The sequence below is a fragment of the Magnetospirillum gryphiswaldense MSR-1 v2 genome (genome assembly GCF_000513295.1).
GTDB lineage: Bacteria > Pseudomonadota > Alphaproteobacteria > Rhodospirillales > Magnetospirillaceae > Magnetospirillum > Magnetospirillum gryphiswaldense.
This window is the reverse complement of sequence record NC_023065.1, coordinates 3,845,001-4,070,007: the sequence shown is the minus strand read 5'-3', so window position 1 is coordinate 4,070,007 and position 225,007 is coordinate 3,845,001. Positions and strand designations below refer to the sequence as shown.

Genomic DNA, 225,007 nt, shown 5'->3' with positions numbered 1-225,007 from the left:
CAAAGACTGGCCGATGTCGGACAGTTCATCGCCGATTGGCAGAAGACCCAACGAGTCTTCCTGATCCTGGAATACAGCGAGATCGAACTGATCGAACACCTGTTCGAGGCTCTGTCCCCCGCCGATTATTCCAGTCAATTGGCCGAGGTGATGAACTACAAGGTGCTGTCCAACCGGCGCATGGGCTTGCTGCGCCGTATTCCCGCCCGGGCGCGGCGGCAGACCCAAGGCCTGCCGCCCGAGCGCAAGGAAGAAGCCCTGCTCATCCAGGCCCATTACAAGGCCTTGTTGGAGCGCATCGCTGATCCGCGTGGCTTCGCCCCCATCGTCGAGGTGGCCGGCAAGATGATCGAGGAAATGGAAAAGCTGATGAAGCAGACCGCCGGTGCCGGCGCATCGCAGCCGGGCGGGCCGCCGGGCGGCGGTCAGGCCTTGGGCCGCATCGGCTGAACCCCGCCTACCAATTAAAGCGGGGACCATCCGGGCAGGAAATGGCGTCGATGACCCATCGCCCCGGATTTTTGATCAGCCGATAGCGGGCGATGACCGCGCCGTACGTTTCCCAGCCGACCGCGACCTGCACACTGTTCACCTGTGTCCGCTCGGTGGCGAATCGATAGCCATCGGCGGGCATGTCCTGGACGCAGGTCAAGGGACTGACGTCAAAGCCGCAAACGTCGCCATCCACATAGACGCCGCCGCAATTCTGCTTGACCAGCTTGCGTTCATGAGCCGCGATGGCCGCAAGGAGCGACGGGCTGAAATAACCGTCGAACTTTGCCCCGTGAGTCTTTCTGCCGCCGTCGCGATCGGTCAGGAAGTCATAGCTGCCGGCTTCGTTGTCGCCCTGTCCAAGCACGGCGGCAAGCGCCCGCTCGGCTTCGGTCGATGGCGGATGCAACACCGGGCGCGGCACCTCTTGCGCAATCGCCGCGGCGGCCACGAAAACAATCGACAGACCACAAATGCGCCGTCCCACCATCTTCGCCCCCAGGCATCACCATCCCCACAACCAATGGCTATCACGATCACGACAACCCTGCCATCCGCAATTAATCGTCGCGAAAAATTTGATCGCACCTTTGTTGTGGAATAAGGTTCTCAACGCAAGTCACTATCAAACTCATTATCACACACCAAGGCAGGACGGATGCGGGCAAGACACAAACGGTGGCGCCGATGACCGACAAGACCGCCTTCGTCTCGGTCCTGCCGGGGAGGATTCGCCTGCGCCACCCGCTGTTGCGCGATACGGGCCGCCATCGGGACTTGACCGCGCGGCTGCTGCCGCTGGCCCAGGTCGAGGGCAACCCGGTCATCGGCTCGCTGCTGCTGCGCTTTGATCCCGCCGACACCGGTATGGAAACCCGCATCCGTGCCGAGGTGGCGGCGGTGCTGCCCATCGATCCATCCGCCCCGGCCTCTCCCCGGGCGTCGCCGCACAGGGGCACGCGCATCGCCCTGCCGCAACCGCACAAGGCCAAATGGCAGATCAACCGTGCCGCCAAGATCGGCGCGGTGGCCAGCATGGCGGTATCGTTGGCCGCCCTCGGCACCAGCCGAAAATTGCATGCCCAGGCCGGCGCCCTGTTCGTGATGATGATGCTGACCCACATGGCGACCCATTGGCGCCGCACTTTCAAGTAAAGGGACCGTCGCCCGTGTCCGTGGATTTGGATTTCCCGCTACTGCGCTTCATTCGCGCTCTCACCATCGCCCATCACATCCCTGGGCGCATCCGCCTGAAGTTGACCGCGCCGCTGGGCGCCGACCTGATGGCCCAAGCAGCCGAGGCCAAACGGTTCGGCCAGTCCCTCGGGGCCATGCCGGGCATCCGTAGCGTCAGCCTGAACCCGTTGGCGAAATCCTGCACCATCGAATACGACGCCCGCATGATCCCGGCTTCCGCCTGGGATGGCCTGCTGTCCGGGCAAGATGCCCCGGGCAGCGAAATTCTTCTGCAAACCTTGGTGAATGCCGCCAAGGCCTGAGCCAGAAAAGGAGTCCATCATGTTGCCTTTTCTTACCTTCGCCTCCGGCATCATCGCCGGCATCGTCGGCGTCAAACTGCTGAAAAACGTCAAAGCCACCCAATCCCTGGGCAGCATCGGCGACAAGGCCCGCGGTGGCCTGGACAAGGCCCAGGCCGGCCTGCGCGACGTCACCGTCTCCGGCTTGTCGGCCATCGAGAAATCCTCGGCCAGCTTGCGCACCAAATTGACCCCGGAAGAGCCGGCGGCGCCCGAACCCGCCGCCGTGCCGGTGGCCAAGGCAACGCCACGGCGCAAGGTGGCGGCCAAGAAGAAGGCCGCCGCCGCGACCGCCCCGGTCGATGCCAAGCCCGAGTCCGATTCGTGAAGAAGGGCAAGGGTAAAGCCAAAGCCGCCGCCGCCCTGGCGCCAATGGAACTGGCCGGCAACTTCACCCGTGGACTGGTCGCCACCGGCCTGCTGGCGGCGATCCAGGATCGCTGGAGCCGGGGCCAGCCCTCCAATCGCAAGGTGCTGCGTCTGGCCCTGCAAGGCGGTACCGCCCTCGCCGCCGGCATCGCCACCGCCGAATCCCTGCGCCGGGGCGATTATGCCCGCGCCTTGATCGCCGTGGCCGGCGGCGCCTTGGGCGTCGCCGCCACCGAGATGTTGCTTAATCCCCCTTCCCCACCCCAGGAGGCCGAAATTGGCTAAGAAGAATCAACAGAAGAAGGCGAAGAAAGGCCTGAAGCGCCGCGACCTGGAACAGATGATGGCCCTGCATATGGGCCAGGGGCAAAACCAGGGCGTGCTGGCCGGGCTGGGGCGCCTGCTGCCCCAGGGCCGCACCGAACAGTTCCTGCTGGGCCTGCTGCTGGGCGGCGCCACCGCCTATGTGCTGGCGGACGAGGACTTGCGTGGCAAGCTGTTCAAGGGCGCCCTCAAGGCCTATGCCGGCATGATGGGCAACGTCGCCGAGATGAAGGAACAACTGGCCGACCTGCAGGCGGAAGTCCTGGCCGAGCAGAACGGCGCCCTATGAGCAACACCCCGTGGCTGGGCTCGGTGGCGGTGGTCCACCGCCTGCCCGGTCGTATCCGCCTGCGCTATCGCCGCCATCCAGACGCCCCCGCCCATGGCGCGGCGCTGGAGGCGGCGGCGTGTCTGCTGGATGGAGTCGAGACCGCCCGTGCCAACGACCGCGCCCGCTCGCTGGTGCTCCACTTCGACCCAGCCCTGACCGATGGCGACCGTCTTGCCGCCGCCCTGGCCGGGCTGACCCTGGACGACATCGCCGCCAAGACGGCCAGGACCGATGACGGTAGGGCGGCGGTGGCCGCCGCCTTGGCCGTACTGTTGGGCACCAACGCCTTGCCCATGGGGCTGCGTCTGCCGGTCAGCTTGCACGCGGCCCTGCCGTTGCTGCATCACACCGCCGCCGATTATGGCAAGAACGGCATCACCAGCCATGTGCTTGAAGCCATGGCGGTGTCCATCTCGCTGGCGCGGTCCGATTTCACCGCCGCCAACACCACCACCTTCATGCTGGCCTTGGGCGAATACATGGAAAATTCCATCGCCCGCCGCTCCGACGATTTGCTGAAACACCTGCTGCGCCCGACCAGCGATCAGGTCTGGGTGTTGAAGGACGGGGTCGAGGTGCAGATCCCGGCCACCGAAGTGGCGGTGGGCGATACCGTCATCGTCGGCGCCGGCACCGTTATCCCCGTCGACGGCACCGTGCTGGTCGGCGAGGCCACCGTCAACGAGGCGGCCATGACCGGTGAAAGCGTCGCCGTGGTCAAGGGCCGTGGTGACGCGGTGTTGTCGGGCACGCTGATGGAGGAAGGCCGCCTCGGCATCTATGCCGAGCAGGTGGGCAGCCGCACCGCCGCCGCCCGCATCGCCGATTATGTGGAACAATCGCTGACCGCCAAAAGCGAGGCCCAGATCGAGGCGGCCAAGCTGGCCGACCAATTGGTCCCCACCGTGCTCAAGCTGGCCGGTGCCTCGGCCCTGGTTACCGGCAACTGGCGCAACGCCGCCTCGGTGTTGCAGGCCGATTATTCCTGCGCCCTCAAACTGGCCACGCCGGTGGCCTTCAAATCGGCCATGTTCGACGCCGGTCGCGCCGGCATCCTGGTCAAGGGCGCCACCGCGCTGGAACGGCTGGCCAGCGCCGACACCTTCATCTTCGACAAGACCGGCACCTTGACCACCGGCATGCTGGACGTCACCGATTCCATCACCTTCGACGCCTCGTTCAGTGCCGACGACCTGATCTGTCTGGCCGCATCGGTGGAAGAACATTACTTCCACCCCCTGGCCCTGGCCGTGGTCAATGCCGCCAAGGCCACTCACAACCACCATTTCGACCATGCCGAAGTGCAGTTCATCGTCGCCCATGGCGTCGCCAGCGTCATCGACGGCAAGCGCGTGGTGGTCGGCTCGCGTCATTTCGTCCAGGAGGACGAAGGCATCGACATCAGCTTGCATCAGCCGGTGATCGACCGCCTGTACCAGCAGGGCAAGACCCTGCTGTTCATCGGTTATGGCGGTAAATTACTGGGTATCCTGGCGTTGAAGGATTCCATCCGCGCCACCAGCGCCGAAACCATCGCCCGCCTGCGCCGGGCCGGGGCCAAGCGCATCCTGCTGTTGACCGGCGACCACCGCGACCGCGCCGCCGATCTGGCCGCCGCGTTGGGCCTGGACGTTTTCCACGCCGAGCTGATGCCCGAGGACAAGGCCGACATCATCGCCCGGCTGAGCCGGGACGGCGCCCGCATCGCCTTTATCGGCGACGGTATCAACGACGCCCCGGCCCTGGCCGGCGCCCATGTGGGCATCGCCATGCAAGGGCGCCGACATCGCCCGCCTGACCGCCGACATCGCCCTGTTGGAGGACAACATCGACCGCGTCGCCGACGCCAAGGAACTGGCCAATGCCGCCATGGACCGCATCGCCGGCAATTACCGTCTGACCGTGGGGCTGAACACCGGCATCCTGGGCTTGGCGGCGCTGGGCCTGCTGTCGCCCATCGCCACCGCGCTTTTGCACAACGGCACCACCATCGGCATCCTGCTCAACGCCTTGCGCCGACTGATGCCGACCGCCCGCTAGAGCGGTTTCACGCCGAGCGGAATCGGTAGAGGATTCCCCCTGAGGTCATTTTGTGATTCAACATCTTCGGTAACAACGCTCCCGAGGATGATGCGATGACGTGGCGCTCAGGGCAGTCCTATTCTCAGGACTTGCGCGATAGAGTTTTGGCGGCTGTGGACAGCGGCATGAGCGCCTACGAGGTGGCGCCGCTGTTCCGGGTGAGCGTTTCGTACATCTACAAGGCCCAAGGCCGCCGCCGGGCCACCGGCGAGACGACGGTGAAGCCACGGCCTGGGCGGCCAGGACAGAAGCTGGCGGCTCACCTTGAGGCGTTGCAGGCGCAGATCAAGGTCGAGCCCGATGCCACGCTGGCTGAGTTGCGCGCCTGGGTTCTGGCCGAATTGGGCGTGTCGATCAGCGTCGGCGGCCTGTGGAACACGCTTGAGCGGCTCGACCTCAGTCTGAAAAAAAGAGTGCGCATGCTGCCGAGCAGGAACGTCCCGACGTAGCCGAAGGACGCATCGCCTGGCGAGCCGAGCAGCCGGCGCTGGACCCAACCCGCTTGGTCTTCCTTGATGAAACCGGGGCATCGACCAACATGACCCGGCGCTACGGACGGGCGCCGCGCGGTCAGCGGCTGCTGGCTGCGGTGCCGCACGGTCATTGGAAAATGACCACCTTCGTCGGGGCGCTCCGGCATGACGGAATCTCCGCCCCCTTCGTCATCGACAAGGCGATGAATGGCGCGATCTTCCTGGCCTATGTCGAGCAGGTCCTGGCTCCGACCTTGCGGCCCGGCGACATCGTCGTAATGGACAATCTGCCCGCCCACAAGGTGGCAGGGGTCAAGCAACTCATCGAAGCCCGAGGGGCCACCCTGCGGTATCTGCCGCCCTACTCCCCAGACCTCAATCCCATCGAGCTCGCCTTCGCCAAGCTCAAGAGCCTGCTGCGAAAGGCGCAAGCCCGCACCATCAACACCTTATGGGACGTGATCGGAAAACTCATCGACCTGTTTCCGCCCGAGGAATGCGCCAATTTCTTCGCCCACGACGGATATGGACGCTCGATGTGAAAATGCTCTAAATCAGGGCTTGCGCGCCTGAATGACGGCGGAAGCGACATAATCCTCGACGCCCAAGCCGGGCGCCCATTCGCGGATCAGGTCGCGACTTTCTGACTTGGGCTCGATCTTGATATCGACGAACCCGGCCTCTCCCAGCCAGCGGCGCAGATCGTCGGCACTGGCCGCACCGCCGACGCAACCGGCGAACAATTCGGTACGGGTCGCCAGTTCGGGCGGCAATGTTTTCAGCATCACCACATCCGAGACGGCGACCCGTCCACCGGGTTTCAGCACGCGGAACGCTTCACGCAGCACACCGGGCTTGTCCGGCGACAGGTTGATGACGCAATTGGAGATGACCACGTCGGCGACATTGTCGGCGATGGGCAGATGCTCGATCTCGCCCAGGCGGAATTCCACCTGGGTCAGACCCAGCTTGGTGGCGTTGTCGCGGGCCTTTGCCAGCATCTCGTGCGTCATGTCGATACCGATCACATGCCCGCTTTCGCCCACCTGAGCGGCGGCGAGGAAGCAGTCGAAACCGGCGCCCGAGCCCAAATCCACCACCACCTCACCGGGGCGCATAGCGGCGATGGCCTGGGGATTGCCGCAACCCAAACCCAGATTTCCGGCCCCCGCCGCCTCCAGGTCGTCGTCGCCATAGCCCATGCGCCGGGCCAGATCATCGGAACTGGGGGATTCCCCGCCGCCGCAGCACGACACGCCGGCGGATGATGGGGCGCAACACGAGGAGGCAGCACCGTCGGCGATGGCGCCATACCGATTGCGCACCATTGCGCGGATCTGATCGGGATTCATGGCATCCTCCTGTTCAGTCGCAGCACGGAGTACGGCTGCAGCACTTCTCGGTGAGATAATCGACCAGACCACGCGCCTGATCGTAACGGGCCGAATAGATCAACGACCGACCGTCGCGCCGGACCGCCACCAGCCCCGCATTCTTCAAATGCGAAAGGTGGAACGACAGGGTGTTGGGAGTGACCGCCAATTCCTCGGCGATCTGCCCGGCCGGCAGGCCGGCGGGACCGGCGATCACCAGCAGACGAAACACCCGCAGCCGACTTTCCTGGGCCAGCGCCGACAGCGCCGCGATGATTGCTTTTTCATCCATATTTCCAGATATATGGAAATATTGTGTCGCCGTCAATGCCCTGATGCTGCCGCTCGTGTTGACTTTGGCCAAGCCTGGGCGCACATTTTTCCACCATGAGCAAGACTATCCGGCAGCGCCCTTATGACCTGTCGACGCGATCCCGTTGCGGGGATTTGCGCCGGTTGGTCGTGTCGTTGTTGGGCCTGTTCATCCTGACCTTCAACGTCGTTGGCGCCGGCGCCGTGTCGGCACGGGCCAATGACGCGGGCAACGCCCCCTTCGCCCAGGCCCTGCTGGATGACCGTATCGTCATCTGTACCGCCGTCGGCATCGTGGTGATGGATCGGGATGGCAACATCATCGACACCGGCAGCGCCGGGGCTCACGACAATTTCTGCGTCTTCTGCCTGCCCTTGATGCATGGCGGCGCCAAGGCGCCAAGCGCCCTGGCGGCGATTCTTCCGCTGGAGCCGATCTTCACCGGCGCGTTTTCGCCGCAAGCTCCGCCCGCCGTCAAACCGGCCCGTCTTGTCGGCGCCGCCGCGCCTCGCGCCCCGCCCCTGGCCTGATTCCTTCCGTCCGGTATCGCGTTTTCCGCAGGGATAACCCGATTTTGCTTGGGTCACGCCGTCCCCGCCCGTTGCGGCGGTGATGACGGGGGGATTGCCTGGGGCTGGCCTGGACCATGCCCCCTGGCGACTGCCCCGCACCGCACCGGACCTTTGCCTTCATCGACGCAAGCCGCCGCGCCGCCAGCGCACCCGGCAGACCACGACCTTGCCTAAGGAGCATGCCATGCGTGCCGTCCTCACCACCCTTCGCGCCTTCGTTGCCGCCGGATTGCGGCCCAAAACCCCGTTGGCGCGCGGTATCGTCCTCGCCCTGTGCGTAAAGGTTTGCGTGGTCGTGGCCATGCGTCTGTTTCTGTTCGGCGGCGACGCGCGCGTCGCGGTGGACCATTCCGTCATGGATGACCGCCTGACGCCCGTCGCCGCCCAAGATCAGGGGAATTGATCCCATGTTCGATTTCGATCCGACCCAGGTGGGACGGCTGCAATTCGCCGTCACCGCGCTTTATCACTTCCTGTTCGTGCCCCTGACCCTGGGGCTGTCCTTTCTGCTGGCCATCATGGAAAGCGTCTATGTGATGACCGGGCGCACCATCTGGCGCGACATGACCAAGTTCTGGGGCAAGCTGTTCGGCATCAACTTCGCCATGGGGGTGGCCACCGGCATCACCATGGAATTCCAGTTCGGTACCAACTGGGCCTATTACTCCCATTACGTCGGCGACATCTTCGGCGCCCCCCTGGCCATCGAGGGATTGATGGCCTTTTTCCTGGAATCCACCTTCGTCGGCCTGTTCTTCTTCGGCTGGGACCGTATGAGCAAGGTCGGCCATCTGACCGCCACCTGGCTGGTCGCCATCGGGTCCAATATGTCGGCCCTGTGGATTCTGATCGCCAACGGCTGGATGCAAAATCCGGTCGGCGCCCATTTCAATCCCGACACCATGCGCATGGAAATGACCTCGTTCTGGGACTTGCTGTTCAACCCAGCGGCCCAGTCCAAGTTCGTCCACACCATCAGCGCCGGCTATGTCACCGGTTCCATCTTCGTCATGGCGATCAGTGCCTGGTACCTGCTGAAAAACCGCCATGTGCAATTCGCCCAACGGTCCATGATCGTGGCCTCGACCTTCGGCCTGTTGTCCAGCCTGTCGGTGGTGGTGCTGGGGGACGAAAGCGGCTACACCGTCAGCGAAAGCCAGAAGATGAAGATGGCCGCCATGGAAGCCATGTGGGAGACCGAACCGGCCCCCGCCGGCTTCACCCTGTTCGCCATCCCCGACAGCAAGACCGGCATCAACCATTACGAGGTCAAGATCCCCTGGGTGCTGGGGCTGATCGCCACCCGGTCCACCGACATCGAGGTGCCCGGCATCAACGATCTGGTGAAGACCGCCGAGGCCCGGGTGCGCAACGGCCTGATCGCTTATGACGCACTGGAAAAACTGCGTGCCGACCGCACCAACCACCAAGCCCGCGCCATCCTGGCCGCCAATGACAAGGATCTGGGCCACGCCCTGCTGCTGAAGCGTTACCTCGCCGATCCGCGCCAAGCCACCGACGAACAGATCGCCAAAGCGGCACGCGACACCGTACCCGGAATCGGCCCGTTGTTCTGGGGCTTTCGCCTCATGGTCGCCTTGGGCTTCTTCTTCATCGCCTTCTTCACGCTGGCCTTCTGGAAGGCGTGCAAGCGCGATTTCGGCGGCCCGCTCTTCCTGAAACTGTGCCTGTTTTCGTTGCCCCTGCCCTGGATCGCCGCCGAGTTCGGCTGGTTCGTCGCCGAGTTCGGCCGCCAGCCCTGGGCGGTGGACGGCATGCTGCCCACCTTCTTGGGTTCGTCATCGCTGTCGCTGCCCAAGGTGCTGTTCACCCTGACCGGCTTCATCGTCTTTTACTCGTCGCTGTTGGTGGTCGACATCGTGCTGATGCGCAAGACCATCCGCCTGGGTCCGGTTCAAGCCCTGGGGCTGAAACGCTCCGCCGCCGCGCAACCCGCCGAATAAGGAAAAGCATCATGGGAATCGTCGATTACGAAATCCTGCGTCTGATCTGGTGGCTGTTCCTCGGCGTGTTGCTGATCGGCTTCGCCATCATGGACGGATTCGATCTGGGCGTCGCCGCGCAACTGCCTTTCGTCGCCCGCACCGACACCGAACGAAGGGTGGCCATCAACACCATCGGCCCGGTGTGGGACGGCAATCAGGTGTGGTTCATCCTGGGCGGCGGCGCCATCTTTGCGGCCTGGCCCACCATCTATGCCGCCGCCTTCTCGGGCTTTTACATCGCCTTGTTCCTGGTCCTGACGGCCTTGATCATCCGCCCGGTGGGGTTCGAATTCCGCAATAAGATCGCCGACACGAGATGGCGGTCGTTCTGGGATTGGGCACTGACCATCGGTGGTCTGGTGCCGTCCTTGGTGTTCGGCGTCGCCTTCGGCAATTTGCTGCAAGGGGTGCCCTTCACCATCGATGGCGATATGCGCATCTTCTATGATGGCAGCGGCCTGTTCGAATTGCTGAACCCCTTCGGCCTGCTGGCCGGTCTGGTGTCGTTGTTCATGCTGGTGTCGCACGGTTCGGTCTATCTGGCGGTCAAGGCCGATGGTCCGGTGCGCGACCGCGCCGTCCTGGTGCAAACCGTCACCGCACCGCTGGCGGTGGTGCTGTTCATCTTGGCCGGTCTGTGGCTGGCCGCGGGCATCCCCGGCTATGTCATCGTCGGGGAGGTGATCACCAATGGCCCGTCCAACCCGCTGTTAAAGCAGGTCTTGGTGCAAGACGGCGCCTGGATGGCCAATTACGCCGCCCATCCATGGATGTGGGCCGCCCCGGCCCTGGGGGTGCTCGGACCGTTGCTGGCCTTGGCGCTGGTGCGCCTGGACCGCCCCGGCCTGGGCTTCATTGCCAGCGGCAGCGGCATTTTCGGCATCATCTCCACCGCCGGGCTCAGCATGTTCCCGTTTCTGATGCCGTCCAGCCTCGCCCCCCAGGTCAGCCTGACGGTGTGGGATGCCTCGTCCAGCGAGCGCACCTTGTTCGTCATGCTGATCTGCACGCTGATCTTCCTGCCCATCGTGCTGGCTTATACCGCCTATGCGTTTCGTGTCCTCAGGGGCCGGGTCACCGCCGCCCAGATCGAACACAACCCCACCGGCCACTACTAGGGAGAAACAACCATGTGGTACTTCGCCTGGATTCTTGGAATTGGCCTGGCCTGCGGTGCCGGCATCCTGAACGCCCTGTGGCATGAAATGCACCTGCCCGACCCCGGTGGGGCGGACGAATAAACAAGCCCGCACGGAAAAGGATATCCGACATGAAGCGGAAATTATGGACGGTTCTGTCCGATCAGCAGCCGGTGGCGGTGGTCGCCGCCGAGGCCATGGAGTCCGCCTGGGAAATCGTCAGCGCCCTGGCCGAACACCACGACCTGCCGCAGCAAAGCCGTCAGACCCAGGTCGTTCCCTGCCCGCCCCGGCAACACCGGGAAACCCTGTCCCAGGCCGACGACCTGGGGTGCCGGGATTCTTTCCTGGCCTGCATCCGCGGCGGCATGTTCCTGACCCACATCGAAGGACTGACGCTGGGATAAGACAGAGCGGGCGGAAGGGTCGGGAAATCTCCCGACCCTTTGGTCCCCCTACAGGGCCAGCACCCGACCGGCATGGATGGCCTTGGCCATGCCCTCCAGCATCTCGACCACATCCTCGAAATCGGCCATGCGGTCGGTATTGATGATGATGTCGAACTGGCTGGCGTCGGACAGACGGGAATTGAACACGTCCCACACGAACTTGCCGCGCATGTGGTCCACCTCGCGGGTCTTGGCCAATTCCTGGTCATAGGTGCCGTGGCCCGACTGGGCCATGCGCTTGGCGCACACTTCCGGTGTGCCGATGATGCGGACCCGAAGGGCGCAGGCTTCCTGCAAGATGACATGGGCACCGCGTCCCAACAGGACGCCGCCCATGCGGCCCAGACTCATCACCACCTTGACCAAGGTGTCGCGATAGGCGTCGGGGCCGACATCGTTGCCGGAAAACAAACGGTACAGCCACATATCCTTGGCCCGGCCAAAACCCTCGTCCAGCATCTTGACGATGGCCGGATCGTCTTGCAGACGGGTAGCGATCTCCTTCAGCACCACTTCGTCATAAAGGGGAATGGTCAGGCGCTGCGCCAGACGCTGGGCGATGACGTCACCGCCGGAACCGTAATCGCGCGAGATGGTGATGACCGGTTTCTTGGGGTGCCGGGTGGAAGGCTCGTCGTGGGTGACGGTCGCCACCTCGGCCATGGCCGCAATGACCGAAAGGATGTTGTGAGACATGGTCGCCTCCCTCACCGTATTCCCCATCATCATACGCCTGATGGGGCGCCGGGCAAAGCGGTGAGGCCCAAAGCAAGGACGCCTCGCGACATGGCTGCACGGCAGAAGATGCAACCCATCGGAGGCGTCGTCCCCCTCCCCCCCCGGGGTGGAGATGCGGGTATCCTAACCTAACCCGCTGCGGGTGGGATCGGGCATTGACCCGAGATCAGTGCGGCAGGCGATAAAAATCGGCGATGATGTGCCAGGCTTCCTCGGCGGTTTCGACGAAGGTCAGCAAGTCCTTGTCGTGCGGACCGATCATGCCTTCCATGGCCATGGCGTCGAAATTGATGACGCGCTCCCAATATTCGCGCCCGAACATGACCACCGGGATCGGCTCGATCTTGCCGGTCTGGATCAGGGTGAGCGCCTCGAACAATTCGTCCAAGGTGCCGAAGCCACCGGGAAACACCACCAACGCCTTGACCCGGATCATGAAATGCATCTTGCGGATGGCGAAGTAATGGAAGCGGAAGCACAGATCCGGCGTCACATAGGGATTGGGCGCCTGCTCCATGGGCAAGACGATGTTGAGGCCGATGGACTTGCCGCCGACCTCGTGGGCGCCGCGATTGGCCGCCTCCATGATGCCGGGGCCACCGCCGGTCTTGACGACGAAATCACAGATATGTTCACCGATGCAGGTATTGGTGACGATGCCGGCCAGACGGCGGGACTCCTCGTAATAGCGGCTGTTGGCCAACATGCGCCGGGCCACGGTCAGTTCATGCGCCACTTTTTTATCGCGCGGATGGGCCCGCGCGGCGGCTTCCGCCTTTTCCAGACGTTCCTTCGCCACATCGGGATCGGGAATGCGGGCCGAACCGAACATGGCGACGGTGGACCGGATACCCTGTTCCTGTTGCAGCAATTCCGGCTTCAGCAATTCCAGTTGCAGACGCACCGCCCGCATGTCGGGGCGCAGCAGGAAGTCGTCATCCGCGAAGGCCAGCTTATAGGCGGGCGAGGCGGTCTGCGCCGTCACCACCTCGTCCGGCGCGGCGATCACTTCATCACGGGCCGAGGGAAAGGGGGCGTCGGAGACGACGATATCGGTCATGGCGGTCTCGATTCAGGTAAACGACAAACGTCATACCATTGTCATGGGGCTTCATTACCGCCCGGTAAAGAGCGGCACCTGGAAATCGTCGCATTTATCCCGTATAGGAAATCATCTTTCGCTTTCAGTGCGGCGGGCGCGAAACAATGACGATTCATGCAGCTGGTGATTTCGGCGATTTTTCCCTGACCATCGCGGTGTCGCCGCCACCATGGTACCAGAACTGCTATATCGTTCAGCACCGCCCCAGTGGTGAAATCGCCATCATCGATCCTGGTGGCGACGCCCCGCAAATCATCAATGCGGCAAGCAAGATGGGCGGTACGCCGGTGGCCATCTGGCTGACCCACGGCCACCCCGATCATCTGGGCGCCGCCCGTGCCATTGAGCAGGGGCTGAACATCCCAACCATCGCCCACACCGAGGAAAAGCCGGTGATCGAACGGGCCAGCGATCTTAACAAGACCTTCACCGGTCAGGGTCAGGACGGCCCGGCCGACCTGCATTGGTTCGAGGGCGAGCCGGATTTCAGCCTGGGCGGGGCAACGGTCAAGGTGATCTTCACCCCCGGCCACACGCCGGGCGGGGTGTGCTTCGATTTCGGCGACTTCGTCGTCACCGGCGACACCTTGTTCCGCCACGGCGTCGGCCGTACCGACCTGCCCGGCGGCTCCGAGGCCAAGCTGTGGGATTCCATCACCCGCCTGCTCGGCAAGGTGGGGGAAAGCCCGCGCCTGTATTCCGGTCACGGTCCCGATTGGGGCGCCGATGAAGCCCGCCGCTGGTGGCGGATGATGGCCTGACCCTCCCCCGGCACGGTCGTGTCCCCGCTTTCTGAACGGCGGATGAACGGACCATTCACAATCGGTTCACTCGGCCAGCACTAGGGTTCCTCACGCTCTTTCACCAGAGCCGGAAAAGGGGGACCCTCATGCTGAACGTCTTGCGCAATCGCACCATTTCAGAGCAGCTCTATGCTTTGGCGGGTATCGTCTTTCTAGGGTTTGCCCTGGTGGTGGGGCTGTGGGCACAGACCCGCGCCGCCCAGGACCGCGCCTTCGATGCCCATATGGGGGAGTTGGCCGACCTGCGCGATGCCGTCGGCCTGGATTTCGCCCTGTTGAAGGCCCGCTATTACGAAAAAGAATTCCTGATCCGTCCCGATAAAAAATATCTGGCCGACATGGCCCAGGTACGCGGACAGATCGATCAAACCTTGGCCGATGGCCGGATTGCCAAAGGGAGCGATAGGCAAGCGGCGGCGGCACGCACCATCGTCACCGCGGTGGATGGGTATTTCCGCCACTGGGACAGCTTCACCGCAGTCTGGCACCAATTGGGTCTGGCGCCGGATCAAGGCTTGCGCGGGCAATTGATGCGGTCAGCCCAGATGCTGTCGGATCGGTTCATCGCCATGGTCGACGCCCGGCCCCAGGCCGAGGACGAAGCGGTGGAACGGGCCATCGCCGATGCCCGCCGTTTCGAGGCGGAATTACGTGGCCAGCCCAGCCCGGAAGCCCTGAAACAGGCCGTCGACGCGGCCGCCAATGTGGACAAAGCCATTCAAACCTCGTCCCATCTGACCGCCCCCGAGCGCGAAACCTTGCGCCATTTGTCGGCACAATTCCTTCAGCAGATGCAAGAAACCGGGGCCATGATGCTGCGGACCGCCGAGGCCGCCGGTCAGTTCAAGACCTTCTACGCCCCGGCCAAGCAAGGCATCGATGCCATCATCGCCGTCAACGCCGAAGAACAGACCCAGGCTCAGGAACAATACGATGCCGCCCACGATTTCGGCCTCAGGGCCATGGTCGGGGTTTCCGTGCTGACCGTGCTGGGGGTGATGTTTCTGGCCTTGGGCATCGCCCGATCCTTGAGCGGGCGGGTCAATCAGCTGTCCGATTGCATGCTGGCCCTGGCCCAGGGGCAGTTGGACCGCCCCATTCCCTTTACCGACGGGCGCGGCGAGGTGCCGGTCATGGCCCGGGCCCTGGTGGTGTTCCGCGATAACGGTGTCGCCCTGGCCCAAAGCCGTCAGGACCGCGAGCAGATGGATCGCGACAATGCACAGGCGCGTCAACGTGACCTGCAACGTCTGGCCGGCGGTTTTGAAAGCCGCGTCGCCCGGGTGGTCGGCGGGTTGTCTGACATGGCGATCCAGGTCCATGCCGGAGCCGGCACCCTGGCCGGAATTACCCGCGATACCCAAGTGCTGGCCGACAGCGCCGCTGAGTTGGCCCGCCAGGCCAGCGCCGGGGTCGATCGCGCCGCCGGCGCCGCCGAGGATTTATCGCAATCCATCGCCCTGGTGTCGCGTCAGGCCACCGCTTCGGTCGAGGCGACGGAACGCTCGCGGCACAGTGCCGCCGCCACCGCCGCCCGTATCGGCACCCTGGCCCAGACAGCCACCCGCATCGGCGACGTGGTGCAGTTGATCAACGACATCGCCAGCCAGACCAACCTGCTGGCGCTGAACGCCACCATCGAAGCGGCCCGCGCCGGCGAGGCCGGCAAGGGCTTTGCCGTGGTCGCCGGCGAGGTCAAGGCTTTGGCCAACCAGACCACGCGCGCCACCGAGGAAATCACCACCCAGATCCGGTCGATCCAGAACGAAACCGGCAGCACCGTGGCCGAAATTCAGGCCATGGTGGAGGTGATCAGCGATCTCGACGGCATGGCCCGCTCCGTCGCCTCTTCCATGGAGGCCCAGGACGGTGCCACCCGCCATATCGCCACCAGCATCCAGGATGCCGCCCGCAACGCCTTGGACGCCTCGGCCCGCATGGGGGAATTGTCGGCCAATGCCGGTCAGGCCGGGGTGGCGGCCAGCAACCTGTTCGACCTGTCCGACGGTTTGCAGGGATCGTCCCGTGATCTGTCGGCGGCGGTGACGGATTTTGTCGGCGGAATCGTCACCGAGAATGGCCATTGACGTCATCAGCACGCGCGGAGGGATCATCCTCCGCGCGTCTCCCCCCTTTTAACCATCCCTGGTCGTCCCCACGTCTTTGTTGATATCAAAAAGGGGGAACGTGCCATGGACATCACGCCGCGCCGCACCCGGCGACTGACAATGCTGCTGCTGGGGCTGATCGCCCTGGGGCTTTATGCCGCCACCTTGCTGCGGTTCGGCGTCATGATGGGGCGTTAGCATGGAGCCCGCCGCCATCCTGCCCCATGTGACCGCCGGGTTGAACGGCACGGCGCTGACGGCGGCACTGGCCGGTTTCGGCCTGATCCATGCCGGACGGCGTGACCTGCACCGCACCGCCATGCTGGTGGCGGTAGCCGCCAGCGCCTTGTTTCTGCTGGCCTATGTGGCCTATCACTTCACCGCCCCCATCTTCGTCTTTCGCGGCCAGGGCTGGGTCCGCCCGTTCTACTACACCATGCTGGTCAGCCATGTGGTGTTGGCCATCGCCGTCACCCCGATGGTCCTGCTGACCCTGGCGCGCGCCTTGGCCGGGCGCTACGACGCCCATGGCCGGTTGGCCCGCTGGACCTGGCCGATCTGGGTCTATGTCAGCGCCTCGGGCCTGCTGGTCTATGGGATGCTTTATCACCTTTATCCTTAAGGGGAACGCCATGCGCCTGCGTCACGGTCTGGAACTGATGAAACCGCGCATCGGCATCACCATCGCCGCCACGGCCGCCGCCGGCTATGCCGCCGTCGCCGACAAGGTTGAGCCCCTGCCCATGCTGGCCCTGATCCTGTCCATGCTGCTGGGGTCGGGCGGTTCGGCGGTGTTCAACCACCTCTATGACCGCGACATCGACGGCATGATGAAGCGCACCCGTAACCGTCCCATGGTCAAGGGCGATGTCAGCCCCACCGATGCCCTGATGCTGTCGGCGGGGCTGACCATCGCCGCCTTGTCGACAGCGGTGATGACGCTGAACTGGGTGGTGGCGCTGCACCTGTTCTTGGGGATTTTCGTCTATGCGGTGATCTACACCGTGTGGCTGAAGCGACGGACGTGGTGGAACATCGTCTTCGGCGGTGCCGCCGGCAGTTTCGCCCTGCTGGCCGGGGCGGCGGTGGTCGAACCGTCACAATGGCTGCTGCCCACGCTTCTGGCCGTCACCTTGTTCCTGTGGACGCCCAGCCATTTCTGGGCCTTGGCCATTTTGTTGGCCGACGATTACCGCGCTGCCCGCATCCCCATGCTGCCGGTGGTGGTGGGGGAGAGGCTGACGGCACGACTGATCCTGCTCAATTCGGTTCTGCTGGCCGGCTCGTCGCTGCTGCCCTGGGGCTTGGGCCTGCTGGGCACTCTCTATGGCTGGACGGCGACGGGTTTGGGATTGGTGCTGATCGGCCTCAATCTCAAATTGGTGGCCACGCCCAGCCGGCGCTGGGCCGGCTGGAACTTCGCCTGGTCGATCCCCTATCTGCTGGGATTGCTGATCGCCATCGCCTTGGACAGGCATTGGAACTGATGGGGCAAGGCCAAAGTCACCGCTAGAGCGGTTTCACGCCGAGCGGAATCGGTAGAGGATTCCCCCTGAGGTCATTTTGTGATTCAACATCTTCGGTAACAACGCTCCCGAGGATGATGCGATGACGTGGCGCTCAGGGCAGTCCTATTCTCAGGACTTGCGCGATAGAGTTTTGGCGGCTGTGGACAGCGGCATGAGCGCCTACGAGGTGGCGCCGCTGTTCCGGGTGAGCGTTTCGTACATCTACAAGGCCCAAGGCCGCCGCCGGGCCACCGGCGAGACGACGGTGAAGCCACGGCCTGGGCGGCCAGGACAGAAGCTGGCGGCTCACCTTGAGGCGTTGCAGGCGCAGATCAAGGTCGAGCCCGATGCCACGCTGGCTGAGTTGCGCGCCTGGGTTCTGGCCGAATTGGGCGTGTCGATCAGCGTCGGCGGCCTGTGGAACACGCTTGAGCGGCTCGACCTCAGTCTGAAAAAAAGAGTGCGCATGCTGCCGAGCAGGAACGTCCCGACGTAGCCGAAGGACGCATCGCCTGGCGAGCCGAGCAGCCGGCGCTGGACCCAACCCGCTTGGTCTTCCTTGATGAAACCGGGGCATCGACCAACATGACCCGGCGCTACGGACGGGCGCCGCGCGGTCAGCGGCTGCTGGCTGCGGTGCCGCACGGTCATTGGAAAATGACCACCTTCGTCGGGGCGCTCCGGCATGACGGAATCTCCGCCCCCTTCGTCATCGACAAGGCGATGAATGGCGCGATCTTCCTGGCCTATGTCGAGCAGGTCCTGGCTCCGACCTTGCGGCCCGGCGACATCGTCGTAATGGACAATCTGCCCGCCCACAAGGTGGCAGGGGTCAAGCAACTCATCGAAGCCCGAGGGGCCACCCTGCGGTATCTGCCGCCCTACTCCCCAGACCTCAATCCCATCGAGCTCGCCTTCGCCAAGCTCAAGAGCCTGCTGCGAAAGGCGCAAGCCCGCACCATCAACACCTTATGGGACGTGATCGGAAAACTCATCGACCTGTTTCCGCCCGAGGAATGCGCCAATTTCTTCGCCCACGACGGATATGGACGCTCGATGTGAAAATGCTCTAAATGAATGTCCACAGACCCTAGGGAATGTTGCCGATGACCTTGCAGAAATAGATCGACAGCATCCACGGCAACAGCATCGAAGACAGCCCCAGCATGGAAACTTTCAACAAGCGGAATTTCAAATCCACAATCACAGCGTTGACGTGATATTGCGCGACGAGGTCATCAAGATATGAAGCCGGTGTCGCCGCAGTGAACTTTGCCAACAGATCGTCGCAATCCATTCTGGCCGCCGAACCAAAAAATAAAATGGATTGGGTCTGGGTGGTGGTTCTGGGGAGGACGCCCAGCAGCAAGGACGTGATAGTCACGATGAAGCTGACGACCGTCAGGCTAATGCTGATGGCGATTTCCACGTTCCACTGAGAAAAGGGCGGAACCACCGTCGACAGCATGCCCATCATGGCGATGCTGATGCCGAACAGGCCATTGCTGCGCACATCGTGCCGCGACACCCAGTCGATGGTTCGTTGCAGGCTTCGTTCTGCCTTGTCGATCTGGAAATACAGGGATTCGTCCGATTGAACGGTCATGAAGGGGCATCTTTGGACAGGGGGCACCCAGTCACGCCGGTCGAGGGAAAGGCTTTCAGTTTCCCTTGACCAAACGTTTCTGCGCGATTTCGGAGATAATTTTCCGCAACTCGTCGTGACTGTCCAGCAGCGAGTGAAAGTCATGCTTGCCCAAGACCAACAAAGAGCAAAACCACACCGGCGTTGCGGGGAGTATTGGACAACAACGCCATTTCCCCAAAGAACTCACCACTGCCCCGACGCAAGGGGCCAGCAGGCTCGCCAGTCCCAACATGCCGACAATTCCCAAAGTCACCACCGAGATCCCGTCCATCCCCCTCCCTTACCTCAAGCGGCCTTATTCGCCCACCGGCTTCGCGGCACGAATCACCCCCGAAAGCAAGACCCGGGCCTGTCCGTCGCATCCCATGGCGGCCAATTGTGCCCCCAGGTTTCCTTCGCTGAAGTCGTCCGACGCCAGGACCCGCAGCTTAAAACGCCCCGGAGCCTGGGCGGAATCGGAAACCACGACGTAATCGGCGGTATCTGTCATAGGCACCGCTTGCGGCCACAGGGCCCGCCCGTCCTTGACGTCCAACGTCACGGCTTGTCCGCTATCGACAGCAAGGGTCGCGGCGCCGCCCTTGGGCATGAACTTGATTCTAAGAATGTTGGTTTTGCCAGATACGGCACATTGGGTGTCATTGTCGAACGGATTGATGTCCCCCGCCTTGGATAAACGTGCCTGGTTGGCGCCCCCCCCCAAAGGCGGATTTCGATATGCCCCCAGCGCCGAAGTCTCGACTCCTCCGCGGGAGGCTAGACCAGACAAGGCCGACAACAGATTGCGATCGCCGTTGCCTGCCACCTGCGGCGACGGGATCCCTTGATAAGGCCCATTCAGCGACACGGCCTTGCCTTGCGCCGTCATCAGCGTCACCTGCCCGCCGGCAGGCAGTGCCAAAACCGCGCCGCCATCCACGATCTGACCGACCCGGATGGAAGCGAGCGAACTGCGCAGCACCACCAAATCCTCGGCCAGAACCGGAGAAGAAAACATCGCAAAACACGCCAAGACAAGCCGTCGCATCCTTATTTCTCCGCCAATTCAATAAGGTTACCGTGACTACCACCAGAAATTCTTTGATTGTGGAAACGGGCCAGACCGTCCTCTGGGAAATCCGCGCAAATCCGCGCGAACAGCATGCCAGCTTTCTCCCGGTCTGCCGACAACGCTTCATAGGCCTCGAGGTAACGTCCGAAATGATCGCTCCGCGCAAATTCCACCGAGGCCGGTTCCAGCGCCAACAAAGACTTGCGCTTGCCTTTCAGCCGAATTTCCCCAATCGGCCGAAAGACCTGATCGGGACACAAACTGGCCGTCGCCTGCGACACACAAAGCCGAGTACCGAAATATTTGTTGGCTCCCTCCAGGCGCGCCGCCGTGTTCACCGTGTCCCCATGACCAGTGTAATTGAAGAAGTGGTCCCCACCGAAATTACCCACCACAGCCGAGCCGGAATGGACCCCGACCCGAGTCTCCCCCATGGCGTAGCCCACGGCTTCCATACGGACACGAAACGACTCGGCGTATTGATCGACGGCTAAAGCCAGTTTGACCGCCCGCTCGGCGTGGTCAGGCTGGTCCACCGGAGCGTTGAAGAACCCGACCACCGCATCGCCAACGATCTTGTCGATGGTCGCTTCGTAATGAAAAAACAACCGACACATACCGTCCAAGTATTCGTTCAGAACCTGGCACAATTGCTGGGGCTCCAAGCCTTCCGCCAACGACGTGAACCCGGCTACATCGGTGAAGACATAGGTGATTTCCCGCATTTCTCCGCCCAAGACCAAGCGGTCCGGGGCTTGCGTCAACTCGCGTACGATCGAAGGGGAAACATAACGTTCAAAGGCGTTTTCAATAAAAGCCCGCTGTTGCTTTGCCTGCTGCCACAGATGGGTGCTGACGGCCCCTGCCGACAGGATGAAAGCGATCGAAGGCATGAACATGGGCAGGATCAGCCCTTGGCCGGCAAACAGCTGGATGGCGATAGCCCAATACAAGGCCAAAATGATCACGATACCGACCATGCGGCCGCCCAGCGGAAAATCCAGACGGGCCGCTCCCGCCCCCGCCAAAGCCATCAACGCCAGGGCAAGGATCTGCCATCCCATGGTCGGCGCGACCAGGACGCCTCCTGACAACAGATGATTCAGCGCATGCGCATGCAAAACCACACCGGGCAAGGTGCCGCCCCGGACCCCGTACAAGGAAGCCGCCGAAGAGCGGTGACGGTCCGACATCGGCAAGTCGAAACCGACCAAGACCACCTTTCCTGCCAACCACGAGGGCGGCAAGACCGACACTGCGTCGGCGGGATAGACCGGGACCCCCAGAGGCTGGCTATCGGTAAAAGGATTCAACGCAAAGGGGAGCGGGACGTTGACCGTCACCCTGCCGACCGCCTCTGCCAAAGCCGGGACCATCCCCGACCGCCAGCCCGCCAAGCTGTTCTTGCCGGCGAAGATTTGCCGCACCGTCCCGTCATCACGGTCGGTCATCATATTGGCCCAGGCAGGGCGAACCCTAGAGCTGGCTGGCAGAAAACGGTCCAGGAAGGTTGTTTGCGCCGCCGTCAGCTGTCCGTCGCCATCGGCCGTTGCCACCACCACCGGCACCGTCATCCCACTCAGGGTCCGTTGAAGCTCGTTGTCCTTTTCGGGTTCCGTCGGTTGGTCGAAAAGGATGTCAACGCCGATGGCCGCCGGTTGGGCAACCGCGATGGAGTGCAAAAGCCGGGCAAGCCAGGCCCGGTCAACGGGTGACCGGTAAGGAAAGCGCGACAAGCTTTCTTCGGTGATGGCAACCACAACGATTTCAGGATTGCCGGACTCAGAACTCCGTGGCGCGGTGATCGACATCACGCGCAGATCCCACAGCCAGTTCTCTATCATCCTAACAACCGGGGTGATCTGCAGGGCCAACAGACACACACAGACCACAACGACCACAGCAATCCCTTCGATAGAGACAGCTCGCCACCGTTGCCGCGAAATGGACCGTGAGGTCACTGCCATCGCCGTTCAGTCCAAGTGGAAGCGAAGCTCGCCCCGGTCAGACGGCCTTCTGGGGTAATCCAGAAGGCCGCCCAAGGGTCAGAAGAGCAGACGCAGGTTCACGGCCGCGCCATATTCCTGTTGGGTTTCACGTCCAAAATTGGCCATGCCTTCCGCGACTAGATCCAGGCCGTCCAACAACTTCGAAGACGTCCCCAAAGTCATGCGAGCCGAATTTTCTGACAACGCCGGGGTCTGACGATCCCGTTCATAAGCCGCCGACACGTAGGCTTCCGTCGAATCCGTCACCGCCCACAAAGCCTTGGCGCCAAGGCGGGCCACCCAATGGTCCTCGCTGTCGCCGCGAATCTCGTTGTTCTGACTGTCTCTGTAGCTGTCAGTGCTCCCATGCTGGAAGCTGAAACCCGTGAACCCTTTGATCGCCACATTGTTGGTCACCGGCATCACATATCCCAGGTTGACAGCCGAAAACACGGTGTTGGAATTGTTGCTGCCCTTGGCGACGGTGTTGAAAGAATAATCGGTGGTGTCGATGGACGCGTAGGTGTAGCCGACCACCACGTCCACGGTCATGTTTTCCATGGGCGACAAGCCAAGATAAGGAGCCACGGTGAAGGAATCGGACGTCTGATCCAGCTTGAAGGCACGAGCCGTCCGCCCATCGGTTTCAGCATGGCCATACCCGACAGCGACACCCGTCACGGCCTTGTCGTTGATGGCGTAATCCAAGCCCGCGACACCGCTATAGATGTCGGTAAGCCGGCGCTGCGAACGGTCACCATCGGGGACAATGCGCAGGTAGGTGTAGTCCGCGCTGCCCCATACTCCGAATCCAGCAGGGGAATTGCCGGTCGAAACACCGGTTTCACCCTGCCCCAGGCCGACCCGCTTGTTGTTGGCAGGAGAATGGCGGAACAGATTGCCCGATGAAAAGGCCCGCGCGAGACCGTCGCTGACCGTGCTCGAAATCGTCCGCACGATATTCTGGGTCGAGCTTTGAGAGACCGTCGTGGCGGTCGCAATCGGCGCCGCAGCCGTGTTGCTGCTGGAAGACGCAAACGCACTGCCACCAGAAAGAGCACAAGAGAAAACACCTGCCACCAGATAACGCACTGCCCGCATGATCCACCCCTTTTAACCGTTCGATAGGCACACGATTGGCGAGCACCCTTAAAGATCAAAAGCCCGCCCACTTACGAATAATTCTTATGTTGTATGCACAACGTCCAGAGAATAAACCGCGCACCGCCACGCATCAACCACTTCTATAAAGAGAATTTTAATTTTTAGAACTATTCGAAATAGCAAAATCCATGCCCCGTGAGAAACCGGTGGGATATTGTTCGTCATCGGCATATTCCCGCGCCAATGCCGGAACACTTTCCTCGACATAACGCACCAACTCGGTGGCAGAAACCGCCCCATCCAGCAGGTGATCGGCTTTGCCCGCCAAACCGGCCAACAGAGCATAGGTGAAAATTCCGTGCCCCAGCCGCTGCAACTCGATGGCCGACTGGGTGCGGTCGGTCGCCGCGATCACGTGGGTGCCTACCGTCCGAGCCAAAAGCCGAAGCGACTTCATCCCTCGGTAATCCTTGATGGGATCGACCAAGGTTCCTGAGTGGCAGGTATCGATCAGCAGCAAGACCCGATCAGCATTCAACGCCTCGATTTCCGCCTTCATCTCATCTGACGACAACAAGCCTTGCGGAGGAGTGTCGGACAAATTGGCGTCATGACTGATGAAGAACCAGCGATCCTCGACGCTGACGCCGTGTCCGGCCAAGTAGATGACAATCAAGTCCTCGTGCGGGGCATCCCGTAACGAACGAATCGCCTGCACTATGCCGTGCTGAGTGGCCTGTTCGTCAAGCAAGGCCAAGCGTCGCGCCATGGGGGCGACAACCTGCCGGGATTGATCGAAAAAACCGTCAATCGCCACCGCATCGGGTTTTGCGTAGAACAGGTTCAGACTTTTATCCTGATAGGCGTTAACCCCCACGGTCAGCAAGTGGATGCGCCCCGGCTTGTCGGGAGAGCCGCCGGAGACGGTCACGGTTTGTGGCCGGCTTTCCAGACGGTCTTTGTTCAACGCCGTGGCGGTGATCACCGTCTTGCCGTTGCCCACATCCAGTTCATAGCGTTCGACCCGGCGCTGTTGGCCACCGTCGCGACTTTGCGCCTTCCCCGCCGAAACCAGCTTCCCGTTGCGGTAAAGCCGAATTTCAGACACCCCACCGCCGCTGTTGTCCTCGGCGGTCACCTCGACAGTCACCTTACCATCGACTGGAGCCGTGACATTGGGGACCAAGCTCACCGTGGGCGGATAGGCGACGCCGTCCACGATGGTGCGGGCCTCGGCGAGGTCTCCCTCCCCCTTCAAGGTTCGGGGCAACAAAGCCGCTTGATAATGGGTTTCGGCAAAGTCCTCGATATTGGCGACAGCGTCCTCTGCCTGCCAATCGATGCCCGACAGCGCCGCTTCGTTGCCGTCATAGCGTCCCTTGGCGTCGACGACCGCCCAGCCTTGGGTCGTGGAAATCATCAGCAGCATTTCGGCTCCCGTCTTCAGGTTCCACAATCGGGTGGTGCCGTCCGCGGACACCGACAGGGAAAACGCCTCCCCCTGCCCGGACTGAACCCCGGTGACCGCCTTGTCATGCTTCCCCATGCGTGTCGCCTTGCCGTCACGCAGCATGAAAATGCCACCGTCTTGCCCCCCCGAGATCAGATGCTCACCTGACGGAGCAAAGGATAAAGCGGTCACGGCACCTTCATGCATCTCGACACGTCGAGGATTCGCCTGATTTCGGTCTAGGACAGTAACGCTTCCATCCGCCCCCCCGACGGCGACAGAGCCGCTTTCATGAACAGCCAGCGCGGTCACCGCTGTCTCGAACTGCTTCTCGACGATCAGTTTTCCGCCGACCGCATCCCATGTCCGCACCGCGCCGTCAGCACCAGCGCTGGTCAGTTGCCCGCCTGCCGAAGAAATCGCCAGACGGACATTGCCGACACCATGGGCCGTCCAGTTGGCAAGGATCCGACGCTCTGGGATCGACCACAGAGTGACGCTGCCATCCACGCCGCCCACAGCCACCGTCGCCCCGTCATTCAAGAAGACAACGTCGCTGGCTGGCACCAGCGCAGCGCCAAGCTTCAAGGGATTCGCCAAGTTTGCGACATCCCAAACGACCAAGCTGGAATCACCGCCGATCGTCAGAAAACGGTTTTGGCCGGGAACCATGGCGACATGCGACACGGCAGCGGCGCCCCCGGACAGGCGGGCGATTTCACGGCCCAACCACAAGTCCCAAATGCGGATGGTCTTGTCGCCGACGGCGGTCACCAGATAATGCTCGTCGGCGCTGACCCCCATGGCGTTGACCGGGCCGCTTGCGCCGCGGCTGACAACCAATTTGGGCTTGAAGACCCGATCGAGATTGCGAAACACCGACTCTTTGAAACGGCTGTTCTGCGTACGGCTGCCGAATTGTGCGAAAGCCGGCAAGGCGCTCGCCAACGACACCCAGAAAGTCACCGCGACCACTACAATGCTTCGCATCATCCCCCCCTTGCCCGCGACGTCCAGTGACGTCTGGGATGGCTATTTCTGGCCGTCCTTGCAGCAATTCTTGATCCGGTCCACCAGACTCTTTTGCGCGTGGGCGTCGATCGCCCGGCGCCCGACCGCCCCCTCCTTTAGAGTTGGCTTTTCCATGTTGTCTTGCTTTTTCCGACCGCCTTCTGCTGTTTCAGGCGGCACGACTTCCGCCTTAACCGGTTCTGCCGGTCGCGTCCCGATCTCGGCCCGAAGAGATCCCGCTCCCAACGGCACAGCAAGACACATCAAAAGAAACAGACCGACCTTGATTTTCCCGCCCATCAACCGCCTTCCCGTGGTCATTTGACTCCGGCGATCACCATGTCGGACATAAGCCGCAAGTGGCACCGAAAGTACCCTTCCAGAATGCCCGTCGAGGTGATGATCACCGAAACAGCGCTTCGCCGCTCCAGCAATCCACCATTCCCCATGGCAACCAGAGTTTTACGACAAGTTTCCGGAGAAATCATCGTCGCCAAGCATCGAGCAACGTCAGATTGATCCAGGCGTAGCCGTCCACCTTGGGAATTCTCAACCACTTTGGCTTTCTCTTCTTCCGAAAAGATCGCGTCCTCGATGCGCTCCTTGCGAACGCCATAATGCGCCAAGCGTTCCGGGCTCAGAAGCAATTGCCGCATATCTTCGTTATGCCGGTCGATGTAATCCCCGATCATGTGTGGACTACCAAGACCGAACTCCTCGGCCAGAAAATAGAATTCGGCGATCTGATAGGCATTTTCACTGCGGAGAATAGCAACGGCAACGCCGTCAGCCCCGCGACCTGAACCGCCACCCTTCGCTGCATACCGTTGGGCATGACTGACGATCTCGTCGAAAAAAACGGCCCGTGCGGTGCGCATGGCATCCAGGCACGCGAATTCCTGACAGTTGACCTTCCCCCGATCCATCGCCGCCCTCTCGAGTTGCAGCACCACCTCGCTTCACGGGACTAGGTTTAGGGCATCGACCGCCCCCCGACAAGATAGTCCTATTCTTTGGGAGGTGCTCCAATCGATTGTTCTGTCGCCAAAACATAGAGTCCCCATAGTAATCGCATGGACATTCCAGGGTCTGGAAAATGTTAGCGCAAAACTCAACGAACCAAACTCTAACTTAATACTTAGGTTTGGGGGCACTTGCTCAGCGAATGTTGGTAAGGCATGAACGCAAGCCATAAAACACTCTCAATACGAGAAATTCAATGTCTTGAGCTTCTCGCAATGGGACACAGGGTCGACGGCGTCGCCGCCACATTGGGGACCACCCCCAAAACCGTTGAGAAGCAGATCGCTTCAGCCCGCCACAAGCTAGGGGCGTCCACACGGGAACAGGCCGTCGCTTTGGCGATTCGTCACCAACTCCTCCAATTCTCACTCAAGGACAGCCAAGATGAATAAGGTTTCTTCGCTTCTTGTCGCCACGACCGCCCTGGTGCTGGGCACGGGATCGGCGCAAGCGCAATGGTACATGGGGGCCGACGCCGGCGTCACCTTCTTGGAAGACGCGGATATTTCAGGGCGCGACAACACCGGATCGACATGGACCGACACCTCGGGAAACAAGGCCGGCTATGGCCTCCAGGCTCATGGCGGTTATGATTTCGGCGGCCCCAGGCTGGAAGCGGAAGTGGCCTATCGCGGCAGTTCCTTGGACTCGCTGGCCAAAGTCACCCAGAAGGTCTCGGGCGACACCTCCGCGCTGTCATTCATGACCAACGGTGTCTATCAGTTCATGCCCAATTCCAACTGGCACCCTTTCATCGGCGCCGGCATCGGCGTGGCGCGGGTGAACGCCGAGTGGAAGGTTAACGGCGAGCGTGTTCTGAACGATTCCGAATGGACCTTCGCCTATCAGGGTTTTGCCGGCGTCGCCTATGACATTGACAAAAAATGGGCGGTCAACGCCCAATATCGCTACTTTGCGACTAGCGACGTCAAACTTACCGACACCGATGGTGGCACGGGCACCTTCGGCTATCACAACCACGCGATCCTGGCTGGGCTCACGTACAAGTTCGGCAAGTAACCCAGCCTCAATAAAGAAGAAGGGGGCGGACCGTGGTCCGCCCCCTATTTTTGCCCCAATCACCAGGCCATAAACTCATAAACAGACTTCCCCTTTGTCCAGCGTCGTGATTCAACGATTTCCTCAGGCATGGAGGGCGTTGCTGGCGCGGCGGCGGTACGAGTTGACGGATTGCGAATGGTCGATCATCCAGCCCTTGCTTCCGAACGAGCCTCGCGGTGCGCCCCGTGTTGATGACCGCCGGGTTCTGAACGGCATCCTCTGGCGATTCCAGGCAAGTCCACAGCCCTCTGGGAAGCTCCCCCTCCCGAATGGTTGACAGCAGCCCCACCACTAGGCTTAAACCCTTCGCACATGCGAAACAGAAAAGGCCGCATCATGTTCCGTCGCCCGCTTGCCGTTTTGGCCGTGCTTGTCGTCGCGTTGCCCGCCCATGCCCAAGACGCTCCCAAGCGCCTGGGCAAGAGCGGCGCCTGGGAGGCCTATGTCTACCCTGAAGGCGGCGGCAAGGTGTGCTACATGGCCGCCCAGGCCGATCGCCTGCAAGGTGGCGACAAAGGCCGGGTCGGTAGCGCCATCGCCATCACGCATCGGCCCAAAAGCCCAGGTGAGGTCAGCTTGATCGCCGGCTATGGCTTCAAAAAGGAATCCGAAGCGGAAATCCAGATCGGCGGCATGAAGCACACCTTCTTCACTAATGGCAAATCGGCCTGGGCCAAAGATAGCAAGGCCGATGGCGCCATCGTCACCGCCATGACCAAAGGGCGCGAGGTCACCGTGCGTGCGGTACCGAACAAGGGCGGCGCCGTCACCGACAGCGTGCCGCTTTCCGGCTTTGGCGACGCCCTGGCCGCCATCGACAAGGCCTGCGGCGTCAAACGCTGACACCACATCCCGCCGAACGGACACGATCAGCGGCCCCTTGCGACGCAATCGCCCGCAAAAAAATAGCGAGGCCAAGTTTCCCTGGCCTCGCTGAATTTAGTGAGAGACAAAGTGTTACCGGCAAATAGGTACGCTTATGCCTATTTTGAGTCAAGGAAAAACCGTCCAACCGGCCAACCCATGCGGATCGGCCAGCGGACGGCTTGAACCTTGGCGCGGAAGCGTCAGATCAGGGCGACGGTGTCGGCCTGCGGACCCTTCTGACCCTGGGTGGTGGTGCAGCGCACGCGCTGACCGGTCTCCAGAGCCTTGATGCCCGAGCGTTCCAGAGCCTTGATGTGCACGAACACATCCTTGCCGCCCTGGTCGGTCTGGACGAAGCCGAAGCCCTTCTCGGCCGAGAAGAACTTGACCACGCCTTCGACGGTCTCGCTGGGACCGCGATCCATGCGCGGAGCGGAGGAGGCGGAAGCGCGCGGAGCGGCGGTCGCGGTGCTGGCGTCCACTTCATGCACGATCACGACCTGCGGGCCGCGATTGCCCTGGCCCAGATCCACCACCAAAGTGGTGCCTTCGGCAACCTGGGTCAAACCGGCACGCTCCAGAGCGGAGATGTGCAGGAAAGCATCGGGGGTGCCGTCGGACGGAGCGACGAAGCCGAAGCCCTTCGAGGCATTGAACCACTTCACGGTGGCGGTCACGTTGGTTTGGGTGACCTGCTGGCGATCGAAGCTGCTGGTCGGGCTGCTCATCCGCGGGGTGCGGGGTTCGTACCCACCCATATCACCGCCAAAGTCGTCCCGCCGGCCACGATCGCGGGAGCGGCTACCATGATTGTCTCGGTTCCATGCCATGTGTCATTACTCGTCTTAGAAAAAAACACCCCCACGCCAAAGCGCAGGCCGTACCAGCTTTCACCATTATGGTATCAAGCACAGTCTGAACTCATATCATTACCCGAGAATCGATCCCGCGCATAGGGTCTTGCGATGAGTCAGAGCGATTCGATCAATTATTTTTCCGTGACGCTACGTCCTTGCCGTCCAGAAGCCGGCGATGCAGCCACAGCGTGGTGCCGATGACGATGACGGCGGAAAACACCACGTCGGAAAAAAAGTGCCCGCCCTGGGCGATGCGGACGAAACCGACCAACCCGCCGAACACCAGAGAAGCGGCCACGGCCCAGCCGCGCCACGGCGCCGGCACCAGCAAAGCGATGGCCACCGGCCAGAATCCCAAGGCGCCATGACCGGACGAAAACGAGCAATTGTTGTCGCACTGATCGCTGAACACCAAGGGCGGAACAAAGTAATTGGGACCATCGAATTCGCGGATGGTCGAAGGGCGCGGCCGCCCCCAACTGTCCTTCAGCAGCACGTTGACGATCAGCCCCGGCCCCAGCGCCAGCGACGACAGCAAAAACAGGGCGACACGGCGACCGATACCCAGGAAAACCTGCCCCATCACCTCGCCGGCCAGCCACAGCACCAGCACATAGCCGGCGCCGGCGAACATGAAATAGGGCATAACCCGGCGCACCCATTCGTACATGGGCGACATGCGGGCGGGGAAAATCTTCTGCACCGGATCATAGAACTGAGCGGTAATGCCAAGGTCGATGGCCGGGAACAGAATCAGCGGCACCAGCATGGCGGCGGTCCACCGCCACGGATTGCGCCGCATGGAGGCCCACAGGGCGTTCACCATGGTCATTCCCCGTACCCCTTGAACTCGCTCAACCACCACACCGACAAGGCGCGGCCATGGGAGCCGCTCAAATGGTCGTCGATACGTCCCAACGCCTGGGCCTGGGCGAAACGGGCGATCACCCCCTCGGGCACGTTGGGATTTTCGGTGACATAGATGTATTGCCCCGCCCCCACCGGCAAAGTGGTGGTCTGGTCGAAATGGTCACGCACCCGCCCATCCGGGTTCCATTTGATGGCGTCGAACGGATGCGGATTGACGTAATACGTCAAGGTCGCCAGCACCTTGCGTTCGTCGGCCAGCAGGCGGGCACCGGGATGTTCGGCCAGCAACAGCGAAATCCTGTCCCCCACCTTGTCCCAGCCGCGAATGCGCTTCATCGGATCGAGCCGGCTGTTTTCCGCCAGCCCCAGGCCATGGCGCACCGCGTCCATGTTGTAGAGCACCCCCATGGCCAGCAGGTGCAAGGCCAACGACGCCAGCAACAGGCGCGGCCACCGGGGCGCCGCCCAGGCGCTGGCCAGCACCACTCCGGCCACATAGGCCGGTGCCGTCCAATTGGCGTTGGCCCGCGACAGAAAGCTTTCCGCCGTCATGATCGCCAGGACCGGCAAGGTGAAGGCGGCGAGCAGCCGCAAGCGGCCATCGCCGCCACGACGCAACGCCGCCACCAACCCGACCAACAACAGCACCATCAGGATGGGGCCGGCGACACCAAACTGGCCGCCGACGAATTCCGCCAGCTTGCCGAAATTGAACATGTCGCCGCGCAAATTGGCGTTGTCGCGGGTATGGGCGTAGGAGACGAAGCCGTTCAAGGCATTCCAGATGCCGTTGGGGGTATAAATCAGCAACCCCAGCCCCAAGGCCAGCCACAAACCGCCGCCTTTCAGCAATCGTCGCGCCTCGGGCACCAGCACCATCCACAGGGCCAGACTCAACAGAAAGAAGGCCATGGCGTATTTGGACAACAACCCCAGGCCGAAGGCCACGCCCAGGGCCAACCACCAGCCATTGATGCCGGGGCCGTGGCGCTCGGCCCGGACCAGGAACCACAGGGCCGCCGCCCAGGCGGTCAGCAGGAAGGGGTCGGTGGTGATCATCATCGCCGACAGCGACACTGCCGGCAGGGTGATCCAGCCCATGGCGGCCAGGGCGCCTTCGCGGCGCCCGAACATATCGCGTCCCAGCAGATACAGGAACCAGGCGGTCAGCGTGTGGGTCAGAGTCGAGGACAGCTTGATGGCGCCCTCGCCCTCGCCGAACAGGGCGGTGGTGGCGGCGATGGCCCAGGCGACCATGGGCGGCTTGGAATAATACCCGAGCTGGAAGCTTTGCGCCCAGGCCCAGTACTGGGCCTCGTCAAACGACAGATTGGGCGGGGCGAAAGCCAGCACGGCCAAACGCCACAAGGTGACCACGGCCACCAGAACCAGAGCGGCCAGCGGCCAGCGATTGGAGGAAGTCATTAACTCAACCGTCTTCCAGATGCAGCAGACCGGATACGCCGATCAGGCCGGCCACCAGGGCCGGGCTCCAGGCCGCCAGCCCTTGCGGCAAGGTCGCTGACAGGCCGAAGGCATAGATGATCTTGTTGAAGAAATAAATGCCGAAACCGGCGGCGACACCGCCGCCCACCCGCATCAGCAGCCCGCCGGCACGCATATTGGGGCGCAGCGAGAACACCGCCGCCACCAGCACCATGGCGCAATAGAGTAACGGCGACGACAGCAGCGACTGGAAATGCATGCGATGCTTGGTGGCGGCGAAACCGGCCTTCTCGAAAAAGGTGATGAAGGCCGGCAATTGCCAGAAGCTCATGGTCTCGGGCGAGGCGAAATTGTCGTGCACCCGCTCCAGGGTCAGCTCGGTGGCCAGCTTGAGCGCCGGATGGTGCACCGACGACTTGCCGCCCTCCATTTCCCACACATCGGTCAGTTCCAGCACGCCGTCGGCCAGCCGCCCCGATGCCGCCGACAGGCGGCGGGTGAAATGCTCCTCGGCATTGAGCACGAAGACATGGACGCCGCGCAGGTTCAGGGTCAACAATTCCTGCTGAACCTGATCGGCATGCAGGACGATCTGCCGCTGGGCGTCGCCCTCGCGCAGCCACAACCCCATCTCGGAGACGTCGAGCGCGCTGGTCTTACCCAGCAGGATCTCATCCTCCATCTTCTGGAAACGCCCGTACATGGTCGCCGCCATGGGATTGAAGGCGGTCAGCTCGATCACGCCCAAGCCCGCCACCAGCACCAGCACCGGGGTCAGGAACTGCCAGGCGGAAATCCCGGCCGAGCGCGCCACCACCAACTCATGCGTCCGCGTCAGCCGCCAGAACGCCACCATGGCACCGATCATCACGGCGAAGGGCAGCACGGTGTGCATCATCTGCGGCAATTTCAGCAACGCCATGGCAACCAGATTGAAGACGCCCAGATCGCCGCGCCCGGCGGCACGACGGATCAGCTCGATGATGTCGAACAGGAAGACCACGCCCAAGATGACCGCCAGCACCGAGGCGAAGGCCAGCAGGAACTGGCGGCCGATATAGGCGCTGAGGGTGTGGGACAGGCGCATGGCTTCGATCCAAAATGACGTCGCGGCGGATTATAGTGCGAATCCGCGCCAGGGGAAGGCTCGCATGATCGGCGTGATCATGGCATAAATCCCCGTCCGTTCAGACAGGAAGGAACCCCATGGTCCGGCTGACCCGCATATACACCAAAGGTGGCGACAAGGGCGAGACATCCTTGGGCAACGGCGCCCGCGTGCCCAAGCAATCCCTGCGCGTCGAGGCCTATGGCACGGTGGACGAGGCCAACGCCGTCATCAGCCTGGCCCGATTGCACACCCAAGGCGCCGACGATGCCATGCTCGCCCGCATCCAGAACGACCTGTTCGATCTGGGTGCCGATTTGTGCACCCCCGCCGCCGCGACCGAAGCTCCGGGCAGTGCGCTGCGCATGGTCGCCGCCCAGGTCGAACGGCTGGAAGCGGAAATCGACGCCATGAACGCCGAACTGGCCCCGCTCAATTCCTTCATCCTGCCCGGCGGCTCGCCCGCCGCCGCCCATCTGCATCTGGCCCGCACCATCGCCCGGCGGGCCGAGCGACACATCTGCGCCCTGGCGCGGGAAGAAAACGTTGGCGAACAAACCATTGCCTATATCAACCGACTGTCGGACCATCTGTTCGTCATGGCCCGCTGGCTCAATGAAAAAGGCGCCAGCGATGTCTTGTGGCGTCCCGGCGCCAATCGGTAACAATAACCGTAAGCCGGGTGACGTTGACATCCATAACCACACGTCATATGGTGCAATGCAATACCTAAATACGCTACGCGATACCCATTTAAGGCGCGGGCGGTCAATCGAGGGATCGGGAAGACCATGAAGGTACTTGTCGCGGCGAAGCGCGTCATTGATTACAACGTGAAAATCCGGGTGAAGGCTGACAATACGGGCGTCGAGACGGCGAACGTGAAGTTCAGCATGAACCCGTTCGACGAAATCGCGGTGGAAGAGGCGGTTCGCCTCAAGGAAGCCGGCAAGGCGAGCGAGATCGTGGTGGTCAGCATCGGCCCGGCGACAGCGCAGGAAACCCTGCGCACCGCCCTGGCCATGGGTGCCGATCGCGGCATCCTGGTGCAGACCGACGACGAGATTCAGCCCCTGGCGGTGGCCAAGCTGTTGAAGGCGGTGGTCGACAAGGAGGCCCCAGGTCTGGTGATCCTGGGCAAGCAGGCCATCGACGACGACAGCAACCAGACCGGTCAGATGGTGTCGGCGCTGCTGGGCTGGAGCCAGGGCACGTTTGCCTCCAAGCTGGAGATCGGCGACAAGCTGATCGTGACGCGTGAAGTGGATGGCGGTCTGGAAACCGTGTCTCTGGCTTTGCCGGCGGTGGTGACCAGCGATCTGCGCCTGAACGAGCCGCGCTATGCGTCGCTTCCCAACATCATGAAGGCGAAGAAGAAGCCCATCGACATCACCAATCCGGGCGATCTGGGCGTCGATGTGGCGCCGCGTCTGGTGACCTTGAAGGTGGAAGAGCCGCCCAAGCGTGCCGCCGGCATCAAGGTGCCTGACGTCGCCACCTTGGTCGACAAGCTGAAGAACGAAGCGAAGGTGATCTGACCATGGCTATTCTGGTTCTCGCCGAACATGAAGGCGGCGCGCTGAAGGCCGCCACCTTGAACACCGTCACCGCCGGCCAAAAGATCGGTGGCGACATCCATGTGCTGGTGGCGGGTGAAAATATCGCCGCTGTTGCCGCCGAAGCCGCCAAGATCAGCGGCGTGGCCAAGGTGCTGAGCGCCGATGCGGCCCAGTACGGCCACCATCTGGCCGAACCGCTGGCGGCGCTGATCGTCGGCATCGCTGGAAGCTACAGCCACATCCTGGCCCCGGCCACCTCCTCGGGCAAAAACGTCTGCCCGCGCGTCGCCGCGCTGTTGGACGTGGCCCAGATTTCGGAAATCAGCGCGGTGGTTGGCGCCGACACCTTCGTCCGTCCCATCTATGCCGGCAACGCCCTGGCCACCGTGCAAAGCAAGGACGCGGTCAAGGTCATCACCGTGCGCGCCACCGGCTTCGAAGCCGCCGGCACCGACGGTGCGGCGGCCATCGAGGCGATCAATCCGGCGGCCGATCCTGGCCTGTCCAGCTTCGTCAGCCAGGAATTGTCCAAGTCGGAACGCCCGGAACTGACCAGCGCCCGGGTGATCATCTCGGGCGGTCGCGGCATGCAATCGGGCGACAATTTCCCGCTGCTGGAAGCCGTCGCCGACCGCTTGGGCGCCGCCGTCGGCGCATCCCGCGCCGCCGTCGATGCCGGTTTCGTCCCCAACGATCTGCAGGTCGGCCAGACCGGCAAGATCGTGGCGCCGGACCTTTACATCGCCGTCGGCATCTCGGGTGCCATCCAGCATCTGGCCGGCATGAAGGACAGCAAGGTCATCGTCGCCATCAACAAGGACGAAGAGGCCCCCATCTTCCAGGTCGCCGATTACGGACTGGTCGCCGACCTGTTCAAAGCCATCCCCGAGCTTACCGCCGAACTGGACAAGAAGTAAGCCGGACAACATATCGACGGGGCGGGGAAAATCCCGCCCCGTTCGCATATGAGGACGAAGACGTTCGAGTAGCCCACACCTAACGCGTAATGGAGCATCCCATGAGTGCCATTCAGAAAATCGGTGTCATCGGCGCCGGCCAGATGGGTAACGGTATCGCCCACGTCGCCGCCGCTTCGGGCTTCGACGTCATTCTGCTCGACGTCTCGGACGAAGCCCTGAAGAAGGGCCTGGGCACCATCGAAAAGAACATGGCCCGCCAGGTGCAAAAGGGCAAGCTGTCGGAAGAAGATAAAGCCGCCACCTTGTCGCGCATCAAGACCACCACCAATTACGCCGATTTCGGCGACAGCGATCTGGTGATCGAAGCCGCCACCGAAGACGAAGCGATCAAGCGCAAGATCTTCAACATGCTGTGCCCGGTGCTGAAGCCCGAGGCCTATATCGCGTCGAACACCTCGTCCATTTCCATCACCCGCCTGGGGGCCAGCACCGACCGTCCCGGCAAGTTCATGGGCATGCACTTCATGAACCCGGTGCCGGTGATGCAGTTGGTCGAACTGATCCGCGGTATCGCCACCGACGAGGAAACCTTCTCGCTGGTGCGTGAAATGGTGTTGAAGCTGGGCAAGAAGCCGGTTTCCGCCGAAGACTTCCCCGCCTTCATCGTCAACCGTATCCTGCTGCCGATGATCAACGAAGCGGTCTACACCCTGTATGAAGGCGTCGGCAGCGTCGAGAGCATCGACACCGCCCTGAAATTGGGCGCCAACCACCCCATGGGCCCGCTGGAACTGGCCGATTTCATCGGCCTGGATACCTGTCTGGCCATCATGCACGTGCTGCACGACGGTTTGGCCGATACCAAGTATCGCCCCTGCCCGCTGTTGGTGAAGTATGTGGAAGCCGGTTGGCTGGGCCGCAAGACCGGTCGCGGCTTCTATGATTACACCGGCGAAAAGCCGGTGCCGACCCGCTGATCACCCACGGTTCCGGCAAAACCCCTCTCTGGTCCAGAGAGGGGTTTTGTTTTTTCGCCGCCCGCTTCTGGTGTAGAACAGGCGCCAAGGTTCTGACCCGCCAAGGATGTACCCCGTGGATCGATTGACCGGCGGCTTCCGCCCCTATCTGCTGCTGTCCCTGTTCTGCCTGATGATCTTCCTGCCCGGCCTGTCCAGCCTGCCGCCCATGGACCGCGACGAATCGCGCTTCATGCAGGCGACCCGGCAGATGCTGGAAAGTCATGATTACATCCGCATCCAGTTCCAGGATGAGATGCGGGCGAAGAAACCGGCGGGGGCCTATTGGCTGCAAGCCCTCAGCGTCGATACCCTGTCGCATCCGGCCTCGACCCAGACCTGGCCCTATCGCCTGCCGTCGCTGCTGGCGGCCTGGGCGGCAGTGATCCTGACCTTCGTTTTCGGTAAATCCCTGATCGGCGAGCGCCCGGCCCTGTTGGGCGCCATCTTGCTGGCCTCGTCGCTGATGCTGACCAGCGAGGCCCATCAGGCCAAGACCGACGCACTGTTGCTTTTGTGCACGGTGGCGGCCCAGGGCATCCTGGCCCGCTTCTACATCCTGGGCCGTGCCCGCGACATGGCCAGCGGCGGGGCGAGTTCCGGCGGCTCATGCTCGTCTGGCGGCGGTGGCTGCTCCACCCCCGGCCCGCGCATCGACGTCAAAGGCCCCGGCCTGACCGAAGCGCTGATCTTCTGGCTGGTCCAGGGCGTCGCCATCCTGATCAAGGGGCCGGTGGTCCCCGTGATCAGCCTGCTGACCATCGCTGCCTTAGGGATCGCCGACCGCAATCTGCGCTGGCTCAATTCCATGAAGCCGGTGTTGGGCACGGTGGTCGCCGCCGCTATCGCCGCACCGTGGTTCGTGGCCGTTTCCCAGGCCACCGGCGGCGCCTTCGTCGGCGAGGCGGTCAAGGGCGACCTGTTGCCCAAGCTGTTGGGCGCCCATGAGAGCCATGGCGGCTTCCCCGGCCTGTATCTGGCCCTGTCGGTGGTGCTGTTCTGGCCCGGTTCGCTGCTTTTGGCCCCGGTGGTCACCCGGCTGTGGGCGCAACGCCAGCGTCTGGCCTTCCGCGTGCTGCTGGCCTGGGCCTTGCCCACCTGGCTGATGTTCGAGATCATCCCGACCAAGCTGCCCCATTACGTGCTGCCGGCCTTCCCGGCCCTGGCGCTGATGGCCGGCGCCCTGACGGTGGAAGGGCTGGAAGCCTTCCGCCACAAGGCGGCGAAACTCTGGTACGTGGTCTGGTGCGCCATCGGCCTGATCCTGGCCGCCGCCTGCATCGCCCTGCCCATGTATTTCGGCAACGGTTTCGGCATCGTCAACGTGGTGTCGGCCCTGGCCATCGTCGCCGCCACCCTGATCCCGGCCATCCTGGCCTGGCGCGGCGCCATGGTCCAGGCCGGTCTGGCCCTGGCCCTGACCGCCGCCGCCACCTATCCGGCCCTCTTCAACGGCGTGCTGCCCAGCCTGGACAAGGCCTTCCTGTCGCGGAGCGCCGCCCAGGTGGTCGGCAGCATCGGTTCCAACGTGCCGGTGGCTGCCGCCGGCTATTCCGAGCCGTCGCTGGTGTTCTGGCTGGGCACCCAGACCAAATTCACCGATGGCGCCGGCGCCGCCGATTACCTGAAGGCCAATCCCGGCGCCCTGGTGCTGGTGGAATCGCGCCAGCAAGCCGCCTTCGATGCCCGCATCGGCGAAAACGGCGTCAAGGTCGAGGCCTTCGCCATCCTCGACGGCTTCAACTATTCGCGCGGCAAACGGGCCAGCCTGGCGGTGCTGGGGGCGATGGCGCCATGAAGCGTGGCGTGCTGACCCTGCTGGAACGCGTCGCCATCGCCTGGGAAGGGGTGGAATTGTGGGCCGAGCAAAGCTGGACACGCAGCGCCGGCCTGCGTGCCCGGCTGGCGGCCCATGGCGAGCGGATCCGCTGCCATCCGTTGAGTTGGGGCACCTTCTATGTCTCGCTTTATTGCGCCCTGTCCATGCTGGCCTTTGACCGCCCGGTGGCGGCGTGGCTGAAGGCCACCATCACCGGCGAGATCGAGGGTTTTTTCAAGATCGTCACCCGCCTGGGCGAGGCACAGCTTTACCTGATCCCCGCCGGCATCCTGTTTTTGCTGCTGATGCTGGCGGCGTGGCGGGCGCCTTCGCCACAAGCCCGCGCCCGCTGGCGGCAATGGGCGGTGGCGCCGGGCTTCCTGTTCCTGTCCATGGCCACCTCGGGCCTGATCAGCAACGCCATCAAGACCAGCCTGGGCCGAATGCGCCCGCGCTATTGGTTCGAGCAGGGGCTGTACGGCTTCGAGCCGTTCAATACCCACTGGGGGATGAACTCGTTCCCGTCGGGGCATTCCCAGGCCGGTTTCGCCGCCATGACCGCGTTGATGGTGATCTTCCCCCGGCACGCGGCCCTGTGGCTGAGCATCGCCGTCCTGGTCGCCGCCAGCCGGGTCGCCACCACCGTGCATTGGCTGTCGGACGCGGTGGCCGGATCGTGGCTGGCCATCTGCGTCACCGTTGTGCTGGCCCGCTGGTTCCGCGCCAAGGGCTGGCGCGTGGGTTATTCCAGCTACTCGTAAATAAGTCCTTCGCTTCGCTCGAGGGACTTTTTCACGAACGATTATTCCAGCCACTCGCCCTTGTAGACGCCCCACATCTGGTCGCGGCGCAACCAGCCTTGGGTCTGATTGAGCTCGACGCGGCAGAAATCGCGGTTGCGCGGGCAATTGACCAGACGGCCCAAGGCGCCAGGGGCCACCTGGGCCACCGGATCGGCGGAATCGGCATCGGTCGCGCGCAGCATATGGGGTTGGCCGCCGATGACCACCATCATGCGCCGTCCCGACAGCATGGATTGATGGACCCAGCCCTCAGCCCCTTCCCAATCGCGGATCTTGCGCCAGGCCTCGAACTCGGCCACCACCTCGACCGGCAGATCCTTGCGCAGGTAGATCCAGTCGATGGGATAGCGCACGCCGGGGCCGGCGCGCAAATTCACCTCGTCCGATTTCAGCGATACGAAACGCGGCAGGGGCAAGCCGCTGGTCTCGCCGGCTTGGGCGGGCACCAGCCCCCAAAGCAAGAGCGCCACCGCAAAACCAGCCCCCCGAACCCGAACCATGCGAAATTCCACTCCTTGAAGCAAAGCCTCTCGGGCATTATAGGGGGTGATGCGCCCACCCGGTCAAGGTAATGGGAAACCGGGTTCGGGGCGAAAGCGCATGGGCGCATGAAAGCATCGCTGGACAAGACCGTCAGGTCTTGCTAGGTCGTGAAGTTAACTGGGGTCCCGGGAGGAGATAATTCAAATGCCACAAAAGAAGCCCCTCGTCGTCGTCACCCGCAAGCTGCCCGACGCCATCGAAACACGGATGATGGAGCTGTTCGACACGCGGCTTAATCTGGATGACAAGCCGATGAGCAAGGCCGATCTGATCGAGGCGGTGAAAACCGCCGACGTGCTGGTGCCCACCATCACCGATCGCATCGACGCCGCCATCCTGTCGCAGGCTGGCCCCAATCTGAAGTTGATCGCCAATTTCGGCACCGGCGTCGATCACATCGATCTGGCCAGCGCGCGCCAACGTTCGGTCACCGTCACCAACACGCCGGGCGTGCTGACCGAAGACACCGCCGACATGACCATGGCGCTGATCCTGGCCGTGCCCCGCCGGCTGGCCGAGGGCGAACGTCTGCTCCGGTCGGAGAAGTGGAACGGCTGGAGCCCCACCCATATGTTGGGCCACCGCATCTGGGGCAAGCGCCTGGGCATCATCGGCATGGGCCGCATCGGTCAGGCCGTCGCCCGCCGGGCCAAGGCCTTCGGCATGTCCATCCACTACCACAACCGCAAGCGCCTGCACCCCGAGCTGGAAGCCGAGCTCGAGGCCACCTATTGGGAAAGCCTGGACCAGATGCTGGCCCGCATGGACGTGGTCACCGTCCATTGCCCGCACACCCCGGCCACCTTCCATCTGCTGTCGGCCCGTCGTCTGGCCCTGTTGCAGCCGCACGCCTATGTCATCAACACCTCGCGTGGCGAGATCGTCGATGAAAACGCCCTGACCCGCATGCTGGGCCGCGGCGAGTTGGCCGGGGCCGGCCTGGACGTGTTCGAGCACGAGCCGGCGGTCAATCCCAAGCTGTTGGGTCTGGACAACGTGGTGCTGCTGCCGCATCTGGGCTCGGCCACCATCGAAGGCCGCATGGACATGGGCGAAAAGGTCATCATCAACATCAAGACCTTCGCCGACGGCCACAACCCACCGGACCGCGTGCTCGCCAGCATGTTTTGACGGTGCGGCGGACGGTTCTTGATCTGCCGGCGACCGATGCGGTCGCCCTGTTTGCCCCTTTGGCGGACGATCCCCTGGCGGTGCTGCTGGACAGCGCCGCCGGGGGCGACCCCCGATCCCGCTATTCCTATATCGCCGCCGACCCGGTCGATCATCTGATCGGCGGCGCCGATGACCCATTCCCCTGGCTGGCGCAGTCCTTGCGCGCCCGCCGGGGCGAGGCCGTACCCGGCCTGCCGCCGTTCCAAGGCGGCATCGCCGGCTGGCTGGGTTATGATCTGGGCCGTCACCTGGAACGCCTGCCGGCCCATCGGAGCGCCGGCCCGGCCTTTCCCGCCGCAATGCTCGGCGTGTTCGACGCCGTCGCCAGCTTCGATCACCGAACCGGTCAAGCCTGGGTGGTGGGGGAGACCAAGGCCGCCCACCGCCTGCGCGACCGCCTGCTGGCCGCCCCGCCTCTGCCCAAGCTGGAGTGGCGGGCGACAACCCAAGCCCAGGCCGATCTCAGCCCCCGCCAATATCAGGCCGACATCACCCGGGTAATCGAATATATCCGGGCCGGCGACGTGTTTCAGGCCAATCTGGCGCAACGCTTCACCGCGGCCCTGCCCGACGCCCTGCCACCCTTCACCTTGTACCGGCGCATGCGGGCCTTGGCGCCGGGACCGTTCGCCGCCTTCATCACCGGCGGCAAGTGTCAGTTGGCCTCGGTGTCGCCGGAACGCTTTTTATCCCTGGCGGCGGACGGAGTGGTCGAGGCCCGCCCGATCAAGGGCACCCGTCCGCGCGGCCGTGATGCCGCCGAAGATGCCGCCCTGGCCGCCCAACTGGTGGCCAGCGACAAGGATCGGGCGGAAAACCTGATGATCCTGGATCTGATGCGCAACGACCTGTCCCGCGTCTGTCAGGTGGGCAGCGTCAAGGCGCCCCAACGCATGGCGTTGGAAACCTATCCCGCCGTCCATCATCTGGTCTCCGTCGTCACCGGCCAGATGCGTCCGGGCCTGGGGGCTGCCGATCTGCTGGCGGCGTGCTTCCCCCCCGGTTCGGTCACCGGCGCCCCCAAGCTCCGCGCCATGGAAATCATCGCCGAACTGGAAAGCGCGCCGCGCGGCCCCTATTGCGGCGCCTATGGCTGGTTTGGCGATGATGGCGCCATGGATCTGGCGGTGGCCATCCGCATCGCCGCCTGCAAGGATGGCATGGCCGTCATCCATGCCGGCAGCGGCATCACCGCCTTGTCGGATCCTGCCGCCGAGTATGACGAAACCACGGTCAAGGCCGCGCCCATCCTGGCGGCGCTGGCGGGAGAAAGCCCATGAAGCTGTACCTCAACGGTGACATCCTCAGCCCCGAACAGGCGGGTCTGAGCCCCGCCGATCGCGGCTTCACCCTGGGCGACGGCCTGTTCGAGACCATCAAGGTCAGCCACGGTCAGCCGCTGCGCCTGGGCGGTCATCTGCGCCGTCTCGGCGACGGCGCCACCACCTTGCGTCTCCCCTTGCCGTCCATCGATGATCTGAGGAACGCCCTCGACCGGGTGATCGCCGCCAATGGCCTGGAACACGGCACCTTGCGCCTGACCGTCAGCCGCGGCCCCGGCCAGCGCGGCCTATTGCCGCCCCAGCCCACCACCCCCACCGTCTTGATCACCGCCGGGCTGCTTCCGCCCGCCCTGCCGCCGGCCCGGGCCATCATCGCCACATCGGTCCGCCGCAATGCCCACTCGCCGCTGTCGCGCTGCAAATCTTTGAGTTACCTTGACAATATCCTGGCCCGCCAGGAAGCCGCCGACAACAATGCCGATGAAGCGGTGCTGCTGAACACCGACGGATTTGTCGCCGAAACCACCATCGCCAATCTGTTCGTGGTCGGCGCCGACGGCATCTTGGTAACGCCGCCAGTGGCCGACGGCGCCCTGCCCGGCATCCGGCGCGCAGAATTGCTGCGCTCCATGGTGGCGCTGGAGCGCAGTATCAGCGCCGATGATTTGCGGGCGGCGCGTGAAGTGTTCTTGACCAATGCCCTATCGGTCCGGCCCATGGTCACCCTGGACGGACGGTCCATCGGCGACGGTCAACCCGGCCCGCTCAGTCAGCGTTTGCAGAAAGAAGTGATGGATGAGTAAGGCCTTTACCCGCGAATCCGACCAAGACGACGACGACCTGCCGGAAGGGGCGACCCCTATTCCCAAGGGCTCACCCAATTACATCACCCCCAAGGGTTTGCAGGCCTTGCGCGACGAGTTCAACCAACTGGTCCGCGTCGACCGGCCCAAGGTGGTGGAAACCGTGTCGTGGGCGGCCGGCAACGGCGACCGCTCGGAAAACGGCGATTACATCTATGGCAAGAAGCGCCTGCGCGAGATCGACCGCCGTATGCGCTTTCTGACCAAGCGCATGGAAGCCGCCCGCGTCGTCGACCCCACCTTGCAGACCAACAAGGATCAGGTGTTTTTCGGTGCCACCATCACCTATGCCAATTCCAAGGGCGAGGAAAAGACGGTGACCATCGTCGGCATCGACGAAGCCAATCTGGAAAAGGGCCGCATTTCCTGGATCGCCCCCATCGCCCGCGCCCTGATGAAGGCCTACGAGGGCGACGTGGTGCAACTGCGCATCCCCGGCGGCATGGAGACGCTGGAAATCATCGAAATCCGCTATGAGCCGGTGGAATAGCCGTTCCGGCTACACCCCGACTTCGCGCCGCGACACCCGGCGCATGGAGCCCAGCAGCGACAGCCCGGCCCAGGCCACCACCACCGCCAGCGACAGCAGATAAGCTGGCTGGCCCAGCAGGTTCAGACCACCGCCATAGAACGGCGCCCGGATGATTTCCAGCGCATGGAACACCGGGTTGACCAGCATGACCACGTTCATCCAGCCGGGCGCGCCGGAAATGGGGAACAAGGCGCCGGACAGCATCCACAACGGCATCAGGAACACCATCATGATGGCGTGGAAGGCCGAGGTCGAGCGCATGCCCCAGGCCAGGAAAAAGCCCAGACCGGCGAAACCGACACTGGTCAGGATGAAGCCCACGAGCAGCAGCACGACGCCGAACAGCGACAGCTTCAGCCCGAGGAAGGGGGCGGCGATGGTGAACAGCAACACCTGCACCAAGGCGATGGCGGTGGCGCCGAACACCTTGCCCAGCACGATGGCCATACGGCTGACCGGGGCGACCAGCACCCCTTGCAGGAAGCCGGCGTCGCGGTCCTCGATGATGGTGATGCAGGCGAACACGGAAGCGAACAAAAGCATCATCACCATGACGCCGGGATAGAAATATTCCAGGTAGCTGATCTGCTCCAGCCCGGCGGGGCGGAAGCTGGTGCCCATGCCGGCGCCCAGGAACAGCCAGAACATTAGGGGCTGGGCCACCGCACCGATGACCCGCTGCGGCTGGCGGGCGAACCGGGTGAATTCGCGCTTGGCCAGGCTGAAGGCGACGGCCATCATCGCGGCAACTCCTTATGGACGGCATGTTCGGGGACGGCACGACCGGTAACGTGGACGAACACGTCTTCCAGATCGGGCTGCTTGATGGAGATGGATTTGATCCGGTCGCGCCAACGCTCCAGGATGCTTTCCAGCATGGGCAGGCCTTCGCCGTTCTCGGTCTCTTCCAAGCGCAATTCATCGCCGTGGCGACGCACCGCCAGCCCCAGCTCGGCCCGTAGGATGGCGGCCAGTTCCTCGGCATCGCCCATGGGTTGGACCACCACCATCTCGGTGCCGATCATCGCCTTCAACGCCTGCGGCGAATCGAAGGCCAGCAACTTGCCGTCGCGCATGATGGCGACGCGGTCCACGTCCTCGGCCTCGGAAAACACGTGGCTGGTCATCAGCACGGTGATGCCGCGGTCCCGCTGGACCTTTTGCAAGGCGGCGAGGAAATTGCGCCGCGACGCCGGGTCCAGACCGGTGGTCGGCTCGTCCAGCAGCAGCACTTGCGGGCGGGTCATCAGCACCTTGGCCAGTTCCACCTGCCGGGCCAAGCCGCCGGACAGGGTTTCCACCCGCTGGTCCAGACGGTCGGCCAGATCGGTCCAGCCCAGCGCCTCGTCGCAATGGCGGCTGAAATCACCACCCTTGATGCCATAGAGATCGGCATGGATGCGCAAGTTCTCGATGACGCTGAGATGCTTGTCCACCGCCGGGTTTTGGAACACCACCCCCAGGATGCGCCGCACCTTTTCCGGCTGCGTCAGCAGATCGATGCCGCCGATGCACACGGCACCCGAACTGGGCAGGGCCAACCCGCACAGGATGCGGAACAAGGTGGATTTACCCGATCCGTTGGGACCGGACAAAATGGCGAATTCCCCTTCCCGCACCGACAGCGACAGATTGTCGAGCGCGGTGCGCGGCGCCTGCTTACGGCTGCCCGGATAGGTGTGGGTCAAAGAGTTTATCTGGATCATGGGTTTTGCTTACCCCAGGCAAGGACCGGCTGCAAGCTACCCCAGTCACGGTCGCCATCACAGCCTAGAATTTTTATAATGCGACGATTTCGCAAAGGGCTGTGACCTTGGTCAAACGAAAACGGCCGCCATTGCCAGGGGCAAGGCGGCCGCACGCTGGGGCACGAAGCTTACTTCTTCGAGGCCTTGACGAACACGTCGCGCATTTCATCCAGGTTCTGGGTGAAGCGGCGGTTCAGCAGCTCGAAGGCTTCGTTATTGGCCTTGGCGATCATCTCGGCCAGTTCGCGCATGTTGGACAACGAACGCTCGAAGGCTTCCTTGGCCAGTTCGGCCTGCTTGGCCGCCTTGTCCTGGGGGTTGCCGGGCTCGGCGATGTCCTTGGACACCACGGCCACTTCGTCCATGGTCTGGCGCAGGATTTCAACCTGACGCTTCAGCACCGCCTGCAGGCCGTCATAGGCCAGCTTGTTGGCTTGGGTCAGCGCTTCGATGTTCTTGCGCTGGCTGCCGACCAGGGTTTCCACGTCAACGCCGGGAACCTTGAAGTCGCCCATATACTTGCTGATGTCGAAGTCAAAAAGCTGCTCTGCCTGCTTGCTGGCCATCTTGAATTCCTCCAACCGGGGGTATGTTGCGGCGCAGCGAAGATAGCCTTTCACACCATTGGGCGTCAACGAATTGAGTCGCCGAAACCCGTGATAGATACTTGCGTATACGCACAGCCATCATCGCAATGATGCAAGATGCCGATCTTTTCAATCATTGAGGGAATATGGCATAGGATAATTGCATGATTACGGGATTTGACACTTGATTTCGACCGGACAACCTTTGTATGCATTTACCCAGAATCATTACATTGTTTAATGGAGAGGCTCCCCATGACCACCGGCACCAACACGGCCCTCGTCAACGCTGTGCTTTCCGGGGTGGCCGACGCTCGCCAGACTTACGCCACCTGGACCCGCGATGGCGGCTATTTTGCTTGGGCGCCCGAATACCTGCTGACTGTTTCTGTCGCCCAATCCATCTGGGAATGGTGCGCGCCTCTGACCGTCTGGCCCGAGTTCCGCCTGGCCGACGCCCTGCGCGAGGCCTGCCCAGGCAATCAGCGCCGCCCGGCCCGCACCGCCACCGGCCGCCGCGCCGATTTGCTGGTTTATCGCGGCACGCCGCAACCCCACGCCATCGTCGAGATCAAGCGCAATGTGGATGGCTGGGGCAAGATCGCCGCCGACGTGGAACGGCTGCGCACCACCTTGGCGGCGCCGGGGGCGTCATTCCAACTGGGCATGGTCGCCTTCAGCAGCACCTTGATCGGCGGCAACCGGGCCAAGGGCGGCGCCATCTTGCAAGACCGGCTGGCGCGGCTGGCCGATTGCGTCGATCACATCCGCCTGCCCGGCTGGCATTGCCGGCTGACCACCCGGGCCATTCATTTCGACGGTCACGAACATTGGTCGGCGGCGGCGGTGGTGCTGGAAAAGTCAACCGCACGTCCATCGCGCCGCGGCTGTGATCCCGCTTGCACTGGCAGTCCGGCGCAAGTACTTTCGGCGTCTTGATTTCTCTTCAATTCATGGGGAACACCATGCCGTTCATCGCTGACAGGCTGTCGGCCATCAAGCCGTCTCCGACCATCGCCGTGACGCAAAAGGCCGCCGAGCTGAAAGCCGCCGGCCGCGACGTCATCGGATTGGGTGCGGGCGAGCCCGATTTCGACACCCCCGACAACATCAAGGCCGCCGCCAAAACCGCGCTGGACAAGGGCGCCACCAAGTACGGCCCGCCCGCCGGTACCGTCGAATTGCGCAAGGCGATCGTCGCCAAGTTCAAGCGCGAGAACGGCCTGGACTACACTGTCGATCAGGTCACCGTCGGCGTCGGCGGCAAGGGCGTGATCTTCAACGCCTTCATGGCCACCATCAATCCCGGCGACGAAGTCATCGTCCCCGCGCCCTATTGGGTGTCATACCCGGACATCGCCCTGATGTTCGGCGGCGTGCCGAAATTCATCGCCTGTCCGGAAGACAAGGGCTTCAAGCTGCAGGCCGCCGACCTGGAAGCCGCCATCACCCCCAAGACCAAGTGGTTGGTGCTGAACTCGCCGTCCAACCCCACCGGCGCCGCCTATTCGTGGGACGAGATGAAGGCGCTGACCGACGTGTTGGTCAAGCACCCGCATGTATGGATCATGTCCGACGACATGTACGAGCATCTGGTCTATGACGGCTTCAAGTTCTGCACCCCGGCCCAGGTCGAACCCAGCCTGTACGACCGCACCTTGACCATGAACGGCGTGTCGAAGGCCTATGCCATGACCGGCTGGCGCGTCGGCTATGCCGCCGGTCCGCTGCCGCTCATCAAAGCCATCAACATGATCCAGTCGCAGTCGGTGACCCACACCGCCACCGTCAGCCAGGCGGCGGCGGTCGAGGCCCTGAACGGCACCCAGGACTTCATCCCGAAGAACCAGGAGATCTTCAAGGCGCGGCGCGATCTGGTGGTCAAGCTGTTGAACGAGTGCAAGGGCCTGACCTGCCGCACGCCGGAAGGCGCCTTTTATGTCTATCCGTCCTGCGCCGGCGTGATCGGCAAGAAGACCAGCGACGGCAAGGTGATCAGCTCGGACGGTGATTTCGCCACCTATCTGCTGGAAGGCGAAGGCGTCGCCGTGGTCCAGGGCGAGGCCTTCGGCCTGTCGCCTTACTTCCGCATCTCCTACGCCACCTCGACCGAGGCGTTGCAGCAGGCCTGCGAACGCATCAAGCGGTTCTGCGACAGCCTGAGCTGATCGAACACTCTGTGACGATCAAGGGGCGCCCTGACAACGGGGCGCCCTTTTTTCATGACCCCATCCCTATCCCTTTGCATAAACGATCACCCGTTCTTTTGACCACTAGGCAAACACCGCCAAGCACACCATGATGAAGGCTCACTCAACCAAGGGCTTAGATCGAGGGACATAGGCGCAATGGATGACCAGGGCGATGGAAGGGCCGATGCGGTGGTGGGCGGAGATTTCTTCCGCGATGCCGTGGCCAATTCGTCCTCGGCCCTGCTGGCCATCGATGGCGACGACATCATCGTCTACGCCAATAGTGCCGCCTGCCGCCTGTTTCATCTGGACCGATCGGCCTTGCAGGGCCGCAGCCTGCGGCAATTGATCATCCCGCCGCACTGGCCCTTGCTGGATAATCCCGAGCACTTGGTCGAGGTTTCCGGCATCGGCGGCGGCGGCATCCCGCTGCCGCTGGAATTGTCCATGGCTCCCGCCGGCCCATGGCGGGCGGTGACCATGCGCGACATTTCGTCGCGTACGGCGTTACGCACCATTATCGAGAACATGCCCGGCGCCATTTCCATGTTCGACGCCGAGTTGAACATGCTGGCCTGCAACAAAAAACTGCAGGAATTGCTGGACTTCCCCAAAAGCCTGTTCGCCCATGGCCTGCCCAATCTGGCCGATCTGCTGCGTTATAACGCCAGCCGCGGCGAATACGGCCCCGGCGCGGTGGATGATCTGGTAGCGCCTCGGCTGGAGCAAGCCCGCCACCCCACCCACCACGTGTTTGAACGGACCCGTATCGACGGCACCGTTTTGGAAATTCGCGGCGCACCGCTGCCCAATGGCGGCTTCGTCAGTATCTATACCGACGTCACCGCCCGACGACAGGCGGAAGAGGCGCTGAAGGCGGCCATGGCCGAGTCGGAACGCAACCGCCTGCATCTGCGTTCGGTGATCGAACACCTGCCGCAAGGGGTGACGGTGATCGATTCGGCGCTTGACGTGGTGGTGTGGAATTCCGCCTTCACCCGGCTGCTCGGCATCCCGGAAACGGTAATGCCGCCCGGTCAGGTGGTGCCCTATGAGATCGCCATCCGCTTTGTCGCCGAACGCGGCGATTACGGCCCCGGCGACCCAGCGGAACTGGTGCGCGAGCGCGTTGCCCTGGCGCGCCTGTTCCAGGAACACCGGTTCGAACGCAGCCTGCCCGACGGCACCATCATCGAGGTGTTCGGCCGCCCCATGATCGATGGCGGCTTCGTCACCACCTATACCGACATCACCGATATCCGCCGCGCCGCTCAGCGCTTGGCCGAAACCCTCGACCTGATGGACGAGGTGCTCGCCCATGCGGTGATCACCGTGTTCGAACTGGACCCGCGCGGCTGTTTCCGCTTCGCCCGTGGCCTCAGACGCGTCATCGGACTGGACGATCAGGCCGCAATCGGCCAATCCATCCTCAATCTGTTCGACCCGCATGAACATCCGCTGCTACACGCCCTGATCGACGGATCGCTGAACCAACCGGTCAAAAGCGCTGCGGCACGGCGGCGTGACGACAACCGCGACGTCTGGCTGTCGATTTCAGGTTATCCCACCGGCGACGGCGGCTTTCGCGGCGTTCTCATCGATGTCAGCGACAAGCACATGGCCGACGTGAAGATCCAGGATCTGATCGAAAGGTTGGAGCAAACCGCGCTGCACGACCCGCTGACCGGCTTGGCCAACCGCACCAAGTTCCGCCAGCGCTTCGAGGAGGAAGTGGACCGCCAGCGCCGCTCGGGCAAAACCCTGACCCTGGTGGCCATGGATCTGGACCATTTCAAGCAGATCAACGACCGTTTCGGTCATCCGGCAGGCGACATGGTCTTGCGTGAAACCGCCAAGACCCTGCGGGCGCAAGTGCGCCAAACCGATCTGGTCGCCCGTTTCGGTGGCGAGGAATTCCTGATCCTGCTGCCGGAAACCGAGTTGATCGGCGCCCGGCATCTGGCCGAATCCTTGCGTTTGGCGGTCGAGGCGCAGGATTTGTGCCTGCCCGAATCGGGGGAAAAACTGCACATTACCGGCACCTTCGGCATCGCTGAATCCACCGCCGATGCGCCCTTGTCGCAAGATGCCCTGGTGGAAGCCGCCGACCGCGCCGCCTATCGCGGCAAGAACGAGGGCCGCAACCGGGTGTGCGTCGGTTAGGGTTCCAACTGCTTACGGACGAAGTCCACCACCATCTGAGCGGCACCATGGCTGTACAGGTCATTATGGCCGGCGGCAGCAATGAAATGGGCTTCAACGCCCATACGGGCGCGCTCCTTCAACTCGCGCCCCATGGAGACCGGCACCACTCCATCCTGCTCGCCGTGCACGATCAGCATCGGCGCCCGAATCTGTCCGATCTTGGCGCGGTTGTCGAAGCGGTCGAGCATGGCCAGTTCGGCGAAGCCCGGCAGCACATAGGCCGGGGCCAGATCGGGCAGGCGGGTATAGGGGGCTTCCAGCACCACGCCGACCAGATTGGGCAATTCGGTGGCCATCTGCACCGCCACGCCGGTGCCTAAGGATTCACCGTAAAGGACGATCTGACCTTGTGGCACACCACGGCTGATCAGCCAGCCCAAGGCACCGCGGGCATCGGCGTACAACCCCTCTTCCGAAGGCGAGCCGGCGTTACCGCCATAACCGCGATAACCCACCAGCAGCACGCCGAAGCCGGCATCCATGAACAATCGGGCCTTGTGGGCACGATTGGCCACCGTACCGGCATTGCCATGGAAATAGACCAAGGTGGGCTGATAGCGGTCGCGCGGCGGCGCGTACCAGGCGGTGTTGATGAAACCGTCATGGGTGGTGATCCGCGCCTGCACCATTTCCGGCACCCCCGCCTCGGCGGGGTCAACGCGTTCCTTGCCCGGGTGATAGATCATGTCGCGCTGAAAGAAGGCCAATCCACCCATGGCCAGCGCCAAACTTCCTGCAAACACGGCGGCGACTTCCCCGAGCAAATGATCGTTCCTTCAAAAACCGTTCTAAACATAGGCACAGCCGGGCCAATACGCCAGCGGCAAAGAAAAAGGCCCGCCGTTTCCGGCGGGCCTTGATCGTTTCAATCGAGCTTAACCGCGATTCATGCGGTTTTCGATCAGGTCTTCGACCACGGTCGGATCGGCCAGGGTCGAGGTGTCGCCCAGCGCGCCGAACTCGTTCTCGGCGATCTTGCGCAGAATGCGGCGCATGATCTTGCCCGAACGGGTCTTGGGCAGGCCCGGCGACCACTGGATCAGGTCGGGGCTGGCGATCGGGCCGATTTCCTTACGGACCCAGGCCACCAGTTCCTTGCGCAGTTCCTCGGTCGGCTCTTCGCCCTGGATCAGGGTGACATAGGCATAGATGCCCTGGCCCTTGATCTCGTGCGGGTAACCGACCACGGCGGCCTCGGCCACCTTGGGATGGGCGACCAGGGCGGATTCCACCTCGGCGGTGCCCATGCGGTGACCGGACACGTTGATCACGTCATCGACGCGACCGGTGATCCAGTAATAGCCGTCCTCATCGCGACGGGCGCCGTCACCGGTGAAGTAGTAGCCGGGATAGGTGGAGAAGTAGGTTTCGCCGAAGCGCTTGTGGTCACCGAAAATGGTGCGCATCTGGCCGGGCCAACCGGGTTCGGCCAAGCACAGATTGCCTTCGACGGCGCCTTCCAGCACCTTGCCTTCGGCATCGACCATCACCGGCTTGACGCCGAAGAACGGACGGGTGGCCGAGCCGGGCTTCAGCGCGGTGGCACCCGGCAACGGCGTGATCAGGATGCCGCCGGTTTCGGTCTGCCACCAGGTGTCGACGATCGGGCAACGGTTGTCGCCGACGACGCGGTGGTACCACAGCCAAGCTTCCGGGTTGATGGGCTCGCCCACCGAACCCAACAGACGCAGGCTGGACCGGCTGGTCTTCTTGACCATTTCCTCGCCTTCGCGCATCAGCGAACGGATGGCGGTCGGCGCGGTGTAGAAGATGTTGACCTTGTGCTTGTCGACCACCTGCCAGAAGCGCGAGGCGTCGGGATAGGTCGGGATGCCTTCGAACATCAAGGTGATGGCGCCATTGGCCAGCGGGCCATAGACGATGTAGGAGTGGCCGGTGACCCAACCCACGTCGGCGGTGCACCAATAGACGTCGCCTTCATGATAGTCGAAGACGTACTGATGGGTCATGGAGGCATAGCACAGATAGCCGCCGGTGGTGTGCAGCACGCCCTTGGGCTTGCCGGTCGAGCCCGAGGTGTAAAGGATGAACAGCGGGTCTTCCGCGTTCATTTCCACGGCGGTGTGGGTGGCGCCGGCCTTGGCGGTCAGCTCTTCGTACCAATGGTCACGACCGGTGACCATGTGGATGTTGCCGCCGGTGCGCTTGACCACCAGGACGTTCTTGACCGACCAGCAGGTTTCCAGCGCCTTGTCGACATTGGCCTTCAGCGGCACCTTGCGGCCACCGCGCAGACCTTCGTCGGCGGTGATGACCAGCGAGCTGTCGCAATCCTGGATACGGCCGGCCAGGGCGTCGGGCGAGAAACCGCCGAAAACGATGGAATGGATGGCGCCGACGCGGGCGCAGGCCAGCATGGCGACGGCGGCTTCCACGATCATCGGCAGATAGATGGTGACGCGATCGCCCTTCTTGACGCCCAGATCGGTCATCACGTTGGACAGGCGGCAAACCTGCTCGTGCAGCTCACGATAGGTGACGTGCTTGGAATCGTTCGGGTCGTCGCCTTCCCAGATGATGGCGGTCTGGTCGCCGCGCTTGGCCAAGTGACGGTCCAGGCAATTGGCAGCCACGTTCAAGGTGCCGTCGGCGAACCAGTTGATGGAGACGTCGCCGGTGTAGGAGACTTCCTTGACCTTGGTGTAGGGCTTGATCCAATCCAGGCGCTTGCCGTGTTCGCCCCAGAAGCCATCCGGATCGTTGACCGAGCGCGCATACCATTCCTGGTAGGTCTTCTCGTCGATCAGGGCTTGCTTGGCGAATTCGGCGGGAACGGGAAAGAGTTCGGTCATGTCAGGTTGTCTCCCAAATTTTATGCTTCGTTTGGTTTTACGCCGCCCCTTTTTGGTGCGACGCGGCATGTTTCCCCGATGCTGGCCGGAATTATGGTCATAATCCGCTCCCGACTCAACCCCCGCCGCGCAACGATCCGATTCTTTTCAGATGCAATCGCGCAATGATGTGACACAACTATGAAAGATTAGGGGAATTGGCCAATATCACCGCCCCATCCTCGATGGTCAGTGCCACCGGCACCAGCCGCCGCCCCCGGCACGGCCCCCAGGTGCAATCACCGGTCAGCGGATCGAAGCGGGCGGCGTGGACGGCGCAGATGATTTCCGATCCGGTCAGGTCGAGGAACTTGTCCTGGTCCATTTCCAACGGCGCCCCCACATGCGGACAGGAATTGAGGTAACCGCGCACCTGCCCGTCATAACGGACGACGAAAACCTGCTTACGCTCGCCGTTCAAGTCCACCACGAACGGCCCCTTGGCCCCCGGATCGGCCAGATCGTCAAGCCGGCACAGGATCACGGCGTCACCTTGGCCATGGCGCAGATCAGCACCCAGCTTTCATCATCCATGGGCATCACCGACAGCCGCGACTGCCGGATCAGCGGCAGTTCGGCCAGTCGTGGGTCGGCCTTGATATCGGCCAGGGTGACCGGGTTGGGCACGGCGCAGACCGCCTTCAAATCGGGGCAGACCCAACGCGGATCGTCGGCGGTGGGATCGGGATAGGCTTCGCGCACCACCTCGACGATGCCGACGATGCGCTTTTCGTTGACCGAATGGTAAAAGAAACAGCGGTCGCCCAGCTTCATCGCCTTGAGGAAATTGCTGGCCTGATAATTACGCACCCCGGTCCAGGCGGTTACGCCGTCGCGCACCTGATCATCCCACGACCAGGCACCCGGCTCGGACTTGACCAGCCAATACGCCATCAGGGCAGAACCTTCTTATAACGGCGGACGGTGACGCTTTCGAACAGGCCGGCTTTGCCATAGGGGTCGTTTTGGATGAATTCATCCACCTGGGCGCGGTCTTCCACGTCCAGGATCAGCATGGAGCCTTGCATCTTCTCGCCGTCGTCGGACAAAAGCGGGCCGCCGACCAGCATGCGGTCACACCAATCCTTGGCGAAATCCAGATGGGCCTGACGGTTGGCCAGACGCACTTCCAACGCATTGGGCTTGTCGATGCAGGTGATGATGTAAAGGGCCATGTGATTTCTCCGGTTACCGGCTTTCGGCCTTGAACGGGCGCGACAGCAATTGAGTGATAGCCTCGTCCAGCGGACGGGAACGATTCAAGACGGAATCGACGGCGGCACAGATGGGCATCTCGATATCCAGACGGGCGGCCATGTCGACCACCGCGCCCGCCGACCACACGCCCTCGGTCACCGCCTTGCGTTCGGCCAGGATGTCGGCCAGTTGACGGCCCTGGCCCAGCATCAGACCGAGGGAATAATTGCGCGATTGCGCCGACGACGCCGTCAGGATCAAGTCCCCCATGCCCGACAGCCCCATCAGGCTTTCCGCCCGCCCGCCCTTGGCCAGGGCCAGACGTGACATTTCCGCCAGACCGCGGGTGATCAGGGCGGCCCGCGCATTGTCGCCATAGCCCTTGCCCTCGACGATGCCGCAGGCGATGGCCAGCACGTTCTTGACCGCGCCGCCGATCTCGGCCCCGATCAGATCGGTGGACAGATAGGGGCGGAAGCTGGGGGTGCCCAGGGCGTCGACCAGCTTGGCCCCCAACACCGCATCGGCGCAGGCCAGGGTGATGGCGGTGGGCAGGCCGCGCGCCACCTCGATGGCGAAGGTCGGCCCCGACAGCACCGCTTGCGGCGCTTCGGGCAGTTCCGCCTGCACCACCTCGGTCATCATGCAATCGCTGCCCTGCTCGATGCCCTTGGCGCAGATCACCGCCGGCACCCCTGGCCGCCAAAAAGGCGCCAGAGCACGGGCGGTGGCGCGCAGATGCTGCGCCGGCGTCACCAGCAACACCGCGTCGGCGTTGACCGCGTCGGCCATGTCGGTGGTGGCGCGGATGCAACAATCCAGATGCATGTCGGGCAGATAGGTCTGGTTGCGACGGGTGGCGTTGATGGTGGCGACCACATCGGGCTCGTGCGCCCACATCACCACATCGCGCCCCGCCCGTCTGGCGGTGACCGCCAAGGCGGTGCCCCAAGCCCCCGCGCCGATGATGCCGATACGCTGCATGCCGCTTCCCCTTGTTTTCTGTCCCAGGGTTATGCCTTGGGCCGAAACACTTGGTCAACGACAACCGGGACGGTTGGGGTTAAGCTGGTTGCCGTTGCAATCAACGCGGGATGAATGATCATGGAAATGGCGGCCTTTGCCCTGGCCCTGGTGGCTTTGGGCCTGATCATCGTGTTCATGGGCATCAAGGTGGTGCCGCAGGGCTATGAATTCACCGTCGAACGCTTTGGCCGCTACACCCGCACCCTGCCCCCCGGCCTGCACCTGATCATTCCCCTGGTCGACCGCGTCGGGCGCAAGCTCAACGTGATGGAGCAGGTGCTCGACGTCCCCAGCCAGGAAATCATCACCCGCGACAACGCCATGGTGACGGTGGACGGGGTAGTGTTCTTCCAGGTGCTCGACACCGCGCGGGCGGCGTACGAGGTCTCCAACCTGCAAGTGGCGACCTTGAACCTGATCATGACCAATATCCGCACGGTGATGGGCGGCATGGACCTGGACGAGTTGTTGAGCCAGCGCGACCAGATCAACACCAAGCTGCTGACCGTGGTCGACGAGGCGACCCAGCCCTGGGGCGTCAAGGTCACCCGCATCGAGATCAAGGACATCGCGCCGCCGCGCGATCTGGTCGATTCCATGGCCCGGCAGATGAAGGCGGAACGCGACAAGCGCGCGGCCGTGCTGGAAGCCGAAGGCCTGCGTCAGGCCGAGGTGTTGAAGGCGGAAGGCCAGAAGCAGGCGCAGATCCTGGCGGCCGAGGGCCGGCGCGAAGCCGCCTTCCGCGACGCCGAAGCGCGTGAACGTGAGGCCGAGGCCGAGGCCAAGGCGGTGGAAATGGTGTCGAAGGCGGTGGCCGGCGGCGAAACCACCGCCGTCAATTACTTCATCGCCCAACGCTATGTGGCGGCGCTGGAGAAGGTGGCCTCGGCCCCCAATCAGAAACTGATCATGATGCCGCTGGAGGCATCGGGCATCATCGGCGCGGTCGCCGGCATCGCCGAGATCGCCAAGGATGCCATGGCCGAAACGGCGCAAAAACCCCGCCGCACCGGCCTGCCCAATAGCGGAGCCTGACCATGCAGCCCGTGTTCTGGCATTGGCTGATCGCCGGCATCCTGCTGATCGGGGCCGAGGCCATGCTGCCCGGCACCTATCTGTTGTGGCCGGGCATCGCGGCCTTTCTCACCGGCATGGTCGCCTATATGGCGCCGTCCCTGGGCTGGGAAATCCACGCTGGCATCTTCGCCGCCCTCACCGTGCTGGCGGCGGTGGGCGGGCGCAAATTGTACGCACGCCTGAAAACCCCAGCCAGCGACGCCCCCTTGCTCAACAAGCGCGCCGCCCAGTTGGTGGGAACAATCCACACCCTGGACACCCCCATCCTCGACGGCTATGGCCGCATGCGCCTGGGCGACGCCACCTGGAAGGTGTCCGGCCCCGATCTGCCCACCGGCTCCCGCGTCAGGGTGATCGGCGCCGAGGGCATTATCCTGCGGGTGGAGCCGGCGCCGTGATCCGCCTGTTCGTCGCCAACGACCTGTCCGCCGACACCCTGATCGGCCTCGACAAGGACCAGTCGCACTACCTTGCCAACGTCATGCGGGTAAAAGCGGGCGAGGATGTCGCCTTGTTCAATGGCCGCGACGGCGAATGGCGGGGCCGTCTGGACAAGGTGGCCAAGGCCAGCGTGACCCTCCAGGTGCAAAGCCAAAGCCGCCCGCAAACGCCCGAGCCCGATCTGTGGCTGCTGGCCGCCCCCATTAAAAAGGATTGCATCGATCTGGTGGCGGAAAAAGCCACCGAACTGGGCATCTCGGCCCTGTGGCCGGTCTTCACCCACCGCACGGTGATGAGCCGGGTCAACACCGACCGTCTGGCCGCCAATATGGTCGAGGCGGCGGAGCAATGCGAACGCCTGAGCGTGCCGGAAATGCGCGAGCCGACGGATTTGGCCAAGGCGCTGGCCGGCTGGGATGCGGCCCGCCCGCTTGTGTTCCTGGATGAAAGCGGTGGCGGCGCCCCCATCAATCAGGCCTTGAACAACCTGCAACCGGGGCCGCTGGCGGTGCTGACCGGCCCCGAGGGCGGCTTCGACGACAGCGAGCGGGCCATGCTGGCCCGCCTGCCCTTCGCTGTGCCGGTCAGCCTGGGGCCACGTATCCTCAGGGCCGAAACCGCCGCCATCGCCGCCTTATCGGTGGTGCAGGCGCTGCTTGGGGATTGGAACCGGCGCCCGCGTGCTTCATAATGCGCGCCCCCTTCCCCCGGAGAGCCCGAGATGCCGCCGAAAGTCAACCCGCTCAAGCTCAACCCGTTGCAGCTGAAGACCCTGGTTTTGTTCCAGGAACTGGCCCGTTACCCGGAAACCTCGCAAGTCCAAGATAATGGCGACAAGCTGTTGACCACCCTGCCGCGTCCGCACGGCAACCACTTCCACGTGGGCAACAAGGTGGCGATGACCAAGGACGCCTCCGGCCTGACCAATCCGGCGGTGTGGGTGGCCTTGGAACGCAAGGGCCTGATCCGCGCCGTCTTCCCCCATGCCGTCACCCTGACCGTCGATGGCCAGAATTATGATGTCGGGCCGACCGGCGCGATTTTGCACGGCAGCGATCACTGACATGGCCTCAGCCATGTCAGTGTTTGCCCTTGGCGCGCCCGGGACGGGCGGCTGTGTGCGGAGCACACGTCTCCGACTCCAAACGCCGCCGCTCGGGCTTGGTAAAAAGGACTTTGGAGTCACGCCATGGCCTATAAGGTCAAGGAACTATTCTACACCTTGCAGGGCGAAGGCGGGCAGGCGGGGCGTGCCGCGATTTTCCTGCGTTTCGCCGGCTGCAATCTGTGGAGTGGGCGCGAGGCCGACCGCGCCACCGCCCAATGCCCGTTCTGCGACACCGATTTCGTCGGCGGCGACAAATATGCCGACGCGGACGCTCTAGCCGGCGCCGTCGCCGCTTTGTGGCCCAAGGGCGGCGGCGGTCAGCCCCTGGTGGTGATCACCGGCGGCGAACCCGGCCTGCAACTGGACGAAGCGCTGATCCAGGCGTTGCACTTCTGGGGCCTGGAAATCGCGGTGGAAACCAACGGCACCATCAGTTTGCCGCCCGGCATCGACTGGGTCTGCGTCAGCCCCAAGGCCGGGCAGGACTTGGAAACCGTCGCCGGCGACGAAATCAAGCTGGTATGGCCGCAAGACGGCATCGATCCGACACGGTTCGAGAAAATGCCGTTTCGGCATTATTTTCTTCAACCCAAGGACGTCCCTGGTGATTCCGCCGCCCAAGCCGCCCATCTTCAGGCCTGCGTCGCCTATTGCTTGACCCATCCGCGCTGGCGGCTCAGTTTGCAGACTCACAAGATTTTGGGAATTCCGTAACCACATGTCCGCGCCCTACCGCATTTCCCGCCGCATCGAGATCGATGCCGGCCACCGCATCATGACCCACGGGTCCAAGTGCCGGCACGTGCACGGCCACCGGTATGGCATCGAAGCGGTGTGCGAAGCCGTCGACCTGCACCATGACGGCGAACAGACCGACATGGTCCTGGATTTCGGCTTTCTCAAGGAAGAGATGCTGAAGGCCATCGACGAGCCGTGCGATCATGGCTTCATCGCCGCCCTGGCCGATGTGGAGCTGCTGACCATGTTCGCCCCCACGGGCAACGACACGGCGGAATGGCTGGCCGATCTGGAAGCCCAGGTGCGGGAAAAGGGCGAGGCCACCACCACCAGGACCCAGCTGATGACCAAGCTGACGGTGGTGCCGTTCCAGCCCACCGCCGAATGCCTGGCCCGGCACTGGTTCGTCAAACTGGCCGAACCGGTAAAACAGCGTTCCGGTGGTGCCGCCCGGCTGCTGCTGGTCCGCGTGTTCGAGACCCCCAACTGCGCCGCCGAATACGGGGAATAGGGCCATGGCGGGGCGGGTGCTGGCCGTCCTCGGGCCGACCAATACCGGCAAGACCCATTTTGCCATCGACCGCATGCTCGGCCATGCCTCGGGCATGATCGGCTTTCCCCTGCGCCTGCTAGCGCGGGAAAATTACGACCGCATCGTCAAGGCCAAGGGCGTGGCGCAGGTGGCCCTGATCACCGGCGAGGAAAAGATCATCCCCGCCCATCCCCGCTGGTTCGTCTGTACCGTCGAATCCATGCCGCTGGACCGCCGTGTCGCCTTTTTGGCGGTGGACGAAATTCAGCTGTGCGCCGACCCGGAACGCGGCCACATCTTCACCGACCGCCTGCTCAATGCCCGTGGGACCGAGGAAACCGTGTTCCTGGGGGCCGAAACCATCAAGCCGCTGATGCGCCGGCTGGTGCCGGGGGTGGAATATTCCTCCCGCCCGCGCCTGTCATCACTGACCTATGCCGGGGCGAAAAAGCTGAACCGGCTGCCGCCCCGCTCCGCCGTGGTCGCCTTTTCGGCGTCGGAAGTCTATGCCATGGCCGAATATGTGCGGCGGCAACGGGGCGGCGCGGCGGTGGTATTGGGCGCGCTCAGTCCCCGCACCCGCAACGCCCAGATCGGGCTTTATCAGGCGGGCGAGGTGGATTACATCGTCGCCACCGATGCCATCGGCATGGGGCTCAACATGGATGTGGACCATGTGGCCTTCGCCGGCCTGCGCAAGTTCGACGGACGCAGCCCGCGCCCGCTGGCCGCCACCGAGATCGCCCAGATCGCCGGGCGCGCCGGCCGCCACATGAACGACGGCACCTTCGGCACCACCGCCGATATCGCCGGCATCGATGCGGATGTGGTCGAGGCGGTGGAAAACCACAAATTTCAGCCGCTTGCGGCGTTGTCGTGGCGCAATGCCGATCTGCGCTTCACCAGCACCGAAGCCCTGCTGGCCAGCCTGGACCGCGCCCCCGAGGCCAAGGGCCTGATCCGTGCGCGCGAGGCCGATGACCAGCAAGCCCTGACCATCCTGGCCGCCGATGACGGGATCAAGGCGCTGACCACCCATCCCGAGCGGGTCAAGCTGTTATGGGACGTCTGTCAGGTGCCCGACTTCCGCAAGGTGATGGCCGACAACCACACCCGGCTGCTGGGCCAGATTTTCCGCCATCTGTGCGGACCGGGGCGGCGGTTGCCCACCGATTGGCTGGCCAATCACGTGGCCCGACTGGACCGCAGCGACGGCGAGATGGACACGCTTTTGGCCCGTATCGCCCATGTGCGCACCTGGACCTATGTTTCCCATCGCGCCGATTGGGTGACCGATCCCGCCCATTGGCAAGAAAAAACCCGGGTGATCGAGGACAAGCTGTCCGACGCCCTGCACCATTGCCTGACCCAGCGTTTCGTCGACCGCCGCACCTCGGTGCTGGTGCGCGCCATGCGCGACGACGCCCATTTGCTCGGCGCCGTGGCCAAATCGGGCGAGGTGCTGGTGGAAGGCCAGTTTGTCGGTCATCTCGACGGCTTCCGCTTCGCCGCCGACAGCGCCGAGGGCGCGGTGGCGGCCAAGGCGGTGCTGGCCGCCGCCGCCCGCTCGCTGAAACCGGAAATGGCCGCCCGGGTGGCGCGGCTGGTGGCGGACGACGATCAATCCTTCGCGCTGGACCGCCACGGCCACGTGCTGTGGGATGGGCAGGCGGTGGCGCGGCTGGCGACCGGTCATGACCGCCTGTCGCCACAGGCGGAATTACTGCCCACCGATCTGCTGGAGCCGGCCCAGCGCGAACGCGTGCAAAGGCGACTGAATCAATTCGTCATCACCGCCATCGCCCCGGTTTTCGCCCCGCTGTTGACCCCACCGGCTGAATTATCAGGCGCAGGTCGCGGCTTGCTGCATCAACTGGCCGAGGGTCTGGGCTCGACATCACGGGCCGAGGCGGAGGCCCAGGTGGCGACCTTGACCGAAACCGACCGCCGCATCCTGGCGGCCCAAGACATCCGCCTGGGACTGGAAAGCGTGTTCATCCCGGCGCTGCTGAAAACCCATGCCCAAATGCTGCGGGCACAATTATGGGCGGCCCATGCGGACCAGCCCCTGCCGCCCTGGCTGCCCAATGGCCAGGTCAGTCTAGCGGTGGGCACCCTGCCCCCGGCCTATCTGACCGCCCTGGGCTATCGCTGCCTGGACGGGCTGGCGGTCCGCGTCGATATGCTGGAACGCTTCACCGCCCAATTGCGCGCCCTGGCCCGCACCCATCCCGACGGCTTCGCCCTGCCGCCACCGCTGGCGACCATGCTGGCGGCCAAGGCGGACATGGTACACCAAGCCTTGACCGTCCTGGGCTGGCGCCAGGGCGATCAAGGCTGGCAAATGCCGCGCCGAGGCCACACCAAGCCCCGGCCCAAACCGATCAAGACCCAGGATTCCTCGCCTTTCGCCATACTGCGGGAGCGGCATGCGCCTAAACATTGAAAACCGGCGATAAAGAGGGGTATGCTGGCTCGGTTCAGGTAGGTGCCTGATTGCGCCCAAAGGGCGTTGCTTTGAGGTGTCACTCATGGGAATCGGCAGAATCGCCACGTTCCTGAGTTCGTTGTCTCCCGGTTCGGAATCCGCCGCATTGGCGGCTTCGGACGAGGTGAGCGCTGATTCCGCCCGCATGACGGAACAGTCCGGCGGCGCCCGCGACCGCCGCCAGCCGCAAGACAGCAATCAGACCGGCGACATCACCCAGCAACTGCAAACCATGATCGCCGCCGTGCGGCAGTTGAACGACAACGCCGTGCAGCAAGGCGCCGCCATCGCCGTGTCATCAGCCGGCGCCCAGTTGAAGAACGCCGTCACCGGCCTGGGCCACCTGCTGGCCGCCGTTGATGCCCAGGTGCTGGCCGGGGCCGCCCACACCCAGATCAAGCAAGCCAACGACGTGGTCGACGCGGTCGAAGCCGGCATCGCCGGCACCCAGGCGGCAACCGAACAATTGCTGCGGCAGATGCCGGCGCAACAGGCGCAATACGCCCAGGAAACCTCGCAACGTTTCCAGGCGGAAATGCGCCAAGCGCTGGATCGGGTACGCGGCTCGCTGGCCCCGTTCCAGCGCTGATTCCTCCTTATTCCGTCTTGGCCCAGTCTTGAAGATGCGAGGCCAGTTCGCGCGCCGTCTTTTCATCCAGATCGATGATGGTGAAGCGTGCCCGTCCCTCCTTGATGCGCAGCCGTAGCATGCGCAGGCCGCTGTCATGATCGACCGCGCTCAAGGATAAATGCCGGCTCCACGGCGCTTCGATCTCGGCCAGGGGGGTGATGGTTTCCTCGGACATCGACTTCTCCTAAACGCCGCTGATGGCGTCGTGATAACGGGCACGGTACAGCAAACGGGGCTGCGCCGGATCATCGGTGAAGCGTTCGCGCGTGTGCAGCACGTTGTTGCACAGCAATCCCCAACCCGGCTGCAACAGGCCGGTGAACAATTCGGCGCCGCTTTCAAGGATATCGCGGATAACCTGGGCGGCGGCGGCGGCTTCGGGGTGCCATTCCACCGACCGGGTCCGCGCCGTATAGCGCATGCCCAGCCGCCCGTCCTCGACAAAGAACACCGGCCCGGTCATCGCCGGGCGGGTCATACCCTCGTCCTCGTTACCGGGAATGGTCATGGCATCGGGGCGGTTCAACGCCGCGATCAGTGCCGGGTCTCGCTCGCGTAGCGCGATATACAAAAGCTCCGGGTCCATCAGCCGATTTTCGCCGCCCGCCGCGGCCGGGCGGACACAATGCAGGATCAGACCGCGCACGCGGGCTTGCGGTCGGTTGTAATAGCCGTCGGTATGCCAGGCGATGGGCCGTTCGGTATAAGGGATATAGCGGCTGCGCGGGCCGTCGGCGGCCACCGCCAAGGGCGTGATGCCGTCATCGTCGGCCAGATGATTGCGGTCCAGCGACACCAGCCCGAAGGCGCGGCCCAAGGCGGCCAGCGCCTGTTTGTCGTCCCGCCCTGGGACGGGCTTGGTTTCGGCATAGATCACCATGTTGGCACGACGCAGACGATCACCCAGCGCAGCGTGTTCCGCAGGGCTCAATGCCGCCATATCGCCCACCTCGACCACCAGATCGGTGAGCGCTTTTGGCTTGTCCGTCAGTTTCCGATCACGCCAGCGGCCATAAGCGGAAGCATCGTCGAGGGCGAAGGGATTGCCGCTCATGCCTTTTCTCGCATCGCACAATAATCCTCGCGCTTGCAGCAAATAACGGGATTCCAGCGACTTACCCCATAGGGCCACTTGCGAATCACGCGCATTAAAAACTCCCGCCGACGTTTTTCAATTTTGCTAAAAGAATCCGCTTGGATCAAACAAGTCCATAATATTATGATCCATTAATGTAACAAGGGCGAATGGTCCGCCGCCACCATCATGGGCAGGCAGGAACCGATAAAAAAGCGCCCAACGGGGACGGCTCCAAGGCAGGCGAAAAGCTTCCTGGATGCGAAGAGAAGAGAGGGAACCACGCCCGTGCCGGCACGATGCCGGCGTGGGTGGCGTAGGGGGACGCGTGCGCCCGGCGGTTGTCGCTGGACGCGGCCCTTCAATAATGACGGTCAGGGAGATCAAGGACGATGTCGAAGAAGATGCCGGAGACGCCGCTGCTGGACCAGCTGGAAAGCGGTCCGTGGCCGAGCTTCGTGACCGGGCTGAAGCGGCTGGCCACGGACGAGGGCAAGCCCTATGCCGATTACATGAAAAGCCTGCTGGGTCAGCTGGAACTCAGCTACGAAACCCGCAAGGGCTATTGGAAGGGCGGCACGGTCGGCGTGTTCGGCTATGGCGCCGGCGTCATCCCGCGCTTTTCCGAAGTGGCCGACAAGCACCCGGAATCGTCGGAATTCCATACGCTGCGCATCATGCCGGCACCGGGCTTCTTCTATGACACCAAGACCTTGCGCGATCTGTGCGACATCTGGTCCGAACATGGTTCCGGCCTGATCGCCCTGCACGGTCAATCGGGCGACATCATGATGCAGGGCTGCCGTACCGAGCAGGTGCAGCAGGCCTGGGACAAGATCAACGAGCTGGGCTTCGACATGGGCGGCGCCGGCGCCGGCGTGCGCACCGCTGCCTCGTGCATCGGCCCGGCGCGGTGCGAGCAATCGTGCTACGACACGCTGAAGGCCCATCGCACCATCATCAACGACTTCACCGACGACATCCATCGTCCCAGCCTGCCCTATAAGATGAAGTTCAAGTTCTCGGGCTGCGCCAATGACTGCGCCAACGCGACGCAACGCGCCGACGTGGCCATCATCGGCACCTGGCGCGACGACATGCAGGTCAATCAGGACGAGGTGAAGGCCAAGGTCGCCCAGCTGGGCCGCAAGGAATTCATCAATCAGGTCATCCGCATGTGCCCCAGCCAGGCGCTGGCGCTCAATGACGACGACACCTTGGACATCGACAACAAGTCGTGCGTGCGCTGCATGCATTGCATCAATGTCTGCACCAAGGCGCTGAAGCCGGGCAAGGATCGCGGTATCGCCATCCTGGTCGGCGGCAAGCGCACGCTGAAGATCGGCGATCTGATGGGCTCGGTGCTGGTGCCCTTCATGAAGCTGGAAACCGACGAGGATTATGAACGCCTGCTGGAGATGGCCCACAACATGCTGGACTTCTTCGCCGAAAACGCCCTGGAACACGAGCGCACCGGCGAGATGATCGAACGCATCGGCGTGGTCAATTATCTGGAAGGCATCGGCCTGGAGCTGGACGTCAACATGATCGCCCAGCCGCGCACCAATTCCTATGTCCGCACCGACGGCTGGGACGAGGAAGCGCGCAAGTGGAACGAGCGCAAGACCAACGCGGCCGAATAAGCAAGATAAAGGGAGATTTCGACCATGAGCGAACTGCGCCGTCCCATCGAAAGCGGCGTGCCCGAGAGCACGCAATTCATGCACCCGGTGTTGCGCAAGAATTACGGCCAATGGGCCTGGCACGACCGGCCGCGTCCGGGCGTGCTGCGCCACGTGTCCCAATCGGGCGAGGCCATGTACACGGTGAAGGCCGGCACCCAGCGGCAGATGGACGTCTATACCATCCGCAAGCTGGCCGACATCGCCGACGAGTTCTGCGACGGCTACATCCGTTTCACCATCCGTTCGGCGGTCGAGTTCATGACGCCGAAGGAAGAAAACGTCCAGCCGCTGATCGACCGTCTGGAAGCCGCCGGCTTCCCGGTGGGCGGCACCGGCAACTCGGTCGGCTTCATCAGCCACACCCAGGGCTGGCTGCATTGCGACATCCCCGGCACCGATGCCTCGGGCGTGGTCAAGGCGCTGATGGACCAGTTGGTGGACGAGTTCAAGAACGAGGACATGCCCAACCGCGTCAAGATCACCACCAGCTGCTGCCAGATCAATTGCGGCGGCCAGGGTGACATCGCCATCAACGTCCAGCACACCAAGCCGCCGGTGATCAATCACGAGCTGGTGGCCGGCGTGTGCGAACGCCCCGCCGTCATCGCCCGCTGCCCGGTGGCGGCCATCCGTCCGGCCCTGGTCAATGGCAAGCCCAGCTTGGAAGTGGACGAAAAGAAGTGCGTGTGCTGCGGCGCCTGCTATCCGCCCTGCCCGCCCATGCAGATCAACGATCCGGTCAATTCCAAGATCGCCATCTGGGTCGGCGGCAAGCATTCGTCCACCCGCTCCAAGCCCATGTTCCACAAGCTGGTCGCCGCCGGCATTCCCAACAACGCACCCCGTTGGCCGGAAGCGTCGGAAGTGGTGCGCAAGATCCTTTATGCCTACAAGGCCGATGCCCGGGCGTGGGAACGCATGGGTGAGTGGATCGAACGTATCGGCTGGCCGCGGTTCTTCGAACTGACCGAACTGCCGTTCACCAAGTACCACGTGGACAATTGGCGCGGTGGCCGCGCCAATCTGAACACCTCGGCCCATCTGCACTTCTAGGGGAATGGGGTATGAAGTTCGGCATTCTGGTCAATGAGGGACCGTATAACCATCAGGCGTCCGACAGCGCTTATCGCTTCGCCAAAGCGGCGCTCGACAAGGGGCACGAGATTTACCGCGTGTTCTTCTATTACGACGGCGTCCTGAATGCGACCAAGCATTCGGAGCCGCCGTCGGACGACCGCAACGTGATCAAGAACTGGCAGAAGCTGGCCGAGGATCACAAGGTCGATCTGGTGGTCTGCGTCGCCGCCGGCCTGCGCCGCGGCATCGTCGAGGACAGCTTGGCCCCCGGTTTCCGTATTTCCGGGCTGGGGCAACTGATCGAGGCCGGCATCCAGGCCGACCGTATGGTCACCTTCGGCGATTGATGGGGGAAGACATGGAAGAAGAATACGAAGGCGGCGTGGTCAAGAAGTTCATGTTCGTCAACCGCAAGGCCCCCTATGGCACCATCTATGCGCTGGAAGTGCTGGAAATGGTGCTGATCTCGGCGGCTTTCGACCAGGATGTGCACATCGCGTTCCTGGATGACGGCATCTACCAGATCAAGAAGGGCCAGGACACCAAGGAACTGGGCATGAAGAACTTCTCGCCCACTTACCGGGCCCTGGAAGGCTACGACATCGAAAAGCTGTTCGTCGAACGCGAAAGCCTGGAAGAACGCGGCCTGACCGAGGATGATCTGCTGGTCCCGGTCGAAGTCATCAGCCGCGCCGAAATGGGCGCACTGATGGCCGGCATGGACGTGGTGTTGACGGCGTAGGGGGGAACGACAATGAGCACTTTGCACACCGTCAACAAATCGCCGTTCGAACGCTCGGCCCTGCAAGCCTGTCTGGGCCATGCCCAGGCCAGCGACAGCGTGCTGTTGATCGAAGACGCGGTGATGGCCGCGCTTTCCGGCAACGCCTTCGCCGCCAAGCTGGCCGATGCCGGGCAAAGCGTGAAGCTGTTCGTGCTGGGGCCCGACCTCAAGGCGCGCGGGCTCGACCCGGCCAAGGTGGCCAGCGGCATCACCGTCATCGACTATGATGGCTTCGTCGATCTGGCGGCGGAAAATTCCACCATCCATTCATGGCTTTGATAACAAAAAGAGGGAGTGAACACAGATGGCTTACGAAGTGAATGGCAAGACCATTGAGGCCGACGAAGAAGGTTTTCTGGTCAACATCAACGACTGGAACGAGGAACTGGCCGGCCTGGTCGCCAAGGACGAGGGCATCGACATGTCCCCCGAGCACTGGGAAGTCGTCAACTTCCTGCGCGAATATTATGCCGAGTACCAGATCGCTCCGGCGGTGCGCGTACTGACCAAGGCCATCGCCAAGAAGATGGGGCCCGACAAGGGCAACAACAAGTATCTGTACGAGTTGTTCCCCTATGGCCCCGGCAAGCAGGCGTGCAAGATCGCCGGCCTGCCCAAGCCGACCGGTTGCGTCTGATATTTTAATGACCCGATGCTGCCCCCGCTTCGGCGGGGGCTCTTTTCCCGCCCCGTTTCGGGGGCGAAAGGTGACGCTTGTCCGCAGGCTGACACGAGGGTGACGTGACGACCTTTTTCGCCGTTCTGTACTATGCGGCCTTCGCCGTGCTGGTGGTGGGTGTGGGGCTGAAAATCGCCCAATACGCCCGCGTCCCGGCGCCGCTGAAGATCCCCACCACCCCGGCGCCCTTGACCCGCTCGGGCGCGGCTTTTCGGGTGGGGCGCGAGGTCGCCTTGTTCGAAAGCCTGTTCAAGGCCAACAAGCCGTTGTGGATTTTCGCCATGGTCTTCCATCTGGGCCTGGCCCTGGTGCTGATCCGCCACCTGCGTTATTTCCAGGACCCGGTGTGGCTGCCGGTCGCCCTGTTGCAGCCCTTCGGCATCTATGGCGGCATGGCCATGATCGCCGGTCTGGCGGCGCTGCTGGTCCGCCGCATCATCGTTGCCCGCATCGCCTATATCAGCGGCCCGTCCGATTACGCCATGCTGGTGCTGCTGCTGGCCATCGGTGCCAGCGGCATGATGATGAAGATGGTCGCCCATACAGACATCATCGCCGTCAAGGCGTTCTTCACCGGCCTTATGGTGTTCGAGCTGCGGCCGCTGCCCGCCGACCCCATCCTGGGCCTGCATCTGCTGCTGGTGGCGGCCCTGATGCTGGTGTTCCCGTTCTCGAAGCTTTTGCATGCGCCGGGCATTTTCTTCAGCCCCACCCGCAATCAGGCCGACGACCCGCGCGAGCGCCGCCATCTGGCGCCCTGGGCCGCCGACCTTGAACGCGAGAGGACTTGACCATGGCCGATATCGAAATCCCCCCCATGGGCGATCCGGGCGAACGCGCCATGCCCTGCCTGAAGCCGGGCGCCATGGCCGCGTCCAAGCCCTATGTGGCCACTGCTGTCCATAACGAGCCCCTGGGCTTTCCCGGCGAGTTGGTCCCCGACTGGCAGGAGAAGGGCATCGCCCGCATGGGCGAATTGTTGGGCAAGTACAAATCGTTGCAGGTGTTCATGGACATCTGCGTCAAATGCGGCGCCTGCACCGACAAATGCCATTATTTCATCGGCACCAACGACCCCAAGAACATGCCGGTGGCGCGCCAGGATCTGTTCCGCTCGGTCTATCGCCGCTATTTCACCCCTGCCGGCAAGGCGTTGGGTTCGGTGGGCCTGGGCAAGCTGGTGGGCGCGCGCGAGTTCACCAAGGACGTGCTGGACGAGTGGTTCAACTATTTCCATCAATGTTCGCAATGCCGCCGCTGTTCGGTGTTCTGCCCCTACGGCATCGACACCGCCGAGGTGTCCATGGCGGCGCGCGACATCATGGACAACATCGGCCTGGGCCATAAATACGCCAACGAGATTTTGGGCAAGGTCCATAAGATCGGCAACAATCTGGGCCTGCCGGGACCAGCGCTGATCGACAATCTGGAAGGCCTGGAAGAAGACCTGAAGGACGAAACCGGCCTGGATATCCGCATGCCGGTGGACGAAGCGGGCGCCGAGATCCTGCTGGTGACGCCGTCGGCGGATTACTTCGCCGAGCCGCATGTCCTGGGTCTGATGGGCTATGCCAAGGTGTTCCACGCTGCCGGCACCTCGTGGACGGTGTCGACCAAGGCGACCGAGGCCGCCAATTTCGCCCTGTTCATCGGCAATTACGAGCAGATGCGCAAGGTCGCCATGCGCATCCGCGAGGCGGCCTTGGAACTGGGCGTCAAACGCATCGTCTTCGGCGAATGCGGCCACGCCTGGCGCGTCGCCTATTCCTTCCTCAACACCTTGATCGGTCCCATGGACTTCCTCGATCCGCGCTATCCGGCGCCGCAGCATATCTTGGAATTCACCTACGACCTGATCAAGCGCGGCGGCATCAAGCTGGACAAGTCGGGCAATGACGGCATGGTCCTGACCTTCCACGATTCGTGCAACGTGGCGCGTGCCAGCCGCATGGGTGATTTCGAGGGCGGCCAGTTCGTCATCCCGCGCGAGGTGATCAAGGCCTGCGTGCCGAAATTCGTCGACATGCACCCCGACACCACGCACGAGAAAACCTTTTGCTGCGGCGGCGGCGGCGGTCTGTTGACCGACGAATTGATGGATTTGCGCATCAAGGGCGCCGCGCCCCGCATGGAAGCGCTGACCGATGTGGCCAAGCGCGAGGGTGTCACCCACATGGCGGCGATCTGCGCCATTTGCAAGGCGCAGTTCACCAAGGTGCTGCCCACATACGGATTCGACCGCGAGATGGTGGTGTCGGTTCACCAATTGGTGAGCAACGCCATCATCTTGGGCAACAACGACTGAAAAAATCAGTTTCAGGGAGAGGGTTCATGGCCAAAACCACCGCCAAGGCGATCACCGAAGGCAAGAACTTCCGCCGCTACAAGGATGGCGCCACCGAATATCCGCAGTGGACCGACGCCATCTTCCAGGCGAGCTGGTCGCACAAATGCCCCACCTATGTGCTGCGCACGCCGCCGTGCTCGGGCTCGTGCCCGTCGGGGCATGACATTCGCGGCTGGCTCGACATCGTCCGCGGCATGGAAAAGCCAGCCGCCGATCAGTCTTGGCAGCAATACGCCTTCGCCCGCATGACCGAGGCCAACCCCTTCCCCTCGATCATGGGCCGCGTTTGCCCGGCGCCGTGCGAGCAGGGCTGCAATCGCAACATGGTCGAGGAACACATCGGCATCAATTCGGTCGAGCATTTCATCGGCGACTGGGCCATCCAAAACGCGGCGGGCTTCGCCGCCCCGGCGGTGGAAACCGGCAAGCACGTGGCCGTCATCGGCGGCGGCCCCGCCGGCCTGTCGGCGGCCTATCAATTGCGCAAGCGCGGCATCGCCGTCACCTTGTTCGAGGCCAATGCCGAGTTGGGCGGCTTCATGCGCTACGGCATCCCCGGCTATCGCGTGCCGCGTGATGTGCTGGATTCCGAATGCAAGCGCATCATCGACATGGGCGTCACCGTCAAGACCGACACCCGTGTCGGCCGCGACATCACCATCGCCCAGTTGGAAGAACAATTCGACGCGGTGTTCTGGGGGGTCGGCACCCATAAGGGCCGTGGCCTGCCGGTGCCGGGCTGGGAAGGCACGCCCAATTGCGTGTCGGGCATCGCCTTCCTCAAGGCCTTCAACGAGGGTCGCCTGCAAGCGGTCACCGGTCGCATCATCGTCGTCGGCGGTGGCGATACCTCCATCGACGTCGCCTCGGTCGCCCGCCGCCTGGGCCACATCAAGGAAGTCTCGGCCCAGGATCGCATCGAACACGTGATCTTCGGCGAGGCCGCCCACGACGTCGCCAGCGCCGCCAAGCGCGAAGGCTGTGAAACGACGCTCACCAGCCTGTTCCCGGTGGAAAAGATGATGGCGGCCCAGCGCGAGGTCGACGACGCCAAGCGCGAAGGCATCGACATCAAAGGCGGCGTCATGCCGCTGGAAGTGCTGAAAGGCGCCGATGGCCGCGCCATCGGCCTGAAAATGTGCAAGTGCACCATGAACGGCATGGTGCCCGAGCCCCAGGCCGGCACCGAATTCATCATCGAGGCCGATCTGATCGTCGCCGCCATCGGCCAGAAGGGCGATCTGGAAGGCCTGCCCGAACTGGATAACGGCAACGGCTTCATCAATGCCGACAAGACCATGCGCATCCCCGGTCGGCCCAAGCATTTCGTCGGCGGCGACGTGGTCCGTCCGCATCTGTTGACCACCGCCATCGGCCATGGCCGCATCGCCGCCGCCTCCATCGCCGAGTTCCTGGAGACCGGCGAGATCAGCAAGCGGCCCAAGGTCGACGTGCATCACTGGAAGCTGTTGAACAAGCTGCGCGAGACCAATCTGTCGCCGGCGGAATATGACGGCCAGCCCACGCGCGGCACCTCGGATGCCAAATTCGCCGTGCATAATTATGAAGATCGCGGCGCCAACGACATCATCACCCATGAAGACTTGTTCCTGGGCCATTTCACCCACAATCCGCGCCGCCACCGCCAGGAAATCCATATCGGCGCCGACGAGGTGATCGGCAATTTCACCGAACGCCTGCTGCCCTTGGACGAAAAGCAGGCGGTGGACGAGGCCAAGCGCTGTATGTCCTGCGGCCTGTGCTTCGAATGCGATAATTGCGTGGTGTTCTGCCCGCAAACCGCCGTCAGCCGGGTGGCCAAGAACGAGCGCACCACCGGGCGCTATGTCGAGACCGATTATTCCAAGTGCATCGGCTGCCACATCTGCGCCGATGTCTGCCCCACCGGCTTCATCCAGATGGGCTTGGGGGAATAGGCATGGGCATGCGGGCGGTCATGCTGGCCCTGCTGCTGGTGCTGATGCAGTGGCAGGGTGCCTGGGCGGCGGAAGCCGGTCCCCAATTCCCCAAGGCGCAAGGGCAATGCGTCGAGGATGCCGGCACCATGCGCCGGCACCACTTCGACTTCCTGAAGCATCAGCGCGACGACACCATGCGTGAGGGGATAAGGGGGGCCAAGCACAGCCTGAAGGAATGCGTGTCCTGTCACGCTGTGCATAAGGACGGCAAGGCCGTACCGGTCAACGCCCCCGGTCAGTTCTGTGCCTCGTGCCATGACTATGCGGCGGTCAGCATGGATTGCTTCACCTGCCACGCCACCACTCCGGGCGAGGGAAAGCCATGACCCAAGCACCCAGCCGCCGCGATCTGTTGAAGGGCGCAGCCCTGGGGGCGGTCGCCATCGCCCCCGGCCTGACCCTGATCGCCCCCGCTGTTCAGGCCCGCCCCGCCGGCATTCCCGCCAGCGCCGTCAATCGCTGGGGCCTGTTGATCGACACCAGCAAATGCGATTCCGGTTGTACCGCCTGCGTCGATGCCTGCAAGACCGAGATGGGCCTGCCCGCCCTCGACCGCCCGGCCACCGATGCCCAGTACATCCGCAAGGTCGACGTCAAAGACCCCAAGACCGGGCATCAGCATTCGCTGCCGGTGATGTGCCAGCATTGCGCCAAGCCGCCTTGCGTCGATGTCTGCCCCACGGGGGCCAGCATGAAGCGGGCCGACGGTATCGTTTTGGTCGATCGTCACATCTGCATCGGCTGCCGCTATTGCATGATGGCCTGCCCCTACAAGGCGCGGTCCTTCGCCCACGAAGACCAGAGCAAGCAGAAGGCCCATAACCCACGCGGTAAGGGCTGTGTCGAGGGCTGCACGTTGTGCGTCCACCGCATCGATGCCGGCGGTCGGCCCGCTTGCGTCGAGGCCTGTGCCGACACGGGCCGCGCCGCCATGATCTTCGGCGATCTCAACGATCCCAATTCCGAGATCTCGCGGCGCCTGTCCAAGGAAGCCAGCAGCCGCATCCGCGCCGATCTCGGCCTGGACCCGGCCATCCGCTATCAGGGGATTTAACCATGAAGCGCATCGACTATCTGTCCGTTCGCGCCTGGACCCCGGGCTGGCTGATGCTGATGGCGGGCTTGGCCGTGATCGTCGCCCTGGCCGGGGCGGCGGTGTTGTACATGGAACACCAGGGCCACCACGTCACCGGCATGACCAATCAGGTGGTGTGGGGCATGCCACACGTCTTCGCCATCTTCCTGATCGTCGCCGCCTCGGGCGCCTTGAACGTGGCCTCCATCGGCTCGGTGTTCGGGCGCGAGCCCTACCAGCCACTGGGGCGGTTGTCGGCTTTGCTGGCCATGGCCCTGCTGGCTGGCGGCCTGGGGGTTCTGGTGCTTGATCTGGGCCGGCCCGACCGGCTGATCGTCGCCATGACCCATTTCAACTTCAAATCCATCTTCGCCTGGAACGTCATCCTCTATTCCGGCTTCTTCGCCGTGGTCGGGGTTTATCTGTGGACCATGCTGGATTGGAAGATGAAGCGGGCCTACAAGCCCGCCGCGATTACCGCCTTTGTCTGGCGACTGGTGCTGACCACCGGTACCGGCTCCATCTTCGGCTTTCTGCTGGCGCGCGACGCCTATAATTCGGCGGTGATGGCGCCATTGTTCATCGCCATGTCCTTCGCCTTCGGCTTGGCCTTATTCATCCTCTTCCTGCTGGGCTCCGCCACGGCGCTGGAACGGTCGCTGTCCCTCGACCTTTTACGCCGTATGGGCAAGTTGCTGGCCCTGTTCGCCGCCGCCAATCTGTATTTCGTCGCGTTGCAGCACGGCACCGCGCTCTACATGGCTGATCGCGGACCGGTGGAAGCCTTCATTCTGATGAACGGCGGCATCTACACCATTTTGTTCTGGGGCGGTCAGGTTCTGCTGGGCGGCATCGTCCCCATGGCCCTGCTGTTTCGACAGCAAGCGACCCGCTGCCATATCCGCTTCGCCTCCCTGATGGTGGTGGCCGGCGGGATGGCCCAGGTCTATGTCATCCTCATCGGCGGTCAAGCCTTTCCGCTCGGCCTGTTCCCCGGCATGGAGGTGTCGTCCAGCTTCATGGACGGTCAGGTGGCCGCCTATGCCCCCACCTTGGCCGAAATCCTGCTGGGCCTCGGCGGCTGTGCCCTGGCTTTGGTCATCACCATCGTCGGCATCAGTGCGTTTCGCATCCTGCCGGCCGAACTGGGAGCGACGGAAGCAAGGGAATAAGCCCCCCCTTACCCTGTGCATAGTGCTGTGCTAAGGTCATGGCGGGTGTATGCGAGGGACAGGGGAAAGGTGCCGGGCGCAGCATGACCACCATTCTTGTCGTCGATGATTCCAAGTTTTTCCTGTCGGTTCTCAGTTCCAAGCTGCGCTCCGCCGGCTTTTCGGTGATCGGCGCCGCCTCGATCGCCGAGGCGCGTGTCGTGCTGGAAACCCGCCGCGACGAAATCTTCATGGCGCTGTTGGATTTGTTCCTGCCCGACGGCCCCGAGGGCGAGGTGGTCGATCTGGCCATTTCCTTCGGCGTGCCCTCGGTGGTGTTCACCGGTAATTATTCCGAGGATACCCGCGACCGCGTCCTCTCCAAACGGGTCATCGATTATGTGGTCAAGGACGATCCCAGCAGCCTGGACTATCTGACCTCGCTGGTACACCGGCTGGACCACAACCGCTCGATCCGGGCCATGGTGGTGGACGACGCCACCACCGCACGCAAATACATCGCCGATCTGCTGGCGCTTTATCAGTTCCAGGTGGTCGAGGCCACCAATGGCGAACAGGCCTTGCAGCGTCTGGCCGATACCGACAACATCCGGCTGGTCATCACCGATTATCACATGCCGGTGATGGACGGCTTTCAACTGATCAAGAATATCCGCAAGACCTGGCGCCGCGATCAGGTGGCGGTGATCGGGGTGTCGTCTTCAGGGTCAAGCACGCTGTCGGCCAAGTTCATCAAAAGCGGCGCCAATGACTTTTTGAACAAACCGTTCCTGCGCGAGGAATTCTTTTGCCGCATCGCCATGAACGTTGACCTGATGGAACAGGTGGATGCGCTGAAGGCAGCGGCGACCACCGATTACCTGACCGGCATCCCCAACCGCCGTTCGTTCTTCGAGCGCGCCCAGCCGCTTTTAGCCGCCGCCCAACGCGGTCAGGCCGAGGTAGCGGTGGCGCTGATCGATCTGGACCATTTCAAATCCATCAATGACAGTCACGGGCACGAGACCGGCGACACCGCCCTGGCCACCGTCGCCCGCCTGCTGGTGGCGGAATGCCGGCAAACCGATCTGGTCGCCCGTTTCGGCGGCGAGGAATTCTGCGTGCTCGCCTTCAATCTCGCCGGTGAAAGCCGCGACGCGTATTTTGAACGACTGCGCAGCCGTATCAGTGATCTGAACCTGGATTTCAACGGCCAGCCGATCACGCTGAGTGCCAGCATCGGCGTGTCGAGCAATGTCCAATTGGGGCTGGACGGCATGATCGCCGAAGCCGACCAGCAGCTTTATCGGGCTAAACAGGAAGGCCGCAACCGGGTTTGCTGGCTGGACTGATCCGGACAATTTTACTCAAATTATCTTTAGTTGTTGTTTTATTTTATCAACAACACCATTTGTTGCATTTCATTTATCATCGGTTCATCTTGATTATGCCCCCCGCTTTTTGTGGACCATGATCATGAGTGCCGTTGCCCCCGCCCTAGCCCCGTTGCCGCCCCTTATTCCGCCAGCCCAGCCGGTGGAAACCATCCGCGGTTTGCTGCGGCGCGAGGTCGCCATGGTGCTTAAGGATGCCATGCCGGCCCTGACCCTGGTGCCGGTGGAGAAGGTCTATGACCACGTCATGGCCGACCCCATCTTGCTGGAGCAGGCGTTTCGGGTGCTGCGGGCGCAGCCGGAATTGTTCAAGGACATCATCACCACGCCGACCCGAACCATGCCGCAAAGCGACACCGACGCCTTGTGGTGCGGTCGCACCTTGGCGGAAGGCATCGCCCTGGTGGTGCGCGCCTGCGCCCGGCGCTATTTCAAGCAACGGCTGAAGGCGAAAAAATTCGCCCCGCTGCGCCAGCCCGACATCGGTTTCTGGCGCGCGCTTGGCGTTTTGGTCGGCTTGGCCGAACCGCCCCGCCCGGTGACGCGCAAGCCTCAGCCCAGTGCCGGCGACAAGCTTTACGCCGCCATGCGCGATCTGCTGCGTTATGAATGGCAGGTGCCGCTGATCCCGGCCTATTCCAACCTGTCGCCGCAACTGGTCACCTCGTTGGGTGAAAAGCTGTTGGAATACCGCGATCCGCTGAAGGTGCAATTGCTGTCCGAGCAGACCACCGAAAACGCCCTGGTCGATGGCAAGCTGCCGCTGCTTTTGTCCGACGCCCACCGGTTGATGAGCGCCGCGTCCGACAACATCAACGCCGAAGTCTTATGGAACGTCTGCCAGAAGATGCGCATGGCGGCGCTGTTTCCCGGCTACGACACCGCCGAAATGCGCAAGGCGGTATCGCTGGTGGCCGCCACCAGCCCGGCGGCGCTGAAGATTTTGATGCCGGTGCTGGGCGACGATATCCGCAAGTTCACCCTGTACCTGTTCACCGTCTACGGCACTTTCGGACCGGCCCGCTATCGTCAGGTGCTGGGGGCGCAGTGCCAGAATTGGGTGGTCGAGGGCATGGCTCAACGCATCGCCAAGGAACAGCCGCTGTCCGGCACCCATGAAGAAATGAAACGGACCATCGAAAGCTGGTTGGACAGCACCTTGGAGACGGTCACCACCGACGAAAGCCAGCGTGGCGCCATGCTCGACGCCCTCGACAAGGTGCCGGACAAGGGTAAGGGAAAAAGCAAGGCTTGAAAGCCTATTTCCCCGCTTCCGCCGGATCGACGAACAGGACGTTGACCTCGACCGCATTGGGATCGGGCCGTTCCAGCACGATGCGGAAGCTGGAGGTGCCGCCGGGATCAAGCTGGGTCACCGGCGGTTGTTGCAGCTTTTCCTGCACCGGGCTCTTGGTCTTGTCCAGCAGCACCAGCTTCATGGTCGGTACCGGTCGCTGACGGTCGGAAATATTGGCGATGATGCCGCGCACGATCAGCACTTCGGTGTCGTTATGGACGAAGCGTTCGGGCGCGCCGGCATGGCGCAGTTCCAGCCCGGCCCCGGCCTTTTCCCGCCGCAAGCCGGCCTCGCTCAGGATTTCGTGGGCCATGGGCACATAGCCCACCAGCCGGTCCTGGAACACATAGCCGGCGCCGCCCAAGCCGCCCAACAGCAGCAGGATCAGCAGCAGCCACAACCCGCCGGTGCCTTTTTTACGGCTTTCCTTGTTGGCGAACATCTCGGGGATGGGCTGCGGTTCCAGCCCGTCCAAATCCACGTCCATGGGGCGACCGCCGTCGCTGGCGCTGCGGATGTTGAGGGTGGGCACGTCAGGGGCCTCGCCCAGATCCATATCCAGATCGAGGTCGCGACGCGAACTGGCGCCCGCGGATGGCCGCGGCGGCGCCTCGAATTCCAGATCGGGATCGGGATTGCGCACGGGATTGAAGTCGAAGCTGGGCTTGGCCACCGGCTCGGGTTCGGGCGCGAACGAAAAGCTGGGCGGCGGGCTGGGGGCGACATAATCGTCGACCACCGGCGCCTGGAACCATTTATGGCCGCATTTGGCGCATTTCAGCATGCGGCCCTTGGGCTGCAAAGCCTTGTCGGGGACCGAGAAATTGGTGGCGCAAGCGGGACAGCCGATGAGCATGGATTGTGCAAGCCTTCGGAATCGTTACTCGGTTATAGGCATAAGACAGCGCCAACACAAGCGCGCTGGACGAACAAGGATGCCACGTGTCATCCTTCGGCGCGTCTGGAGAGGCAAAATTGCGCAACAATCGCCGTGGCGAAAACATCATCCGCTTTGACAGCGTCGGCCTGCGCTATGGCCTGGGGCCGGAAGTCTTGCGTGACGTCACCTTCGCCTTGCCGTCAGGGTCGTTTCACTTCCTCACCGGATCGTCGGGGGCGGGCAAGTCGTCGCTGATGCGTCTGATGTATCTGGGCTTGCGCCCCACCCGTGGCCGCGTGGTGCTGTTCGACAAGGACATCGCCCTGACCAAGCGCTATGAATTGCCGGCGCTCCGGCGCCGCGTCGGCGTGGTGTTCCAGGATTTCCGCCTGCTCGACCACCTGTCGGCCATGGACAACGTCGCCCTGCCCTTGCGTGTGCGCGGGGTCAAGGAATCGGAAGTGCGCAAGCACGTGCCCGAATTGTTGAACTGGGTCGGCCTGTCGGAACAGATCAATGCCAAGCCGCCGACCTTGTCGGGTGGGCAAAAGCAGCGTGTCGCCATTGCCCGCGCCGTCATCGGTCGCCCTGATCTGCTGCTGGCCGACGAGCCCACCGGCAATGTGGACGATCACATCGCCATGCGGTTGCTGCATCTGTTCGAGGAACTGAATCGCCTGGGCACCACGGTGCTGATCGCTACCCACAACCAGTCGCTGGTCGACCGTTTTTCGCAATATCCGCGTCTGCACATCGAGCGCGGCACGGTGGTGGGGGCTGAATAATGCTGGGCCGCCATTCCGATCTGCCGCTGAAGGGCGACGCCACCAGCCGCTTCCTGCCTTGGCTGGTGGCGCTGATGGTCTATCTGTCGGCGGTGTCGCTGGCCGGCGTCTTCGTCCTCAATGGTCTGGTGCATTCATGGGACCACGACGTATCGGGGACGCTGACCGTGCAGGTGCAGCCGGTCCCGGGTGAAGCCGGCGAGGCCCTGACCGACGAACGGGTGCGTCAGGCGGTCGAACTGATGCGCCGCACCCAAGGCGTGCTGGCCGCCCGCGCGCTCGACAAAAAGCAGATCCTCGCCTTGCTGGAACCCTGGCTGGGCAATACCGACGTGGTCAAGGATCTGCCGTTGCCGCGTCTGATCGACGTCACCATCGACCCCGATGCCAATCTGGAATTGCTGGAACTGGCCGACCGTCTGGCCCGCTCCGTCCCCGGCGCCACCTTGGACGATCACCGGATCTGGCTGTCGCGGCTGATCAACCTGTCGCGCACCACCGAATGGGTGGCCATCGCCATCCTGGTGCTGATCGGCTGCGTCACCTCGGCCACCGTCATCTACGCCACCCGTACCTCCATGGCGGTGCATCGCGGCGTCATCGAGGTGCTGCACCTGATCGGCGCCCATGACGATTATATCGCCCGTCAGTTCGCCGACCGCTCGTTCGCCCTGGGCTTTTCCGGCGGCGTGATCGGGCTGGCCCTGGCGGTTCCGTCCTTGACCGCCATCGGTTGGGCGGCGCGACGCATCGAAGGCGGCTTTCTGCCTTCCTTGTCGCTGCCGGTGACCGGCTGGGTGATGATCGCCATGCTGCCGGTGATCGCCGCCGGTCTGGCCATGCTGACCGCCCGGCTGGCGGTGCATGCCACCTTGGCCCGTATGCCATGAGATCGCGCCACCCGCGCCGCGTCCATCGCCTGGGCGCCGTCCTGGTGGCACTGGCGGCCTTGTGGTCGGGTGGCTTCCTGTGGTTCGTCGATGAAGTGCCGCGCGCCGTCGATGACGAAACCAGCCATACCGACGCCATCGTCGTCCTCACCGGCGGGCGCGAGCGCCTGACCACCGGCCTGGATTTGCTGGAAGCCGGACTGTCGCAGCGCCTGTTCATTTCCGGGGTCTACAAGGGCGTCGATCTGGCCGAAATCATTCAACTAGGGCGCGGCCATGCCGGACTGAAGGACGCGGTGGTGCTGGGCTATGCCGCCGACGACACCGTCGGCAACGCCATCGAGACCGCACTTTGGGCGACCGAGCACAATCTCCGATCCTTGCGCATCGTCACCGGCGCCTATCACATGCCGCGCGCCCTGGCCGAGTTTCGCCACGCCCTGCCCGAAATCACCCTGATCGCCCATCCGGTTTTTCCCGATCAGGTGAAAAGTCGCGAATGGTGGCGCTGGCCCGGCACAGCGGCCTTGCTTGCCACCGAGTATTCGAAGTATTTGGCAGCGATCATCCGCCATTGGTTCCTGCCGAGAAAGGCCGCACCGTGACCGCTTTCCGTTCCGCCGTCTTCTTCGTCCTGTTCCAACTTTGGACCATCACCCTGGGCACCTTGTATCTGCCGCTGCTGGCGGGGCCGAACCGGCTGGTGGGCATGGCGGCCACCTTCTGGGTCCGCGGCACCTTCCTGTTGTTGCGCCTGATCTGCGGCCTGTCCTGGCAGGTGCGCGGCACCGTGCCCCAGGGGCCGGTACTGGTGGCGTCCAAGCATCAATCGACGCTGGAAACTTTCGCCTTTCGCCTGATCCTCGGCGAGCCGGCGGTGATCCTGAAACAGGAATTACTGAAGATCCCGTTCTTCGGCTGGTATCTGGCCAAGACCGGGGTGATCGCCATCGACCGTGCCGCCGGCACCAAGGCGCTGAAGGAAATGGTCAAGGGCGCCGCCAGCGCGGTGGAACAGGGCCGCCCGGTGCTGATCTTCCCCGAAGGCCATCGCCAGCCGGTGGGCGCCCCGCCCGATTACCATACCGGCATCGCCATGATCTATTCCGGCCTCAACATCCCCTGCGTGCCGGCGGCCTTGAACACCGGCCTGTTCTGGGGGCGCGGCAGCTTCGGCAAACGGCCGGGCGTCGCCACCATTCATTTCCTCGACCCCATTGCCCCCGGCATGGACCGCAAGGCCTTCATGGCCGAGTTGCAACGCCAGATCGAAACCGCCAGCGATGCCCTGGCCGCCGAGGCGCGACAGACCTGGCCGTCTTTGGGGTAATATCCGGGGCTATCCCCGGTCCCCGTTTTGACAAACAAGGGGGGTCTGGAGGCGTAAGCCTCCAGCCGCAACCAGGGCGGGAGCCCGCAATGGAAGTTACGCCGCCGCCTTCATCGCCTCGGCGCGCGAGCGCATCTTTTTCCAGGCGAAGCTTTTGGCCGCACTTCCCAGCCAGCCTTGGGGATCAAGGCCGATGACCTTCAAGATCATGTTGACCGCCCGCTCGGTGTGCTTGGGCTGATAGAAGCCATAGGCCCGTGCCGCATAGGCACGGTTGCAGCGCAGCCGGTCGTAGACCATGTCCGCCGGCTCGTTGGCGGCGTGATAGGCGAAAGCCAATTCGTCGTCGTCGGTTTCCTTGATACGACCGATGGCGACCAGGGCGCGGCGGAAGATACCCACCCCTTCGGCATCCATGTACCGCTTCATGTAATCGTAGAACCACTTGTAGTGGCGGAACTCGTCGCCGGCGATGCGATGACAGATGGCCTTCAACACCGGTTCGTCGGTGGCGTCGCGCAGGGCGCTGTAAAACGACGAGGTGCCGGTCTCGACGATGCAGCGGGCCAGCAATTCACCGGTCTGCGAACCGCGAACCGAGGAATCCAGCTCGATCGGGACCTTGTAGCCATCGGTGAAGCGCTTGAAGCGCTGGGCGAAGTTGAAATCCGGATCGGCCAATTCAGCGTAACGGCCCAGCACGTCGCCATGCTGGACCTCTTCCTTGCGCCATTGCACCGCCAATTGCTTGAAAGCGGGATCATTGGTGAAGATGCGGCCCAGATATTCGGTGTAATCGCCGGCATTGCGCTCGACCATGGAAGCGGCCTTGACCACCATCAGAATATCGGGGGACAGCTTGCTGCCGTCAAAATCAGCCCACGGGATGTCCTCTGGGGTCCAATGCGTCATCTTGTCGATCCACTGCTGACTGTGCTCGGCGGACATTGTGTTACAACCGCGTTGCGTTTCAAGGTCAAAACGAAAAAAGGCCGGCGCAATGGCCGGCCTTTTTCCAATAATATCTCCATCCTTAATGGATGGCCGCCTGAAGGGCGGTAGCAATCAGCATCCGCTGATCGGCCGCAGCCTTTTCGGCGTCGGTCTTGGCGTCGGCGATGGCTTCGCGCGCGTCTTGCAAGCGGGCAGAAGCCATGTCGGCGGTGATGTCGGCCACCGGAATGGCTTCCTCCGCCAGCACGGTCACGCGTTCTTCGTTCACCTCGGCGAAGCCGCCGGCAACGAAGATGCGATTGCCGATCTTGCCATCGTTATGGACGTTGATCACGCCCGGACGGACGGTGGTGATCATGGGGGCGTGCAGCGCCAGGGCACCGAAATCACCTTCGGAGCCGGGAACCACAACCATGTCGACGGATTCGCTGATCAACAGCTTAGCCGGCGACACCAGTTCGAACTTGATCTTCTCGGCCATGCGCCGTGTTCCTTACGCTTGAACCCGAGGATCGGGCGGCAGTCCCGCAAGCGGGCGGGACTGCCTGATCCCGTTACTTACGCAGCGTCGGCGGCCAGCTTCTTGGCCTTCTCGATCACTTCCTCGATACCGCCAACCATGTAGAAGGCGGCTTCCGGCAGATGATCGTATTCACCGGCGCAGATGGCCTTGAACGACTTGACGGTCTCTTCGATGGCCACCAGCTTGCCGGGCGAACCGGTGAACACTTCGGCCACGTGGAACGGCTGCGACAGGAAGCGCTGGATCTTACGCGCGCGGGTCACAACCAGCTTGTCTTCTTCCGACAGTTCGTCCATGCCCAAGATGGCAATGATGTCCTGCAGCGACTTGTAGGTCTGCAAGATACGCTGCACTTCACGGGCAACACCGTAATGCTCTTCACCGACGATGCGGGGATCGAGCGCGCGCGAGGTCGAGTCCAGCGGATCGACGGCCGGGAAAATGGCCATTTCAGCGATGGAACGCGACAACACGGTGGTGGCATCCAAGTGGGCGAACGACGCGGCCGGGGCCGGATCGGTCAGATCGTCGGCCGGCACGTAAATGGCCTGCACCGAGGTGATCGAACCCTTCTTGGTCGAGGTGATGCGTTCCTGCAGGGCGCCCATATCGGTGGCCAGGGTGGGCTGATAACCCACGGCCGACGGGATGCGGCCCAACAGCGCGGACACTTCGGAACCGGCCTGGGTGAAGCGGAAGATGTTGTCGACGAAGAACAGAACGTCCTGGCCTTCTTCATCGCGGAAGTATTCAGCGACGGTCAGACCCGACAGGGCGACGCGAGCGCGGGCGCCCGGCGGTTCGTTCATCTGACCATAGACCAGGGCCACCTTCGAGCCCGGGCCATCGATCTTGATGACGCCCGATTCCATCATTTCGTGATAGAGATCGTTACCTTCACGGGTACGCTCGCCGACACCGGCGAACACCGACACACCACCGTGCGCCTTGGCGACGTTGTTGATCAGTTCCATGATGGTCACGGTCTTGCCGACGCCGGCGCCGCCGAACAGGCCGATCTTGCCGCCCTTCAGGTAGGGCGCCAGCAGGTCGATGACCTTGATGCCGGTGACCAGGATTTCCGCATCGGTCGACTGATCGATGAAGGCCGGGGCCTCGGCATGGATCGGACGGGTCTGGGTGTTGCCGACCGGACCGCGCTCGTCGATGGGATCGCCGATGACGTTCAGGATACGGCCCAGGGTCTCGGGGCCGACCGGCATCTGGATGGCCGAACCGGTATCGGTCACTTCCTGACCGCGGACCATGCCGTCGGTCGAGTCCATGGCGATGGCGCGGACGGTGTTTTCGCCCAGATGCTGGGCCACTTCCAGAACCAGCAGGTTACCATTGTTGGTGGTGTGAAGCGCGTTCAGGATGGCCGGCAGCTGGCCCTCGAAGCGCACGTCCACGACGGCGCCCAAAACCTGGGTGATCGTGCCGACGTTAGTGTTAGCCATTGTGAGCTCCTACTTTTCCTTACAGCGCTTCGGCGCCGGAGATGATTTCGATGAGTTCCTTGGTGATCTGAGCCTGACGCGACCGGTTGTACTTGATGGTCAGGCCGTTGATCATGTCGCCCGCGTTGCGCGTCGCGTTGTCCATAGCAGTCATACGCGCGCCCTGTTCGGACGCCTGGCTTTCCAAGGTGGAGCGGAAAATCTGGATCGCCAGATTGCGCGGCACCAAGGTGGCCAGGATTTCTTCTTCGCTCGGCTCGAACTCGTAGGTGGCCTTGAGCTCGCCCGACTTATCCTCGCCCGCCGGGACGGCGAACGGGATCAGCTGCTGGCGGGTCACCACTTGCGAGATGGCCGACTGGAACCGGTTGTAGACGACGGTGCAGATGTCGAATTCACCGGCGTTGAACATGGTGATGACCTTCGACGCAACCATGTCGGCTTCGGGGAAGGTGATGCCCTTGCGGCCAAGCCCCTCGAAGCCTTCGATCAGATTGGAACCGAAGTCGCGCTTGATCTGCTCGCGGCCCTTGCGGCCCACGGGCAGGATCTTCACCGTCTTGCCATCGCGGATCAGGTCGGCGGTCAACCGCCGGACGTCACGCACGATGGACGAGTTGAAACCGCCACACAGACCGCGATCGGCGGTCACCATGACGATCAGGTGCACGTCGGACTTGCCGTTGCCGGCCAGCATGGCGGGAGCACCCGCCTGACCAGCCAGCGAACCCGCCAGGGTTCCCAGCATCCGTTCCATGCGTTCGGCGAAGGGTCGGGCCGCTTCCGCCGCGCTTTGGGCGCGACGGAGCTTCGAGGCTGCGACCATCTTCATGGCTGAGGTGATCTTACGCGTCGACTTGACGCTGACGATCCTCAGCCGTAGGTCTTTAAGACTCGGCATCGGGTGCTAAACCCCTTACGCGAAGGTCTTGGCGTAACCGTCCAGGAAAGCCTTCAGCTTGCCTTCGGTGTCGCCGCTGATCTGCTTTTCGGTCGCGATAGCGGTCAAGACTTCCGGCGCCTTGGCCTTGATCTCGGACAGCAGGCCCTTTTCGAAGCGACCGACGTCGCGGACGTCGAGCTTGTCCAGGTAACCCTTCACACCGGCGAAGATGGAAACCACTTCCTCTTCGGTCGACATGGGGGCGAACTGGGGCTGCTTCAGCAGTTCGGTCAGACGGGCACCACGGGCCAGCAACTTCTGGGTCGCGGGGTCGAGGTCCGAGGCGAACTGGGCGAAGGCGGCCATTTCACGATACTGGGCCAGTTCCATCTTGATGGTACCAGCGACCTGCTTCATGGCCTTGATCTGGGCGGCGGAGCCGACGCGCGACACCGACAGACCGACGTTCACGGCAGGGCGGATACCCTTATAGAACAGTTCGGTTTCCAGGAAGATCTGACCGTCGGTGATGGAAATCACGTTGGTCGGAATGTAGGCCGACACGTCGTTGGCCTGGGTTTCGATGACCGGCAAGGCGGTCAGCGAACCAGCACCGGCGGCGTCGCCCATCTTGGCGGCGCGTTCCAGCAGACGCGAGTGGAGATAGAACACGTCGCCCGGATAGGCTTCGCGGCCCGGCGGACGGCGCAGCAGCAGCGACATCTGGCGATAAGCGACGGCCTGCTTGGACAGATCATCATAAATGATCAGGGCATGCATGCCGTTGTCGCGGAAATATTCGCCCATGGTGCAGCCGGTGTAGGGCGCAATGAACTGCAGCGGAGCAGCTTCCGAGGCGGTGGCGGCGACGACGATGGTGTAATCCATCGCACCGTAATCGGTCAGGGTCTTGACGATCTGAGCGACGGTGGAGCGCTTCTGGCCGACGGCCACGTAGATGCAGAACAGCTTGTCTTTTTCGACCGACTGATCGTGCCAACGCTTCTGATTGATGATGGTGTCGACCAGAATGGCGGTCTTGCCGGTCTGACGGTCACCGATCACCAGCTCGCGCTGGCCGCGTCCGATGGGGATCAGGGCGTCGACGGCCTTGATACCGGTGGACATGGGCTCGTGCACCGACTTACGCGGAATGATGCCCGGGGCCTTGACGTCCACACGGGACATGCCCGACGCGTCGATCGGGCCCTTGCCGTCGATGGGGTTGCCCAAGCCATCAACGACACGGCCCAACAGGCCCTTGCCGACGGGGACTTCGACGATGGCGCCGGTCCGCTTGACGGTGTCGCCTTCCTTGATGGCGCGGTCGTCGCCGAAGATCACGATACCGACATTGTCGGTCTCGAGGTTCAGCGCCATACCCTTGATGCCGCCAGGGAATTCAACCATTTCACCGGCCTGGACCTTGTCCAGACCATGCACACGGGCGATACCGTCACCAACCGAGAGCACCTGGCCTACCTCGGCGACTTCCGCCTCGGTACCGAAATTGGCGATCTGTTGCTTGAGGATCGCGGAGATCTCAGCCGCGCGGATTTCCATTATCCAACCCCTTTCATGGCAAGCTTGAGGTGCTGCAGCTTCGTCTTCAGCGAGCTGTCAACCATACGGGAACCAACCTTGACGACCATCCCACCCAACAGGCTGGGATCGACAGCCACGTCGACGGCAACATTGCCCCCGCACGCGGACTTCAAGGAGGAAACCAGAGCGTCGAGTTGGCTTTGACTGAGCTGAGCCGCCGAAGTCACCTGAGCGGAGACCTCGCCCCGCTTCTTGGCCAGCAACCCGAGGAAGGCCCGGATCATGGCAGGAAGCGAGTTCAAGCGGCGATGGCTAGCCACCAACCCGAGAAAATTCTTGGTCAGTCCATGGAACTGGGCGGCGTCGGACAGAGCGGCCACGGCCTTGCCCTGTTCGGCGCGCTTCAGCGCGGGACTATCGAGAAGACGGTTGAGATCCGCGCTGTCGCGAATCATCGCCTTCAGGCTTTTGAGGTCGCCCGCCACCTGATCAAGAACGCTCTGGCCATCGGCCAGATCGAACAGTGCGGTAGCGTAGCGGTCGGCGATCACGCCAGTAGTTTCTGAGGGCACCTGGGCAAGTCCTTCGGGTCAGGTCGAAAACGAATTCGCCGGCAGCCAATAAAGCATTGATTTTAAATATTTTGCGACGCAGCAGACGTTTCCCCCTCCCACGAGCGCGGAGGTTAACTAACACATCGGGTATTGCGTTGCAAGACGACTCAGTAGCCTTGCGGCACAAGGCGTTCAGAAAGTCGCCCCACCCGGTCAGGCGGGGCACACTCCACCCCGGCGCCTACCCTAGAGAAAACCATAGGGGTCGACATCCACCTGAACCCTGATGGCGCTGGGCGCCGGCACCGCCGCCAGCCAAGCCCTGAGCGGCCCGTGCAGGGCCACATCGCGCCGCACCTTGATCAGGAAACGGCGGCGATGACGCCCGCGTAACAAGGCCAGCGGCGCCGGAGCCGGACCGATAACCTGGAATCCCTCTAAACTTGGTGCGGCCCGGGCCAGCTTGCGGGCGAAATCATCCACCGCCCCGGCTTCGGGCCCGGAAACGATCAGGGCGGCCAGTCGGCCATAGGGCGGCATGCCGGCCAGACGCCGCGCCTCGGCCTCGGCCTCGATGAAATCGTCGCGCCCGCCCGAGGTCAGGGCAACCATCACCGGATGGGCAGGTTGGAAGGTCTGCAACAGCACCCGCCCTGGTCGCTCGGCCCGACCGGCGCGCCCGGCCACCTGACAGAGCAACTGGTGGGTGCGTTCGCCGGCGCGCAGATCGCCGCCATCCAGACCAAGATCGGCATCGACAACGCCGACCAGGGTCAACAAGGGGAAGTGATAGCCCTTGGCGACGATCTGGGTGCCGATCAACAGATCGATCTCGTGCTCGGCCACCCGGCGGACGAAATCGGCGGCCTGTTGCGGTCCGGTCACCGTGTCCGACGCCATCACCCCGATACGGGCATTGGGGAAGCGATGCGCCGCTTCCTCGGCGATGCGCTCGACGCCGGGACCGCAGGCGGCGAAACTGTCCTCGGCCTCGCATTGGGGGCACTTGGTCGGTGGACGGACATGGTGGCCGCAATGGTGGCAGACCATGCGCCCGGCCCCCCGATGCTCGACCAGCCAAGCGGTGCAATGGGGGCATTGCAGCCGGTGGCCGCATTTGCGGCACAGCGTCAGGGGGGCATAGCCGCGGCGATTGAGGAACAGCATGGCCTGCTCCCCCGCCGCCAGCGTGTCCTCCACCGCCTTGACCAGCAGGGGCGACAGCCAGAAGCCACGCGGCGGCGGGTCGCGGCGCAGATCGATCAGGTCCATCGTCGGCAAGGCCGCTCCGGCATGGCGGTCGGGCAGGTGCAGGCGGGTATAGCGGCCCGAGGCGATATTGGCCACGGTCTCCATGGACGGCGTGGCCGAGGCCAGCACCACAGGACAACCGCCCAATTGCCCACGCACCACCGCCATGTCGCGGGCATGATAGGCGACGCCGTCATCCTGTTTGAAGCCGGCATCGTGTTCTTCATCGACGATCAGCAGTCCCAGCTCCTTATAAGGAAGGAACAAGGCCGAGCGGGCGCCGACCACCACCTTGGCCGTGCCTGCCGCCACCGCCCGCCAGGTATCGCGGCGCTTGGCATCGGACAATTCGGAATGCCATTGCGCCGGCTCGACGCCGAAACGGCGGCGGAAGCGCTCCAGCCACTGCGCCGACAGGGCGATTTCCGGCAGCAGCACCAGGGATTGCCGCCCGGCGGCCAGGCCGGCGGCGATGGCCTCGAAATAAACCTCGGTCTTGCCCGAGCCGGTGACGCCGTCAATGACGGAAACGGAAAAGCCGCCCGCCACCGCCTGACGCAGATGATCCGCCGCCGCCTGCTGACCCGGCGACAGGCTGGGACCGGGATGATCGGGATCGGGGCTGGCGAAGGGCGGTGGCGGCGCCATGGGCACCGGCTCCAGGGCGCCGGCCTCCAGCAATCCCTTGACCACGGCGGGGCCGACCCCGGCCTCGCGCGCCAGATCGGCGGGCAACAAGGGCGGCAAATCGCCCGCCACCCGCAACACCCGCCGCCGCGCCTCGGTCAACTTGATCTCGGGCAGCACCACTGCCGCCCGGCAGGCGACCAGATCGCGCACCGGTTCCAGCGCCTGGGGCACGCTCATGGCCATGCGCAGCACCGCGCCCGGCGGCGCGATGGTATAGCCGGCCACCCAATCGATGAATTTACGGCTGATCGCCGGCAAGGGCGGGCAGGACAGCCGCCGGATCACCGGCTTCAGCTTGGCTTCGGCGACACCGCCGGTGGCCTCGCCCCACACCACGCCAATCACTTCGCGCCGGCCCAAAGGCACGGCGACGAAATCCCCCGCCTGCAGGCTTTCCACCCCGGTCAGATAATCGTACAGTCCGGCCAAGGGCAGGGGCAGCAGCACCGCCACGCGCGAATGCGGAGAAAATTGACGGCTGGGGTTGGCGGCGACGGAAACCATGGTCTAAACTTAGCGGCCAAGAGCCAAGAAGCAATCACCCTGTTGCCAAACTAAGGAAACGTGATGGTGCGCAAGCGCGATGATGCCCTGTTGAGCGAGCCGGCGCTGACCGACAAGCAGGTCGCGGCCTATCTGCGCCAGCACCCCGACTTCCTGCTGCGGCACACCGAGTTGGTCACCACGCTGTCGCCGCCATCGCGCTGGCCCGGCTCGGACGGCATCGTCGACATGCAGGCCTTCATGATCGAACGCCTGAAAGAGGAAATCGACCGGGTCAAGGGCGCGGCCGAGACCCTGATCCACACCAGCCGTTCCAACATGAGCACCCAGAACCGCACGCACGAGGCGGTGCTGGCCCTGCTGTCGGCCTCCGACATGGCCGGGCTGGCTCAGGTGGTCGCCGACGATCTGGCCCCGGTACTTGATGTGGACGTCGCCGCCCTGGCCTTTGAGGATTGGCTGCTGCCGCTGCCGGCCCTGACCGCACCGGGTATCCTGCGCCTGCCCGCCGGCAGCGTCGACCGCATCATGGGCGGCCCCGATCACGATTGCGCGCTTAACGAACAGATGCCCGGCGACCCGGCGGTGTTCGGCGACGGCGCCGGACTGGTGTCGTCCTCGGCCCAGGTCCGCCTGAAACCGGGCGGCCAGTGCCCGCCCGGCCTGCTGGCCCTGGGCTCGCGCCATGGCCGCACCTTCCATTCCGGCCAGGGCACCGAGCTGATCACCTTCCTCGCCCGCGTCGTCGATACCAGCGTACGCCGCTTCGTCGGTTGAGGTTGAGGCCGGGCACCGACATTGCTATCATTTTTGATAGCACTCTAGGAGAGCCGGTCATGGGATCCGTGGTCATCCGCAATCTGGACGATGCCATCATCAACCAGTTCCGCACCAAGGCCGAGTTGAACAACCGGTCGCTGGAAGCCGAACTGCGCGAGGCCCTGGCCGCCCAGGCGCCGCTGACGCCGGCGCAGAAGCTGGCCCTGGTGGAAAAGGTGGCGGCCATGTCGCCGCCTCGGGCCGAGGACAGCACCCACCTGATCCGCCAGGATCGCGACAGCCGATGAGCTTGGTGATCGACACCAGCATCGCCGTCAAATGGCTGTTCGAGGAAGAAGGCAGCGGCCAGGCCCGCGCCCTACTCTCGGGGGGCGAAACCCTGGTCGCCCCCGACCTGCTGGCGGTGGAATTCGCCAATGCCGCCTGGAAACTGGCCCGCACCGGCAAGGCCAGCCCCAGCCACGCCGAGATCGCCGTGGCCACCCTGCCGACCATGATCGCCCATTTCCATTCATCGGTGCCCCTGGCCGCCGCTGCCCTGGATTTGGCCCGCCGGCTGGACCATCCGGTCTACGACTGCCTTTACCTGGCCCTGGCGCAATCCCTGGGGGCCCGGCTGGTCACCGCCGACCGCAAGCTGGCGGCGCGGCTGGAGGGCAGCGACCTGGCCCCCTTGGTCGAGGTCCTGGCCTGATGCCCCCCGCCCCCATCCATTTCGCCGCCCGCCCCGATCTGGCCGCCGCCATCGGCCAATGGCGCGACTGGCTGGCCGGGGAAAAGCGATCGAGCCCGCATACCCTGGACGGCTATGCCCGCGACGTCTCCGCCTTCACCACCTTTCTGCTGGGACATCTGGGGGGCGAGGCCGATCTGGCGGCGCTGGGGCAATTGCAACCCGCCGATTTCCGGGCCTTTCTCGCCGCCCGGCAGGCCGATGGCCTGGGGCGGTCGTCGGTGGCCCGACTGATGAGTTCCCTGCGCGGCTTCTTCAAATATCTCGACCGCCACGATCTGGTGCACAACCCGGCCATCAACGCGGTGAAATCGCCGCGTCCGCCCAAATCGCTGCCCAAGCCCCTGGCCGCCGAAGATGCCATCGAGGCGCTGTCGACCGCCGGCGAACTGCACGACGAGCCGTGGCTGGCGGCGCGCGACGTTGCCTTGTTCACCCTGCTCTACGGTTGCGGCCTGCGTCTGGGCGAGGCACTTGCCTTGCAAAAGCGCGACATCCCAGCCGGTGATGCCATGACCATCACCGGCAAGGGCCGCAAACAACGGCTGGTGCCGGTGCTGCCCATCGTCCGTCAGGCTATCGGCGAATACGTCACCTTATGTCCGCACCCGCTCGCCGCCGACGGGCCGCTGTTCGTCGGCGCCCGCGGCGGGCTCTTGAACCCAGGGGTGGTGCAGCGGCAGATGCGCCGCCTGCGCGCCCTGATGGGCCTACCCGACACGGCGACGCCGCATGCGCTCCGGCATTCCTTCGCCACCCATCTGTTGGCCGGCGGCGGCGATTTGCGCACCATCCAGGAATTGCTGGGCCATGCGTCGCTGTCCACCACCCAACGCTATACCCAGGTGGACGAGGCGCGCCTGACCCGCGCCTATCGCGACGCCCATCCCCGTGCCAAGGGCTGAACCATGGAAAGACGCATCTTCGAACTGGCCGACGAGGCCGCCACCCGCCGCCTGGGCAAAATGTTGGCCGCCCTGGCCCGCCCCGGCGACGTCATCATGCTGCACGGCACCTTGGGCATGGGCAAAAGCACGCTGGCGCGATCCTTCATCCAGACCCTGACCAGCACCGACGAGGAAGTGCCCAGCCCCACCTTCACCCTGGTGCAGATGTATGAAGGCGCAAACGGCGATATCTGGCATTTCGACCTCTATCGCCTGGACAAGCCGGAGGATGCCTTTGAACTGGGCATCGAGGACGCCTTCGCCGACGGCATCAGCCTGATCGAATGGCCCGACCGTCTGGGTCGGCTGGCGCCGCGCCGGCGGCTGGAAATCCACTTGCATCTGGGCCAGCACGATACCGCCCGCCGGGCGGAATTGATCTCGCACGACCAATGGAACGACCGCTTGGGAGACCTCGACCTATGACCGACCGCTCGCGGGCGCTTGACCATTTCCTGCATCAGGCCGGCTGGGGCGCGGCGGAGCGCGCAGTGTTGGCCGGCGACGCCAGCTTCCGCCGCTATGACCGCCTGCATCTGAACGGACAGCCCGCCGTGCTGATGGACGCGCCACCGCCGCAAGAAGACGTGCGCCCGTTCATCCGCATCGCCCGCCAATTAGCGCATTTGGGCTATTCCGCCCCCCGCATCCTGGCCGAGGACGTGGAACACGGTTTCCTGCTGCTGGAGGATCTGGGCGACAGCACCTATACCCGCCAGTTGAAGGCGGGCGCTCCTGAGGAGCATCTGTACGCCCTGGCCATGGATGTGCTGGCCGACCTGCATGGCCGCGCCGATGCGGTCCCCGCCGGCACCCCCGCTTACGATGACGAGCGATTGCTGACCGAGGCCTGCCTGCTGACCGACTGGTACATGCCCGCCGTGCTCGGTCGCGACACCACCCCCGCCCTGCGCGACGAATACCGTCGTCTGTGGCTGGAGGTTCTGCCCGTCGCCCGCGCCATCCCCGACACCTTGGTGTTGCGCGATTTTCACGTCGACAATCTGATGCTGCTGGACCGCCCCGGTCTGGCCGCCTGCGGCTTGCTGGACTTTCAGGACGCGGTCAGCGGCCCGCTGACCTATGATCCCATGAGCCTGCTGGAGGACGCACGCCGCGATATCGACCCCGATCTGATCGCGCGGATGAAGGCGCGTTATCTCGCCCGCCTGCCCGCTCTGGACCCTGACAGCTTCGCCGCGTCGTGGGCGGTGCTGGCGGCGCAGCGCCACGCCAAGGTCATCGGCATCTTCACCCGTCTGTGCAAGCGCGACGGCAAGCCCGGCTATCTGGTCCATATCCCGCGGGTGTGGCGCTTGCTGGAACAAGCCTGCGCCCACCCGGCCCTGGCGGCGGTGAAGGACTGGCTCGATACCCATATCCCAGCGGAACAACGCACGGTGCCATCGCCATGAGTTGCCGCCCCACCCACGCCATGGTTCTGGCCGCCGGTCTGGGCCTGCGCATGCGCCCGATCACCGCGACCCTGCCCAAGCCGCTGGTGCCGGTGGCCGGTCGCACCATGCTGGACCGGGCGCTTGATCACCTGGACCGGGCGGGTGTGGCCCACAAGGTGGTCAACACCCACTGGCTGCCGGAAAAGATCGCCGCCCATCTGGCCGGTCGCACCGACATCACCCTGTCGCCCGAGCCCGAGTTGCTGGAAACCGGCGGCGGCGTCACCCAGGCCTTGCCGCTGTTGGGAACCGGACCGTTCTATGTGGTCAATTCCGACATCATCTGGACCGATGGCGGTGCCGACAGCGCGCTGTCCCGGCTGGCGCAGATGTGGGACGACAGCCGCATGGACGCGCTGCTGCTGCTGCAACGCACCGCCACCGCCTTGGGCTATGACGGTGCCGGCGACTTCTTTCTGTCGCCCGACGGCATCCCCCGTCGGCGCGGCAATGCCCCGGTGGCGCCTTTGTTGTTTTCCGGCGTGCAAATCCTGTCGCCGCGCTTGTTCGCCGAGGCGCCGGCTGGCAAATTCTCGTTGAACGTGCTGTACGACCGCGCCCTGGAAGAGGGCCGGCTGTTCGGTCTGGTCCATGACGGCCGCTGGTACCATGTGGGCACACCCGAGGCGCTGCCCCTGGTCGAGCAGGCCCTCGACGCCGAGGAACCCATCCAGCCATGAGCGACGCGGCAGCCGGTTCGGTCTTCACCATCGCCCCCGGCCTGCCCTTCGTCGATGTGCTGGCCGGCCACCTGCTGCGTCAGGCCGGCGGCGACCCGCTGCGTCTGGCCGAATGCGTGGTGCTGCTGCCCAACCGCCGCGCCTGCCGGGCCTTGCGCGACGCCTTCCTGCGCCTGTCGGGCGGCCAACCCTTGCTGCTGCCGCGCCTGAAACCCATCGAGCCCGACCAGGACGATATTTCCGACCTCGACCTGCTGACCCCCGGCGGCCTGGACATCCCGGCGGCGGTGCCGCCCATCGAGCGCCACCTGATCCTGACCCGGCTGGTGTTGCAGATGGGAGCGGGACGCGGCGGCCTGCCGCCCAGCCCCGATCAGGCGGCACGGCTGGCGCGCGAATTGGGCGAGCTGCTGGACAGCGTCCATATCGAGGAAGTGCCCTTCGACCGCCTCGACACCCTGGCCCCCGACGAATACGCCGCCCATTGGCAGATCACCATCGACTTTCTGAAGATCGTCACCACCCACTGGCCGGCGCTGCTGGGTGGGCGCATCGATCACCAGCAATGGGTCAACCGGGTGCTCGACGCCCAAGGGGCGTTGTGGCGCGCCGATCCGCCCGATCATCCGGTGGTGGCGGCGGGGTCCACCGGGTCGCGCCCGGCCAGCGCCCGCTTGCTCGCCACCATCGCCGGCCTGCCCCACGGCCAGGTGGTGCTGCCCGGCCTGGATTTGCACATGGATGCGCAATCGTGGGAGGCCTTGGACGACAGCCACCCGCAATTCGCCCATAAGCATTTGCTGGAACGCCTGGGGCTGACCCGCCGTCAGGTCTTGCCGCTGACGCCCCAGCCCGACCCGCGCGCCGCCCGTTCTGCCCTGCTGGCCGAGGCGCTGCGCCCCGCCGCCACCTGCGAGGCGTGGCGGCATCTGCGCGACTTCCCCAACGCCCTGGACGGTGTCGCCCTGATCGATGCCCCAGGCCCGCGCGAGGAAGCCGGGGCCATCGCCCTGGCCCTGCGTCAGGCGCTGGAGACCGACACCCAGACCGCCGCCCTGGTCACCCCCGACCGCGACCTCGCCCGCCGCGTCGCCGCCGAGTTGGAACGCTGGGACATCGCCATCGACGATTCCGCCGGCAGGCCGTTGATGCTGACCGAGCCCGGCGCCTTCCTGCGCCTGCTGGCCGAGGCGGTGGCCGACGGCTTCCCTCCCCATGCCACCTTGGCCTTGTGCAAGCATCCCTTGGCCGCCGCCGGGCTGGACCCCATCCGTTTCCGCGCCCTGACCCGGCGGCTGGAAACCAAGGAAATCCTGCGCGGTCCCCGCCCCGCCCCCGGCCTGGGCGGCCTGCGCGCCGCCTGCGCTGGTGATGCCCGGCTGATCGGCTGGCTGGATGCGCTGGAAAGCGCCCTGGCTCCGTTCATCACCCTGATGGCCGCCGAATCCGCGCCCTTGGCCGATCTGCTGCGCGCCCATATGGAAGCCGCCGAGGCCCTGGCCGCCGACCATGCCAATCCCGGCCCGGCCCGGCTGTGGCGGGGCGAGGCGGGGGAGGCCCTGGCCCGCTTCGCCGGCGATCTGGCCGAGGCGCTGGCCACCATCGGCGCCATGTTCACCCCGCTACCGCCACGCTTCTACCCGGCCTTGTTCGACGAATTGCTGTCGGGCCGGGTGGTCCGCCCCCATTGGGGCCGCCATCCCCGCCTGTTCATCTGGGGACCGATGGAAGCGCGGCTGCAACATGCCGATGTGATGATCCTGGCCGGCCTCAACGAAGGGACTTGGCCGGGCAAGGCCGAGGCCGATCCGTGGATGAGCCGGCCCATGCGCAAGGCCTTCGGCCTGCCGGCGCCCGAGCGGCGGATCGGCCAATCGGCCCATGACTTCGCCCAGGCTTTCGCCGCGCCGCGCGTGTTGCTGTCGCGTTCGTCGCGGTCCGAGGGCGCCCCCACCGTGCCGTCACGCTGGTTGATGCGACTGGATGCGGTGATGGGGGCACGCGGCTTGGCCTTTGCCCATCCGCAATGGGAATGGCTGGCTTGGCACGCCTTGCTCGACCGCGCAGAAACCCGCGCCCGCATCGAACGCCCGGCGCCCAGGCCGCCCATCGAGGCGAGGCCGCGCACCGTCTCGGTCACCGAGGTGGAGACCTGGATGCGCGACCCCTATGGCCTTTACGCCAAGAAGGTGCTGAAGCTGAAGGCACTGCCGGAGATCGACGCCGATCCCGGCGCCGCCGATTACGGGTCGTTGGTGCATGAAGCGGTCGAGCAATTCCTGCTCGCTTATCCCGGCGCCTTGCCCGATGACGCCGAGGCCAAGCTGTTGGCGGTGGGGGAAGCCGTGTTCGCCCAGGCGTTGGAGCGGCCCGGCGTATGGGCGTTCTGGTGGCCGCGCTTTCGCGCCGTCGCCCGCTGGCTGGCGACGCATGAAAAAAAGCGCCGCTCCGAATTGGCGGCCATTCACACCGAGATCAAGGGCTCGCTCGAGATGGAAGGCCCCGCCGGTCCCTTCCTGCTGCACGCCCGCGCCGACCGGGTGGATGTGCTGAAGGACGGCAGCTTGGCCCTGATCGATTACAAGACCGGCCAGCCGCCCAGCCCCAAGGAAGTGGCCGCCGGCTATGCGCCGCAATTACCGCTGGAAGCGGCCATCGCCCACTTCGGCGGCTTCGACGGCATTGCTCCGGCTGCGGTGTCACAGATGCTGTACTGGCGGCTGAAGGGCGGGGCTGAAGGCGGCGAGGAGAAATCAGCCGGCGCCGATCCCAAGCAACTGACTGACGACGCGCTGGAAGGCCTCTACGGCCTGATCGCCGCTTTCGACGATGCCAACACCCCCTATGAGGCCCGCCCCCATCCCGACCGTGCGCCGAAATATTCCGACTACCTGCATCTGGCCCGCGTCAAGGAATGGGCGGTGGCCGGGGAAGAGGAAGGGGAGTGAAATGACACGGATGGACACGGATAAACACGGATGAATATCCAGATCGACAGATCTTGCGAGAAATTGACCGAAGGCGTTATCGGCGCAGCCTTTGAGGTCGCCAATATACTTGGCCATGGCTTTCTCGAAGCTGTCTATCGCAAGGCATTGTTGCATGAACTGGTTCTGCACGGATTTTCCACACAACAGGAAGTTCCATTCCAGATCAGCTACAAAGGCGCCGCCATGGGATGTTACGTGGCTGATTTGGTCGTCGAAAATCGTGTCATCATCGAACTGAAGGCGGTTGAAGGATTGAATGGACACCATGTTGGCCAACTCCTGAACTACCTGAAAGCCAGCAAAACTGAAGTTGGTCTACTGTTGAACTTCGGCAAACCCCGCCTCGAATTTAAACGGGTGCTGCGATGACCACCGCCTTCCTTCATCCGTGTTCATCCGTGTCAATCCGTGTCATTTTCCCTCGGGTACTCCCATGATCGTCGAAGCCAGCAATCGCCAGCGTCAGGCCGCCGATCCCACCGCTTCGGTGTGGGTGGCGGCGTCGGCGGGCACCGGCAAGACCAAGGTGCTGACCGACCGCGTGCTCAACCTGCTGCTGGCCGGTAACGCGCCGCACAAGCTTTTGTGCCTGACCTTCACCAAGGCCGCCGCCGCCGAGATGAGCAACCGCATCAACGCCAAGCTGGCCACCTGGGCGGTGGCCGACGATGCCAGCTTGGACCAGACCCTGACCGAATTGCTGGGCCGCCCGCCCACCCCGCCCGAAACCATCCGGGCGCGCCGTCTGTTCGCCCAGGTGCTGGATGCGCCCGGCGGCATGCATATGGAAACCATCCATGCCTTTTGCCAGTCGCTGCTGCGTCGCTTTCCACTGGAAGCCGGCATCGCGCCGCACTTCCAGGTCATGGACGACCGCGATGCCGGCGAATTGCTGGACGAAGCCAAGGAAGAGGTGCTGACCCACGCCCGCCACGGCGCCGATGCGCATCTGGCCGCCGCCCTCGATCAGGTCACCCGCCATGTGCACGAAACCGGCTTTCCCGACCTGCTGGCCGAGTTGGCCGGCGACCGGGGCCGGCTGAAACGCCTGCTTGAGCGCGAAGGCGGCATCGACGGCGCCATCCAGGCCATGCGCACCCGTCTGGGCTTGGAATCCGGCGATACCGCCGAAACCATCCTGGCCGCCGCCTGCACCGATGAAGCCTGCAACGCCGCCAGCTTGCGTCAGGCGGTGCCCATCTTGCTGAATGGCGCCAAGACCGACCAAGAGAAAGGCACACGGCTGGCCGCCTGGCTGGCCGCGCCCGAGACCCGGGCCCAAGGCTTCGCCGAGTATTGCCTCGCCGTCCTGACCGCCAAGGGCGAGATGCGGGCCAAGCTGGTGACCAATGGCTTGCGCGATGCCCATCCCTGGCTGGAACCGGCCTTGCAGACCGAGGCCGAACGGCTGATCCGCGTCAATGCCCGACTGAAAGCAGCCCAGGTGGCCCAATGCACCGCTGCCCTGACCCGCTTGGGCCATGCCTTGCTGGCCGCCTATGAAAAGCGCAAGCAGGGCCGCGCCCTGATGGATTATGACGATCTGATCCTGGCGGCGCGCGACCTGATGGCCCGGCCCGGCGTGGCGCCTTGGGTGCTGTTCAAGCTCGACGGCGGCATCGACCATGTGCTGATCGACGAGGCCCAGGACACCAACCCCGATCAATGGGCGGTGGTGGCGGCCTTGACCGGCGAGTTCTTCGCCGGGCTGGGGGCGCGGGACTCCTTGCGCACGGTGTTCGCGGTGGGCGACATCAAGCAAAGCATCTATTCGTTCCAGCGCGCCGATCCCCAGGCTTTCGACGACATGCGCAAGCTGTTCGCCCGCCATGTGCCGGCAGCCGATCGCACCTGGCGCGAAGTGCCGCTGAACCTGTCGTTCAGGTCCACCCGCGCCGTGCTCGACGCCGTGGATGCGGTGTTCGCCGGTGATGGGCCGGGCCGCGACGGCGTCACCGATAGCGACCTCGACCCGCGCCATCTGCCCTTTCGCCAGGGCCAAGCCGGTCTGGTGGAACTCTGGCCGCCGGTCATCCCCCGTCCCGCCGACGAAATCCCGGCATGGAAACCACCCATCGAGCGCCTGCGCGGCGATTCGCCCCGCACCCGATTGGCCCGGCTGATGGCCGCGCGCATCGCCGCCATGATCGGAGCGGAAATCCTGGAAAGCGAGAACCGCCCGATCCGCGCCGGCGACGTGCTGGTGCTGCTGCGTCGGCGCGGCGGCTTCGTCGAGGATCTGGTGCGCGAACTCAAGGATCTGAAGGTGCCGGTGGCAGGTGCCGACCGCATGGTGCTGACCGAGCAGATGGCGGTGATGGATCTGATGGCGCTGGGCAATTTCCTGCTGTTGCCCGAGGACGATCTGACCCTGGCCACCGTGCTCAAAGGCCCGCTGGTCGGCTTGAGCGAGGACGAATTGTTCCGCCTGGCCTGGAACCGGGGCGAGGCCAGCCTGTGGGACACCTTGAAACGCAAGGCCGGCAGCGAGGCCGCTTTTGCCCGGGCCGAGGATTATTTGTCGCCGCTTCTGGCCCTGGCCGACCGTCTGCCCCCCTTTGCCCTGTTCGCCCATGTGCTGGGGAAGTTAGGCGGCAAGCAGGCGCTGCTGGCCCGATTGGGGCCGGAAGCGGAAGACCCGTTGGATGAGTTCATGGCGCTGTCCATGACGTTTGAACGCGGCCATCCACCGTCGTTGCAAGGCTTCCTGCGCTGGCTGGAAAGCGGCGGCACCGAGATCAAGCGCGACCTGGAACAAGGCGGGCGCGACGCAGTCCGCATCATGACCGTGCATGGCTCGAAAGGCTTGCAGGCGCCCATCGTCTTCATGCCCGACACCTTGCAGATGCCGACACAAGGCCCCCGCCTGCTGTGGAACGGCGGACCCGAGGATGAAATCCTGCTGTGGCCGCCCCGGGCCGAGATGGCCGACGACATCTGCGAAAGCGCCCGTGCCGCCCAGAAACTGGCGCGTGAGCGTGAATACCGCCGCCTGCTTTATGTGGCCATGACCCGAGCCGGGGACCGGCTTTACGTCTGCGGCTGGGAGACCCTGCGGGCAGCGCCCCAGGGCTGCTGGTACAATCTGATCCGCACCAGCCTGGAACCGCTGGCCGCCTGCGTCGAAGACCCGTTCCTGGCGGCAGCCGGCGAAACCGACGATTCCACCGTCTTGCGCCTGACCTGCCGGCAGGAACACGCGGTCGAGGCCCAGACCTTTGCCGAAGCCGAAGCCCTGCTGCCCGCCTTGCCGGCCTGGGCCCGCCTGACAGCGCCGCCGGAACCGGCACCGCCGCGCCCGCTGGCCCCGTCGCAGCCCGAGGGCGAGGAACCGCCGGCCCGCTCGCCGTTGTCCAGCGACGGAGCGGGCCGCTTCAAGCGCGGCAAGCTGGTGCACAAATTGCTGCAAATCCTGCCCGATTTGCCCCGCGACCGCCGCGCCCAGGCGGCCATTCGCTTCCTCAAAGGCACCGGCGGGCTCGAGACCAGTGCAGCGCTGGCCATCGCCAACGAAGTCAGCGATATCCTCGACCACACGGCCTTTGCCCCGCTGTTCGCCCCCGGTTCGAAAGCCGAGGTGCCCATCGTCGGCCTGATCGGCGAAAGCCGCGCCCTGTCCGGGCAGGTGGACCGGCTGGTGGTCACCGCAACCGAAGTGCTGGTGGCTGATTACAAGACCAACCGCCGCCCGCCCGCCATCAACGAAGCGATCCCCGACCTTTATGTGCGGCAGATGGCCGCCTATCGCCTGGCCCTGGCCTGCATCTATCCGCACCACCGCATCCGCTGCGCCCTGGTGTGGACCGATGGCCCAGCTTTGCGGGAAATCGAGCCCGCCGCCCTGGACGATGCCCTGGACAGCATGGTGGGTTGACCGTCATGCATACCCGCGAGTCTTCACAAACTGAACTGACTGGTTTAGTTTAGGCTTATGAACAAGCCTCTCACCCCCCGATCGGCGGCCAAGCGCGCCGCCATGCTGGATGCCGCCCAGGTCTGTTTCCTGGACAAGGGCTACGCCAACACCAGCGTCGACGAGGTCGCCGCTCGCGCCGGCGTGTCCAAGGCGACCATCTACGCCCATTTCGCCAGCAAGGATGCCTTGTTCGGGGCGATCATCTGCCGCCGTTGCGACGACCAATCCGAGGGAATGGCCAATCTGCCCGTGCCCGAGGGCCAGGACGCCCATGCTATCCTGACCGCCATCGGCCTGCGGCTGATGACCTTGTTTCTCAGCCCCGAGGTCATGGGCATCTATCGCATGGTCATCGCCGAGGCGCCGCGTCATCCGGAACTGGCCCAAACCTGGTACGAGGCCGGGCCGTTGCGCGGCAAGCAGCGGGTGGGCGAGGTGTTCGAGCAGATGAAGGCGCAAGGGCTGCTGGCCTATGACGCCCCGACCATCCGGGTGGTCGACATGTTCATCAGCATGCTGCGGGGCGAATGTTTCCACCGCGACATGATCAACCTGCCGGCCAATCCCATCTTCAGCGTCGACAGCACGGTGAAAATGGCGGTGGACACCATGCTGCGGGCCTATGGCCCGGCTATTCCCCCGGCGCCTTGAAGGTGGCGCGTACCGGGTGGGCCGGATAGACGCCCAGGATGCGGACTTCGTGGCTGAAGAATTCCAGCTCCTCCAGCGCCAAACGCAGATTGCGCTGGGCCGGATGGCCCTCCACGTCCACATAGAATTGCGCGGCGACGAAACCACCGCCGACCAGATAGCTTTCCAGCTTGGTGATGTTGACGCCGTTGGTGGCGAAACCGCCCAAGGCCTTGTAAAGCGCCGCCGGCACGTTGCGTACGCGGAAGACGAAGGTGGTGACGTTGGAAAGATTGGGGTTGGGCTCGACCGCGTCACGGGCGAGGACGACGAAACGGGTGGTGTTATGCTCGGCGTCCTCGATGTTGGATTTGAGCGATTGCAACCCGTAGATCTCGGCCGCCAGTTCCGAGGCGATGGCCGCCTTGGTGATGTCGCCCGACTTGGCCAACTCGCTGGCGGCGCCGGCGGTATCGGCGCCGACGATCACCGTCAATCCCAGTTGGCGGATCAGGTTGCGGCACTGGCCCAGGGCGTGCACATGGCTTTCCACCGTCTTGATGGTGTCCAGGCTGGCCCCCTTGGGCGCCAGCAGGTGGTGGTTGATGCGCTCGAAATGCTCGCCGATGATGTTGAGGCCGGAATAGGGCAGCAGGTGATGCACGTCCGCCACCCGCCCGGCCAGGGTGTTGTCGATGGGGATCATGGCATAGCGCGCCCGGCCTTCGCGTACGGCGGCGAAAGCGTCCTCGAAGGTGGGGCACGGCAGCGGCGCCATGGCCGGATAGGCGGCGACGCAGGCCTTGTGCGAATAGGCGCCGGGCAAGCCCTGGAAGGCGATGGAATTGGCGGGTTCGGACGCTGTGGTCATGGGGCGGGCTTCAGCATTTCTCGGGCGCGGTCAAGGTCGGCGGGAGTATCGACACCCAGAGGAATTGTGTCAACCAAGGCAGCGTCGATGCGCATGCCGTTTTCCAGGGCGCGCAATTGCTCCAGCTTCTCACGCTTTTCCAGCACCCCCTGCCTGAGACCGACGAAACGGCGCAGCGCATCGCGGCGATACCCGTAAAGGCCGATATGGTGGTAGTGCGGACCGTCGCCCCAAGGCGCGGTGGCGCGGGTGAAATAAAGGGCGCGCCCGATGCGGGCCTCGTCGGCGAAGCCCACCACCGCCTTGACCACGTTGGGATTGCTGCGCTCCTCTTCGACGGTGATTTCCGCCACCAGGGTCGAGATATCGACGCCCGGATGGTCCAAGGGCTCGAACACGGCGCGGATGATGGCCGGATCGATGGTCGGCAAATCGCCTTGCACGTTGACCACGGCGCCGAACTGGCGTTCCGGGTCAACCTTTTCCAACGCTTCCCATACCCGGTCCGAGCCCGACGGATGATCGGGGTCGGTGAGCACGGCGCTACCGCCATGGGCGAGCACCGCCTCGGCGATCTCGGTATCGCCGGCGGCCACCACCACCGGACCGATGCCGGCGGCCACGGCACGGCGCCACACATGCACGATCATCGGCACGCCGTGGATATCGGCCAACGGCTTGCCCGGCAGCCGGGTGGCGGGCAGGCGGGCGGGGATGATGACGATGGGGTTCAGGCTGGACATGGGGCCGGCTCCGGCAAAAGGTCTGTGGCCACCATATAACGGTGGGCGCGGGCGGGGAACCGTCTTATGGGCTCTGGCCTTCGCCGGCAATTCAGGCCAAAATCGCCGTCGGACCCAGACCAGGAAACGCCATGACCGCCTGTCCCGACCACTTCATCGCCCTGGCCCACGCTCTGGCCGACGCCGCCCGCCCGGTGATCCGCCAGTATTTCCGCACCCCCGTCGACGTCGACGACAAGGCCGATGCCAGCCCGGTGACCATCGCCGACCGCGAGGCCGAGGCGGCCATGCGCGTCCTCATCAAGGCCCGCTTCCCCGAGCACGGCATTTTCGGCGAGGAACATGGGCGCGAGAATTGCGACGCCGAATATGTCTGGGTGCTCGATCCCATCGACGGCACCAAGGCCTTCATCACCGGCAAGCCCAGCTTCGGCACCCTGATCGCCCTGTGCAAGGACGGCGTGCCCATCTTGGGCGTGATCGATCAGGCCATCACCAACGAACGCTGGATCGGCGGTGTTGGCCACCCCACCACCTTGAACGGCGTCCCGGTGCGCACCCGGCCTTGCGATGCCCTGGCCAAGGCGTATGCCTATACCACCGGGCCGGAATATTTCGACGATGCCACCCGCCCCGGTTGGGACCGCATCGCCGCCCGCGTCAAGCTGCCGCGCTATGGCTGCGATTGTTATGCCTATGCCCTGGTCGCCACCGGCTTCGTCGATCTGGTGGCCGAGGCCGGATTGAAGCCCTACGATTACTGCGCCCTGGTGCCGGTGATCGAAAATGCCGGCGGCAAAGTCACCGACTGGCAGGGCCGGGCGGTCACCATTGATTCCCCCGGCACCATCTGCGCCGCCGGCGATGCCCGCCTGCACGCGCTGGCGCTTGAGGTGCTGCGCGGATGAGGTTTTTTTTCGCCATCTGCGTGATGCTGTTGGCCGGCCCCGCCCTTTTCACCTCGGCGCGGGCCCAGCCCCAGCACGGCTTGGCCATGCATGGCACGCTGAAATACCCAAGTGATTTTACCCATTTCGACTACGTCAATCCCGATGCCCCCAAGGGCGGCGAGTTGCGGCTGGCCGATCAGGGGCCGTTCGATTCCCTGAACCCCTTCATCACCAAGGGCCAGACCCCCGACGGCGCCGCCCTGCCCTTCGACACGCTGATGGATTCCGCCGCCGACGAGCCGTTTTCCGAATACGGCCTGATCGCCGAGACGGTGGAAACCCCGCCCGACCGCGCCTGGGTGATCTTCACCTTGCGCCCGCAGGCGCGTTGGCACGACGGCCAGCCGATCACCGCCGACGATGTGATTTTCTCGCTGGAAACCCTGCGGACCAAGGGCGCCCCCCATTACCGCTTTTATTACGCCGGCGTCGATAAGATGGAAAAGCTGGGCGAGCGCCGGGTCAAGTTCAGCTTCAAGCCCGGCGACAACCGCGAATTGCCGCTGATCCTGGGGCAATTGCCGATCCTGCCCAAGCATTACTGGCAGGGTAAGACCTTCGACGAGACGACACTGGTGCCGCCCTTGGGCAGCGGTCCCTACCGTGTCGGCAAGTTCGAGCCGGGCCGCTTCATCACCTATGAGCGGGTGACGGATTATTGGGCCAAGGACATGCCGACGCAAAGGGGCCGCTATAATTTCGACCGCATCCGCTATGACGTCTATCGTGACGCCACCGTCGCCTTGGAAGCGTTGAAAGCGGGCGAATACGATCTGCGCCTGGAAAACGAATCGAAGAAATGGGCCACCGGCTACAGCGACTGGGACGCGGTCAAGACCGGCAAGGCGGTGTTGCGCGAATTCCGCCATGCCATGCCCTCAGGCATGCAGGGTTATGCCTTCAACCTGCGCCGACCCTTGTTCAGCGACGTCCGCGTGCGTGAGGCGCTGGCCCAGGCCTTTGATTTCGAATGGGCCAACCGCAACCTGTTCTATGGCCAATACGCGCGGACCAATTCCTATTTCGACAATTCCGAACTGGCGGCCAAGGGCCTGCCGGGGGCCGACGAACTGGCGCTGCTGGAACCCTTGCGCGCCCAAGTGCCGCCGCAGGTGTTCAGCCAGGAATACCAAAGCCCGCCCACCGACCCGAACCTGGGCATCCGCCCCAATCTGCGCCGGGCGGTGGCCCTGCTGGAGCAGGCCGGCTGGCAGGTGGTCGACGGCAAGCTGGTGGATGCCGGCGGCCAGCCGTTCCGTTTTGAAATCCTGCTCAATTCCCCTGCTTTCGAACGCATCACCCTGCCCTTTGCCCGCAACCTGAAACGCCTGGGAATCGACGCCAATGTCCGCACCGTCGACCCCACCCAATACGTCAACCGGGTGCGTGAATTCGACTTCGACATGATCGTCATGTCCTGGGGCCAGTCGCTGTCGCCGGGCAACGAGCAATCCATGTACTGGAGCAGCGAAGCGGCGGATCAGCCGGGCAGCCGCAATGTGGGCGGCATCCGCAACAAGGCCATAGACACCCTGATCGACAAGGTCATCGCCGCCCCCGACCGGCGCCAGTTGGTCGCCGCCACCCGGGCGCTCGACCGGGTGTTGCTGTGGAACTGGTACGTCATCCCGCAATGGCACTCGCCGGTTATCCGCGTCGCCTTGTGGGACAAATTCGGCCAGCCCGACGTGGTGCCCATGCAGGGTTGGCAGATGCATGCCCTGTGGGCCAAGAACGCCGGGGGGAAATAAGCCATGCTGGCCTACGCGCTACGCCGCCTGCTGCTGATGCCCTTGACCTTGCTGGGCATCATGCTGATCAATTTCGTCATCGCCCAGATGGCCCCGGGCGGGCCGGTGGAACAGATGATCGCCCGCATCGAAGGCCAAGCGGCCAGCACCACCCAGCGCATCAGCGGCGCCGGGGCCGGCGAGGTGCAGGCGCCGCGCGGCCAAAGCGGCGCCTATCGCGGCGCCCAGGGACTGGACCCCAAATTCATTGCCGAGATCGAAAAGCAATTCGGTTTCGACAAGCCGGCACATGAACGCTTCATCGGTATGGTCGGCAATTACCTGCGCTTCGATTTCGGCAAAAGCTTTTACCGCGACGTGTCGGTGATCGATCTCATCATCGAGAAAATGCCGGTTTCGGTGTCGCTGGGGCTGTGGAGCACCCTGATCATCTATCTGGTCTCCATCCCCTTGGGCATCGCCAAGGCAAGGCGCGACGGCAATAGCTTCGACATCGCCACCTCGTGGGCGGTGATCATCGGCTATGCGGTGCCCGGCTTCCTGTTCGCCATCCTGCTCATCGTCGTTTTCGCCGGCGGGCGCTATCTGGATTGGTTCCCACTGCGCGGCCTGACCTCGGTGGATTTCGACCAATTGGGCGCCTGGGGCAAGATCAAGGATTACCTGTGGCACCTGACCCTGCCGGTCACCGCCCTGGTCATCGGCGGTTTTGCTGGACTGGTCATGCTGACCAAGAATTCCTTCCTCGAAGAAATCGGCAAGCAATACGTGGTCACCGCCAGGGCCAAGGGCCTGAGCGAAAATCAGGTGCTGTACCGCCATGTATTCAGAAACGCCATGCTGCTGGTCATCGCCGGCTTCCCATCGGCTCTGGTCGGCATCCTGTTCGCCGGCAGCATCCTGATCGAGATCATCTTTTCCCTGGACGGTATCGGCCTGTTGGGCTTCGAGGCGGTGACCAACCGCGATTATCCGGTGATGTTCGGCACCCTTTACATGTTCAGCCTGCTGGGGTTGGTGCTGAACCTGATCAGCGACCTGACCTATCACTACGTCGATCCGCGCATCGACTTTTCCAGCCGTCCGGTGTGAGCATGAGCCCGCTGACCCAACGCCGTCTCGACGCCTTTCGCCGCAACCGCCGCGGCTGGTGGTCGCTGTGGATTTTCCTGGTCGCGTTCGTCCTCACCCTGGCCGCCGAACTGATCGCCAACGACCGCCCCATCGTCGTCCGCTATGATAATGGCTGGTATTTCCCCATCGTCCGCGATTACCCGGAAACCGTTTTTGGCGGCGATTTGAAGACCTGGGCCGAATACCGCGACCCCTATGTCGCCGCCAAGATCGCGGAAAAGGGCTGGGCGCTGTGGCCCATCATCCGCTTCGACCACAGCACCATCAATTTCGACCGTGTCCGCCCGCACCCGGCCCCGCCCGATGCCGAGAACTGGCTGGGCACCGACGACCAGGGCCGCGATGTGCTGGCCCGGCTGATCTATGGCTTGCGGCTGTCCTTGCTGTTCGGATTGGCGCTGAGCCTAGTCAGCACGGTGATCGGCATCGCCGCCGGCGCCGTGCAGGGCTATTTCGGCGGGCGCGTCGACATGGTTGGCCAGCGTTTCCTGGAAATCTGGGGCGGGCTGCCGCAATTGCTGATCCTGATTATCGTTGCCTCGATGATCGCGCCCGGCTTCTGGACACTGCTGGCGGTGCTGGTGCTGTTTTCCTGGACCTCGCTGGTCGGCGTGGTCCGGGCCGAGTTCCTGCGCGGGCGCAATTTCGATTATGTCCGCGCCGCCAAGGCCCTGGGCATGAATGACGCCCGCGTCATGGTCCGCCACGTGCTGCCCAACGCCATGGTGGCTACCTTGACCTTCATGCCGTTCATCCTCAATGGCTCCATCGTGTCGCTGACGGCGCTGGACTTCCTTGGTTTGGGTCTGCCGCCCGGCTCGCCGTCCTTGGGCGAATTGCTGGCCCAGGGCAAAGCCAATCTGCATGCCCCCTGGCTGGGCCTGACCGGTTTCATCGTGGTGGCGGCGCTGCTGTCGTTGCTGATCTTCGTCGGCGAAGCGGTGCGCGATGCCTTTGACCCCAGGAAAACGTCATGACCGAAGTCTTGCTGCGCGTCGATAACCTTTCCGTCAGCTTCGGCCATGGTCCTGACCGGGTCGAGGCGGTCAAGGGCATCAGCTTCACCCTGGAGGCGGGCCAGACCCTGGCTTTGGTGGGCGAATCGGGCTCGGGCAAGTCGGTGACGGCCTTGTCCATCCTGCAATTGCTGCCCTATCCGCGCGCCCATCACCCGTCGGGCAGCATCAGCTTGCAGGGCCAGGAAATCGTCGGCGCCCCCGAACCCATCTTGCGCCACATCCGTGGCCACCGCATCGCCATGGTGTTCCAGGAACCGATGACGTCCCTCAACCCGCTGCATTCCATCGCCCAACAGGTGGGCGAGGTGCTGGAACTGCACATGGGCCTGCGCGGCACCGCCAAGCGCGACCGGGTGCTGGACTTGCTGCATCTGGTCGGCATCCCCAATGCCGAAAGCCGGCTTGACGCCCTGCCGCACGAATTGTCGGGCGGTCAGCGCCAGCGGGTGATGATCGCCATGGCCTTGGCCGGCGAGCCCGACATCCTGATCGCCGACGAGCCGACCACGGCCCTGGACGTGACCATCCAGGCGCAAATCCTGAAGCTTTTGAAGGATCTGCAAAAGCGCCTGGGCATGGCGCTGTTGTTCATCACCCACGATCTCGGCATCGTCCGCAAGATGGCCGACCGCGTCTGCGTCATGCACCAAGGGCTGGTGGTCGAAGCCGGGACGACCGAGGACATCTTCGTCCGCCCCGCCCACCCCTATACGCAAAAACTGCTGGCCGCCGAACCCAAGGGCCAGCCGCCCAAGGCCGATAGCGCCGCCCCGGTGGTGATGGCATGCGACGACCTCAAGGTGTGGTTCCCGATCAAGACCGGCCTGTTCCGCCGCACCACCAGCCACATCAAGGCGGTGGACGGTATCTCCGTACAATTGACCCAAGGCCACACCCTGGGGGTGGTGGGCGAATCGGGCTCGGGCAAGACCACCTTGGGGCTGGCGCTGTTGCGGCTGATCCAATCCACCGGCGCCATCCGCTTCGGCGACCAGCCGGTGGACGGTCTGGCCCCCGGCGCCCTGCGCCCGCTGCGCCGGCACATGCAGATGGTGTTCCAGGACCCCTATGGCTCGCTGTCGCCCCGGCTGTCGGTGGGCCAAATCGTCGGCGAGGGGCTGGAGGTGCATGAGATCGGCAGCAAAGGCGCCGAACGCCGCGCCCTGATCGCCGATGCCTTGCGCGAAGTCGGGCTGGACCCCGACACCCAGGACCGCTTCCCGCATGAATTTTCCGGCGGTCAGCGCCAACGCATCGCCATCGCCCGCGCCCTAGTCTTGAAGCCCAAGCTGATCGTGCTGGACGAACCGACCAGCGCGCTCGATGTCTCGGTCCAGGCCCAGATCGTCGATTTGCTGCGCGACATCCAGGCCCGCCACCGCATCGCCTATCTGTTCATCAGCCATGATCTTCGGGTGGTGCGCGCCCTGGCCGATCAGGTGATGGTGATGAAGGATGGCCGGGTGGTCGAACACGGCCCGGCCCAGACCATCTTCACCGATCCGCAAACCCCTTATACCAAGGCGCTGATGGCGGCGGCCTTCCAGATGGAAGCGATCGAGGCGTGATCGCCGCTATTCACCCTTTTTCCTGATGGCTTCCCAATCCTTGGGGATAAGCATGTCGGCGGCCCACAAGCCACGCTTGGCCGCCAGGGCCGTCGTCTGATCGGGTTCATACGGCCCGTTCTTGTCGGCCCGCGCCACCCCTGCCCCCACCAGCGCTTGTCCCAGATCGCCCTCGGCCACCACGCAGCGGCCATGGATGGTGCCGCCGGCCACATTCCAGAATGTCGCAGGCCACCCCCTTGGACAGCAATTCGCCCATGCGCTTGCGCGCCGGCTTGGCGCAGTCAAAGGTGCTCTTGGTCGTCTTGTTCTGGCACAGATCGCGGCGCGGCGGCACGACGATGCCGGCGACATGGACGGTCAAGCCCCTGATCTGCACCGAACCGCCGTCATAGCCCTCGACCCGACCCCAGACGCAGGCGCCGCCCTCGCCGTCATCGCCGCAGCGGATGGGGGCGGCATGGGCCGGAAGGGCCAACAGAACCAGGGCGGGCAGGATCAGTTTGTATACACGCATGCAGGGCAGTGTAGCCCAACTGGACAGCAAAGGCCAATCAAGGGTAAAAACCTCGTTCGTCCCAGATGCCGATCCCAAAGACGCCGAACCTAAGCGAAGGTCCCATGCAAACTGCCAACACCATCCGCCGCGCCTTCCTCGACTATTTCGCCAAGAATGGTCACGAAGTGGTTTCGTCCAGCCCGCTGGTGCCGCGCAACGACCCGACGCTGATGTTCACCAATGCCGGCATGGTGCAGTTCAAGAACGTCTTCACCGGGGTGGAAAAACGCGATTACGTCCGCGCCGCCACCTCGCAGAAATGCGTGCGCGCCGGCGGCAAGCACAACGATCTCGACAATGTGGGCTATACCGCGCGCCATCACACCTTCTTCGAGATGCTGGGTAATTTCTCGTTCGGCGATTATTTCAAGGACGACGCCATCGCGTTGGCCTGGAACCTGATCACCAAGGAATTCGGCCTAGCCAAGGACAAGCTGCTGGTCACCGTCTATCACGACGACGACGAGGCCTTTAACATCTGGAAGAAAGTGGCCGGGTTCTCGGACGACCGCATCATCCGTATTCCGACCAGCGATAATTTCTGGTCCATGGGCGATACCGGCCCCTGCGGCCCGTGCTCGGAAATCTTCTACGATCACGGCGACAAGATTGCCGGCGGCCCGCCCGGCAGCCCCGACCAGGACGGCGACCGTTTCATCGAAATCTGGAATCTGGTGTTCATGCAGTTCGAGCAGGTGGACAAGCAGACCCGCCTGCCCCTGCCCAAGCCCAGCATCGACACCGGCATGGGGCTGGAGCGTCTGGCCGCCGTGCTGCAAGGCCAGCACGACAATTACGACGTCGATCTGCTGCGCGCCCTGATCGAGGCCTCGGCCCACGAATCCAATACCGATGCCGACGGCCCCTACAAGGTGTCGCATCGCGTCGTCGCCGACCACCTGCGCTCTTCGTGCTTCCTCATCGCCGACGGCGTGCTGCCCAGCAATGAAGGCCGCGGCTATGTGCTGCGCCGGATCATGCGCCGGGCCATGCGCCATGCCCATCTGATGGGCTGCACCGAACCCTTGCTGTGGCGTCTGTTCCCCGCCCTGGCCAAGCAGATGGGCGAAGCCTACCCGGAACTGGGCCGCGCCGGCGCCCTGATCACCGAGACGCTGAAGCTGGAGGAAACCCGCTTCAAGGCCACCCTGGACAAGGGGCTGAAGCTGCTGGACGACGAACTGACCCATCTGGTCCCCGGCGCCAAGCTGGCCGGCGAGGTGGCGTTCAAGCTGTACGACACCTACGGCTTCCCGCTGGATTTGACCGAGGACGCGCTGAAGGCCAAGGGCATCGGCGTCGATACCGACGGCTTCGCCACCGCCATGGACCGTCAGCGGGCGGAAGCGCGCAAGGCGTGGTCGGGCTCGGGCGAGGCGGCGACTGAAACCTTGTGGTTCGAGATCAAGGAAAAGACCGGCGCCTCCGAATTCCTGGGTTATGACGCCATCGGCGCCGAGGGCCAGATCGTCGCCCTGGTCGAGGGCGGCAAGGCGGTGGAAGCCGTCCATCCCGGCCACGAAGTCATGGTGGTCGCCAACCAGACGCCGTTCTATGGCGAATCCGGCGGCCAGATGGGCGATACCGGCGTGATCAGCGTCGCCGGCGGCAAGGCCCGTATCGTCGTCACCGACACCTTGAAGAAGCTGGGCGACCTGATCGTCCACGTCGGCAAGGTGGAAGGTGGTCCGGTGGCGGTGGGCGAGGATGCCCATTTCGCCGTCGATGAAACCCGCCGCGATGCCACCCGCGGCCACCACTCGGCCACCCACCTGCTGCATCAGGCCCTGCGCGACGCCTTGGGCGAGCATGTGACGCAGAAGGGCAGCCAGGTTGGCCCCGACCGCCTGCGCTTCGACTTCGCCCATCCCAAGGGCCTGAGCACCGACGAAATCCGTCTGGTCGAGGCCGAGGTCAACCGCCAGATTCGCAAGAACCGCGAGGTGGTGACCAAGCTGATGAGTCCCGACGACGCCATCGAGGCCGGGGCCATGGCCCTGTTCGGCGAAAAATACGGCGAGGAAGTGCGCGTCGTCTCCATGGGCGGCGACGACAGCCGGCCCAATCCGTTCTCGGTGGAATTGTGCGGCGGCACCCATGTGCGCCGCGTCGGCGATATCGGCGGCTTCAAAATCCTGTCGGAAAGCGCCGTCGCCGCCGGTGTCCGCCGGGTCGAGGCGGTGACCGGTCCGGCCTTCCTGGCCTGGGCCAACGAACAGGAAGAATTGCTGGCCCGCGCCGCCCAGGCGCTGAAGGCGGCCCCGGCGGAACTGCCGGCCCGCATCGCCCAGTTGGTGGAAGACCGCCGTAAACTGGAACGCGAGCTTTCCGAAACCCGCAAGCAATTGGCCACCGGCGGCGGTGCCGGTGCCGCCACCACCCAGATCAACGGCATCACCTATGCCGGTCGGGTGCTGGACGGCGTGCCGGCCAAGGATTTGAAGGGCATGGCCGACGAGATCAAGAAACAGATCGGCTCGGGCGTGGTGGTGCTGGTGTCCAATGACGGCGGCAAGGCCTCGGTGGTGGTCGCCGTCACCGATGATCTGACCGCCAAGCATTCCGCCGTCGATCTGGTCCGCATCGGCTCGGAAGCGGTGGGCGGCAAGGGCGGCGGTGGCCGTCCCGACATGGCCCAGGCCGGTGGTCCCGATGCCGATAAGGCCCAGGACGCGGTCGACAAGATCGCCGCCGCCCTGGCCGGCTGATCCTGCAACGGGCGGCTCCGTTCGGAGCCGCCCGTTTCCCATCTCCGACTTTTGCATCTCTTTACGCCGGTTTGAATCGGCGCGAAGCTTTCGCGTCTATTGGGGTTCAACCGGAGATTTTCATGAAGATTCTGCTCACCGCCGCTGCCCTGGCCTTGCTGGTCGCATCGCCCGCCGCCGCCCAAAGCGCCAGCGATGTCCTGACCCAGGCGGCCAAGGATGCCGCCACCCAGGCTGCCACCGACCAGATCAACAAGGCCGCCGGGGGTGAAAGCAAAGCCAAGGGCTCGAAGGATTCGCCCAATTACGGACGCTCCGAGGACCATCGCCAGGATGACGACAAGCGCGGCCATGGCAAGGATAAGGACAAAAAGGATAAGAAGGACAAGCGCGATAAAAAGGGCCGCGACTGATCCTTCGATCCACATAAAGTAAAGGCCGGGGAAACCCGGCCTTTTTTCATTCAGGCGGCATTGCCGCGTTTATCTCTTCAGGCGGCATTGCCACCAAGCCGCAGCAACGCCATGCGGACGTTGTGGCGGAACTGGCCGATACGGTCGATGGCATCGTTGCCGCCCACCTGGGTCAGCGCGTTCTTGCGCTCGGGGCTCAGCGCCTTGGGGTCGCAACCGGCGAACAGGGCGTCAAACAGACGCAGCATGTGCCGTTCGGTGAAATGATGCGCCTCACGCTCTTGCGCCGTCTTGGCGACGAAGGTATTTGACCCCAGCGATACCGTGGTCGGATTCTGGTTCATCACCAGCAAAAACCAATCCTTGCGCGGGTCGAAACGATGAAAGCTTTTGGCCACCCCCAGGCGCACCCGATCCAAAATCTGGACAGAGCGGCGGTCGGCGTGAAAGTGTTCCCAATCGATGCCGCCATCCTCGCCGCGATAGGTTTCGGCAATCAATTTGGCCCGGCTGCGTAAATCCGCATACATCTCGTCACCCAGGATCATCTTGAGCGCGGTGAAGAATTGCGGCAATTGCCGCCGCTCCAGGCCATGGGCGCCATTGCCGAACAAGTCGGAAAACGGCTGGGCGATCAGCCGACCGAAATGATCCTGACGCTTGCGTTCCAGATCGGCGGCGATGAAGGCATCGCGGCAGGAGATTTCCGAACGGGAGAACAACTCGGCCACCGGGCCTTCTGCCTTCAGAAAAGCAGCGGCCAGACGCTGGACCTGATCCAGCGAAATCTGTCCGTTGCTGGACGCCCGTTCCAGCACAGTGAGAAAATGGCGAAAGGCCGGCTCCCAATTGGCGCGACAGCGCCCCCCGGTCTTGGACCGGGCGGGAGCGGTGTTCTCATCAGCAAGGGCAACATTCGGCGGCTTGTGCATGGGCGCGCACCTGAGCATCCGGTCAATCCGGCCCCCCTACAGTGACACATCATGCCAAGTCTAATCCTTATGGCCTTGGTATGATGCGCACAGTCTGTACGGCCCAAAAACGGTCTTGCTATGCGGACGATATTGGCGCACCATAATGACCACTAACGGGCCGCATACAGGCCGGAGGCAGTCATGCAATTTCGCGAACGCGCCAAGGTGATCCAACTGATTCGCACCGTTTACGACCCGGCGATCAAACGCGGGCGGGCGGAACTGGTGGGCAGCCTGGACAAGGACGCCCCGGAAATCGGCGCCACCTTGCGGCAGGCCTGTTCCCCAGCCGAACTGGCGGAAATCCATGCCTATCTGGCCCAACGCGAACAGGCGCTGTCACAAGACGCGGTGCGTCAGGCGGCCCAGGACTTGCCGGCGCAGATGCGCATGGCCGAGCAATATTTCCGCCTGGGCGGCGATGCCCTGGCCGGCACCCAGGCAGCGGAAATCTATGCCGCCTGGGAAGACTTGAAGAAGGTTTTGCACAAAAGTGGCTACCGCAAGCAAAAGCGGAGCGATTAGCGGGAGGGTTGTGTCATGAACACCGAACAATTGGTGGAATCGGGCCGCATGATCAGTCGGGCTTTCGCCCTGCTGGAACGAGCCAACGATTTTTCCCTGCCCATTGAAGCCGCCCTGATCAGCAAGCGTGGCCTGCTGGACGAAGCCCGCCGCGCCGTCGCCGCCGCCAGGGCCGCCTTGCTGCAATAATCAATAGCGCAATTTAAGGGTGATGGCCCGGCCCTCGGCGGGAATGTCGAAGGCGCATTCGTCGAAGGCCGGCGGCCCCGACACCTCGGGGTCGTTGGACAGGGCATAGCCCTCGGTCGGGATCATGCCCATGAAGCGGTCGAGGCCGCCGTCGCCGTCTTCGTCGTGATAGGCCATGATGGCATAGCGTCCCGCCGGCACTTGGCCGAAGCCGATGCTGGCTTGCCCCGGACTGGCGGCGGCGGTGCGGATGGCGACGGCGCGGTCTTCCTTGCGGAAACTTTCCGCCCGATCATAAAGACCGACACGCAAGCCGCCCTGATCGTGGGCGACGCCGTCCAGGATGACGGTCAGATCACCGGCCCGGGCCGAGCCGACGCCGCCGATCACCACGGCCACCCAGGCCAAGGCCCTGTATTTTCCCGTCCTCATCGCATATCCACCGTCTTGGTTTCCGCCAGATAGGCCTCTTCCACCTCGGACAATTCCACTTTGTCATAACCGGTGATCATGGTCTTGACGTAATGCAGCGGCGTCTTGCCGGTGGTGGTCATATAGATATGAATGATGACGAAGGTGCCCATGGCGAAGGCGGCCACGGTGTGCAACACCGCCACCAGCCACAGCGCGTCGCCCGACCACGGCTGCCCGGCCCATGCGTTGTAGAACAGGTAAAGCAGACCGGTCAGCCACAGCGCCGGACCGATGATCACCATGAAGGTCATGTAGGCCAGCGATTGCAGGGCGTTCTGCTTGCGTTGCAGCGACTTTTTATAGGGGTGCGGCTCGCCCACCAAAATGCCGTAGGCGTAGAAGCGGATGACCTTGAGTATCCCCTTCTTGAACAGATATTGCCGCCATTGGCCGGTGGTGAAATTCCAGAAGGTGGTGAACACCCACAATCCCATCAGCGCATAGGCGGCATAGGTATGGAGGGTCACCGCTTGGCCGAATTTGAGCATTGAATGGGTGCCGTGAATCCCCAGCCCGGTGAAGAACAGGGTGAAGATCAGCACCGCCTGCGACCAGTGCCAGAAGCGCTCGTAGCGCGTATAGATCATCACATCGCGTTTAATCATGGCGGGTCTTCCTGTTCATGACCATGCGAGCCAGACCGTGGAGCAGCACGCCGGCAAGGGCGCCGCCCAGGGCCAGATACCCCAGGATGTCGAGCCAACGGACGGAATCGCGTCCGGGCAGGTAAAAATCGGTGAGGGCGGCCAGACGACCATCCTCGCCCCTGGTGTGGCACTGGCCGCACTTCACCGCGTCTTCCTTGGGCGCAACCATGTGGGTGATCGGCCAGGTCATGCGGGTTTCGATGAAGCCGATCTTGCCGCTCCACGGCAATCCGGCGTAATCCATGCCGAACTTGATCGCCTTGGGATAATCGAAATTGGTCCAAAACGCGCTGTCGTCGGACCCGAAGACGTGGTTGACCACCAGTGTCTTCAATTCCGGGTCATAAGGCTGCTTGCCGCGCATTTCCTTGAACGGCCAGATACGCGCCTTGGGGTCTTTGGCATCACCGTGCAAGGTGTTCAGCCGCAGAATGCCGCCATCGTCGATCTTGTCGGTCAGATTGACCTGATCGGTGACGCCATTGAACCAGTGATAGGTCGGCCGCACGTTCTCGCCGTACTCGAAATCACCCTTTTCCGCCGAGTATTTCAAATGGCCGTGATCGTCCTTGAGGAAGATCGGCTTGCCGCTCTCGTCCTTGCGACCGGCGGTCGACCAGTCCCACAAGGTCTTGGTGGCGATGCCGCCGCGGGCGAATTCCGGGATATGGCAGGTCTGGCAGGCCACCCGGTCGGTGTGGTCGTTCAGCTTGGTTTCGCGGTGCGGGGTGTCGCCGTGACAGGATTCGCAGGTGGCCCGGTTGTGGTCGTCCTTGGGCAGGTCCAGCCCGTGGGGATCCTTGGCGGTGGTGTCGTAGCGCGACCCCGACGGAATATGATCGTTGAAGGTGTGGCAGGTGGCGCAGGTCATGTTGGCGCCATCGGCGGCCATGTGCACATCGAGCTTGCGGCTGGGCTTGATCAACGAGGTGTCGAGGTCGCCATGCTTGACCGCATCGCCGCCGCCGCCGTTGAAGTGGCAGGCGCCGCAATTGTCGCGGCCCGGATCACCGACGCTCCGCGCTGCCTTGGCCAGATCGGGCGGCATCACAGTCTTGCCACCCATGGTCCGCGGCTCGTACAGCGGATGGCCGGCATCGGTGGCCACCTTCTTATAGCCGCCGGAACGGTCGTGGCAGACCAGACAATCGACGTTTTCCTGAACCGGTTCCGGCTGCTTGCGGGCGTCGGTCCAGCCATAGCCGGCGTGGCACGAGGTACAGCGCGGCTCGTTGGACAGGGGCGAACCGCAGAAGCTGTTCATGGTCCTGGGCTTGCCCAGACGCTTGCCGGTGTCGGGATTGGTGAAGTCCCAGCTCCAGTGGATGGACTTCATCACCTGATGCGACGCTTCGGTGTGGCAGGCCAGACAGGCCTTGGTTACCTCGGGGGCCGAGGCGAACGGCCCCTTCAGCGCCTCGAACTTGCTATGATCGGCGGTGGATGACGCCAAAGCCTGCGCCGGCAGCAAGGCGGCCAACACCAGCGGCAGCAGCCACCGCCCGATGGAAATGAATAGTCGTTGCATCTATTGCGCTCCGCCCTGCCGCCGATACCGGCGACAAACATGTATTCCCGATATCTAAAGGAGGGTGCGGTGCGTCAACATTGCGATTCGGCAATGGTGGATTCAAAAATCCGCCACCATGAACAGCCGGCGAAACGGGAACAGGGTTTTGCCGTCGGCGCGGCGCGGATAAGCGCTGGCGATGCGGCGGGTGTATTCGGCCAGAAAGCCCGCGCGCCACGGGGCATCCAATGCGTCCAGCAACGGGCGCAGAGCGGTGCCCATGGTCCATTTGACCACCGGATCGTCGCCGTCCAATACGTGCAGGTATTCGGTTTCCCAGATATCCAGCCGCCGCGCCTTGGCCGCCAGCAGGTCGTAATAGAAATCCGGGCTGCCGACGGGAAAGCGCCGGGCCAAGGGCCGTAGCACCGTCGCCCACGGCCCGGCCTCGGCCGCCTCGGCCATGACGCCGTGCGAGGCGGCATAATGATTGTGCGGCATCTGCACCGCCAAGGTGCCGCCGGGGGCGATGAAGCCGGCCAAGCGCGGGAACAGATTTTCGTGATCGTCCAGCCAGTGCAAGGCCGCGTTGGAAAACAGCACGTCCACCGGAGCGGTGGGCGTCCAGGTGCCGGCATCGGCTTGGCTCCAGCTGATGGCGCTGGGCTGTTCCGCCGCCGCCGCCAGCATCTCCGCCGACGAATCGATGCCGGCGACCTGGGCCTGCGGCCAGCGCGCCGCCAGCAGACGGGTGACGTTGCCGGTCCCTGATCCCAGATCGACCACCCGGGCCGGATTTTCCACCTCGATGCGGGCCAGCAGGTCCAGCGCCGGGCGCAGACGCGGGGTGGCGAAGGCAGCGTATACTTTGGGATCCCAGGCCATGGCTTCACTCTCCCTTTTTCGAGGGGATCAGCATAAAAGCGCACACGGAATCGCACATCTAGGATTATTCCCAGGCCGAAGCCGTTGACTCAGGGCGGCGCTTCGGCTTATAAGCGCGGCTTCCGTTTTCTGTAGACCGATGTTTTGGAGTATCCGACGTGAAGCGCACTTTTCAGCCGAGCAAGCTCGTCCGCGCCCGCCGCCACGGCTTCCGCGCGCGCATGGCCACCGTTGGCGGCCGCAAGGTCATCGCCAACCGCCGCCGCCAGGGCCGCAAGCGTCTGTCGGCCTAAGCCTGACAGGCCATGCCCGTTTCGCTGGCCCGGTTAAAAAAGCGCCCGGATTTTCTTCGGGTCGCTGGTCAGCGCAAGAAATGGGCGGCCCCAGGACTGATTCTGCAAGTGGCGCCACGGCCCGACGGGCCGCCGGACATGCCCGCACAAGAAGCCGATGCCATCCGCATCGGCTTTACGTGTTCCAAAAAGGTCGGTAACTCCGTCGCGCGCAATCGCGCCCGGCGCCGACTGAAGGCGGCGGTGGACGAGCTTTTTCCCGCTCTTGCCCGCCCCGGATTGGATTATGTGGTCATCGGTCGGCGGGAAACTGTCGATCGTGCATATTCTCTTCTCTTGCAGGATTTGCGAACCGCGCTAAAACGTGTCGGTGCGTTGTCGACGGCGGAACCATCCGCGCTGACGACGACCAACGGGGAAAGACCGGATTCATGAGTCCCGTGGCGTGGCTGCTGACGGGGCTGGTCCGCGCCTACCAGCTGCTGATCTCGCCGGTGCTGCCGCCGAGTTGCCGCTTCACCCCTTCGTGTTCCGCCTATGCCCTCCAGGCATTGGCCAAGCACGGGGCGGTCAGGGGGACATGGCTGGCGGTGACGCGGGTGTGCCGGTGTCATCCCTGGAACGATGGGGGCTATGATCCAGTCCCCGAACCGAAGTGCAAGGCCTGCGGCGGCGATGATCCGTCCCGGCCTTCGGATAGGACGCCATGAACGAACAGCGCAACCTGTTTCTCGCCATTGCCCTCTCGGTCCTGATCCTGTTCGGGTTCCAGTGGTTGTTCCCCTCCAAGACTCCGGCGCCGGAAAGCGCCCCGGCGACCACCGCCGCCGGCACCCCGCCGGTACCCACCAGCGGCGATGCCGTCGTGCCCGCCCCGGTCCAGACCGCCGCCCAAATGGCGGTGAAAAGCCGGACCGATGCTTTGGCCACGGCCAAGCGCATCCGCATCAACACCCCCACATTGCATGGCTCGCTATCGGTGACCGGCGCCCGCCTGGATGATCTGACCCTGGCCGGTTATCACGAGACCGCCGATCCGACCTCCAAGGAAATCGAGCTGCTGTCGCCCACCGGCGCCGCCCACCCCTATCACGCCGAATTCGGCTGGGTGCCGGTGGATGCCGGCATCAAGACCCCCGGCCCCGACACGGTGTGGAGCGTGGCCCAAGGCAACGAATTGTCGCCCGGCAGCACTGTGGTGCTGAATTGGGACAACGGCGACGGGTTGCGCTTCGTCCGCACCGTCAGCGTCGACGAAAACTACATGTTCCAGATCGCCCAGCGGGTGGAGAATTACGGCACCAAGCCGGTCACCCTGCACCCCTTCGGCCTGATCTCGCGCACCGGCACGCCCAAGACCGAGGGCATGTACATCCTGCATGAAGGCCCGCTCGGCGTGTTCGACGGCACCTTGAAGGAACACAAGTACGACGACCTGAAGAAGCTGTCGACCGAGCGCAACAAGACCACCGGCGGCTGGATCGGCATCACCGACAAGTACTGGCTGACCGCCCTGGTCCCCGACCAGAAGGAAGAGCTGACCGGTCGTTTCGTTCATCAGCGCGCCGACAATGCCGACCGCTATCAGGTGGATTTCACCGGCGCGGCCAAGGTCGTCGCCCCCGGTGCCGCCGCCGAGACCACCTTCCATCTGTTCGCCGGCGCCAAGCTGGTGTCGCTGCTCGACCATTACACCGAAAAGTTCGGGGTCGAGCGTTTCGATCTGGCCATCGATTTCGGCTGGTTCTACTTCCTGACCAAGCCGTTCTTCTATCTGCTCAAGATGATGAATTCCGGCCTGGGCAACATGGGTCTGGCCATCCTGGCCCTGACCGTGCTGATCAAGGGCATCATGTTCCCCTTGGCCAACAAGTCCTACGCCTCCATGAGCAAGATGAAGCTGTTGCAGCCGCAGGTCAAAGCGCTGCAGGAACGCTTCGGCGACGACAAGGTGCGCCTGCAACAGGAGATGATGGCCCTTTACAAGAAGGAAAAGGTCAATCCGGTCTCCGGCTGCCTGCCCATCCTGATCCAGATTCCGGTGTTCTTCGCCCTCTACAAGGTTCTGTTCGTCGCCATCGAAATGCGCCATGCGCCGTTCTATGGCTGGATCAAGGATCTGTCGGCCCAAGACCCCACCACCATCATGAACCTGTTCGGCCTGATCCCCTGGGACCCGGCCTTGTATCTGCCGGCCTTCCTGCATATCGGCGTCTGGCCCTTGATCATGGGCGCCACCATGTGGCTGCAACAGAAGCTGAACCCGCAGCCGCTTGATCCGGTCCAAGCCAAGATGATGATGTTCCTGCCGGTGGTCTTCACCTTCATGCTCGGCCAGTTCGCCGCCGGTCTGGTGATCTACTGGGCGTGGTCCAACATCCTGTCCATCGCGCAGCAATGGGTGATCATGCGTAAGTACGGGGTCAAGCCCTGAACGCCGGGGCTGAAAACGACGCGGCGACGGCCGGCCTGATCGAGGCCGGTCGTCTGCTGTTCGCCCGCGACATCACCTTCATGCGTGGTGCCGTCGACCTGGAAACCCTGCCGCCCTTCGGTCTGCCGGAACTGGCCTTCGCCGGGCGCTCCAACGTTGGTAAAAGCTCGCTCATCAATGCGCTGTGCGGACGTTCGACGGTGGCCCGCACCTCGAACACGCCGGGGCGGACGCAAGAGCTCAACTTCTTCGACGTCAATGGCCGCCTGATCCTGGTGGACATGCCCGGTTACGGCTTCGCCAGCGCGCCCAAGGACAAGGTCGATGCCTGGACCCGGCTGATCAAGGGCTTCCTGCGCGGTCGCCCGACCCTGCGCCGCTGCATCCTCTTGGTGGATTCGCGCCACGGCCTCAAGGACAACGACCGCGAGATGATGGACATGCTGGACAAGGCGGCGGTGGTCTATCAGGTGGTGCTGACCAAGATCGACAAGCTGAACGCGGCGGAAGTCAAGGCGGTGCAGGAACGCACCCAGGCCGAGATTTCCAAACGCGTCGCCGCCTATCCCACCTTGATCCTGACCAGCTCGGAAAAGGGCATCGGCATCCCCGAGCTGAGGGCTGAAATCCTGCAATTGGCCAACCCGGAGACGGCACCATGACCACGCCTGAGACTCCCGACATCCTGCAAGACCGCGCCGCCTGGCTGGAGCGGGCCAAGACCCTGTCGGAATCGCTGCCGTTCATGCGTCAGTATTCGGACGAGACCGTGGTCATCAAGTTCGGCGGCCACGCCATGGAATCCGACGATCTGGCCCGTCTGTTCGCCCGCGACATCGTGCTGTTGAAGCAAGTGGGCGTCAATCCGGTGGTGGTCCATGGCGGCGGCCCGCAGATCGACGTCATGCTGAAGCGCCTGGACATCCAGACCCCGCGCGTCGACGGCCTGCGCTACACCGACGAAGCCACCGTCGAGGTGGTGGAGATGATCTTGTCGGGCAAGATCAACAAGCAGATCGTCTCGGCCATCAACGAAGCCGGCGGTTTCGCCGTCGGCCTGTCGGGCAAGGACGGCCACCTGATCCGCGCCCGCAAGCTGCGCCGCACCAAGAAAGACCCGGATTCCAATATCGAGAAGATTCTGGATTTGGGCTTCGTCGGCGAACCGGCGGAAATCACCCCGCATATCCTCGACGTGTTCCAGCAGACCGACGTCATCCCGGTGATCGCGCCGGTGGGCATGGGCAATGCGGGCGAGACCTTCAACATCAACGCCGACACCGCCGCCGGCGCCATCGCCGCCGCCACCAACGCCCGGCGCATGATCATGCTGACCGACGTGCCCGGCGTGCTCGACAAGGCCGGCAATCTGATCCCGGAAATGACCGCCAGCCAAGTGGCCGGCTACATCGCCGACGGCACCATTTCCGGCGGCATGATTCCCAAGGTGGAAACCTGCCTGGAAGCGGTCACCCAGGGCGTGGAAGCCGCCGTCATCCTGGACGGACGGGTACCGCACGCGGTGCTGCTGGAATTGTTCACCCCCCACGGCGTCGGCACCTTGATCAAGGCCGATTGACGAAAGCGGCGGTCCCTTGGCGGGGACCGCCGTTTTGTTTAAGCAGCCGGGATGTGGTGGTCGTCGGCGATGCCCGCCGCCACCCGCTCGTTCAGACGCGAGCATTTCTGCCGCTGGCTTTCCGAGCGCAACTGGCCGCAGGCGGCCAGGATGTCGGCCCCACGCGACTTGCGGATGGGGGCGGAATAGCCGTTATCCTGGATCAGGTCGGAAAAGGCGCGGATGTCCCGCATGGACGAACATTCGTAGTCCGAGCCCGGCCACGGATTGAACGGGATCAGGTTGAACTTGGCCGGCAGCCCCTTGACCAGACGCAGCAATTCCCGCGCATCGGCCAAGCTGTCGTTGATACCCTTCAGCATGACGTATTCAAAGGTGATGCGCCGGGCGTTGGAGGCGCCGGGATAATCGCGGCAAGCCTGCATCAATTCCTTCAGCGGATATTTCTTGTTGATGGGCATGATCTGGTTGCGCACTTCGTCGGTGACGGCGTGCAACGAGATGGCCAGATTGACCCCCAACTCGGCCCCGGCCCGGCCCATCATCGGCACCACGCCCGAGGTGGACAGCGTGATGCGACGGCGCGAGATGCCGATGCCCTCGCCGTCCATGATGATCTTGAGCGCGGTGGCGACGTTGTCGAAATTGTAAAGCGGCTCGCCCATGCCCATCATGACGATGTTGGACAGCAACCGGGTGGTGTCGTCGGGCGTCGGCCATTCGCCGTAAGAATCGCGCGCCAGCATGAACTGGCCGACGATTTCGGCGGCGGTCAGGTTGCGCACCAGCAATTGGGTGCCGGTATGGCAGAACTTGCAGGTCAGGGTACAGCCCACCTGCGACGAAATGCACACGGCACCGCGCTGCTCGTCTTCATCGGGGATGTAGACGGTTTCCGCCTCGTTGCCGTCGTCGAACTTCAGCAGCCATTTGCGGGTGGTGTCGACGCTGGTCAGTTCGCGCTCGACCAGCGGGCGGCGCACCACGTAGCGTTCGGCCAGCCGTTCCTGCATGACCTTGGAAATCGAGGTCATCTTGAGGAAATCGGTTTCGCCGCGATTGTACAGCCAATGCCACAGCTGCTTGGCGCGAAACGGCTTCTCGCCGATGGACGCCATTTCGGCGGTCAATTGGTCGCGCGAAAGCCCGATCAGGTTGGTTTTTTGGCTGCTGTCGTTCATGGCGCGATACTTAAGGATTCAGGGGCGAAATTGCAATCCTTGCCGCAAATTGCCGCTGTTTTCGGCGAAAGTTCTCGTTATAGTCCCATGCCATGACTGATCCCTTCGCCCTTGACGACGACATCCCCGATCCGTTCCAGCCCGCCCCCCGTCGCGGCGGTCCGGCGCCCGTCCCCGCCGATGCCCCCTGGCTGATCGGCCTGAACCCCGAACAGCATCAGGCGGTGACCACCACCGAAGGCCCGGTGCTGGTGCTGTCGGGGGCCGGCACCGGCAAGACAAGGGTGCTGACCAGCCGGCTGGCGCAGATCCTGGCCGGGCGGCGGGCGCAGCCGTGGCAGATCCTGGCGGTGACCTTCACCAACAAGGCGGCGCGTGAGATGAAGGACCGCGTCGCCCATATGGTCGGCCCGGTGGCTGAACAATTATGGCTGGGCACCTTCCACTCCCTGTGCGTGCGCATCCTGCGCCGCCATGCCGAGGCGGTGGGGCTGAAATCCAACTTCACCATCCTCGATGCCGACGACCAGTTGCGGCTGTTGAAGCAGGTGATGGAAGCCGAGCATATCGACAACAAGAAATGGCCGGCGCAATCGCTGATGGGGGCGATCCAACGCTGGAAGGATCGCGGCCTGACCCCGGACAAGATCGGCGCCGATCTGGCCGGCGATCTGGCCGGCGGCCGCGCCGGGCAGCTTTATCGCCTGTACCAGGAACGGCTGCTGACCCTGAACGCCGCCGATTTCGGCGATCTTCTGCTGCATTGCCTGACCTTGTTTTTATCCCATCCCGACGCCCTGGCCCATTATCAGGAGCAGTTCCGCTATATCCTGGTGGACGAGTACCAGGACACCAACGTGGCGCAATATCTGTGGCTGCGGCTGTTGGCGCAAAAGCACAAGAACATCTGCTGCGTCGGCGACGACGACCAAAGCATCTATTCGTGGCGCGGGGCCGAGGTCGGCAACATCCTGAAATTCGAGCGCGACTTCCCCGGCGCGGCGGTGGTGCGGCTGGAAAGCAATTACCGCTCCACCCCCCATATCCTGGCCGCCGCCAGCGCCCTGATCGCCAACAATGCCGACCGCCTGGGCAAGACCCTGCGCCCCGGCCTCAAGCACGAGGCGAGCGAGATCGAAAAGGTCCGCGTGCGCGGTGTCTGGGACGGCCCGGAAGAAGCCCGCGTGGTCATCGAGGAAATCGAGACCTTGCAGCGCCGGGGCGAAAGCGCCGCCAGCATGGCCATTTTGGTCCGCGCCGGCTTCCAGACCCGCGAGTTCGAGGAACGCCTGATCACCACCGGCATCCCCTATCGGGTCATCGGCGGCCCACGCTTTTATGAACGCCAGGAAATCCGCGACGCCCTGGCCTATCTGCGGCTGATCAACTCGCCCGATGACGGGCTGGCCTTCGAGCGTATCGTCAATCTGCCCAAGCGCGGCTTGGGTGACGCCGCCCTGCAAGCGGTGCACGCGGTGGCCCGGGCCCGAGCCTTCCCGCTGTTCGAGGCCGCCCGCCTGCTGGTGGAAACTGACGAATTGAAGCCCAAGCCGCGCGGCGCGCTCTCCAAGTTCTGCGACGACGTGCTGCGCTGGCGCAGCCTGCTGGACGATCTGCCGCACCCTGAATTGGCCGAGATGGTGCTGGACGAATCCGGCTATGTGGAAATGTGGAAGAACGACAAAACCCCAGAGGCGCCGGGCCGGGTGGAAAACCTGAAGGAACTGGTGCGGGCGCTATCCGATTACGAAAACCTGCAAAGCTTCCTCGAACACGTGGCCCTGGTCATGGAAAACGACCAACGGGACGGTGTCGACAAGGTCACCATCATGACCCTGCACGGGGCCAAGGGGCTGGAATTCGACAACATCTTCCTGCCCGGCTGGGAGGAAGGGGTGTTCCCGCACCAGCGCGCCATGGACGAGGGCGGCAATGCGGGATTGGAAGAGGAACGCCGCCTCGCCTATGTCGGTCTGACCCGAGCGCGCAAACGGGTGCTGGTCACCTTCGCCGCCAATCGCCGCATCTACAACCAGTGGCAAAGCGCCCTGCCCAGCCGCTTCCTCGACGAACTGCCCGCTGGTCACGTGGAGGTCCAGGCCGAACGCGGCCTGATGGGCTCGTGGTCGCAGCCGGCCAAGCCGAAGGGGCCGGGCGCCTGGGCCATCGCCCCCAAGGAACGCACCAGCGATTTCGACGTGGGCGAGCGGGTATTCCACCAGAAATTCGGCGGCGGCACGGTGCTGGCGGTGGATGGCGACAAGCTGGAGATCAATTTCGACAAAGCCGGCACCAAGAAGGTGCTGGACAGTTTCGTCGAGCCGGCGTGATACTTTGGCAAAATTTGCCAATAAGGGTGCCCGATCATGGCGACCATGAATGTCAGCCTGCCGGCCGAGATGATGGCCTTTGTCGAGGCCGAGGTTTCCGGCGGTGATTATGCCAGCGCCAGCGAGGTGGTGCGCGATGCCCTGCGCCTGCTGCGCCGCGAACGGGCGGCGGAGCAGGAACGCATTGCCATCCTGCGCCGGGAAATCCAGTTGGGCCTGGACGATGCCGAAGCCGGGCGCCTGTCCCGAATCAGCGTCGCCGAGATCGCCGAACAAGTTGCCGCCCGCCACCGGGAATGATCGTCGAATTCACCGAACTGGCCCAACAGGATGTGCGCGACGTCCTGCGCCAGACCAACGACCAGTTCGGCAGCCGGCAATTACGGCGGTACGCCGCCTTGTTCGACACCGCCCAAGCCCTGCTGGGAGAGGATGCGGAGCGTCCCGGCTCGCTCGACCGTTCCGATCTGCTGCCCGGCATTCGCCTGTTCCATTTGGAACTGGCGGCGGGTAAAACCGGCGCCGCGTCCCATTGTCTGTATTACCAAGTCGGAACGCTGTCGGATGAAACGCAAGGCGTGATCGTCCTGCGCGTGCTGCACCAGCGCATGGAACCGACCCCGCATCTCGCCAAAGCCCTGCAACAAGGATAAATCATGCCCATCGTCTTCCCCGATATCTGGCACCTGCGTCTGGTCCTCGCCCCCGAGGCGGTGGATGCCTTTGAAGAGGTGTTCGAGCGCTTCGCCGAATCGGTGACCATGTTCATGGAAGACAAATCGGGCATTTCCGACGGCGATTGCCTGTGGCACCTGGAAGGCTATTCGCGCACACCGCCCGACCGCGCCCAGATCACCGCGGCGCTGTCGGCCATCGCCGCCGCCACCGGGCACGACCTGCCGGCGCTGGAAATCGAGCGCCTGCCCAATGTGGATTGGGTTTTGGAAAACCTGCGCGACTTCCCGCCCATCGATGCCGGGCGGTTCTTCGTCCGTGGCAGCCATTGGGACGGCAAGGTGCCGACCGGGCGCATCGAATTGCTGGTGGATGCTGGCACCGCCTTCGGCTCGGGCGAGCACGCCACCACACGCGGCTGCCTGACCATGCTGGACAAGCTTGGCAAGCGCCGCCGCTTCCTGCATCCGCTGGATTTGGGCGCCGGCTCGGGCATCTTGGGCATCGGCATGGCCAAGATGTGGGCGGTGGACGTGCTGGCCACCGACATCGACCCCAGCGCCGTCAAGGTCGCCGCCAACAATGCCCGCATGAACGGCGTCGGCAGCCGTTTCACCAGCGTTGTCTCCGACGGTTATCGCAATCGGGCGCTGAAACAGGGCCAGCCCTTCGACATCATCGTCGCCAACATCCTGGCCAAGCCGTTGATGCGCATGGCCAAGGATCTGGCCGCCCATCTGGCCCCCGACGGCGTCGCCGTCTTGTCCGGCCTGCTGGATTGGCAGGAACGCATGGTCATGGGCGCGCACGAACCTCAAGGCCTGCGCCTGCGCGAACGTATCGTCATCGATGGCTGGGCGACGCTGCTGATCGGGCGTTGAAACAAACCAAGCCCGCGCGGCGTTTGAGCGGGCCCGTTCACGGGCCGGCCTGCGGCCCAGTTGCCCAACCCACCCGAAAGGCGTAGAGTGCCCTGGGGTTGGGTTACAGGGGACCATCGCATGAATCGTCTTGCCGTCATTTGCGCCGCCGCCGCCAGTCTGGCGTTAAGCGCCTGTGCCTCCGACCCGCAGCCCGTGGCCTCGGCTCCGGCCAAGCGCATGGTTACCCCACCGGGTGGCCTGTGGGAAGTGGTCGAAGCTGTGGCCGTCGACTCCACCGGCACCGACAAATCGCCCTATCTCGGGCAAAAGCTGGCGCTTTATGAAAACAGCGCCGGCGACCCGGCGGGCCGCACGTGTGCCAAGCCGGTCTATATGGGCTGGGAAGCCGATGCCGCCAGCGTCGTCGGCGCCGCCGCCGCCGCCGCCAAGCCGGGCGAAAAGCGCCCGGTCATGGATGTGACCTGCGACGGCGAAGCCTTCGGCGCCTATGTGGGCATGGCCGATGGCAGCCTGATGACCCGCGTCAACAACTGGGCGCTGACCCTGAAGCGGGTGCCGGCTGAAGCGATGATGGCCAAGGCACCCGAACCGGCCCCCGCCCCCGAGCCGGTAAAGGTAGAGCCGCCGCAACCCGAACCGGCCAAGATGGCCGCCCCCGACAAACGCAGCATCGTCTATCTGGCATCGTATAAAAACGAGCAGACCGCCAAGTCCGGTTGGAAGGCCCTGGCGAAAAAATCGTCGATCCTGGCCAAGCAGGAGCCGGTGATCACCCCGTTTGATTTGGGCAAGAAAGGCAAATGGTACCGCCTGTACGGCTTGGCCGCCGACGAGGCCGAACGCGCCGCCATCTGTAAGCAATTGGGCAAGCTGGTGGACGAATGCGGCTCGCGCCTGCGCGAGTAACACCGCTTGCGGGCTGCGCCTCGCGCATAAGCCCGCGTGGCGTCTGAACGGGCCCGCTTGCGGGCCGCGCCTCGCGCACAAACCTCGCGCTTGCGCGCGTAGCCCTCAAGGTGTAGGTGAAGCCTATGGCTTCACCACCCCTTCTTAGCTTGCGCGACGTGCGCTTGACCTTCGGCGGCAACCCGCTGTTCGAGGGCGTCACCACTTGGGTCGGCAAGGGCGACAAGACCGTTCTGGTCGGTCGCAACGGCTCGGGCAAATCCACCTTGCTCAAGGTCTTCGCCGGCGAAATCCTGGCCGATTCGGGCGAGCGCTTCGTCCAGCCCGGCGCCCGCATCAGCTATCTGCACCAAGACCCGGTGATCGATACCGCCACCTTGGCCGATTTCGTCGCCCAAGGCTTGGCCCCGGACGAGCACGACCAGACCTGGCGCGTCGATGCCATGATGGAAGCCTTGGGCGTCGACGGCAGCCGCGACCCGGCCAATCTGTCCGGCGGCGAAGGCCGCCGCGCCGCCCTGGCCCGCGCCCTGGTCGGCAACCCCGACGCGCTGTTGCTGGACGAGCCCACCAACCATCTGGACCTGCCCACCATCTTGTGGCTGGAACAATGGCTGAAGGATTATCAGGGCGCCCTGGTGATGATCAGCCACGACCGCCGCTTCCTGGAAAGCGTATCCAAGCAGACCCTGTGGCTGGAACGCGGCGTGGTGCGCCGCGCCGAGTTCGGCTTTGCCGGCTTCGGCCAGTGGCAGGAAGACACCTACGCGGCGGAAGAAGCCGAACTGGACCGCATGAACAACAATCTGCGCCAGGAACTGCATTGGCTGTCGCGCGGCGTCACCGCCCGCCGAAAGCGCAACATGGGCCGCTTGCGGGCCTTGCAGGGCTTGCGCAAGGAACGTTCGACCCGATTGTCGTCGAAGATGGACAACGACCGCCGCGTCGTCCTGGAAGCCGATGCCGGCGAGGTGTCGGGCCGGCTGGTCATCGAGGCCACCGATCTGGTGAAGAAATTCGACGGCAAGGTGGTGGCGGATGGCTTTTCCACCCGCATCATGCGCGGCGACCGCGTCGGCCTGATCGGCCCCAACGGCGCCGGCAAGACCACGTTGTTGCGCATGCTGACCGGCGATCTGGCCCCCGATGGCGGCGAGGTCAAGCTGGGCACCAATCTGGAACCGGCCTATTTCGACCAGCGCCGCGACCGTCTGGACCCCGATATCACCGTGTGGGACACCCTGACCGACGGGCGCGGCGACAATGTGTGGGTGCGCGGCACCCCCCGGCACGTGGTCGGTTACATGCGCGATTTCCTGTTCAGCGACAATCAAGCCCGCACGCCGGTGCGCGCGCTGTCGGGCGGCGAACGCAACCGCCTGCTGCTGGCCAAGTTGCTGGCCAAGTCGTCCAACCTGCTGATCCTGGACGAACCCACCAACGATCTGGACATGGATACCCTGGACCTGCTGGAGGAAATGCTGGCCGATTACCAGGGCACGCTGTTGGTGGTCAGCCACGACCGCGATTTCCTCGACCGGCTGGTGACCAGCGTCATCGCCGTCGAAGGCGACGGCGACATCAAGGAATATGTGGGCGGCTATTCCGATTATCTGGCGCAAAAGCCCCAGGCAAAGACGGTAGAAGCGGTCAAACCGGCGGCCAAGGTGGAAAATGCCAAGCCAAAATCACAAGGCAAGCTGTCGTACAAGGACCAGCGCGAGCTGGACGACTTGCCGGCGCGGCTGGATAAGCTGCACACCGAGATCGCCAAGCTTGAAAGCGATCTGGCCGATCCCAATCTGTATGCGCGCGACCCAGCCCGTTTCGACAAGACGGCCAAGCGCATCGACGTCGCCCGCGCCGAACTGGAAACAGCCGAGGAACGCTGGCTGGAACTGGAAAGCCTGCGTGAAGAACTGGCCGGATAAACCCTGATGCCGCTCAAGGATTGGTTGCTGGCCATCTGCGTCGTCACCCTGTGGGGGCTGAACTTCATCGCCGTCAAGGTGGCGGTCCAGACCATTCCGCCGTTTTTGCTGACCGCCATCCGTTTTGCCCTGGTCGCCGCCGTGCTGGCGCCCCTGTTCCGCCCCGCCCGCCATCAATGGAAAGGCATCATCGGCATCTCCCTGGTTCTGGGGGTCGGCCATTTCGGCCTGATGTTCGTAGGAGTGTCGGGCATGGATGCGGCCAGTGCCGCCATCATCACCCAATTGGGCGTTCCCTTCTCGGCCCTGGTGGCCTGGGTCGCCTTTGGCGAGAAACTGGGCCTGGGCCGGACCATCGGCCTGATCCTGGCCTTTTCCGGCGTCGCCCTGCTGGCCGGCGAGCCCAGCCTGCCGTCGCTGTTGCCGGTGCTGATCCTGGTTGTCGCCATGATCGCCTGGGCGGTCAGCAACGTGCAGGTCAAACGCCTGGGCGACATCAATCCGTTGGCCTTGAACGGCTGGATGGCGGTGTTCGCCGCCCCCATCCTGCTGGCTCTGTCGTTGGCGCTGGAAAGCGGCCACACCGAACTGCCCGCCCGCCTGCTGGCCGATTGGAAGCCGCTGGCCGGTCTGGCCTATACGGTGATCGCCTCGTCGCTGGTGGCTTACACCCTGTGGTATGGTCTATTGGCCCGCCACCCCATGAACCGGGTGGTTCCGGTCACCCTGCTGGGGCCGGTGGTCGCCGTCGCCGGCGGCGTGCTGGTGCTGGGCGAGACGCTGACCTGGCAAAAGCTGGTGGGCGGCGCTATCACCATCCTTGGCGTCGCCGTGGTACAATTCGTGGGCGGCATCCGGCGACCGCCGGCCGAACCGGAACCGGGCACATGATTCAACACCCCTCCCCCAATCACGAAGCCCGCCGCGTCGATGTCATCGACATGCTGGTGCTGCACTATACCGGCATGCCAAGCGCCGAGGTGGCGTTGCACCGTCTGTGCGACCCGGCGGCCAAAGTCTCGGCCCATTACCTGATCGACGAGGACGGCACGGTGCTGGCGCTGGTGCCCGAGGATCGCCGCGCCTGGCATGCCGGGTTGTCGTCGTGGCGCGGCCACACCGACATCAATTCCCGCTCCATCGGCATCGAATTGGTCAATCCGGGGCATGAGTTCGGCTATCGTCCATTCCCCGACGCCCAAATCGATGCGCTGATCGCCTTGGCGCAAAAAATTCTGACCCGCCATCCCATTACTGCCCGCAACGTGGTCGGCCATTCCGACATCGCGCCGTCGCGCAAGACCGATCCGGGCGAGTTGTTCCCGTGGCAGCGCCTGAAATCCTACGGCATCGGCCTGTGGCCGTTTTCCGGTCAGGAAAAGGTGGAATGGCTGCCGCAGGAATCCTTGCGCCGGTTGGCCGAATACGGTTACGACATCAGTGGTGACCCGGTGGCGGCGATGACCGCGTTCCAGCGTCATTTCCGCCCCGACCTGATCAATGGCGGCAACGATGCGGAAACCGCCGGTCGCATCGAGCGCCTGCTGGGTGCCCTGCGCCCCGGTATGGCCCCGGTGGTGTCCTATGAGGGCGGCTGAGTTTTAGGGCGTCGCGCCAGTGCTCTATGTGCCCTTGGCCGCCTTGATGAAGGCGGCGATCTTGGCGGCATCCTTCACTCCGGGTGCGCTTTCCACCCCCGACGACACATCGACGGCGCGGGCGCCGCTGATGCGGATGGCCTCGGCCACGTTATCGGCGGTCAAGCCCCCGGCCAGCATCCATTGCAGCGGACATTTGTAGCCCGACAGGATCGACCAGTCGAAGCTGACCGCATTGCCGCCGGGCAGGTCCGAATTCTTGGGCGGCTTGGCGTCGAACAGCAGGCGGTCGGCCACAGCGAAATAGGGCTCGGCCTTGGCCAGATCCTCGGCGCTTCCGATGGCGATGACCTTCATCACCGGCACGGCGAACTCGCGGCGGATGGCATCGATGCGTTCCGGCGTTTCGGCGCCATGGAATTGCAGCAGATCCAGGCGCAGATGGGTCAGGGCCTCGTCCAGGAAAGCATCCTCGGCATCGACGAACAGACCGACCTTGTCGACACCCTCGACGAACTGGGTCAACTCGGCGGCACGGTCGGGGGTGACGAAGCGCGGGCTTTTGGCGAAGAACACCAGCCCCAGATAATCGGCACCGGCATCGATGGCGGCGTCGATGGCATCTTCATCGGTCAGACCGCAGATCTTGACCTCGGCGCTCAACCCTCCAACTCCTCAAGAATGCGCTTGGCGGCATCGGCGGGATTGGCGGCGGCGGTGATCGGGCGACCGATGACCAGGATGTCGGCGCCGCGTTCGCGCGCCTCTTTCGGCGTCATCACCCGCTTCTGATCCCCGGCCTCGGCCCAGGACGGACGGATGCCCGGCACCACCAGGGCCAGACCGGCGCCGACCATGGAGCGCACGGTTTCCACCTCATGCGGCGAACAGACCAGGCCGTCGATACCGGCAGCTTGACCCAACACGGCCAGACGCTTGACCTGTTCCAGCACGCTGCCGTGGAAACCCACCGCCTCCATGGCCGATTGGTCCATGCTGGTCAGAATGGACACCGCCAGCACCTTGACGCGTGGGCGCCCGGCGCGGTCGGCGCCATCCTTGGCGGCATCGGCGGCGGCCTTCATCATGGCGAAGCCGCCCGAGGCGTGAATGGTGGTGAAGCGCGGCGCCAACGGCGCGATGCCGCGCATGGCCCCGGCCACGGTATTGGGGATGTCGTGGAATTTCAGGTCCAAAAACACCGGCATGCCCAAGGCGGTGATGGCCTCGATACCGGCGGGACCGTTGGCGGTGAAGAATTCCAGCCCCAGCTTGACCCCGCCGACCAGGCCTTTCAGCTTGGTGGCCAGATCGGCGGCCTGGTTGACGTTGGTGGTGTCCAGGGCGACGTAAACGGGATTGGGCATGGCAGCCCCCTTGAAGAAAGAGGTTATCAGGGCGCGGCGCGGTCGTCAGTGACGACGGCAACCGGCAATGGGGCCGATTGGGCCGCCCGCAACTGGCGTTCCAGCGATTCGGCCCGGCGGCGCTGGTCGCGGGCATTGCGCCGCCCGCGGAAACCGGACAGCCACATGGCGACGGCACCGATGACGATACCCTTGGCCAGGGCCCCCAGCACCGCCAGATAGACCGGTAAATCCACCGCCCAGGGCAAGGGCCACATGTCCAGGCGGATTTCATGCCGGTTGGCGACAGCGAAGACAACGATCAGCAGGGCGACGGGGATGGCCAGCAGCCAGCCGAGCCAGCGCACGGTCGTCACTCGTCGCCGGCGTTCAACCGCTCGCGCAGCTGCTTGCCGGTCTTGAAGAAGGGCACCACCTTGCCGTCAACCGCTACCTGCTCGCCGGTACGCGGATTGCGGCCCTGGCGGGCGTCGCGGCTTTTCACCGAAAAAGCGCCGAAGCCGCGCAATTCCACCCGATCCCCCCGGGCCAAAGCCTCGGCGATCTCGTCAAAAATGGTGGTGACGATACGTTCCACGTCGCGCTGGTACAAATGCGGGTTCTTTTCCGCCAGGCGGGCGATCAGCTCCGACTTGGTCATGGCGTGGTTTCCATTCAGGCCTGTTGTTGGGCGCCAGCCTGCCCAAGCCCCGCCCCCGAGTCAACCACATGGTGCGCCGCCGGCCCCGGCAGGGTGAAGAAGAAGGTGGTTCCCTGGCCTTCCCCCGCAGAACTCAGCCAAATCCGCCCGCCGTGCCGCTCGACGATCTTGCGGCAAATGGCCAAGCCGATGCCGGTCCCTTCATAGGCCTGGGCCGAATGCAGGCGCTGGAAGATCATGAAGACGCGGTCGGCCTGATCGGCGGCGATGCCGATGCCGTTATCGGCGACGAAGAACACGCCGTCGTCGCAGCCGATGCGGATGATGGGCGTGCGGGCCGGATCGCGGTATTTCAGGGCATTGCCCACCAGATTTTGCAGCAGCCGCTCCAATTGGCTGCGGTCGCCCTGCACATTGGGCAAAGGCTGACGCTCGATCACCGCCGCCCCATCGGCCATCGCCGCATTCAGCAGCACCAGAGCCGCCGACAACACCTCGTCCATGGCGACGCTGTCATTGTGCAAAGGGCGATGGCTGACGCGGGAATAATCCAACAGATCGCCGACCAGCGCCTGCATCCGCTTGGCGCCATCATTCAAGAAGCCCAGGTAATCACGCACCTCGTCGCTGGCCTGGTCGCCCAGACGACGTTCCAGCAAGGTGGCGAAGCTGGATATCTGCCTGAGCGGTTGCTTCAGGTCATGGCTGGCCACATAAGCGAATTGTTCCAGATCCTGGTTGGACCGCTTCAACTCGTCCAGCAGGTGACCCAGCTTGTCCTCGGCCCGCTTGCGGTCGGTGATGTCGAGCTTGATGCCAAGATAATTGGTGATGCGCCCTTCCAGGTTGCGAATGGGCTGGATGGTGGCCTGTTCCCAATAAAGGCTGCCGTCCTTGCGGCGGTTGACGAATTCGCCCCGCCATTGTTCGCCCCGCTCCAAGGTTGCCCACAAGTCCTGATAGACCGTATCGTCGGTCCGCCCCGATTTCAGGATCGACGGCATCTGGCCGATGACCTCTTGGGCGCCATAGCCGGTGGCGTCGAGGAATTTGGGGTTCACGTACTGGATGCGCCGGTCCAGATCGGTGATGACCACCGACACCGGACTTTGCTCCACCGCCCGGGTCAGCATATGCATGCGGTGGGCGCTTTCCATGGCGGCGGTGATGTCGGCGCCGGTGCCGCGATAGCCGATGAAATGGCCCTCATCGTCGAAACGCGGCACGCCGCTTTCCTTCAGCCAGCACGGGCGACCGTTATCGGCCTCGATCCAATACTTGAAATCGCGGAACGCGCGATGGGCGGACAGATCCTCGAGATGGCCCTGCCACAGCTCGGCGTCCACCTCCATCTCGGTGCTGCCCAGATCCCAGCGCCGCTTACCCAGCAACGTCGCCGGGCTGCGCCCGGTGATGGATTCGAAACTGTCGGAAATAAAGACATAGCGTTCGTCGCGGTCGGTTTCCCAGTACCAGTCGGAATTGACCTCGGAATACTGGCGGAAGCGGGCCTCGCGCTCGGCCAGATCGCCATAGAAGCTTTGCAGACGGTCGGCCATCGTGTTGAAGGCCCGCGCCGTCTCGGCCAATTCGTCCGAGCCCTTGACCGGAATGCGATAGGTCATGTCGCCTTGGGCCAGACGCTGGCTGGCATCGCGCAACGAGGCTAATTGCCGGGTCAGATACAGCCCCAACAGCAGCGAGAACAAGGCCACCAACACCATCTCCACGGCGGAGATGCCAAAGGCCCAGCCACGCATGTAAGCGGTGGCGGCGGTGACGCTGTCGATATCCAAGCCGAACTGGACCCGCCCATAGGGCACCCCGGCCACCAGGATTTCGGCGTGTTGATCCAACACCCCGTCATCAACGGTTTTCAATCCGTCATCGGCAATGAAACCGACCGGACCGGCGGTTGCGTCGCCATATTGGGCCAGCACCCGACCGTCCTTTTCCATGAAACGCACATAGCGCAAGCGCCCCGACGACGTCGCTTCCTGGGCGATGCTGTCCAAGGTGGCGAAATCCCAGGCCAGCAGGGCGTCGCGCGACGCCGCAGCCAGCAGCTTGCCGGTGGTTTCCGCCCGGTGCAGCAATTCCTGCTCGGCGGTGCGCTGCATGATGCCCAAGGTGCTGAGGACCAGAATGGTCAGCAGCACCGCTTCGATCACCGCCACACCCAGGACGGTCTTGGTGCGGAACTTCATGGCGCCGCCCCCTTCAGCAATCGCTCCACGGCGTCCAGCCCCAAACGCCGCACCGGATCATAGGTATGATCGTCGGCCAGGGCGATGCCCTGCAACGTCGCCCGTTTCAAAGCCGCCTGGCCGGTCGCATCCGAATCCAGCGAAAACAGGACCGCCTGTAAATGCGCCGCCTGCTTCCGTCCCACCCGCGGCAGGACGAAGACCGGATAGGCGGCATAGGGTTCAGTGATCATCAGCACGCGTAAAAAACTGCGGGTTTCAATATCCTGCCGCCCCAGGGTGCGCAAGGCCCCGCCGCCGGCATCGGCCATGCCGTCGAGGACGGCGCGGTAAACCGATTCGTCCGAGGCCAGGGTCTTGGTCTGAAAGTCCACCCCCTGACGGCGTAACTCCGCCTGGGTCAGGATCGAAGCGCCATAGGCGCTGGCGGCGGGAAAGGCGACGACGCGGCCTTGCAAATCGGCGACGGAGGCAATGGCGGAATCGCCCTTCACCACCAACACGCCCTGTTCATCCTGACGTTGGCGGGCGATGGCCCTGGCCCCCAGCACGCGGGCGGCGGCCACGTACAGCACCGGGCTGCCGTAAATCACATCATATTCTCCGGCCAGGACACGGCGCTCGAATTCCTCGGTGGCGGGAGCGGTCCGAAACGTAAGCGGCGCACCGAAGCGGCGCCCGGCCTCTTCCAGCAAGGGGACCCAGCTTTCCGCCAACCTGCCGGCGGATTGCTGCGGCGTGACGCCAACCACCAACGCCCCTTGGGCGGCGGCATCGCCACACCACAGCACCAGCAACATCAGCAAAAAAAGAACCTCCCCCCCCTTGCGCATGCGGCAAAGAGCCCCCCTTGCTCGACCGTCAACCAGCCCGTTCATGACCGGGCGGGATATTACGACTTTGGCCGCAGGCTGTCTAATTCCAATGGCTGAATTTCCATGGTCAGATGGGAAATCCACCCCAGATGCCGCAGCTTCTGTTTATAGAAATCCGGCGGTTGCGGGGCAGCGGACGCCAAGGCGACGATCACCGCATGGTGCCCCGGCCCCACCTGCCACACATGCAAATCGGTGATGCGGTCAAGGTCGTTATCCAGGGCCGCACGGATAGCCTGGGGCTGACCTTGCCCGACCGCATCGAGACGACCGACCAGCACGGCGCCGCTTTGCACCATCAACCCCCAGGACCAGCGGGCGATGACCAGGGCGCCGACCACCCCGATCAACGGGTCCAGCCACGGCCAGTTCCAGGCCTGCCCCAACAGCAGCGCGGCGATGGCCAGCACCGAGGTCAGGGCGTCGGCGATCACATGCATATAGGCGGCACGCAGATTGTTGTCGTGACCGTGATGATGTTCATCCTGGTCGTGGTCGTGGTCATGATGATCATGACCATCATGCAGCAGCCAGGCCGAGACCAGATTGACCACGAGGCCCAGCACCGCCACCAAGATGGCCTGGGAATACTGGATGTCCACCGGCGCCAACAGGCGCTGACTGCTTTCCCAGCCGATTTCCAGCGCCACCAGGGCCAGCACCACCGCACTGGCAAAGGCGGCCAGATCGCCCAACCGACCGGTGCCGAAACTGTAGCGGGGATCATGGGCGTGACGACGGGCGAACAGATAGGCCAGGGCGGCGATCAGCAAAGCGGCGGCATGGGTGGACATGTGCCAGCCATCAGCCACCAGAGCCATGGAGCCGAAGATGGTGCCGGCAGCGATTTCCGCCACCATGGTGACCAAGGTCAAGACGATGACCGCCCAGGTCCGCCGTTCGTTGCGCTGCTGCGATGCCCCCAGATAGACATGGGAATGTTCGACCGAAACCATCCTCGCCCCCTGACTTATTTCATGTAGGTGCGCAAAACCTGAATCAGCTCGTCGCCGCCCTGGCGGCGGGCGGCTTCGTCGTCGGCATCGACCAGATGATGGGTGACATGGCCTTCCACCAGCTCCGCCATCAGGCCGTTGATGGCGCCGCGTACCGAGGCCACCAGTTGCAGGACCTCCAGGCAACGGTCGCCATCGCCGTCCAAAACCCGTTCCACCGCCTCGACCTGGCCCTTGATGCGGCGAATACGGGCCACCAGCTTGGGCCGATCCTTGAACACGTGCGTCATGCTCACCTCCATCAATATAGTATAGGGGGCTACCCTATAATGTCCAGCCCGCCATGGGTCGCGGGCATGAATCTCTGGACAGCCACCCGCAACCGCGCCAATAGTCGTGCCGATTCCAGGGGTGAGGCGCGGTTGATCGATTTTCGTCCGGTCATTTTCGTGAACGGCATATTGCTGATCGTGCTGGCCGCCGCCATGGCGGTGCCGGCGGCGGTGGATTGGCTGTACGACGACAAGGACTGGCAAGTCTTTATCGTCTCGGGCCTGTTCACCCTGTTGGCCGGCCTGGCCATGGTGCTGGGTGCGCGGCCCGAAGGCCGACCAGAGCTGACCACCCGCCAAGCGTTTCTGCTGACCACCTCGGTGTGGGTGCTGATGACCGCTTTCGGCGCCCTGCCCTTCACCCTGTCCGGCCTGAAAATCAGCTATACCGACGCCTTCTTCGAGGCCATGTCGGGTCTGACCACCACCGGTTCGACCATCATCATCGGGCTCGATTCCATGCCGCACGGCATCTTGCTGTGGCGGGCCTTGCTTAACTGGATGGGCGGCATCGGCATCATCGTCATGGCGGTGGCCATCCTGCCCATCCTGCGCATCGGCGGCATGCAATTGTTCAAGATGGAAAGTTCCGACAAGACCGACAAGGTCAAGCCGCGCACCTCGCAGGTGGCCGGCGGCATCGTCATGGTCTATGTGGTGCTGACCTTGTTGTGCACCCTCTTCCTGTGGCTGGCCGGGATGACCCCGTTCGAGGCGTTTTGCCATGCGGCTTCCGCCCTGGCCACCGGCGGATTCTCCACCTCGGATTCGTCATTGGGAAATTGGAGCAACCCCTGGATCCACTGGATTCTGACCATATTCATGGGGTTGGGCGGCGCCACCTTTGTGCTGTTCATCAGCCCGTGGCGGCGCGGACGCTGGGCCATCCTGACCGATTCGCAAATCCGCTGGTACCTGCACTTCCTGGTGTTCTTCACCCTGGTCCTGACCCTTTGGCAATGGGCGGTCAATGATTGGTCGCCCAGCGATGCATTGCGGCACAGCGCCTTCAACGTCACCTCTATCGTCACCACCACCGGCTTTGTTTCCACCGACTACTCGCTGTGGGGCGGCCTGCCGCAGATCATCTTCTTCATGCTGACCTTCATCGGCGGCTGCACCGGCTCGACCTCGGGCGCGGTCAAGATTTTCCGCTGGGAAGTGCTGTTCGCCATGGCCGGCGTCCATCTGAAACGCTTGCTGCACCCGCATGGCGTCTTCGTCATCGACTTCAACCGCCAGCGTATTTCCGACGCGGTGGTCGATTCGGTGTTGGGCTTCGTCGTCATGTACTTCCTGACCTTCGCCGTCTTCGCCCTGTTGCTGACCATGACCGGCATGGACTTCGTCACCGCCATCACCGGCTCGGCCACAGCGCTTGGCAATGTCGGTCCCGGCCTGGGCAACATCATCGGCCCGGCGGGAACCTTTCAGCCCCTGCCCGATACGGCTATCTGGCTGCTGTCGTTCGAGATGATGCTGGGCCGGTTGGAGCTGTTCACCGTCTTGGTATTGTTCTCGCGCTCGTTCTGGCGGGGTTAGGCCGATGATCGATTTTCGCCCCGTCCTCCAGATCATCGGTTGGATCCTGTGCCTGCTGGCCCTGTCCATGACCGTGCCGGCAGCCATCGATGCCATGGCCGGCAGCGGTCAATGGATGGCCTTCATCGCCTCGGCCGGCATCACCCTCGTGGCCGGACTGGGGCTGGTCTTGGGCACCCGTACCGACAACCGTAAGCCGTTGTCCATCCGCCAAGCCTATCTGGCCGCCGGATTGGGCTGGCTGGTGCCCTGCCTGTTCGCCGCCCTGCCGTTTTCCCTGAGCAGCCTGGACCTGTCGGCCACCGACGCCTTTTTTGAAGCGACCAGCGGCATCACCACCACCGGCTCGACCGTTCTGAGCGGCCTCGACACGTTGGCACCCGGTCTGTTGCTGTGGCGCGGCCTGCTGCAATGGCTGGGCGGCATTGGCATCATCGTCATGGCCCTGGCGGTGCTGCCGGTCCTCAATATCGGCGGCATGCAGATGTTCCGGGTCGAGGTGGTCTCTGCCCGCGAACGGACCGCGCCCCGGGCGGCCCGCATCGGTTCGACCCTGATTTCCGTCTATGTCGGCCTGACCGCATTGCTGGCCCTGGCCCTGTGGGCGGCGGGCATGGGCCGTTTCGACGCCATCACCCACGCCATGAGCACCATCGCCACCGGCGGCTTCAGCAATTACGACCGCTCCATGGCCCATTTCGACAGCGTCACCATGGACCTGATCGTCCTTGTCGGCATGATCCTGGGCGGCATGCCGTTCCTGCTGTTCTTCACCCTGGCCCAGGGCGACTGGCGCCGGGTGCTGCGCGATCAGCAGGTGCATTGGTATCTGGGATTGATGGCCCTGGGCTCGATCGCCATCACCTTGTGGCTGATCGACGTCCGCCATTTCCAGCCGTTGACGGCGTTGCGCCACGCCGCCTTCACCGTCGCCTCGGTGATGACCGGCACCGGTCTGGTCACCCTGGATTACAGCGATTGGGCTGGCATGCCGGTGGCCATCCTGTTTTTCCTGACCTTCGTCGGCGGCTGCGCCGGCTCCACCGCCGCCGGCATCAAGGTGTTCCGCTTCCAGCTTCTGTTCGCCAACGCGGTGGTGCAGATCCGGCAATTGCTGCGCCCCCACGCGGTGATGGTGCCCAGCTTCAACAACAAGCCCATCCCCAAGGACGTGCTGACCTCGGTCATGGGCTTCATCTTCGTCTATGCCCTGGCCTTCGCCACCTTGTCCATGATGCTGGCGGTGCTGGGGCTGGATTTCGTCACCGCCCTGTCGGCCTCGGCCTCGGCCATCTCCAATGTGGGGCCGGGCCTGGGCGACCTGATCGGCCCCGGCGGCACCTTCGCCCCATTGCCTGATCTGGCCAAAATCCTGCTGGCCGGCGGCATGTTGTTCGGGCGGTTGGAAATGTTCATCCTGCTGGTGGTGTTCGTCCCCAGCTTCTGGCGGGACTAAACACCTAACCTCTACAACACCAGATCGACGCGGGGCGCGGCCTTATCCACATCGTCGATGCGCGGACGGCAGGTGAACAAACGCCCCTGGTCGATACCGCCTTGCCCCACCAGCCAGGATTTGACGGCGACGGCGCGGGCCTCGGCCAGACGGTACAGGCGGTCACGGTGGATCTGCGCCAGTTCCTCGCGGTCCTTGTCCGCCATCATCGCCTTCAATCGGGCGAGAAAGCTGGTTTCGCTGCGCAGCACCGGACCGTCCTTGGCGGTCACCGCCACCCCGCACAGATTGAGACGGATGCCGTCGCGCTCGGCCAACAGCCCCGATATCTTTTTCAAGGATTCAGCCTGCGGCTCGCTCACCTGCGACGAACCATCGGCGAAACTCACGGCTTGCAGGGCCAGAACCGGCTTTTCCGCCTCGTCGAGAACCAGGCCGATCAAACCGACCAACGGGAAGGCCACCTTCAAGGTGGTGAAAACGGTGGATTTCAACGCCCCGCCGATGGCCTGATTGACCGCGTCCGAGGTGTCGAAATTGGGATTGTCCAGGTCGCCCTTGACCGGAATGGCCAGACTGATGCGATCCTGACCATCGCGCAGCAGATCGAGGACGGTTTCGATGGGCATGTCGGCCTGCTTGGCCAAGGGCGCGTTGGGATCGGGCTGGGCGATGGTCAGGCGTGACAGCACCAGATCCAGCCTGCCGTCCAGCTTGCCTTCACGGAGCGCCATGGCCACCTGGGCGTCCAACTGGCCGGTATGCAGATTGACCCCCAGGGCGTCGGCGGCATAGGGCGACAATTGCGGCAGGTCCAGCGCCCGCACCCTTCCCTTGGCATCCAGGCCGGGAATCGGCTGGAACGGACGTACCGCCCCTTGCGCCGATAGTTCGGCAGCGCCGATGGCGGCGGCCAGGGTGAAAGAGGAATCCCGCTCGGGATAGGCGCTGTCGATCGCGGCCATGTCCAGCGCCAGATTGCTGACCGACACCCGCACCGGATCGGTGGTGCTGCGGTCGCGGAACTCGACCTGACCGCCATTCACATGGAGTTGCCCCAAGGCCAGACGCGGCATGGCGGCATCTCCGCCCGCCGGGGCATTCTTGTCCTTGAGGTCATTGAAGCCCTGCAAGCCGGTATGGTCGCGGTTCAACCGCAACACCGGCTGAGCCAGACTGAGGGACGCGACCTCCAGGTCGCCTTGGGGCGACACCCGCAGCCGCTCCAGAGTGACAGCACCCGCCCGAAGGCGCGGGTTATAAAGCTTGTCCCGCGCCAAGGCGCTCACCGCCTTGGCATCCAACCGGGCCAAGGTCACCGCCTTGGGCGAGAGTTCCAACCCACGCAGCCGGGCCTGATCGGCGGCCAGCCATTGGCGATCGCCCTGGTGGACCGACAAACCATCCACGTTCAAGGTCATGGTGGCGGCCAGGGGCGGCAACAGACCTTCGGGCCGCTCATGGGCGAATTCGCCCTCGGCCTCGGTCTTGGCGGCGGCCAGCCGCCACGGCCCCGAGACGATGACCGTCTCGGCCCCATCGGCCTTGCCCTTGGCCTGGAACAGGGTCTTGGCCTTGGCCGACAGATTGAGATAGGTGTCGCCGGTCCAGGCCAGTTGACCATGACGGATGCGCAGGCCGTCCATGGTCATGTCCCAGCCTTTGGCACTCAGGCTGCCGCTCCACTCCAATATCTCGGCCCGACCATCCATGCTGGCCCGGGTCAGATCGGCGTGAACAGCGGTGGCGGCGATGGCCGCCAGACCCTGGGCAAAGGAAAGATCGGCGGCCTCCAGCGTGCCGGCGGCCTTCAACCCGTTGGCCCAGGCCAGCCTGCCTTGCCAGATCAGGGATTTAGCCCGAACCTGGCCATTACCCTCCAGCGGGATGGCGCCGTTAGAGAACTCGATGCGGCCATCGGCGGCCATGTCCGCCTTGCCGCCGAGATCCCCCTTCAGCCGAACCTTGCTGGTCAGGGCGCCGCGCCAGCCGGTCAGCCCGCCCCACTGGGCGAAGGGCGCGGTATCCAGACCGCGTAAATCCACATCAGCGGTGAAATCCAGATTGGCGGCGAAGGGGCGGAAAGTGCCGCGCAAATCGACCGGAGCGCCGTTGATGCGCCCTTGCAGCGACAGCGAGGCCAGCGCCAGCGGATTCCACGATTGCACGTCGCGGACATCCAGCCGTTCCACCGCCACCACCACCCGCAAGGCGCCGTCTTCGATGCGCAACACGCTGTCGGTCAGGGTCAGGGCGGTGATCCCATAGCCCCAATCGGATGCCTGGGCCGGTTCCCCCTTCCCGCTTCCGGGCAGGGGCAGACCATTGATGCGCCAGCCGGCACCGTCGCGGCTCAACACCACCTCGGCCTTGTCCAGGCTCACCTGTTCCAGCCACACGCGGCGGTCCAGCAACGGTTTCCAGCGAAAATTCAAGTCGATGCCGTCGATGCCCAGCGCCTCGCCCAGGGCCGACGCCGCCTGCATGCCGCGGATGGCGATGTCGCCTTTCCACAGGGACAGGCGGGCCTGATTGACGCTGGCCTGGGACCAGCCCATTTCGGCCAGCCCCTTGGTCACCCCCCAGCGCAGGCCGAAATCGGGCAGGTACAATCCTGCCGGAACGGCAAGGGCAGCCAGCATGGCCAGGATGACCACAAAGAGGCGAAGAGGTTTGCGCCGCGGTTTGGCGGCTTCAACTGGGACGTTCATGCCACCATGGAAACAGGCGGATCAGTCCGGGTCAACGACTTCCGCGCAAACCCGGTTCCGTCCTTCGTCCTTGGCCCGATACAACGCCTTGTCGGCACGGGCCAGCACCGCCTCGACCGAACCATCCTCGGCCCGCGGCGCGGCGATTCCGATACTGACGGTAAAGGCCAACTGGCCACCATCGGGCAAGTCCAGGCGCAGATCGGCCACCTGGGCCCGCAGCCGTTCAGCGGTGATCAGCGCCCCGGCCATACCGGTTTCCGGCAGCAGCACGGCGAATTCCTCGCCGCCCAGACGCCCGATCACATCGATGTCGCGGAGCGCGTGGCGCAGCCCTTCCACCAGACGGCGCAAGGCGTCGTCGCCGGTACCGTGCCCATGGGCGTCGTTGATGGATTTGAAGTAATCCACATCCAGCATCAGCAGGGTCAGCGGATTGCCGTAGCGGTTGGCCCGTTCCAGTTCGGTACCGGCGGCGGCGAGAAAATGGCGACGATTGAAAGCCCCGGTCAGCGAATCGGTGGTCGCCAGCCGGCGCAATTCCCGTTCCATCGCCTTGCGATCAGAAATATCGGTGAGCACGCCGATCACCCCCACCGGACGCCCTTCGTCGTCCAGGTAAGCGCTTTTCAGGACCATGGTATCCAGGCGCCCGCCGCTGGGCGGCAGGATCGGCGCCTCGAACGAGGCCTGATCGCAGGCGCCCGACATCAACTCGGCATCGGTGACGGTGTCTTCCAGCGGCAGCAGCAATTTAGGCTCGCCATCGCCGAACAAGGCGCGGAACGCGCGGTTGCTGGTCTGCACCCGTCCCAACGCATCCTTGAACCATACCGGGCTGGGGATGGTGTCGATCAGCGATTCGCTGAACCGCAGAGCGGCTTCCGCCACCAAGGTCATTTCCTCGGCGCGGGCGTGTTGTTCGGCCAGTTCACGGGTGCGGGCAGCGACCCGCATCTCCAGGGTTTCGCTGGATCGGCGCAAGGCGGCGACGGCGCGGTTGTGACCGGTGATGTCGCGAGCCTCGACCATCAACTCGGTGCCCATGCCGCCCGCCGGCAGCTCGGTCAGCCGCACCAGGGCGTCGAAAGCCGAACCGTCACGGTGCAGCAGGCGCAAGGGTACCGCCGCGCCTTCCTTGGCGATGTCGCCGATCAGGTCGGCATAATCGGGATGCAGGATTTCTTCCAACCTCAGACCGATGACCTGCTCGGCCTCGGTGGCGCCCAACAGGGCGATGCCGGCCTTGTTGACATACCGGATCGAACCACCGACCACGTGGCAAACCAGATTCATGGAATTATCCACCAGCAGGTGGAAGCGGGTGTCGGTCTTGTGGGCGGAGCCGGCCAGCTTGCCTTCCTTGGACATGTCACGCCCGGTGACGACGGTGGCGTCGGTGGCGATTTCACGGGCGCGGAACACCTGCAACTCGATGTCGCGGACGGCCTGATCCAGGCCGACGATGCGGGTGGGGACGCCGCGATCCTCACTGGCCATGCCCGACAGGAACAAATCCAACACCTGACCATATTCGGGAATCAGGAATTCGGCCAACCGGCGGCCGATCAGCTGTTCGGTGGTCTTGGCCCCCAGCATACGGGCTCCGGCACCATTGATGGCGGTGATGGCGCCGCCACGACACAAGCAGATGAGGTCACGACTGACCTCGAGAATCTGCATCATCTCGCCGTTGAAACGGGGACCGCGTTTGCGCCGCTCAAATGCCAGATCAATGATATTGCCGATTGGATCCATGATGCCGTCCCCGCGCGCTCCCCCGACTAAACGGCTTAATCCTTTCAGCAAAATGCATCAACCGAAAAGCACCCGACGGCGCTGATTTCACCGCCCCGGTTCGATCGCCACCCGGTTGCGCCCGGCCTGCTTGGCCTCGTACATGGCGCGGTCGGCGCGGCCCAGCAGATGCTCGAACTGGGCCTCGCCCTCCAGCCGGGTGGTCACTCCCAGGCTGATGGTGGCATGCAGCCAGCCCTCGGCCAACGGCAGCCGGATGGCGGCGACGGCACTGCGCAGACGTTCGGCCACCTGGGCGGCGCCGTCGATGCCGGTCTGCGGCAACAACAGGGCGAATTCCTCCCCGCCCATGCGCCCCAGCACGTCCACTTCGCGCAATTCGCCCTGGATGGCGGTGGTGACTGCCTTCAACATTTCATCGCCGATGGCATGGCCCCACGAATCGTTGACCTTCTTGAAGTGGTCCACGTCCAGCATGATCACCGACAAGGGCAGGTCGTAACGGTTGGCCCGCTCCATTTCCTGATGTGCCAGCGTGCTGAAATGGCGGCGATTGGGCGCCCCGGTCAGCGAATCCATGGTCGCCAACCGGCGCAATTCCCGTTCCAGACTTTTGCGTTCGGTGATGTCGGCGGCGATGCCGATAATACCGTTGGGCACCACACCGTCGGCGGGCAAGGCCGCCTTGGTCACCAGCAAGGCCCGCGGTCGCCCGGCATGGTCGGGGATGGTGGTCTCGAATTCCTCGCGCCGCGACGAGCCGTCCAACACGCGGCAATCGCTGTCCAGTTCCTCGGGGGGGAGATGCCGCCCTAGTACCTCTTCCGCCGAATGGCCGACCCAGGCTTCAGCATCGATGCCGAAGAATTCGCGGAAGGCCTGGTTATACAGACGGTAATGCCCGGCCAGATCCTTGACCCACAGCGGATTGGGCAGCAATTCCACCAATCGGCCGGAAAACGCCTGAGCCTCGGCCAGTTCGCGGGTCCGTTCCAGCACCCGCGCCTCCAGCGTCGCATTCAGCCGCTCGATGGTATCCAGGTCGATCCACGACCGGAGCGCACCGACCAGGGCGGTGAACAGCTTTTGCGCCGTCAACTCGGTCTTGGAACGATAATCGTTGATGTCATAGGCCAGCATGACCTCGCGCTCGGGCGCCTCGCCCGGCTGGCCGGTGCGCAGGATGATGCGCAGACGCTGGTTGCCCAAATCCTGGCGGATGACCCGCGCCAACGACAAGCCGGCATGGTCGGTCTCCATCACCACGTCCAGCAGCATGACCGGAATATCGTCGCGGCACTCCAAGATGGTGCGCGCCTCGGCCGCCGAATAGGCGGACACAGCCCGAAACCCCCGATCCTTGAACTGGAAGTCGCGCAACAGCACTTCGGTCATGCTGTGAACCTGGGGGTCATCATCCACAACCAAAATCGGCCATGGCGGCAATGCCGGGCCGTCCTCGGACCTTCTTGCCGCGCGCAAATTCAACCGAAGTTTTCCGCTACTATTGGAAGATTCTTCGCCCGGCATGGTCAACCTTCGGATATGTTTTCACCATCATTCCCACCATTCATGATTCCATGATGGCGCCCGGACCGCCATGGACAATTTTGTTTACGACATGATCAAGGGCGTTTTCCGTTGGCGATGGTTCCCCTGACCGGGAAAAGCGGTTAGTGTGGGCTGTTGTCGGCACAGATTTATGGACCTGGCCCCCTTGTTTCAGTCCCGCATTCCCGGCGCCGGTCCGCGCCCGGCTCAAACCTCTCAGGTGCGCATGCTGGACGGCCTGTCCTTCAAACAGGCCTTCGCCACCTTGATCATTGCCTTGACCGTGGGCTTGCTGACCAGCGCCTATGAGCTGCTGAACGACTATCGCAACATGCATGATCAGGTGCGCCGCGACGTCGGCGCCGACCTTAATCTGGTGCGTGGGCTGGCGGTTGAGGCCGCCTATCAATTGTCGGCGGAACTGGCCGGCGAGGTGGTCGCCGGACTGCATCAGAACCCGGTGACGCTGGAAGTGGTGCTGACCGACAATTATGGCGGTGAATTGGGCCGCCAGGACCGTGCCGCCGTCTCCACCCCCTTCCCGGCCCTGGCGGAAAGACTGTTCGGTGATGTCGCCGCCCATGCCCGCACGCTGGAAACCCGCAATCCCAACGGCAGCAGCACCGTCGTCGGTTCACTGGAATTGCGCTTGGATGCCGGTGGCCTGCTCAATGCATGGCTGGACCGGGCCACCGCCGCCGTGCTGTCGGGCGTCGCTCGCGCCGTGCTGGTCTGCGCCTTGGTGGTGGCGGTGTTCTACATCCTGATCACCAAGCCGCTGTTGCGCATCACTGACGCCATCGGGCGGGTCGACCCCGCCCATCCCGGTGCCTTTCTCATCGACGTGCAGCGCGGCCACCAGCGCGACGAGCTGGGCCTTTTGGTCGGCACCGTCAACGGCATGTTGGCGGAATCCCAGCATGGCCTGAACGACCGCGACCGCGCCCAGAACGAACTGGCCGCCCTGGCCCGCGACCTGGAGCGGCGGGTGACCGAACGCACCCAGGAACTGGCCCGCGAGAAGGAAGGGGTGGAACGCGCCCTGGCTCAGCTGAATTTGGCCAATACCGAACTGGAAAAAGCCAACCGCGACATCAATGACGGCATCCGCTACGCCAGCCGTATCCAGACCGCGCTGCTGCCCGACCAGGGCGCCCTGGCCGGCGTGGTGGATGAGCTGGCGGTGGGCTGGCAGCCGCTGGACATGGTCGGCGGCGACTATTATTGGGCCGGATCGTTCGAGTCCAAGGGCGTCATCGCGGTGATGGACTGCACCGGCCACGGCGTGCCCGGCGCCTTCATGACGGCGGTGGTGGCGTCGAGCTTCAGCCGCATCCTGCATCACCACGGCCATGAAGATCCGGCGGAAATGTTGACCCAGCTGAACCGGCTGGTCAAAACCGCCCTGCGCCAGGATCGTGACAGCGCCGTCAGCAATGACGGCCTGGACGCCGCCATCTGCGTCATCGACCGCGCCAAGGCCACCTTGACCTTCGCCGGCGCCAACCTGCCCTTGCTGGTGGCCGAGAACGGCAGCTTGCGTCAGGTGCGCGGCGACCGCATGAGCCTGGGCTATCTCGACAGCCCGGAAGATTACCGCTTCGCCGCCCACAGCATGTCGATCACCCCGGGCAGCGCCTTTTATCTTTATACCGACGGCGTCACCGATCAGGTCGGCGGCGACAACAACCGCCTGTTCGGCCGTCGCCGCCTGCAAGAGGTTCTGGCCGAGATGGCCGACCGTCCGGTGACCGAGCAGATGGACGCCCTGTTCCAGCGCCTGTGCCAATGGCGCGGCGAACAGCGCCGCCGCGACGACATGACCTTCGTCGCCTTCCGGCCGCTGAGCGCGCTGTAGGCGGTTCGCTGTCTCGGGCTTACAGCATCGCGCCTTAAATACGCCCCATTCATTCTATCAATCGTCATTCCCGCGCAGGCGGAATCCAGCGAACCGCGTCGGCATATAAGCGCGTGACTCCTGGCCCCCCGCCTACGCAGGGGTGACGGCTGTTGCGATCGGCATGCTTCCGATTAAAGGCGCGCAACCTAACGATGTCACCACCATCAGATCATTCTGACTGTACCAGCCAAAGAAAAGGCCCGCCCCCGTTGCCAGGGGCGGGCCAATCCTTAATCTACGACCTCTCAGAGACGATTACTTGTCGTCTTGAGACTGAGCCCGGCGCATGGCCGCACCCAGGATGTCGCCCAAGGACGCACCCGAATCCGACGAACCGTACTCGGCCATGGCGGCCTTTTCTTCGTCGATTTCGCGGGCCTTGACCGACAGGGTGACCTTGCGGGCGCCCTTTTCGATCATGGTCACCTTGGCGTCGATCTTTTCGCCGACGGCGAAACGCTCGGGGCGCTGCTCGGAACGCTCACGCGACAGCTCGGACTTGCGGATGAAGCCGGTCATGCCGTCGACCTGGACTTCCAGACCGTTTTCGGTGACCTGGGTCACGGCGCAGGTGACGATATCGCCCTTCTTGACGTTGGCGACGGCGTCCTGGAACGGATCGGCGCCCAGCTGCTTGATGCCGAGGCTGATGCGTTCCTTTTCCACGTCCACGTCCAAGACCTTGGCGTTGACCACATCGCCCTTCTTGTATTCGGCGATGGCGGCGTCGCCCGACTTGTCCCACGACAGGTCCGACATGTGAACCATGCCGTCGATGTCGCCCGACAGGCCGATGAACAGACCGAATTCGGTGATGTTCTTGACTTCGCCTTCGACCAAGGTGCCGACCGGGAACTTCTCGACGAAGGATTCCCACGGGTTGGACAGGCACTGCTTGAGGCCCAGCGAGATGCGGCGCTTCTGCGGATCCACGTCCAACACCATCACTTCGACTTCCTGCGAGGTCGAAACGATCTTGCCGGGGTGGACGTTCTTCTTGGTCCAGCTCATTTCGGAGACGTGGACCAGACCTTCGACACCGGGCTCCAGCTCGACGAACGCGCCGTAATCGGTGATGTTGGTGACGCGGCCGACGAACTTGGCCTGCACCGGGTACTTGGCTTCCACGCCCTCCCACGGATCAGCATCCAACTGCTTGATGCCGAGCGAGATGCGCTGGGTTTCCGGGTTGAAGCGGATGACCTGGACCTTGACGGTCTGGCCGATATGCAGCGCTTCGGACGGATGGTTGATGCGCTTCCAGGCGATGTCGGTGACGTGCAGCAGGCCGTCGACGCCACCCAGGTCAACGAACGCACCGTAATCGGTGATGTTCTTGACGACGCCTTCCAGAATCTGACCTTCCTTGAGGTTTTCGATCAGTTCGGAACGCTGTTCGGCGCGGGTTTCTTCCAAGACGGCGCGGCGCGAGACCACGATGTTGCCGCGCGAGCGGTCCATCTTGAGAATCTGGAACGGCTGCGGGCTGCCCAGCAGCGGGGTGATGTCGCGCACGGGGCGGATGTCCACCTGCGAACCGGGCAGGAAGGCGACGGCGCCCGACAGGTCGACGGTGAAGCCGCCCTTGACGCGGCCGAAGATGACGCCGGTGACGCGCTGGTTGTCCTGGAAGGACTTTTCCAACAGGGTCCAGGCTTCTTCGCGCTTGGCCTTTTCACGCGACAGAACGACTTCGCCGTTCTTGTCCTCGTAACGCTCGACGAACACGTCGATGGCGTCACCGGCCTTGATTTCCGGGGCGCGGCCGGCGGTGGCGAATTCCTTGAGCAGCACGCGGCCTTCCGACTTCAAGCCGACGTCGATGACGGCGAAATCGTTTTCAACGCGTACAATGATGCCCTTGATGACCGAACCCTCGAACGGGTTGGCGACGCCCATGGTCTCATCCAGCAGGGCGGCAAAATCTTCCATAGTCATGTAATTACTTCCTTTCTTCACATCTTACGGGCCTGCCGGTTGGCTCCGGCGGTCTTCGCGCGGTTGAAACGCAAACCACCCCCAGGCCGCGCGACCGTGGGGGAGGCAAAGTACCGATGTCCCGATGTCAAAGCTTGGATTTCACGTAATCCAGCGCCGCGGCGAAAGCCTGATCGGCGTCGAGGTCCGAGGTATCCAGGACGAAAGCATCAGTGGCGGCTTTCAGCGGGGCGGCGGAACGGGTTGAATCCCGTTCGTCGCGTTCGCGCATGTCCGCCAGGACAGCCGAGTGTATAGCCCCGACGCCGCGGGACTGCAACTCTTTCAGCCGCCGCTCCGCCCGTTTTTCCACGCTCGCCGTGACAAACAGCTTGGCCCCCGCCCCGGGGCAGACCACGGTGCCGATGTCGCGGCCATCCAGCACCGCCCCCTTGCCGCCGGGCGGCTGGCCAGCGAAAGCACGCTGAAAATCCAACAGGGCCGAGCGCACGCCAGGGATGACCGCCACCTTCGATGCGGCCTGGGCGGCATCGTCGCCCCGCAGGTCGACAGCCTGCAATTCCGTCGGATTGAGCGCCCTGGCCGCCGCCTCGGCCTGGGCCGGGTCGTTGGGATCAAGACCGGCGCGGGTCAGCTTCATGCCGACGGCACGATAGATCAGGCCGGTATCCAGATAGTCGAAGCCCAGTTCGGCGGCGAGGCGCCGCGCCAGGGTTCCCTTGCCGGCCGCCGCCGGGCCATCGATGGCGATGACCCGACTCATACGATGGCATCCGTGGTGGCAATCTTGGCACCCAACCCGTTCATCAATTGGACGAAACCAGGGAAGCTGGTGTCGATGGCCTCGGCATCGTCCACCGCCACCGCTTCCGCCGCCGCCATGCCCAGGACCAGGAAGGCCATGGCGATACGGTGATCCAGGTTGACGGCGATGGTCGCCCCGCCCATGGGCGGCTTGCCACTGCCGTGGACGATCAAGGTGTCGCCATCCTCCTCGACCTGGACGCCACAGGCGAGCAGACCGCGCAAGGTGGCGGCGAAGCGGTCGCTTTCCTTCACCCGCAATTCCGACAGCCCGAACATGCGGGTGGTGCCGGTGGCGAAGGCGGCGGCCACCGCCAGGATGGGATATTCGTCGATCATCGACGGCGCCCGCTCCGCCGGCACGTCCACCCCCATCAGGGCGGAATGACGCACACGCAGATCGGCCACCTGTTCACCACCGTCCTCGCGCTGATTTTCAAAGGCGAGGTCGGCGCCCATTTCGCGCAAGGTCTGATAGAGGCCGGTGCGCAAGGGATTCATACCGACGCCGGTCAGCACGATGTCCGAGCCGGGGGTGATAATTGCGGCGACGGCGGGAAACGCCGCCGAGCTGGGATCGGCGGGAACGATGACATGACGCCCGGTCAACTCGGGAAAACCGGTGACGGTGATGATGCGCTGGCCCTGGTCGCCGTGCTCGACATCCACCTGGGCACCGAAATTCCTGAGCATCAGTTCGGTGTGATCGCGGGTCGCCTCGCGCTCGATCACCGTGGTCTGGCCCGGGGTATTGAGGCCAGCCAGCAGGATGGCCGACTTGACCTGGGCCGAGGCCACCGGCAGCTCATAGGTGATGGGCAACGGATTGCCGGTGCCGACCACCGTCATGGGCAGACGCCCGCCGTCACGCCCGAAGAACTGCGCCCCCATCTGCGACAAAGGCAGCGACACCCGCTTCATCGGCCGCGACCGCAACGAGGCGTCGCCGGTGAACACGGTGGTGAACGGATGGGTGGCCACCAGCCCCATCATCAGCCGCGCCCCGGTACCGGAATTGCCCAAATCCAGCACCTCTTCCGGTTCCTTCAAACCACCGACGCCACGCCCGTACAGGCGCCACGAACCGTCGTCCAACCGCTCGACCTCGGCCCCCAGGGCGCGCATGGCGGCGGCGGTGCGCAGCACGTCGTCGCCTTCCAGCAAACCTTCGACCCGGCTTTCGCCGACGGCCAAAGCGCCGAACATCAGGGCACGGTGCGACACCGATTTGTCGCCAGGCACCTTGGCCGAGCCGGAAAGGGCCGCCGCGCGGCGGGAAATCAACGGTTTTGACATGATGGCTCCATAAATCCAGGCGGCCTTGGTCTAGCACAGATACCCATATCGCGCCTAGACTATGCGACGAATCGCGTTTTCGTTTTGACATGGGGGGGCGAACATGGCAAATGCCGCTTCTAGACAGATTTGCAGGAGGATTACGCCGTGGCCAAGCCGGAATGGGGCCAGAAGCGCACGTGCACCAGTTGTGGGTGCCGCTTCTATGACTTGACCCGCTCTCCCATCACCTGCCCCAAGTGCGGCGCGACGGTGGAACCGGAGATGCCCTTCAAGGTGCGTCGCAGCAGCGTGCCGTCGGAAAAGGCCCGTGCCGCCGAGAAGGTCGCCGTAGTTCCCGACGTGGTCGACGAGGAAGCCTTGGACGCCGAGGAAGGCGCCGCCGAGGAAGATGAAAGCGGCCTGATGGAAGACGCCTCCGACCTGGGCGAGGACGATGACGACATGGCCGAGGTCATGGAGCACATCGACGAAGGCCTGGAAGACGAAGTCTGATCCGGGTCGGAAAAAAGTTTCAGGGGCGGTGATTTTTTAGGCTTGACCCCCGCCCCTGAAATCCATATGTTCCGCCTCCACCGACGGACGCCCAAGACCGACGGTAACGAGATAAAGGGGCTATAGCTCAGTTGGGAGAGCGCTTGAATGGCATTCAAGAGGTCGGCGGTTCGATTCCGCCTAGCTCCACCAAGATCAACCCTCTGGGGAAACCCAGGGGGTTTTTCTTTATCGAAAATTTACTACCATCGGTCATCATGGACCCGAGCCCTTCAGAACGACGGGCCCGCATTCGGCAGAAGCTGGAGGATGGCATGAAAGGCATCAGCGGCCCGTTCCGCGCCGTCGAGATGGCTGCGACCGCGCTGGGCAAGGTCAGCGACAGCGAGACCAAGGAAAAGCTGGAAAAGCTGCGGCAAAAGGCCGCCCGCGACCAGGAAGCCATCGACAACGTGATCCTGGCGCGCAAGCAGGCGCGCGCCGACCGCAAGGGGGCGGCGCGGCAAAAGCTGGATCAGATCAAGCAACGCATCGAAATGCTGAAACGGATGGCGGTCAATTCCAAGAGCGCCGCCCGTGAACTGGCGCGGCTGGCGCGCGAGTTGAAGGGGGCCGCGCGGGAATTCCGCGAGACCGCGCCCGCCTCGGAACTGACCACCAGCACGACGACGCCGGAAGCCGCCACCGCCGAACGCGAGGCCGAAGCCAAGGCCGACAAGGAATTCGCCACCGAGGTGAAAAAGATCGCCCAATTGCTGAAAGCCATGCTGCGCCGCCGCCAGCCCGAGGATGACGAGGAAAAGCGCGGCCTGGAAAAGGCGCATAAGGATCTGGGCACCGCCACCGACGATGCCGACGCCATCACCGCCAATGCCAATGCCATCAGTGCCGATGGCGCCCCCGGGGGCGGCGGCTTGTTGGTGTGATCAGGCGATCCGGTCAGAAATCAAGCATGTCGCGCACGGCGGCAATCCCCGCCTTGGCGCAGATGTCGTCGGCCTCGCCGCCGGGGGCGCCGCTGACGCCAATGCCGGCGATCAGGGCGCCGGCGGCCTCGATCTTCATGCCGCCGCCCAGGATGGTGGCACCGGGCACGTCGCGCAGGCCCGATTGCGGCATGCCCGGCCCGGTCAGGGCCACCAGCTCGGTGGTATTGGTGCGGAAGCTGACCGCCGTCCATGCCTTGCCGGTGGCGACGCTCACCGTATGCGGCCCGGCATAGCGGTCGCGCAGCAAGGCTTGCACGTTGCCGCCGCGATCGACCACGGACACCGCCGCCTGCCAGCCGTTCTTGCGGCAGGTCTCCAGCGCCGCCTGGGCCGCCTTCAGCGCCGCTTCCGGCGTCAGCATGGTCTGGTCGAAAGTGCCATCGGCGGCCAAGGCCGGAGTGGATAGGGCCAAGGCGGCCAGAACGATCAGGGTCTTGCGCATGGGAAGCCTCCGGGTCAGCAGGCTGGTGTCAGCCGCTTGGTAATGGTGGATAATTCGCCCCAGAACATGTCGTCGCCGTTATAGCCGGTGATGCGCCCGACCTCGCGCCCGCAGGCGATGGCGACGAAGGTGGGGGCGTAGCGTAAATTCTTGATGAATCGGAGATCGGCGGGCAGGTTTTCCAGCCGCACCACCCGCAGCGGCAAGCGCTTGCCTTCCGCCGTCTTGGGATAGATGGCGCCCAGGTCGCGGTGCCATTTGACGCACCACGGACAGCCCCTGGCCTCGACCATCACCAACTCGGCGGCGTGGACCGGCGCGGCCCCGGCCCACAGGGCCGGAACCGTCGCCATCGCCAGTGCCGCCAGGGATGGCAGCCCGCGCAAGATCAGGCCTTGCGCTTGATCTTGAAGGTATAAACGCCGGAGGCTTCCGCCGTTTCCAGCAATTCGTTGCCGGTCTGCTTGCAGAAGGCTTCCATGTCCTTGACCGAACCGGGATCGGTGGCCAGCACTTCCAGGACGCCATCGACGGCGACGTCCTTCATGGCCTTCTTGGTGCGCAGGATGGGCAGCGGGCAGTTCAAACCCTTGACGTCGAGAACCGTGCTCATGTGTGACCTCTCCTAGATGTTCCCCCCGGCGGACCGCGTCAGTGGCCGAGATTGATGTATTTCAGGCAAACCACCCGCAGACACGATGCCAAGTTCCGGTCATTGGTGACCAGACAGTGGTCGTGGATACGGGCAATGAGGGCGCTTGCGGTTACGCCCTCTTCCCTGGCCATTTCATCCAACACCGTCCAGAACGCCTGTTCAAGCCGGATGGTGGTGGAATGGCCATGGATACGGACCGAGCGTTTTTCCGGCGCGAAAGACCGCGCCTGCTCGGGATTGCACAGGCCGAACAGCCGGGCCAGCGGACCGTCGGGGGTCGCTGGCCAGACCGCCGGCTCTAGATGAACAGGTTGATGTCGCACTGGGTCGCCGTCTCGATATAGGTGGCGGCGCCCGCGTACTCGACCCCGTCGATCAGATCGCTTTTGTCGTACTCGAACAGATCCATGGTCATCTGGCAGGCGATCATGCGCACACCGCAATCCACCGCCGCCTCACGCAGATCCTCGATCGAGGCGACGCCCTTCTTCTTGATCAGGTCCTTCATCATCACCGTCGCCATGGCGTCCATGCCGGGCAGCGCGCCAACCAGATTGGGCATGACCATGTGGCCGCCCATCATCGGCATTTCCATGCCGGCATTGCCCAAGGTGGTGACCTTCAAATCCAGCTTCTTCTTCAACAGCGTCAGGCCGTAGAAGGTGAAGAAAAGGGTGACGTCCAGATCCATGGCCGCCGCGGTGGTGGCCAGGATGAACGGTGGGTAGGCCCAGTCCAGCGAGCCCTTGGTGACGATAATGGACATCGACTTGCCGTTGGCGGCCATGTTTTCCTCCCTGCGGTTTGCATTAGAATTTTATAATGTGCAAACCACCCTAAGACGCGGCTGCCCCGGTATGGGTAGTAGCCGGTGCCTACACCTGTTTTTCACTCGCCCTTGGTCGCATGGCACGTTACAAGCGGCTCTTGTGCGATGGTCCAAGGCGGTGCTAATTTAGCATGAACAAATATATACGAGGAACCCCTCGCCCGCCAAGCACCTTCGGCGCCAGCGATTGAAAAGGGGGCCCGTGACGGGAGGAAGAACGTGAGCGACTTGCCAATCTCCACCATCGTCGGTGGGGCCGCCTTCGTGGTCGGCCTGATTTTCGGGGCCACCGCCCAACGCACCAATTTCTGCACCATGGGGGCGCTGTCCGACATCGTCTTCATGGGCGACTGGCGGCGCTTCCGCGCCTGGATGCTGGCGCTGGCCGTGGCCATGATCGCGTCCCAGGCCATGCATCATGCCGGCCTGGTCGACTTGGGCAAAAGCATCTATCTGCAAGGGCCGCTGGCCTGGGCCGGCGCCATCATCGGCGGATTGCTGTTCGGCTTCGGCATGACCCTGGCCGGCGGTTGCGGCAACAAGACCCTGGTCCGTATCGGCGGCGGCAACCTTAAATCGGTGGTCACCTTCCTGGTGGTCGGCCTGTTCGCCTATATGACGCTGAAAGGCTTGATCGGCCTGGGCCGGGTGCAGATCGAAAGCCTGACCAATATCGCGGTGGCCGGCAAGGCCGCCAACCAGGGCGTGCCCGCCTTGCTGGCCGCTCTCGGCCTGCCGGAAACCATCGCCCGCTGGCTGGTGGTGACCGTGATCGCCGGCGGCCTTCTGGTGTTCTGCTTCAAGGATGCCGATTTCCGCGCCGCCCCCCACGACATCATCGGCGGCCTGATCATCGGCCTGATGGTGCCGGCGGGCTGGTGGGTGACCGGGGTGTTGGGCAATGACGAGTTCGACCCCACCCCGCTGTCCAGCTTCACCTTCGTCGCCCCCATCGGCGACACCATCATGTATCTGATGACCTATACCGGCTCGACCATCAATTTCGGCATCGCCGCCGTCGGCGGCGTCATCGTCGGTTCCTTCCTGTCATCGCTGGCGGGCAAAAGCTTTCATGTGGAGGCGTTTTCCGACGCCGCCGACATGGGCCGTCACCTGACCGGCGCCGCCATGATGGGCATCGGCGGCGTCATGGCCATGGGCTGCACCATCGGCCAGGGCCTGACCGGCATCTCCACCTTGTCGGCCACCTCCTTCATCGCCTTGGTCGCCATTTTGTTCGGCGGGGTGTGGGGGCTGAAATATATGGAGGAAGGCAGCGTCGGCGCCGCCCTGAAGGCGGTTCTGGCCCGCGGTTAATTAAAACTGGACGCACTGTCATGACGCGGGTAAACCCGCGTCATGACAAGATTCTCGTCCCAGACCGACAGCGAAGGCCGCCGCATCCCGCTTTATGATGCCGACGGCTTCGCCGGCATGCGCAAGGCCGGGCGACTGGCCGCCGCCACCTTGGATTTCATTACCCCCCATGTGCAAGCCGGCATCAGCACCGCCGAGCTGGATCGCCTGTGCGACCAGTTCATGCGCGATGCCGGTGCCATACCGGGCACGGTGGGCTATCACGGCTATCAGCACGCCTCTTGCGTTTCGGTCAATCACGTGGTCACCCACGGCATTCCCGGCGACAAGGTTCTGGCCGATGGCGACATCGTCAATATCGACGTCACCCCCATCGTCGATGGTTGGTTCGGCGACACCAGCCGCACCTTTCTGGTGGGCGAAGTGCGGACCTTGGCCAAGCGTCTGGTCGACACCACCTTCGAGGCGATGATGGCCGGCATCGACATCATCCGCCCCGGCACCACCTTGGGCGATGTGGGTGCCGCCATCGAGGCGGTGGCCCGGCGTGAACGCTTTTCGGTGGTGCGCGATTTCTGCGGCCACGGCCTGGGCCGGGTGTTCCACGACGCGCCTTTGGTCATGCATTACGGCAAGGCCGGTACCGGCGTGGTGCTGGAGCCGGGCATGTTCTTCACCGTCGAACCCATGCTCAATGCCGGCAAGGCCGAGGTGAAGATCCTGGCCGACGGCTGGACCACGGTGACCCGTGACCGGTCGCTGTCGGCGCAGTTCGAGCATTCCGTCGGCGTTACCGAGGACGGCGTCGAAATCTTCACCCCGTGGGCGATCAGTTGACCTTGAAGCCGTATTTGACGAACACGCCCTTGGCCTGCGCGCCCTTCAGGTAATCCAGCAGCGCCTTGGCGGCGGGGGTTTCCTTACCGGCGACCAGGGCGAAAGGGTAGACGATGGGGTCATGCATGGTGTCGGGGAACACGCCGACCACCTTGACCTTTTTCGACACCGCCGCATCGGTGGCATAGACCACGCCCAACGGCACCTCGCCGCGCTCGACGAAAGCCAGGGCGGCCCGCACCGAATCGGCGCGGGCGATCTTGGCGTCCACCTTGGCCCATTGCCCCGACCGCTCCATCGCCTGCTTGAAATAGAGGCCCACCGGCACGCTGTCCGGGTTGCCGGTGGCGATGCGCCCCGATCCGGCCAAGCCAGCGATATCGGTCTGGGGCGACAGCGCGATCCTGTCCTGCTTGGCGTCCATGGGGGCCACCAGCACCAGGGTGTTGCCCAGCAGGTTGAAGCGGCTGTCATTGTTCACCAGCTTCTTTTCCACCATGTAATCCATCCACTTGAGATCGGCGGAGGCGAAGACATGGGCCGGCGCCCCTTGCTCGACCTGCTTGGCCAGGGCGGACGAGGCGGCATAGGACGGCTTCAGGCTGTGACCGGTCTGAGCGGTGAAGGAATCGCCGATCTCGTTCAACGCATTGGTCAGCGAGGCGGCGGCGAACACCACCACCTCGTCGGCACGGGCGGCGGCGGTGCTCAGGCACAAGGCCAGGGCGGCGACGGCAAATTGCTTGAACATGAAAAAATCTCCTGAACGGCAAAAAGGCGGTAGCGGCGTGAGTTAACGTTATGTACTTTGACTGCATATCGTCAAGCCTGAAGGAGATGGATCATGCAGTTAAGTGCCCGTAACGCCCTGAAGGGCAAGGTGGTGGAAATTTCGCGCGGCCAGATCGTCGGCAAGGTCAAGGTCGATGTGGGCGGTCAGTTCGTCACCTCGCTGGTGTCGGTGGAAGCCATCGACGAACTGGGTCTGAAGGTGGGCGAAGAGGTTTCCGCCATCATCAAATCGACCGAAGTCATGCTGGCCAAGTAGGTCATCAAGGCGCCGTCCCGCCATGACGGCGCTTTTTACTGGAAACCGTACCGCAAGCCCCCCAAACTCCGGCCCTTACGGCAACGGGGGAATGATGGCGGAGGGAAAAGTCGAGGCCCTGCTGGCGCTCAAGCGCGAAGGCCGACCCAGCGTCGGTCGCGACCGCATCGAATTGCTGGAAGCAGTCGCCGCCCACGGCAGCATCAGCAAGGCGGCCAAGGCGGTGGGGCTCAGCTATAAGGCGGCCTGGGATGCGCTCAACGCCGTCAACAATCTGCTGCCGCGTCCGGCGGTGATGGGGCAGACCGGCGGCCGTCAGGGCGGCGGCGCCCAGGTCACCGAGGACGGCCATACCCTGATCGCCAGTTTCCGTCTGCTGGAAAAGCGTCTGGACAAGGTCGCCCGCCTGCTCACCGGTGACGACCTGAGCGACGGCGATCCCTTTGCCCTGCTGTGGAGTCTGGGAATGAAGACCACCGCCCGCAACGCCTTTCGCTGTACCGTCACCGAGGTCCGCCTGGGCGGCGTCAACGCCGAGGTGCTGATGCACCTGACTCCGGACTGTCAGCTGACCGCCATCGTCACCGGCGAAAGCGTCAGCGAGTTGGACATCAAACCGGGCCGCGACGTCACCGCCTTGATCAAATCGTCCTTCGTCATGCTGATCGCCGGCGACCAAAATCCGCGCCTGTCGGCCCGCAACCGCATCGCCGGCATTGTCAGCCACCGCGAGGACGGCCCGGTCAGTTCCGAGTTTTCCCTGGATATCGGCGGCGGCAAAAGCATCGTCGCCGTAATCACCCGCGATGCCGCCGAGGATCTGGATTTGAGGGTGGGCGACAAGGCCATGGCCTTCTTCAAATCGTCCCACGTCATCTTGGCGGTGGATTGAAACAGCGGGCACCCCAGGGCACCCGCTGTTTTCGACGCATCAGGCAGCGCGGATTTCCGCCAGGAAACCGCGCACCTCGGCGGCCAGTTGCTGCGACACCTGTTGCAGGGTCTGCGCCGCAGAAGTGACCTGATCGGCCATCAGCTTGGTTTCCTCGGCCGCACCGGCCACCACCGAGACGTTTTCCGCCGCATGATGGGTGCCTTCCGCCGCTTGGCTGACACTGCGGGCGATTTCCATGGTCGCCGCGCCCTGTTCTTCCACCGCCGCCGAGATGGCCGCCGACAATTCGTTAATATTCTCGATGGTGCCGGTGATGCCGCGAATGGCCTCGACCGCCGTGCGGGTCTCGCTTTGGATGCCGGCGATCTGGGCGCCGATTTCCTCGGTCGCCTTCGCCGTCTGGTTGGCCAGGGATTTCACCTCGTTGGCGACCACGGCGAAGCCCTTGCCGGCGTCACCGGCGCGGGCCGCCTCGATGGTGGCGTTAAGCGCCAACAGGTTGGTCTGGCTGGCGATGTCATTGATCAGCTTGACCACCTCGCCGATACGGTTGGCCGCTTCGGCCAGGCCGCGCACGGTGGTGTCGGTCTTGCCCGCCTGCTCGACCGCATCGGCGGAAATCACCGCCGCATGGCTGACCTGACGCGAGATTTCATCCACCGACGACGACAATTCGTGGGTGGCCGCCGATACCGCCTGCACATTGCTGGTCACCTGACCGGTCATGGTGGTGACGTTGCCGGCCTGCATCATGGTCTGATCGGCATTGCCCGACAATGTCTGGGAATTGCCCAAAAGACTGTCCGCCGACATCTGAATCAGCTCGACGATATTGGCGACACGGGCATCGAGCGAGGCGGCGATACACTCCATGTCGGCCTGGCGCCGCTGTTCCGCCAGACGGTCCATCTCCGCCTTTTCCAACTGGGCATAGCCCAGCTTGGCCTTCATCGCCCGCATCAGGGCGGTGGTGCGCTGAAAATCGCTGATCGGCTCGTCGGTGATTTCGTGGACGAAATCACCGCGGGCGACGGCGTCGAGGTGATCTTCCATACGCGCCAGCGGTCCACGGACACGGTTGATGACGATACGCCCCAGAACCAGGGCGGAAACCAGGGAGCCGGCGATCAAGCCCAGAGCCACGGCGATCCGGTCCAACTGCACCGCCTCGGCCCCGGCCAAGGCCAGGATCAACGGCACAGCGATGGCCGCCACCAACATGGCGCTGATACCGCTGCCGGCACGCGACAGGATTCCGGCCATGCCGGTGCGGAATGCCCGCCCCTCGCGGATGACCAGACCTTGCGCCTTGCCGTCGCGGAACTTGCCGTAAAGCGCCTCGACCTCGGCCACCTGTTGCCGTGACGGCTTGCTGCGGATGGAGACGAAGCCGGCGATCTGGCCATTTTCGACGAAGGGGGTGACATTGGCGCGGACCCAGTAGAAATCGCCGTTCTTGCAGCGATTCTTGACGAAGCCTTCCCACGGCTTGCCGGTCTTGATGGTCCCCCACAGATCGGCGAAGGCCTCTTTCGGCATATGGGGGTGGCGCACCAGATTGTGCGGCTGCCCGACCAGTTCATCACGGGTGAAGCCGCTGATGTCGATGAAGGCCTGATTGACGAAGGTGATGCGTCCACCGGCATCGGTGCGCGAGACCAGCATCTCGCCGTCTTGCATCACCACTTCGCGATTGGTTATCGGTTCATTGACTCTCATGGCACACCCCAAACATAAGTTTACATACCTTGGTCTGCACTAAAGTTGAGTAAATTTCTACGGAATTCAACCGTATAAATTTTACGGGATGTTGTTTTTTTCCGATTTTTTAATGGGTTGTGAACGCTTTGACGAAATGTAGCGAAAAGGTTGATACACTATGCCCAGACATTGACAGAACGGTTTACTTCGGCCATCAACCCTGGATGCAAGCCGCCAACGGAGACCGCGCATGACCGCCTTCACCACAATCCAGACCCGCCCCTTCGATGGTCAAAAGCCGGGCACGTCGGGATTGCGCAAGAAAGTGCGGGTATTCCAGCAGCCGGGCTATCTGGAGAACTTCGTTCAGGCCATCTTCGATTCCATCGGCGATTGCACCGGCAAGACCCTGGCTCTGGGTGGCGACGGGCGCTTTTTCAACCGTGAGGCAATTCAGATCATCCTGAAGATGGCCGCTGGCAACGGCTTTGCCCGCGTCATGGTCGGCCAGGGCGGCATCTTGTCGACACCGGCGGCATCTTGCGTGATCCGTAAGTACCAGACCTTCGGCGGCATCATCTTGTCGGCCAGCCACAATCCCGGCGGCGCCGACGAGGATTTCGGCATCAAGTACAATATCCCCGCCGGCGGCCCCGCCCCCGAGGCGGTAACCGAAGCCATTTACGCCCGCACCCAGCAGATCGACAAATACCGCACCACTCAAGTGGGAGATGTCGATCTGGACCAACTGGGCGAATACCCCCTGGGCGACATGGTGGTACAGGTTTTCGACCCCGTCGCCGATTATGCCGCGCTGATGCAGGAATTGTTCGATTTCGACGCCATCCGCGCTTTGTTCGCTGGCGGCTTCCGCATGAAGTTCGATGCCATGCACGCGGTCACCGGCCCCTATGCCAAGGCCATCCTGGAAGGCTTGCTGGCGGCCCCCGCCGGCACGGTGATGAACGGCACCCCGCTCGAGGATTTCGGTCACGGCCACCCCGACCCCAATCTGGTCCACGCCCATGATCTGGTCGAAGCTTTGTTCGGCGCCGATGCCCCCGATTTCGGCGCCGCCAGCGATGGCGACGGCGACCGCAACATGATCCTGGGCCGCGGCTTCTATGTGACGCCGTCGGACAGCTTGGCGGTGCTGGCCGCCAACGCCACGCTTTGCCCCGGCTATGCCAAGGGACTGGCCGGCATCGCCCGGTCCATGCCGACCAGCGCCGCCGCCGACCGCGTTGCCGCCGCCTTGGGCATTCCTTGCTATGAAACCCCCACCGGCTGGAAGTTCTTCGGCACGCTTTTGGATGCCGGCAAGGCCACCTTGTGCGGCGAGGAAAGCTTTGGCACCGGTTCCGACCATGTGCGCGAGAAGGACGGGTTGTGGGCGGTGCTGATGTGGTTGAACGTGCTGGCCAAACGCCAACAGCCGGTGGCCGAGATCGTGCGCGAGCATTGGGCCAAGTACGGTCGCAACGTCTATTCCCGCCACGATTACGAAGCCATCGACAGCGCTGCCGCCAACGGCCTGATGGAGCATTTGCGCGGCCTCGACCTGAAGGGGCAAAGCCTGGGCGCCTATAAGGTCGCCTTCAACGACGATTTCGCCTATACCGACCCGGTGGATGGCAGCATCAGCACCAAACAGGGCGTGCGGATCGTCTTCGACGACGGCAGCCGCGTGGTTTTCCGCCTGTCGGGCACCGGCACCGAGGGCGCCACGCTGCGCCTCTATGTCGAGCAGTTCCAGCCCGACCCGGCCCAGCACCATCTGGACCCGCAAGTCGCCCTGGCCGATCTGATCAAGATCGCCCGCGACGTGGCCCAGATCGAAGCGCGGACCGGTCGGACGGAACCGACGGTCATCACCTGAGACGGGCGGGCCTCACCCCGGCAGGTCGAAGCGGAACGTCGCCCCCTGATCGGCAGCGGAATCCACGTGAATTTCGCCGCCATGGCGTTCGACGATGCGTTTGACCACCGCCAGACCGATTCCGGTCCCGGCCACCTGGACGTTGCCGATGCGCTGGAAAATCATGAAGATGCGCTGATGATGTTCCGGGGCGATGCCGATGCCGTTGTCGGCCACCCAATATTCTCGCCGCCCGTCATCGCGGATACGACCGCCGACGCTGATCTGAACCGGGCGGTCGGGATGGCGGAATTTCACGGCGTTGCTGATCAGGTTTTGCAGCAGCCGTACCAATTGTTCGCGGTCGCCCAGGCAGGCGGGCAAGCCGGGCTGGATGGTCAACACCGCCACCGCCTCGTCGATGGCCAGGGCCAGATTGGCCACTGCGTCGGCGGCCACCTTGTCCATGTCCACCGGGGCGAAGCTGGCGCCTCGGGTCTCGACCCGGGAAAATTCCACCAGATCGGAGATCATCCGCGACATGCGCTTGGCCCCATCAACGGCAAAGCCGATGAAGTCGCGCCCATCCTCGTCCAATTTGTGTCATAACGCCGGGCGATCAGCCCCAGATAGGACGACACCATGCGCAACGGTTCTTGCAAATCGTGCGACACCACATAGGCGAAGTCCTGCAAATCGCGGTTGGAGCGTTCCAGCTTTTCCAGCAATTCATGGCGGCGGCGTTCATTCTCCTGGCGCTCGGAAATGTCGTGGAACACCAGCACCGCCCCGGCCACCCGCTCGCCATCCAGGACCGGGGCGCTTTGCACCTCGACCGGCAAGGGGGGCGCATCCTTGCGCCGCAACAATTCCCCCACGCTTTGCCGCCCCTGTCCCTTGACCAGGGTCGGGCAGCAGGTGTTGACACCGGGACAGGGTTGGCCCTCGACCACCGATCCGGGCTGGATCAGGTCATGGAATTTGTGGCCCATGATCTCGTCCGCCGACCACCCCAGAATACGTGAGGCCGAGGGACTGAAAAAGGTGATGCGACACTGATCATCGATGCCGACGATGCCTTCGCCGGCGGAATTGAGGATCATCTGATTCTGATGGCTCAGTTCCAGCAGGCGGGCTTCGTCGGCGACTTCCTCGACCATGCGCCGCCGCGCCCGGCTGCCGCCAAAGCCGATACCACCCAAGCCCACCAGCCAGATCAGACCGTGAGTCAGGGACTGTATCCGGCTGTCACGCAGCTGAATCGCTTGATAGCCTTCCAGCGGTACCGACACGCCGATGCCGCCGCGCACATCGCCGATGGTGTAATCCTGGCCAGCATGGCATTTGAGGCAACCGGGCTCGGTCACCATCACCCGCATCAACCGCACATGCGGCTTGCCGTCCACCTGGGTCAGTTCGCTGATCTCGTCCGCCTCGCCGGCGGCGAAGCGGCGCAACACCTGGGCCTCCCACTCGTCCGGGGCGTTGGCCGGATTGAGCGGTTTCAGGCTGGTGATGCGTCCGCGCACGCCGAAATCGTTGGCATATTCGGCCATCACCTGCCGCAGCATATAAGCCGGATTCATCAAGGTCAGCAATTGGCCGCCCTCGGTGGTGATGTCGCGGTCGGGGATATGGGCCATCCACGGGCTGGGCGGCGTGCGGTCATCCACGGGGACATAAACACCGCCATGCAGTGTCGCCCAACGGCGAAAGGCCAGATCCTTGTTGAAATGGATGCGGGCCTCGCGCGTGGCCAATTCCAGGGTCTGGCGCTGTTCGTTGTGCAGGTTCCAGGCCAGCGAACCGCCGACCAGTACGGTCCAACCCAGGGCGGCGGCGATCAACTGACGGCGCAGCCGACCGAAATGCCTGGACGTTCTGTCGGCAATGGCGCCTTGCATGTGGCCCCCCGCATTCACATCAGGGGAACATCATACACCTTTTATCCGCAAGGACTGCACAGCCTTAAGATTGTGGGGTCAGGACTTTACCCCCATCAACATGTAATTGACGTCCAGATTCATGGTTTCGCGCCACTCATCGGTCAGGGGTTGGAATTCCATGCCACGAAAGGCCTTGGTGTCGATGCCTGCTGCCCGCAGCCAGCCGGCGAATTCCGACGGCTTGACGAACTTCTTCCAATCATGGGTACCTTTGGGTAGCCAGCGCAGTACGTATTCGGCACCGACGATGGCCATCAGCCAGGATTTGGCGGTGCGGTTGAGCGTCGCCCCCAGGAACACGCCGCCGGGCCTAAGCGCGCCGGCGGCCAGTCCGATGAAGCGAACCGGATCGGGCACGTGCTCGATCACCTCCATGGACAGCACCACGTCGAAGCTTTCCGCCGCCACATCCTCGGGGCCGCCGACACGATATTCCACCGCCACGCCCGACTTTTGGGCATGAATGCGAGCCACCGCGATGTTCTTGTCGCCGGCATCGATGCCGGTGACGCTAAAACCCATGCGGGCCAGAGGTTCCGACAACAGGCCGCCGCCACAGCCCACATCCAGCAAGGTCAGTCCCGCGAATGGCTTCGGGTCCTGCGGATCGCGGCCGAAATGGGCAGCCATCTCGCGGCGGATGAAGGCCAGCCGCACCGGATTGAAACGGTGCAGCGGCTTGAATTTGCCGGTGGGGTCCCACCATTCTTCGGCCATGGCGGTGAACCGGGCGACCTCTTCGGGCGATGCGGTCCGCGCGCGCGGGTCGGGGGTGGAACTGGTCATCGGATACTCCTGAATAAGGCGGTTTTTGACGGGTTGCCGGGCTTGCTTCGAAAGTGGCGACAGAGTATGAAGGGGCGCCCTTCGGGCGGCAACCGGGCAGACGAAGAAAAATGAACCGGCGGCAGTGGCCGCGGTGTTTCAAGGATTACCTCATGGCGCGCATCGTGATGAAATTCGGCGGAACCTCCGTCGGCGACATCGACCGTATCAAGAATGTGGCTCGCCGCGTCAAGCGCGAGGTCGAGGCCGGCAATCAGGTGGCCGTGGTGGTTTCCGCCATGTCCGGCGTCACCAACCAATTGGTTGACTGGTGCAAGCAGATGGCGCCGCTTCACGATCAGCGCGAATACGATGCCGTCGTCGCCACCGGCGAGCAGGTGACCTCGGGCCTGTTGGCCATCGGCTTGCAGGAACTGGGTCTGGATGCCCGCTCGTGGAGCGGTTGGCAGGTGCCCATCCGCACCGACGACGTGCACGGCAAGGCCCGCATCGACAGCATCGACACCTCCGAGATGATCGCCGGCATGGAACGCGGTCAGGTGGCGGTGGTCGCCGGCTTTCAGGGCATCGCCCCCGGTAACCGCGTCGCCACCTTGGGCCGCGGCGGCTCCGATACGTCCGCCGTGGCTTTGGCCGCCGCCCTGCATGCCGACCGCTGCGATATCTATACCGATGTGGACGGCGTCTACACCACCGATCCGCGGATCGTGACCAAGGCCAAGAAGCTCGATAAGATCACCTACGAGGAAATGCTGGAACTGGCGAGCGTCGGCGCCAAGGTGCTTCAGACCCGCTCGGTCGAGATGGCCATGAAGCATCATGTGCGCGTGCAGGTGCTGTCCAGCTTCGAGGACAAGCCCGGAACTCTGGTTTGCGATGAGGATGAGATCGTGGAAAAGGAACTGTTGAGCGGTATTGCCTATAGCCGCGACGAAGCCAAGATCACCCTGGTCAAGGTGGCCGACCGCCCCGGCGTCGCCGCCGCCATTTTCGGCCCGCTGGCCGACAACGCCGTCAACGTCGACATGATCGTCCAAAACGTGTCGGAAGACGGCAAGTCCACCGACCTGACCTTCACCGTCGGCAAGGCCGATCTGGAACGGGCCAAGAAGGTGATCGAGGACAACAAGGCCACCTTGGCCTATGAAGGCCTGATCGCCGATTCCAACGTGGTCAAGGTGTCGGTCATCGGCGTCGGCATGCGCAGCCATGCCGGCATCGCCCAGAAGATGTTCCAGACCCTGGCGGCCGAAGGCATCAACATCCAGGTCATCTCGACCTCGGAAATCAAGATCAGCGTGCTGATCGAAGAGAAGTACACCGAGTTGGCGTTGCGCGCCCTGCACACCGCCTATGGCCTGGATGCGGCCTGATTGAACGGACCGGGTGACGGCACATGACGGCGATGGGGGCTAGCCTGAACGGGCGGCTTGACCGGCTGTGGCAACGGGGACGCGCGTTCCTGGGCACGGATTACGCCATCATGGGCGGCGCCATGTCGTGGGTGTCGGAACGCCACTTGGTGGCGGCCATCTCCAATGCCGGCGGCTTCGGCGTCATCGCCTGCGGCTCGATGGAACCGACCAGACTGGCCGAGGAAATCCACGCCACCCAGGCGCTGACGACCAGACCATTCGGCGTCAACCTGATCACCATGCATCCGCAATTGGACGCGTTAATCGACGTCTGCGGCCAAGCCCGCGTCAGTCATATCGTCCTGGCCGGCGGCCTGCCCAACGCGGCGGCGATCAAACGGGCCAAGGATACCGGGGCCAAGGTGGTGTGCTTCGCCCCCGCCTTGATCCTGGCGAAAAAGCTGGTGCGTTCCGGCGTCGACGCCCTGGTCATCGAAGGGGCGGAAGCCGGCGGCCATATCGGGCCGGTCTCCACCTCGGTGCTGGCCCAGGAAATCCTGCCGGTGATGGCCACCGAACTGCCGATCTTCGTCGCCGGCGGCATCGGGCGCGGCGAAGCCATCGTCAGCTATCTGGAAATGGGGGCGGCGGGCGTCCAGTTGGGCACCCGCTTCGTCTGCGCCGACGAATGCGTGGCCCATGCCAATTTCAAGCAGGCCTTCATCAAAGCCGCCGCCCGCGACGCCATCCCCACCACCCAGGTGGACCCGGCCTTTCCGGTCATCCCGGTCCGCGCCCTGGTCAACCAGGGCACCAAGCGATTCATCGCGTTCCAGCACGAAGTCATCCGCCGCTGCCGCGCCGGCGAGCTCGAGCAAAAGGACGCCCAGTTGGAAATCGAGCATTACTGGGCCGGGGCGTTGAAGCGCGCGGTCATCGACGGCGATGTCGACACCGGCTCGGTGATGGCCGGACAAAGCGTCGGGCTGGTCAACAAGGTGCAGCCCTGCGCCGAGATTTTCGCTGAATTGCTGGATCAGGCGCTGGGCGCCCTGGCCGCCCGTACGGGATTGTCCTGATGAGCCCGGCGGCGCCCTCGGTTTCCAGGCGCCTGCTGGCCCGCCTGCGCGATGTCATGGCCGGTGGCGGCGGGGCGGAAGAACGCCTGAACCGGGTGGTCGGCCTGATCGCCGCCGACATGGTGGCCGAAGTGTGCTCGTGCTACGTCATGCGCGCCGGCGAAGTGCTGGAACTGTTCGCCACCGAGGGCCTGAAGAAGGGCGCCATCCACAATACCCGCCTGCGGGTGGGCGAAGGTCTGGTCGGCGACATCGCCGCCCATGCCCGCCCCCTGGCCCTGGCCGACGCCCAAAGCCATCCCAATTTCGCCTATCGCCCGGAAACCGGCGAAGAGATTTTCCACTCGCTCATGGGCGTCCCCATCATCAGGGGTGGTCGCGTCGTCGGCGTGCTGGTGGTGCAGAACCGCACCATGCGCCATTACACCGACGAAGAAATCGAGACCATGGAAACCGTCGCCATGGTCCTGGCCGAACTGGTCGCCTCGGGCGAATTGGTCAGCCGCGACGAATTGGTGCCGGTGGACGGCAACGCCCTGCTGCCGTTGCGCCTGGAAGGCATCCGCCTCAATGGCGGCGTCGGCATCGGCACCGCCGTTTTACACAATCCCCGCATCATCATCCGCCGTTTGGTGGCGGAAGACCCCGATCTCGAACACGAGCGCCTGAAGATTGCCCTGGCCGACATCAAGAAGGCCCTGGACGACCTGTTTTCGCGGCCCGAGATGCGCGACGGCGAGCACCGCGACGTGCTCGAAACCTATCGCATGTTCACCGAGGACAAGGGCTGGTTGGGCAAGATCGGCGAGGCCATCAACACCGGTCTGACCGCCGAAGCCGCCGTGCAGAAGGTACACGAGGACATGCGCGCCCGCATGAGCCAGATCAGCGACCCCTATTTGCGCGAGCGTCTGCACGATTTCGAGGATCTGGCCAACCGCCTGCTGCAACACCTGTCGGGGGAAGGCGGCGCCGCCTCCAAGGGCGAATTGCCCGCCGATGCCATCTTGTTCGCCCGCTCCATGGGGCCGATGGAATTGTTCGACTATGACCCCAAGCGCCTGCGCGGCCTGGTCATGGAAGAAGGCAGCCCGACCATGCACGTGGCCATCGTCGCCCGTGCGCTCGACATTCCGGTGGTCGGCCGCTGCAAGGAGGCGCTGGACAAGGTCGAGCCGCTGGACCCGGTGGTGGTCGACGGCGATAACGGCCAGGTCTTCCTGCGCCCCAGCGACGACATCCGCGACATCTTCTCGGACGCTCTCAACCAACGTCAGCAGCGCGCCGCCCATTATGCCAAGCTGAAAGACCTGCCGGCCATCACCCGCGACGGCATCGCCGTGCGGCTGATGATGAATGCCGGCCTGCTGCTGGATTTGCAGCATTTGCACGAATGCGGTGCCGACGGCATCGGCCTTTATCGCACCGAATTGCCGTTCATGGCCCGCTCGTCGCTGCCCGACGTCGCCGCCCAGACCACTCTTTACAACAAGATCCTGGATCAGGCGGCGGGCAAGCCGGTGGTGTTTCGCACCCTTGATGTCGGCGGCGACAAGGTGCTGCCCTATTGGAACCCCTACGAGGAAGACAACCCGGCCCTGGGCTGGCGCTCGATCCGCATCACCCTGGACCGCCCGGCGGTGATGCGCCACCAGTTGCGCGCCCTGATCCGGGCGGCGGCGGGGCGCGAACTCAGCATCATGTTCCCCATGGTCGCCGAAGTGGCCGAACTGGTGCAGGCCCGCCATCTGCTGGACATGGAAATCGCCCACGAAAAGGGCAAGGGCCACGTGCTGCCCGAACGCATCCGCGTCGGTACCATGCTGGAAGTGCCGGCCCTGGCCTTCCAGATGGATTCGCTGCTGCCGTTGGTGGATTTCGTCTCCATCGGTTCCAACGACATGGCCCAGTTCCTGTTCGCCGTCGATCGCGGCAATCCCCGCATCGCCGACCGCTACGACCCACTGTCGCCGGCCATGCTGACTTTCATGCGCTATGTGGCGTCCAAATGCGATGCCGCCGGCGTCCCCCTGTCGGTGTGCGGCGAGATGGCCGGACGACCGTTGGAAGCCATGGCGCTGTTGGCCTGCGGCGTGCGCATCCTGTCGGTGTCGTCACCAGCCACCAGCCCGGTCAAGACCATGATCCGCTCGCTGTCGGTGGGGCCGGTGCGCGACTATCTGGATCACTGCCTGAAACTGCCCGACCGGTCTTTGCGCGATCGGCTGCGATCATTTGCCCTGGATCATCACGTCATCCTGTAACCGCATTGACGCGACGCCCGCTTTAGGCGAGCCTGCTGTCAGGCCATTACCCTAGGGGGGAGCCCTTTATGCAGACCGTCGCCGCCATATCCTTTCGCGATAATCACAGCCTCTCCATGGACATGGAAAGCGTGTCGCGCATCGACATTACCGCGCCCAAGCAGGTGGACGACGGCACTTGGTTCTGCGAATTGCTGGTGCGCAGTGCCCACGGCACCGTCGTGCTGAACTTGCTGGCCGACGACCCCGCCAAGCTTCAAGTCGTGCCGCAGGGGCTGGAGTAGCCTGGACTTGTCTTGTGGCCATATTTCCGCCCTGGGTTATAGAAGCCCATGCCGCTTCGATGCCGCAACCGCATAACCGAGAAACGCTCTCCACTCTTCCAAGCAAGTCCACGGCGGACATCCCCGCCGGCGCCGTTGGCGAGGTCGTCCGCGAAGCGGCTCGCGAGTTCGCTGGTTTTCGCTGATAAGCCACGACCGGGTCGCCTTCGTGTATCGGCGGTCATGGATGCCCAACGTGTATGAACAAATTGCCGAAGCACGGATCACCATACGATAGGGGGACGGGATGAAGATCGCCGCACTGAGCCGGCTTGCCGTCGTCATCTTGGCGCTGGCCGCCTGCGCGCCCATCCGCGAGGACGCGACCGCCCTGCCGCCCCCTCTCGCCCTGAAGGCGGTGATGGTCGATCGGGCATCGCCGAATTATGAGATCGCCAACCTTGAGATCGCCGTCAAACCGGAAGGACAGGGCGGCATTTCCAGGGGGATGGTCGTCCGCATCACCGAGCCCGTCACGGTATACCGCCTGTGGAGCGGCCCCCAGGCGGTCAACGCCCATGGACAGACCAACCGCATGGGTCAATGGTGGTCTTATGATGCGCCGTCCGGGCAACGTGACCGCTATCGCGTCGATTACGAAATCTGCAACGCCTGGAATGACCTGACCTGGGTTGCCTCCTGCACCCTGAAAGCCGGAGCGGTGGTTGCCATCGGCCCGGGGCAGTCAGTATCTGAGGATGCGTGTGACCAGCCCGGCGAGGCCTACCCGGCGAACAAGTTTAAGTGGCAGATCTACGTGGATAAGGCATGGGCACGCCCGCAGGAGCTGGAATGCCCCAACCCTGCTCATGATTACGCCAACGACCCGACCGACATATCCAAACCGCTGGGGTTGGGCGCGGGGGGCCATGTGGCCGACAAGACCGTACCGACCAAGCTCCCGGAGTAGTCCCCATGCGGATTTCTGTGTTCGCGGCCCTCGTCGCCGCTTCTTTTCTGATCCCAGTTCCGGATGCCGGGGCCGCTCCCGACCCGACCGCCGAACACAAGCGCGTCTATGCACAGATCAATGACGATCTGGGTCGAATGACGAAAAAAACCTTCGAGCTCGATTTTCCCGGCGCGCCGGTTCCTCCCCAGGCGACCGTATGGATGGAAAACGGCCTACCCCGGAAGGTTCAGGTGATCTATCCCGACGACCACGGAAGCACGGGCGAAGCCTATTACCTGAAGCCGGTGGGCGAGGGCGTGCAAGTGCTGTTCGTTTATGCGGGCGTGACCACCCAGGCCGTGGATGGCGGCAATTCGACATTGCGGGAACACCGTTATTACTTCCGTGACGGTCAGATGTTCCGCTGGCTGGACGAGAACAAGACGTCCGTGCCGCAGGACACCGACGAGTTCAAGGCCAAGGAACAGGAGCTTCTCGACACCCTTTCGACGGTGCTCGAATCCCTATCCCCTCCCAAGTCAGGCGGCAAGCCGGCGGGTGGCCCGATCAAGGAGACGACCGGAACCTTCGCCGGGTTTGAGGAAGGCGACTACACCTATCTGCATCTGCGCGCCGGCGGTGAGGAACACTCGTTCATGATCCTCCGGACCGACGATGCCTTGGAACGTCTTCTGAACGCACCGGAACGCTATATGGGCAAGAAGATCACCGTCACCTGGCAAAATACGATGGAAACCATCCCCGAGGCGGGTGGCAGAATCGAGGTCACCAAGGTGCTGAGCGTCACGCTGCCGAAATGATGGCGCGATCAACCTCGCCCGCCGTCAGGCCTGTAGTGCTGGCGGGACTCACAGCGGCGGTGGTTCGTGGACAAAGCGATGACATCAAGGCAACCGCTGTTTTTCATAATATCACGAACCGGCGCAACAACAGCCAACGCATTGGCTTATATCCAGATTGGAGATGATCATGCGCACACTTTCCGTTGTCACCGTCGCCCTTTGCATGAGCTTCACTGGCGCCGCCATGGCCGGTTCCGATACCGATGCCCGCGAAATTGTTAAAAATGCCGTCGCCGTCATCAAGCAATACGGTACTGCCGATGGCGCTAACTTGCTCAACGACGGGTACGGGGACGTCCACCGCCACGACATGACCGTGGCCGTCTATAAAAAGAATGGCGTCGTGCTCGCCCACCCAAGGAAAGGATTGGTGGGCAGAGACCTTAGCGACAACCGTGGCGACGACATCCACTGCGAGAGGCTGGCCGAAGTCGACGTCTGCGCCATATCGGCGAAGCGATAATCGACCGCCTCCGGCGTGCCGGTTCACTCAAACCCATGGCGGATTTCATCACATGCGCATGTTCCTGGCCGTGGTGCTCGCAGGTGTATTCCTCGTCTCCAACGTCCGCGCCGAGATGAAATCGGATGCGGAGACTTGCGAGGCTATCACCGGCGGTCGTTGGAAACAGCCGGCCTGGCATCTGGTGGACATGTGGTACGACCTGGGCGATTCCCAGCCGTTCAAGTCCCTGACTATCGAAGTGGAGGTGGACGGCGACGTCACCGAGCCGGGGCGGGACAAGCTGATCTACATCGCCCCGGTCTACGGGAAGATCAACGGCAGCGGCTTCTACTTCGGCATGCAGACCGACGTCTCGCGCCCCGGCGGGGCCAAGCGCGGCTTCATCTTCAGCCGCTGGGGCCGGGCCTCATCAGAAGACGCGGCCCCGGCCGAGGGCGGGTGGAGTGCGGCATTGACCCACGCGCAGTCGAACGAAGGCGATTTCGCCGGTGTGCGGGTCGCCTATCCGTGGAAAGCCGGACGCTATCTCTTCCGGATGGAACCGACGATGAGCGATGGCGGCGGAACCTGGGTCGCGCTGGTGGTCGGCGAGTATGACAGCGGCAAGGTCATCGAGGTCGGCAGCGTTCGCTTTCCTGGGCAGGATTTGACCATCGACAAGGATGCCGTAAGCTTCGTCGAGATTTACGGTCACGAGGTCATCGACAATATTTGCCGGACCAGGATGCCATCGACCGGTGTCGCCGTCTTCAGGCAGTTGGAAGTGAATGAACGCGCCATCGACCTGCGCCGCAGGAGCTCGTGCGTTTTCCCGCGGGACGTTCCGCCCCTCGCCGCCGTTTCCCGCTCTCCCGACGATGTCATCGTCGAGTTCGGGCGAGCGCCGTGGGGCGAGCGCTGCAAATAGTCGGAAGGTGGCCCGGGGGCGGTTCTCACCAAACATTTCGCCATCCGTCGCGGCGAGTGAACGGAAAGCGAGAAGGGGAGATGGGTGACAATTCCTGACACGACGAATCCTTCTAGGCGGGGGCTGAAGAAATGAACGACGATTCCGACACGTATGTCGAAGTGAGCCACGGAACCTGGGGCGACCGCATATGGGAATCCCTGAAAGGCATTGTGATCGGCCTGGTGCTGATCCCCGTTTCCATCGCCCTGCTGTCGTGGAACGAGGAACAGGCGGTGGATAGAAGCGGTGCCCTGGCCATGGCGGCGGACGTGGTCATCAGCGTTCCCGCCGAACGGGTGAGCGCCGCCAACGAAGGCAAGCTGGTTCATGTGAGCGGTCGGGTCAGCACCGACGATGTCCTGGCCGATCCCGATTTCGGCGTTGAGGTCAGCGCCATCAAGCTGGTCCGCCGCGTCGAAACCTACCAGTGGCTGGAAACCAGTTCCTCGGAGACCAAGGACAAGTTCGGGGGCGGAACCGAAACCGTCACCACTTACAAGTACAGCAAGGATTGGTCGTCCGGGTTGGCGGATTCGTCGTCTTTCAAAAAACCGGGTGGCCACCAGAATCCGTCCGACACACCATTCCAAGACATTCATCTTCTCGCCGGCAAGGTCACGCTCGGGGCGTTCGAGCTGAACGAAGCCATGATCGAAGCTATGGACGATCTGCAACCGGTGCCGCTTCGGCAAATGGCGGCGGAACTTCCCGATGAACTCGATGGTCGGCGCGTCCTGTTCACCGGCAGCGAGATCTATCTGGGCGATTCCCCCGACGCCCCGCGGATCGGCGACATGCGCGTCAAGTTCACCATGGCCGCTCCAGCTGACGTCAGCGTCCTGTCGCGGCAGCGGGGGGTGTCGTTCGTTCCTTATTCCACTCCGACCGGCGACGTACAGTTGGTGGAATACGGCTTGAAGAGCCCCGAGGCCATGGTTCGCACCGCCGAGCGCGAAAGTGCCGTTCTCACCTGGGCGCTACGCCTCGCCGGCTTTGTCCTTATGTTCATGGGATTCAAGCTGGTCTTCGCCATCATCGAGGCCATCGCCGCGTTTCTCCCCCCCTTGGCATGGCTGAGTGGTGCGGTCCTGAGCGTCGCCGCTGGCATCCTGGCCTTTGTCTTGTCCACCATCGTCATCGGCACCGCCTGGATGGCCCAGCGACCGCTGGTGGCCACCGGCTTCGTCGTGGCCTTGATCGGCGCGTCGGTTGCCGTCTGGTACAGGCGGCGGACCAAGAAGCATCTGCCATCACCGCAATGAGAGGGAGATTGCGGCCTTCTGAGCCGGCCTCCTCCGCGACAATTGATTTTTGGAGAATAAGCATGAACGGGCGTGTTTTATCAGCGATTGCAGCTCTTGCTTTTTTCGTGGGCTCGATCTCGGCCAGTGCGAGCGAATGTGGTTCGAAGGGAAAGCCGTCATTGAAAGGCGGGGCGCAAACCGAAATTCTTTTCCATAATTACACCGCTCACACCACACGTGTGTATTGGGCCGACTTCAGGGGGCGTCTCATCGAATACGCCTTGATTCAGCCCAATGACGTCAAAACCTACAAGACCTATATGGGGCATAATTGGTACTTCGAGGCGATCACGCCCGAGGAAGAGGCGAAACGTCGGCAAGGTGAAGGATGCTTTGGCCCGATTACGGCAGCCTATTCCGACTCGACCTGCACGGTCCGGGTTCTTTATGAGGATGGAATCGGCGTCGATGCCGGCGGCTGCGATTACGAATAATACCGTCTCGTCATAACCCGCCACGACGAGATTGCCGCCAAGTTGACCACGGTGCCGCTGCTGCGTCCCGACCTCGACGCCATCTGTTGCGCCCGCGTCGAGATACCCTGGACATAGACTTCCTGGATGATTGCGGTCAGCGTCGTTTCCGCCATTCAGCGCCCTCCGGCCACCACACCGTCGCCTGTACCGCGGCAACCATGGTATCAACCGAAACACTCACCTCTGAGTGGGCCGAAACAGGGGGGAAGGTCTGCCGATGTGCCAGTTTCAGTCAGTTGCTTAGGATCCGAGTTACCGACCCAAATCGCGGGCATGAATCGTCAGATAGGTGTCTCGTCTCCGGTGAGCTTCTGTTTTCCGGAAAGGTGAGAGGGAATGGTAAAGCATACGCGGGTCCCTCTGGGACTTGCCGCTTCAATCCAGACCCGACCTCCTGCTGATTCTATAATCTTGCGAACGACCGCCAATCCAATCCCGGTGCCTGATGGCGCATCCTGCGGATGAAGGCGTTCGAACACACCAAACACACGCTCCCTCATGTCCTCAGCAATCCCAACCCCGTTATCCTCGACGCGAAATACCAATTGATCTGTTTTCGCCTCACAGGTGACCCTGACTGATGGGATTGTCGCTTTGTGACTGAACGTCATGCTGTTGTCGATCAGAGCCGTGAAAATATCTGACAGCCGCTCCAGATCGACTCGCGCGGTCGGCAATTCCCCATGATCAATGACCGCACCAGACTCTCGGATTTTTCTGGCAAGCCGTTGCAACGCCTTATTCAAAGCAATTTTAGTGGCGCAACGTTTCGGGTTCCATGGCGAATGTGACAGGGCCATATGGACTTGCATGTCAGCCAGCAATTTCCTAAGCCTTTCGCCGCCATGGACGATATGATTAACCGTATCCGCCGCCTCACCGCGGCTTATGCCGCTGACCCATTAAGTGCCTTGAGAAGGGTCTGACGTCGGGATATGTTCGCGACCATGGCGAAGCAGTTGTCCCTTCTCGACTTCCAAACGTGGTTTCCCGACGATGAAAGCTGCTACCGTCTGCTACTGGAGCGCCGTTGGCCAAACGGGTTTGTCTGCCCGAAATGCGGTGCGCAGAACGCCGCCCGTCTGAGCAGTCGCGCCTATACGTTCGCGTGTAGGGACTGTGGATCGCAGACGTCGGCGACAGCCGGAACCATCATGCATCGGACCCGCCTTTCGCTTCGGGCGTGGTTCTGCGCCGCCCACCTGATGGTGACACATTCCAACGGAATGTCGGCGCGACAGATGGCTGGGCAACTGGGAATCACCTATCGGGCTGCCTGGCTGCTGGAGCAGAAGCTTCGGCGAGCGATGATCGATCCGGAGCGCGCCCCACTGAATGGCGTCATCGAAATCGACCAGACCGAGATGCCGTTCCACGACCTGGAGGAACCCGGCAAGCCGCTCAAGGAAGGAAAAATCCTCGTGATCGGCGCAGTCGAGGTCCGTGATCGAACCACGGGAAAGCCGCAGAAACCCAAAGCTCTTGGCGCAAAATACCTCGACACCCTGTCGGGCCGCTGCCGGATGGCCGTGATCCCCAGCAACGAGAAGCCAAACATCCACGCCTTCATCAAGGCCAACATCGTCCCCGGCGCCACCCTGGTTTCCGATGGCCACGCATCCTACACCGGGCTGGTCGGATACCGGCATGATCCCCGCGTCATCGGCAATATGGCCGCTCATATCCCCCTGCACTGGATCCATCGGGTCTTCGCCCTTCTGAAGCGCTGGGGGCTCGGCACCTATCATGGTTTCCGCCGCGAGCACATCGACACCTACCTCAATGAGTTCGTCTTTCGTTACAACCGGCGCTTTTACCGCCACGTCTCGTTCGAGACCATCCTCGGCCTGTCCGCCGACCATGCACCGATGTCGTACTGGGAAATCATAAAACGCGACAATCCCAGGAAGGGTAGACCGGTGAACCGAAAAAGCCCCCGCCAACGCAAGACCCAGGACGGCGTTCAGATCGACGGGACCGGGCCGAAAAAGCGGCGCCCGAAACCGGATGATGACGCTAATGGGTCAGAGGCATAAGCCGCGCCTCACCATCAGCTATTATTTTATTGCTGAAAATTTTCTTCAGCTTTGAAGTATAGAGCAACTGTTCACGGACGGGTTCTTGGAGGTGGTGGGACAGGACATAGGCAAAATTCTTGATCTCGTGAACAGTCCTTCGCTCGCCCTCCACGGCCTCATCCTTCAATCGGACAAGCTCGGCCTGGGACGCCTGGAGAGCGGCCTCGCTTTTGATCCGAGCATTGATTTCCCGTGTCAACTGGATCGTCTTGTGGGCTAAGTTATCGTACATGCCCATGACGGTCTCGATCAGGACCCGGGTGGCTCCGGACATTTCCTTGTTGGCGAGCTCCTTTGCCCGCTCAAGGGAAACACCCGTCGGCATCGCCAGAACGACCTTCGCCATTCGCTTGTCGGACTCGATGATGTGAAGGGCAAGCCAGTGGGTCAGAAATCTGACGACCTGCTCGATCACCTCATCATAGGGTTTTCCCTCCACTCCACGGCTCATTTCGATAATTTTGTCGACGAAGTCGGAATGGGCGCTCCGGTGCCACTCTTCCCAGGAATCTCCGGCAAAGTGTGCGCTCCAGATCGCCTCCTCGGTGGCAAAGTGGATCGCGGCATAGTCCTTCAAATCGCTGATGACTTGATCGATGGCGGGGGCATTGCGCTGGAAGGCCAGATGGGCGACCAAGACGTTCAACAGCTCAATCAGCCGCTTATGCTGAGTGTCGATAATGTCGATCCCGGTGGCGAAATTTTCGTCCCAGGGAAATATCTCAACTGTGTGTTCGGCATGACCGGTCATATCTGGGTTCCAACATCAGGTTTTAGGCAGAGAGAAGCAGACCGAAGTCCCGCCATCCAAACCATCTTCGATCCATATACGCCCGCCATGGCTCTCGACGATCTTCTTGCAGACCGCCAGGCCGATGCCGGTGCCCTCATAGGCATCCTGGGTCTCTAGCCGCTGGAAAATCTTGAATGCCCGCTCGCGGTCGTTGGGAGCTATGCCGATGCCGTTGTCGCGGACAGATGCAATCCAATCTCGACCATCGCACCTACAGTTAACCTGAACACGGATGGGACGATCTTTGGCATGGTACTTGATGGCGTTACCAATAAGGTTCTGGAATAGGCGTTCAAGCTCTGTCGGTGATCCCCGGACAGAGGGCATACCATCCATTATCTCGATTGTGGCCTTAGCATCGGCAACTGCTACCTCCAGGTTGGTAAGGGCGTTGGTGACGACATCGGACAACGGCACCTGTTGGAATGAGGCTTCATGCCGTCCAGTGCGGGAGTATTCGAGCAAGTCGAGGATCATCCGGTCCATCCGCTTGGCACCGTCAACGGCAAAGCCAAAGAACGTTTTCAGGTCGTTATCCGAATCAATATCCAGCCGCTGTCGGATCAGGCCAAGATAGCTGCTGACCATCCGCAGCGGTTGACGCAGGTCATGGGAGGCGACATAGGCGAACTGTTCCAACTCGCCATTGATCTCGGCCAACTTCCTGGCTTGGATAGCTAGGTTTCGTTGCGCCGCTTCCGCCGCATCCTTGGCTGCCAGGATGTCTTGATTCGAAAGATCACGCTCCAAGACGGCACCGACCCATCGTGCCAGCAGACGCACGAACTCGATGTCACCATCGTCGAACTCCCGTCCGCATGGTTTGGGGGAACTGAAATTTACCGTCCCGAAGTCAAGTCCCCGAACTGTGACCGGCGCTCCTATATAGGCTTCAAGGCCGAATGCTTTGTAACAAGGGTGTCCTGCATATCTTGACTCCGCCATGTTGGATACGGCTACGACATCATTGGCGCTTATGGTGAGGGCGCAATAGGTCTCACCAAGCTCAAACACCTGGCCGTCGTGCAGAGACGCCTCGGGCGGAGCCTTATGGTGGAGGACGGCGTAGGTGTTCTCGTCAATCCGGCTGATAATCCCGATAGGCACCCCCAGATGCCTTGCCCCGAGCGCAAGTGCCTCGGTCAATTGCCCGGAGGCATCGACACGGGGAAGAGCCGCAATATCGCTCAATGCACGGAGGCTCTCATAGTGACGCTGAACCATGCGTGTCCGCTCAGCGAGTGCGATCTCGACATCCTTACGGACGGTAATGTCTTCCTTGATCCCGACAAAATGGGCGATCTCGCCGTGGTCATCGAGAATAGGAAAGATGATCGCCTGTTCCCAGTAGGGCTCGCCGGACTTCCGCTTATTGCGAAGTTCACCCTGCCAGTGACGCTTATCCCTGATCGCCGCCCATAACCCCTCGTAGACTGTTATTGGCGTTTCGCCCGACGCCACCAGCCGCGGATTCATTCCAATCGCTTCTGCCGGAGTATAGCCAGTTACCTCGGTGAATCTGGGATTGACGAATTTAATTATTCCACTGGGGTCGGTGACCACCACGGAAACCGGAGACTGATCGACGATGCGTGAGAACAGCCTGAGTTGAATCGCGACATCGGCTTGGCCGGTGATGTTGGTGCCACTGCCACAATACCCGATGAAGTTGCCGCCATCGTCATAGCGCGGGCCGCCGCTGATGCTGATCCATTGAGCCGTTTTGCCCTTGCCTATCCAATACCGATAGTCGCGGAATTTTCGGTGTGCTGCCAGGTCATCGCGATGCGCTTGCCAAGACGCCTGATCCTCTTCAATTCCACGAGCCGAAAGCTCCCACCGAAGCTTCCCGATAGCGATGGAGGGATCGATTTGTGCTGCCTCGGCAAAGCTAGGAGAAAGCCACGTAATGCGATGAGCCTCATCCGTTTCCCAATACCAGTCACTGGATGCTTCCGAGAAAGTTTTCAGGCTGGCCTCGTTCTCGGACAGCGTCCCCACTACCTCTTGCAGCTTTTCCGCCATACGGTTGAACGCCTTGGCGGTATCGGCCAGCTCATCGTTGCTGGTTATGGGGACGCGAGTCTCAAGCTCGCCTGCGGCAAGGCGCGCTCCCGCCAATCGCAGTGCTTCGAGTTGTTGGGTCAAATACGATCCAAGGAACCACGAGAACAAGGCCGTAAGAGCGAGGCCAAGAGCGGCAATCGAGGAGGAAAGACGACCGGCGGCGAAAATGGCATCGTCAAGGGCTTGGCTGTCGATGCCGAGTCGCACTGTCCCGAAATTGTTCCCAGCGACGACCACCTGCTGTAGGCGCTCGGTGACAACGTTTGAGGTGGAGGTTGCCTTGGACTCTGCCAAAACCTTTCCGTCCTCATCAAGAAAGCGGAGATAGGTGACGCTACCCGTTGTCAGCGTTTCAGCGACGATAGCGTCCAGTGTCGCAAAGTCTTTGGAGATCAGGGCGTCCCTGGCGCTGGCAGAGATCAGGCGAAGGGTCACATCGGCGCGCCGATCAACCTCTTCGCGACCAGATCGCTTCATGGCTCCAACCGTGATGAACAGGAGGATGCCTAGAATGACAATTTGAAGCAGGGCGACGCCCGTAATTGTCTTTGAACGAAATGTCATTCAGCCTTCTGCTTCTGCCATTGTTCCAACAGATGAATGTCCAAGGCGCGAACATCGTTCCAGTCTTGGTCAGCTCCTGCCTCAATACCCTTCATCGTGACGCCCTCTAGAACGTAACGGCCAACATCGTCGCCTTGAAGCGACCTCATGGCGTCCAGCACCCGCTTAACTACCTCGGAGGGGACGCGAGGATGGGCTGCGAAGGGATGAGGCGTGTAGTCCTTGGTGGTAGCCAAAACGCGAAGATCATTGCGCTGCTCGGTCGGCAAGGAGTCCAGCGTGCGGGTGATGCCGCCACCTGCGGCAAAGTTTCCGGCTGAAACGCCCCGATATACCGAGTCATGGGACGACACATACTTGGGAATAATCCTGACGCCGTGGCTCGAGAACTCAGCCTGGGCCAGGATGCTGGCTGCAAAAGCAGCCGGAGCCGGGAAGATCACAGGCTTATCCGCCAGATCGTTGATGCTTTGATAGGGGGCATCTTGGCGCACGACAACGATACCGACCAGCCGACGATCCTTCTCCTTGGCAAAGGCCAAGTAGCCGGTGTGCTGGTGGAAGACCGAATAGTGGTAGGGGTTCATATAGGCGAAGTCATACGCGCCCGCGCCAAGCTCAGCCTCAAAAGCAGGAATATCCTTTGGGGTGCGAAAAATAAATTTGACCCCGGCACGTCGCCCGACTTCGTTGAGAAACGGCACCCATTGCTCCGCCATGCGAGACGCTGCTGCCTGGGGAACGACGCCGAAGCTCAACGTTCGGGGCTCCGCGCGGACGCTGGCGGACGACAACAGGAGAACCAGCGTCACCAGGCCCCCTGAACTCCAACGGAAAAAACTTCCCAGCACGAAGGCCTCCCCAACACCTATCCTTTGGATTAGGTTGACCCTAATACAAAAGATTTAACGCTGTATATGGCGGCGGTAAATACTAATTAAACAGCGTGGGGCAGATCACCATGACCCCGAGCGAAGACGGCTCCGAGCTGCACACGGTTCTGCACGGTAATCTGCCGGGTGTGGCGAAGGCGGTCTATTCGCGGCAATCCCTTGAATCAAAAAGCCCTTCCGCGGGAACGGAAGGGCTTTCATCATCGGTATTTGGTTGCGGGGGCAGGCAACCAACGTTGTTTGCACGTCGATTGGGCTCCTCTGAACCCCTTGGATATGTCCAAGTAACGGGAGGAGAACATGATTACGCGAACACCGGAAACCGAAGAGCATTATCGCCAAATTGCCCGGCGCCTGATGCAAACCTGTGGCCGTGACCTTGGACGCCATTCGTCCGAACTGACGGTCGCCATGATGGCAGGATGGATGATCCAACACAGGACCGAATGGGCATCGGCAACCTGGCGCCAGTACCGCGCGGCACTCGACTTTGTCACTGGTTCGCAACTGTCCGGAATCCCGAGCCGGAGCGAATTGCCTCCCCCAGCCCCCCGTGACGAGCGCACCTCCGGCCTCAAGGAAAAGCGCCTCCCGCCCGACGACCTCCAGAAATTGCTCGACTACCTTTTGGATGAGGCCAAACGGCGCCCCCGCCAGTCGTCAAATGGCATTTCCACCAGGGGCATGGCCACCCTGCTCTTGTTGTGCGGCACGATCACCGGGTTGCGCCACTGCGAGTGGGTGTCGGTAGTGGTCACCCCCCTGCCCTCCGGGCTGACCTTGCGCATCCGAAATGCAAAGAACACCAATGGCCGCAGCCACGTTGAATTCCGGGAATTCCATCTGACCGGCATCGGCGAAACCCTCAAGGGATTCATTCTATTGCTGGTGAGCGTGACAGGACAGACCGCTGCCGCCGGGATGCACGAAACGCTCGTGGCCTCGGCGGGAAAGGCGCTCCAACGCGCGGCGAGGCGGCTATCCAAGCATGTCTGACGTCATCGGCCTTGGGACAAATTGGGGCATTTGCGTAACGGAGGATTTCTGGCTCATCGTAGTGACCGAAGGGAACGAAGATGAGACAGAAACCCGCCGCTTGAACCATCAGCGCCAAGCCGCTTAACATCAATCATTGGTGAGCCAGAACCTCCGTTCCAAAACCGCCGCCGATGTCCCATTTGTTTTGACGACGGACAGCCAAGCACTACACGCTGTACTCTCCCCGGCATCAGGCCGCAGCAAATTTGAAAGCCGTCCTCGATAAGGTGGACATCGCCGCCATCATGGGGCATGGCTCCCTCGAAACGGCGTCCTCCCACTATGGCAGGCGTACAGCCGGGCGTGCCCGGCTGCTTCCCAATTTGCCCACGATCATCGCCAGCCCCAGCGAGACTAGTGTCGCTGCGGTCCACGCCTGGGCGGACCGTCAACCCCGGGCCGAATGCGGACGGGAAAGCCGGGCACCCGTCGCCTCGCCACCGCTTTTAAAACATCCCACGGCAACCGCCGCCGCACATCGTGCTGGACGGCTGCCCCGGCCGGAGAACGAACCCGCTGCGCGGGATGGATGTTCTTTGTTGATGCGCCTGTCAGGTTCGGATAGTTGCGCCATGGTTGAGTGTGGGCCGGCATAGTCCGAGCATTTTGGCTCCTTCACTGGATTTGAGGAGCCATGCCATGACCATTCTCATTCCCCCCTCCGCCCCGGTCAGCCCATTGCGTCAGCGGTTGATCGAGGACATGACCATGCGCCGGTTCTCACGCGAGACGCAGCGCAACTATATCCGTGACGTCGGGCGCTTCGCCGCATTCCTGGGGCGCTCGCCCGACACGGCCACGGCGGAGGATATTCGCCAGTTCCAGTTGGAGCAGCGTGAGTCCGGCGTGCCGGTGCCGACGATGAACAGCATCGTTTCGGCACTGCGGTTCTTCTTTACTCATACGATCGACCGGCCCGAACTGGCGCGCAAGCTGATGCGGATCTCCCATCCACGCCAGTTGCCGATGGTGCTGAGCCGGGAAGAGGTCGCCCGCCTGTTGAATGCGACGACGTGCCTCAAGCACCAGGCGGCCTTGTCGGTCGCCTATGGCGCGGGTCTGCGCGTCGCCGAGGTCTCCGCGCTCAAAGTCCGCGATATCGACAGCGAACGCATGCTGATAAGGGTCGAACGCGGCAAAGGCGGCCGGTCTCGCAACGCGATGCTGTCGCCTGATCTGCTCACTTTGTTGCGCCAGTGGTGGACGTTCGGACGTCAGCAGGGCGTCATGCATCGCGATGGCTGGTTGTTCCCTGGCCAGCACGCGATGAAGCCGATCAGCACCCGGCAACTGCATCGTGTTGTGGTCGAGGCGGCCCAGGCGGCGGAGATCACCAAGCGGGTCGGCCCGCACACGCTCCGCCACAGCTTCGCCACCCATCTGTTGGAAGACGGAGTCGACATCCGGATCATCCAGGTCCTGCTCGGCCACAGCAAGCTGGAGAACACCGCCCTCTACACCAAGGTGGCGACGCGGACGGTGCGCACCGTGGTCAGCCCGCTCGACAGGCTGGCTCTGTTCAAGGCCGAAGAGATCGAGCCCAACGGCTAAGCCGTTGCGGGCCTCGCTCGAGGTCGCCGATATCTTCCGAGTTGCCGGACCGGCCTACCGGGCTGCCCATGCCGGCCATCTGAGCCTGCATCAGCTCAAGGTCATGTCGGCGATCGAGCATTGCCGTACCGCCGCGCTGGGTGGTCACGTCGAAGCCTGCAAGGAGTGCGGGCATTGGCGGATCGCCTATAACAGCTGCCGCAATCGACATTGCCCCAAATGTCAGGGAGCCGCCGCGCGGACAAGCGTTTCGGGGGACAACAGGGCGAGACGGTGCCGGCCCATATGGTGCCGGTGGTGGTGGCCGAGGACATGGCGGCCTCCGGGCGGAAGGAAGCCTCTTCTTCTGCCGGCGTGGTGGAGATCGATCTGGCTGGTGGCTACCGTGTCCGTGTCGGCGATGGTGTCGGTGCCCAGCTGCTGTGCCGGGTCTTGGACGTGCTGGAGCGGCGATGATCCCGGTTCCGACGGGCGTCCGGGTCTGGCTGGCGGTCGGGCGGACGGACATGCGGCGCGGCATGAACGGCTTGGCGCTGCAGGTGCAGGAGGCGCTCGGCCGCGATCCCCACGCCGGTGACCTGTTCGTTTTCCGGGGTGCTCGGGGGGATCTGATCAAGGTCCTTTGGCACGACGGCCTGGGCATGTCGCTGTACGCCAAGCGCCTGGAGAAGGGGCGGTTCATCTGGCCCTCTCCGGCTGACGGCGTGGTGGCGATCTCGTCGGCCCAACTGGCCTACATGCTCGACGGGATCGACTGGCGCAACCCGCGCCACACCTTCCGCCCGCGAAGTGCCGGATAGGGCGGAAACCCACATTTTTAGCGAGTCAGCGGCCGGGTTTTATGATTCCATTGGGGCATGGAAATCGGCCGCGAGACCCCGACAGACGACATCGACGCCCTGAGGGCGGAGCTGGCGGTCGCGCGCGCCAGGGCCGCCGAGGACCAGGCGCTGATCGCGCACCAGAAGCTGCAGATCGAGAAACTGAAGCGCGAACTCTACGGCCCCCAGGCGGAACGCTCGGCCCGCCTGATCGACCAGATGGAGCTGGCGTTCGAGGAACTGGCGGCGGCGGCCACCGAGGACGAGATCACCGCCGAGAAGGCCGCGGCGCGCACCACCAACGTGGCGGCCTTCACCCGCAACCGGCCTGCCCGCAAGCCGTTTCCCGAGCATTTGCCGCGCGAGCGGGTGGTCGAGCCGGCTCCGTCGGCCTGCTCCTGCTGCGGCGGTGACCGTCTGCGCAAGATCGGCGAGGACGTCACCGAGACCCTGGAGGTGATCCCGCGCCAGTGGAAGGTCATCCAGCGGGTCCGCGAGAAGTTCAGCTGCCGGGACTGCGAGAAGATCAGCCAGGCGCCGGCGCCCTTCCATGTGACCCCGCGCGGCTGGGCCGGCCCCAGCCTGCTGGCCATGATCCTGTTCGAGAAGTTCGGGCAGCACCAGCCGCTGAACCGCCAGGCCGAGCGCTATGCCAAGGAGGGTGTGCCGCTCAGCCTGTCCACGCTGGCCGACCAGGTGGGCGCCGGCTGCGCCGCCCTGGAGCCGTTGATCCGGCGCATCGAGGCCCATGTGTTTGCCGCCGCGCGTCTGCATGGCGACGACACCACGGTGCCCGTCCTGGCGAAGGGCAAGACCGACACCGGCCGATGTTGGGTCTATGTCCGCGACGACCGCCCCTTCGGCGGACCGGCACCACCGGCGGCCATGTTCTACTATTCGCGCGACCGGAGAGGTGAACACCCCCAGGCCCATCTCGCTGGGTATGCCGGGCTGCTCCAGGCGGACGCCTATGGGGGCTATGGCGCACTCTACCTGCCCGACCGAAAACCCGGGCCAATCCTGGAGGCCGCCTGCTGGGCGCATGCGAGGCGTCCGTTCTTCGCCCTAGCCGACCTGGCGGCCAATGCCCGCCGCAAGGCCGAGGGCCGGGCTGCCTCGGTGATCTCGCCCCTGGCGCTGGAGGCGGTCCGGCGCATCGACGCCCTGTTCGAGATCGAGCGCGCCATCAGCGGCCAGGACGCCGACCGGCGGCGGGCGATCCGCCAGGAGCTCAGCGCCCCCCTGGTCGCCGACCTGGAACGATGGCTGACGGAGAAGCGCGCCGGTCTGTCGCGAGGCAACGATCTTGCCAAGGCCATGGACTACATGCTGAAACGCTGGCCCGCCTTCACCCGCTTCCTCGACGACGGCCGCGTCTGCATGACCAACAATTCCGCCGAACGCGCCCTTCGTGGCATCGCGCTCGGCCGGAAGTCCTGGCTCTTCGCCGGGTCCGACCGCGGTGGACAGCGTGCCGCCTCCATGTACAGCCTCATCGTCACAGCCAAGATGAACGACATCGATCCGCAAGCCTGGCTGGCCGATGTCCTTGCACGGATCGCGGGTCACCCCGCCAGCCGCATCGACGAACTCCTGCCCTGGAACTGGCGGAACGCCAACCCGGCCTCCGCCGTCGCCGCCTGACGCCGCCCCCCCCCTGCGTCCTTCACCGGATGGATACGAATAAAAAACGACGCCCCATCATACCCTGGAGCGCCGTAACCTTAACAACCTTCAGACCGGTCGCGATTAATCTGGTTCGTATCCGGCCAGACGCCGTCGCGCCATTCTGAGCGCTTGTCGTTCGGCGGCGGTCGTGGGACCGCCGTCACCATCCAACAAGCCGGTCATCCGGTCGAAAGCCTGTAGCTCTTTAGGGGGCATCTTCATCCGTGTCCGGTCAATGTGCGTGACCAGATCCCGATAGACCATATAGCGTTCAGGATCCTTCTCCCCCGGAAACGTCGATAGAACATCGGGCTCGACGCCATCGATCCGACCACGCTTCTTGATCAGTCGGACGGCATGACGCGCAGCCCGAAACGCAGCTATGTGCCGCATGTCGCGTATGTCGGCGTTCTCGGGTTCTTGCTCCAACGAGAACAAGACATCCGAAACGATTTCGTCTTCCATCTGATTGCCGGCACGATGGCTTGCCAGAACCTTAGCCGCAGTCCGACGAACCGCCTGCTCGAGCCGAATGAAATCGGCAGGCTTGGTGGGAAGAACCCAGCAAAGGCAACGGGACAGCTTAAGGCGGTTGAGAGACAACCCTTGATGGCCTCTGGCCACACCGCGCAACGCAAGAATATCCACGCCCCCCTCCTTGGTAGAAAAATTACCGGCTTCAACTCACATGAGCCGGGAAACATTCCAGATTTCCAAAGCGGTCATAATGTGGATATTTACATGCGCACCTCTTCGACAATGAAAAAATCAGGGGAAAAACTATGCCATGGGAAAGATTAATTTTTTATTAACGGAGCCCCGAGCCGAGCCGCGCCATCACAGGTCGCGGTACAATCGACAGACTTGTGACGGTCATCCTTCCGGGCAATAATTCATACCTGCCCATAAGACAGCCAAACCTGGACCGCCATGACCTCGCAGATCGTGATCTTGAACAAACAAGCCGCCGTCGCAGCCAGCGATAGCGCAGCCACAATCTTTCGCAGTGATGGCTTGGCAAAGGTCTTCGCCGGCACCCAAAAGATTTTTCCTCTGGGGGATTGGCCGGCCTTGGTCATGATCTCTGGCTCAGCGGAATGTGATGGCGTCCCGTGGCGCACGCTTATTGACGACTTCCGAAAAAACAGTGGCTGCGACCGCCTCCCAACCACCATGGAAGCGTTGGCGCAGGAACTCGTCAATTACTTAGAACAGGCAGGCCGTCATTTTTCCGATGAGCGCATGGAACCAAGGCTCGAGTTGGAAGTCGAACGCGTGATACAGCGTTTTGCCAATGAATTGTGGGATCGTCACCAGCGCCAAGCCTTGCGCCAAGCCGGTCGCGAAAACTTAAATCCAGCGGGTGACTTCCTTGAGGGATTTTGGCCCGCGCTGAAACAAACCTTGGAACAAGCCCCCGCCCCGTTCGGCAATTGCGAATCCCTGCTCCCCAGCCTGGCGCCAAAGGTCGCGAGGATTCTGGAAAGCCTCAGCGATCACTACGCCGCCACAGAGCACACTGACCCGCTTTTGATCGACGTAGTGATGACTGCTTTCCGCAAGTTGTCACCATCGCACCGTCATCAGGCTGCTGAAACGGTCGCCCAGCGACTGATCCGCCCCATGCGCATGAACGATTCCACCATTGTGATTTGCGGCTTCGGCCATGACGAGATTTTTCCCTCGCTGGCCCGCCTGTCTTTATGGGGCCGCCTGGGGGGCATTCTGCGCCGACACCAGGACATGCTTGCGATCAGCGATTCTTTGCCGGTCGTCGTGGTGCCCCTGGCCCACAGCGCCGCCTCGGAAACCATGCTCTATGGCTCAGACCCCGAAGTCAGTCAGGTCACCCGGGATCTTCTGGCTGCCACCCTGGCCGATTTCGGCACCAAGATCATGACCAAGGCGCAACACGCCTTCAGCGCATCGTCGGCGACCATGGAGCACTTCCAGCAAGCCATCGAGGATTTGATCGCCCAAGAAGGGGCCCAGTTCCTGCAGATGTTTCAGAAAGTGCAACACCACCGCTTCGAGGAAATGGCCGACGTCTTCGCCTTCATGGGCGAGGAAGAACTGGCCCGTATTGCTCGTCACATGATTTACGCCAATTCCTGGCAAGTCCGCCTGAGCGAGGGGGTGGAAAGCGTCGGCGGAACCGTGGTAGCGGCCATCGTTGACCGGGCGACTGGCGTGCGTTTGGTGGATTGACCTCCTGCGGCAACAGCGACGTGCAGTCACCCCTCCTTACGATTGGCAGACCACTGCGCCACCGTTTGCACACGACCACGCAACGGTTTGAACGAATTAATCCTGAACCGCGACAGCGGTTTCGGCACTGCGAAAAAGGGGTTGTCGCCATAACGTCCGCAAAAGGCTGGGTCCGCTAGATAATTGAGTTTTTCGCGATCAACGGGTCGTCACCGGACACCGCAAGAATCATTTCATCGGGTTCCACACCAAGCCGCCTGACCGCCTATCGGAGCGGAACTGTCAGGTGATTACCGTCTCTGTACACTTTTGAGGCCGGACTTAAGGCGGAGCATTGTGTGCCTCAATATGGAATATCGTCGTCGGACATGGGCTCAGCCGGATTCTCAGGTTCAGACTTAGCAATCTTGTCCTTCAATTTTTTCCAGCAAGTGGCTATCGTTATATTTATGTATTCTTCAGTATATTTCCTATAAATCATCTTGGGGCTCTGGGTAGCATCATCGGGATGCGACACGGGTTTGTTATTTCCTTCCAGCCTGTCGATTTCGCCTGAATGATTGATGTAAATAAAATTTGGTTTACGTCTAATTTCCTCGGCCGCTTCTTTCATTTGTTTCGAAAATAAACAATCGACATTCATAGAGTCAACTAAACGATCTACATCAACCCGATCCAATCGGGTGCCAGTGGGTCGACTATTAAAGTAGTCTCTGATGAGTTTTTCATTAGAAAAAAACAATATTATGTCAGTTACGATTGATGCGCCAACATTGGCTCCCTTTTTTGCGGACAGTGGAGTAAGCAAGGATCCTGAAATAAAAATATCAAATCCATATAGCGCAACATCCGATGATTGATTTGCGACATCATCAAGATAGTCGTCATATTTTGAAATGAGAACTTTATATTTTTTATCAATATCATTCATTGTTATTTTTTCAAGCCTGGAAATTTCTTCTTCCAATTGAGTTAAACCCCAGCCTTCTTTTAATTCATCAATTCTGGAGGTTATGAAGGCATCAGCTTCGTCATCTTCAATTTCATCACCGACTTCGTGCCCATGTTCTGATAAAAACGAATCAAACTCATCCTTAGTGTATTTTAGCAATTTGTTAACAATTTCATTATCTGTATAGTCGCCATCTACATAGGTGTCCACTGAACAGAGGTATTTCTTAAAGCTATCTTTAAAAGATTCATGTTGAATGGAAAAATGATCGACAAATTCACGAATCGATTTCGTCAGTTCATTTATTTTATTAGACTCATCATAGATACGACGACATTCAGCCAATTTAGAGATCAACATTTCAAGGCCCAAACCAGGATATTCATATCCGTAAGACTGGCCAGAGCTAGCGAGCGAATTCTTCAATGCATCCATATAGGGGGGGGCGCAACTCCGCAACGCATGATCCTCGAGTTGCAGGAATTTGCACAGGTTATTAATGTCTGTAGATACAGCGTTATTACGAATAGCTTTAACTCTTCCCTTAAAGGCATTGTCACACTCATCAACAGTATTACTTCCATTCGCATGGCGTCCAAATTTAAACAAAATTTCGATGTGGAACATATCTTTCTGCCCTTTAACCACTTCCGGCGCGATAGATTGCTCCTGTAATTTGCCCCGCAGATAGTCGAAAATCGGCGTCAAGGATATGGCTCGAAGATTTTTTATTAAAGTGGATCGTATTTCAGCGATCTTTTGGTCATCCATGGTGCTGATATTGTCGCCTGACGTTTGAATTTTTTGATAATCGGTCCGGAGCTTGGCGTGACCTATAATAGCCAACTGGTCCAAACAATTGACAACCTCAACCGCCATCGCCCTGAATTCTCGGCACTGCTCCTCAGCTGCCTCGCGCAAATCAACCATCGCCTGACGGCGGGAAAGCTGCACTGATCGCACAGACAGGAAGATCGCCACAATAGATGCCGCCAAACTGGTTGGTATTGTAAAAGCGCCGACCCAATACTGAGCCAGAACCTCGGACGGATTGTCGAGCTTCGCCAGCGAGACGCCAGGAAGATCGCCAGAACCAGAGAAAAAATAATGAGAGTAAATAAATACACTAAAAGATACTATTAAAATAAAAACTGACGTAAAAGTAAGGTAAATCCCGTCAATGCTTCGTAAGGTTTCCGCAAAATATGTCCCTTTCAACATTTTCATCATAGTCACATCCCTTTGTAAAAAAGGCTCACCGGTCAAGCGCTGCAGAATAATTATCAATACGCACTTGCAATATTGATCACCCCTCCCTGCGCCCCGCCGACCACTCAGCCACAGTTTGCGAACGACCACGCAACGGCTTGGATAGGCTGAGTTTAGGTCGTGATGGTGGGTTCGGCGCCGTGAAAAAGGGATTGTCGCCATAACGCCCGCGAAAGGCCGGGTCGGTCAGGTAATTAGGCTTTTGCGCGATCACCGGGTCATCACCGGACACCGCCAGAATCATTTCGTCAGATTCCAAAGCCATCACTTCACCGGGCGTGAAATTGCCGACGACGTGGGCGATATCGTCTGCGAACATCATGCTGTTAGGGCCGAAAAACTGCATCACCCGACAATTATTAAGGATCGAACGCCAATCCATGGGGTAAAGCAACTTCAGTTGCGACAAATCCTGCCAGAAAGACCACGTCTGAACGCCATAGCCGCGCAACAGAGTGATGGCGGTACGCAAATCGTCCAATGGACCCAATTGGGCGGCCTCATCCAACATGAACAATGTTCGATTCGCCGGCAATGTCCGCCGCAGCGACAGGGTCTTGATCAACGTGGCGATCCACATGCGCAACAAAGGCGCATGACTGGTCAGATTTGCCGAAGGCACGGCGATGTAGATGGTCTGATTCTTGCCGTCCAACACATCCTGCAGGTTGACCCGCGACGAAGAGATCGCCGAAACCACACCATCGCCCTTGGCCCAGGCCAAGGCCTGGTTCAGGGTGACCAAGACACTGAGCAACGTCTTGTCAGCCATCTTGGTGGCGAATGTCCCCAAGTCGCGAGCATCCTTGTTTCCAGAGGCCAACAAGGACTTGATCGCCATCGGCAATTCCTCCGCCTCTGTGTCCGGCTGGGCAAACACGGCATAAAGCCGCAATTCTTCCAAGATTGCGTCGATCTGGGCGACACCGTGTGTCAAAGCCCGCAGTTTTTCATGGTCGAACGGTAAGTGATTCGGGACCTGACCATCAGCCAAATAGCCTGCAACCAATTCAGTAATTTGGGCGTCAGTCAGTTGCTGTGCGTTGGGCACCCCTCGCACCCCACAAGTCTGCAAAAGCTGCGACATTTCGTCAAAAATAGTAGGAGTGTGCTGAGCCGATAGACGTTCATTTGGCTCACCTTGCGCAAAACACAGCATATCCCGACGAATGGCCGCCAAATCGCCCCCTTCGTGCCGCGTCGCATAATGCAGAATCAAACCCGTCAACACCGTTCGCGCAGCCAACTCCCAGAACGGATCTTTCTGGGACATAACCGGGGTGACCAGGGACGCCAACAATTCAGCGCCATCCATCGCTTGCATGCCATCAAGATCGAGCAGGGTAAGCGGATTGAGCGACGAACGATGGGGGGAATCAGGGAACATCCCCAACGGGTCGAGCAAATGGATTTCGCTGCCCAACGCCTCGCGCTGGCGGTGGGTTACCGCGTAATTCTCGCCCTTGGGATCGATGACGATGACGCTGCCCTGGAACCGCAGCAAGGTGGGGATGATACAACTGACCCCCTTGCCGGCGCCAGTCGGCGCCACTGTGATCAGATGCCCCCCATCGTTGAACATGTACGGATCAAGATAGCGATCATCGGCCACAGCCTCGGGCGGACCGAAACTGAACCCCATGGGAGTAGTCCGATGCTCATGCTCCAAACTGTAGCCAACCAAAATGCCGTCTTCCGGGAGGGTTTCTGGCGCGTTTTTCATTCAATCCTCCACTGGCGGCTAAGGTCCACATGAGCTCGCAATTCAAGGGACAGGTCTGACACTGGCGGCGGGAAAGTCACCGCCACAACTTGCAGGCCCATGCGGCGGACATGCTTTAGGGCCGGCACGAAGTCGGTGTCGGCGGTGACCATGATGATGCGGTCGACAGATCGGTTGGCCGCCAGTGCGGCAATATCCAAGCCGATGCGCATGTCGACGCCCTTTTGTTCGAAATCCGGGCGGAAATCATCGTCGTCACGGGGCAAGTGGTCGGCCAGCTCGGCCTTGGGCCTCCAGCCGCGAAACTTGAGGACACCAAGGCGCACCGCAAAATAATCGCGCGCCGCTAAGTTGCGAAGCTGCCCATCATTTCCCGGATAGTTTCGCACTTTCCGAGACACAGGAAGCGTCAAATCGCCGTTATACATGGGGCAATCGTAATAAAAAATACGCTGCAGGTCTTCCTGATCCGATAGAACACAGGAATGAGCGAATTCTTCAATAAAATCGTTATCATATGAAATATTCAGATTTTTAGCCGCCACCCGCAGGTGACCGGCATCAATCATCACACAAACTTTTTTCATTCCGCACCGCCGCACATATAAGTCATCAGATCCCAAAAACGAAAAGGTATCTTATGATTCATCATATGCAAAAGACGTAGAGCAACTTAGCTCCTTTCGCTGTGCGGCCCCAACCTGCCCCACGCTGTAGGGGGGCTCAGATTATCCCGCGCAAGGTGATGCTACCCTTGGTTCATGACCGATGCAACCATGGGCATCTGGCAGAACTATTGGTCAATCCCTGTGAAATCGCAGTTTTTTGCCGGCTCGCCGCTAGCATCATTTTCATTATTTTAAAAAATCTCACAAAAGCTGTCCTCCGCTCTCCCTCCTGAATGTGATCGCAAGCAGGGCTTGGAGGAGCGACGACATGAACGACAAGGTTTCGTCCGTCCCCGGATTATTTTTGGGCAGCAGATTGCCGCCCTTGACCGCCCCCATGGGATTTGGCAGGCATCACCATTGCCACGACGAGAGAGGTGGCGACATCGTCTATACCTCGGACGCGCCCCTCGTCACCATTGCCCCCACCGGTTCCGGCAAAACCACCGGGGCCGTGATTCCGTCCCTGCTGACATGGCCAGGCCCAGCGGTGGTGGTTGACCCCAAGGGCGAGGTCTGCGCGGTGACTGCGGCCGCACGCCGTCGCATGGGCCAGAAAGTCCTGCGGATCGACCCGTTCGGTATCGCGGATGCCGCGGAGGCCCAATGTGCGTCACTCAACCCCTTGGACTTGATCGACGACTCTCCGAACGCCACCGACGAGGCCGTGGCCCTCAGCCAATCTCTGACCCCTGCATCCATTTCCAGCGATCCATTCTGGGATATATCGGCCCGGCAAATCATGACCGGCGCCTTGTTGTGGGTTGCCCTGCACGCCCCGCCACACCTGAAAAGCATCGACACGGTGCAGCGACTGTTCGCCCAAGGAAACGAAGGCTTGGCGGCGTTTCTGGGGGCTATGAAAATCGAACGCAAGTTCGACGGCCGCATCGCCGAATCGGCAAACCAATTGCTGTCACTGCCCGACAAGACATTCGGTTCCGTGTTGTCATCCATTCGCGCCGCACTGAATTTCCTGTCATCTCCCGGTACGCGAGCCGGCATTTCTTCAGGCAACGCCGTTGATCTGGCCGACCTGACCGGTGGTGCCCCGATGACGCTGTATTTGGTTTTGCCGCCTGACAAACTGGACAGCCACAGCAAATTGCTGCGGGTCTGGATGACGACGATCATTCGCACCCTAGCCATGCGTAAACACCGACCGCCCATGCCGACCTTGCTGATGGTGGACGAAGCCGCCCAATTGGGACCGCTGGACGAATTGCGTGTGGCCATTACCTTGCTGCGTGGGCAAGGGGTGCAGGTGTGGACCCATTGGCAATCCCTCGCACAGATACAGCATCTTTATCCTGATTGGCGGACCCTGATCGAAAATGCCGGCATCATCCAGGCCTTTGGGGCGGCGACAGCAATGTCGGCTGCCGCCATTCAGTCAGTGACCGGATACGAGGGCGAAATCCTGGGGTTACGACACGATGAACAGATCTTGTCCATGGCGGGCCTTCCCGCCATTCGCGCTCGTCGCCCCAATTATCTGACCGATCTGCGCTACCAAGGACAGTTTCGCCCCAATCCGTTGTTCGCACCGCAGATCGGGTGATCGGTAAGGCTGACGAGGGCTGGTCGCACGAAGTGTTCAATCACCACAGGGGCTTAGAATGGGCTTTCCCTTTGAAGATGAAATGAACCAGATCGAAAGCTTGGTAGCAGCCGATGAGCCCCTTAAGTTCCTTACCCCTGATAGGGCGGCGAACAGGGCCTTTTTGTTCCTTAAATACGGCACGGTTCGTTCTGAACGGTTCTTCTGCCTGCTAAGCGAAGACGCCTTGGACAGCTATGGAATGGGCCAATGGCCGGACCCTTTTGATGACGACGCATTAACCTTGCCCAGACAACAAGACAGCGACTCGCCGGTTGTCGCCGTCGCCACAGCCCATATTCAGTGGATCCCACAAGACTATTGTGCCGATGACGTAACCACACAATTGCGCAGCACAATCGACACCTGCGGACAAGCTTACTTCGAACTGCTGATGAATGACGAATTACGCCGGACCATTCTGATTTGCACCCCTGCGTCTAGAATGACCTGCTTTGATCGTCTGAGCGGCGACCTGTTTGACCTGACCTACTCACTGAAATCCGAGCCACAGCGGCAGGCTTATCGCCACGCCTTGGCACAGGACAATCTGCAAAAGGCAATGTTCGACATGGCACCCTTAGTGGCTGAAGCCATTGGCTCAATTATGGAAACGATGACGTCCAAACAGCCTGATGCTTCAGAGGCAAGACATAAGGCACATAGCGTCTTCGCCACCCTGGAAGGATGATCCCCCATGGAATCGTTTCGTCCCCGGAAACCGCAACAAAGACCATTCCGTGGCCAATGGCTCAGCCACCTATGGCGCACCCTTCAACATCATCCAGTCTTGTGCAGGTCTTTCCAACAAACGTTCCATTCCTATTCAGATCCCCACACGCGCGTCGATTTCAACATCGGCTGGAGCGTCATCATCCGGCGTATGCTGAATGCGTTGGATGCCCTGCCGGAACAACCATCTATACTGACGATAGACGACATCGATGGGCAATTGGTGGTCACAACCTCTCATCCTGAAATCACCGGACCGGTAATCTCCAGAGTCCGGGCCGAGAGTCTTCGCACGTGCCATTCCTGCGGCAGGCCAGGGCTTCTGTTCAATGGCATGGTGCTCTGCACGGCCCATCCTGCCGCAATCTTGGCCGGCACTGACTATATCGAGATGGGCGGTTGTTCATTCGCTACAGACATGTATGACAACAACACCCTGCCAAAAGTTGACTGGCTGATTCTACCTCCAGCCAACCAAGGGACAGCCCCCTGTATCATTCCCGCAGGATCAGATAGCGCCCATCCCATCGAGGACAGTCATTTCCTGAATGCTCTGCTCAGACCGGGTGAAATCATTTACGCCGTCTCACCAGTGGATTTTCACCATTGGTTGCGGCTCATCGGCGCCGAGACCACAATCGGCATAGCTTTCGACATTCGCGAATGGATAATGCACAGCTCGACATTAAGCCACGTTCCACGAGTAGCTCTCGAAGAGACGCTATCATTTTTACAAAATGCTCCAGAGCCTGAGATCAGGTCATCCTTGCTGTCAATCTTGAGTCGACATTTCCCATCCGAACAGCCGACAAACACCCAATGGGCGCGTCTCATGGATGTTGGGGATTGGGAAGAGGCGTAATGACCTTTGACCTGAGACCGAAGTTTCCTCCGGTTATGGGTGGAGACCCGAGTGGTTTTGATGCCCGAAGCGGGCGGTGATTGCAAGCAGGGCTGGGGCATGCCCCAGCCCTGCTTGCGTCGCGGCCTTGGTGGCGGCTTCGGCGGGGGTAAGGCCGCCGAGACCGGAATGGGGCCGCGCGTGGTTGTAGTTGTCCTTCCAATCGGCGAGGACGCGGCGGGCATGGGCCAGTGACGAGAACAGCGTCTCATTGAGGCATTCGTCGCGGAGCCTGCCGTTGAAGCTCTCGACGAAGCCGTTCTGCATGGGCTTGCCCGGGGCGATGTAATGCCATTCCACTTGGTGATCCTGGCTCCAGCGCAGCATGGCCATGCTGGTGAATTCGGTGCCGTTGTCGCTGACGATCATCAGCGGCCTGCCGCGCTTGGCGAGTAAACCATCCAGTTCGCGGGCGACACGGGCACCGGACAGCGAGGTGTCGGCCACCAGCGCCAGGCACTCGCGGGTGAAATCGTCGACCACGGTTAGGATGCGAAAACGCCGCCCGTCGCTGAAGGCATCGGCGACGAAGTCCAGCGACCAGCGTTGATTCGGTCCCTGCGTGATCGTCATCGGTGCCCGCGTGCCCAAAGCACGCTTGCGCCCGCCCCGCCGCCGGACCTGGAGCTTCTCTTCTGCATACAATCGACGCAGCTTCTTCTGGTTCATGGCATGGCCCTCCCGGGCCAGCAGGAGATGGAGGCGGCGATAGCCGAAGCGTCGCCGCTGCCGCGACAACTCGCGCAGCCGCTCCCGGAATTCGGTGTCATCGGGGCGCCGGGAGCGATACCGGATCGTCGACCGATCCGCCCCCAACACAAGGCACGCCCGCCGCTCGCTCACGCCGTGATCGGCACGGACATGAGCAACGGCAGACCGCAAAGAGGCGGGCGTCACCATTTTTTGAGGCGACATCCTTCAGGATGGCGTTGTCGAGCATGGCCTCGGCCAGCAGCTTCTTCAGCCGGGCGTTCTCCTCCTCCAGCGCCTTCAGCCGCTTGGCCTCCGACACTTCCAGGCCGCCGTACTTGGCCTTCCACTTGTAGAAGGTGGCGCTCGAAATCCCATGCTTGCGGCACACATCCGCCGTCGCATGACCGGCCTCCTGCTCCTTCAGGATGCCGATGATCTGTTCTTCCGTGAACCGGCTGCGCTTCATGAGTCCGTCTCCGTAGATGGCGGGCTCTACCCAAATTTGGACGAATTTTCTGGTCTCAGGTTGTCTGACGTCAGCGCCCGTGGGACAAAATCGGGTCTTTGCGTAACGGAGGATTTCTGGCTCATCGTAGTGACCGAAGGGAACGAAGATGAGACAGAAATCCTCCGTTACGCTAGCAGCACAGCGCCGGTATTCGAAGCGTCATCATGGCATGGCGCATGCTGTTCCTTGAGGCGGGTACCAAGCGGATATTCGAGGGGGGCTGTTTCTCGAAGATAAGGTCGAGGGCTTTGGCGTAACCGTCTGCTTCGATGACACGAAGCGTCCCGCCCTGCATCGGGATTTCCCCAATGGTCATCAATGATAATCTTACGCTTGTACGGAAATAATACCAGCCGTCACGGCCACTTGGCCGGGCGCGGGCAAGGGGAATCGGGCAAATCCGCCCCCAGATCCAATGATCGGATATAGCAGACATTGACCTGGGTCCGGGCCAGCCGAATGGCATCCAGATAGTCCCACAGGATGGCCTTGGCCTCGGCCCTGGTCAGCCCCGCCTTCTCCAGGCTGGGATCGGCCATGGACCCGGCGGCGGCGATTCTGGTCCAGCCTTTGGGGGCGGTGACGTTGACCACGCTGGCCGAGCTTTCCAGGTTCTTGTATGTCCAGAAGCTCCAGCCAAAGCCGTAACGCTCGTTCAGGCGGTGATAATCGCGGTTCCAGGCGTCCTCGGCCTCGCCGGCCTCGCCCAGCAGAATGGGCACCCGGTTCAGCCTGGAGAAGTTGACGTAATCCTGGATGGCGTCCAGCCCGGTGGTGGACCAGAACTGGTGATAAACATAGACCAGATTGGGGGCGAAGGGCGGGCCGAACGGCCCCATATTCTGGTCCCATTGGGCGGCGGCCAGGAACACCAGCTGGTGGGGGGCCACCTCGCGGACCGCCTGGGTCAGCTCGCGATACAGGGGCTCAAGGCCGGAATTCAGCAGGTCCTCGTCGTTATAGGTGCTGATGGGCTCGTTCAGCAGTTCATAGCCCAGCACGGTGGGGTCAGCGCCGTAGCGCCGGGCGATTTCCCGCCATAGCGCCGTGGTGCGGGCCTTTTCGCGCGGCAGGTAGAAGACCAGGGGAAAGCCGGTGCCGTCGTCGTGATTGACGCCGGTCTGGCCGCCGGGCGCCGCGTGCAGATCGATGATGACGCGAAGGCCCGCCTGGCGGCACCAGCCCACCAGCCGATCCAGCAGAGCCCAGCCGGGTCCTTCGAACCGGATGGGCTGGTTGCTGTCGGATCCCAGCCGGTCATTCTGAGCCAGGAACAGGCCGTAATGCAGCGGCACGCGGATTGTGTTGAAGCCGGCCTTGGCGATGAGGCGAATATCGTCTTCCGCCACCCAGCGGTCCCGGAAATCGCTCCAGAACGCCCAGGCATCGTCGGGTCCCAGCAGCAGCTCCATCAGCTGATGGATTTCCCGGGGCGCCTTGGCCTTCTTGAACTTGAACAGATAGCCTTCCGGCATCAGCCAGTTGCCCAGCGCAATACCCCGGATCAGAAAGACATTGCCATCGGGCGCGATCAGGTCGCGGCCCCTGGCATGGATGAATCCTTCGGCCCAGGCCGGCAAGGTCGTCGCCAGCACCAAAAATCCAGCCGTGATGAAGGCCCGCAGTGTCATGCGTTCTGATTAATCCTTGCCGCCCCAAGGCGCAATGCTGTTATATCGGTCGTAGCCTAGCCCCGCGAAGGCGGCGGCGGCGGCGGGCATGAGCCAATCACCATATCCGCCACGCAACAGGCTTCACCGTGCCCGAGCTTAACGCCCTTTACCTTGTGATCGTGCTGATGCTGATCGGACTGGCCGTAGGCCGGCTGGGCCTGATGCCGTTCGTCGCCCTGCTGCTGGGGGCCGCCCTGTTCGGGCAATTGGCGGGCAGCTCGTTTCCCTGGGCGGCCAAGGAATTCAACATGGGCTTCGGCCAGACCCTGGCGGCGGCCGGGCTGGCGGTGGTGGCGGGCGCCATGCTTTCGGTGGCCTGGAACCGGGCGGGCGCCGCCCTGTGGTGGCGGCCCAGGCTGGACGGCCGGTTCGGACCGTTGCTGGGAATGATCGGCGGCCTGCTGGCCGGTCTGGGCGGCACGCCCCTGGCCGGTCTGGCGGCTGTCACCCCCATCGCCTGGGCGGCCGGCAAGGCGCGGGGCCGCGTCGGTCTGGCGCTTGCTTCCGGCATCAGCGCGGCCCATGGCTGCCTGGTGCCGGCGCCGCTGCCCATCGCGGCGCTGGCCATTCTGGGCGGCGACTGGCGTTGGGGGCTGGGCTTCGGGCTGGCGGCGGCGCTGGTCCAGGCTTTGGTCGGGCTGTGGCTGGCCGGGCGGGCCGATGACTGCGGCGATGCGGACAACACATCGGCGCCGCCCAATCGCCGGGCCGGCTGGGCCGGCCTGGCGGGCGTCATCATCATGGTGGGGCTGGTCATCGGCCATGCCTTGGGCCAAATCCCCGCCGAGCCGTTCGGCGGCGGCAATACGCGAGAAAACATCCTGGGCCTGGGGCGGCCCATGCTGCTGCTGTTGTTCGGACTGGGCGGCGCCCTGGTTGTGATGGGGGCGTTGGGGCGCCAGGCACTTGGCTCCGACGGCTGGCTGGCCGAGGGCGCCCGGCGCTCGGTCGGCGTGCTGCTGGCGGTGGGGGCCGTCGGCGGCTGGCAGATGAGCCTTTACAATACTGGCATGGCGCCGCTGCTGGCCGAGCGGCTGGCCGGGCTGCCGACAGTATTGGGGCCGGCCCTTCCCTTCCTGATGGCCCTGATGGCCCGTGCCCTTCAGGGTTCGGCGCTGACGGCGACGCTGACGGCGGCCGGCATCGTGCAGCCCTTGCTGGTTCCGCTGGGCTTGACCGGGGGCGACGGCGCGGCCCTGGCCGCCGTGGCGGTCGGCGCGGGGGCCATGGCGGCGCCGCATCTCAATGATGGCTTCTTCTGGCTGGCCGCCGATCATGCCCGTCTGGGCGTGGCCGGGGCGCTGAAGCGGATCAGTCTGGGAATCCTGGCGCAGTCCCTGGCGGGGCTGGTGGTGCTGATGGCCCTATGGGGCCTTGTTCACTAGGAATGTGGAGGGCAGCGCGTTGTTTGTTAGCTAGAGCGGTTTCACGCCGAGCGGAATCGGTAGAGGATTCCCCCTGAGGTCATTTTGTGATTCAACATCTTCGGTAACAACGCTCCCGAGGATGATGCGATGACGTGGCGCTCAGGGCAGTCCTATTCTCAGGACTTGCGCGATAGAGTTTTGGCGGCTGTGGACAGCGGCATGAGCGCCTACGAGGTGGCGCCGCTGTTCCGGGTGAGCGTTTCGTACATCTACAAGGCCCAAGGCCGCCGCCGGGCCACCGGCGAGACGACGGTGAAGCCACGGCCTGGGCGGCCAGGACAGAAGCTGGCGGCTCACCTTGAGGCGTTGCAGGCGCAGATCAAGGTCGAGCCCGATGCCACGCTGGCTGAGTTGCGCGCCTGGGTTCTGGCCGAATTGGGCGTGTCGATCAGCGTCGGCGGCCTGTGGAACACGCTTGAGCGGCTCGACCTCAGTCTGAAAAAAAGAGTGCGCATGCTGCCGAGCAGGAACGTCCCGACGTAGCCGAAGGACGCATCGCCTGGCGAGCCGAGCAGCCGGCGCTGGACCCAACCCGCTTGGTCTTCCTTGATGAAACCGGGGCATCGACCAACATGACCCGGCGCTACGGACGGGCGCCGCGCGGTCAGCGGCTGCTGGCTGCGGTGCCGCACGGTCATTGGAAAATGACCACCTTCGTCGGGGCGCTCCGGCATGACGGAATCTCCGCCCCCTTCGTCATCGACAAGGCGATGAATGGCGCGATCTTCCTGGCCTATGTCGAGCAGGTCCTGGCTCCGACCTTGCGGCCCGGCGACATCGTCGTAATGGACAATCTGCCCGCCCACAAGGTGGCAGGGGTCAAGCAACTCATCGAAGCCCGAGGGGCCACCCTGCGGTATCTGCCGCCCTACTCCCCAGACCTCAATCCCATCGAGCTCGCCTTCGCCAAGCTCAAGAGCCTGCTGCGAAAGGCGCAAGCCCGCACCATCAACACCTTATGGGACGTGATCGGAAAACTCATCGACCTGTTTCCGCCCGAGGAATGCGCCAATTTCTTCGCCCACGACGGATATGGACGCTCGATGTGAAAATGCTCTAAACAACGCTAAGGCAGAACTGTTCGGGAACATGGCCTTCATGCTGCCCGACATGCTCTCCACCTCCGACCGCTATCCCCCCGGAAGCCGCCATTTGTCGGGAACGTCCGCTGTAGCCCCCTTGTGCCAAATCCAGCCATCCTGCCTGCGGCCAGTGAGCCTGCCCCCCAGCCCCGTCGGCGTTGGGGCATGCACACATGTCGGTCGTCCCCAATACAGGGGTGCGCCCAGCTTGGTGTGAGCGTTATCCGCACCAGTCCTGCCGGGATCGCTGCGCTTGTCCGATCCGCGCGAAATCCTCTGGTCGGCACAATAGACATATGCTGCGACTTCAAGGAGATCGAGGAGAACGTCGGGAATGTTGCTCAACAGAGCCTTGTTCAGATCCTCGATCCTCAGGTTCACATTCTTGGACGGCCCCTGGACATCGAGTTGGATGACCTCCACATCAGCGGCGGCCCCAGGATCGTTTTCGCCTCCGCACACGATGCTATACTGAGACATGGGCGCTTCTCCTGACCGACAGTTCGCTTCTTATTTTCTCGAAAGCCGTGTAGGAAAAATTGGAGGCATCCTTGCGCGACAGGTTCTTCCCCTGATGGAACCCATGGTTTCCAAGCCAGTCCTTGGCATAGGCCCGCATGATGACCGTGGTTTCCTCGCAATGACGCCGCACAGCCCCGTCAAAGGCGACCATATCGCCGATCGAGTGATTGATCTTGTCCGGGCCGATGTGCTTGGGCATTTCACGGTCAAGGAAATACTGGATGTTGTGCTCAACCAACCGGGAGAAGAACCGCTGCGACAAATCACCGAAGCGATCGGGGGCATCCAGGCTCGCGAGTGTCGTTCGCTCATCCTCCCTGGTCGGCGCCCACAGGGAAGGCAGGCGATCCTGGACAACGCCGTACAGCGCGGCAATTCCCGCCTGCTTGGCCATTTCCCCCAGGTCCGTCACGCCCTTTCCACCCTGGCGCTGCACGGCCTCCACGGCGGCGTCAAATCCGGCCACCACGTCGGTGACGGTCGGATTGGCGGGAACGGAGATTCCCAGGGCGCGCAGTTCCTGAGCAAAATTCGGTGACCGGGCTGCGTGTGGGATTTTCATGAGCAGCCAGATCGCCTCGATCAGAGCCGGGTCCCGAATTGCCTTCATGAGCGACTTGTCCGAGGCATCGGCCACGGCGTCGGCAAGCTCGGCGACGGAGATATCCCCCGCTGCCACGTAGCCGACGATTTTGCGCCAATCCCTCGACGAGGGAAGACGCCCAAGCCTGACGTGGCCCATGCTTTTTGCGCCCCTTCGGTCGCATCCACGGTTGTCGCCGACACCCACACTTCCACCACTTAAAATACCCCCATCAATCGGACCGTCAAGGATGTTTTTGACATTTCTTGTCCGCCACCATATAGTAGGGAAATGAGATGGCCCGACACGGAGCATCCTCATCCAACCACGGTTGCGAGGCATTGACCGACATGATGAACTTGGGAGCCCGTCTGCGCGCAGCCAGGGAACGTCGCGGCATGAGCCAGCAGGCTGTCGCCGACACCCTCGGTCTTCCCCGCACCGCAGTGACCAACATGGAAACCGGCAATCGCACGGTGTCCACCCTCGAACTGGGCCGCCTGTCGGAGATTTACGGACAGCCTGCCGCCTTCCTTCTCGGCGAGGATGAACCCGGCGCCGAGGACATTTCCGTGGTGCTCCACCGCGCCCTGCCCGAAATGGGCCAGACGCCGGAAGTCGATCAGGCCGTCACCCACATCATCGACCTGTGCCGGGAGGGTGCCGGCCTCAAGCTCATGCTGAACCAGGCAACCGAACAAACGGTCCCCGACTACTCCGCCCGAATGGCCTCGTCAGGCGATGCGATTCGCCAGGGCCAGCAGGTAGCGCAGGAAGAGCGCCGACGGATGGGCCTTGGCAACTCCCCGCTGGGCAATATCGCCAGCATGATAACCGAGCAGGGAATATGGGCCGCCGCCTCGGACCTTCCCGACAGCCTGTCGGGATTCTTCGTCAAGCACGCCTCGATCGGACTGGCCATCCTGGTTAATGATCGCCATTGGCCGGTGCGCCGACGCTTCTCCTACGCCCATGAATACGCCCATGCGCTATTCGACCGACAGGCTCCCGTCACCACGACGCGGCGCGAGAATTCTTCAGAACTAATCGAGAAGCGGGCGAACGCATTCGCCGCAGCCTTCCTGATGCCGGCGGAAGGGGTTGTTGAGCAGTTGGCGCAACTCGACAAGGGGCGGCCCAGCCGGCAGGCCCAGGTCATTTTCGACGTCGCCAACAATGCGTCCATCGAGGCGGAAATTCGCCCCCGTCCCGGCTCCCAGTTCATCACCTATCAAGATGCCGCCGCCCTGGCCCGGCACTTCGGTGTCAGCTACGAGGCGGCGGTGTGGCGCTTGAAAAGCCTGGGCCATATCGGCCAGGGGGAAACTGACGCCCTCATCGGGCAGAAGGACGTCGGCAAGCGCTACATCAAGCTGCTGGGATTCCTGGACATCCTCGACGAAGGCGAAGCGCCACAGGCGAACGAGGTCGAATTGCGCAACCAGCTGACCCGGCTGGCGCTGGAGGCGTACCGCCAGGAAGAAATCTCCCGCGGACGCCTGTCCGAAATCAGCCGCAAGCTGGGCATTGATCCGGCGGAAATGATCGACCTTGCCGAAGCGGCCTGCGCAGGCTGACCCGGAGCGAACGAATGTCCTCTGGGGTCATCATCATCGCGGACACCTCCGTCCTGATCAATTTCCTTCGAATCGACCGGATGGATCTGATAGGGGCGCACCCGTCGGCGTTCGTGGCTACCGAGCATGTCGCGGTCGAGATATCCGATAGCTACCCCGATCAACATGCGCGCTACCGTGCCGCGGTGATAGCCGGATACCTCTCCGAGCAGCGCGTCGATGACCCCACCGAGGTCGAACTGTTCCTGAGGCTCCGCCAGACACCGCGCCTGGGCACGGGGGAATGCTCTGCCATCTCGGTCGCGCTGAATCGGGGACACCGGCTGGCCATTGACGACAATCGCGCCATCAGCCGGGCGCTCCACGAGGCAGGATTGGCGAAACGGACTCTGGATATCGTGCGAACGCAGGATATCATCGTCACCCTGATCCAGGCAGAAACCCTAACTGTCGAGGCCGCCGACACCATCCTAGAGGACTGGGCGAGCAATAACCGGTTCAAGCTGAAGATTTCATCCTTTTCCGAAATCACCTGATCACAAGGTTTCTGGAAGGCGGTTTCGCCCGAAGTACACTCAACGCAAAGAATCCACCACCGCCGGCAAATGAACGCGAGGAGGTACCGCACTCATGAACATAATGAGGTCCTTCAAATGCGAAAGCTGCGGCGCCATCACGAATTGCCGGATTGGCATGTCCAATCGGGCCGAGCAGCCCCTCCGGTTCTGCTGTCCGGACTGCGGACAGCCAATTGATATCGTCATTGGCGGGAAGCACGCGGGGGTTTCCGGTGCCAGCGAAATAGAGGCCATGGGGCCGTTCGACGACGGAACAAACTTTGTCGATCTGCACTTGGATTTTCCGGTGCATTTCGGCAAATACGTCATGGGCGATACGCCATTCATGCGGGCAGTCAGCCGCATCGGAGCAGAGAACATTCACCTTCACAATGCTCGACTGCAGCGGCTTGACGCGACATACACAACGTTCGGCTTCTTCGAGACCCTGCTGAAGCTTTACGTCCGCGAGCGTTGGGTGCCCTTCAAGAATGCTATCGAGAGGCGGTTCGACGGCACCGTAGTTTCCGACAAAATGCAGGATCGGAATGCGGCTCTCTATGACGTCATCGCCGTGACGATGTGGCCCTTCGCAAAGCCGGGGCAAGCGCTGGAGGATATCGAGCAGTACATGAAAGTGCAGTTGCACTTAGCAAACACCCAAAAGCTTAGCTTCGGCGCCTTCATCGACGAGATCCTGGATACCGGCTTCCTAAAGAATATGCAGGTGGCCTGCCTTGGTATTTATCCCCGGATCCTCAAAGCTGAGCTACCATTGCGGCCCGCTTTATTCCTGGACTTCGACACTGAATACCAAAATCAAGCCATTCCAATGCGGATTTCAGCCGATCAGTTCGATACCTTCAAGGACCTGTATAAAGACATCACCGAGATCATCTCTAGGCAATTTGTCCTAGTTGCCGGCATCAACAACCTGCTCAAACGCGGCGACCACAATGCATTCAAGCCTGAGATCGGCCTAACCAAGTCGGGCAGGGACCTCACACCTAACAGCCTGCATGCCTTTGCGGATGTGGCCTTTGGTCAGAAGGACGACCTTATCGATGACAACTGGTTTTCATTTGGTGATCAGGCCGCCGACAACCAGCTAAGGAACGCGATCGCGCACTGCAAAACGGATTACGACGAGATCACTCAGAATATTACTTATCACCCTCGCAAGGAGGGCATGAGACAGGAGAAGTCGGAGGAGATCTATTTTATCGAATTCATGCGGAGAGTGCTTATTGCCTACCGGGAAATGAACCGCCTCCACCAGCTAATTAAGTCGCTCTTCTATTATTATTACCTCATCCATGCCGCGGAAAATTCGGGATGATTTTCTTGTCAGGTTCAGGAATCGCTGGAAATTTTGGCCTGCCGCGTATCACCTGGGTTTCCTGGCTGACCGAATTGACGACCTTTCTGGGGCCGAGGCCGTAACCCGCCTGCGCAGGATTTCGATTCCTGATGAGTCCATGGTGAGTCCATGGCGATTGCCCAAACGCAAAAAGCCGCCCCTAGGGGCGGCTAATTGTTTGATATTTCTATCTAATTTGGTTGCGGGGGCAGGATTTGAACCTGCGACCTTCAGGTTATGAGACCCATATTTTGTGTTTCTCGGGACTACCACGCACCCCTCACATTTTCGCATTTCTTCAACATATCAAACCGATAGGCCATATCGAGACCACTCTCGCTTTCGCACCACCCCGCTACATTTTGTGCCTCATTGAGTCCATGAGGAGTCCATGGATCGATGGCAATGAGCGCAGGAGCATCGGACCACAGGGTGCTTTCCATACGAGCTCTTGCCTGCGTCACGACTGCGTATTACATATGTGAAAGTCTGTGTCACAAGACTGGAACGCTCCGCATGTCCACCCCCACGATCACCTTCCGGGTGAAGCCCGATCGGCAACATGCCGTCCGCGAACTCGTCAACGCCATCAAGGATGATCCGGGCATGACGGCAGCCATGCTGGAATTCATCCGCACGCGACCGTCCTTGGTTCCGGGAACTGGTGGCGACACGGCGATCCGCAACATCGGCCCGTTCCGCAACGAGGACGCGGCGTTGTCCTTTCTGGTTGGACGCCTCAAGACGGCCCTGCGCCCGGTGGCGCTTTTCCTGTTCGGCAGCCGCGCCGCCGGATCGGCGCGCCCGGACAGCGATTTCGACCTTCTGGTCATCCTGCCCGACGACGAAAGCGGCCCCCCGGACTATTTCGCCGCCTATGCGCCGGTGGCGGGCTGCGGCATCGGCGTCGACGTCGTGCCCTGCCGCCTCGCCGATTTCGAGGCTGAACGGCAACGGCCCGGCACCATTGCCCATGCGGCGGACAGCGCAGGCCGGTTGCTGTATGCCAGCCCGGGCTCTCCCTTCCGTGACCGCTGGCGCGGTCAGGCGGTCAGCCAATGACAAACCGGCGCCTCTCCGCCCTGATGACCGCTGCCGAGCGCGACATCGAAGCCGCGCGACGGTTGCTTCCCGAAATGCCCGATCAGGCGATCTTCCATGCCCAGCAGGCGGCGGAGAAGATGACGCGGGCGGTCTGCGAAGGCGAAGGACTCGCCGTCGGCCGCACACACAATATCGGACAGGCCGCCGGCTCCCTTCCCGACGGCCATGTTTTCAAGGAGGATCTTCTGGGCCTCGACAATCTGTCGGCGGCAGCCACGGCGTGGCGCTACCCCAGCCCCGGCGGCTGGTTCCCGGCCATGCCCGATCCGGGCGATGTCGAGGCCGCACTGGCCGACATCGAGGCGCTGCTGCCCGAGATCCGCGACTGGCTGTCCGAACGATAATCGCGGGAGGTCATCGTCGTGACATTGCCCCCGCCTTCCGACGATGACGAGATTGCCGCGATCCGGGAACGCCTTGTCGCGCTTGATGCGGAACGGACGGCCTTGGAAAGCAGGCTTGCCGGTCTCCTGACGCTTCAGATGGAACGCCCGATCCCCGCGCCGCCACCCTCCTCCTCCACTGCGGGGACGATGACAGGGACCGCCTCCCCCGCCATCAAGATCGCTCTGTTCCGGTCGCTATTCCGGGGGCGCGAGGATGTCTTTCCGAAGCGCTGGAGCAATCCCAGGAGTGGCAAATCGGGCTATTCACCGGCCTGCGCCAACGAATGGGTGCCGCGCCTATGCGGCAAGCCCAAGGTCAAATGCGGAGATTGTCCAAACAGGCACTTCCTGCCTGTGACCGATACCGTCATCGCTCAGCATCTTCGCGGCGAGGGATCGGATGGGCGGGACTTCATTATCGGTGTCTATCCGATGCTGGCTGACGAGACCTGCTGGTTTCTCGCCGCCGATTTCGACAAGAAATCGTGGCGGGACGACGTCGCTGCCTTTCTGGAAACCTGCCGGATCAAAAACATCCCGACGGCGGTGGAGCGATCCCGATCCGGCAATGGCGGACACGTCTGGATATTCTTTGCCGAACCGGTTCCGGCCGGACTGGCCCGCCGTTTGGGTGCCCACATCCTGACCGAGACCATGGAGCGCGCCCCCGAGCTCGGCTTCGATTCTTACGACCGCTTCTTCCCCAACCAGGACACCATGCCGGCCGGCGGGTTCGGCAACCTGATCGCCCTGCCCCTGCAGCGACGCCCCCGCGAGGCCGGCAACAGCGTCTTCCTGGATGACCAATTCGAACCCCATCCCGATCAATGGCAATACCTGTCGGGGGTCCGAAGAATGACGCTGGCGGAGGTCTCCACCCTGACCGACGAGGCCAGCCGCCAGGGCCGCATCCTCGGTGTCCGCCTGCCCATAGACGACGATGACGAGGAGCCGTGGCTGGCACCGCCATCCCGGCGCAAGCCTGAGGCTCCGGTCAGCGGCCCCTTGCCGGAAACGGTCGACATGGTCCTGGGTAATCAGGTCTACATCGACCGCACCGCCCTCCCCCCGGCCTTGGTCAATCGCCTGGTCCGTCTGGCGGCATTCCAGAACCCCGAGTTCTACAGCGCCCAGGCCATGCGCCTGCCCATCTTCGACATTCCCCGCATCATCGGCTGCGCCGAGTTGCCATCACACCATGTCGCCCTGCCCCGAGGATGCCGTGATCAGGCAGAGGCCCTGCTCACCTCATTGGGAATTGGCATCCGTTGCCGTGATGAACGCTATGTCGGCCAACTGATCGATGCCAACTTCACCGGTACGCTGACACTGGAACAGCAGGCGGCTGCCGATGCGCTGCTGCGCCACGACACCGGGGTGCTGGCGGCAACCACGGCGTTTGGAAAGACCGTGGTGGCCGCGCACCTCATCGCCGCCCGCAAGACCAACACGCTGGTTCTGGTCCACCGTCGGCAGCTTCTCGACCAATGGATTGCCCGGCTCTCCACCTTTCTCGATCTACCGCCCAAGTCCATCGGCCAGATCGGCGGCGGAAAGCGCAAACCCACCGGTATTGTCGATGTTGCCGTCATCCAAAGTCTGGCCCGCAAGGGCGAGGTCGATGACATCGTCGGCGAGTACGGCCATCTGATCATCGACGAGTGCCACCATTTGTCGGCGGTCAGCTTCGAGGCGGTGGCCCGGCGCTGCAAGGCGAAATACGTCCTCGGCCTGTCGGCGACCGTCACCCGCAAGGACGGGCATCATCCGATCATCTTCATGCAATGCGGTCCGGTGCGATTTCGAGTCGATGCGAAGCGGCAGGCCGCCCAGCGCCCGTTCGGGCACCGGGTCATCCTCAGACAGACCGGGTTCACGTTGCCCGTCGGGATGAACGGCGACCGGCTCGCGATCCAGGATGTATACAATGCCCTGGCCAGGGACGAGCCGCGCAACACCATGATCTTCGACGACGTGCTGAAGGCCCTGGAAGGCGGGCGCTCGCCGGTGGTCCTGACCGAACGCAAGGAACACGCTCTGCTTCTGGCAGAACGGCTGTCGCGATTTGCCCGGAATGTCATCGTTCTGCACGGCGGCATGGGGGTGAAGGCCCGGCGTGCGCAGGCAGAACAGCTTGCCGCCATCGCCGACACCGAGGAACGGGTGCTGATCGCCACTGGCCGCTACATCGGCGAAGGATTCGACGACGCCCGCCTCGACACCCTGTTCCTGACCATGCCGATTTCCTGGCGCGGAACCCTGGCCCAATATGCCGGCCGCCTGCACCGCCTTCACCCTGGCAAGCGGGAAGTCATCATCTACGATTACGTCGATGAGGCCGTCCCGGTACTGGCTCGCATGAGCGGCAAACGGATCAAAGGGTACGATAGCCTCGGATATTCGGTCGGAAAAACACAACCATAGACTGCGCGTCCATCGTCGAGCCGTTCAGTCGAATTACCTGAAGGTCGTATCTCGGCAAGCCGCAGAAACGCTGGAACTGCGGCGGCAGCCCTTCGACCGAGAACCGAGGAGGGTTCATAGAACTGCGGAAAATAGCGGATTCCTGCGGGATTGATCGAAAATTCATCCACCGGAAACCCGTACCCAGATTTTCGCTCCTCTGTCACTCTGCTTCGCAGGATTTCGCTCTGCTACTTCCAGATTATGAGACCTATATTTTGTGTTTCTCGCGCCTTCCAAACACCCCGCACGTTTTCGCTTTTTCCCGCCATATCAAAGTGATAGCCAAGTTCCAGCCCCCTCGCATCTTCGCACCCCACCGCAGCATTTTGTGCCCTCATGAGTCCATGGGGAGTCCATGGATGAATGGCGGTAAGCAATCTCCAATCGCATCATCGCCAAGCCTCTGAATCCTGATTGCGAGCGGCTTCGAAAGACTCCGCACCACTTCGACAACCCATTGATTCAACTTGCTTATCTATTCAATCACCCTTCAGTGTGGTCCGCAAGAAGGCCGCGCGCCGCCCACCGTAACCACCTGAAGGCCCCTGCCCCATGCCCAAGATCACCAAGAGAATTGTCGAAGCGGCCGAGCCGCGGGAGAAGGACTACATCATCTTCGACAGCGATCTGCCCGGCTTCGGCATCCGCATCCTGCCCAGCGGCAAGCGCTCCTACATGGTGCAGTATCGCGCCGGCCGGACCTTCCGGCGAATGTCCAAGCAGGAACTGGCCAAACTCGGCGAGGTGCTGCGCCAGTGCGAACTGACCGGAATCGAGAGCCAGTCGGCCATCAACGCCATCCGCCTGCTGATCTTCACCGGCTGCCGACTGGGTGAGATCATGACGCTGAAATGGGACTTCGTCGATCTGGAGAACAGCGCTCTGCACCTGCCCGATTCCAAAACCGGCGCCAAGACGGTCCACATCGGCGCAGCGGCGGTGGACGCCCTGTCCAAGTTCGACCGGCTGCCCGGCAACCCCTGGGTCATCACCGGCACCCTGAAGGATGGCCTGGAGGCCATTGGGCTCACCGAGATGATGGCCTTGCTGGGGCCGAGGCCATGACCCTCCTGCGCAGGATTTCGATTCCTGATGAGTCCATGGTGAGTCCATGGCGATTGCCCAAACGCAAAAAAAAGCCGCCCCGATCGGCGGCTAATTGTTTGATATTTCTATATAATTTTGTTGCGGGGGCACGCCACCATTTGCCGCGAACCCTATTTCTCCGCACAGCGTAAGCTGGCGGTAGAGGTGCGCAACCCGTTGGTATCTGACCGCTGTACCCCCGGCAACCGCCACTCGGCTGGAGCGTCCGCTATGGCCCAGTTGTGCCAATTTGAGACTGTGGTGGTCATGGATCAGGCCGTGTATTCGCGCATCAACGCGTCAAGCCCCGCAATGACTGCTTGGGACTGCTCCTCCAGCCTCTGATAGCGGTCACGGGCTTCCGAAAGCTGTTGCTTTTCTAGGGCGATCAGCACATTGCGACCCGTAGTGTGGACCGGGCGGTGCAGGTCAAGCAGCTTCTTGAAAGCAGAAAGCGCCATCATGTGGTCGTCGGTGACATTGTCGTACCAACGGCCCAGACGGCAGGTGTGGTGGGTGCTCAGTTCCGACGGCAACAGCGCGACCTTGCCCTCCACCGCGTCTGCGATTCGTCTGACGAACTGCCGGTGATCCTCCTTGGTCGTCTCCAGTAGGCGGCCGATACTGCTCTTGGAAAGGGAATCGACCTTGGCAGTGGGCAGGGCTCCTTCGACGAAGTGCATATGGTAGAAGGCATCGGTTGCTGCCGAGATCTCGGCGCGAATTTCCACTCCGTCCCCTGGAATAACGAGCAGGACACTTGCCCCACGGGCCAGGGCCGAACCGCTAGGATTGGTGACCATGGCGCCGCCCTCAGACAGGTCATGGATCTGGGCCGTGATTACGCGTCCCCCTTGGCGGATCTCTGCGTCTAACATGGCAGCCCGGCGGGGACCCTTGCGCCGATTGGCGAATTCCGAGGAGGTACGTACCGCCTTAATCAGCAGCTTGCGCATACCGTTCAAGGATTCGTCCATGCGCACGGCACTTTCGTTGACCGCAACCGAGGCGTTGTCAGCCTTGGACACGCTGTCCTCAACCGAGCGCATGCGCCGCTTGACCTCTTCCGCCTGCTCAGCGGTGACCCCCACAGTGCGGGCGATCTCGCTAGTCGCGGCGGTCTGCTCCTCCACAGCCGCAGCGATGCCAGAGCTTACTTCCTCCATGCCATGGATCGCCTCAGACACAGTCGCCATCATGGCGGTGGTGTCGTTGGCGACCTCCTGGATGGTAGTAATTTTTTCGGTAATGTCCTCGGTAGCCCGTGCCGTCTGGTTGGCTAGATTCTTTACCTCGTTGGCCACCACCGCAAAGCCTTTTCCCGCCTCCCCCGCGCGGGCCGCCTCAATGGTAGCGTTCAAGGCCAGCAGGTTGGTCTGGGCAGCGATGTCGCGGATTAGGGCTAGGACGTCGCCGATCTCCTGTGCAGCTGAGCCCAACCGGACGATCACATGACGGGCGTCGCTCATGCTCGCCGCCGCCGACTGTGCGGCAGTCGAGGAGCGTCCAACCTGGGCGGAGATCTCGGCGATGGAGGCGTGCAACTCTTCCGCCGCCGCCGCTACTGTCTGTGCCGAGCACGATGCACTTTCCGCTGAGGATGAGGCGATCTCGGCGTCGGCGCTCACCTCCTGGGTGACACTTGACATAGTATGTGCGCTGTTAACTAGATCCTCAGTCAAGTGGGCGACGCTTTCCAGCGTGTCCGCCACCTGCTTATCGATCCGCTCGACCATGACGCCGATCCCCTGTTCCGCCTGTTCCAGGCGATGACAGGCGACATTGATGGCCTCCACATAGCCCCGGTAGTCGTTGTTCATGCCTTCGGGCCGGATGGTCCTCTTGAACCGGCCGTGAGAGGCCGCCTCCAGGGCGCCCCTGACCTCGCGTGCGAATGCTTCTACCTTATCGGCGGCAGCGTTGAAGTTCTCGCTCAGGGCATGGACGTCTCCGCCATCCGACAGCCAAACCATGCGGCTGTTGAGGTCGCCGTCTGCTAGGGCAGCCAAGGCCCTGGAGGCCTCACTCACGCGGGCAGCGCTCCTGCGGTTCCACAGGATTGCGGCCCCGGTGAGGGCGGTAGCAACCATGGCCAGGACCCCGGCCATGGTGTTGCCCGCCACAAGGCAGGCGATTCCCGCCAACATGGATGCCAGTCCAGCGGCGAGGCTCGCCGCGAAGGATTTAGAGAGAGAAGACAAGGTCTTCATAGGTCCCGCCTGCGCCAATGAATTTTCGATTGAGCATGTCCAGTCCTGCCGCCGCTGCGTCTTTGGGATTGCCAAACTTGGACTCTTCCTGCTTCAGCTCGCGATAAACCTCGGTGACGGTCTGCACAGCTTTGCGGATCGGGGCGCGGCGGCTGGAATGGAAGCCGATAATGGTGTTGTCCGCACCGAAGGTCGGCGTTACGTGGGCGAAAACCCAGTAATGGTCGCCATTCTTAGCCCGGTTGATAACGTAGGCAAAAATCTCGCTACCGTCTTGGATGGTGTCCCACAGCAGCTTGAACACCGCGCGCGGCATGTCTGGGTGGCGGAGGATGTTGTGGGGGCGCCCCAAGACATCGTTCTCCCTGTATCCAGCAATGTCGAGGAAGGTGCGGTTGGCGTAGGTTATCCGGCCGCCAGGATCTGTCTTACTGACTACGATGGCATCTGAGGCCAGAAAGCGTTCCTTACCGGTCAGTACGAATGTTTGTGGCTGAACCATGTGTCGTCGATCTCAACAGGAAATCCGCTGGAACCGCCCGTTTCGCCGAGCGATAGCCTAGGGTGTTGACGGTATATATCCTTCGCATCAGGGAGGGGAGTCAATGGATTGGTGCGTGGTCACCCCCACTTTGTGCCATGACGAGATGCCCACGTTGTATGCCTAGATCAACCCTCCCAAACTGGTCGGGGAAAGCAGACAGAAGGCTTGTTACGGTAGGGGAGCAGGGGTAGGCCTTAGCATAGGGGCGAGCCCACATCTTTCGTTTACATTCCATTTCTCGCAACCCCAAACCCCATTCATTTTTTTGCGGTACCATCCCGCTTGTGTATCGCGTGGGATTGTGAAAGCGCGCCGAATGGCATGGGGCATCTCATGGAAGAAAATAACGTCTCGTTGGAGAAAAACGACAAAACCGACAACTTTCTTCTGAACAAACTGGCCGAGGCTCGGCGGAACGTCATTTTCCTGCGCGACCGTCTTAAGGCTATGGGGGCGCTAACGCCAGTTGCCATTGCCTCTCTTGATCAAGCCGACGAGGCATATAGGGCATCAATTGAAATGGCGAGAAATATTAAATTCCTCCAGGCAAACACTGTTGCGAAGCTCGAAGCGCTTATGAGCAAGAGACATGACAAGTAAAACACCATAGAATATGGAAACTTTCTCTGAATAGAATGCTTTTTAGAGAGGAGTTTCTCAGATATGGCGCTCATTTTGTCAGTGAAAATCGATGTATCAATCCGCAAATCCCTCATTCTATAAATAATAACGTTATTCTTCATTGTGATTTTTGATAGCGCTGAAGCTTGTGTGATGGCTGCTGGCTCCATTATTGCCCCCCCGTCAGCCACGTATGCTATTGGACAGTCGGAGATATAGGGCGCAATGACATTTAAAAGATTCGACTCTGAAGGCGTTGTTGTTCTGCTGATCGATGATGACAGAACGACGATGATGCTGCTGTCGAAGGTTGTTGTCGCAATGGGAGCAACGGTGCTAACCGCTTCCGATGGAGCGCGAGGGCTGTCCCTGGCGCACGAGCACAAGCCGACAGCCATTATCTGCGATTATCATATGACGCCGGTCGGAGGTGCTTCCTTCCTGGCTGGGCTGCGAAATTCATCCGAAGACGATGTTTCAAAAATCCCGGTCATCATGTTTACCGCCGAAACCGACGAAGCGACCATGGCAAAGCTGAACCTACTCGGCGCCACCGAATGCATCACCAAACCGTTCAATCCGAAGGGGCTCTCCCAGACGCTGTACGCGGTGACCCATGTCTGCCACATGAGCTCATTGGTTGAGCCCCCCGATTTCCCCTGCCTTCCCAATGCGCAGGGCTGGAAAGACCCTGGGCAGGATGCCCTTCCCGAGTGGTCTCAGGAAATGTCGGTTGGGAATGACACCTTGGATGCCGACCACAAAGCGTTCTTTGAATTGGCGAGGAATATTTCGGAAGCCCTCCGCCATAAGGATGATAGCCACTTTACGATCGCTAGTTCCATGAACATGCTTGGGGAATATGTCGCAGGCCATTTCTACCGCGAGGAAAATGCCCTCAGAGCCCTAGGCTATAACAATCTGGCTCAGCACCATCACAAGCACAGGATGTTTCATGGTCGTATCAAGGCGATAGCGGAAGCCTACCAGCATGGGACATTTTCCGTTGTCGACAATCTGCCATCTTTGGTCACCGAATGGCTTCGCCAGCATATCATGGTCGAAGACATGCAGTATAAGCGCTGGATGAGAGATTCCGCCGTGGACAACCGTCCTCTTGGTCTTCTGGCATTGGAGGCTGAAGATAAATATTCAGCCTAAGAGCCTGCATGCCTGCATGCCTGCGTGACCAAGGTTCTTGGCTGTTGGACGACGAGAATAAGGGCGGCTCAATCTTTCGGATGAACGATTTGGATCATGCTGGGCCATTTTGTCGCAACAAGGCAGGCGACCGCAGTGGCCCCGGCCACTGTTTGTCAGCGAGAACGTCCGCTAGGCATGTTCATTGCCAATTACGGCCATCTAGCCATTAATTGTCACCGTTCCCCCCCCCTGTTCTGCTGCGGCAGCTCCTCAATGGCGGCGTCGAACACCATGGCCCAGATCTCCCACATCCAGCCATCCACGGTGTGCTGCCGCTAGACAAGATCATTCCCACCAACGAGCCGCAGCTAGGCGGCAATGCCATCAGTGACGAGGCGGCGGACGAGGGTGACGACCTGCTGACTGGCTCATGAGGGTCAGGTAGAGCCTGTTGGCCCCGGCTCAGCATGTAACCGCTGTCCCTCCGACAGCGGTCACTCAGAATCCGCGTACCCATCCGGTGAAGGCCACAGGGGGGCTGATCCTTATGCCGCGACGGCTGGGACGGTGGCCTTCCGCCAGTTCCAGGGTAATAGCTCGCCGAGGCGGCTGGCCGGGTGATCCGCGATGCGGCGCAGCACATCAGCGAGCCACGCTTCGGGATCGACGTCATTGAGCTTGCATGTAGCGATGAGGGTATAGACGGCGGCGGCGCGTTCGCCGCCACGGTTCCGATCCTGCGAATAGCCAAGCCTTCCTGCCGACCGCAATTCCTCTCAGCGCTCGCTCGGCCGCGTTGTTGGTGAGGCAGATCCTGCCGTCTTTGAGGAATCGGGCGAATGCGTCCCATCGCTTCAGCATGTAATCCATGGCCTTGGCTACGTCGTTGTGACGGGACAATCGGGCGCGCTCCCGGCGCATCCAGGCTTCGAGGTCATCAACCAGCGGCTGGGCGTCCCGTTGGCGGTGTGCCAGCCGCTCCGCGACGGTCAAGCCGCTGATCGCCCGTTCGATGTCGAATATCGCGTCGATCCGCCGCACCGCCTCCAGCGCCAGCGGCGCGATCGGCTTGGCCGAGGCGACGTGCTTGGCCACGTCGGCCAGGACGAAGAACTTGCGCCTGGAATGAGCCCAACACATCGCCTCGGTAATCGGGCCGGGTCGTCGATTCGGATCGTACAGGTCGTTGTAGCCGGCATAGGCGTCGGCCTGCAGGATTCCGGCATAGCCGACGAGATGCCGGGTCGGATGCTCGCCCTCCCGATTGGCCGAATAGTAGAACAATGCGGCCGGCGGCGCTGGCCCGCCAAAGGGGCGGTCATCGCGGACATAGGTCCATATCCGGCCGGTGACGGTCTTCATCTTGGCCAGCACCGGCACCGTGGTGTCGTCGCCATGGACGCGATCCCCGGCAAAGATGTGGTGGCGGATCAACTCGACCAGCGGGCTCAAGGTGGCGGTGGCGGCGCCGATCCAATCGGCCAAGGTGGAGGTGTCCAGTGCGATGCCCTCGCGGGCGAAATCGCCGCTCTGGCGGTTGAGCGGCAAGTGGTTGCCGAACTTGCCGTAGAGGATCATCGCCAGCAGGCTGGCGCCGGCCCGGCCTCGCGCGATGGGATGGAACGGTGCCGGCGGCTGGGTGATCGTCTCGCAGGAGCGGCAGCTGAACTTCTCCCGCACCGTCTGGATCACCTTCCATTGGCGCGGCACCACCTCCAGCGTCTCGGTGACGTCCTCGCCGATCTTGACCAGCTTGCCCCGGCAGCACGGGCATTCGCTCGGCCCCGGCAACACCACCCGCTCGCGTGGCAGATGGGCGGGGAGCGGTGCCCGGACCGGCTTTTTACGGCTGAAGCTCCGCACCACGCTGGTGTCCTGGCCAGCCGCCGCTGCCGCGGCTTCGGCGGCGCATTCGTCCTCGGTGGCTGTCGCCTCCAACTCTTCAAGTTGGAGCTCGAGCTGGTCGAGCAGCTTGGCCCGCTCCGCCGATTGGCCGTACTTCTCGCGCTTCAGCTTGGCGATCTCAAACTTGAGATGGGCAATCATCGCCTCCATGCCCGAGTTCAAAGCACGGGCGGCGCGAAGCTCGGAGCGCCCGGCCAGAACCAGCGCCTTCAGCGCGGCAATGTCATCGGGAAGATCGGCGGGCTCGGTGTCCATGCCCGAATTTTGCCCCAACCACGCCGAAAAAGTCGTGGGGAATATTGCTCATCACATTGAATTTATTCATTGAATCTGGCATTATCGGATTGTTCGATGGAGCTTCAACCGGCGGCGACCGGACGCCAGGTCGATTGCGGATTGCGCCAGTCAATACCGTCGAGCATGTAGGCCAACTGCGCCGAAGTGATCGCCACGATGCCGTCGGTCGGCGATGGCCAGATGAATCGGCCGCGCTCCAGCCGCTTGGCGTAAAGCGACATCCCGACCCCGTCATGCCAGATGATCTTCAAAAGATCGCCCCGGCATCCGCGAAAGGCAAAGAGATCGCCAGCATGGGGATCGCGCCCAAGTCCCTGCTGAACCAGCAGCGCTAGGCCATTCATGCCGCGCCGCATGTCGGTCCGCCCCACCGCCAGCCAGACCCGGACGTTGCTCGGCACCGGGATCATCGGCCGAGCGCCTTGACCACCGCAGCCGCCAGCTCCGGCGGTGTCGATGCAGGGATCCGGATCCGCATGTTGGCGAACTCGACCTCCATCACCGCCATGCTGGCCGAGACAGGGTGAGCGGCGGCCACGACTTCGTCCGCCATCACCACTACCGGCGCGAATTCGGGCGCCGCGATACCCTCCTGGCGTCGCCAACGATAGATCAGGCTCGGGCAAACATCGGCCTGCCGCGCCACCTCCCTGACCACCGCGCCAGGCGCGAACGCCGCCGCGACAATCGCGCGCCGCTCGCCTTCGCTCCAACGCCGCCGCCGCTCAGGACCCGACAGGATATGGACTTGCCCCATGGCATATTCTCCAGCACCGGTGCAAACCACGGTGTTTGCACCGGTGCTGATTACGTCAGATCACGCGGGCGCGCGGTAGGTGGCCTTCACCGGACGGGTACGAATCCGCCACCTATATCACACTTCCAATTATCAAACTCCTGGACCAGATCGTGCTGTTCCATCTACGCGCCTGCGCAGGATTTCGATTCCTGGTGAGTCCATGGTGAGTCCATGGCGATTATCCAAACGCAAAAAGCCGCCCCTAGGGGCGGCTAATTGTTTGATATTTCTATCTAATTTGGTTGCGGGGGCAGGATTTGAACCTGCGACCTTCAGGTTATGAGCCTGACGAGCTACCGGGCTGCTCCACCCCGCGGAAAAGTTTTAGGCCCGGTTTTTGACCGGGCCTAGGCGTTTGTATCGTGATTAGGTTTACTTACATTCTTGGAAGACCTGGCAGCGACCTACTCTCCCGTGCCTTAAGACACAGTACCATTGGCGCTGGGGATTTTCACGTCCGAGTTCGGGATGGGATCGGGTGCAGGCTCCCCGCTATAACCACCAGGTCGTCGAAGAATGTAAGGTTTTTCTGATCCGCGTGCAGCGCTGTATTTCGAAGAGTGTCATTGATATCGGGCTTGCCGCTAGTTAGGAGCGATCAAGCCGATCGAGCTATTAGTATGGCTTAGCTTCATGTGTTACCACACTTCCACACGCCACCTATCGACGTCGTGGTCTACGACGGCTCTGATAGGGAAACCTTGTTTTGAGGGGAGCTTCCCGCTTAGATGCTTTCAGCGGTTATCTCGTCCGTACGTAGCTACCCGGCAATGCCATTGGCATGACAACCGGTACACCAGAGGTACGTCCATCCCGGTCCTCTCGTACTAGGGACAGGTCCTCTCAAGTTTCCGACACCCACGGTAGATAGGGACCGAACTGTCTCACGACGTTCTAAACCCAGCTCACGTACCACTTTAATCGGCGAACAGCCGAACCCTTGGGACCTGCTCCAGCCCCAGGATGTGATGAGCCGACATCGAGGTGCCAAACCTCCCCGTCGATGTGGACTCTTGGGGGAGATCAGCCTGTTATCCCCGGCGTACCTTTTATTCGTTGAGCGATGGCCCTTCCATGCGGGACCACCGGATCACTATGACCGACTTTCGTCTCTGTTCGGCTTGTGGGCCTCACAGTCAGGCGAGCTTATGCCATTGCACTCGACAGCTGATTTCCGACCAGCTTGAGCTCACCATCGCGCGCCTCCGTTACTCTTTAGGAGGCGACCGCCCCAGTCAAACTACCCACCATGCAGGGTCCCGGGCCCGGTTTCACGGGTCGCGGTTAGATACCAGGAAACAAAAGGGTGGTATTTCAAGGATGGCTCCGCACCAGCTGGCGCCGATGTTTCATAGCCTCCCACCTATCCTACACATTCATTCCCTAGTACCACTGCAAAGCTGTAGTAAAGGTGCACGGGGTCTTTCCGTCTAGCCGCGGGTACTCCGCATCTTCACGGAGAATTCAATTTCGCTGAGTTGGTGTTGGAGACAGCGGGGAAGTCGTTACGCCATTCGTGCAGGTCGGAACTTACCCGACAAGGAATTTCGCTACCTTAGGACCGTTATAGTTACGGCCGCCGTTTACCGGGGCTTCAATTCAGAGCTTGCACTCCTCCTTTTAACCTTCCGGCACCGGGCAGGCGTCAGACCCTATACGTCGTCTTACAGACTTCGCAGAGCCCTGTGTTTTTAGTAAACAGTCGCCACCCCCTGGTCTGTGCCACCTATCCCTACTTGCGTAAGGACAGGTACCCCTTATCCCGAAGTTACGGGGTCAATTTGCCTAGTTCCTTCAACACCATTCTCTCAAGCGCCTTGGTATACTCTACCAGTCCACCTGTGTCGGTTTCGGGTACGGTCTATACGCTGGAGTTATTTCCTGGACCCTCTTCGCTGCACCCACAATCCGATAAGCAGGTACAACTTACGAAGGTCGTCACTTCCAGCAGGCCCACGAATATTAACGTGGTTCCCATCGACTACGCCTTTCGGCCTCGCCTTAGGGGCCGGCTCACCCTGCGCGGATTAGCCTTGCGCAGGAACCCTTGGACTTTCGGCGAGAGTGTTTCTCACACTCTTTGTCGCTACTCATGTCAGCATTCTCACTTCCGATACCTCCAGCGCCTCTCACGATGACGCCTTCGCAGGCTTACGGAACGCTCCGCTACCACGTGCCTTGCGGCACATCCGCAGCTTCGGTGTATGGCTTGAGCCCCGGTACATTTTCGGCGCAGGATTGCTATTAGACCAGTGAGCTATTACGCTTTCTTTAAAGGATGGCTGCTTCTAAGCCAACCTCCTGGTTGTTTTGGCCTTCCCACATCCTTTCCCACTTAGCCATAACTTGGGGACCTTAGCTGGCGGTCTGGGCTGTTTCCCTCTCGACAATGGACCTTAGCACCCACTGTCTGTCTGCCAGATAGTACTCACCGGTATTCGGAGTTTGGTTAGGTTTGGTAGGTCTTTGGGACCCCCTAGCCCATCCAGTGCTCTACCCCCGGCGGTATTCGTCTGACGCGCTACCTAAATAGCTTTCGCGGAGAACCAGCTATTTCCGAGTTTGATTGGCCTTTCACCCCTATCCACAGATCATCCCCGACTTTTTCAACAGGCGTGGGTTCGGTCCTCCAGTGGGTGTTACCCCACCTTCAACCTGTCCATGGATAGATCACTCGGTTTCGGGTCTAATGCATGCAACTCGACGCCCTATTCAGACTCGCTTTCGCTGCGCCTACACCTACCGGCTTAAGCTTGCTGCATACACTAACTCGCTGACCCATTATACAAAAGGTACGCCGTCACCCTTCAAGAGGGCTCCGACTGCTTGTAGGCATTCCGTTTCAGGTACTGTTTCACTCCCCTTGTCGGGGTGCTTTTCACCTTTCCCTCACGGTACTAGTTCGCTATCGGTCACTGAGGAGTACTTAGGCTTGGAGGATGGTCCCCCCATGTTCAGACAGGATTTCACGTGTCCCGCCCTACTCAAGGCTGATACTCGGTTTACTCCTACAGGGCTATCACCTGCTATGGCCCGACTTTCCAGACGGTTCAGATTATGTAAGTACCAGCACTGGCCTGGTCCGCGTTCGCTCGCCACTACTAACGGAGTCTCGGTTGATGTCCTTTCCTCGGGCTACTTAGATGTTTCAGTTCGCCCGGTTCGCCTCCTGAACCTATGTATTCAGTTCAGGATCACCTTACGGTGGGGTTTCCCCATTCGGATATCCACGGATCAAAGCCTGCTCTCGGCTCCCCGTGGCTTTTCGCAGAGTGCCACGTCCTTCATCGCCTCTCAGTGCCAAGGCATCCACGAAATGCCCTTATTGCGCTTGATCGCATCCTAACCAGGGACAAACCCGATAGTCAGGACACTCTTTACTTGAGAAATTCAGCGATACCACTCATGCAAACCAAACCATCACTGGCTCGGCCCACATGGCAGATCAGAAAAACCTATTCACGATGACAAAGAGCCTTGCACCAAGCATGGTGCAAAAGCCTTCGACAATGTCGACGGCAAGGAAGTACCACTTCCACACGAATGAACCAGAGCAAGCGCATCGGCGATCCACCGTCTCCACCTGTTTGGTGGAGCCAGTCGGGATCGAACCGACGACCTCAAGCTTGCAAAGCTAGCGCT

The 225,007-nt window shown here is 62.8% G+C and carries 222 protein-coding genes, 3 tRNA genes, 2 rRNA genes and 3 pseudogenes (2 of these 230 only partly in view); 139 read left to right on the top strand and 91 right to left on the bottom strand.

What is annotated here, in order from left to right:
* A protein-coding gene (locus MGMSRV2_RS19545; protein WP_024082113.1) for a hypothetical protein crosses the window boundary here: on the top strand, positions 1-450 show its 3' end. 1,503 nt of this gene lie to the left of the window's left edge; 450 of the gene's 1,953 nt are visible here — the last part of the coding sequence; the start codon falls outside the window, past its left edge; its stop codon occupies positions 448-450.
* A gap of 7 nt (positions 451-457) precedes the next feature.
* Here the strand turns inward: MGMSRV2_RS19545 and MGMSRV2_RS19540 are convergent, their stop codons facing one another.
* A complete protein-coding gene (locus MGMSRV2_RS19540) occupies positions 458-982 on the bottom strand; it encodes a hypothetical protein (protein ID WP_024082112.1) in 525 nt (174 codons plus the stop codon).
* Positions 983-1,179: 197 nt separating this feature from the next.
* On the opposite strand from MGMSRV2_RS19540, the gene MGMSRV2_RS19535 reads away from it, so the two are divergent.
* The 7 genes from MGMSRV2_RS19535 (at position 1,180) to MGMSRV2_RS19505 (ending at position 6,151) form a co-directional block, all read left to right on the top strand.
* Positions 1,180-1,647 carry a hypothetical protein gene (locus tag MGMSRV2_RS19535; RefSeq protein ID WP_024082111.1) on the top strand — a complete coding sequence of 156 codons (468 nt, stop codon included), beginning with the start codon at positions 1,180-1,182 and terminating at the stop codon, positions 1,645-1,647.
* Between the two features lie 14 nt (positions 1,648-1,661).
* Positions 1,662-1,991 (top strand): HMA2 domain-containing protein, encoded by a 330-nt coding sequence (locus MGMSRV2_RS19530; protein ID WP_024082110.1) that lies wholly within the window; start codon positions 1,662-1,664, stop codon positions 1,989-1,991.
* A 19-nt stretch (positions 1,992-2,010) separates the two neighbouring features.
* Positions 2,011-2,358: a hypothetical protein gene (locus MGMSRV2_RS19525; protein WP_024082109.1), complete on the top strand. Its 348-nt coding sequence runs from the start codon at positions 2,011-2,013 to the stop codon at positions 2,356-2,358.
* A complete protein-coding gene (locus tag MGMSRV2_RS19520) occupies positions 2,355-2,684 on the top strand; it encodes a hypothetical protein (protein WP_024082108.1) in 330 nt (109 codons plus the stop codon). The genes MGMSRV2_RS19525 and MGMSRV2_RS19520 overlap by 4 nt, the downstream gene beginning before the upstream one ends.
* Complete coding sequence (locus tag MGMSRV2_RS19515) at positions 2,677-3,012, top strand: hypothetical protein (RefSeq protein ID WP_024082107.1); 336 nt, start codon at positions 2,677-2,679, stop codon at positions 3,010-3,012. Before MGMSRV2_RS19520 ends, MGMSRV2_RS19515 begins: the two co-directional genes overlap by 8 nt.
* Positions 3,009-5,123: a heavy metal translocating P-type ATPase gene (locus tag MGMSRV2_RS19510; RefSeq protein WP_024082106.1), complete on the top strand. Its 2,115-nt coding sequence runs from the start codon at positions 3,009-3,011 to the stop codon at positions 5,121-5,123. Before MGMSRV2_RS19515 ends, MGMSRV2_RS19510 begins: the two co-directional genes overlap by 4 nt.
* 66 nt (positions 5,124-5,189) lie before the next feature.
* Positions 5,190-6,151, top strand: a protein-coding gene (locus MGMSRV2_RS19505) for an IS630 family transposase (protein ID WP_144084247.1) whose coding sequence is annotated in 2 segments (ribosomal slippage) — positions 5,190-5,538 and positions 5,538-6,151 — 963 coding nt in all. Because the reading frame shifts where the segments join, the coding sequence is not laid out codon by codon here.
* A 12-nt stretch (positions 6,152-6,163) separates the two neighbouring features.
* Here the strand turns inward: MGMSRV2_RS19505 and MGMSRV2_RS19500 are convergent.
* On the bottom strand, positions 6,164-6,961 hold the full coding sequence (locus MGMSRV2_RS19500; protein ID WP_024082105.1) for an arsenite methyltransferase: 798 nt from the start codon (positions 6,959-6,961) through the stop codon (positions 6,164-6,166).
* Between the two features lie 13 nt (positions 6,962-6,974).
* A complete protein-coding gene (locus tag MGMSRV2_RS19495) occupies positions 6,975-7,274 on the bottom strand; it encodes an ArsR/SmtB family transcription factor (RefSeq protein ID WP_024082104.1) in 300 nt (99 codons plus the stop codon).
* Positions 7,275-7,369: 95 nt separating this feature from the next.
* Between MGMSRV2_RS19495 and MGMSRV2_RS19490 the strand changes: the two genes are divergently transcribed.
* The 6 genes from MGMSRV2_RS19490 to MGMSRV2_RS19465 all read left to right on the top strand — a co-directional run bounded on the left by MGMSRV2_RS19490 (position 7,370) and on the right by MGMSRV2_RS19465 (position 11,419).
* Positions 7,370-7,825: a DUF2946 family protein gene (locus MGMSRV2_RS19490; RefSeq protein WP_024082103.1), complete on the top strand. Its 456-nt coding sequence runs from the start codon at positions 7,370-7,372 to the stop codon at positions 7,823-7,825.
* A 226-nt stretch (positions 7,826-8,051) separates the two neighbouring features.
* Positions 8,052-8,270 (top strand): hypothetical protein, encoded by a 219-nt coding sequence (locus tag MGMSRV2_RS19485; RefSeq protein ID WP_024082102.1) that lies wholly within the window; start codon positions 8,052-8,054, stop codon positions 8,268-8,270.
* A gap of 4 nt (positions 8,271-8,274) precedes the next feature.
* Positions 8,275-9,831, top strand: a complete 1,557-nt coding sequence (locus MGMSRV2_RS19480) for a cytochrome ubiquinol oxidase subunit I (RefSeq protein WP_024082101.1) — start codon at positions 8,275-8,277, stop codon at positions 9,829-9,831.
* A gap of 11 nt (positions 9,832-9,842) precedes the next feature.
* Entirely contained in the window at positions 9,843-10,991 is a 1,149-nt protein-coding gene (gene cydB / locus MGMSRV2_RS19475) for a cytochrome d ubiquinol oxidase subunit II (RefSeq protein WP_024082100.1), read from the top strand.
* Between the two features lie 12 nt (positions 10,992-11,003).
* On the top strand, positions 11,004-11,114 hold the full coding sequence (gene cydX / locus MGMSRV2_RS19470) for a cytochrome bd-I oxidase subunit CydX (RefSeq protein ID WP_019645900.1): 111 nt from the start codon (positions 11,004-11,006) through the stop codon (positions 11,112-11,114).
* A gap of 29 nt (positions 11,115-11,143) precedes the next feature.
* On the top strand, positions 11,144-11,419 hold the full coding sequence (locus MGMSRV2_RS19465; RefSeq protein WP_024082099.1) for a hypothetical protein: 276 nt from the start codon (positions 11,144-11,146) through the stop codon (positions 11,417-11,419).
* Between the two features lie 48 nt (positions 11,420-11,467).
* On the opposite strand, the gene MGMSRV2_RS19460 is transcribed toward MGMSRV2_RS19465, so the two are convergent.
* On the bottom strand, positions 11,468-12,157 hold the full coding sequence (locus MGMSRV2_RS19460; RefSeq protein WP_024082098.1) for a cytidylate kinase-like family protein: 690 nt from the start codon (positions 12,155-12,157) through the stop codon (positions 11,468-11,470).
* Between the two features lie 208 nt (positions 12,158-12,365).
* Positions 12,366-13,259, bottom strand: a complete 894-nt coding sequence (locus MGMSRV2_RS19455; RefSeq protein ID WP_024082097.1) for an LOG family protein — start codon at positions 13,257-13,259, stop codon at positions 12,366-12,368.
* Between the two features lie 146 nt (positions 13,260-13,405).
* On the opposite strand from MGMSRV2_RS19455, the gene MGMSRV2_RS19450 reads away from it, so the two are divergent.
* The 5 genes from MGMSRV2_RS19450 to MGMSRV2_RS19430 all read left to right on the top strand — a co-directional run bounded on the left by MGMSRV2_RS19450 (position 13,406) and on the right by MGMSRV2_RS19430 (position 18,782).
* Positions 13,406-14,062 carry an MBL fold metallo-hydrolase gene (locus MGMSRV2_RS19450; RefSeq protein WP_024082096.1) on the top strand — a complete coding sequence of 219 codons (657 nt, stop codon included), beginning with the start codon at positions 13,406-13,408 and terminating at the stop codon, positions 14,060-14,062.
* 128 nt (positions 14,063-14,190) lie between these two features.
* A complete protein-coding gene (locus tag MGMSRV2_RS21535; RefSeq protein WP_024082095.1) occupies positions 14,191-16,191 on the top strand; it encodes a methyl-accepting chemotaxis protein in 2,001 nt (666 codons plus the stop codon).
* Between the two features lie 220 nt (positions 16,192-16,411).
* A complete protein-coding gene (locus MGMSRV2_RS19440; RefSeq protein WP_024082093.1) occupies positions 16,412-16,834 on the top strand; it encodes a DUF420 domain-containing protein in 423 nt (140 codons plus the stop codon).
* Between the two features lie 10 nt (positions 16,835-16,844).
* Entirely contained in the window at positions 16,845-17,699 is an 855-nt protein-coding gene (gene cyoE / locus MGMSRV2_RS19435) for a heme o synthase (protein ID WP_024082092.1), read from the top strand.
* Between the two features lie 121 nt (positions 17,700-17,820).
* Positions 17,821-18,782 (top strand): IS630 family transposase gene (locus MGMSRV2_RS19430; RefSeq protein ID WP_144084247.1). Its coding sequence is split into 2 segments (ribosomal slippage): positions 17,821-18,169 and positions 18,169-18,782, totalling 963 coding nucleotides; the frame shifts between segments, so codons are not numbered across the junction.
* A 28-nt stretch (positions 18,783-18,810) separates the two neighbouring features.
* On the opposite strand, the gene MGMSRV2_RS19425 is transcribed toward MGMSRV2_RS19430, so the two are convergent.
* From MGMSRV2_RS19425 to MGMSRV2_RS19390, 8 genes are all read right to left on the bottom strand, one after another.
* Positions 18,811-19,326 (bottom strand): Pycsar system effector family protein, encoded by a 516-nt coding sequence (locus tag MGMSRV2_RS19425; RefSeq protein ID WP_024082091.1) that lies wholly within the window; start codon positions 19,324-19,326, stop codon positions 18,811-18,813.
* 55 nt (positions 19,327-19,381) lie between these two features.
* Positions 19,382-19,639, bottom strand: a complete 258-nt coding sequence (locus tag MGMSRV2_RS19420) for a hypothetical protein (protein WP_024082090.1) — start codon at positions 19,637-19,639, stop codon at positions 19,382-19,384.
* 24 nt (positions 19,640-19,663) lie between these two features.
* The gene (locus tag MGMSRV2_RS19415) at positions 19,664-20,395 is read right to left on the bottom strand and encodes a hypothetical protein (protein WP_024082089.1); all 732 of its coding nucleotides are present in this window, start codon (positions 20,393-20,395) and stop codon (positions 19,664-19,666) included.
* Positions 20,396-20,397: 2 nt separating this feature from the next.
* Positions 20,398-22,320, bottom strand: a complete 1,923-nt coding sequence (locus MGMSRV2_RS19410; RefSeq protein WP_158497792.1) for an adenylate/guanylate cyclase domain-containing protein — start codon at positions 22,318-22,320, stop codon at positions 20,398-20,400.
* A 144-nt stretch (positions 22,321-22,464) separates the two neighbouring features.
* Complete coding sequence (locus tag MGMSRV2_RS19405; RefSeq protein WP_024082087.1) at positions 22,465-23,508, bottom strand: autotransporter outer membrane beta-barrel domain-containing protein; 1,044 nt, start codon at positions 23,506-23,508, stop codon at positions 22,465-22,467.
* Positions 23,509-23,665: 157 nt separating this feature from the next.
* On the bottom strand, positions 23,666-25,954 hold the full coding sequence (locus MGMSRV2_RS19400; protein WP_084028165.1) for a caspase family protein: 2,289 nt from the start codon (positions 25,952-25,954) through the stop codon (positions 23,666-23,668).
* A gap of 39 nt (positions 25,955-25,993) precedes the next feature.
* Entirely contained in the window at positions 25,994-26,272 is a 279-nt protein-coding gene (locus tag MGMSRV2_RS19395) for a hypothetical protein (RefSeq protein ID WP_144084347.1), read from the bottom strand.
* Between the two features lie 17 nt (positions 26,273-26,289).
* Positions 26,290-26,922, bottom strand: a complete 633-nt coding sequence (locus MGMSRV2_RS19390) for a hypothetical protein (RefSeq protein WP_106002668.1) — start codon at positions 26,920-26,922, stop codon at positions 26,290-26,292.
* Between the two features lie 228 nt (positions 26,923-27,150).
* Here MGMSRV2_RS19390 and MGMSRV2_RS19385 point away from each other — a divergent pair, with 228 nt between their 5' ends.
* From MGMSRV2_RS19385 to MGMSRV2_RS19370, 4 genes and pseudogenes are all read left to right on the top strand, one after another.
* Positions 27,151-27,387 carry a response regulator transcription factor gene (locus MGMSRV2_RS19385; RefSeq protein WP_041633813.1) on the top strand — a complete coding sequence of 79 codons (237 nt, stop codon included), beginning with the start codon at positions 27,151-27,153 and terminating at the stop codon, positions 27,385-27,387.
* Positions 27,380-28,015: an outer membrane protein gene (locus tag MGMSRV2_RS19380; RefSeq protein WP_024082083.1), complete on the top strand. Its 636-nt coding sequence runs from the start codon at positions 27,380-27,382 to the stop codon at positions 28,013-28,015. Before MGMSRV2_RS19385 ends, MGMSRV2_RS19380 begins: the two co-directional genes overlap by 8 nt.
* A gap of 142 nt (positions 28,016-28,157) precedes the next feature.
* A pseudogene (locus tag MGMSRV2_RS19375) lies at positions 28,158-28,319 on the top strand (transposase); the annotation flags it as partial.
* A gap of 74 nt (positions 28,320-28,393) precedes the next feature.
* Positions 28,394-28,900, top strand: coding sequence for an invasion associated locus B family protein (locus MGMSRV2_RS19370; RefSeq protein WP_024082082.1), 507 nt, complete (start codon positions 28,394-28,396; stop codon positions 28,898-28,900).
* Positions 28,901-29,124: 224 nt separating this feature from the next.
* Here the strand turns inward: MGMSRV2_RS19370 and MGMSRV2_RS22265 are convergent, their stop codons facing one another.
* From MGMSRV2_RS22265 to lptG, 4 genes are all read right to left on the bottom strand, one after another.
* Positions 29,125-29,652 carry a cold-shock protein gene (locus MGMSRV2_RS22265; RefSeq protein WP_041633811.1) on the bottom strand — a complete coding sequence of 176 codons (528 nt, stop codon included), beginning with the start codon at positions 29,650-29,652 and terminating at the stop codon, positions 29,125-29,127.
* Between the two features lie 256 nt (positions 29,653-29,908).
* Positions 29,909-30,613 (bottom strand): phosphatase PAP2 family protein, encoded by a 705-nt coding sequence (locus MGMSRV2_RS19360; RefSeq protein ID WP_024082080.1) that lies wholly within the window; start codon positions 30,611-30,613, stop codon positions 29,909-29,911.
* Positions 30,610-32,076, bottom strand: coding sequence for an ArnT family glycosyltransferase (locus MGMSRV2_RS19355; RefSeq protein WP_024082079.1), 1,467 nt, complete (start codon positions 32,074-32,076; stop codon positions 30,610-30,612). Before MGMSRV2_RS19355 ends, MGMSRV2_RS19360 begins: the two co-directional genes overlap by 4 nt.
* Before the next feature lie 4 nt (positions 32,077-32,080).
* Positions 32,081-33,184 (bottom strand): LPS export ABC transporter permease LptG, encoded by a 1,104-nt coding sequence (gene lptG / locus MGMSRV2_RS19350; protein ID WP_024082078.1) that lies wholly within the window; start codon positions 33,182-33,184, stop codon positions 32,081-32,083.
* Positions 33,185-33,303: 119 nt separating this feature from the next.
* Here lptG and MGMSRV2_RS19345 point away from each other — a divergent pair, with 119 nt between their 5' ends.
* From MGMSRV2_RS19345 to MGMSRV2_RS19320, 6 genes are all read left to right on the top strand, one after another.
* Positions 33,304-33,870, top strand: a complete 567-nt coding sequence (locus MGMSRV2_RS19345; RefSeq protein WP_024082077.1) for a cob(I)yrinic acid a,c-diamide adenosyltransferase — start codon at positions 33,304-33,306, stop codon at positions 33,868-33,870.
* Between the two features lie 126 nt (positions 33,871-33,996).
* Positions 33,997-34,743, top strand: a complete 747-nt coding sequence (locus tag MGMSRV2_RS19340; protein WP_024082076.1) for an electron transfer flavoprotein subunit beta/FixA family protein — start codon at positions 33,997-33,999, stop codon at positions 34,741-34,743.
* Positions 34,744-34,745: 2 nt separating this feature from the next.
* Positions 34,746-35,681 carry an electron transfer flavoprotein subunit alpha/FixB family protein gene (locus MGMSRV2_RS19335; RefSeq protein WP_024082075.1) on the top strand — a complete coding sequence of 312 codons (936 nt, stop codon included), beginning with the start codon at positions 34,746-34,748 and terminating at the stop codon, positions 35,679-35,681.
* Positions 35,682-35,782: 101 nt separating this feature from the next.
* The gene (locus tag MGMSRV2_RS19330; protein ID WP_024082074.1) at positions 35,783-36,661 is read left to right on the top strand and encodes a 3-hydroxybutyryl-CoA dehydrogenase; all 879 of its coding nucleotides are present in this window, start codon (positions 35,783-35,785) and stop codon (positions 36,659-36,661) included.
* Between the two features lie 115 nt (positions 36,662-36,776).
* On the top strand, positions 36,777-38,498 hold the full coding sequence (locus MGMSRV2_RS19325) for an ArnT family glycosyltransferase (protein ID WP_024082073.1): 1,722 nt from the start codon (positions 36,777-36,779) through the stop codon (positions 38,496-38,498).
* A complete protein-coding gene (locus MGMSRV2_RS19320) occupies positions 38,495-39,280 on the top strand; it encodes a phosphatase PAP2 family protein (RefSeq protein WP_024082072.1) in 786 nt (261 codons plus the stop codon). Before MGMSRV2_RS19325 ends, MGMSRV2_RS19320 begins: the two co-directional genes overlap by 4 nt.
* Before the next feature lie 41 nt (positions 39,281-39,321).
* Here MGMSRV2_RS19320 and MGMSRV2_RS19315 read toward each other — a convergent pair whose 3' ends face one another.
* A complete protein-coding gene (locus MGMSRV2_RS19315; RefSeq protein WP_024082071.1) occupies positions 39,322-39,822 on the bottom strand; it encodes an SH3 domain-containing protein in 501 nt (166 codons plus the stop codon).
* Positions 39,823-40,009: 187 nt separating this feature from the next.
* Here MGMSRV2_RS19315 and MGMSRV2_RS19310 point away from each other — a divergent pair, with 187 nt between their 5' ends.
* From MGMSRV2_RS19310 to greB, 4 genes are read left to right on the top strand one after another with little or no spacing between them, the layout of a single operon-like run.
* On the top strand, positions 40,010-40,996 hold the full coding sequence (locus MGMSRV2_RS19310; protein WP_024082070.1) for a 2-hydroxyacid dehydrogenase: 987 nt from the start codon (positions 40,010-40,012) through the stop codon (positions 40,994-40,996).
* A 2-nt stretch (positions 40,997-40,998) separates the two neighbouring features.
* Complete coding sequence (gene pabB, locus MGMSRV2_RS19305; RefSeq protein WP_144084346.1) at positions 40,999-42,318, top strand: aminodeoxychorismate synthase component I; 1,320 nt, start codon at positions 40,999-41,001, stop codon at positions 42,316-42,318.
* The gene (locus MGMSRV2_RS19300) at positions 42,315-43,124 is read left to right on the top strand and encodes an aminotransferase class IV (protein ID WP_024082068.1); all 810 of its coding nucleotides are present in this window, start codon (positions 42,315-42,317) and stop codon (positions 43,122-43,124) included. The genes pabB and MGMSRV2_RS19300 overlap by 4 nt, the downstream gene beginning before the upstream one ends.
* Positions 43,117-43,674 carry a transcription elongation factor GreB gene (gene greB / locus MGMSRV2_RS19295; protein WP_024082067.1) on the top strand — a complete coding sequence of 186 codons (558 nt, stop codon included), beginning with the start codon at positions 43,117-43,119 and terminating at the stop codon, positions 43,672-43,674. Before MGMSRV2_RS19300 ends, greB begins: the two co-directional genes overlap by 8 nt.
* 9 nt (positions 43,675-43,683) lie before the next feature.
* On the opposite strand, the gene MGMSRV2_RS19290 is transcribed toward greB, so the two are convergent.
* From MGMSRV2_RS19290 to MGMSRV2_RS19280, 3 genes are all read right to left on the bottom strand, one after another.
* Positions 43,684-44,457, bottom strand: coding sequence for an ABC transporter permease (locus MGMSRV2_RS19290; protein WP_024082066.1), 774 nt, complete (start codon positions 44,455-44,457; stop codon positions 43,684-43,686).
* A complete protein-coding gene (locus MGMSRV2_RS19285; RefSeq protein WP_024082065.1) occupies positions 44,454-45,422 on the bottom strand; it encodes an ABC transporter ATP-binding protein in 969 nt (322 codons plus the stop codon). Before MGMSRV2_RS19285 ends, MGMSRV2_RS19290 begins: the two co-directional genes overlap by 4 nt.
* A 170-nt stretch (positions 45,423-45,592) precedes the next feature.
* Positions 45,593-46,030 (bottom strand): phasin family protein, encoded by a 438-nt coding sequence (locus MGMSRV2_RS19280; RefSeq protein WP_024082064.1) that lies wholly within the window; start codon positions 46,028-46,030, stop codon positions 45,593-45,595.
* Between the two features lie 276 nt (positions 46,031-46,306).
* On the opposite strand from MGMSRV2_RS19280, the gene MGMSRV2_RS19275 reads away from it, so the two are divergent.
* From MGMSRV2_RS19275 to MGMSRV2_RS19265, 3 genes are all read left to right on the top strand, one after another.
* Positions 46,307-46,990, top strand: a complete 684-nt coding sequence (locus MGMSRV2_RS19275; RefSeq protein WP_024082063.1) for a hypothetical protein — start codon at positions 46,307-46,309, stop codon at positions 46,988-46,990.
* 26 nt (positions 46,991-47,016) lie between these two features.
* A complete protein-coding gene (locus MGMSRV2_RS19270) occupies positions 47,017-48,219 on the top strand; it encodes a pyridoxal phosphate-dependent aminotransferase (RefSeq protein WP_024082062.1) in 1,203 nt (400 codons plus the stop codon).
* Positions 48,220-48,399: 180 nt separating this feature from the next.
* Positions 48,400-50,406, top strand: a complete 2,007-nt coding sequence (locus MGMSRV2_RS19265; RefSeq protein WP_024082061.1) for a PAS-domain containing protein — start codon at positions 48,400-48,402, stop codon at positions 50,404-50,406.
* On the opposite strand, the gene MGMSRV2_RS19260 is transcribed toward MGMSRV2_RS19265, so the two are convergent.
* The 6 genes from MGMSRV2_RS19260 to MGMSRV2_RS19235 all read right to left on the bottom strand — a co-directional run bounded on the left by MGMSRV2_RS19260 (position 50,403) and on the right by MGMSRV2_RS19235 (position 55,481).
* Positions 50,403-51,191 carry an alpha/beta hydrolase gene (locus MGMSRV2_RS19260; protein WP_242410703.1) on the bottom strand — a complete coding sequence of 263 codons (789 nt, stop codon included), beginning with the start codon at positions 51,189-51,191 and terminating at the stop codon, positions 50,403-50,405. The genes MGMSRV2_RS19265 and MGMSRV2_RS19260 overlap by 4 nt on opposite strands.
* A gap of 132 nt (positions 51,192-51,323) precedes the next feature.
* On the bottom strand, positions 51,324-53,261 hold the full coding sequence (gene acs, locus MGMSRV2_RS19255) for an acetate--CoA ligase (RefSeq protein WP_024082059.1): 1,938 nt from the start codon (positions 53,259-53,261) through the stop codon (positions 51,324-51,326).
* Between the two features lie 178 nt (positions 53,262-53,439).
* The gene (locus MGMSRV2_RS19250) at positions 53,440-53,784 is read right to left on the bottom strand and encodes a Rieske (2Fe-2S) protein (RefSeq protein WP_024082058.1); all 345 of its coding nucleotides are present in this window, start codon (positions 53,782-53,784) and stop codon (positions 53,440-53,442) included.
* Positions 53,781-54,194: an EVE domain-containing protein gene (locus MGMSRV2_RS19245; protein ID WP_024082057.1), complete on the bottom strand. Its 414-nt coding sequence runs from the start codon at positions 54,192-54,194 to the stop codon at positions 53,781-53,783. Before MGMSRV2_RS19245 ends, MGMSRV2_RS19250 begins: the two co-directional genes overlap by 4 nt.
* Positions 54,194-54,475 (bottom strand): YciI family protein, encoded by a 282-nt coding sequence (locus MGMSRV2_RS19240; protein WP_024082056.1) that lies wholly within the window; start codon positions 54,473-54,475, stop codon positions 54,194-54,196. Before MGMSRV2_RS19240 ends, MGMSRV2_RS19245 begins: the two co-directional genes overlap by 1 nt.
* Before the next feature lie 13 nt (positions 54,476-54,488).
* Positions 54,489-55,481: an NAD(P)H-dependent glycerol-3-phosphate dehydrogenase gene (locus MGMSRV2_RS19235; RefSeq protein ID WP_024082055.1), complete on the bottom strand. Its 993-nt coding sequence runs from the start codon at positions 55,479-55,481 to the stop codon at positions 54,489-54,491.
* 120 nt (positions 55,482-55,601) lie between these two features.
* On the opposite strand from MGMSRV2_RS19235, the gene MGMSRV2_RS19230 reads away from it, so the two are divergent.
* The 8 genes from MGMSRV2_RS19230 (at position 55,602) to MGMSRV2_RS19195 (ending at position 62,496) form a co-directional block, all read left to right on the top strand.
* On the top strand, positions 55,602-56,558 hold the full coding sequence (locus MGMSRV2_RS19230) for an SPFH domain-containing protein (protein WP_024082054.1): 957 nt from the start codon (positions 55,602-55,604) through the stop codon (positions 56,556-56,558).
* A gap of 2 nt (positions 56,559-56,560) precedes the next feature.
* The gene (locus MGMSRV2_RS19225) at positions 56,561-56,998 is read left to right on the top strand and encodes an NfeD family protein (protein WP_024082053.1); all 438 of its coding nucleotides are present in this window, start codon (positions 56,561-56,563) and stop codon (positions 56,996-56,998) included.
* Positions 56,995-57,732: a 16S rRNA (uracil(1498)-N(3))-methyltransferase gene (locus MGMSRV2_RS19220; RefSeq protein ID WP_024082052.1), complete on the top strand. Its 738-nt coding sequence runs from the start codon at positions 56,995-56,997 to the stop codon at positions 57,730-57,732. Before MGMSRV2_RS19225 ends, MGMSRV2_RS19220 begins: the two co-directional genes overlap by 4 nt.
* Before the next feature lie 30 nt (positions 57,733-57,762).
* The gene (locus MGMSRV2_RS19215; protein ID WP_024082051.1) at positions 57,763-58,104 is read left to right on the top strand and encodes a hypothetical protein; all 342 of its coding nucleotides are present in this window, start codon (positions 57,763-57,765) and stop codon (positions 58,102-58,104) included.
* 126 nt (positions 58,105-58,230) lie between these two features.
* Complete coding sequence (gene queE / locus MGMSRV2_RS19210) at positions 58,231-58,863, top strand: 7-carboxy-7-deazaguanine synthase (protein WP_024082050.1); 633 nt, start codon at positions 58,231-58,233, stop codon at positions 58,861-58,863.
* Positions 58,864-58,867: 4 nt separating this feature from the next.
* A complete protein-coding gene (locus tag MGMSRV2_RS19205; protein ID WP_024082049.1) occupies positions 58,868-59,398 on the top strand; it encodes a 6-carboxytetrahydropterin synthase in 531 nt (176 codons plus the stop codon).
* A gap of 4 nt (positions 59,399-59,402) precedes the next feature.
* Positions 59,403-61,865, top strand: coding sequence for a helicase-related protein (locus MGMSRV2_RS19200; protein ID WP_024082048.1), 2,463 nt, complete (start codon positions 59,403-59,405; stop codon positions 61,863-61,865).
* Between the two features lie 85 nt (positions 61,866-61,950).
* Positions 61,951-62,496 carry a hypothetical protein gene (locus MGMSRV2_RS19195; RefSeq protein WP_024082047.1) on the top strand — a complete coding sequence of 182 codons (546 nt, stop codon included), beginning with the start codon at positions 61,951-61,953 and terminating at the stop codon, positions 62,494-62,496.
* 7 nt (positions 62,497-62,503) lie between these two features.
* Here MGMSRV2_RS19195 and MGMSRV2_RS19190 read toward each other — a convergent pair whose 3' ends face one another.
* Positions 62,504-62,713, bottom strand: a complete 210-nt coding sequence (locus MGMSRV2_RS19190; RefSeq protein WP_024082046.1) for a DUF6967 family protein — start codon at positions 62,711-62,713, stop codon at positions 62,504-62,506.
* Positions 62,714-62,722: 9 nt separating this feature from the next.
* Positions 62,723-63,592 carry a TauD/TfdA family dioxygenase gene (locus MGMSRV2_RS19185; RefSeq protein ID WP_024082045.1) on the bottom strand — a complete coding sequence of 290 codons (870 nt, stop codon included), beginning with the start codon at positions 63,590-63,592 and terminating at the stop codon, positions 62,723-62,725.
* A 413-nt stretch (positions 63,593-64,005) separates the two neighbouring features.
* Between MGMSRV2_RS19185 and dsrA the strand changes: the two genes are divergently transcribed.
* The 14 genes from dsrA (at position 64,006) to MGMSRV2_RS19115 (ending at position 77,039) form a co-directional block, all read left to right on the top strand.
* Positions 64,006-65,256 carry a dissimilatory-type sulfite reductase subunit alpha gene (gene dsrA / locus MGMSRV2_RS19180; protein ID WP_024082044.1) on the top strand — a complete coding sequence of 417 codons (1,251 nt, stop codon included), beginning with the start codon at positions 64,006-64,008 and terminating at the stop codon, positions 65,254-65,256.
* A 24-nt stretch (positions 65,257-65,280) separates the two neighbouring features.
* Positions 65,281-66,351, top strand: a complete 1,071-nt coding sequence (gene dsrB / locus MGMSRV2_RS19175; protein ID WP_024082043.1) for a dissimilatory-type sulfite reductase subunit beta — start codon at positions 65,281-65,283, stop codon at positions 66,349-66,351.
* 11 nt (positions 66,352-66,362) lie between these two features.
* Entirely contained in the window at positions 66,363-66,722 is a 360-nt protein-coding gene (gene tusD, locus MGMSRV2_RS19170) for a sulfurtransferase complex subunit TusD (RefSeq protein ID WP_024082042.1), read from the top strand.
* An 11-nt stretch (positions 66,723-66,733) separates the two neighbouring features.
* A complete protein-coding gene (gene tusC, locus MGMSRV2_RS19165; RefSeq protein WP_144084345.1) occupies positions 66,734-67,117 on the top strand; it encodes a sulfurtransferase complex subunit TusC in 384 nt (127 codons plus the stop codon).
* 12 nt (positions 67,118-67,129) lie between these two features.
* On the top strand, positions 67,130-67,438 hold the full coding sequence (gene tusB, locus MGMSRV2_RS19160; RefSeq protein WP_024082040.1) for a sulfurtransferase complex subunit TusB: 309 nt from the start codon (positions 67,130-67,132) through the stop codon (positions 67,436-67,438).
* A 25-nt stretch (positions 67,439-67,463) separates the two neighbouring features.
* A complete protein-coding gene (locus MGMSRV2_RS19155) occupies positions 67,464-67,796 on the top strand; it encodes a TusE/DsrC/DsvC family sulfur relay protein (RefSeq protein WP_024082039.1) in 333 nt (110 codons plus the stop codon).
* Between the two features lie 104 nt (positions 67,797-67,900).
* Positions 67,901-68,629 carry a respiratory nitrate reductase subunit gamma gene (locus tag MGMSRV2_RS19150; protein ID WP_024082038.1) on the top strand — a complete coding sequence of 243 codons (729 nt, stop codon included), beginning with the start codon at positions 67,901-67,903 and terminating at the stop codon, positions 68,627-68,629.
* Between the two features lie 2 nt (positions 68,630-68,631).
* A complete protein-coding gene (gene dsrK, locus MGMSRV2_RS19145; protein ID WP_041633808.1) occupies positions 68,632-70,143 on the top strand; it encodes a sulfate reduction electron transfer complex DsrMKJOP subunit DsrK in 1,512 nt (503 codons plus the stop codon).
* A 26-nt stretch (positions 70,144-70,169) separates the two neighbouring features.
* Complete coding sequence (locus MGMSRV2_RS19140) at positions 70,170-72,122, top strand: NAD(P)-binding protein (protein ID WP_024082036.1); 1,953 nt, start codon at positions 70,170-70,172, stop codon at positions 72,120-72,122.
* A gap of 2 nt (positions 72,123-72,124) precedes the next feature.
* Positions 72,125-72,490 carry a cytochrome c3 family protein gene (locus MGMSRV2_RS19135; RefSeq protein WP_024082035.1) on the top strand — a complete coding sequence of 122 codons (366 nt, stop codon included), beginning with the start codon at positions 72,125-72,127 and terminating at the stop codon, positions 72,488-72,490.
* On the top strand, positions 72,487-73,218 hold the full coding sequence (gene dsrO, locus MGMSRV2_RS19130; protein ID WP_024082034.1) for a sulfate reduction electron transfer complex DsrMKJOP subunit DsrO: 732 nt from the start codon (positions 72,487-72,489) through the stop codon (positions 73,216-73,218). Before MGMSRV2_RS19135 ends, dsrO begins: the two co-directional genes overlap by 4 nt.
* Before the next feature lie 2 nt (positions 73,219-73,220).
* The gene (gene nrfD, locus MGMSRV2_RS19125) at positions 73,221-74,411 is read left to right on the top strand and encodes an NrfD/PsrC family molybdoenzyme membrane anchor subunit (protein WP_024082033.1); all 1,191 of its coding nucleotides are present in this window, start codon (positions 73,221-73,223) and stop codon (positions 74,409-74,411) included.
* An 83-nt stretch (positions 74,412-74,494) separates the two neighbouring features.
* A complete protein-coding gene (locus MGMSRV2_RS19120) occupies positions 74,495-75,742 on the top strand; it encodes a GGDEF domain-containing response regulator (protein ID WP_041633806.1) in 1,248 nt (415 codons plus the stop codon).
* Between the two features lie 124 nt (positions 75,743-75,866).
* A complete protein-coding gene (locus tag MGMSRV2_RS19115) occupies positions 75,867-77,039 on the top strand; it encodes a hypothetical protein (protein ID WP_024082031.1) in 1,173 nt (390 codons plus the stop codon).
* A 4-nt stretch (positions 77,040-77,043) separates the two neighbouring features.
* Here the strand turns inward: MGMSRV2_RS19115 and MGMSRV2_RS19110 are convergent, their stop codons facing one another.
* The gene (locus MGMSRV2_RS19110; RefSeq protein ID WP_024082030.1) at positions 77,044-77,937 is read right to left on the bottom strand and encodes a DUF3426 domain-containing protein; all 894 of its coding nucleotides are present in this window, start codon (positions 77,935-77,937) and stop codon (positions 77,044-77,046) included.
* Positions 77,938-78,056: 119 nt separating this feature from the next.
* Between MGMSRV2_RS19110 and ftsE the strand changes: the two genes are divergently transcribed.
* Genes ftsE through MGMSRV2_RS19090 form a run of 4 tightly spaced genes read left to right on the top strand, consistent with a single transcriptional unit; the run spans position 78,057 to position 80,966 of the window.
* The gene (gene ftsE / locus MGMSRV2_RS19105) at positions 78,057-78,746 is read left to right on the top strand and encodes a cell division ATP-binding protein FtsE (protein ID WP_024082029.1); all 690 of its coding nucleotides are present in this window, start codon (positions 78,057-78,059) and stop codon (positions 78,744-78,746) included.
* Positions 78,746-79,636 carry a cell division protein FtsX gene (locus tag MGMSRV2_RS19100; protein ID WP_024082028.1) on the top strand — a complete coding sequence of 297 codons (891 nt, stop codon included), beginning with the start codon at positions 78,746-78,748 and terminating at the stop codon, positions 79,634-79,636. Before ftsE ends, MGMSRV2_RS19100 begins: the two co-directional genes overlap by 1 nt.
* Positions 79,633-80,241: a YdcF family protein gene (locus MGMSRV2_RS19095; RefSeq protein ID WP_024082027.1), complete on the top strand. Its 609-nt coding sequence runs from the start codon at positions 79,633-79,635 to the stop codon at positions 80,239-80,241. Before MGMSRV2_RS19100 ends, MGMSRV2_RS19095 begins: the two co-directional genes overlap by 4 nt.
* Entirely contained in the window at positions 80,238-80,966 is a 729-nt protein-coding gene (locus MGMSRV2_RS19090; protein ID WP_024082026.1) for a lysophospholipid acyltransferase family protein, read from the top strand. Before MGMSRV2_RS19095 ends, MGMSRV2_RS19090 begins: the two co-directional genes overlap by 4 nt.
* Before the next feature lie 96 nt (positions 80,967-81,062).
* Here the strand turns inward: MGMSRV2_RS19090 and MGMSRV2_RS19085 are convergent, their stop codons facing one another.
* The 7 genes from MGMSRV2_RS19085 to MGMSRV2_RS19055 form a co-directional block, all read right to left on the bottom strand.
* Complete coding sequence (locus MGMSRV2_RS19085) at positions 81,063-81,878, bottom strand: ferritin-like domain-containing protein (protein WP_041634859.1); 816 nt, start codon at positions 81,876-81,878, stop codon at positions 81,063-81,065.
* A gap of 121 nt (positions 81,879-81,999) precedes the next feature.
* A complete protein-coding gene (locus MGMSRV2_RS19080) occupies positions 82,000-82,401 on the bottom strand; it encodes a F0F1 ATP synthase subunit epsilon (RefSeq protein WP_024082024.1) in 402 nt (133 codons plus the stop codon).
* Positions 82,402-82,478: 77 nt separating this feature from the next.
* Positions 82,479-83,903 carry a F0F1 ATP synthase subunit beta gene (atpD, locus tag MGMSRV2_RS19075; RefSeq protein ID WP_024082023.1) on the bottom strand — a complete coding sequence of 475 codons (1,425 nt, stop codon included), beginning with the start codon at positions 83,901-83,903 and terminating at the stop codon, positions 82,479-82,481.
* Between the two features lie 19 nt (positions 83,904-83,922).
* Positions 83,923-84,804, bottom strand: a complete 882-nt coding sequence (locus tag MGMSRV2_RS19070) for a F0F1 ATP synthase subunit gamma (protein WP_024082022.1) — start codon at positions 84,802-84,804, stop codon at positions 83,923-83,925.
* 15 nt (positions 84,805-84,819) lie between these two features.
* Entirely contained in the window at positions 84,820-86,349 is a 1,530-nt protein-coding gene (gene atpA / locus MGMSRV2_RS19065) for a F0F1 ATP synthase subunit alpha (protein WP_024082021.1), read from the bottom strand.
* Positions 86,349-86,903: a F0F1 ATP synthase subunit delta gene (locus tag MGMSRV2_RS19060; RefSeq protein WP_024082020.1), complete on the bottom strand. Its 555-nt coding sequence runs from the start codon at positions 86,901-86,903 to the stop codon at positions 86,349-86,351. Before MGMSRV2_RS19060 ends, atpA begins: the two co-directional genes overlap by 1 nt.
* Positions 86,904-87,131: 228 nt before the next feature.
* On the bottom strand, positions 87,132-89,330 hold the full coding sequence (locus MGMSRV2_RS19055) for a primosomal protein N' (protein ID WP_024082018.1): 2,199 nt from the start codon (positions 89,328-89,330) through the stop codon (positions 87,132-87,134).
* Positions 89,331-89,393: 63 nt separating this feature from the next.
* Here MGMSRV2_RS19055 and MGMSRV2_RS19050 point away from each other — a divergent pair, with 63 nt between their 5' ends.
* The 11 genes from MGMSRV2_RS19050 to MGMSRV2_RS19005 all read left to right on the top strand — a co-directional run bounded on the left by MGMSRV2_RS19050 (position 89,394) and on the right by MGMSRV2_RS19005 (position 101,484).
* Complete coding sequence (locus tag MGMSRV2_RS19050) at positions 89,394-90,107, top strand: DUF484 family protein (RefSeq protein ID WP_024082017.1); 714 nt, start codon at positions 89,394-89,396, stop codon at positions 90,105-90,107.
* A gap of 59 nt (positions 90,108-90,166) precedes the next feature.
* Complete coding sequence (locus tag MGMSRV2_RS19045; protein WP_024082016.1) at positions 90,167-90,397, top strand: FitA-like ribbon-helix-helix domain-containing protein; 231 nt, start codon at positions 90,167-90,169, stop codon at positions 90,395-90,397.
* Positions 90,394-90,804 carry a type II toxin-antitoxin system VapC family toxin gene (locus tag MGMSRV2_RS19040; protein WP_024082015.1) on the top strand — a complete coding sequence of 137 codons (411 nt, stop codon included), beginning with the start codon at positions 90,394-90,396 and terminating at the stop codon, positions 90,802-90,804. The genes MGMSRV2_RS19045 and MGMSRV2_RS19040 overlap by 4 nt, the downstream gene beginning before the upstream one ends.
* The gene (locus tag MGMSRV2_RS19035) at positions 90,804-91,748 is read left to right on the top strand and encodes a tyrosine recombinase XerC (RefSeq protein WP_024082014.1); all 945 of its coding nucleotides are present in this window, start codon (positions 90,804-90,806) and stop codon (positions 91,746-91,748) included. The genes MGMSRV2_RS19040 and MGMSRV2_RS19035 overlap by 1 nt, the downstream gene beginning before the upstream one ends.
* 3 nt (positions 91,749-91,751) lie before the next feature.
* On the top strand, positions 91,752-92,216 hold the full coding sequence (gene tsaE / locus MGMSRV2_RS19030; RefSeq protein ID WP_024082013.1) for a tRNA (adenosine(37)-N6)-threonylcarbamoyltransferase complex ATPase subunit type 1 TsaE: 465 nt from the start codon (positions 91,752-91,754) through the stop codon (positions 92,214-92,216).
* A complete protein-coding gene (locus MGMSRV2_RS19025) occupies positions 92,213-93,205 on the top strand; it encodes an aminoglycoside phosphotransferase family protein (RefSeq protein ID WP_024082012.1) in 993 nt (330 codons plus the stop codon). Before tsaE ends, MGMSRV2_RS19025 begins: the two co-directional genes overlap by 4 nt.
* Entirely contained in the window at positions 93,202-93,927 is a 726-nt protein-coding gene (locus MGMSRV2_RS21255; RefSeq protein ID WP_024082011.1) for a nucleotidyltransferase family protein, read from the top strand. The genes MGMSRV2_RS19025 and MGMSRV2_RS21255 overlap by 4 nt, the downstream gene beginning before the upstream one ends.
* Entirely contained in the window at positions 93,924-96,875 is a 2,952-nt protein-coding gene (gene addB / locus MGMSRV2_RS19020; RefSeq protein ID WP_024082010.1) for a double-strand break repair protein AddB, read from the top strand. Before MGMSRV2_RS21255 ends, addB begins: the two co-directional genes overlap by 4 nt.
* Before the next feature lie 30 nt (positions 96,876-96,905).
* Positions 96,906-97,286 carry a GxxExxY protein gene (locus MGMSRV2_RS19015; protein WP_024082009.1) on the top strand — a complete coding sequence of 127 codons (381 nt, stop codon included), beginning with the start codon at positions 96,906-96,908 and terminating at the stop codon, positions 97,284-97,286.
* Positions 97,287-97,350: 64 nt separating this feature from the next.
* Positions 97,351-100,791, top strand: a complete 3,441-nt coding sequence (addA, locus tag MGMSRV2_RS19010; protein WP_024082008.1) for a double-strand break repair helicase AddA — start codon at positions 97,351-97,353, stop codon at positions 100,789-100,791.
* A gap of 57 nt (positions 100,792-100,848) precedes the next feature.
* On the top strand, positions 100,849-101,484 hold the full coding sequence (locus MGMSRV2_RS19005; protein ID WP_024082007.1) for a TetR/AcrR family transcriptional regulator: 636 nt from the start codon (positions 100,849-100,851) through the stop codon (positions 101,482-101,484).
* Here MGMSRV2_RS19005 and MGMSRV2_RS19000 read toward each other — a convergent pair.
* Both MGMSRV2_RS19000 and MGMSRV2_RS18995 read right to left on the bottom strand, forming a co-directional pair.
* A complete protein-coding gene (locus tag MGMSRV2_RS19000) occupies positions 101,465-102,334 on the bottom strand; it encodes a prephenate dehydratase (protein WP_024082006.1) in 870 nt (289 codons plus the stop codon). The genes MGMSRV2_RS19005 and MGMSRV2_RS19000 overlap by 20 nt on opposite strands.
* On the bottom strand, positions 102,331-103,077 hold the full coding sequence (locus tag MGMSRV2_RS18995; RefSeq protein WP_024082005.1) for a 3-deoxy-manno-octulosonate cytidylyltransferase: 747 nt from the start codon (positions 103,075-103,077) through the stop codon (positions 102,331-102,333). Before MGMSRV2_RS18995 ends, MGMSRV2_RS19000 begins: the two co-directional genes overlap by 4 nt.
* A 131-nt stretch (positions 103,078-103,208) precedes the next feature.
* Between MGMSRV2_RS18995 and hisN the strand changes: the two genes are divergently transcribed.
* From hisN to MGMSRV2_RS18970, 5 genes are read left to right on the top strand one after another with little or no spacing between them, the layout of a single operon-like run.
* Positions 103,209-103,985, top strand: a complete 777-nt coding sequence (gene hisN, locus MGMSRV2_RS18990; RefSeq protein ID WP_024082004.1) for a histidinol-phosphatase — start codon at positions 103,209-103,211, stop codon at positions 103,983-103,985.
* The gene (locus tag MGMSRV2_RS18985; RefSeq protein WP_024082003.1) at positions 103,982-105,778 is read left to right on the top strand and encodes an extracellular solute-binding protein; all 1,797 of its coding nucleotides are present in this window, start codon (positions 103,982-103,984) and stop codon (positions 105,776-105,778) included. Before hisN ends, MGMSRV2_RS18985 begins: the two co-directional genes overlap by 4 nt.
* A 3-nt stretch (positions 105,779-105,781) precedes the next feature.
* Positions 105,782-106,870, top strand: coding sequence for a microcin C ABC transporter permease YejB (locus MGMSRV2_RS18980; RefSeq protein ID WP_024082002.1), 1,089 nt, complete (start codon positions 105,782-105,784; stop codon positions 106,868-106,870).
* A 2-nt stretch (positions 106,871-106,872) separates the two neighbouring features.
* Positions 106,873-107,889 carry an ABC transporter permease gene (locus MGMSRV2_RS18975; protein WP_024082001.1) on the top strand — a complete coding sequence of 339 codons (1,017 nt, stop codon included), beginning with the start codon at positions 106,873-106,875 and terminating at the stop codon, positions 107,887-107,889.
* Positions 107,886-109,499: an ABC transporter ATP-binding protein gene (locus tag MGMSRV2_RS18970; protein WP_024082000.1), complete on the top strand. Its 1,614-nt coding sequence runs from the start codon at positions 107,886-107,888 to the stop codon at positions 109,497-109,499. The genes MGMSRV2_RS18975 and MGMSRV2_RS18970 overlap by 4 nt, the downstream gene beginning before the upstream one ends.
* Positions 109,500-109,605: 106 nt before the next feature.
* Here the strand turns inward: MGMSRV2_RS18970 and MGMSRV2_RS21250 are convergent, their stop codons facing one another.
* The gene (locus MGMSRV2_RS21250) at positions 109,606-110,016 is read right to left on the bottom strand and encodes a hypothetical protein (protein ID WP_024081998.1); all 411 of its coding nucleotides are present in this window, start codon (positions 110,014-110,016) and stop codon (positions 109,606-109,608) included.
* 104 nt (positions 110,017-110,120) lie between these two features.
* Here MGMSRV2_RS21250 and alaS point away from each other — a divergent pair, with 104 nt between their 5' ends.
* Positions 110,121-112,766, top strand: coding sequence for an alanine--tRNA ligase (gene alaS / locus MGMSRV2_RS18960; protein WP_024081997.1), 2,646 nt, complete (start codon positions 110,121-110,123; stop codon positions 112,764-112,766).
* A 122-nt stretch (positions 112,767-112,888) separates the two neighbouring features.
* A complete protein-coding gene (locus MGMSRV2_RS18955; protein ID WP_024081996.1) occupies positions 112,889-113,179 on the top strand; it encodes a hypothetical protein in 291 nt (96 codons plus the stop codon).
* A 77-nt stretch (positions 113,180-113,256) separates the two neighbouring features.
* Here the strand turns inward: MGMSRV2_RS18955 and MGMSRV2_RS18950 are convergent, their stop codons facing one another.
* Complete coding sequence (locus tag MGMSRV2_RS18950; RefSeq protein ID WP_024081995.1) at positions 113,257-114,111, bottom strand: hypothetical protein; 855 nt, start codon at positions 114,109-114,111, stop codon at positions 113,257-113,259.
* A 183-nt stretch (positions 114,112-114,294) separates the two neighbouring features.
* Here MGMSRV2_RS18950 and MGMSRV2_RS18945 point away from each other — a divergent pair, with 183 nt between their 5' ends.
* Both MGMSRV2_RS18945 and MGMSRV2_RS21530 read left to right on the top strand, forming a co-directional pair.
* Positions 114,295-114,678, top strand: a complete 384-nt coding sequence (locus tag MGMSRV2_RS18945; protein ID WP_024081994.1) for a hypothetical protein — start codon at positions 114,295-114,297, stop codon at positions 114,676-114,678.
* 15 nt (positions 114,679-114,693) lie between these two features.
* Entirely contained in the window at positions 114,694-114,867 is a 174-nt protein-coding gene (locus tag MGMSRV2_RS21530) for a hypothetical protein (protein ID WP_024081993.1), read from the top strand.
* Here the strand turns inward: MGMSRV2_RS21530 and MGMSRV2_RS18940 are convergent, their stop codons facing one another.
* The 4 genes from MGMSRV2_RS18940 to MGMSRV2_RS18925 all read right to left on the bottom strand — a co-directional run bounded on the left by MGMSRV2_RS18940 (position 114,868) and on the right by MGMSRV2_RS18925 (position 118,383).
* Positions 114,868-115,266 (bottom strand): DUF2141 domain-containing protein, encoded by a 399-nt coding sequence (locus tag MGMSRV2_RS18940; RefSeq protein ID WP_234016438.1) that lies wholly within the window; start codon positions 115,264-115,266, stop codon positions 114,868-114,870.
* A 29-nt stretch (positions 115,267-115,295) separates the two neighbouring features.
* Entirely contained in the window at positions 115,296-115,946 is a 651-nt protein-coding gene (locus tag MGMSRV2_RS18935) for a cytochrome b/b6 domain-containing protein (protein WP_024081991.1), read from the bottom strand.
* Positions 115,939-117,516: a tetrathionate reductase family octaheme c-type cytochrome gene (locus tag MGMSRV2_RS18930; RefSeq protein WP_024081990.1), complete on the bottom strand. Its 1,578-nt coding sequence runs from the start codon at positions 117,514-117,516 to the stop codon at positions 115,939-115,941. The genes MGMSRV2_RS18935 and MGMSRV2_RS18930 overlap by 8 nt, the downstream gene beginning before the upstream one ends.
* A 102-nt stretch (positions 117,517-117,618) precedes the next feature.
* The gene (locus tag MGMSRV2_RS18925) at positions 117,619-118,383 is read right to left on the bottom strand and encodes a methyltransferase domain-containing protein (protein ID WP_024081989.1); all 765 of its coding nucleotides are present in this window, start codon (positions 118,381-118,383) and stop codon (positions 117,619-117,621) included.
* Between the two features lie 158 nt (positions 118,384-118,541).
* On the opposite strand from MGMSRV2_RS18925, the gene rpmH reads away from it, so the two are divergent.
* From rpmH to argB, 6 genes are all read left to right on the top strand, one after another.
* A complete protein-coding gene (gene rpmH / locus MGMSRV2_RS18920; protein ID WP_041633803.1) occupies positions 118,542-118,676 on the top strand; it encodes a 50S ribosomal protein L34 in 135 nt (44 codons plus the stop codon).
* Positions 118,677-118,688: 12 nt separating this feature from the next.
* Complete coding sequence (gene rnpA / locus MGMSRV2_RS18915) at positions 118,689-119,111, top strand: ribonuclease P protein component (RefSeq protein WP_024081988.1); 423 nt, start codon at positions 118,689-118,691, stop codon at positions 119,109-119,111.
* A complete protein-coding gene (gene yidD, locus MGMSRV2_RS18910) occupies positions 119,108-119,386 on the top strand; it encodes a membrane protein insertion efficiency factor YidD (protein WP_024081987.1) in 279 nt (92 codons plus the stop codon). Before rnpA ends, yidD begins: the two co-directional genes overlap by 4 nt.
* Positions 119,383-121,110, top strand: coding sequence for a membrane protein insertase YidC (yidC, locus tag MGMSRV2_RS18905; protein ID WP_024081986.1), 1,728 nt, complete (start codon positions 119,383-119,385; stop codon positions 121,108-121,110). Before yidD ends, yidC begins: the two co-directional genes overlap by 4 nt.
* An 80-nt stretch (positions 121,111-121,190) precedes the next feature.
* The gene (gene yihA, locus MGMSRV2_RS18900; protein WP_024081985.1) at positions 121,191-121,772 is read left to right on the top strand and encodes a ribosome biogenesis GTP-binding protein YihA/YsxC; all 582 of its coding nucleotides are present in this window, start codon (positions 121,191-121,193) and stop codon (positions 121,770-121,772) included.
* Positions 121,769-122,689 (top strand): acetylglutamate kinase, encoded by a 921-nt coding sequence (gene argB / locus MGMSRV2_RS18895; protein WP_024081984.1) that lies wholly within the window; start codon positions 121,769-121,771, stop codon positions 122,687-122,689. Before yihA ends, argB begins: the two co-directional genes overlap by 4 nt.
* Before the next feature lie 38 nt (positions 122,690-122,727).
* Here argB and rlmN read toward each other — a convergent pair whose 3' ends face one another.
* On the bottom strand, positions 122,728-123,870 hold the full coding sequence (rlmN, locus tag MGMSRV2_RS18890) for a dual-specificity RNA methyltransferase RlmN (protein WP_024081983.1): 1,143 nt from the start codon (positions 123,868-123,870) through the stop codon (positions 122,728-122,730).
* A 92-nt stretch (positions 123,871-123,962) separates the two neighbouring features.
* Between rlmN and MGMSRV2_RS18885 the strand changes: the two genes are divergently transcribed.
* The 8 genes from MGMSRV2_RS18885 to MGMSRV2_RS18850 all read left to right on the top strand — a co-directional run bounded on the left by MGMSRV2_RS18885 (position 123,963) and on the right by MGMSRV2_RS18850 (position 132,194).
* A complete protein-coding gene (locus MGMSRV2_RS18885; RefSeq protein WP_024081982.1) occupies positions 123,963-126,200 on the top strand; it encodes an ATP-dependent helicase in 2,238 nt (745 codons plus the stop codon).
* A gap of 36 nt (positions 126,201-126,236) precedes the next feature.
* Positions 126,237-126,500, top strand: a complete 264-nt coding sequence (locus tag MGMSRV2_RS18880; RefSeq protein ID WP_024081981.1) for a type II toxin-antitoxin system ParD family antitoxin — start codon at positions 126,237-126,239, stop codon at positions 126,498-126,500.
* On the top strand, positions 126,497-126,853 hold the full coding sequence (locus MGMSRV2_RS18875; protein ID WP_024081980.1) for a type II toxin-antitoxin system RelE/ParE family toxin: 357 nt from the start codon (positions 126,497-126,499) through the stop codon (positions 126,851-126,853). The genes MGMSRV2_RS18880 and MGMSRV2_RS18875 overlap by 4 nt, the downstream gene beginning before the upstream one ends.
* 3 nt (positions 126,854-126,856) lie before the next feature.
* Positions 126,857-127,756, top strand: coding sequence for a 50S ribosomal protein L11 methyltransferase (locus MGMSRV2_RS18870; RefSeq protein WP_024081979.1), 900 nt, complete (start codon positions 126,857-126,859; stop codon positions 127,754-127,756).
* A 120-nt stretch (positions 127,757-127,876) separates the two neighbouring features.
* On the top strand, positions 127,877-128,665 hold the full coding sequence (locus MGMSRV2_RS18865) for an SPOR domain-containing protein (protein ID WP_024081978.1): 789 nt from the start codon (positions 127,877-127,879) through the stop codon (positions 128,663-128,665).
* Positions 128,666-128,790: 125 nt separating this feature from the next.
* Positions 128,791-130,596, top strand: coding sequence for an ATP-binding cassette domain-containing protein (locus MGMSRV2_RS18860; RefSeq protein WP_024081977.1), 1,806 nt, complete (start codon positions 128,791-128,793; stop codon positions 130,594-130,596).
* Positions 130,597-130,602: 6 nt separating this feature from the next.
* Positions 130,603-131,487, top strand: coding sequence for a DMT family transporter (locus MGMSRV2_RS18855; protein WP_024081976.1), 885 nt, complete (start codon positions 130,603-130,605; stop codon positions 131,485-131,487).
* A complete protein-coding gene (locus tag MGMSRV2_RS18850; RefSeq protein ID WP_024081975.1) occupies positions 131,484-132,194 on the top strand; it encodes an N-acetylmuramoyl-L-alanine amidase in 711 nt (236 codons plus the stop codon). Before MGMSRV2_RS18855 ends, MGMSRV2_RS18850 begins: the two co-directional genes overlap by 4 nt.
* Positions 132,195-132,218: 24 nt before the next feature.
* On the opposite strand, the gene MGMSRV2_RS18845 is transcribed toward MGMSRV2_RS18850, so the two are convergent.
* The 8 genes from MGMSRV2_RS18845 to MGMSRV2_RS18810 form a co-directional block, all read right to left on the bottom strand.
* Complete coding sequence (locus MGMSRV2_RS18845) at positions 132,219-132,857, bottom strand: phosphoribosylanthranilate isomerase (RefSeq protein ID WP_024081974.1); 639 nt, start codon at positions 132,855-132,857, stop codon at positions 132,219-132,221.
* Positions 132,854-133,561: an orotidine-5'-phosphate decarboxylase gene (gene pyrF / locus MGMSRV2_RS18840; protein WP_024081973.1), complete on the bottom strand. Its 708-nt coding sequence runs from the start codon at positions 133,559-133,561 to the stop codon at positions 132,854-132,856. The genes MGMSRV2_RS18845 and pyrF overlap by 4 nt, the downstream gene beginning before the upstream one ends.
* A 26-nt stretch (positions 133,562-133,587) precedes the next feature.
* The gene (locus tag MGMSRV2_RS18835) at positions 133,588-133,917 is read right to left on the bottom strand and encodes a lipopolysaccharide assembly protein LapA domain-containing protein (RefSeq protein ID WP_024081972.1); all 330 of its coding nucleotides are present in this window, start codon (positions 133,915-133,917) and stop codon (positions 133,588-133,590) included.
* Positions 133,914-134,201, bottom strand: coding sequence for an integration host factor subunit beta (gene ihfB, locus MGMSRV2_RS18830; RefSeq protein WP_024081971.1), 288 nt, complete (start codon positions 134,199-134,201; stop codon positions 133,914-133,916). Before ihfB ends, MGMSRV2_RS18835 begins: the two co-directional genes overlap by 4 nt.
* Before the next feature lie 14 nt (positions 134,202-134,215).
* Positions 134,216-136,408, bottom strand: coding sequence for a PAS domain S-box protein (locus MGMSRV2_RS18825; RefSeq protein ID WP_024081970.1), 2,193 nt, complete (start codon positions 136,406-136,408; stop codon positions 134,216-134,218).
* Entirely contained in the window at positions 136,405-137,208 is an 804-nt protein-coding gene (locus MGMSRV2_RS18820) for a phosphate/phosphite/phosphonate ABC transporter substrate-binding protein (RefSeq protein WP_242410786.1), read from the bottom strand. The genes MGMSRV2_RS18825 and MGMSRV2_RS18820 overlap by 4 nt, the downstream gene beginning before the upstream one ends.
* Positions 137,209-137,300: 92 nt before the next feature.
* Positions 137,301-138,239 carry a CDF family Co(II)/Ni(II) efflux transporter DmeF gene (gene dmeF / locus MGMSRV2_RS18815; protein ID WP_024081968.1) on the bottom strand — a complete coding sequence of 313 codons (939 nt, stop codon included), beginning with the start codon at positions 138,237-138,239 and terminating at the stop codon, positions 137,301-137,303.
* A 14-nt stretch (positions 138,240-138,253) separates the two neighbouring features.
* Positions 138,254-138,529: a metal/formaldehyde-sensitive transcriptional repressor gene (locus tag MGMSRV2_RS18810; protein WP_024081967.1), complete on the bottom strand. Its 276-nt coding sequence runs from the start codon at positions 138,527-138,529 to the stop codon at positions 138,254-138,256.
* A 66-nt stretch (positions 138,530-138,595) separates the two neighbouring features.
* Here MGMSRV2_RS18810 and MGMSRV2_RS18805 point away from each other — a divergent pair, with 66 nt between their 5' ends.
* Together MGMSRV2_RS18805 and MGMSRV2_RS18800 are read left to right on the top strand one after the other, a co-directional pair.
* Positions 138,596-140,113, top strand: coding sequence for a TrkH family potassium uptake protein (locus MGMSRV2_RS18805; RefSeq protein WP_234016199.1), 1,518 nt, complete (start codon positions 138,596-138,598; stop codon positions 140,111-140,113).
* 4 nt (positions 140,114-140,117) lie between these two features.
* Positions 140,118-141,569, top strand: coding sequence for a TrkH family potassium uptake protein (locus tag MGMSRV2_RS18800; protein ID WP_024081965.1), 1,452 nt, complete (start codon positions 140,118-140,120; stop codon positions 141,567-141,569).
* Positions 141,570-141,580: 11 nt separating this feature from the next.
* Here the strand turns inward: MGMSRV2_RS18800 and MGMSRV2_RS18795 are convergent, their stop codons facing one another.
* From MGMSRV2_RS18795 to MGMSRV2_RS18785, 3 genes are all read right to left on the bottom strand, one after another.
* Positions 141,581-144,280 carry a DUF748 domain-containing protein gene (locus tag MGMSRV2_RS18795; protein WP_024081964.1) on the bottom strand — a complete coding sequence of 900 codons (2,700 nt, stop codon included), beginning with the start codon at positions 144,278-144,280 and terminating at the stop codon, positions 141,581-141,583.
* A 21-nt stretch (positions 144,281-144,301) separates the two neighbouring features.
* A complete protein-coding gene (locus tag MGMSRV2_RS18790) occupies positions 144,302-146,038 on the bottom strand; it encodes a diguanylate cyclase (protein ID WP_024081963.1) in 1,737 nt (578 codons plus the stop codon).
* An 87-nt stretch (positions 146,039-146,125) separates the two neighbouring features.
* Positions 146,126-147,568, bottom strand: coding sequence for a diguanylate cyclase (locus MGMSRV2_RS18785; RefSeq protein ID WP_041633800.1), 1,443 nt, complete (start codon positions 147,566-147,568; stop codon positions 146,126-146,128).
* Positions 147,569-147,740: 172 nt separating this feature from the next.
* Here MGMSRV2_RS18785 and MGMSRV2_RS18780 point away from each other — a divergent pair, with 172 nt between their 5' ends.
* Entirely contained in the window at positions 147,741-149,447 is a 1,707-nt protein-coding gene (locus MGMSRV2_RS18780; protein WP_024081961.1) for a SpoIIE family protein phosphatase, read from the top strand.
* 297 nt (positions 149,448-149,744) lie between these two features.
* Here the strand turns inward: MGMSRV2_RS18780 and rpsA are convergent, their stop codons facing one another.
* The 3 genes from rpsA to aroA form a co-directional block, all read right to left on the bottom strand.
* A complete protein-coding gene (gene rpsA, locus MGMSRV2_RS18775; RefSeq protein ID WP_024081960.1) occupies positions 149,745-151,427 on the bottom strand; it encodes a 30S ribosomal protein S1 in 1,683 nt (560 codons plus the stop codon).
* A gap of 127 nt (positions 151,428-151,554) precedes the next feature.
* Positions 151,555-152,190, bottom strand: coding sequence for a (d)CMP kinase (gene cmk, locus MGMSRV2_RS18770; RefSeq protein WP_024081959.1), 636 nt, complete (start codon positions 152,188-152,190; stop codon positions 151,555-151,557).
* On the bottom strand, positions 152,187-153,542 hold the full coding sequence (gene aroA / locus MGMSRV2_RS18765) for a 3-phosphoshikimate 1-carboxyvinyltransferase (protein ID WP_411710816.1): 1,356 nt from the start codon (positions 153,540-153,542) through the stop codon (positions 152,187-152,189). The genes cmk and aroA overlap by 4 nt, the downstream gene beginning before the upstream one ends.
* 132 nt (positions 153,543-153,674) lie before the next feature.
* Between aroA and MGMSRV2_RS18760 the strand changes: the two genes are divergently transcribed.
* The 3 genes from MGMSRV2_RS18760 to MGMSRV2_RS18750 all read left to right on the top strand — a co-directional run bounded on the left by MGMSRV2_RS18760 (position 153,675) and on the right by MGMSRV2_RS18750 (position 154,948).
* The gene (locus MGMSRV2_RS18760) at positions 153,675-154,022 is read left to right on the top strand and encodes a TIGR02300 family protein (protein WP_024081957.1); all 348 of its coding nucleotides are present in this window, start codon (positions 153,675-153,677) and stop codon (positions 154,020-154,022) included.
* A 116-nt stretch (positions 154,023-154,138) separates the two neighbouring features.
* Positions 154,139-154,214 (top strand) — tRNA-Ala (locus MGMSRV2_RS18755).
* 122 nt (positions 154,215-154,336) lie between these two features.
* Positions 154,337-154,948, top strand: a complete 612-nt coding sequence (locus MGMSRV2_RS18750) for a hypothetical protein (protein ID WP_024081956.1) — start codon at positions 154,337-154,339, stop codon at positions 154,946-154,948.
* A gap of 13 nt (positions 154,949-154,961) precedes the next feature.
* Here the strand turns inward: MGMSRV2_RS18750 and MGMSRV2_RS18745 are convergent, their stop codons facing one another.
* Genes MGMSRV2_RS18745 through dsrE2 form a run of 5 tightly spaced genes read right to left on the bottom strand, consistent with a single transcriptional unit; the run spans position 154,962 to position 156,895 of the window.
* Complete coding sequence (locus MGMSRV2_RS18745; RefSeq protein WP_024081955.1) at positions 154,962-155,453, bottom strand: GlcG/HbpS family heme-binding protein; 492 nt, start codon at positions 155,451-155,453, stop codon at positions 154,962-154,964.
* Between the two features lie 14 nt (positions 155,454-155,467).
* Positions 155,468-155,806: a hypothetical protein gene (locus MGMSRV2_RS18740; protein WP_041634844.1), complete on the bottom strand. Its 339-nt coding sequence runs from the start codon at positions 155,804-155,806 to the stop codon at positions 155,468-155,470.
* A 35-nt stretch (positions 155,807-155,841) separates the two neighbouring features.
* Positions 155,842-156,066: a sulfurtransferase TusA family protein gene (locus tag MGMSRV2_RS18735; RefSeq protein WP_024081953.1), complete on the bottom strand. Its 225-nt coding sequence runs from the start codon at positions 156,064-156,066 to the stop codon at positions 155,842-155,844.
* 38 nt (positions 156,067-156,104) lie between these two features.
* Positions 156,105-156,431: a ribbon-helix-helix domain-containing protein gene (locus tag MGMSRV2_RS18730; protein WP_024081952.1), complete on the bottom strand. Its 327-nt coding sequence runs from the start codon at positions 156,429-156,431 to the stop codon at positions 156,105-156,107.
* A complete protein-coding gene (gene dsrE2 / locus MGMSRV2_RS18725; RefSeq protein WP_024081951.1) occupies positions 156,407-156,895 on the bottom strand; it encodes a sulfur carrier protein DsrE2 in 489 nt (162 codons plus the stop codon). The genes MGMSRV2_RS18730 and dsrE2 overlap by 25 nt, the downstream gene beginning before the upstream one ends.
* A 261-nt stretch (positions 156,896-157,156) precedes the next feature.
* On the opposite strand from dsrE2, the gene MGMSRV2_RS18720 reads away from it, so the two are divergent.
* On the top strand, positions 157,157-158,254 hold the full coding sequence (locus MGMSRV2_RS18720; protein ID WP_024081950.1) for a YeeE/YedE family protein: 1,098 nt from the start codon (positions 157,157-157,159) through the stop codon (positions 158,252-158,254).
* A 42-nt stretch (positions 158,255-158,296) separates the two neighbouring features.
* Positions 158,297-159,091, top strand: coding sequence for a type I methionyl aminopeptidase (map, locus tag MGMSRV2_RS18715; protein ID WP_024081949.1), 795 nt, complete (start codon positions 158,297-158,299; stop codon positions 159,089-159,091).
* Here map and modA read toward each other — a convergent pair.
* A complete protein-coding gene (gene modA / locus MGMSRV2_RS18710) occupies positions 159,084-159,842 on the bottom strand; it encodes a molybdate ABC transporter substrate-binding protein (protein ID WP_024081948.1) in 759 nt (252 codons plus the stop codon). The two genes, map and modA, sit on opposite strands and share 8 nt — an antisense overlap.
* Before the next feature lie 93 nt (positions 159,843-159,935).
* Here modA and MGMSRV2_RS18705 point away from each other — a divergent pair, with 93 nt between their 5' ends.
* Both MGMSRV2_RS18705 and MGMSRV2_RS18700 read left to right on the top strand, forming a co-directional pair.
* Positions 159,936-160,139 carry a TOBE domain-containing protein gene (locus MGMSRV2_RS18705; RefSeq protein WP_024081947.1) on the top strand — a complete coding sequence of 68 codons (204 nt, stop codon included), beginning with the start codon at positions 159,936-159,938 and terminating at the stop codon, positions 160,137-160,139.
* Between the two features lie 91 nt (positions 160,140-160,230).
* Positions 160,231-161,031, top strand: a complete 801-nt coding sequence (locus MGMSRV2_RS18700; protein WP_242410702.1) for a TOBE domain-containing protein — start codon at positions 160,231-160,233, stop codon at positions 161,029-161,031.
* 39 nt (positions 161,032-161,070) lie between these two features.
* Here MGMSRV2_RS18700 and MGMSRV2_RS18695 read toward each other — a convergent pair whose 3' ends face one another.
* Complete coding sequence (locus MGMSRV2_RS18695; RefSeq protein WP_024081945.1) at positions 161,071-162,753, bottom strand: methyl-accepting chemotaxis protein; 1,683 nt, start codon at positions 162,751-162,753, stop codon at positions 161,071-161,073.
* A 232-nt stretch (positions 162,754-162,985) separates the two neighbouring features.
* Between MGMSRV2_RS18695 and MGMSRV2_RS18690 the strand changes: the two genes are divergently transcribed.
* Positions 162,986-164,614, top strand: coding sequence for an alpha-D-glucose phosphate-specific phosphoglucomutase (locus MGMSRV2_RS18690; protein ID WP_024081944.1), 1,629 nt, complete (start codon positions 162,986-162,988; stop codon positions 164,612-164,614).
* 12 nt (positions 164,615-164,626) lie between these two features.
* On the opposite strand, the gene MGMSRV2_RS18685 is transcribed toward MGMSRV2_RS18690, so the two are convergent.
* The 3 genes from MGMSRV2_RS18685 to ubiG all read right to left on the bottom strand — a co-directional run bounded on the left by MGMSRV2_RS18685 (position 164,627) and on the right by ubiG (position 167,325).
* On the bottom strand, positions 164,627-165,136 hold the full coding sequence (locus MGMSRV2_RS18685; RefSeq protein ID WP_084028161.1) for a sensor histidine kinase: 510 nt from the start codon (positions 165,134-165,136) through the stop codon (positions 164,627-164,629).
* On the bottom strand, positions 165,124-166,497 hold the full coding sequence (locus tag MGMSRV2_RS21525; RefSeq protein ID WP_024081942.1) for a c-type heme family protein: 1,374 nt from the start codon (positions 166,495-166,497) through the stop codon (positions 165,124-165,126). The genes MGMSRV2_RS18685 and MGMSRV2_RS21525 overlap by 13 nt, the downstream gene beginning before the upstream one ends.
* A 78-nt stretch (positions 166,498-166,575) precedes the next feature.
* Entirely contained in the window at positions 166,576-167,325 is a 750-nt protein-coding gene (gene ubiG, locus MGMSRV2_RS18675) for a bifunctional 2-polyprenyl-6-hydroxyphenol methylase/3-demethylubiquinol 3-O-methyltransferase UbiG (RefSeq protein ID WP_024081941.1), read from the bottom strand.
* A gap of 152 nt (positions 167,326-167,477) precedes the next feature.
* Between ubiG and MGMSRV2_RS18670 the strand changes: the two genes are divergently transcribed.
* The 10 genes from MGMSRV2_RS18670 (at position 167,478) to MGMSRV2_RS21520 (ending at position 177,254) form a co-directional block, all read left to right on the top strand.
* Entirely contained in the window at positions 167,478-168,698 is a 1,221-nt protein-coding gene (locus tag MGMSRV2_RS18670; RefSeq protein ID WP_024081940.1) for an aspartate kinase, read from the top strand.
* A 23-nt stretch (positions 168,699-168,721) separates the two neighbouring features.
* A complete protein-coding gene (locus MGMSRV2_RS18665; protein WP_024081939.1) occupies positions 168,722-169,759 on the top strand; it encodes an NAD(P)H-dependent flavin oxidoreductase in 1,038 nt (345 codons plus the stop codon).
* Entirely contained in the window at positions 169,759-172,023 is a 2,265-nt protein-coding gene (gene ptsP / locus MGMSRV2_RS18660; RefSeq protein WP_024081938.1) for a phosphoenolpyruvate--protein phosphotransferase, read from the top strand. Before MGMSRV2_RS18665 ends, ptsP begins: the two co-directional genes overlap by 1 nt.
* Before the next feature lie 68 nt (positions 172,024-172,091).
* Complete coding sequence (locus tag MGMSRV2_RS18655) at positions 172,092-172,307, top strand: hypothetical protein (RefSeq protein ID WP_024081937.1); 216 nt, start codon at positions 172,092-172,094, stop codon at positions 172,305-172,307.
* Positions 172,308-172,593: 286 nt separating this feature from the next.
* Positions 172,594-173,256, top strand: coding sequence for a hypothetical protein (locus MGMSRV2_RS18650; protein ID WP_024081936.1), 663 nt, complete (start codon positions 172,594-172,596; stop codon positions 173,254-173,256).
* Between the two features lie 5 nt (positions 173,257-173,261).
* On the top strand, positions 173,262-174,059 hold the full coding sequence (locus MGMSRV2_RS18645; RefSeq protein ID WP_024081935.1) for a hypothetical protein: 798 nt from the start codon (positions 173,262-173,264) through the stop codon (positions 174,057-174,059).
* Positions 174,060-174,228: 169 nt separating this feature from the next.
* Entirely contained in the window at positions 174,229-174,564 is a 336-nt protein-coding gene (locus tag MGMSRV2_RS18640) for a conserved exported protein of unknown function (protein WP_024081933.1), read from the top strand.
* Between the two features lie 52 nt (positions 174,565-174,616).
* The gene (locus MGMSRV2_RS18635) at positions 174,617-175,474 is read left to right on the top strand and encodes a DUF3472 domain-containing protein (RefSeq protein ID WP_024081932.1); all 858 of its coding nucleotides are present in this window, start codon (positions 174,617-174,619) and stop codon (positions 175,472-175,474) included.
* Between the two features lie 131 nt (positions 175,475-175,605).
* Entirely contained in the window at positions 175,606-176,778 is a 1,173-nt protein-coding gene (locus MGMSRV2_RS18630; protein ID WP_024081931.1) for a TMEM43 family protein, read from the top strand.
* A gap of 62 nt (positions 176,779-176,840) precedes the next feature.
* On the top strand, positions 176,841-177,254 hold the full coding sequence (locus MGMSRV2_RS21520) for a VHL beta domain-containing protein (RefSeq protein ID WP_024081930.1): 414 nt from the start codon (positions 176,841-176,843) through the stop codon (positions 177,252-177,254).
* On the opposite strand, the gene MGMSRV2_RS21515 is transcribed toward MGMSRV2_RS21520, so the two are convergent.
* Both MGMSRV2_RS21515 and MGMSRV2_RS18620 read right to left on the bottom strand, forming a co-directional pair.
* Positions 177,245-177,409, bottom strand: coding sequence for a hypothetical protein (locus tag MGMSRV2_RS21515; RefSeq protein WP_158497789.1), 165 nt, complete (start codon positions 177,407-177,409; stop codon positions 177,245-177,247). The genes MGMSRV2_RS21520 and MGMSRV2_RS21515 overlap by 10 nt on opposite strands.
* 168 nt (positions 177,410-177,577) lie before the next feature.
* Positions 177,578-178,108, bottom strand: a complete 531-nt coding sequence (locus MGMSRV2_RS18620; protein WP_084028157.1) for a sensor histidine kinase — start codon at positions 178,106-178,108, stop codon at positions 177,578-177,580.
* A 135-nt stretch (positions 178,109-178,243) separates the two neighbouring features.
* Between MGMSRV2_RS18620 and MGMSRV2_RS18615 the strand changes: the two are divergent.
* A pseudogene (locus tag MGMSRV2_RS18615) lies at positions 178,244-179,173 on the top strand (IS1595 family transposase); the annotation flags it as partial.
* A gap of 139 nt (positions 179,174-179,312) precedes the next feature.
* On the opposite strand, the gene MGMSRV2_RS18610 reads toward MGMSRV2_RS18615, so the two are convergent.
* From MGMSRV2_RS18610 to MGMSRV2_RS18600, 3 genes are read right to left on the bottom strand one after another with little or no spacing between them, the layout of a single operon-like run.
* On the bottom strand, positions 179,313-180,125 hold the full coding sequence (locus MGMSRV2_RS18610) for a bacteriohemerythrin (RefSeq protein ID WP_024081927.1): 813 nt from the start codon (positions 180,123-180,125) through the stop codon (positions 179,313-179,315).
* Positions 180,126-180,140: 15 nt separating this feature from the next.
* A complete protein-coding gene (locus tag MGMSRV2_RS18605; protein ID WP_024081926.1) occupies positions 180,141-182,798 on the bottom strand; it encodes an ATP-binding protein in 2,658 nt (885 codons plus the stop codon).
* Positions 182,795-183,610: a phosphate/phosphite/phosphonate ABC transporter substrate-binding protein gene (locus MGMSRV2_RS18600; RefSeq protein ID WP_197538545.1), complete on the bottom strand. Its 816-nt coding sequence runs from the start codon at positions 183,608-183,610 to the stop codon at positions 182,795-182,797. The genes MGMSRV2_RS18605 and MGMSRV2_RS18600 overlap by 4 nt, the downstream gene beginning before the upstream one ends.
* A 381-nt stretch (positions 183,611-183,991) precedes the next feature.
* Between MGMSRV2_RS18600 and MGMSRV2_RS18595 the strand changes: the two genes are divergently transcribed.
* From MGMSRV2_RS18595 to tnpC (MGMSRV2_RS18575), 6 genes and pseudogenes are all read left to right on the top strand, one after another.
* Entirely contained in the window at positions 183,992-184,687 is a 696-nt protein-coding gene (locus tag MGMSRV2_RS18595; protein WP_024081923.1) for a hypothetical protein, read from the top strand.
* A 681-nt stretch (positions 184,688-185,368) separates the two neighbouring features.
* Positions 185,369-186,280 (top strand): tyrosine-type recombinase/integrase, encoded by a 912-nt coding sequence (locus tag MGMSRV2_RS18590; protein ID WP_024078893.1) that lies wholly within the window; start codon positions 185,369-185,371, stop codon positions 186,278-186,280.
* A gap of 4 nt (positions 186,281-186,284) precedes the next feature.
* Positions 186,285-186,506 (top strand): annotated as a pseudogene (locus MGMSRV2_RS18585) (transposase zinc-binding domain-containing protein); the annotation flags it as partial.
* The gene (locus tag MGMSRV2_RS21575; protein ID WP_024081921.1) at positions 186,500-186,736 is read left to right on the top strand and encodes a hypothetical protein; all 237 of its coding nucleotides are present in this window, start codon (positions 186,500-186,502) and stop codon (positions 186,734-186,736) included. The pseudogene MGMSRV2_RS18585 and the gene MGMSRV2_RS21575, both read left to right, overlap by 7 nt.
* Positions 186,733-187,080, top strand: coding sequence for an IS66 family insertion sequence element accessory protein TnpB (tnpB, locus tag MGMSRV2_RS18580; RefSeq protein ID WP_024078582.1), 348 nt, complete (start codon positions 186,733-186,735; stop codon positions 187,078-187,080). Before MGMSRV2_RS21575 ends, tnpB (MGMSRV2_RS18580) begins: the two co-directional genes overlap by 4 nt.
* Positions 187,081-187,137: 57 nt before the next feature.
* Complete coding sequence (gene tnpC, locus MGMSRV2_RS18575) at positions 187,138-188,745, top strand: IS66 family transposase (protein WP_024079059.1); 1,608 nt, start codon at positions 187,138-187,140, stop codon at positions 188,743-188,745.
* A 105-nt stretch (positions 188,746-188,850) separates the two neighbouring features.
* Here the strand turns inward: tnpC (MGMSRV2_RS18575) and MGMSRV2_RS18570 are convergent, their stop codons facing one another.
* Positions 188,851-189,417 carry a hypothetical protein gene (locus tag MGMSRV2_RS18570; RefSeq protein ID WP_024081920.1) on the bottom strand — a complete coding sequence of 189 codons (567 nt, stop codon included), beginning with the start codon at positions 189,415-189,417 and terminating at the stop codon, positions 188,851-188,853.
* Positions 189,418-189,699: 282 nt separating this feature from the next.
* Here MGMSRV2_RS18570 and MGMSRV2_RS18565 point away from each other — a divergent pair, with 282 nt between their 5' ends.
* A complete protein-coding gene (locus tag MGMSRV2_RS18565; protein WP_024081919.1) occupies positions 189,700-190,977 on the top strand; it encodes a hypothetical protein in 1,278 nt (425 codons plus the stop codon).
* A 343-nt stretch (positions 190,978-191,320) separates the two neighbouring features.
* On the opposite strand, the gene MGMSRV2_RS18560 is transcribed toward MGMSRV2_RS18565, so the two are convergent.
* The 3 genes from MGMSRV2_RS18560 to MGMSRV2_RS18550 all read right to left on the bottom strand — a co-directional run bounded on the left by MGMSRV2_RS18560 (position 191,321) and on the right by MGMSRV2_RS18550 (position 195,508).
* Complete coding sequence (locus MGMSRV2_RS18560; RefSeq protein ID WP_041633791.1) at positions 191,321-193,159, bottom strand: hypothetical protein; 1,839 nt, start codon at positions 193,157-193,159, stop codon at positions 191,321-191,323.
* Between the two features lie 76 nt (positions 193,160-193,235).
* Positions 193,236-194,921, bottom strand: a complete 1,686-nt coding sequence (locus MGMSRV2_RS18555; RefSeq protein WP_024081917.1) for a type IV secretory system conjugative DNA transfer family protein — start codon at positions 194,919-194,921, stop codon at positions 193,236-193,238.
* Entirely contained in the window at positions 194,918-195,508 is a 591-nt protein-coding gene (locus MGMSRV2_RS18550) for an NYN domain-containing protein (protein ID WP_024081916.1), read from the bottom strand. The genes MGMSRV2_RS18555 and MGMSRV2_RS18550 overlap by 4 nt, the downstream gene beginning before the upstream one ends.
* Positions 195,509-195,914: 406 nt before the next feature.
* On the opposite strand from MGMSRV2_RS18550, the gene MGMSRV2_RS18545 reads away from it, so the two are divergent.
* From MGMSRV2_RS18545 to MGMSRV2_RS21240, 3 genes are all read left to right on the top strand, one after another.
* The gene (locus MGMSRV2_RS18545) at positions 195,915-197,150 is read left to right on the top strand and encodes a type IV secretory system conjugative DNA transfer family protein (RefSeq protein WP_158497788.1); all 1,236 of its coding nucleotides are present in this window, start codon (positions 195,915-195,917) and stop codon (positions 197,148-197,150) included.
* A gap of 82 nt (positions 197,151-197,232) precedes the next feature.
* Positions 197,233-197,880, top strand: coding sequence for a hypothetical protein (locus MGMSRV2_RS18540; RefSeq protein ID WP_041633785.1), 648 nt, complete (start codon positions 197,233-197,235; stop codon positions 197,878-197,880).
* A 6-nt stretch (positions 197,881-197,886) separates the two neighbouring features.
* Positions 197,887-198,783: a hypothetical protein gene (locus MGMSRV2_RS21240; RefSeq protein ID WP_024081913.1), complete on the top strand. Its 897-nt coding sequence runs from the start codon at positions 197,887-197,889 to the stop codon at positions 198,781-198,783.
* 33 nt (positions 198,784-198,816) lie between these two features.
* Here the strand turns inward: MGMSRV2_RS21240 and MGMSRV2_RS18525 are convergent.
* Both MGMSRV2_RS18525 and MGMSRV2_RS18515 read right to left on the bottom strand, forming a co-directional pair.
* Positions 198,817-199,981, bottom strand: a protein-coding gene (locus MGMSRV2_RS18525) for an IS3 family transposase (protein ID WP_144084343.1) whose coding sequence is annotated in 2 segments (ribosomal slippage) — positions 198,817-199,726 and positions 199,725-199,981 — 1,167 coding nt in all. Because the reading frame shifts where the segments join, the coding sequence is not laid out codon by codon here.
* 398 nt (positions 199,982-200,379) lie between these two features.
* On the bottom strand, positions 200,380-201,654 hold the full coding sequence (locus MGMSRV2_RS18515) for a glycoside hydrolase family 5 protein (protein WP_024081909.1): 1,275 nt from the start codon (positions 201,652-201,654) through the stop codon (positions 200,380-200,382).
* A 128-nt stretch (positions 201,655-201,782) separates the two neighbouring features.
* Here MGMSRV2_RS18515 and MGMSRV2_RS18510 point away from each other — a divergent pair, with 128 nt between their 5' ends.
* On the top strand, positions 201,783-203,081 hold the full coding sequence (locus tag MGMSRV2_RS18510; RefSeq protein ID WP_024081908.1) for a GntT/GntP/DsdX family permease: 1,299 nt from the start codon (positions 201,783-201,785) through the stop codon (positions 203,079-203,081).
* 129 nt (positions 203,082-203,210) lie between these two features.
* A protein-coding gene (locus MGMSRV2_RS18505) for an IS630 family transposase (RefSeq protein WP_144084247.1) occupies positions 203,211-204,172 on the top strand; the annotation gives its coding sequence in 2 pieces (ribosomal slippage) (positions 203,211-203,559 and positions 203,559-204,172; 963 coding nt in all).
* Positions 204,173-204,671: 499 nt separating this feature from the next.
* Here MGMSRV2_RS18505 and MGMSRV2_RS18495 read toward each other — a convergent pair.
* Complete coding sequence (locus MGMSRV2_RS18495) at positions 204,672-205,469, bottom strand: hypothetical protein (RefSeq protein WP_024081906.1); 798 nt, start codon at positions 205,467-205,469, stop codon at positions 204,672-204,674.
* Between the two features lie 137 nt (positions 205,470-205,606).
* Here MGMSRV2_RS18495 and MGMSRV2_RS18490 point away from each other — a divergent pair, with 137 nt between their 5' ends.
* From MGMSRV2_RS18490 to MGMSRV2_RS21750, 7 genes are all read left to right on the top strand, one after another.
* Complete coding sequence (locus MGMSRV2_RS18490) at positions 205,607-206,887, top strand: helix-turn-helix domain-containing protein (RefSeq protein WP_024081905.1); 1,281 nt, start codon at positions 205,607-205,609, stop codon at positions 206,885-206,887.
* 14 nt (positions 206,888-206,901) lie between these two features.
* Positions 206,902-207,423: a PIN domain-containing protein gene (locus MGMSRV2_RS18485; protein ID WP_024081904.1), complete on the top strand. Its 522-nt coding sequence runs from the start codon at positions 206,902-206,904 to the stop codon at positions 207,421-207,423.
* Positions 207,424-207,580: 157 nt separating this feature from the next.
* A complete protein-coding gene (locus MGMSRV2_RS18480) occupies positions 207,581-208,783 on the top strand; it encodes a hypothetical protein (protein ID WP_041634834.1) in 1,203 nt (400 codons plus the stop codon).
* 537 nt (positions 208,784-209,320) lie between these two features.
* Positions 209,321-209,866, top strand: coding sequence for a nucleotidyltransferase domain-containing protein (locus MGMSRV2_RS18475; RefSeq protein WP_024081902.1), 546 nt, complete (start codon positions 209,321-209,323; stop codon positions 209,864-209,866).
* A 23-nt stretch (positions 209,867-209,889) separates the two neighbouring features.
* Positions 209,890-210,252, top strand: a complete 363-nt coding sequence (locus tag MGMSRV2_RS18470; protein WP_068504234.1) for a HEPN domain-containing protein — start codon at positions 209,890-209,892, stop codon at positions 210,250-210,252.
* Between the two features lie 18 nt (positions 210,253-210,270).
* Positions 210,271-212,718 (top strand): TOTE conflict system archaeo-eukaryotic primase domain-containing protein, encoded by a 2,448-nt coding sequence (locus tag MGMSRV2_RS18465; RefSeq protein WP_024081901.1) that lies wholly within the window; start codon positions 210,271-210,273, stop codon positions 212,716-212,718.
* A 594-nt stretch (positions 212,719-213,312) separates the two neighbouring features.
* Complete coding sequence (locus tag MGMSRV2_RS21750; protein WP_024081900.1) at positions 213,313-213,825, top strand: integrase family protein; 513 nt, start codon at positions 213,313-213,315, stop codon at positions 213,823-213,825.
* Positions 213,826-214,118: 293 nt separating this feature from the next.
* Here MGMSRV2_RS21750 and MGMSRV2_RS18455 read toward each other — a convergent pair whose 3' ends face one another.
* Together MGMSRV2_RS18455 and MGMSRV2_RS18450 are read right to left on the bottom strand one after the other, a co-directional pair.
* On the bottom strand, positions 214,119-216,056 hold the full coding sequence (locus MGMSRV2_RS18455; protein ID WP_024081899.1) for a methyl-accepting chemotaxis protein: 1,938 nt from the start codon (positions 216,054-216,056) through the stop codon (positions 214,119-214,121).
* On the bottom strand, positions 216,031-216,558 hold the full coding sequence (locus tag MGMSRV2_RS18450) for a PAS domain-containing protein (RefSeq protein ID WP_024081898.1): 528 nt from the start codon (positions 216,556-216,558) through the stop codon (positions 216,031-216,033). The genes MGMSRV2_RS18455 and MGMSRV2_RS18450 overlap by 26 nt, the downstream gene beginning before the upstream one ends.
* A 375-nt stretch (positions 216,559-216,933) precedes the next feature.
* Between MGMSRV2_RS18450 and MGMSRV2_RS18445 the strand changes: the two genes are divergently transcribed.
* Complete coding sequence (locus MGMSRV2_RS18445) at positions 216,934-217,200, top strand: hypothetical protein (RefSeq protein ID WP_144084342.1); 267 nt, start codon at positions 216,934-216,936, stop codon at positions 217,198-217,200.
* Positions 217,201-217,446: 246 nt separating this feature from the next.
* Complete coding sequence (locus MGMSRV2_RS18440; RefSeq protein WP_024081896.1) at positions 217,447-218,382, top strand: bacteriohemerythrin; 936 nt, start codon at positions 217,447-217,449, stop codon at positions 218,380-218,382.
* Positions 218,383-218,909: 527 nt separating this feature from the next.
* Here the strand turns inward: MGMSRV2_RS18440 and tnpC (MGMSRV2_RS18435) are convergent.
* The 7 genes from tnpC (MGMSRV2_RS18435) to MGMSRV2_RS18405 all read right to left on the bottom strand — a co-directional run.
* Positions 218,910-220,524 (bottom strand): IS66 family transposase gene (gene tnpC / locus MGMSRV2_RS18435; protein ID WP_144084341.1). Its coding sequence is split into 2 segments (ribosomal slippage): positions 218,910-219,092 and positions 219,094-220,524, totalling 1,614 coding nucleotides; the frame shifts between segments, so codons are not numbered across the junction.
* A gap of 104 nt (positions 220,525-220,628) precedes the next feature.
* Positions 220,629-220,976, bottom strand: coding sequence for an IS66 family insertion sequence element accessory protein TnpB (tnpB, locus tag MGMSRV2_RS18430; RefSeq protein ID WP_024081891.1), 348 nt, complete (start codon positions 220,974-220,976; stop codon positions 220,629-220,631).
* Positions 220,973-221,323: an IS66-like element accessory protein TnpA gene (tnpA, locus tag MGMSRV2_RS18425; protein WP_024081890.1), complete on the bottom strand. Its 351-nt coding sequence runs from the start codon at positions 221,321-221,323 to the stop codon at positions 220,973-220,975. The genes tnpB (MGMSRV2_RS18430) and tnpA overlap by 4 nt, the downstream gene beginning before the upstream one ends.
* Positions 221,324-221,604: 281 nt before the next feature.
* A tRNA-Met gene (locus tag MGMSRV2_RS18420) sits at positions 221,605-221,681 on the bottom strand.
* A gap of 75 nt (positions 221,682-221,756) precedes the next feature.
* Positions 221,757-221,871 (bottom strand): 5S ribosomal RNA (gene rrf / locus MGMSRV2_RS18415).
* 88 nt (positions 221,872-221,959) lie between these two features.
* Positions 221,960-224,702: ribosomal RNA gene (locus MGMSRV2_RS18410) — 23S ribosomal RNA — on the bottom strand.
* Positions 224,703-224,953: 251 nt separating this feature from the next.
* Positions 224,954-225,007 (bottom strand) — tRNA-Ala (locus tag MGMSRV2_RS18405); it runs 22 nt beyond the window's last position.

Bases quoted from the DNA above. Each gene is read 5' to 3' on its own strand.
- dsrE2 (WP_024081951.1), bottom strand. From the start codon at position 156,895: ATGGCCGCCAACGGCAAGTCGATGTCCATTATCGTCACCAAGGGCTCG.
- MGMSRV2_RS19185 (WP_024082045.1), bottom strand. From the start codon at position 63,592: ATGAGCGGCAATCCCTTCGCCCTCGACGATGCTTCCGCTTATGGCCGC.
- MGMSRV2_RS19110 (WP_024082030.1), bottom strand. From the start codon at position 77,937: ATGCTCATCGGCTGTCCCGCTTGCGCCACCAATTTCTCGGTCCCCGAC.
- MGMSRV2_RS19455 (WP_024082097.1), bottom strand. From the start codon at position 13,259: ATGACCGATATCGTCGTCTCCGACGCCCCCTTTCCCTCGGCCCGTGAT.
- MGMSRV2_RS19275 (WP_024082063.1), top strand. From the start codon at position 46,307: ATGACCACCGGCACCAACACGGCCCTCGTCAACGCTGTGCTTTCCGGG.
- MGMSRV2_RS18985 (WP_024082003.1), top strand. From the start codon at position 103,982: ATGAGGTTTTTTTTCGCCATCTGCGTGATGCTGTTGGCCGGCCCCGCC.
- yidC (WP_024081986.1), top strand. From the start codon at position 119,383: ATGAACGAACAGCGCAACCTGTTTCTCGCCATTGCCCTCTCGGTCCTG.
- MGMSRV2_RS21750 (WP_024081900.1), top strand. From the start codon at position 213,313: ATGCCCAAGATCACCAAGAGAATTGTCGAAGCGGCCGAGCCGCGGGAG.
- ptsP (WP_024081938.1), top strand. From the start codon at position 169,759: ATGAGCCCGGCGGCGCCCTCGGTTTCCAGGCGCCTGCTGGCCCGCCTG.
- MGMSRV2_RS18950 (WP_024081995.1), bottom strand. From the start codon at position 114,111: ATGCACAAGCCGCCGAATGTTGCCCTTGCTGATGAGAACACCGCTCCC.
- MGMSRV2_RS18885 (WP_024081982.1), top strand. From the start codon at position 123,963: ATGACTGATCCCTTCGCCCTTGACGACGACATCCCCGATCCGTTCCAG.
- argB (WP_024081984.1), top strand. From the start codon at position 121,769: ATGACCACGCCTGAGACTCCCGACATCCTGCAAGACCGCGCCGCCTGG.
- MGMSRV2_RS18865 (WP_024081978.1), top strand. From the start codon at position 127,877: ATGAATCGTCTTGCCGTCATTTGCGCCGCCGCCGCCAGTCTGGCGTTA.
- MGMSRV2_RS19215 (WP_024082051.1), top strand. From the start codon at position 57,763: ATGCCGCCGAAAGTCAACCCGCTCAAGCTCAACCCGTTGCAGCTGAAG.
- lptG (WP_024082078.1), bottom strand. From the start codon at position 33,184: ATGCGCCTGTCCCACACCCTCAGCGCCTATATCGGCCGCCAGTTCCTG.
- MGMSRV2_RS18995 (WP_024082005.1), bottom strand. From the start codon at position 103,077: ATGTCCAGCCTGAACCCCATCGTCATCATCCCCGCCCGCCTGCCCGCC.
- MGMSRV2_RS19085 (WP_041634859.1), bottom strand. From the start codon at position 81,878: ATGACGCATTGGACCCCAGAGGACATCCCGTGGGCTGATTTTGACGGC.
- MGMSRV2_RS18650 (WP_024081936.1), top strand. From the start codon at position 172,594: ATGAAGATCGCCGCACTGAGCCGGCTTGCCGTCGTCATCTTGGCGCTG.
- tsaE (WP_024082013.1), top strand. From the start codon at position 91,752: ATGGAAAGACGCATCTTCGAACTGGCCGACGAGGCCGCCACCCGCCGC.
- MGMSRV2_RS18480 (WP_041634834.1), top strand. From the start codon at position 207,581: ATGTCCAATCGGGCCGAGCAGCCCCTCCGGTTCTGCTGTCCGGACTGC.
- MGMSRV2_RS19200 (WP_024082048.1), top strand. From the start codon at position 59,403: ATGGCGGGGCGGGTGCTGGCCGTCCTCGGGCCGACCAATACCGGCAAG.
- MGMSRV2_RS18565 (WP_024081919.1), top strand. From the start codon at position 189,700: ATGACCTCGCAGATCGTGATCTTGAACAAACAAGCCGCCGTCGCAGCC.
- MGMSRV2_RS21515 (WP_158497789.1), bottom strand. From the start codon at position 177,409: ATGGCGGAAACGACGCTGACCGCAATCATCCAGGAAGTCTATGTCCAG.
- MGMSRV2_RS21255 (WP_024082011.1), top strand. From the start codon at position 93,202: ATGAGTTGCCGCCCCACCCACGCCATGGTTCTGGCCGCCGGTCTGGGC.
- MGMSRV2_RS19485 (WP_024082102.1), top strand. From the start codon at position 8,052: ATGCGTGCCGTCCTCACCACCCTTCGCGCCTTCGTTGCCGCCGGATTG.
- dmeF (WP_024081968.1), bottom strand. From the start codon at position 138,239: ATGGTTTCGGTCGAACATTCCCATGTCTATCTGGGGGCATCGCAGCAG.
- MGMSRV2_RS19005 (WP_024082007.1), top strand. From the start codon at position 100,849: ATGAACAAGCCTCTCACCCCCCGATCGGCGGCCAAGCGCGCCGCCATG.
- MGMSRV2_RS21240 (WP_024081913.1), top strand. From the start codon at position 197,887: ATGGAATCGTTTCGTCCCCGGAAACCGCAACAAAGACCATTCCGTGGC.
- MGMSRV2_RS18605 (WP_024081926.1), bottom strand. From the start codon at position 182,798: ATGACATTTCGTTCAAAGACAATTACGGGCGTCGCCCTGCTTCAAATT.
- MGMSRV2_RS19040 (WP_024082015.1), top strand. From the start codon at position 90,394: ATGAGCTTGGTGATCGACACCAGCATCGCCGTCAAATGGCTGTTCGAG.
- ihfB (WP_024081971.1), bottom strand. From the start codon at position 134,201: ATGACCAAGTCGGAGCTGATCGCCCGCCTGGCGGAAAAGAACCCGCAT.
- MGMSRV2_RS18635 (WP_024081932.1), top strand. From the start codon at position 174,617: ATGCGCATGTTCCTGGCCGTGGTGCTCGCAGGTGTATTCCTCGTCTCC.
- MGMSRV2_RS18970 (WP_024082000.1), top strand. From the start codon at position 107,886: ATGACCGAAGTCTTGCTGCGCGTCGATAACCTTTCCGTCAGCTTCGGC.
- MGMSRV2_RS18630 (WP_024081931.1), top strand. From the start codon at position 175,606: ATGAACGACGATTCCGACACGTATGTCGAAGTGAGCCACGGAACCTGG.
- MGMSRV2_RS18790 (WP_024081963.1), bottom strand. From the start codon at position 146,038: ATGGATCCAATCGGCAATATCATTGATCTGGCATTTGAGCGGCGCAAA.
- MGMSRV2_RS19415 (WP_024082089.1), bottom strand. From the start codon at position 20,395: ATGCGACGGCTTGTCTTGGCGTGTTTTGCGATGTTTTCTTCTCCGGTT.
- MGMSRV2_RS18655 (WP_024081937.1), top strand. From the start codon at position 172,092: ATGCAGACCGTCGCCGCCATATCCTTTCGCGATAATCACAGCCTCTCC.
- MGMSRV2_RS18780 (WP_024081961.1), top strand. From the start codon at position 147,741: ATGGACCTGGCCCCCTTGTTTCAGTCCCGCATTCCCGGCGCCGGTCCG.
- MGMSRV2_RS18595 (WP_024081923.1), top strand. From the start codon at position 183,992: ATGATTACGCGAACACCGGAAACCGAAGAGCATTATCGCCAAATTGCC.
- MGMSRV2_RS19080 (WP_024082024.1), bottom strand. From the start codon at position 82,401: ATGGCCGAGAAGATCAAGTTCGAACTGGTGTCGCCGGCTAAGCTGTTG.
- tnpB (WP_024078582.1), top strand. From the start codon at position 186,733: ATGATCCCGGTTCCGACGGGCGTCCGGGTCTGGCTGGCGGTCGGGCGG.
- MGMSRV2_RS19015 (WP_024082009.1), top strand. From the start codon at position 96,906: ATGAATATCCAGATCGACAGATCTTGCGAGAAATTGACCGAAGGCGTT.
- MGMSRV2_RS18670 (WP_024081940.1), top strand. From the start codon at position 167,478: ATGGCGCGCATCGTGATGAAATTCGGCGGAACCTCCGTCGGCGACATC.
- MGMSRV2_RS19420 (WP_024082090.1), bottom strand. From the start codon at position 19,639: ATGGACGGGATCTCGGTGGTGACTTTGGGAATTGTCGGCATGTTGGGA.
- MGMSRV2_RS19400 (WP_084028165.1), bottom strand. From the start codon at position 25,954: ATGATGCGAAGCATTGTAGTGGTCGCGGTGACTTTCTGGGTGTCGTTG.
- MGMSRV2_RS19320 (WP_024082072.1), top strand. From the start codon at position 38,495: ATGAAGCGTGGCGTGCTGACCCTGCTGGAACGCGTCGCCATCGCCTGG.
- MGMSRV2_RS19315 (WP_024082071.1), bottom strand. From the start codon at position 39,822: ATGGTTCGGGTTCGGGGGGCTGGTTTTGCGGTGGCGCTCTTGCTTTGG.
- MGMSRV2_RS19405 (WP_024082087.1), bottom strand. From the start codon at position 23,508: ATGCGGGCAGTGCGTTATCTGGTGGCAGGTGTTTTCTCTTGTGCTCTT.
- MGMSRV2_RS18850 (WP_024081975.1), top strand. From the start codon at position 131,484: ATGATTCAACACCCCTCCCCCAATCACGAAGCCCGCCGCGTCGATGTC.
- MGMSRV2_RS19230 (WP_024082054.1), top strand. From the start codon at position 55,602: ATGGAAATGGCGGCCTTTGCCCTGGCCCTGGTGGCTTTGGGCCTGATC.
- MGMSRV2_RS18805 (WP_234016199.1), top strand. From the start codon at position 138,596: ATGAATCTCTGGACAGCCACCCGCAACCGCGCCAATAGTCGTGCCGAT.
- MGMSRV2_RS19055 (WP_024082018.1), bottom strand. From the start codon at position 89,330: ATGGTTTCCGTCGCCGCCAACCCCAGCCGTCAATTTTCTCCGCATTCG.
- ubiG (WP_024081941.1), bottom strand. From the start codon at position 167,325: ATGACCAGTTCCACCCCCGACCCGCGCGCGCGGACCGCATCGCCCGAA.
- MGMSRV2_RS19025 (WP_024082012.1), top strand. From the start codon at position 92,213: ATGACCGACCGCTCGCGGGCGCTTGACCATTTCCTGCATCAGGCCGGC.
- MGMSRV2_RS19380 (WP_024082083.1), top strand. From the start codon at position 27,380: ATGAATAAGGTTTCTTCGCTTCTTGTCGCCACGACCGCCCTGGTGCTG.
- cmk (WP_024081959.1), bottom strand. From the start codon at position 152,190: ATGAGTCGGGTCATCGCCATCGATGGCCCGGCGGCGGCCGGCAAGGGA.
- MGMSRV2_RS18810 (WP_024081967.1), bottom strand. From the start codon at position 138,529: ATGACGCACGTGTTCAAGGATCGGCCCAAGCTGGTGGCCCGTATTCGC.
- MGMSRV2_RS19450 (WP_024082096.1), top strand. From the start codon at position 13,406: ATGACGATTCATGCAGCTGGTGATTTCGGCGATTTTTCCCTGACCATC.
- MGMSRV2_RS19310 (WP_024082070.1), top strand. From the start codon at position 40,010: ATGCCACAAAAGAAGCCCCTCGTCGTCGTCACCCGCAAGCTGCCCGAC.
- MGMSRV2_RS21525 (WP_024081942.1), bottom strand. From the start codon at position 166,497: ATGCAAGGCGCCATTGCCGACAGAACGTCCAGGCATTTCGGTCGGCTG.
- MGMSRV2_RS18490 (WP_024081905.1), top strand. From the start codon at position 205,607: ATGGCCCGACACGGAGCATCCTCATCCAACCACGGTTGCGAGGCATTG.
- MGMSRV2_RS18685 (WP_084028161.1), bottom strand. From the start codon at position 165,136: ATGTCGCGGATGATCTCCGATCTGGTGGAATTTTCCCGGGTCGAGACC.
- rnpA (WP_024081988.1), top strand. From the start codon at position 118,689: ATGCCCGTTTCGCTGGCCCGGTTAAAAAAGCGCCCGGATTTTCTTCGG.
- MGMSRV2_RS18795 (WP_024081964.1), bottom strand. From the start codon at position 144,280: ATGAACGTCCCAGTTGAAGCCGCCAAACCGCGGCGCAAACCTCTTCGC.
- cydB (WP_024082100.1), top strand. From the start codon at position 9,843: ATGGGAATCGTCGATTACGAAATCCTGCGTCTGATCTGGTGGCTGTTC.
- queE (WP_024082050.1), top strand. From the start codon at position 58,231: ATGGCCTATAAGGTCAAGGAACTATTCTACACCTTGCAGGGCGAAGGC.
- MGMSRV2_RS19460 (WP_024082098.1), bottom strand. From the start codon at position 12,157: ATGTCTCACAACATCCTTTCGGTCATTGCGGCCATGGCCGAGGTGGCG.
- greB (WP_024082067.1), top strand. From the start codon at position 43,117: ATGAGTAAGGCCTTTACCCGCGAATCCGACCAAGACGACGACGACCTG.
- MGMSRV2_RS18880 (WP_024081981.1), top strand. From the start codon at position 126,237: ATGGCGACCATGAATGTCAGCCTGCCGGCCGAGATGATGGCCTTTGTC.
- MGMSRV2_RS18590 (WP_024078893.1), top strand. From the start codon at position 185,369: ATGACCATTCTCATTCCCCCCTCCGCCCCGGTCAGCCCATTGCGTCAG.
- MGMSRV2_RS18700 (WP_242410702.1), top strand. From the start codon at position 160,231: ATGATGGCGGAGGGAAAAGTCGAGGCCCTGCTGGCGCTCAAGCGCGAA.
- pyrF (WP_024081973.1), bottom strand. From the start codon at position 133,561: ATGCCCAATCCCGTTTACGTCGCCCTGGACACCACCAACGTCAACCAG.
- MGMSRV2_RS18495 (WP_024081906.1), bottom strand. From the start codon at position 205,469: ATGGGCCACGTCAGGCTTGGGCGTCTTCCCTCGTCGAGGGATTGGCGC.
- MGMSRV2_RS19235 (WP_024082055.1), bottom strand. From the start codon at position 55,481: ATGCAGCGTATCGGCATCATCGGCGCGGGGGCTTGGGGCACCGCCTTG.
- MGMSRV2_RS19270 (WP_024082062.1), top strand. From the start codon at position 47,017: ATGCCGTTCATCGCTGACAGGCTGTCGGCCATCAAGCCGTCTCCGACC.
- MGMSRV2_RS19265 (WP_024082061.1), top strand. From the start codon at position 48,400: ATGGATGACCAGGGCGATGGAAGGGCCGATGCGGTGGTGGGCGGAGAT.
- MGMSRV2_RS19225 (WP_024082053.1), top strand. From the start codon at position 56,561: ATGCAGCCCGTGTTCTGGCATTGGCTGATCGCCGGCATCCTGCTGATC.
- MGMSRV2_RS19195 (WP_024082047.1), top strand. From the start codon at position 61,951: ATGGGAATCGGCAGAATCGCCACGTTCCTGAGTTCGTTGTCTCCCGGT.
- MGMSRV2_RS19140 (WP_024082036.1), top strand. From the start codon at position 70,170: ATGGCCAAAACCACCGCCAAGGCGATCACCGAAGGCAAGAACTTCCGC.
- yidD (WP_024081987.1), top strand. From the start codon at position 119,108: ATGAGTCCCGTGGCGTGGCTGCTGACGGGGCTGGTCCGCGCCTACCAG.
- hisN (WP_024082004.1), top strand. From the start codon at position 103,209: ATGACCGCCTGTCCCGACCACTTCATCGCCCTGGCCCACGCTCTGGCC.
- addA (WP_024082008.1), top strand. From the start codon at position 97,351: ATGATCGTCGAAGCCAGCAATCGCCAGCGTCAGGCCGCCGATCCCACC.
- rlmN (WP_024081983.1), bottom strand. From the start codon at position 123,870: ATGAACGACAGCAGCCAAAAAACCAACCTGATCGGGCTTTCGCGCGAC.
- MGMSRV2_RS19330 (WP_024082074.1), top strand. From the start codon at position 35,783: ATGAGTGCCATTCAGAAAATCGGTGTCATCGGCGCCGGCCAGATGGGT.
- MGMSRV2_RS22265 (WP_041633811.1), bottom strand. From the start codon at position 29,652: ATGAGCAGCCCGACCAGCAGCTTCGATCGCCAGCAGGTCACCCAAACC.
- MGMSRV2_RS19100 (WP_024082028.1), top strand. From the start codon at position 78,746: ATGCTGGGCCGCCATTCCGATCTGCCGCTGAAGGGCGACGCCACCAGC.
- MGMSRV2_RS18855 (WP_024081976.1), top strand. From the start codon at position 130,603: ATGCCGCTCAAGGATTGGTTGCTGGCCATCTGCGTCGTCACCCTGTGG.
- MGMSRV2_RS19240 (WP_024082056.1), bottom strand. From the start codon at position 54,475: ATGGCCCTTTACATCATCACCTGCATCGACAAGCCCAATGCGTTGGAA.
- MGMSRV2_RS18750 (WP_024081956.1), top strand. From the start codon at position 154,337: ATGAAAGGCATCAGCGGCCCGTTCCGCGCCGTCGAGATGGCTGCGACC.
- MGMSRV2_RS19120 (WP_041633806.1), top strand. From the start codon at position 74,495: ATGACCACCATTCTTGTCGTCGATGATTCCAAGTTTTTCCTGTCGGTT.
- MGMSRV2_RS18740 (WP_041634844.1), bottom strand. From the start codon at position 155,806: ATGGCGACGGTTCCGGCCCTGTGGGCCGGGGCCGCGCCGGTCCACGCC.
- MGMSRV2_RS19355 (WP_024082079.1), bottom strand. From the start codon at position 32,076: ATGACTTCCTCCAATCGCTGGCCGCTGGCCGCTCTGGTTCTGGTGGCC.
- MGMSRV2_RS18705 (WP_024081947.1), top strand. From the start codon at position 159,936: ATGCAGTTAAGTGCCCGTAACGCCCTGAAGGGCAAGGTGGTGGAAATT.
- MGMSRV2_RS18640 (WP_024081933.1), top strand. From the start codon at position 174,229: ATGCGCACACTTTCCGTTGTCACCGTCGCCCTTTGCATGAGCTTCACT.
- MGMSRV2_RS21535 (WP_024082095.1), top strand. From the start codon at position 14,191: ATGCTGAACGTCTTGCGCAATCGCACCATTTCAGAGCAGCTCTATGCT.
- MGMSRV2_RS21250 (WP_024081998.1), bottom strand. From the start codon at position 110,016: ATGCGTGTATACAAACTGATCCTGCCCGCCCTGGTTCTGTTGGCCCTT.
- MGMSRV2_RS19370 (WP_024082082.1), top strand. From the start codon at position 28,394: ATGTTCCGTCGCCCGCTTGCCGTTTTGGCCGTGCTTGTCGTCGCGTTG.
- MGMSRV2_RS21530 (WP_024081993.1), top strand. From the start codon at position 114,694: ATGAACACCGAACAATTGGTGGAATCGGGCCGCATGATCAGTCGGGCT.
- MGMSRV2_RS19155 (WP_024082039.1), top strand. From the start codon at position 67,464: ATGGCTTACGAAGTGAATGGCAAGACCATTGAGGCCGACGAAGAAGGT.
- MGMSRV2_RS19360 (WP_024082080.1), bottom strand. From the start codon at position 30,613: ATGACCATGGTGAACGCCCTGTGGGCCTCCATGCGGCGCAATCCGTGG.
- MGMSRV2_RS21575 (WP_024081921.1), top strand. From the start codon at position 186,500: ATGTCAGGGAGCCGCCGCGCGGACAAGCGTTTCGGGGGACAACAGGGC.
- MGMSRV2_RS18935 (WP_024081991.1), bottom strand. From the start codon at position 115,946: ATGATTAAACGCGATGTGATGATCTATACGCGCTACGAGCGCTTCTGG.
- tnpA (WP_024081890.1), bottom strand. From the start codon at position 221,323: ATGGGGCAAGTCCATATCCTGTCGGGTCCTGAGCGGCGGCGGCGTTGG.
- MGMSRV2_RS18450 (WP_024081898.1), bottom strand. From the start codon at position 216,558: ATGGTTCAGCCACAAACATTCGTACTGACCGGTAAGGAACGCTTTCTG.
- atpA (WP_024082021.1), bottom strand. From the start codon at position 86,349: ATGGAAATCCGCGCGGCTGAGATCTCCGCGATCCTCAAGCAACAGATC.
- MGMSRV2_RS18665 (WP_024081939.1), top strand. From the start codon at position 168,722: ATGACGGCGATGGGGGCTAGCCTGAACGGGCGGCTTGACCGGCTGTGG.
- MGMSRV2_RS18860 (WP_024081977.1), top strand. From the start codon at position 128,791: ATGGCTTCACCACCCCTTCTTAGCTTGCGCGACGTGCGCTTGACCTTC.
- MGMSRV2_RS19190 (WP_024082046.1), bottom strand. From the start codon at position 62,713: ATGTCCGAGGAAACCATCACCCCCCTGGCCGAGATCGAAGCGCCGTGG.
- MGMSRV2_RS19000 (WP_024082006.1), bottom strand. From the start codon at position 102,334: ATGACCACAGCGTCCGAACCCGCCAATTCCATCGCCTTCCAGGGCTTG.
- MGMSRV2_RS19095 (WP_024082027.1), top strand. From the start codon at position 79,633: ATGAGATCGCGCCACCCGCGCCGCGTCCATCGCCTGGGCGCCGTCCTG.
- MGMSRV2_RS19280 (WP_024082064.1), bottom strand. From the start codon at position 46,030: ATGGCCAGCAAGCAGGCAGAGCAGCTTTTTGACTTCGACATCAGCAAG.
- cyoE (WP_024082092.1), top strand. From the start codon at position 16,845: ATGCGCCTGCGTCACGGTCTGGAACTGATGAAACCGCGCATCGGCATC.
- MGMSRV2_RS18690 (WP_024081944.1), top strand. From the start codon at position 162,986: ATGACCGCCTTCACCACAATCCAGACCCGCCCCTTCGATGGTCAAAAG.
- map (WP_024081949.1), top strand. From the start codon at position 158,297: ATGACAAGATTCTCGTCCCAGACCGACAGCGAAGGCCGCCGCATCCCG.
- MGMSRV2_RS19385 (WP_041633813.1), top strand. From the start codon at position 27,151: ATGAACGCAAGCCATAAAACACTCTCAATACGAGAAATTCAATGTCTT.
- MGMSRV2_RS18930 (WP_024081990.1), bottom strand. From the start codon at position 117,516: ATGCAACGACTATTCATTTCCATCGGGCGGTGGCTGCTGCCGCTGGTG.
- MGMSRV2_RS18550 (WP_024081916.1), bottom strand. From the start codon at position 195,508: ATGAAAAAAGTTTGTGTGATGATTGATGCCGGTCACCTGCGGGTGGCG.
- MGMSRV2_RS18945 (WP_024081994.1), top strand. From the start codon at position 114,295: ATGCAATTTCGCGAACGCGCCAAGGTGATCCAACTGATTCGCACCGTT.
- MGMSRV2_RS19335 (WP_024082075.1), top strand. From the start codon at position 34,746: ATGGCTATTCTGGTTCTCGCCGAACATGAAGGCGGCGCGCTGAAGGCC.
- atpD (WP_024082023.1), bottom strand. From the start codon at position 83,903: ATGGCTAACACTAACGTCGGCACGATCACCCAGGTTTTGGGCGCCGTC.
- MGMSRV2_RS19045 (WP_024082016.1), top strand. From the start codon at position 90,167: ATGGGATCCGTGGTCATCCGCAATCTGGACGATGCCATCATCAACCAG.
- tusC (WP_144084345.1), top strand. From the start codon at position 66,734: ATGGAAGAAGAATACGAAGGCGGCGTGGTCAAGAAGTTCATGTTCGTC.
- MGMSRV2_RS18610 (WP_024081927.1), bottom strand. From the start codon at position 180,125: ATGACCGGTCATGCCGAACACACAGTTGAGATATTTCCCTGGGACGAA.
- yihA (WP_024081985.1), top strand. From the start codon at position 121,191: ATGCGTGGTGCCGTCGACCTGGAAACCCTGCCGCCCTTCGGTCTGCCG.
- MGMSRV2_RS19135 (WP_024082035.1), top strand. From the start codon at position 72,125: ATGGGCATGCGGGCGGTCATGCTGGCCCTGCTGCTGGTGCTGATGCAG.
- dsrK (WP_041633808.1), top strand. From the start codon at position 68,632: ATGGCCGATATCGAAATCCCCCCCATGGGCGATCCGGGCGAACGCGCC.
- cydX (WP_019645900.1), top strand. From the start codon at position 11,004: ATGTGGTACTTCGCCTGGATTCTTGGAATTGGCCTGGCCTGCGGTGCC.
- MGMSRV2_RS18475 (WP_024081902.1), top strand. From the start codon at position 209,321: ATGTCCACCCCCACGATCACCTTCCGGGTGAAGCCCGATCGGCAACAT.
- MGMSRV2_RS19525 (WP_024082109.1), top strand. From the start codon at position 2,011: ATGTTGCCTTTTCTTACCTTCGCCTCCGGCATCATCGCCGGCATCGTC.
- MGMSRV2_RS19490 (WP_024082103.1), top strand. From the start codon at position 7,370: ATGAGCAAGACTATCCGGCAGCGCCCTTATGACCTGTCGACGCGATCC.
- MGMSRV2_RS19035 (WP_024082014.1), top strand. From the start codon at position 90,804: ATGCCCCCCGCCCCCATCCATTTCGCCGCCCGCCCCGATCTGGCCGCC.
- MGMSRV2_RS19205 (WP_024082049.1), top strand. From the start codon at position 58,868: ATGTCCGCGCCCTACCGCATTTCCCGCCGCATCGAGATCGATGCCGGC.
- MGMSRV2_RS19245 (WP_024082057.1), bottom strand. From the start codon at position 54,194: ATGGCGTATTGGCTGGTCAAGTCCGAGCCGGGTGCCTGGTCGTGGGAT.
- dsrA (WP_024082044.1), top strand. From the start codon at position 64,006: ATGTCGAAGAAGATGCCGGAGACGCCGCTGCTGGACCAGCTGGAAAGC.
- MGMSRV2_RS21520 (WP_024081930.1), top strand. From the start codon at position 176,841: ATGAACGGGCGTGTTTTATCAGCGATTGCAGCTCTTGCTTTTTTCGTG.
- MGMSRV2_RS18955 (WP_024081996.1), top strand. From the start codon at position 112,889: ATGAAGATTCTGCTCACCGCCGCTGCCCTGGCCTTGCTGGTCGCATCG.
- MGMSRV2_RS18445 (WP_144084342.1), top strand. From the start codon at position 216,934: ATGGAAGAAAATAACGTCTCGTTGGAGAAAAACGACAAAACCGACAAC.
- MGMSRV2_RS19300 (WP_024082068.1), top strand. From the start codon at position 42,315: ATGAAGCTGTACCTCAACGGTGACATCCTCAGCCCCGAACAGGCGGGT.
- MGMSRV2_RS19345 (WP_024082077.1), top strand. From the start codon at position 33,304: ATGGTCCGGCTGACCCGCATATACACCAAAGGTGGCGACAAGGGCGAG.
- MGMSRV2_RS18455 (WP_024081899.1), bottom strand. From the start codon at position 216,056: ATGAAGACCTTGTCTTCTCTCTCTAAATCCTTCGCGGCGAGCCTCGCC.
- MGMSRV2_RS19340 (WP_024082076.1), top strand. From the start codon at position 33,997: ATGAAGGTACTTGTCGCGGCGAAGCGCGTCATTGATTACAACGTGAAA.
- MGMSRV2_RS19535 (WP_024082111.1), top strand. From the start codon at position 1,180: ATGACCGACAAGACCGCCTTCGTCTCGGTCCTGCCGGGGAGGATTCGC.
- MGMSRV2_RS18825 (WP_024081970.1), bottom strand. From the start codon at position 136,408: ATGAAGTTCCGCACCAAGACCGTCCTGGGTGTGGCGGTGATCGAAGCG.
- MGMSRV2_RS18925 (WP_024081989.1), bottom strand. From the start codon at position 118,383: ATGGCCTGGGATCCCAAAGTATACGCTGCCTTCGCCACCCCGCGTCTG.
- MGMSRV2_RS18980 (WP_024082002.1), top strand. From the start codon at position 105,782: ATGCTGGCCTACGCGCTACGCCGCCTGCTGCTGATGCCCTTGACCTTG.
- MGMSRV2_RS18785 (WP_041633800.1), bottom strand. From the start codon at position 147,568: ATGCCGGGCGAAGAATCTTCCAATAGTAGCGGAAAACTTCGGTTGAAT.
- MGMSRV2_RS18645 (WP_024081935.1), top strand. From the start codon at position 173,262: ATGCGGATTTCTGTGTTCGCGGCCCTCGTCGCCGCTTCTTTTCTGATC.
- tnpC (WP_024079059.1), top strand. From the start codon at position 187,138: ATGGAAATCGGCCGCGAGACCCCGACAGACGACATCGACGCCCTGAGG.
- MGMSRV2_RS19495 (WP_024082104.1), bottom strand. From the start codon at position 7,274: ATGGATGAAAAAGCAATCATCGCGGCGCTGTCGGCGCTGGCCCAGGAA.
- MGMSRV2_RS19050 (WP_024082017.1), top strand. From the start codon at position 89,394: ATGGTGCGCAAGCGCGATGATGCCCTGTTGAGCGAGCCGGCGCTGACC.
- MGMSRV2_RS18555 (WP_024081917.1), bottom strand. From the start codon at position 194,921: ATGAAAAACGCGCCAGAAACCCTCCCGGAAGACGGCATTTTGGTTGGC.
- MGMSRV2_RS19500 (WP_024082105.1), bottom strand. From the start codon at position 6,961: ATGAATCCCGATCAGATCCGCGCAATGGTGCGCAATCGGTATGGCGCC.
- MGMSRV2_RS18695 (WP_024081945.1), bottom strand. From the start codon at position 162,753: ATGAGAGTCAATGAACCGATAACCAATCGCGAAGTGGTGATGCAAGAC.
- MGMSRV2_RS19465 (WP_024082099.1), top strand. From the start codon at position 11,144: ATGAAGCGGAAATTATGGACGGTTCTGTCCGATCAGCAGCCGGTGGCG.
- MGMSRV2_RS18735 (WP_024081953.1), bottom strand. From the start codon at position 156,066: ATGAGCACGGTTCTCGACGTCAAGGGTTTGAACTGCCCGCTGCCCATC.
- MGMSRV2_RS18745 (WP_024081955.1), bottom strand. From the start codon at position 155,453: ATGCGCAAGACCCTGATCGTTCTGGCCGCCTTGGCCCTATCCACTCCG.
- nrfD (WP_024082033.1), top strand. From the start codon at position 73,221: ATGAAGCGCATCGACTATCTGTCCGTTCGCGCCTGGACCCCGGGCTGG.
- rpsA (WP_024081960.1), bottom strand. From the start codon at position 151,427: ATGACTATGGAAGATTTTGCCGCCCTGCTGGATGAGACCATGGGCGTC.
- MGMSRV2_RS18975 (WP_024082001.1), top strand. From the start codon at position 106,873: ATGAGCCCGCTGACCCAACGCCGTCTCGACGCCTTTCGCCGCAACCGC.
- MGMSRV2_RS18870 (WP_024081979.1), top strand. From the start codon at position 126,857: ATGCCCATCGTCTTCCCCGATATCTGGCACCTGCGTCTGGTCCTCGCC.
- MGMSRV2_RS18620 (WP_084028157.1), bottom strand. From the start codon at position 178,108: ATGCAAGTCCATATGGCCCTGTCACATTCGCCATGGAACCCGAAACGT.
- MGMSRV2_RS19285 (WP_024082065.1), bottom strand. From the start codon at position 45,422: ATGATCCAGATAAACTCTTTGACCCACACCTATCCGGGCAGCCGTAAG.
- MGMSRV2_RS19440 (WP_024082093.1), top strand. From the start codon at position 16,412: ATGGAGCCCGCCGCCATCCTGCCCCATGTGACCGCCGGGTTGAACGGC.
- alaS (WP_024081997.1), top strand. From the start codon at position 110,121: ATGCAAACTGCCAACACCATCCGCCGCGCCTTCCTCGACTATTTCGCC.
- MGMSRV2_RS19395 (WP_144084347.1), bottom strand. From the start codon at position 26,272: ATGGGCGGGAAAATCAAGGTCGGTCTGTTTCTTTTGATGTGTCTTGCT.
- dsrO (WP_024082034.1), top strand. From the start codon at position 72,487: ATGACCCAAGCACCCAGCCGCCGCGATCTGTTGAAGGGCGCAGCCCTG.
- MGMSRV2_RS19290 (WP_024082066.1), bottom strand. From the start codon at position 44,457: ATGATGGCCGTCGCCTTCAGCCTGGCCAAGCGCGAATTCACCCGGTTC.
- MGMSRV2_RS19510 (WP_024082106.1), top strand. From the start codon at position 3,009: ATGAGCAACACCCCGTGGCTGGGCTCGGTGGCGGTGGTCCACCGCCTG.
- tusB (WP_024082040.1), top strand. From the start codon at position 67,130: ATGAGCACTTTGCACACCGTCAACAAATCGCCGTTCGAACGCTCGGCC.
- acs (WP_024082059.1), bottom strand. From the start codon at position 53,261: ATGACCGAACTCTTTCCCGTTCCCGCCGAATTCGCCAAGCAAGCCCTG.
- MGMSRV2_RS18470 (WP_068504234.1), top strand. From the start codon at position 209,890: ATGACCGCTGCCGAGCGCGACATCGAAGCCGCGCGACGGTTGCTTCCC.
- MGMSRV2_RS18800 (WP_024081965.1), top strand. From the start codon at position 140,118: ATGATCGATTTTCGCCCCGTCCTCCAGATCATCGGTTGGATCCTGTGC.
- MGMSRV2_RS18560 (WP_041633791.1), bottom strand. From the start codon at position 193,159: ATGATGAAAATGTTGAAAGGGACATATTTTGCGGAAACCTTACGAAGC.
- tusD (WP_024082042.1), top strand. From the start codon at position 66,363: ATGAAGTTCGGCATTCTGGTCAATGAGGGACCGTATAACCATCAGGCG.
- MGMSRV2_RS18515 (WP_024081909.1), bottom strand. From the start codon at position 201,654: ATGACACTGCGGGCCTTCATCACGGCTGGATTTTTGGTGCTGGCGACG.
- modA (WP_024081948.1), bottom strand. From the start codon at position 159,842: ATGTTCAAGCAATTTGCCGTCGCCGCCCTGGCCTTGTGCCTGAGCACC.
- addB (WP_024082010.1), top strand. From the start codon at position 93,924: ATGAGCGACGCGGCAGCCGGTTCGGTCTTCACCATCGCCCCCGGCCTG.
- MGMSRV2_RS18875 (WP_024081980.1), top strand. From the start codon at position 126,497: ATGATCGTCGAATTCACCGAACTGGCCCAACAGGATGTGCGCGACGTC.
- MGMSRV2_RS19540 (WP_024082112.1), bottom strand. From the start codon at position 982: ATGGTGGGACGGCGCATTTGTGGTCTGTCGATTGTTTTCGTGGCCGCC.
- MGMSRV2_RS18820 (WP_242410786.1), bottom strand. From the start codon at position 137,208: ATGTTGCTGGTGCTGTGGTGTGGCGATGCCGCCGCCCAAGGGGCGTTG.
- tnpB (WP_024081891.1), bottom strand. From the start codon at position 220,976: ATGATCCCGGTGCCGAGCAACGTCCGGGTCTGGCTGGCGGTGGGGCGG.
- MGMSRV2_RS18440 (WP_024081896.1), top strand. From the start codon at position 217,447: ATGACATTTAAAAGATTCGACTCTGAAGGCGTTGTTGTTCTGCTGATC.
- dsrB (WP_024082043.1), top strand. From the start codon at position 65,281: ATGAGCGAACTGCGCCGTCCCATCGAAAGCGGCGTGCCCGAGAGCACG.
- MGMSRV2_RS19070 (WP_024082022.1), bottom strand. From the start codon at position 84,804: ATGCCGAGTCTTAAAGACCTACGGCTGAGGATCGTCAGCGTCAAGTCG.
- MGMSRV2_RS18540 (WP_041633785.1), top strand. From the start codon at position 197,233: ATGAACCAGATCGAAAGCTTGGTAGCAGCCGATGAGCCCCTTAAGTTC.
- MGMSRV2_RS19425 (WP_024082091.1), bottom strand. From the start codon at position 19,326: ATGACCGTTCAATCGGACGAATCCCTGTATTTCCAGATCGACAAGGCA.
- MGMSRV2_RS19115 (WP_024082031.1), top strand. From the start codon at position 75,867: ATGAGTGCCGTTGCCCCCGCCCTAGCCCCGTTGCCGCCCCTTATTCCG.
- MGMSRV2_RS19480 (WP_024082101.1), top strand. From the start codon at position 8,275: ATGTTCGATTTCGATCCGACCCAGGTGGGACGGCTGCAATTCGCCGTC.
- MGMSRV2_RS18485 (WP_024081904.1), top strand. From the start codon at position 206,902: ATGTCCTCTGGGGTCATCATCATCGCGGACACCTCCGTCCTGATCAAT.